Genomic DNA, 229,887 nt, shown 5'->3' on the forward strand with positions numbered 1-229,887 from the left:
TCGCGCTCTGGTGCATCTTTTTGAATCATTTCCCCAACAACATCGGAAGCTGGCTGACGCTGCGGAACTACGGCTTCAGTGATAGCGCGGAAGTATTCATGTTCGTCTCGGGTGTGACCTGCGCACTGGCTTACGGCAGCGCACATTCGCGCGATGGCTGGCCCGGCGTCATCACCCGTACGCTGTGGCGAAGCTGGGACATTTATGCTGCATTTCTATTGCTCACTATAGCTTGCGCCATCATGGTCTACCTAACCGGCGGTGGCCGGATCGCCGACGAGAGCAACACGCGCCTTTTGCTGGAACATCCGGGTGCGGCGCTCGCGCATGCGGCGATCCTGCAATACCGTCCGGTCAATACCGACGTCTTGCCGATTTTCGTGGTTTATCATCTTTTGTTTGCACCACTATTGTGGTTGCTGTTGCGAGTGCCGAACGTGACACTCGGCGCGTCGCTCTTGCTTTATGCGCTGGTACACGTCTTCGGCTGGACCGTCCCGGCCTGGCCCAACAACGTGTGGTTCTTCAACCCGCTGGCTTGGCAGCTACTGGTTGTGCTCGGCGCCTGGTGTGTCATTGCGGGCAAGGGAGTCTGGCCCTGGATGACCTGTCGCATCGCGCTTGTACTTGCAGTTCTCTATCTGACTTTTAGCCTGATCGTCGCATTGAGTTGGTGGCTCACGACCCTGGAAGATCTGGTCCCACAAGCGCTCGCCAGTGTGGTTTACCAAGTCGACAAATCGGATCTCGCTCCCTTGCGGTTGCTGCATTTTTTAGCGCTTGCGATTGTGGCGGTATGGCTCGTACCCCGCGATTGGCAAGGACTGCCGATGCCGCTGATGCGCGCAGCGATCCGCTGTGGGGAGAATTCGCTGGCAATCTATTGTCTCGGTGTTCTGCTGGCGCTCGCCAGCCAAATAGCGCTGGCCGACATCTCGAATGGTCTTGCGATGCAGATCGCGCTCAGCCTCGCCGGCATCCTGCTGATGATCGCCGCCGCAACGCTGCTGAACTCAATCAGGATCAAACCCAGGCAGCCACGATTGATTTGAAGACTTGAGGAAACTTGTTGGCCAGAGAGGCGAGCAGGCAAAATTCGGAGAAGGCTGCCGACGGCCAGCCTCCACGTCTTCTCTTCCGGGAGGCGATCAAGCTACGAACTTCACGCGGTGACACGATTTGCAGCGTGATGCGAACGTTGAGATGCTTCCTCCCAAAATCGCAACATGACCGCTTCGGGTCAAAACGCGAAGAACTGAACGTGAGTTGATCTGTCTGCCATCCCTCAATCAGCGGACCTTGTGGAGGGGCTCGACTTTGTCGCCCAAAACGGCCGCCCGATCGCCTCTCAGCGCACGGGAGGAATTATGTCGACACATGAGCTTAAGGATGCTCAGAGTCGGCAGCACATCATTGGTGGTCAAGCCGCACCACGTCATTCGCCAATTTCGGCGAGCTGCGGCGCAGGAGGAAGCACACCCCGCAAAGTGTCTCCTTCCTCCACATCAGGCGGCAGGTGAAGGTTTCGGAATGTTCGTCGAACGATAGCGCAAATTCGCTGGCGAATATGTAGTACGGCGTGGAGATGCAGGTTCCCAGGGCGCTGATGTCGCGCACCACGCACGGATGGATCCCACTCATCCACCAAACGACAGCCGCGCCGCCCGGTTGATCGGTATCCGCTCCATTGCTCGACGTTCGACCATGGCGAGATTCTCCAATGAAGAGGTAACTTCCAATCGAGCCATCGCAGCGATCGCGATTGCACCTCTACAGAGTCAGTTTTCCGATCCCGCCGAGCCCGGAAAACGGCAATATCTGCACGTTGATCTGCACCGCCTAGGCTAACAAGCAGTATTTTGTCTCATTAAAATTAAACCGGATCGCGCGGTTAATCCGCCGACGTTGGTACCCACCTCACAAGCAAATGAAACCGCTCAGGACACGTCTTTTCCACGAAAATGAGGTATTTCACAGCACTTTCAGCGAACCTGAGCTACTATTAATTGAAATGAGTGATTTTACGTCCTCCGGCCTGACAATGGCGGTTTTTAAATAGTCATAGTAAGGCGCGCTGATGAGTAGGCCTGGTCAGGGGCACAACCGCATGACAGTTCTGCACGAACGCGTTTGGTTTCTAAGATCTCAACTGACAGAGCTTCAGAACCCTCGCAGCCGGGTTGAGCAAGCCGAAGAACGAAGTCGGCAAACGTTCAAAAGTCACAGGTGTCTCGGCGATGCGTCGCCGATTGCGGCGACAGCGGCGTTTTGTTTTCTAGCCACACACCGTGGCGACGAACGTGCCGTAGGCTCGCAGCCACGAAGCATCAGAGATCTCTGGCCGAAAAAAGCGCCCGCGTTGACTTGTTCGGCTTGGGTCAAAGGCAGCCCTCGGCAGCTTGCATGATCGGGTCGGCTCATCTCCCGGAAGCGGCCCTCGCAGCGCTCTAACTGAGGTCGGTCACGGGCCATGTGTGGAAGTCGTTCGTACACTGGCTACTCGCAAGCCGAGCGAGACGGATCGCTCGGCTACAATTTAGTTATGGCAGCCCAGGAAAGTCGTTCCTGATCAGATCAATCTCACGCTGCTTTCACCAGCACGTCAGTCAACCAATCCGGCTCGGCGATCATAACGGAGTGGCCAGACGTCGCGTTTTCGAGGACGGTCCAAGAATTATCGGACTTGCACTCCCCTGCCGCTTTGTCCAAGGCCGCTAACTGGAATTTGGGTAAGCGGATGTAGGTTTTCTTCGCGACCCTTTCGCGTGCGCCGGAGAGCTTCACAGGCTGCAGCCATGTGCCAATCGGTTGAGGAGTTACCTTCGATAGAACCCAAGCAACGTCTTTGGGGTCGCTAAAGGCCGTCGGGGGGAGCGCTTTGGGAGCCGGACGGCTGATTGCACCCTCCTCTATCGGGAAGGAGACCAAGTCTCGGAATGACTCCCCGTCGGCAGGCTTTATTGCATCAACCCAGACGATAGATGACACACGGTTTCCAACGCGCTCAAGCGCGCCCGATGCGGGACATCCGGCATACGAATGGGCAACGAGGCAAATGTCTGTGAGGTCTTCCCATTCGACGAGATTTGCGATGTCCGTGATGTGCGTGTCGAGATTTATGTCTCTGCTGAGGAGATGCGAGCGTTCTGCCAATCCCGTAAGCGTAAGCGCATAGACTTTGTGGCCCTGTTTTTCGAGCCTCTCGGTGACGCGATGCCAACACCAAGCTCCGTAAAAGGCTCCGCCAATAAGAACAAAAGCCTTTTGCGCGGATTGAGCACGTGCGCTGCTGATGCTTGATGAAGTTACCGAGACCGCGCTTACTCCGGCCGCGAGACTGCCGATCAATCTGCGGCGGGTGACGTCTGACAAGGTCATGAAATCTCTCCGTGCAAAAAAATTGGGTACCATACGAGTGCAACAGTGTAATCGCCAAAACCGAACAAATGGAAGATGACTTCAGCGGCCTCCGAAGGAATATTTTTTTGACCGGTCACTGACTTCCGCCATGGGTCACAAGCGGCGGTCGGCGACAGCTCCAGCCGTGTCCGGTCCACCTCAAACGGCCGACCTTGCGCCGCCTCGGGTGTAGTCTTCAGCTCGGGGCCGACGTTGTAGGCAATCAGGTTGAGGAGGAAGTCGGGGGTGACGCGAGTTGGGCCTCGATGTTGGGTCTTTGCTCGCCTCGTGTTAGACATCGCCTGACCGACCAGGGAGAACAGCCATGACCGCCGAGTTCGATGAAGACCGCTTCAATATGGCTATCCGTAAATTTCTGAAGCATGTTGGAGTTACATCGCAGCGCGAAATCGAAAACCTAGTGCGCAGCGGGGCGGTGAAAGGTGGCCAGCTCAAACTGCGAATGACCCTGTCGGCTGAGGGAACGGCGCTGAAACATGTAGTCGAGGAAACAATCGCACTCTGACGATGTCCCGGCTGCCCCGGCATTGCCGCCCTGTTGGTGGAGCATTCAATCCTGTTGATTTCCAGCAACGACTGCTTTGGGTCATTTTCGACAGTTTTGGCACAGAGTGCGGGATGGTTGATGCCCGTTCCTGTCCAAAAGGCGCGTACCAGTGTCTGCCCATGAGCGTTGCGTTTGGCCGAATGGCCGTGATTCAAACTTCCGAACTGGAGCTCGAATCATGCGCTACGAACTCGCTGACTATGAATGGACCGCTATCAAGCCGATGCTGCCGAACAAGCCGCGTGGCGTCCCCCGGTCGAACGACAGACGGGTCCTCTTCTGGATCCTTCGATCAGGAGCACCCTGGCGCGTGATCTGCCGGCGGCGTTTGGGCCATACACCACTTGCTACAACCGCTTCGTCAGGCGGCGGCGGGCTGGCGTCTGGGGCCGCATCATAAAAGCGCTTGCCACTGCCCATGATGCCGCTACCCAGATGATCGACACCTCCATTGTCAGCGTACATTAGCATGGGGCCTGCATCGCAAGGAACCAGCCAATCGATGGGAAGGTCCCGCGGCGGTTTGACGAGCAAAATCCATGCGGTGGTCGACAGCAATGGTCTGCCGGTACGGTTGGCGCTGAGCCCCGGTAAGGCCAATCCGTTCGACTTGCCGGAAAACTGCTGTCTCGTCTGAAATCCGGGTCAATGTTGCTTGCGGACCGTGGCTATGACGCGGACTGGATCAGGGAGCTTGCCATGAAGAAGGGCGCGCGTGGGCCAACATCCCGCCGAAGAGCAATCGCAGCGATCCGATCTGCTTCAGCCCATATCTCTATCGCGCTCGCAACCGGGTTGAGCGGTTCTTCAACCGGATCAAACAATGTCGTCGGGTGGCGAGGCGGTACATAGGCTGGCCGCCAACTACCTTGCCTTCGTTCAGCTCGCGTCAATCAGGCTATGGCTGCGTCCTTATGAGTCCGCGTCTTAGCACTACTTTGGCAGAATGTGTTTTCGCCGCTGTTTTTCAAGGATTTGCTTTCGGCAATATGGGCACTGCTGGGGCGGCGGCCGAAGGATGAGATCGACGATGGCGTGACGTACGGCGGGCATAGTCGGTTGAGGCGGAGGCCCGTTGATTCTTTTTTTTTCGCCCCGCGTTTGCGAGGCGACGATGTTGCAGGAAGGCGTAGGCAATCATTGTCATAAGGGCGTGGCGATGAAGACCTTGCCATGATCGCCCTTCGAAGTGATCAAGTCCAAGTTCCTCCTTCAACTGTTGATGCGCCTGCTCACAAATCCACCGTGCCTTGATGGTGGCGGCCAGCGTGCGCAGATCCGTCGTCGCCGGAAGATTGGCGAGATAGTATTTCTTCTCCCCGGAGGCACGTTGCTCGCCAATGAGCCAGGCTTCGTCGCCTGGGAGATGCTGCTGACCTTTATCCCATATCCGCTGCGGAGGGCCGTCGGCGGTGCGGACACGGAGAGCAGCAAATCGGGCTTTGAGCCGACCTTTCGTCCCGCTGCGCCAACTCACGGTTTTCCATTTGGCGCTGGCCAGCATTTGTTCTGCCGCAATCGATAAGATATCGGGCACGTGGTGCTTTCGTGGTTTGCCACGGGCTTTGGTGATCGGCCAAATGAGCTTCACATCGACCGGATACACTTTCTGGTGCCGAGGGATACCGACCGCCCAGGCCAGCCCGCGCTCTGTTAGCCCTTGTCGAAACGGCGCGCTGAGGCCGTATCCTGCATCCGCCAGCACACATCCAAAGCGTATGTTGGCTGCCATCGCGCGGTCAATCTCGGCCAAAGCGATCTCCGGCTTGGACCGCGGCGTTCGGTGTTCGACTGGCACGCGAGCGCGCTTCAAGCGAGGCATGTCGCTTGTCCAGCTGTCAGGCAGAAAGAGACGTAACGCGACCATCACGGGCACTTCCCCGCGCGCAAGCGTTAAAGACACCAGCGTTTGGCAATTTGCAGTTTTACCGAGAGCCGACGCGTATTGAGCCGCAACACCGACCGATCGCTCACCCTTTTTCGGCAGTGAGGTGTCATCAATAACCAGCACCGCATCCCTGCCGCCGACAAGTCGGTCCGCCTGGTTGAGCAGCTCTGTCTCTAGCGGCGTCGCGTTCCAGACGCCGTCCGCAATGAAATGGTGCAACTGGTCGTAGTTGCTCGTGGCAAGGCGTTCCGCCATCGGCTGAACGCTCTTGCGATCGCCAGGACCGATCAATCCCGCAACATATAGAGGACACATCCGCTGTCGGGTCTTATGACCCAGCCGGTCCAAGAACGGCATCAGCCAGCGTTCGAGTTCGTCTTCCCATCCCGGCATGGTCAGCCCTCCAAGAGCCGACCACCCATGAATCATTGAACAATTGATTCGGGAATCCTATAAATCGCGGCAAAATCAACAATCTGCCAAAGTAGTGTTAGTTCTTGCCAAGGCGGTCCGATGCAACATCGCGATGTGCGGTTTCGTTCTACCCCTTGTCATCGATGCCGCGCGAAGGGTTGGTGTCCGGCTGGGCACTGGTACCTTGCCGAGACCGAGCTGCTGGGCGGCTGCGATGCCGATCGTCACCTTGCACGATCTGAGCGAGGTGCCAGCTCCGGATACTGCGACTTGCGCTCAAATGCTTGAGCAAGGACGCCGCCTGGGACGTGGCCGGCCCCGCGGGTCGAGCTGATGAACCGCGCGACGTCTGGATCCATGCGCAATGGGATGAGGCGAAGGTGCCTTAGCGGCCGTTGGTGGAAGCTATGCTTAAAATCGTTCAGGGCGCGGGACGGATAAGACAAGCCGACCGCCCAGCCTCTTTCCGCATCAGCCGCGCTTCTTGTGAGCGGATGGCTTAAATTCCACGACCTCGTGCTGCTCGCTGGAATCCGAGTGCCCTTGTTGTTTTACGATGATCTCAAGCTCAAGAGCTTCGAAGGCGAGTTCATCCGCCAAGCGTTGAAAGAGCGCGCGCTTTTCGGCATCGGCCGCCGACTGACTCATAAGAGCAAAGTCTCTGGCGTCCGCGCGGAGCCTCTCCAATCGTCGCCTGAGGTCCTTCATCGTCTTGGCTCAGGTTCTAAACTCATCCTCGACGCAAACAGTAACCTTGCTGTCCGGGATGACGGATGATTCAACCACGGAAACAATATATTTGTTCTCCTAACTGTTAGTTAGCGGCGTATTCACCGCGCGGTGCATAGGCACGGTCGCCCGTGGGACCAACTTTGGATGGACGGGCTGGTGGTCACGGCGCGAGGCCTCGGCATTCCGACCTCGCCGCAGGTCCACCCAGCCAGGGTGCCATCAAAGGTACATCAAGGTCTGAAACCGAACAGACCCGAGTTTTGCACCGGACTAGGCTTCGACTAATTCTTTGTGTCCCTAGATGCGCTGGGATCCGACGGTGTCGGCGTCCCAGTGAGGTGGATGTCGAGGCCGTTTTCGCCCGGCTGCGCAAAGGTGGCTCCTCGCGACCGGCTCCGGTTTATGGCGCGATATTAAATGATCCAATTATCCGGCGTCTGGCAGGCGAGTTGCGGCGCCAGCCATCGGGACCCTGCCACGCCCCACCGGATCTCGGTCGCAAGTCTGCTCGCCGCTTCGCTCGCAGCTACAAACCCTGCTTTATCTAGCCAGGACACGTTTGGGCGAAACGGTCGTTCGTCGCTCGACCTGCGCTTTGGCGTCCAGCACTTTATCGCCAGCTCGCGCGGCGCGCGGCCGACTCACCTGGTCCGAAAGACTGGGGCCCTTTCCAAACGTTCCGACCGGAAGACCATTTGTCGCGTGACCACCACTGATGTTTCCTTTGGCCTGTGCTGCCGGGGCTGATGCGTTTCGGGCGGGTAATGAGCCGATGATCATCTGGTCCTCGTTGCTTGTACCCGTCCCAACGGCCCCGATCGGCAGGCCATTTTGCGCGTGGCCAACCCCGGCATTTCTTGCGGCCTGTGCGGCCGTCCGCGACTTTGTCGGCGTGGCGGGTTCAACGTTCGGATTGTTCAATTGATTGTTGGTGCTCGGATTTGCGCCGGTGGCGGTGTCTTTCGTCCCCATTCCGGCAGGCGCTGAGGGACCAGCGCCGGCGCTACCCGCATTCGTCCCCATTCCGGCAGGCGCCGACGGACCAGCGCTGGCGCTGCTCGCGCTTGTCCCCGTGCCCGCACCCGCCGACCCAGCATTTGCGGCGCCTCCTGGCGCGAGGACCAGCAGAGCTGAGCTGGCGACGATGGCGGCGAGCACCAAAGGGGTGGCATGGGGCATTGGACGATCTCCTTGCCAGACCGTTAACCATGATCCCCCGGCGCGGTTCCTCTGCGCCATGGCGGGTTCTGCCGCATGGTGCTGGACCGCACGCGCGCCCTCGATTGGTCGCACGCAAAACGCAAAACCGCGCCGGCTACTATTGCCGATTCAAGGTGCCATTGCAGATTAGTCAGCAGCTCTGACGGAGGTGGCCGCTTTAATGTAACACTCGGGTTGCTTCTGCTAGCCGGACCTTCTCTCTCAGCTCCTCAAGATCCTCGAGCGCGTCGAGTAGTTGCATCAGATTGCGGGTAACATGTGCCAGATTGGGCTTTGGGCGTCTGAAGATTCGAATTTTTGGTCCCATTGCTAGACGTCTCCTCGCAACGAAAATCACTGGTCCGACTGATTGGCAAGGAGCGTGCCATCTGAGCGTCCGCGGAGAGCTCCGGTGATGGGAACGCCAGTCGCGCTCCCGCCCCAATCTAACAGGGAAGGAGAGCGCCAAAAGGCTTCGCCATCCCCCACATTGGGACGATTATCTCCCACCCGGTTGCGAGTGAACTATGGGCTGCAAGCCGCGCGATGGCGGCAGCTGCGGAGCAAGCAACAGCCCTCGGCGCTCCGCACCGAGGTCTCGCAGCGATCGGACGCGTTGAAAACAGCTAATCCCTAGTCCTGCACGGCCTGGTCGGTCTGCAGCGGCGCGTGTGGCCGCCCCCTGTCTTGCGGCCGCGGAACGGTTGGCACAGGTTTGCGGATCGTGGCGGCAATTGGCCTGGGCAACGGCACCGGCGTCTTGGGGCGTAGGATCTGCTCGGAAGCGTTAGTGGTGATGCCGGCCAATCGTTCTTGGACCATTCTGAGCTGCTCGGCGGCATCCGCTCTGTCTCGCACCATTTGTGCCTGGACCGCCGTAAGCTGGTTGGAGAGCTGGCCAAGGTCGCGGACGATTTGATCTTGGCTGGCCTTGAGCTGCTCGATCGCTTGCTGCGGGTTGGTAAGGTCGCCCGACAATCCCTGGAGCGTCGGCGCCAGCTCCGGCGAACTGGGGCTGGCGGCTGCCTGGATCGCATCGTGCGGTGTAGTCAACGGCCCCGGTTGCTGAAGTGCCACATAGGTCGCACTCGTCTGAGTGGTAGGCAGAGCCGAGGAGATCTCGGCTCTTTCTTGCGGCAACGACGAAGGTGAAACGGCATGCGCGGACCACCGATACATCATTGCTCTGACCGCATCGCCGTCGGATGACTGCGCTGCAAGAGCAGCTAAACAGATGCCGCTTGCCAACAGCAGACCGATCAGGCCGCGCAGTGCCGGCCTTCCGCGCAATGAGCTCGCCCCGCGGTCAGGTGGTCGAAACCATTTCGCGGAATTCTTCGGCTGAGAAGGATGGCCCGTGCCATCCTGATCTAACTTGGAAAGCTGTTCGTTGACACGCGCCAGCTGTTCATCTGCATGTGCGATCTGATCATAGGCGTGGACGAGCCGTTCATCCGCGCGCGCAACAAGCTCGACGTCTTCTGGTGAGAGCGCGGGACTATGAATTTGTGAGCCGGGATATATCGGTTTAATCGGCGAAAGCATCGGCGTTCCCCATTGCACCCAATGTCACCCGGACCGAAGCCGAGCATTAAATCGGGCAGGTCCACACTCCCCAACGCCGGTTTGACCAAAGCAAGGCCACAAGATGAAAACCGGAGGGCGGATTTTCGGCGACAGCTCCGCGCACAGGACTCTAATCCGTCGAGGATCTTCGGGAAAGACGGACGGCGGCGCGTCGCCGGGCAATCCGACGGAGCTGGCCCTCGCGGTTCGCGGGCCCATTCAAAGCGGGCGTAGTCCCACCGACTGCACGCTTCTCCCCCAAGCCCGCCACCAAGGCATCTCGACCACTCTCGACGACCTGACTTTGGTGGTTACAACCCTGGCGCTGCACGCCACGAACTCCGCCGCGCGCATCGAGCAGATGCCTGCCAGCGGATTCATCTTCGTTGCGGCGAATTCTTTTCCTTGTCGCGATCGTAAACCGCTTTGAGGCCGCGGCTTCGGCCTGTCTGACCCGCTCTCGTAACTCGATGAGCTGACGGTACTCGGCTTCCAGCGGGCGCGATAGGAGAACTGCGCGGCTGGTGCACGATAGTTCGAATCCATACGACGAATATCGAATCATGGAAATCGATCCCGTTTTCAGGCAACCCCCGCTAACTGGTGGTTCGGGAAAAAAAATGTCCGATCGACGCGACGATATTCCCTCTCGGCAAGTTGGCAACGAATGTCACTCGTTAAGCTTGATGCTACCGAGGAGGCTGGATTGCGCTCGCGCTCGTGAACCGCCTACACGGAAGCTGCGGGATCGAGATGATCCTGATGCGCTGGAGCATCAGTTATCACCGCGCGGTAGCTTCGCGACGGCCCGACGGAGCTTGACTTCGATGCACCGACCGCAGATCAACTCGCCGTCCCCGGCCGGTGGCGCGAGAACTATCAGCTCTTCTGGCGCGAACTCTTCTTCGCAGTGATCGCAGCGGGGGATTTCGAGCATCCGCGCATTTGCTCACGCAGTTGTGGCGGAATTCGATAACCTCTTTACCCGACCGCTCGCAAGAGCTTGATCCATACCCACGGCCGAGCTGCACCAAGTTCGTTCCCAATCTGGAACGTTGCTGAAGAAATCCCGGACGTTGCAGATTTACAACCCGCGCAGCCATTCGCGATACTAAGCTCGTCCAGACCAGACATGCTTACTTCAACATAATCGCGGGGGCGAAATGTATGATGTCTATCGCAATGACAGGCGCTTCTTGCTCGTTCTAAGTTCAGGCTCTCCCGTGCCCGTGCTTTACTCTGCACATAAGTGGCGGAGGAGCAGGAAACGAGTTCTCAAGGTCAGCGACGAAATCAAGTCGGCCGTTCAGGCACAAGGCTATTACGTCCGCAGCCTGCGGATCACCAAGGAGCGAATGATCGACGGCGAGTAGGGGTGGCGAGCGGGTGTTCTCGTTTGTGTTTGATCACCAGCAACCAAGCCGCCATTATCGCGCTGTTCCGCGTCGTCAACCGCTATGTCGGCAACTTCGCACCGATGCCGGGGTGTTTCCGAACCATTCGGTCGGGCTTTTCGGAGGGTGCAGGGTGCGAGATAGTCGAATGCGGGTGGGCATGCCGCCTAGCACGGGCGGGCCGCCCTTACGTCTCAAATGGAACTCCATGAGCGGGCCGAGATTTTGGCTTTTTCCATTGAACCTTTAATCGAACTGTCGGACGAACCTTCAATCGGAAACCGGAGGTTTCCCATGAAGCGTCTGATATCATCTGCAATCGCGGCCGTTGCCTTCCTCATTGTTGCAACCACTATGCTGTGGTCTTACACACCTTCGACTGAGCGCCAGGTCACCCGTACAGCCATAGGTCATTGCAAGAATTTCCACAGCCTGGCCGGGACAAAAGCGTCCGAACTATTGCCTTACTAAGCGCCAGTAAAATGCGTCGAGACGATGTTGACCTGTAGCAGGCGGGTGGATGCCGCGACATGGGAGTAGGCGAAGGCGCTGCAATGGCCCGTTGCCGGATGATGTGCTCAAGATCGTTATGCGCGGGACTGAGAAAGAAGCTAATCGGGCGGCTTGAACCGCGAACTGCTTTGGCAGCTTAGCTCGCCGCCGCGCCATCCAACCGCGCCAGCCCAGCCTCGATCACGGCGATATCCTCCTCGATCTGCTGGACGGTTGTCCGGAAATCAAAACCTGTACGTGCCTTTAGGTCCACCGCCAGTTTCCGGCGCTGCATGCGGAGATCATCCAGAGCCCTCCGATTGTTCAAGCGAACGTAACCGTCCACAATCAGCTCGATTGCGCTTGGCATCCCCACCCCCTGTCGTGATCGACCGGCGCCGAACCGCTTACCCAGCGACACGCTTCAAAACGGCATCTCTTCGCAAATTGTGTGCAGCAGCCGTATCAGACCCAAGCCGACTAACGCCAGGAGAGCAAGGGGGCTGCACAGTTCAATGGAAAGACCGGCTCCCAATATCGCAATTGCGCGTTGTTCATCCCTTTCGAGATCGGTCCATGAGATGCCGTCCATGACGGGTCTCCGTCGCAAAGAACTATTTAAAATCCAAACGCGCGACCGATCTGCCGCAGCATAGCCATGGCCGCATCGGTGTACCGACCGTGAGTCAGGTATTGATCCACTTGCGCTGTACTGATCAGCGCAACAACGAAGACCGTGAAGCCCTTAAGCATTGGGGCGTCTCCTGAAAGAGACCGCCAACCGGGCGTGTCGAAGTAGTAGACTGTTCTCAGAATGCGCTGCCGCATAATGCGACTATATGTAAATGGTGACAGTGACCGGTAACCAATCCCTTAACCGGCCTTAGGTGCGCGCGCCATGGGACGAGGCGAAGGCGCTGCAAGAGCAGTTGCTCATGTGCTCAAGGTCGTGATGCGAGAGGTAAGAAAGGAAGATAAAGCCGCTGCACGGAGGCGCGCGGTTCCTCGATACCGCAAACAAAACCGCCGCCCAGAAGAAGCGGCGAGTGTTAGTCCCCACATAAGGGAAGTCACTTCTTCATGGCGTCTGCTGCATCCCGCGCGGCATCCTTAACGTCACCGGCGGCGTTGTGCACGGCGCCCTTGGCCTTGTCGGCCCTACCCTGTCTTTGGAGGTCCTTGTCGCCACTCAGCTTGCCAGCACCTTCTTTAATCGTGCCCTTGGCCTTATCGGCGACGCCTTCACGTGCTCGCGATCCATAACACGCTCCTTCAATCTTTAATCTTTCGATGACGCACAACGCGCGAGCAAGTTCAGCGTTCGAGTAGCCCTGTTCACCTTGGAATTTCGCATCAGGCACCCCTGTGCGCTCCAAATCTAAATTCGACCTGGTGCTGACCTGTGTTTGCACCAGAACTCGTGGAACCCCGAAATCTCGGGTGAGTTACAGAACCGGAGAAGCGGTAATCTATTCGCCTCCCGCAGAGGGCTCGACAATTGGTTGACGGTTGCCTCTACAGGCATCACATCCATGCGGCATTTGGATGACTAACCGGCCGGCTGTGCGAACACACGTCCGCTAGTGCGGCTTACTCGACCCTGCTGCTTATGGAAGCGTTGCAATGGACTGTAGACCGCGAGGCGAGTGCGGCCTAGCCGCTGGCCGATCTCGCTTGCAGTCATGCCACTGTCGAATAGCGCAAGAAGTTGCGCTTCTTCCTCGGGGGACCACGAACGGATTTCCGGTCTATTGTTTGACATCGCCCATCCATGCCAGCGAAAAAACCGCGAATTCCATTGTAGGCAGAGCTAACTGACTCTTCTCCGCCTAAAGATCCTCGAACGAGCCCCCGATAAGATTTCCACTCAACCAGACTAGGCGGCAACTTCGGATGATGCGATCTTTCTCGAGCATTAGTTTGAATGTGGAGTCCACGTGCCGCTTCGACGGAAGCTCAACTGCTGCCCCTTCTTCCGACATGTTGACCACGCGGCAGCGTAAGCTGGCGCCGTCGCCTGAAATGTAGGCGACCTCGTCCACATCGATGCGCTCCAGCTTTCGACGTTCTATCATTTCATTGTAGCCGCAACGAGATCATCTTCGCCCGATGTGCACCTTGTCTCTAGCAGCTTAAATTGTCGCGCGATCTGTGTTGCTAGGTCTGATCGTTCCTTAGCAAGAGCTTTTCTTTGCTCAAGCATGTCGTGTCCGTCACGCTCGCGCACCTGGATCGAGATGGTTTGACTTTCGATATAAAGCTGCTTGGTTGCGATTGCTCGGCCAATAGCTGTGAGTTCATCATTGCAATCCGAAGTCATTGGCAATCTCACGGCTGGCCTGTCGGCGACTAAAGCTGCACTCTATCTGGCCTTACCTGCGAAAACGTTACACTTGATCCGGTGGAGTCCCAGCAGCCCGGCGCCTCCTTTGCCAGCGGATTAGTCTGAAGGCGGACACGCGACACTTTCTCCCGTTTGTGCGGCGCCAAAGGGATTTGCTGCCTTACGTTGTCCGTACTCTTACGGACGTTGCGCATCCGCAAGCTTTGACGTCTACTTCTGATTGTTTTTATGACGATCTTTGTTTCCCGACGAGAGGGCCCATGAGCGTTAAAGCCATGATGGCGATGATCCTCCAGAACCAACTGGCCTTGCGAGGCGTGCATTCGCTGAAGGCGTCTGACTACGACCAGATCGTAGAACTTCTGATTGAGCAGCTCAGAGAGCTGGAGCTGAGCTTGGCTGTGCGAGAGATTACCGACAAGCCCCGGGAATAGCAGCAGCACCCGATTTTTTAAGGGAGGACGAAGACGAATGCGGAGATTATTGTTCAGACACCGGTGCCGAAAGCCGACAACCGCTACTGGCTGATCCGATAGAACAGTGGCGGATACCCGGCCAACCGGGTCCAGAGCCACGCGTTGGTGGGGCCTTCAGTCAGATTTCGTCCGTGCAGCAATCTCTTTGACCTTTATCAACGTTCGTTCGAATTCGGATTTGAGATATTGCTCGTGCGCCAGGTCTGTTGGCTTCAGCAGAAATGCGACTTTCACGAAAAAACGGTTCAACAGCGAAGTAATTAAAAGATTGTCCGAATGTTTCGACCGGAGCGCCGTAAGTCGGCGACGCATCTCGATGAGATCAAGCGTTTCGTGGTCCGGCTGCTCTCTCAAGTGAAGCTCGCGCGACTGTCCAGCGTCGAAGTCGCTGCACCGAATATAATGGTGCGGCGACTTCGCTGGGGTGGAGCGGACAAGGACAATGTCCGTGTGCGCAAACCTAGTCCTCTAGCGCGCGGCCGCAATCACGGTCTGGAATTAAGCTTGATGTTCGTGTTGCAAGTTAATTCTGGAACTGAGCAGGGCGAACGATAGGAGGTGTTGAATTTCGGATGCACTGCCCGGGCTGTTCAATGTTGAGCGCAACGTGGACACTCCCCATCTGCTGCTTTGCCGAGCTGTCTTGCGAGTTCTTGTCTGAGGTCTTGCGTCTCCCAATGTGCACCATCGCTCCTGACGATCTTCTTGGCGCGCTCGAAGGCGTGGCTTTCGGCTGCATCGTCGCCGACGCGGACATCCTAAAGACGTTGGCCGTCTTCCGGGTCGGCCCCAGGCGATCATCGGCGGCTCGTGCGTGACGCGCTTCGTCTCTCGTCAGAGAGGCAAGCCGGTCCAATTGATTAGCTAATCCGGTGAGGGTCCTTGCGACGCTCTTCAACAAAATTGCTCGTTCGGTGTGGAAATAGCGGATGATTTAGCAAGGGCCCGTATTCAATCGCGAGTTCTTGACGTCGGGCAGTAACATACAACCAACGACCGGTCTGTCCGGTAGCGGACATACCCACCTGGCCTGAGGCCGGCTCGCGGCCTTGTAAATAGTAAAGGGAACTTAATTTGTTTAATTGATTTAAATTTCGCTCGGCTTAATATCCGCAGGCCACCAACCGGAGACAAGCATGCCAAGCGCCACAGAAGACGAGGATCGCCGCGAGTTCTTAAAGACCTGCGGTAGGTTTGCCGTCGTGACGCCTCCAGCGATGACGCTACTGCTATCAACATCGCTGACGTCTAACGCCATTGCGCGGTCTGGCGGGGGCAGCTCGCATGAGCACCACCACCACCACGATCATGACGACTAAGGCAGTGGCATTTCGATAGGCGGTGCCTTGGGCAACGCCGTAGACGATCATGCCGGCCTTACGCCGCCGTCGGCATGGAGTGGGCGGCCCTGGGGCGCTCCTTTAGCCCCCCTGCGCTCCAGGGCGCTTTCCACAGGCGCACGAGCCCGATCCGGGCGAACATCACCGGCGCGCCTCGCTCCGCGACCAGCAGCAGCACTTTCATTCTGGCCGATCGCCGACCGGCAGCCCACCTCGCTTGTTGGGCGCGAATCGGCGAACTGTATAGGCAGGCGTAGGCGTGCAACAGGCTGGGGGGCCGCTGGTGAGAAGGTGGACGCCGGAAGATCATCAGCGGCTGATCGCTATGGCCGCCGCAGGAAATCGACCCGACGACATCGCTCGCGCGCTGGGGCATGGACAGAACCGGCTGTGCGAGGTCGCGCGCATCTCCACAACATCCCCTTGCGATGGTGACGCAAAAGCGGAAGTGAACCGGAGTTGAGGCGGCCTCATTCTCGCGTAGGGGGGGACCTGATTGAGGAGCTGCGAGATCGCCGTGACAAGTTGGGCCGGGGCAAATGGCTTCTGCAACAGGATGCTGTTCGGGACGCCCTGGGACGCCCAATCGTCGGCCGCAGCGCCGGGCATGTAGATCACGGGAAACGTCGGCTCTCGTTCTCGAACCTGTCTGGCCAAGTCCCAGCCGCTGAGCGAGCCCATAAGGTTCACGTCCGCAACAAGCGCCCGATACTCTTTCATTCCGCTCTTAAAGAGAGTCAGAGCTATCGGTTTAATCGGCGAATGCATCGGCCCATCGCACCCGATGTCACCCGGGCCGAGGCCGAGCATTAAATCGGGCAAGTCCACACTCCCCAACGCCGGTTTGACCAAAGCAAGGCCACACGATGAAAACCGGAGGGCGGACTTTCGGCGACAGCGCACAGGGCTCCAATCCGTCGAGGCTCTTCGGGAAAGACGGACGGCGGCGCATCGCCCGGAAATCCGACGGAGCTGGCCCTCGCGGTTCGCGGGCCATTCAAAGCGGTCGTAGTGCCAGCGACTGCACGCTTCTCCCCCAAGCCCGCCACCAGGGCATCTCGACCACTCTCGACGACCTGACTTTGGTGGTTACAACCCTGGCGCTGCACGCCACGAACTCCGCCGCGCGCATCGAGCAGATGCCTGCCAGCGGATGCATCTTCGTTGCGGCGAATTCCCTTCCTTGTCGCGATCGTAAACCGCTTTGAGGCCGCGGCTTCGGCCTGTCTGACCCGCTCTCGTAACTCGATGAGCTGACGGTACTCGGCTTCCAGCGGGTCGCGATAGGAGAACTGGTGCACGATAGTTCGAACTTCCATACGACGAATATCGAATCATGGAAATCGAACCCGTTTTCAGGCACCCCCCCTAACTGGGGGTTCGGGAACAAAAATGCCCGATCGACGCGACGATATTCCGTCTCGGCAAGTTGGCAACGAATGTCACTCGGTAAGCTTGATGCTACCGAGACACGTTAAACTTGGAACTGCTGACCAGAAATGGATCTGCACGTGAGGCCGGCTAGCCACACGAACACGCGAGATCGAAGCTCCGAATACGGACGACGCCAAACCACGAACATAATACCGCAAATATTCGTAGTTGCGGCCACTTCTGTTTGAGCTGTGGAGAATAGTGAAAACCAGAAGAAATAAGAGCGCAGCTCGCATTTAATCCGACGCAGTGAGTCGGAGTCCCTGAAGTGCCGGACATTTGGTTTCCACTTCTCGCGACCGCCATCGTCGGCACACTCCTTTTCCTGGCGTTCCGACGATAGCCCGCCGTGTGGCAATAAATCCTCAGCGGCCGCTGAAATCGCGGTTCCCTACGTGATGCCTTTGACTGTGCATAAACAGGAAGGTTCACTTCCAAGACAGGAGGTGGACGTGAGTACCTGGTTGCTCATTTTTCTAGTTATTTTGAGCGTGGGCATTTTGATCGCACACGCTATCGACGCGATGCGCTCCTGAATCGCCGGACGTCACTTGCCATTTAATTTGATTTTCGTTGAAGAAGACCAAAATCGCGCATTTGTCTAATCGTAAGCGCTGCTCCGGCTCGAAATAGAGCGGCTGAGGGCTGAGGCTTCCCGCATCGCTCGTCAACGCGCGCAGTCGCGGCGGCCCAAGCACAACCCGAAATGCCGGGGCCGTAGACGGCGCTGGCGGTATTTTGTGCGATCGCGAGGTCCAAGGCTCGGCCTTGCCTGCGGGCGGCAGTCGCCTGGAATCCGTCGATTTTGCGAATTCGAAAACCGTGAGGCCCGAGCGGCAGGTCAGCAGCAATATCTTGCTTGCCGCTCGCAGCAATCGACGCGTGGCGATCCACCGAGGGAAAGCATACAGCGAATGTGCGAAAGCGAACAGACCTGATGGGTCAATTTGACTAGTCTCGCGGTGGTCCCAATTGCGGGCCACGTCTTTTGTGGCAGTACCATAGAGGGGCGTGCAATGGACGCTCGTGCGCGACTGGATGGTTGGCAATTCGCTCTGCACCAACATTATGAGGCACTCGCGTCTCAAGTATCCGAGCTTGAGACCCTTAGAGACCGAGTAGCTAAGGCCGAGCGCAGAATCGTCGGTGCGACACGCGAAACTAGAGCTGGGAAGGCGGTTTATGAGGGCAGCGCGGTCGGCCCGGCCAGCAACGCGATTATCTGATCAGCGTAACAGTCCGGGCTTTCAAGACTGACTTAGCTGCTACCCGCCCCAGCCGGGGGCCGGACTGTGGACATTCGTGATTACCAACCGCAATTTGAGCAGATGTCCCTCGATGAGTTGTGGGCTCTCTACACCGACGTCGATCAGATTCTCGCCGCGAGGATCGTTGCCAAAAAACAAGAACTCGACAGGCGACTCCAACAACTCCACCAAACTAATGGACCGGGCGGTTCATCAGAGCTCAATGTCCGCGCATCATCGTCGGGTCGCGACCGGCTCTGACAAGGGCGTCGCGCTTGCCGCACACTCCAAGGCGAACGAGGCTCCACACAGGTGATCGGGCCATCAATCAATGTCCGCCGGCGGTCGCTTCAGCTTGTGGCTGCACCTGTCGTCCTTGGCAACAGACCCAGAGACCGCAGCCCAGAACCAGCTGATGTCCATAACCCGGAGCAATGAAAATGCAACACCATAGCATCGCCGACGTCAGCTGCGTCATTCTTCAATGCCTGGATGCATATCAAGCCGCTGACGTTGAACCACTCGTGTTGAAGTGTTTCCCGGATATCGACCGGCACACGCTTTGGCAAGCATACAACTTAGCCTTGGTGGCATACACGTCAGGCACAGGCCTTCACCACCAACAAAAGGAAGCAGCAGCCGCTGCGATAAGTGAATTTGGAAAATGCACGGGTTGATCGATCGTCTTAATAAATTCCGTTCGGAGACCAAGCTCGACACGTCGATCGACGCTAACACCGGCGCGATTGTTGGCACACCCGAGGCGACCGGCGGCCGCTCAAAGCGTTGGGGTCTGAGCGCGTCAACTTGCGGAGCTAAGTTGAATCGCTTCAACAAAATTGGGTTCGTTCTGCACATTCCGAGTCTCCCTTCATCTCGCGGGCGGAGCCGCGCGCGAACATTCCAGTCCCAGTGCGCCATCTCCGCTCGGGCTCGCCTTGGGCTCAAAGCGGTGCTTGAGCAGCTCACGGGTGTGGTCGGCTGCTTGTGCAAGCCGGCTAGGCGGTCCCCACAGCTTTCCGCCTCCTTGGCGCGCCGCAGCAGCCTTGAACCGAGCGCGGCTATGTGCCTGCGCCAGAGAGGCAAAGTCGGACCAACTTATCCCGCCTTGCCTGCGAGCGACGAAGATACCGCTCGACCATCTTGAGGTCGTGGAACGTACGGAGGCCCGCGCCCGGTCGCAATGGTCGCCACGGCACTAGGGCCAGATCGCAGTCAGGCACAGTTCCGTACAATTCCGTCAGAAGCGCGCCAGCCACCGCGCGCGCCGCGGTGACATCGAGTTCGGCCTGCGCGATCGATCGCGCTTGCATCAGGTCGATCTGGCCGGGCATTGAGGCGATGATCGCGCGGGCGAGTTGATCGACGCGCTCGAGCCGATCAGAGCCGAACTGCGCTTGCGCGGCCAAACCATGGCGACGGGCATTTCGGCTCGCCCGCGACTTTCCAGCCGCGGATGCTGGGCCGGTGCTTCGTTTCGCGTTGGCGCGATTGGCGGCGCGTTGCCGGTCAGTGGTCATTGCTGGGCGGCTCCCGCAAACGCAACACGTCGGATGCAACAGCGTCCCGGTCCGGCTGCGCCGGCCGTTGCCCTTGCGTCTGCATGCGGCGGTAGAACGCAAGCCCCGCGAGTGCCCTGTCGCGCCGCGCGACCTTTGACGATTGTAACTGCTCGAGCACGAGCAATGTCGACAATGAATCGAGTACCGCCTCTGCCTCCAGGCAGAATTCGTTTAAGCCGGCCTCCTTGAGGACGGCTGCCACTTCGGCCCTTGCTTTCAGATCGCCACGTGACCAGCGCTCCACGAGAGCCACACGGTCGGCGTCGTTCACAGGGTGATGTTCTGCAAGGAAATTGTAGAGCGCCTGACGCTGGCGCGCCGCGATGACGTGAGAGGTGGCGCGCCGCAAGATTGTAGTCTGCCGATCGCTGTGCGCCAAATCCTCGGCGTACATTTCCTCGATCCGGTCGCGCGGCTTGAGGGCGGCCTTGACCTGACGATCATTCCCCTCGGCTTCATCGCCCCAGGCGCCCGGAAGCGCTCCTCCGTTGATCGAATCTGCACCGCGCGCGGGTCTAGACATCTTTGCCCTCCAACAGGGCAGCCAACAATTGATTGCATAGTCGCGAAGGCTCCTTTTCATGGAAGCTCTTGCGCTCCTGCAAGGAGAGGCCCCGCTTGGCGGCCTTCAGTCGTGTCAATCGATCAAGCGCCCGATCGAGCATCGCATCGCATTGACGTTCGTATTCCAGCTCGCGCGCCAGCACGTCCTCGGTGAGAAACTCAGCGGCCATCATCATCCGGACCTCCTCGCAAGGCGGCGCCAGTGCCGGCAGAAACTTCTTCTCGACTTCCCGGCGTAGAGCCTTGATCCATGCTTTGGTCGTCCTGAACTTATATCTCGGGCAATGTTCGCTGAGGTGACCCGTCACATGGCTGCGCAGGGACGCGAGCGCTATCTCCACCTCATGCGCTTCATGCGCGCGGTTCAGCATCTCCAGGAATACCTGCAGCCCCTGAGATTCGTCATACGCCGCATGCCTGGGGTCGAGCCGCGCGGAGTTCATGCGGGTTTTGAGCAGTCGCTGGTAGCTGTGCTTGCGCCAGACCCACTTGGTTATCGTTAGCACGCAGTCTTCTTCGTCCGCCCCGCAGGGCATGTGCTCGTTGGTCAACCGCATCAGCAGAAGCGCAAACTCAAGCGGATCTTCGCCGTCCAGAAACAAGAAATCCATTTACCTTTCTCCCCACTGATCAACATCGCTGAACTGACACAACTGGCGTCTCACCAGGCGCGGAGACGGGCTGCGACAGATGCGCAACGCCGCGCCGGTCCACGGCTGGATCAAACGGTTCGCCAACGATGGCCGCGAATGATGTCCGACGGCGGATCGATCAACGTCGTCGACCCACCTCGCCTGGATTCCATCATCGGTGTGAGGGTGCACAATCAAGGCCGCCGCGCGGCGGCCGTCGAAGGGCCGTTGCGAAACCCGCCGTGCGCGGCCGTGCCGAACAATATGGGAGCAATTGAGCTTTGATCGCGCGGTCATTTCCTTGCCTCTCGTAGAGAGAGAACTCGTCCGACCGAACGTCGGACGAGTTGTTTCCCGGAAACTCCCGTGGGAAAAAATGAGCCAATCCAAATCAAGCGGTCTTGGCTTCACCGAAAAGGTGACACGCCAGAAGTTAAAGCAGACCTAACGAGCGCCGACAGGGTCCGCGGCTGCGTTCTACTTTTCAACACCTATATGCGGCAGGGAGCATCCACACGGCAGCCCCTGCAAGTCCGAGACGGCGCGAACGCAAAGTTTGAACGGCGATACGATTGAAATGCTTGATTTCGCGCACCAAAATTGGGTTCGTTTTCGCATTTGAATTCCGGATGCGATTTCTGATGCTCCGAGCCTGCCGCTGCTCAAGCTGCGAGCTTCATGCGCGAACTACGACACCATGACGCTTCGCCTCGATCCTTAGTTTTCGAGTTCGCTGATTTCGTAGCCACACGCCCGGTCCGCCGCCGTTTTCGATGAACTCGACCCGGGCGAACTTGAGCGCTTGCCGAAGGGGCTGCTCGTTCACTGAAGTGACCGAAATTTCCCCATCAAGGGACTGCTCGCCGGATGGTCTTGCGGGGCTGTCAGACTAAGGCCGCCGCAATTTCCGTATCGATGAAGTCATCGCCTTTGAAGAGCAGGGGCTCACGTGGTCGTTGCCAACGCGTAAGCAAAGCAGTCGCCGAAATTCAGCTTGGCGGGATGTCCGCTGCCCTTGCCAAAATCACGGTAGCCTCACGCGCAATTCGTGCCTGAGGTTCAGTAACCGGCTCGATGGCAATCCGTGCTTCCTTAAGCAGATCATGGAAGCGTCGGCTGGCGATCGGATCGCGGCTTCCATCGATCACGAGTGCCGCTTCCAACGAAGTTGGCGGCCGACATGCAGCGCGGCGAATGGCTCTCGATCGCAAGTGCGGAGGCTTCCGCTTCGGGTTCGTCACGCAGGATGGCGACCAGCGCGGAGGTATCGATGATCATCGGGGCAGTCCACGATTATCGTAAAGGAGTTCGCTGTGATTGGCCGAGCGATAAGGTTCTTTCAAGCGCTTGGCACGGTCTGACCGATCTGCAGACGTCGGTCCGATAGCCGGGCGTCCTGCTCGCGGTGGACGCGCTCAAGGCGCTTGGGGAACGGCGGTCGTGACCGCGGCAGCCATGGGTTCACCGGTGCGCTGCGCGAGCTCTGCAGCCAGACGGGTTTTGATGTTCAAGCCCATTGGTACCTTCTACCATGTAAGTCATGCCATTCTACCCGACCGCGCGCAGCGACCGCACACCTAAATTCCAGGGCGTGGTCTGCGGGCTATTGGCGCGGTCTTTCCTCGGCTGCTTTCCGGAGGCGAACGCCGGGACCTCCTCCATTCGAGTCGATGAACTCGACGCCGGCCGACTCTAGGGCTCGGCGGATTGCCTGATCATTCGCCGCTGTCAACGAAGTATCTCCGTCGCTTACTTCCGCGCGGCGAATAGTATTGGCGCCAAGCGCCGAAGCCTCCGCAAGCTCAGCCGCGCTCCACCTCACCAATGCTCTACCGGCCCTGATCTGAGCGCTAGAAAGCTTGCTTTTCATGTTGACTTTAGCCTAAATGGGTTATATTTGCCCATATGGAGCGATTCGTGTAGGGAGCGATCTTGAATGAAATCCACCAGCTGGACAAAGCGTTTCGAAGACCGCCGCTCGTTCATCGGCGGGTCCGATGCTCGGATCATTATGGGCAACGACGCAGGCGCACTGCTCCGGCTCTGGCAGGAAAAGCGCGGCGAGGTCGAACCTATCGACCTGTCGGGCGATCTCATCGTCCAGCTCGGCACCGCGACCGAGCCCCTCAATCGCGCCTGGTACGAGCGCCAAACCGGCCGCGCCATCGAGCACGTTCAGCGGCGGGTATTCCACCACGTGCACAAGTGGATGGCCGCGACCCTGGATGGGCGGGTGCACCAAACCGGCGCGGTGTTCGAGGCCAAGTTCATGCTGCCCTGGAATTTCTCTGAGGAAGCGGCGGCCGACAAGCACATGGCGCAGCTCCAGCACAACATGTGGGTGGTCGCCGCCCGCGCCGCGGTGCTCTCGATCATCACCGGCGGCGGCAAGTGGCTGGAAATCGAGCTCCATGCCGATCCCCTGTACCAGCATCTGCTGCTCACCGCGGAGAAGAAGTTCTGGCGCTGCGTGCAAAATGGCGAGGCGCCGCAGCTGTTCGGCATCGAGCCGCCCCGGCCGCGGCTAGCGGCGGTGCGGGTGGTCGACATGACCGGCTCGAACGTCTGGGCGGAACTGGCCGCGCTCTATCGCCAAACCCGCGCCGCGGCGCTGGACCACGAACGGGCGAAAACCGAGCTCAAGGCACTGGTGCCGGAAGACGCCAAGGAGGCGAGCGGCCATGGCTTGCGGGCCAAGCGCTCCAAGTCCGGCGCGATCAGCTTCGAAGTGGTCGACGCCGCGTAAGCAGCCGGCCAGATCAACCGCGGGCCGCGGCTTGGCGCGGCGCCAGCTCCCCGCCTTCAGAGAGTCTGTCGATGCAGCCGCGCTTTGACTTTATCCATCTCGACCCCTCCTCGGATCCTCCGGAGCCGTATCAGGAAGCGTTCGAACTGCTCGGGGAGTTGTGGGCCAAACTCCACGGCTTTGAAGCGTCCTGCGCCCAAGACCACGTGCTGCTCGGCCTGGTCCGTCACCTAGAGCAGCAGCTGGTCGTCGCCGGAGTCGTCTTGGCGGTCCAGCTGGACGTCCTGAACAACCGATGATTTCAGCGGAGACGGCGATGCAGCGATGCAGCGAGACCATCAGCCAGATCGCCGGCGCGCTCGCCAAGGCGCAGGCCGAGCTGGACAACCCGGAGAAATCATTGACTGCCACGATCGCATCACCCTTCCCGCGCGAAGAGAGCCGCACCTTCCGCTACGCCTCGCTCGCCAGCGGTCTTGAGATCGTGCGCAAGTGCCTCACCAAGTACGGGATCGCGACCGTGCAAGCGACCGCGATTGATTCCGACACCGGCCTCATCAGGCTCACCACCACCCTACTCCACAGCTCGGGCGAATGGATCGCCTCCGACTGGCCGGTGTGCCCGGTCACTGAGACCGCCACCCCGCACCGGATGGGCGCCGCCCTGACCTATGCCCGGCGCTACGCGCTGTTCACGCTGGTCGGCATTGCCGGCGAGGACGATCTGGATGCGCCGGATCTGCTGGCTGGCCCGCCGCTCGCGTCGCTGACCGGACCCGTGGCAAAGCCGAGGCCGGTCAAAGGCGTTGTGAACCAGCCGCTGCGCGATGCGCAAGCATCGGCCGAGCTCCGGAACCGCCTGCTTGGCGAGCTGGGGTCACTCCCGAGCGGGGATGACCTCCTGAACTGGGCCAAGACCAGCCTGCCGCTCAAGAACACCCTCTTGGAGCGAGACGCTCGCGCAATTGAAGCCGCCTATCAGACGCGGCTCGAGGCGGCCGTCCCTTGCGAGATCAGCATCGCGCCGGACGAGCTTGCGCTCGGAGACCCGGTGCGGGCGGAACGATCTGTTGAGGTTGGCGCCGAGCGAGTTGGCGCGGCCGACGGCCAATCCAACCCCGAGCCAAGCATCGGGCTGGCCTTCCCCAAGGAAGCCTCTCGCAAGCGCAACAAGGCGCACCTCGCATTCGTGCGCGACCAGCCCTGTCTCATCTGCAAGCAGACGCCCTGCGATGCCCACCATCTCAAGTTCGCGCAACCACGAGCGCTCGGCCGCAAGGTCAGCGACGAGTTCACGGTGCCCTTGTGCCGCGCGCATCATCAACAGCTGCACCGCCATGGAAACGAAAGGGCATGGTGGTCGGAGGTACAGATCTCACCGCTGCCCCTTGCAAAGGAGCTTTGGGCAGCGAGCCCAGTCCATGAGCGTGCGACAGCGTCCGCCATACCACCTCCGCCGGCCTCAGGTCCGGGGACCACTGCACGATGACTCGGCCGCAATGTGGGGTCAGCGAAGCGAATGGCGCGAAGGATGGGGACTTAACCGCCGAGCGATCTTTTTGTGTCCTGCCATGGGTCGCGCGGCTGAACCTTACAGCCCAAAACCCCGGCCAATCTCCCGCATCAGTCTGAACGCGGCGTCAGTATGGCGGCCATAGAAGAGCGCGCGATCAAGCTGAGAAAAGATGCCCATTCCGAATAGCGCGATAGCAATGCCTCTAAGCATGGTTGTCGACCGGGTTGAACGATGCTGTTAAAATTCAAAACGGCCCCAGCCGCAGGATGGGGCCAACAGCGGGGCCGGCATTCCCATTTCAATGTGCCGCAATGGGCGGTAATCGGCACGGTCCCAGCTGGCCACATGAAAGCTAACGAATAGTTTCGCAACTCCCAAGCCGATCATGGTGCCTCCATTGGCTCCCTCGTTTCGCGGGTGCCAAGCCGACCAAGCAAGCAAAATCACCGTTCGGGAGCACGCCATGTGTTTGAGCGTTGTCGTCGCCGGCCAACGGCTCGACGACGGCACGCGGACCGCAAATGCCATTGCGGCCGCTAGGGTAGCTAACTCTCGCGATCATGGCGCGCCGATACCGCACGGAAGCGACGCTGTATGTCGCGCATTCGCTGTTCAGGACCTTAGGCCGAAACGAGCAGGATCGAGTTCGGGGCTATCCTGCCGCCATGAAAAACGAACGCGAGAAGGGCTGAGCGAAGCAGCGCCGTTTTATCAAGCCTCAGACCGAAAGGCTTGAGCTCACCGTACACGCGAGTGCTCAGCATTGAGGTCCAAACCGCTCGCTTCAGGTTTCGCGGAACGCGCGGGAGAGGCTGTCGAGGACAGGCTTCATGATGTACTCGAAAAACGTACGTTCTCCGGTCTTGATGTAAATGTCCGCGGGCATCCCGGGCGTCGGGATGAATTCAGGCATTTGCCTGAGAATATCGTCCTGGTCCAGGCGCACCCGAACAACATAGAATTCCCCACGCGTGTCGCCGTCGCGACGGGTTTCGGCCTTCCCCTGCACTTGCTCCGCCAAGGCGTCCGCTGACACGTAGATGACGCTCGCCCCGACCATGGGCGTGATGCGCTGGTTGAGCGCCGACAGCCGCACCAGCGCCTCCTGGCCTACGCTCACATGCGAAATGTCCTTGGGGTTCACATGTGCCTCGATGATGCGCTCGTCGCCAATCGGCAGGAGCTCAAGGATCACGGCACCAGGAGAGACCACGCCGCCCGGTGTATGGAAGTTGTTCTTCACCACAATACCTCGAACGGGCGACCGGACATCGACCCGATCGACCACATCCTGAGCGGCGCGAATCTGCTCCTCTCCGTCGTCCAGCTCGGCCTCGGTCTCGCGCAACTCCTTGATCGCCTCCCGAAGTGCCGTCGTGTGGAGCTGCGCTATTCGTTCGTTCGCCTGGGCGATCCGCTCCTTCGAATCGGCGATGCGGCCGAGATATTCGCCTAGCTCACCCCCGAGACCCGCCTCTGAGCGTCGCAACGCAAGCACATCCGACTTGCGGACCAACTGCTGGCCAAGAAGGGAATTCTTGTCCTTCAGCTCTTCGACGAACAAGGAAATTCGCTCTTTGGTGGACTGAACTTGCGCCTGATATCCGCGGATGCTTTCCTCCAGCCCAGCGATTTGCTTTAGGAGTACGCTTTCGTCGGTCACCAGACTTGCCCGGCGGGCCTGAAGCTCGGCACGTTGCCGCTCAAGAATCGCTTTGATTTCTGGATCACGTGCGTTCTCGCTGAATGCGGCCGGGGTTTCGATTGCGTCAGAAGAGCTCATTTCAGCTTCCAGACGCGCCTTCATGGCGAGCAGTCGATACTTCTTCAAAACCAGCCGTTTCAGCTTGGCGTTGGCAGCGGTATCGTCCATGCGAACCAGGACCTGGTTGGCCTCGACGGCATCCCCGTCCTTGACCGCAATCTCGCGGATGATGCCGCCCTCGAAGTGCTGGACAAGCTTGTTCTGCCCGGTAGCCACGAACGTACCCGAGGCGACGACCGCACTGTTGAGGGGAGCGACTGCGGCCCAAACGCCGAAACAGCCGAGCCAAACAACCAAGATGGCGAGGCCGGTGAAGATGGGCCATTTGGCGCTCAGCGGAACACCGCGGTACCACTCGCCGATGTCGTCCTTTACCGCTCTCATGCTGTCCTCCCGCGCTCGTCACCCGCCCGAGGATTCGATGCGTTGCGGCTGCTCCGGCTCATCACCGCCGGCCCTGGCGGGCGACCGAACCAGGCGATGCAACACCTCGCTCGGAGAGCCGAATGCTTCCGCGCGTCCGGCCCGCAGTATCAGCACTTTGTCAACACTGTTCAGTAGCGCCGGGCGCAGGGTTACGACCACGGCGGTGACCCCCCGCCTCTTGGCGCGCTGCAGGGTCTCGGTCAGAGCCTGCTCGCCCGCCGCGTCGAGATTCGAGTTGGGCTCGTCGAGCACGACAAGGGACGGATTACCGAAGAAAGCCCGGGCGAGCGCGATGCGCTGCTTCTGTCCTCCCGAGAGCGGCCCGCCACTGCGGTCGAGCACGGTCTCGTATCCTTGCTTCAACTGGCAGACCATGTCGTGAATTCCCGACAATATCGCCGCCTCATAGATGCTCTCGTCGGGCAAGTCGTCGCGCATGCGGCAGATGTTCTGCTTGATGGTCCCGGGAAATAGCTCGACCTCCTGGGGCAGATAACCGCTATATTCCCCGAACTGGCGGCGATCCCAATTGCGCAGCTCCGTTCCGTCCAGCCTGACCTTGCCGGCTGTCGGCACCAGACAACCCACCAGAATGCGCGCGAGCGTCGACTTGCCCGATCCGGACGGTCCGACAATGGCCAAAGACTCTCCGGGCGCGAGCTCGAGCGACACGCCATTGAGCACCGGCTCCTTCGAGCCCGGCGGCAGATACAAGACCCGATCAACGCTCAGGCGCCCTTGCGGTCTGGGCAAGCGCAGCTTAGGCGCCTCGCGCTGAAATGACTCGACGGCCTGCTTGACGCGGGCATAGGCCGATCGCGCCTGAACGCAGCTGCGCCATCCCTCAATCAAGCCCTCGAGCGGCTGCAGGGCGCGGCCGGCAATGATCGAAGCCGCGATCATCATACCCCCGGTGATCTCGGCGTGCAGGGCCAGATAGGCACCGGTACCAAGGATCGTGATCTGGGCCACGAGGCGGACGAATTTCGACGCACCGCTGATCCAGAAATTCCGGTCAAGGGCTTGGCTCTGCACCGTCAGCGCCGGCGCCTGCCGGCGCCCCCAGTGGAGAATGCTTTCGCTGAGCATTCCCATCGCATTGATCACCTGCGAATTTCGCGCCAGCGACTCCGCCGCCGCATCGGCCTCGGCGGCATGCAGGCCAGCCTCGCTCAGACGCTCCGAGGTCGCTTTCTGGTTGATCAGCGCAATAAGTGCCAGGACCAAACCCGATACGACTGCGATCCAGCCCAGATCTCGGTGAACGAGGAATATGACTGCGAAGTAGAGGGGCGAGAGGGGCGCGTCCATCAGTAAAAGCATGATAGGGCTCGAGATGAAGCCCCGCACCTGGTGAAGGCTGCGGATCGCCTGGATGGTTCCTCCCTCGCCGGCCCTGGCGTTGTTGATGCTGCTCGCCAGCACTGCGCCGCCCAGCACCGCTTCCATCTTGGTCGCAAGACGCCCCAGCACCTGCCGACGCAGAATGTCCACGATCGAGAGGACACCGATGAACGTCAGCGCGAGAGCCGAGAGCATCAGCAGTGTCTCGAGACTACGGCTCGTCAGCACGCGATCGGATATTTGAAAGAGGTAGATCGGCAACGTGAGCATCAGCAGATTCACAACGACCGAAAATGCTGCGACCGCTACGAGGTTGGTGCGCGCGACCGAACGCCAGGCGGCCAGCGCGTTGACAGGTCCGACATAGTCGCGGGCCTCGCCGCCGGGTGCGACGCGATGTTGAGCTCCGGAATGATGGTTGCGCGGCGGATCGTCCAGTGTCTCGACAGCTGCCATGTTTGCCTCCCACTAGAGGATGGCATCATGAGTTCCAACATGATCGATCGGAGTATTATCCACGATGTCGGGAGGCGGCGGCGCGGGTTTTTGGACGTCGGCAGCCAGCGGCGCCGAAACGTCTTGCGCCGATGCGGTGTCCGCCTGCGACACGGCAGTCTGGGAGGGCGCGATCTCGCTGCTGAGCGTGACGCCATAGTCTGTATACTGGGTTCCGTTGAACAGCGAATCTGCCGGCGGCGGTGGCGCATCGTTCAACGCGATCACATCGCCCGCGACGGCGGTCGTCGCCGCGGCATTTGAGGTGTCCGTCACGACGTTCTCCGGGGCAGTGGTGGCGGATGCCGAACTCTCGATCGGTGCGTCAGCGGTGGTGGCGAGCGCAAGAAGCGTGTCGGCCGATCCAGGAGTTTGAGCGCTGCTGGTGTCCGGCACGGCCGGCGCCACCGGTTCGGTCGCGGGGGTGCTGAGCGAGTCTCCGGTGCTGGTGAGCACCGGCTCGGTCGTGTCAGCGACGGGTGCCGCACTCGCCAAAGCATCGCCAGCCACGCTGCCCGTGTCCGCCGGTTGCGACACGTCGCTCGGCGCATCGGTCGGAGCCGCAGCTGTGGTGAGCGCCGGCTCGCTGATGTCCGCGACGGGCGCCGCACTGGCCAAGGCATCGCCAGCCACGCTGCCCGTGTCGGCCGGTTGCGACGCGTCGCTCGGCGCATCGGTCGGAGCCGCAGCTGTGGTGAGCACCGGCTCGGTCGTGTCCGCGACCGGCGCCGCACTCGCGAAGGCATCGCCAGCCACGCTGCCCGTGTCGGCCGGTTGCGACGCGTCGCTTGGCGCATCGGTCAGCGCGGTTGTGGTGAGCACCGGCTCGCTCGTGTCCGCGACCGGCGCCGCACTGGCCAAGGCATCGCCAACCGCACCGCCCGTGTCGGCCGCTTGCGACACGTCGCTCGGCGCATCGGTCAGAGCCGCAGCTGTGGTGAGCACCGGCTCGCTCGTGTCCGCGACCGGTGCCGCACTCGCCAAAGCATCGCCAGCCACGCTGCCCGTGTCGGCCGATTGCGACGCGTCGCTGGTCGCATCGGTCGCAGCCGCAGCCGTTGTGGTGAGCGCGGGCTCGCTCGTGTCTAGGACCGGCGCGGCACCCGCAAGACCATCGCCAGCCACGGTCCCAGTGTCGGCCGGATGCGACACGTCGCTGCTCGGATTGGTCAGAGCGGCAGCCGTTGTGGCGAGCACCGGCTCGCTCGTGTCAGGGACCGGCACCGTACTCGCCAGAGCATCGGCAGCCACACTACCCGTGTCGGCAGGTTGCGACAGGTCGCTCGGCGCATCTGCCAGAGCGGCAGCCGTTGTGGCGAGCGCAGGCTCGCTGGTGTTAGCAGCGGGCGCCGCACTCGCCAAAGCATCGCCAGCCACGCTGTCCGTGTCGACGGGATGCGACACCTCGCCGGCCGGATTGGTCAGAGCGGCAACTGTTGTGGTTAGCACAGGTGCGCTCGTGTCAAGGACCGGCGCGCCACTCGCAAGTGCATTGCCAGCCACATCGGTGGGCTGTGATACATGACCAGGGGCACCGTTACCGGTGATCAGTTCCGCCTCCGCGATCTCAAGGGGTGATGCTGAACTATCAAGCGTGTCAGTTCCCGTGCTTTCCGATGCAACCGTTTGCGACAACGCGGTCGACTGAGTGTCTGGACCCGTCGTCTGGTCAACCACCTCGTTGCTCACCGTGCTCACGGTGTCGATCGCCGTCGCAAGCGCCGGCGGCACCGTAGCCTCGACCGGCGCAATTGTTCCAACCACGTCATCGGGCAGCGTGCTCGCAGTGTCGGCCAGAGTCGATAGCGTCGGCTGCGCCGCCGACTCGACCGGCGCAATCGCGCCGACCACGTCGTCGGGCAGCGTGCCCGCGGTGTCGGCGAAGGTCGTGAGCGTCGGCTGCGCCGCCTCGACCGGCGCAATTGCGCCAACCACGTCGTTGGATAGCGTGCTGACGATGTCGGTCGCCATCGCCAGCGCCGGCGGCACCGCCGCCTCGATCGGCGCAATCGCGCCAACCACGTCGTTGGGCAGCGTGCTGACGGCGTCGGTCGCCGTCGCGAGCACCGGCGGCACCGTCGCCTCGACCGGCGCAATTGCGTCAACCACGTCGTGGAATAGCGTGCTGACGCTGTCGGTCGCCGTCGCGAGCACCCGCGGCACCGTCGCCTCGACCGGCGCGATCGCGCCAACCACGTCGTTGGGCAGCGCGCTGACGGTGTCGGTCGCAGTCGCCAGTGCCGGCGGCACCGCCGCCTCGATCGGCGCAATTGCGCCAACCACGTCGTTGGGTCTCGTGCTCACGGTATCGGTCACCGTGGCGAGTGCCGGCGCTACCGCCGCCTCGACCGTCTCAATCGCGCCAACCATGTCGTTGGGTAGCGTGCTGACGCTGTCAGTTGCCGTCGCCAGTGCCGGCGGCGCCGCCAACTCGACCGGCGCAATTGCGCCAACCACGTCGCTGGATAGCCTGCTGACGCTGTCGGTCGCCGTCGCCAGGGTCGGCGGCACCGCCGTCTCGACGGGCGCAATCGTTCCAACTACGTCGTTAGGCAGCGCGCCGACGCTGTCGCTCGCTGCCGCCAGTGCCGGCGGCACCGCCGCCTCGACCGGCGCGATTGCGCCAACCACGTCGTTGGATAGCGTGCTCACGGTGTCGGTCGCCGCGGCGAGTGCCGGCGGTACCGCCGCCTCGATCGGCGCGACCGCCTCAACCACGTCGTTGGGCAGCGCGCTGACGGTGTCGGTCGCCGTCGCCAGTGCCGGCGGCACCGCCGCCTCGACCGGCGCAATCGTTCCAACTACGTCGTTGGGCAGCGCGGTGACGCTGTCGCTCGCCGTCGCAAGTGCCGGCGGCACCGCCGCCTCGACCGGCGCCATTGCGCCAACCACGTCGTTGGGCAGCGCGCTGACGGTGTCGGTCGCCGTCGCGAGTGCCGGCACCACAGCCGCCTCGAGCGGCGCGATCGCGCCGGCCTCGTCATCGGATCGCGTGCTGACGGAGTCGCTCGTGGTCGCGAGCGCCGGCGGCACCATCGCCGCGACCGACGCAATCGTGCCGGCCACGTCGTTGGGCACCGTGATGACGATGTCGCTCGCCGTCGCGAGCGTCGGCGGCACCGCCGCCTCGACCGGCGCAATCCCTACCACCACGTCATTACTAAGGCCGCCGAGCATTCCAAGCGCGGGAAAGGAGTTGACGATCGACGGGCTAAACGAGTCGCAAAGCACATTAGACCCAACGGATTCGAGCGTTGACTCACCGGGCAATTGAGTGCTTCCGAGGTCGGAATCCGCTGAAAGCGAGTTGACGCGACTGACGCAACTAACGTCGGCTGAGGCGTGAGCATGGTGCTTGCAAAAATCGACCTCGTCGCCACTCCCACCCCCACCCCCAGAGTTCGCAGTAGCGACTGCTTCGCCACGAGCGGTGCTCGGTCTGGGCGCGTCTTCATGCGGCTCCGCCAGGAGCCCGGTCGGATCGAGCTGAGCCACATGCGTGTCCCACGAGGCGGCCGGCCCTTTTGGCCTCTCATCCTCCGCGCCCGGTTTCGCGGGATCGCTCGCAGGCAGCTCGTCATTTGTCCCTTGCGGCCCCGCACCTGCTTGAGCGGCTGTCGCGTCTTCTTGCTTGGCCAGCGCAGATTTGAACGGGGCGGCAAGAAACTCCTCGCAGGCAACTAGCTGGGCAATAAAGAACGACCGGGTCAAGAAACTGAAAGAGCCGGATCGCTTGTCGGCGCGCTGCACTCCGGCTTCGAAAATCTTCCGCTCTTGTTCGAACAATTCGCGCTTTTCTACCTGGTGCATGACCGCCGCCTTTCTTGATCAAAAATCACCCTCGCCCGGCAGCATTCACCGCCAGGCGAGTCTCTTCGGCATGTCAGGCGTCCGTGTCGTGCGACGTATCCGTCGCCGTGTCGAAATGCCCTACGTCGAAGTAATCCATTGGGCCCATCAAACCGATGGCGTATTCGAGCGCATCGTCGCAAGACATCGAAGCTAGCGCGCCGTGTATGTCACCCGAATGATCTGGACCGTGCGAGCTGAAATCACCCGCGAACTCACTATGGGAGAAGTCGAACTTGGCCAGCGCGTCACCCGGACTGCGATCGGTGTCGCCCCTGCTGCCATCGTCAGCCGGCTCGAGATCGCAATGGTCCTTGGGCTGGTATTCGCCGTCGTTGGCGTCCTTCCAGCCCCCATCGTGCTCTGGGTAGTCGCCCTTGGGGTAGGCGCCGCTAAGCTTGGCATAATTGTCCTTGCCGTCGCCGTTCTTCGAGCAGTCGTCGTCAGCGCTGTGATCGTCGTTCCATTTTGACAGCCTGCCGTCGTCATAATCGTCGGGCTTGGTTGACGTGCATTGCTCGGGTGGGGCGCCCTTTATCAGCCCGAGAATGCTCGTAACACTGCTCAGGATAGACATGGCTTCGCTCCTCGCTTCAGCTTTGCGACAGTCGCGGGCACGTGCGTCACGCGCGCGTGCCCTGCCCGGATCACCGCGCCATCACCCCTACTGTCGCCGAAGCACGCCGATGGATGCAGCGGCGAAAAAACAATTCACGCGTCATTCGAGCTGCCGGCGCATGGCCACAAGCTCTCTCCGGATCCACGCCTTGACGGTTCCGACAGGAACCCGGAGGTATTCGGAAATCTCCTCGTGCGTGCGCCCGTCGACGATCGCCAGAAGCAGGCTCGCGCGGCGCTGTGGCTCGAGTTGATCGAGCATGGTTCGCAGCGTCATGCTGTCTGGGATACAAGAGGCAGGGTTCGGAGCGGCCTGCTCGCGCGCGCAAATGGCATTCAATGCATCGTCCTCGAGCGCGAGTTCGCGCCTGGCGTTCTGCCGCATCTTGAGCGCCGTGTTGCGGACGATCGCGTAAATCCAGCCCCGGGCGGATCCTCGTGCAGGATCGAAGTTTTTCGCATATCGGAGAATCTGCGCGAATGCGTCGTGGATGACGTCCTCGGAACGCGATCTGTCGTGCACGATACGGTGCGCCATCGCGCGCAACTGTTCCTTCTCCCGCGCGTAGATCTGGCCGACGGCAGACTGCGATCCGGAGGCGCACTCAAGCAGAGCTGTTTCGTAATTAAGAGCCGTCTCGCCAGTGAGATAGCTGTCATGGCGCGCTACGCCGCAGCGAGACCTTGCCTTTGTTAAATCGAGGCACTGATGGGGCATGGTCGAAGTCACCCCTCATAAGGCAGAGCAGATGCGCGACATTTTCACGCACAGGGCCTGCGGCATTTAATATCGCGCATTTAATTCATTTAAATGATCGGTTTTAACAAAATACGAAATCGCTGTCGGCGAACTCAAGTCAGCAAGCATCGACTTCGTTCCCGGAAGTTTTCAAAAATTTTTTTCCCAATCGCCAAAGGGTGACGTGGTCGTCAGAGTGCAGGCGGACCATAGCACGTCGTTCTCGGCTGCTAGGTGAGCCGCTGAGAGGAGCAACGTAAGTCCTCGAGCCAACTTCCAAAATGGAGAGCGTCAACATCGTCGCTAGTCGCGTTTATAACTTCAGAGCACGCATCGGATCCGACCACCATGTAATGCCATCGAGGGACATTCGAAGCACCTTCAACACGCTATGTGACAGGACGTGACAGGGCGCGGCGACTTGCGCAGCTTCCGCGATGAGTGCAGCGATCGAAACAAGCTAAGGCGCTTCTTGGGCCGAGCTCGCCACATGGCGCGTCATCGCGCTTTCCTTCGAAGGCGCGATGTCGCATCTCAGCCGCGCAGAACATCCAGCAGACCAGACCGTCCAACTCACTGTGACGAAGCCGCCACCGAGTCCCACTTTAAAGCGCCTTGCACACGACGCTGCAGAACGCGATACAACAAGCGTCAAACACGTGCCGCTCACAAAATTTACGCGACCGTGCATCCAGATTGGCGTCTCGCACCTAGTGATGACGTGGCAACAGTTACATCAATGTTCCGCCACTTACATCGAAAGGAGACCAACATGCTGGAGATGACCAAACTTGCTCACCCTATCGAACTGTCTGATGAGGAGCTCGACCTCGTGGCCGCCGGCACCGGCGGCTGTGGCTGCCAGGATGGCGGATCACTGATCCGAACTGGCGACATCAATGTGCTCAGCGGAAACCAAGTTCAGGTTGGCCTGCTGTCCAAGCAGTCCCAAGTCTTTATTGGGTAAAGGCGGGATGCATCGGCGAACCGCTTCTCCAACAGGGGAAGCGGTTCTCCGGTAGCCATCCGCAGTCTTGTTTTGGCGGAAAGATACTCCGCGCAGCGCTTCAGTAAGGTGCGTCCATGGCGAACCGACCAACTCTGTTTCGTAAGGAAGCCGTCGACTTTTTGCATCAGCGCCACACCTGGGGTGAGGTCGTATTGCTGCAGCCGCTGTCGAGCACACTTCTTAGCTGGAGCCTTGCGGCGCTCGTTGTATTCATTTTGTGTTTTCTCTCCATCGCGCAATACGCCCGCAAGGAGACCGTCTCCGGGTATCTGACGCCGACCTCCGGCACAGCTAAGATTTTCATATCACAACAGGGCTTCATCAAGGCGATACACGTGAAGGAGGGGCAAGAGGTTGCGGGGGGCGACCCGCTCCTGACCATAGTTACTTCCCAAATCACGGCCAATGGCGATGACGTCAATGCGACCGTACTTGCGGTGCTGACGCAGCAACGCAATGTGGTCGAGCGACAGATCGATGCCGAAGATCGCCGAACCGCCTCAGAACGGGATCGCCTCGGTTCCACGATCAAGGGGATTGAAGGAGAGATTATCCAACTCGAGGACCAGCGGAACATCCAAAACGAGCGACTGAAACTTTCCGAGAGCTTCGTATCAACGGGCGCTAAGCTAACCGCGAGCGGCGCATTACCAACGATTGAGCTCAAGCGCCGCGAGCAGGCCGCACTTGAGCAAAAGCAGAGTGTGGTGTCGCTCGATCAGCAGATCACCGCGCGACACACCCAGTTGACAGACGCTCGGCATACACTCGAGCAACTCCCAACCATCGCCGCAGAGAGGATCCGAGGACTGCGTAATGAACTGTCCTCGATCGAACAGCGCGTGGCCGAAGTGAATGGGCGGCAGGCTTACGTTATCAAGGCGCCAACGAGTGGGCGCGTATCGACGCTGCAGGCGACAATAGGCCAAATCGCAGATCCCCGGCATATGCAGCTCGAAATCATTCCCGTTGATGCGCCCTTGCAGGCCGAGCTGTTCTTTCCGACACGCGCGTTTGGTTTTGTGCGTCCCGGCCAGCAGGTTCGGATACTTTACGATGCATTTCCTTATCAGAAATTCGGCACCTACCGCGGCAGCGTGACCAACGTCTCTCACACCATTCTGACCGGCAACGAAACGACCGGGCCGATCGCCCTCAAGGAACCGGCTTACCGTGTGACTGCGGCTCTCGAGCGGCCCGACATCGACGCCTATGGCCGTAAGATGCCGCTTCAGCCGGACATGCTGCTCAGGGCCGACGTGATCCTCGAGCAGCGGTCCCTGATGAGCTGGCTGCTTGATCCGGTGTTAAGCGCAAGGATGTAGCCCATGCAGGGACTATTGAATTTCAGCGGACGCAGATCCCTCCCGGTCATCCGGCAGACGGAGGCGACGGAATGCGGGCTCGCATGCCTCGCCATGGTGGCGTCTTATCATGGTCATCGAACTGACTTGAACAGCCTGCGGCGGCGGCATCCAGTGTCCCTAAAGGGCGTCACTCTCCGCGACCTCATGCAGATAGCAGCTCACCTTGGGCTGTCATGTCGGCCGCTGCGAATCGAGATCGGCCATCTCTGCCAATTGCGTCTGCCGGCTATTCTGCACTGGGACATGGCTCATTTCGTTGTACTGAAAGCGTACAGGAGGAAAGGGATCGTGGTGCACGATCCGGCAGCCGGCGAGAAATGGTTTCCCCTCACTGAAGCATCAAGACATCTTACCGGGGTCGCGCTCGAACTCTCGCCTACTGAAACGTTCTGCCGCACAGATGAGAGAATGCGATTGCCGTTCTCGGTTTTCTGGAGCGGAATGAACGGAAGCAATTATGCTCTGGCCCAAATACTAGTTCTGTCAGTGGTCATCGAATTGCTTCTCCTCGCCGCCCCTTTCTATATGCAGCTCACGGTTGACGAGGTCATCGCCAGGGGAGATGTCGATCTCCTGGTCGTACTCGGGCTAGGATTCGCGCTCCTTCTCCTGATACGGATCGCCTCGACCGCAACCCGCTCCTTCATTATTCTCGTTCTGCAAAACACGTTGAGCTTTCAAATCGGCGCGCGGCTGTTTCATCATTTGGTGCGCTTGCCGCTCTCATTCTTCGAAAAGCGGCACATCGGCGACATCCTGTCACGCTTCAATTCGATCGAGCCCATCCGCAACGTGCTCGCGGAGGGATTGATCACGGGGTTGATCGACGGTCTCATGTCGGTGTTGATGCTGGTGTTGATGTTCACCTACAGCATCCAGCTCGGACTTGTCGTCCTGCTGGCGTTCGCGTTGTATGCCGCCCTGCGGCTCGCTCTCTTCGGGATGTTCCGACAACGGAGCGAAGTGGCCATTCACAGCAAGGCAGACGAGAACTCCACCTTCATCGAAACCGTGCGAGCGGTGCAAAGCCTAAAGTTGCTCAACCGAGAGAACGAACGGGAGGGCCAGTGGCTGAATCGCTATGCTGCGTATATTAACGCCAACGTGCGGCTAGGCCGGGCCAGGATCAGCTTCAAAGCGATGAACGACACGATATTCGGCTTGGAGAACGTAATCACGATCTACCTCGCCGCTCGTCTCGCACTGGACAACCTCATCACGGTTGGAATGATATTCGCGTTCGTCAGCTACAAGCTGCAGTTCGCTGAGCGGACAGCGCTGTTGATCGAGAAGCTGGTAGATGTCCGCATTCTCGGACTGCACCTGGAGCGTCTCGCCGACATTGCGCTCACCCCGCTCGAGCGCGGGCACCACCTGGACCTGTCGTATATCCGGCAGATTCGCGGCGCGATCGAACTGCGGAACGTGTGCTTCCGGTATGCAGAAGGAGAGTCTCTGATTCTTAACAACGTCAATCTGTGCGTTGCTCCCGGACAATTCGTGACGATCATGGGACCATCGGGCTGCGGCAAGTCGACTCTTGTCAAGATTATGCTTGGGCTGCTCGAGCCAACGAGCGGAGAGGTTCTGATCGACGGTCTTCCGCTAGGCCAGATTGGACCGCGCGCTTATCGCGAGCAGATTGGCGCGGTGATGCAGGAGGATCAATTGCTGTCGGGATCGATTGCCGACAATATCTGCTTTTTTGATACAACCTTCGATCTGCAAGCGATGATCGATTGCGCGCGGATTGCCGGCATCCACGACGACATCATGGCAATGCCGATGAGCTACAACAGCCTCATCGGTGACATGGGAAGCTCGTTGTCTAGCGGGCAGAAACAGCGAGTATTGCTTGCGCGCGCGCTCTATCGCCGACCAAAGATCCTGTTTCTCGACGAGGGCACGGCACATCTCGACACCGAGAAGGAAAAGGAAATCAATGCGAATCTCCGGCACCTTAGTATGACTCGCGTGAGCGTAGCGCACCGACCGGAAATTACCCATGGAACAGATATGATCATCCATCTTGCCGCGGCGGCCAGACCGTTTCGGGCCGGAATGACGAGCCTCAGACGAGAAGCGGGGCCTGCGCAAGATGTCGGCGTCACCGGGTTTGCCGCCGAAGGTGCGAAATCGGCCGAGACCGGCCACGATGACTGCCCCGGTGCCCCCACGGGCGATTGCTCGAAGCGCGATAGTGACTGGAAAGACGCCAAGGACGACGACTGCCATTCACAGAAGGACTGCTGCCAGCCGCGGAAAGACTGCAACCCCAAGCCGTCCGACGACTGTGGCAAAGCCGACAACCCCGGTGAAGCGCTGGCCAGGATCGACTTCTCACGATGCTGATTCGGCTCGCGCAGTCCGGATCCTTCGCGTGACATGCAAGGCGCACTCGCTTCGATGACCCGCTCGGATACGCCATCGGCTGGCCAAACGCCTGCTGAAGTCGCGCGAGGACGTCCTGGCCGGATAGGACTCAACAAGTCGATTCATTGTTGCCTGGATTCCGATGTAAGGCCGGGCTCAACTTTCCCCCAGCCTTGAGCCTGGGTCGCTCCGAACCTCATGGAATTAGTCTCGATGCTCACGCTCCGGTTGGCTGCTGCCGCCATCAAGGCATTCGAAGAACGCCTCGAACAAACCAGTCGCGGTCTCGCCTGTTCACGCGGGCGGGGCGCCATCAATATGCGAAACACCGACGTTTTCGCAGATTGAGACGAACGCCCTCTTCGCGTCAGCGTCCTCAAAGCAAAATCGTGTGCCTTGGACTCCGCGCTCGATCCACCAGTCGATTTTGTTTGCCCGCGAAAATGCGGGATGCCTCTCCGCGCAACTGATCCAATTGCCTTCCATAGGCCCGAACGATCACACAATTTGTCATTCTCTTATCCCCCAAAAAAGCGCTGTTCTAACTATCCCTGAACGCAAGAGTGCTTCCGGCTGCTCATCGCGCACGCGCGGTGAGCTATCCCTTCAAAACGCCAGAAAGTCATACAGTCAGTCGCTCCGCAGCGATCGCACGTCAATCGCTCCTGGCCGAGCATGTAGCGCCCGTGGATCCCGGTAGCGGCATTTTTGCACGATGGACAAATCAACAAAAAATTGCGCATACGCCAGCGCATCACCAGAGCGCCCAACACCTTCGACGCCCCTTCGTGAATCAGGTATCTCGCTGAGGAGGAGCTTAGCGAAACTTTGCACGCCTGAATGTTCGATCGCGAACACAGGAACCGCCCTGCGCTTGCCCAGGGCGTGGTGGTATCCTTTCGGAAAGCTGCTAGGCTACCCTCAACTGCGAGAGAGCGAATGAGCGATGACGCGAAAGATGCAGGCCTTGCGGCGTTAATCAGTGGTATTTTTGCTCGGTCCGCGTCGCCCGTCGCCGCGCCTCCGGCGCCGGAGATGCCGTCAACACTCCAACGGGAGCCCGCGGTCGCGGCAGCGCCGCCAGCCAAGCCGCTCGTTCCCTTGTCCCCGGGCGGCCCCGATGAAAAACGAGCGCGACTGCCCGCGGTGGCGATCGCCGACCTCGTCCTTGGTGAGCTTCGCAAAATGGATGGCTTTCCGAAATCCGGAGTCTCGATCACCGTCTACGGAAGTCGACCTTGGAACGCCATGATCAGGTTCGCACCGTTCTCGACTACGTCGCAAGACGCTGCACGCCTGCGCCACGCTGTGCCCGACATCGTCTTCAGGCTTCGGGGGTACGTCGAGCTCGAAAACTAGGTTCTGCCGATCACGTTCGCCAAACTCGCCTCCTATCCCGCCGGGCTCGGCGTGACTTCCGACAATTGGACTTGCTGCGCCCATCCCCCTGCCGGTGTGAAATCTAGGAAGTCGGAAAAGGGCGCTCATAGCCCTCAGCGGAAGTATGGATGTGCCCTCGTTTCGTCCGCGGCCTAATAGCACGCCCTGTTCCCGCGAGTTCCGATTTCGCGGACTGGCCAGCAGTAGTATGATGGAGGTCACTAAGCCAATTCTGAGGGAGGGAATCATGCCGAACCTGGCCTCCTCGACGAACTCCGACGTGAGAGCCGAAGTTACCGGAGCTTATGCCGCGTGGGATACGGCGTTCAACAAAGCTGACGCCAAAGGGGTCGCCACAGCGTACGTTTCAAACGCGAAAGTGTTACCACCAACGCATCAGGTTATATCGGGTCCGGAAGAAATCGAAAAATTCTTTGCTGGGCTGTTTTCAGGCGGATTCACTGATCACAAACTAACAATCATAGATGCGGGTGGAGACGAGAAGGTCGTCTACAGTACCGCAAAATGGACGGCCAACGGCAAGGGACCGGATGGGAGCCGCCAAAGTGCCGGCGGCATTGCCACCCATGTGTTCGAGCGTCAAGCGGATGGCTCACTGAAGCTGAGGTTACATACCTTCAACTGAACTCGCCGTCGTATCGCTTGGCGCCGCGCGAGGAGACGTCGCGTGGATATAGCCGAATGGCTTCGCAGTCTTGGGCTGGAGCGCTACACTCGCGCTTTCCAGGAAGCCGAAGTCACGCCTGATGTCCTGCAAGACCTGACTGAAGCCGATCTGCGAGAACTCGGCTTGCCGCTCGGGCCGCGCAAGACCGTATTGAAAGCGATTCAGGCGCGCATGTCATCGATCGCTTCCGTCGCCACTGATGCTGGTGAGCCAACTGAACGTACAAGGCCGTCACTGCCCTCAGAGGCGGACCGTCGGCAGCTTACGGTCATGTTCGTCGACTTGGTCGGTTCCACCGCGCTCGCCTCAGGGCGCGACCCCGAGGAGCTGAGTGACCTCATGCAGGCCTACCACAACGCCGTGGCGGGCGAGATCGCCCGGTTCGAAGGCCACATAGCCAAGCTCCTGGGCGACGGCGTTCTCGCGTATTTCGGTTGGCCGCGGGCGCATGAAGATGAGGCGGAGCGTGCCGTCCGCGCCGGGCTTCGAGTGACCAAGGCGGTCGCCTCCCTTACCGAGCCGGGCGGTGTAGCGCTTGCCGCGCGCGTCGGCATTGCAACCGGTCTCGTCGTGGTCGGCGAACTGATAGGCGAGGGAGAGGCTCGCGAGCGCGCCGTGATCGGCGAAACCCCGAACCTGGCTGCCCGACTGCAGAGTCTGGCCGAGCCCGGTGATGTGGTGATCGCCGAGTCAACGCGCCGCCTGCTGGCCGAAGCCTTCATTTACCAGGACCTCGGCACAGTGCCGCTCAAAGGTTTCCCGGAGCCGGTGCAGGCCTGGCTTGTCAGTGGTGAGGGCGCAGCCGAGAGTCGATTCGACGCCCAGCACGGCATGGCAACGACCGCGCTGGTCGGACGAGACCAAGAACTTGCATTGCTCCTGGAGCGCTGGGAGCAGGCGAAAGAGCGAGAGGGACAGATTGTCCTGCTCGGCGGCGAAGCAGGCATTGGCAAGTCCCGGCTCGTGCGGGCGCTGCGCGACCACCTCGCAGGTGCGCCGCACACGCCACTGAGCCATTTCTGTTCTCCGTTCCATACCAGCACCGCCTTGTATCCTGTCATTGGGCTCCTTGAGCGGGCAGCAGGAATACGACGGGAGGACGCTCCCGAAGAACAGCTCGATAAACTCGAGGCCATGCTCGCTCTTGCCACAAACGACGTGCATGAGAGCGCGCCGGTTCTTGCGGACCTCCTGGCAATCCCGACGGGGGAGAGATACTCGCCACTTGCACTTAGCCCACACCAGAAGAAGGAGCGAACGTTCCAGGCTCTCCTGGAGCAGATACAAGGCCTGGCGGCAAGGCAGCCGCTGCTCGCCGTCTACGAGGATGTTCACTGGGCAGACCCTACCATGCTCGAACTCCTCGACCGGGCCGTTGACGAAGTGCAGCAACTCCCGATTCTGATCATCATCACCTTCCGGCCTGAGTTCGTTCCGCGCTGGGCAGGTCATGGGCACGTGACGGCGCTCTCTTTAAGCCGACTAGGCCGCAGGCAAGGGGCGACTGTCGTTGACCGGATCACTGGCGGCAAAATACTTCCACAAGAGGTGCTTGAGCAGATTCTGGCTAAAACTGATGGCGTGCCGCTGTTTGTCGAGGAACTCACCAAGGCCGTCCTCGAATCCGGGCTGCTCAAAGACCGGGGCAGCTACTATGAGTTGATTGGTCCTTTGCCGCCCCTAGCGATCCCGACGACGCTCCAGGACTCGTTGATGGCGCGCCTCGATCGATTGGCGCCGGTAAAGGAAGTCGCCCAGATCGCGGCATGCATTGGGCGCGAATTCGGACACGAGCTTCTAAGATCGGTAACGGCGCTCGACGAACACGCGCTGCAGCGTGCTCTCAATGATCTAATGACAGCGGAACTCATATTCCGCCGTGGAGCACCTCCGGATACGGGCTACAGCTTCAAACATGCGCTGGTCCAAGACATCGCGCATGAGAGCCTCTTAAAGAGCAAGCGGCAGCAGATCCATGCTCGCATCGCTGCAGCTCTCGAGGAACATTATCCTGCCCGTGCAGAAGCTGAGCCGGAGACGATCGCTTTGCACCTCACGCAGGGGGGACTGGCGGGAAAGGCGGTCGGCTATTGGCTGCGGGCGGGCCGGATTGCCGCGGGGCGTTCCGCCAATCTCGAGGCGATCGCTCATCTCACAAGAGGGCTGGATGCACTCAAGTCGAATCCAGAAGGGCCGGAGCGCGATCGCCAGGAACTCGCCCTGCAAACGGCGATCGGAGGTCCGCTGATTGCCATTCACGGATACACGGCGCCGCAGCTTGGCACGGCCTTCAGCAGGGCCCATGCGCTCTGCTATGAACTCGATGACACGGATGCCTTGTTCGCCACCCTTAGCGGCAAGTTTGTTTTCCACTTCGTGCGAGGCGACTTTGGTGCCATGCAGAGCCTTGTCGCAGAGGCCCAGCGCGCTGCCGAGCGCACCGGGGACACGGCGCTCAAACTAGCTACGCATCGTTTGGCGGCGCTCACCGCCATGCACGCCGGCGACTTTCTTACGGCGCGCTTAGAGCTCGAAGCGATCGTGAGGCGCTATCAGCCGGATACGCATCGGCCGCCACCTGTCCACTATGTACATGATCCGAAGGCCTCGGCGTTACCCTACCTGGCGATCGTGCTTTGGATACTTGGCTATTCCGAACAGGCGCAGAGGGCCAGCCGCGCGGCGTTTGAATACGCTGCGGAGTTAAATCAAACGAACCTTACGGCGCACGTGCAGGTCTATGGCGGAGCGGGGCCTGCGGAGCTGATGGGTGACGTGGCGGGTGTGCATGCGCACGCTGAAGCCATCATCGATCTCGCCGATCAGCACAGTTTGAATTATTGGCGCTTGAGCGGTCTCATCCTGCGGGGTTGGGCAATGGCCCAAGAAGGTGACGTGGAGGGCGGCTTGGCGCTCATGCGCCTCAGTCTGAACGAGAGGGCCAGGCTCGGAGCCAGTTGGTACCAGGTCCGGTACTTGTGGATGCTCGCGGCGATGCACCACCAGTTAGGTGACGACGAAAACGGGCTGGCCACCCTGGCCGAAGCGAAGGCCATTGCTGCGCGCAACGAAGAACATATGTGGGAGGCGGAGCTTGCATACATGGAGGGCGAACTGCATCGCACTCGTGGTGCTCCAGCTGAGGAGGTCGAGAACTACTTGCAAGCTGCGCTCAAGATTGCTCAAAGCCAAAGCGCGAAATCCTTTGAATTACGTGCGGCCATGAGTCTGGCTCGGCTTTGGCGCGACCAGGGCAGGAAGGCCGACGCGAGAGGCCTCCTTGGTCCCGTCTACGGCTGGTTTACGGAAGGGTTGGAAACATCAGACCTTCGTTCTGCCAAAGCACTCTTGGAGGAAATCGCTTAAGTTTAACGTCACGTGTTCAGCGGTGCACCATTCGCATGGTCCGGGGCTTCCGGTGGACCGAAGCTTCTGCTGAGGCTCGCGCAAACTGGAAAACTAAATTGGTTGTCGGTGGGCACCCGGGTGTCGCGCGCCATGGAAAACTGCCCCCTCAGCGTCACGAGGAATTGCCCCCTCCTCGGATGGCTGAGGAGAGAGTGAATGAAGCGGGAACGAATCGCTGAAAGCTCGGCGTGGAATGATCCACGGGGGCAGGTGATGAAGACGCCGGATGACGTGGCGGAGATGATGCGCCTGAGGGCGTGCGGGTGGGGTGTGAAGCGGATTGCGCGGCAGCTGGGCTGCAGCCATCACACAGTAAAGGACTACGTGGCGGCGGGCAGGGTGAAGCCATTCAAGTCGCCTAAGCGGCCGAAGCGTCTCGACGGCCTTGAGGGTTGGCTGCGCGAGAGGCTCATTCGGCATCGCGGCAATGCCGACGTGGTGCGCCAGGACCTGTTGGCGGACAAAGGCGTGGCCGTCAGCCGGCGGACGCTGCAGCGCGCGGTGCAGCCCTATCGGCAGGCGCTGAAGGCGGAGGCGCTGGCGACGACTCGGTTTGAGACGCCGCCGGGCCGGCAGCTGCAGATCGACTTCGGGGAGCGCCTGGTCGAGATCGGAGGGACGAAAGTCAAGGCATTCGTGTTCGTGGCAACGCTTGGACACTCGCGACGGCTCCATGTGCGTGCGTTCCGGGCCGAGAGGCAGGAGCATTGGTTCGCCGGGCTCGAGAGCACATTCACGACCTTCAGCGGTGTGCCGGAGGAAGTGCTGATGGACAATCCACGCGTGCTTGTCGTGCGCCACGACGCGGTGAGCCGGTCGGTTCAGTTCAACGACAAGCTGGTAGCGTTCGCAAAACATTGGGGCTTCCGTCCTCGCGCCTGCGCGCCATATCGGGCGCGCACGAAGGGCAAGACGGAGAACGGCGTCGGCTACCTGAAGAAGAACGCGATCGCCGGTCATTCCTTCCCAAGTTGGGAAGCATTCGAGGCGCATCTCGACAGATGGGAGCGTGAGGTTGCGAACGTTCGTATCCACGGCACGACCGGCGAGGCGCCGATCATCCGCTTCGCGCGTGACGAGATACATCGGTTGAAGCCGCTCGGCCGGCAGCCGTCGTTTGGATCCTTTTTTGAACTGACCCGCGTCGTCGGCAATGATTGCGCCGTCGAGATCGACACGAACAGCTACTCGGTGCCGTGGCGCCTGATTGGCGAGCGCGTGGCGGTAACGATCGCGGCCGGCGAAGTGCGGATCCGCCATGGATTGCACCAGGTAGCAGTGCACAAGCAACCGGAGGGGCGCCGGCTGCGGATCGTCGACTCCGCCCATCTCGATGGTGTTGCTGGTCGCAGGGCGCGGTCCGCCGGGCGGAGATCGCGGCGGTGCTGGCGCCGTCCTCACCGCCGTCGTTGTTACGTCCTCTTGCCGAATACGAAGCCGTGGTCGGAGGACGCTTCTGATGACGCGGGCAAAAAAGGTAATGGAAGCGACGACCGATCCGCTAGATGCCATGCTGGCGCGATTGCAGCTCTCCGGGATCCGCGATCAGCTTGATAGTTTGCTCGACGAGGCGGCGCGCGCGAAGCCTGTCGGCGCGTGAGACGCTGATCTTGCTGTGCGAGCGCGAGATCGCACGCAAGGACCATCGCCGCATCGAGATGGCGCTGAAGCTCGCACACTTCCCGGCCGTGAAGGAGCTTGCTGGCTTCGACTTCGAGGCGCAGCCCTCAATTGATCCAAAGCAGATCCGCGATCTTGCCGCGTCACGTTGGATCGCCAACGGCGAGAATGTGCTGCTGCTCGGGCCGCCCGGCGTCGGCAAGACGCACTTGTCGATCGCGCTGGGGCGAGAGGCTATCCTGGCCGGGTACACGGTGCAGTTCACCACGGCGACGACGCTGGTCGCAGGTCTTGCCAAGGCCCACGGCGAGCGACGCCTGGACGAGAAACTGCTCGCGCTGTCGAAGCCAAAGCTGCTCATCGTCGACGAGCTCGGCTACTTGCCACTTGAACCTGACGCGGCGCATCTGTTCTTCCAACTGGTCAGCCGGCGCTACGAAACCGGCGCCATGCTGATCACGTCCAACCGCAGCGTTGCCGAATGGGGCACAGTGTTCGCCGATCCCGTGGTCGCCACCGCGATCCTCGACCGGCTCCTGCACCACAGCCATGTGCTGACGATCCGCGGCGACAGCTACCGGCTCCGCGCCAAGCGCAGGAGCGGCCTCATCAAAACGCCGACCGCCGGTGACGACCCTCCGGTCGGCTCCGCCTCCCTCCGGCCCGTCACCGGCGGAAACAACCTTCACCGAGATCATAATCCCGATGGTGGGGGCAGTTCTACATGACGCAAAGGGGGCAGTTCCGGATGGCGTTTGACACCCGGGCCCGCACTCGCGATCGTACTGGCAAGACCCAAGAGGGCGCGGCAGCGCGAGAAGCGCCAAAAAGAGCAGGTATTTCGTTGAGGGCTGCTCTGCTGGGCAAGGGCTTTAACGAGGCAGAGTACCAGCGCGTCTTCAGATCGATGGAACAAGATCACTTGGATGCGCTGATGGTACGCGATGAAGCATCAGACAGCTCTGTTGCTCGTTCGTCTTGGTCGGCACGAACGGCATGTTGGGCCTTGTGACCGCCTCGCAAATAGCCTCCGCGTCGGTGCTGTCGTTCTTCTGCCGCTTGACGTAGGGCTTCACATAGGCCGGAGGCATCAGACGCACCGTATGTCCCAACGCCTGCAGCTCGCGGGACCAATGGTGCGATGAAGCGCAAGCCTCGATCCCAACTAGACACGGCGGCAACTTCTCAAAGAAGGACAGCACGAAGCGGCGCTTGAGCTGACCGCGTATGATCACTTGGCCGGCTGCATCGACCCCATGCACTTGAAAGACCGACTTCGCGATATCCAGACCAATCGTTGAATCTGACTGCATAGTTTGCTCCTCCGAATCGTGGGAGCCTTAAACGGCGCCCAGTCTTTTGGCACTCTCGTGCCCGTGGAGGAGCCGTCCACATGGGGTAATCGCGGGAGCGAGTCGCCCCTCAAGCCGGGTCAACCGACAATGGAAGCTGGTGGCTGTTCCCCGATAGGATGGAAATACGGGCTCACGACCGGACGCCGGGCCCAAGCATCGAATGGAGAACAGCCATGGAAGAATATATCGGTCTCGACGTGTCGATGAAAGAGACGTCAGTCTCGATCCGCCGAGCAGGTGAACGGATCTGGCGCGGCAAGTGCGCATCTGATCCCAGAATCATAGCCGAGCTCATCCGCAAGCGGGCGCCATCCGTGAAACGCGTCGTATTCGAGACCGGACCGCTGTCGGTGTGGTTCTATCATTCTCTGCGCGCCGAAGGCTTGCCGGCGATCTGCATCGATGCGCGCCATGCTAAAGCGGCGCTCGATATGGCGGCGAATAAGACGGACGCAAACGACGCCGATGGCCTGGCGCAACTCGCGGAAGTCGGCTTCTTTCGTGAGGTGCGTGTGAAGGGATTCGACAGCATGCTGACCCGCACGCTTGTCGCAGCGCGGACGCGGCTGGTCCGAATCACTACCGAGCTTTCCAACCAGATCCGCGGCGTCATGAAAACCTTCGGTCTGGTCGTTTCTGCCGGAAAGGGAAGCACCTTCGAGAAGAACGTCCGGAGCCTTCTTGCCGATCAGGACGGACTTGCATCGATCGTGCTTCCGATGCTGGAAGCCTGGCGTGGCATTCGCATCCGCGCCGCCGAACTCGGACGCCAGTTGGTCCAGGACGCGCGCCAGAGTGAGGCTTGCCGCATCCTTATGTCCATTCCCGGCATCGGTGCGATCACCGCAACCGCCTTCACAACAGCCATTGAGAGGCCGGACAACTTCAGGAAATCCCGATCTGTTGGCGCCTGGATCGGCCTGACAACGCGCCGCTACCAATCCGGAGAAGTCGATTATGACGGCCATATATCCCGACGGGGCGACCACCATTTGCGAGGGCTTCTGTACGAAGCGGCTGCGGTCATTCTGACGCGCAGCTCAACCGACAGCACTCTGCGCACGTGGGGTCTGAAGCTCCGGGAGAGGATTGGCTTCAAAAGAGCTGCCGTGGCCGTGGCGCGCAAACTGGCGGTTATAATGCATACGATGCTTAAGACTGGCGAACTCTTCAATCCGAATGCCGGAGCCACCGCATAAGCCCGATCGCGTTCAGAACCCGAACGCCCAAGGTGTCCCTGCCGAGACGTGAGCCGAGCCATTCCGCTGATGCTGTTGCACTGCTGACTCAGCAAAGTGCGTCGTCCACATTGAAGGCTCGTCCTGCGAAGCTCCCTCATGCGGCGGCTAATGCCGACCGCGAAGACAACCATGCACCCGGCAGTGTCCCCTGAACGAAATTATATGCTTGACGCCTCAGCAGCGATTAGACAACCCGCGTCGTCGGCAATGATTGCGCCGTCGAGATCGACACGAACAGCTACTCGGTGCCGTGGCGCCTGATTGGCGAGCGCGTGGCGGTAACGATCGCGGCCGGCGAAGTGCGGATCCGCCATGGATTGCACCAGGTAGCAGTGCACAAGCAACCGGAGGGGCGCCGGCTGCGGATCGTCGACTCCGCCCATCTCGATGGTGTTGCTGGTCGCAGGGCGCGGTCCGCCGGGCGGAGATCGCGGCGGTGCTGGCGCCGTCCTCACCGCCGTCGTTGTTACGTCCTCTTGCCGAATACGAAGCCGTGGTCGGAGGACGCTTCTGATGACGCGGGCAAAAAAGGTAATGGAAGCGACGACCGATCCGCTAGATGCCATGCTGGCGCGATTGCAGCTCTCCGGGATCCGCGATCAGCTTGATAGTTTGCTCGACGAGGCGGCGCGCGCGAAGCCTGTCGGCGCGTGAGACGCTGATCTTGCTGTGCGAGCGCGAGATCGCACGCAAGGACCATCGCCGCATCGAGATGGCGCTGAAGCTCGCACACTTCCCGGCCGTGAAGGAGCTTGCTGGCTTCGACTTCGAGGCGCAGCCCTCAATTGATCCAAAGCAGATCCGCGATCTTGCCGCGTCACGTTGGATCGCCAACGGCGAGAATGTGCTGCTGCTCGGGCCGCCCGGCGTCGGCAAGACGCACTTGTCGATCGCGCTGGGGCGAGAGGCTATCCTGGCCGGGTACACGGTGCAGTTCACCACGGCGACGACGCTGGTCGCAGGTCTTGCCAAGGCCCACGGCGAGCGACGCCTGGACGAGAAACTGCTCGCGCTGTCGAAGCCAAAGCTGCTCATCGTCGACGAGCTCGGCTACTTGCCACTTGAACCTGACGCGGCGCATCTGTTCTTCCAACTGGTCAGCCGGCGCTACGAAACCGGCGCCATGCTGATCACGTCCAACCGCAGCGTTGCCGAATGGGGCACAGTGTTCGCCGATCCCGTGGTCGCCACCGCGATCCTCGACCGGCTCCTGCACCACAGCCATGTGCTGACGATCCGCGGCGACAGCTACCGGCTCCGCGCCAAGCGCAGGAGCGGCCTCATCAAAACGCCGACCGCCGGTGACGACCCTCCGGTCGGCTCCGCCTCCCTCCGGCCCGTCACCGGCGGAAACAACCTTCACCGAGATCATAATCCCGATGGTGGGGGCAGTTCTACATGACGCAAAGGGGGCAGTTCCGGATGGCGTTTGACACCCGGGCCCGCACTCGCGATCGTACTGGCAAGACCCAAGAGGGCGCGGCAGCGCGAGAAGCGCCAAAAAGAGCAGGTATTTCGTTGAGGGCTGCTCTGCTGGGCAAGGGCTTTAACGAGGCAGAGTACCAGCGCGTCTTCAGATCGATGGAACAAGATCACTTGGATGCGCTGATGGTACGCGATGAAGCATCAGACAGCTCTGTTGCTCGTTCGTCTTGGTCGGCACGAACGGCATGTTGGGCCTTGTGACCGCCTCGCAAATAGCCTCCGCGTCGGTGCTGTCGTTCTTCTGCCGCTTGACGTAGGGCTTCACATAGGCCGGAGGCATCAGACGCACCGTATGTCCCAACGCCTGCAGCTCGCGGGACCAATGGTGCGATGAAGCGCAAGCCTCGATCCCAACTAGACACGGCGGCAACTTCTCAAAGAAGGACAGCACGAAGCGGCGCTTGAGCTGACCGCGTATGATCACTTGGCCGGCTGCATCGACCCCATGCACTTGAAAGACCGACTTCGCGATATCCAGACCAATCGTTGAATCTGACTGCATAGTTTGCTCCTCCGAATCGTGGGAGCCTTAAACGGCGCCCAGTCTTTTGGCACTCTCGTGCCCGTGGAGGAGCCGTCCACATGGGGTAATCGCGGGAGCGAGTCGCCCCTCAAGCCGGGTCAACCGACAATGGAAGCTGGTGGCTGTTCCCCGATAGGATGGAAATACGGGCTCACGACCGGACGCCGGGCCCAAGCATCGAATGGAGAACAGCCATGGAAGAATATATCGGTCTCGACGTGTCGATGAAAGAGACGTCAGTCTCGATCCGCCGAGCAGGTGAACGGATCTGGCGCGGCAAGTGCGCATCTGATCCCAGAATCATAGCCGAGCTCATCCGCAAGCGGGCGCCATCCGTGAAACGCGTCGTATTCGAGACCGGACCGCTGTCGGTGTGGTTCTATCATTCTCTGCGCGCCGAAGGCTTGCCGGCGATCTGCATCGATGCGCGCCATGCTAAAGCGGCGCTCGATATGGCGGCGAATAAGACGGACGCAAACGACGCCGATGGCCTGGCGCAACTCGCGGAAGTCGGCTTCTTTCGTGAGGTGCGTGTGAAGGGATTCGACAGCATGCTGACCCGCACGCTTGTCGCAGCGCGGACGCGGCTGGTCCGAATCACTACCGAGCTTTCCAACCAGATCCGCGGCGTCATGAAAACCTTCGGTCTGGTCGTTTCTGCCGGAAAGGGAAGCACCTTCGAGAAGAACGTCCGGAGCCTTCTTGCCGATCAGGACGGACTTGCATCGATCGTGCTTCCGATGCTGGAAGCCTGGCGTGGCATTCGCATCCGCGCCGCCGAACTCGGACGCCAGTTGGTCCAGGACGCGCGCCAGAGTGAGGCTTGCCGCATCCTTATGTCCATTCCCGGCATCGGTGCGATCACCGCAACCGCCTTCACAACAGCCATTGAGAGGCCGGACAACTTCAGGAAATCCCGATCTGTTGGCGCCTGGATCGGCCTGACAACGCGCCGCTACCAATCCGGAGAAGTCGATTATGACGGCCATATATCCCGACGGGGCGACCACCATTTGCGAGGGCTTCTGTACGAAGCGGCTGCGGTCATTCTGACGCGCAGCTCAACCGACAGCACTCTGCGCACGTGGGGTCTGAAGCTCCGGGAGAGGATTGGCTTCAAAAGAGCTGCCGTGGCCGTGGCGCGCAAACTGGCGGTTATAATGCATACGATGCTTAAGACTGGCGAACTCTTCAATCCGAATGCCGGAGCCACCGCATAAGCCCGATCGCGTTCAGAACCCGAACGCCCAAGGTGTCCCTGCCGAGACGTGAGCCGAGCCATTCCGCTGATGCTGTTGCACTGCTGACTCAGCAAAGTGCGTCGTCCACATTGAAGGCTCGTCCTGCGAAGCTCCCTCATGCGGCGGCTAATGCCGACCGCGAAGACAACCATGCACCCGGCAGTGTCCCCTGAACGAAATTATATGCTTGACGCCTCAGCAGCGATTAGACAACAGCATCAGAAGCGGGAATGCCAAAGAGCTCCCTGCTCAAGCCGCACCTCGCAAGAACCGATGACGTTCACTCCTTCAGGGCAGCAAAAAGCCCGCAACAATACGCGGGCTTTGGTCGCAGGACAGAAAATCGTTAGCTTTCGTCGTTCTGCCAAAAGCTCAGCGATGGTTTGACCACGACCACGAGGCCGGCAAGGGCGAGAAAGGCGACGGCGACGAACGTGATTGCGATCTCTTCCATGAAGTCTCCTGAGACGCCCTTGCGGAGGATGCAGGTGCGTTGCGGCGGGATCGTGGCTCAAAGGTGAACTTAGCGTGCCGTTTACCAACCATTGCGTGACCGCCACTCCCGTCAACCTAGGCCCGATCTCGCAGTTCTATTCGTCGACCCACCAGGTAAGCGACGGATAAATGACCAGCAAGCTGACGAGGGCCAGCGATCCGGCCAGTAGCGTCCCTATGATCAAAGCGCCTATCATGGATTATATTATAAGCACATTAAATTTTAACGCAATTAAATTATTTAATTGGTTGTTTCCCCTTCGATGGACTGGAGTCCGCTGCGGCCAAAGGTGTCGGTCGGGCGCTCGGTTGCGAACTGCCGGGCTGCCCTATGAACAGACATATAGCTGCACCGCATTAACAGACGCCATGGACTACCAGCAGACGTCGCTTGCGGGCTGAACCAACGAGATCGCGCACCGAGGCGCAGCCTCTGCCTTTACAGATTGAAGTACAACATAGAGACTAGAACCGTCGAAAATACACCTAGCCCTATTATGGCAACTTTAAAAACCAGGTCGGCTGCCAAGTGCACCTCCCTCAGTTTGCAAATCAGTTAGAAGCATACGCCTTACTTCCGCGCCTGCAATCCGGGAAAGGAAAGCCATTCATCAATATGGGCGGCGATATCGCACGTGGGCCTTCGTCAAAAGGTCTTCACGTTCCGCGCCCGAGGAGTCGTTGGCCTAGCGTCCTATCTGTTTGAACCGGTGGCGTTTCATAAACGTCCTCCCGATGTGATATCTGCTACTTAAACGCTCTCAGAGTCGCGCAGTGCGTTACGGCTATCGCGTGGTGCGGCATAGACTTCTGAATACTTGCCGTCAAAAAGCAATCGAGATGACGCTGCGGCGTATTGATGTCGCCGGCATTGCGCTGGACTTTCAGGATGTAGCTGAAATCTACACGATCGATAACGCACGGGACTGGCAGCTAGATCCTTCTGCTGCGCTCGATATCGAGGCCCGCCTGCGATCGTACGGCTTCGATCAGCATGAGATCAGCATGGAAGTCTATGTTCAAGCGCGCGATATCCTCGTGCTGTTTGAATCGCCCCTGAACGGAGCACAGCTTCGACGCCTAATGATGCTGAAAGAGATTAACAACTTTCGGCGCTCAAAAATGGCTGATCTTGCCAATCCTGCGGAGCGCAAAGGTTGGCCAAGCGGCGTCAAGCTCTAGCGAAAAGGTCTTCCTGACGAGACCTTGCCTCGACGTTAGCTTCATCCGGCAACGATCTTATGGTCCAGATTGCCCAGCGCACTGCTCCACAATTGAGCATGAGTTGCCTCACAATTGTCATAGCACCTCCACTGCAACCCAATATAGTTCGTCCAAGCAATCAGGAATGATCAGGCGAATTTCAATGATCAGACATGCTCTCCGCATGCTGGCCACGTATTGTGTTTGCAGCCAGCCAGCTTATTCAAGCTACGAATCTCAAGCAGTGGCTCCGCCGCTGTCATTCTCACAATTCTGCGTCCAGTATCCGGAGGACTGCCAACGCCACGACGATCGCAGAATCAGAGACTTCCGCTCCTCAATTCAGCGTTGGCGAGAACTCGCTGAGATCAATTCGACGGTGAATTTCGGCATAGCGCCAAAGGATCTGCTCGCAAGCCGACGTGACGCGGAATGGCAGATATTTCCTTCCGAGGGCAATTGCGGCGACTATGCCGTTACCAAGCGCCATCTATTGCTTCGATCGGGTTGGCCCAGCTCGGTTCTTCTTCTCGCAGAGGTCATCATTCGGGCAACCGGAGAGCACCACCTTGTACTTCTTGTGCGCGAGGGAAGAGCGGTCCTTGTACTCGACAATCTAAGTCCGGTAATCACGCCGCTCGTGGATGCCCTGGACCGATACATCCTCGTGCGGTCGGAACCGGGAACTGATCCCCAGCATTGGACGCGCGAAGTTGGCGCTTTCTAGCAGGAATTCGAAGCACATGCCTCGCGAGTATCCTTCACGTTGGCAAGCAGGCGCAGAGTAACCATAACGCAGATTCCGGAGCATCCCGATGGGACCGAGTAGGCCGTTAATCTAGGCTTGATTTTTGCTCGGTTTCACTCTCCCTAATGAAGTCAATTTCGTGTAAGCACAAATCTTCATTTTGGGATTGATATGACAAAGAAACGAGCACTGATTACGGGCGTCACCGGCCAGGACGGCGCCTATTTGGCTGAACTTCTTTTGCAGAAGGGGTACGAGGTCCACGGCATCAAGCGTCGAACCTCCCTTTTCAATACCGACCGCATTGACCATCTGTATCTCGATCCACACGAGCCCAATCCGCCCTTCCGGCTTCACTATGGCGATCTCACGGATTCCTCGAGCTTGATCCGCATCGTCGGCCAAGTGCAGCCAGACGAGATCTACAATCTCGCGGCGCAGAGCCATGTTGCGGTTTCCTTCGAGGAACCCGAGTACACGGCGAATTCCGACGGCCTTGGCACGTTGCGCATCCTTGAAGCGATGCGCATTACAGGCTTGGAGAGGAAGGCGCGCTTCTACCAGGCCTCAACGTCTGAACTCTACGGTTTGGTTCAGGAGATCCCCCAAAAGGAGACCACGCCTTTTTATCCGCGCTCCCCGTATGCGGTTGCCAAGCTCTACGCCTATTGGATCACGGTCAATTACCGTGAAGCCTACGGCATGTACGCCTGCAACGGCATTCTGTTTAACCACGAATCTCCTGTCCGCGGCGAGACCTTCGTGACCCGAAAGATCACGCGCGCCTTGGCACGGATTCATTTGGGTCTGCAGGAACGGCTTTATCTCGGCAATCTCGATGCGTTGCGCGATTGGGGACACGCGCGCGACTATGTTGAGATGCAGTGGCTGATGCTGCAGCAGGAAAAGCCGGAAGATTTCGTCATCGCAACGGGCGTTCAACATTCGGTGCGAGACTTCGTCAACGTCGCGGCGAGCGAAGTCGGCATGAAGATCCGATGGGAAGGCTCCGGCGTCGACGAGAAGGGCTATAATGTTGCAAACGGAAAATGCGTGGTCTCGGTTGATCCGCGTTATTTCCGGCCGACTGAGGTCGCCACTTTGCTTGGAGATCCGTCCAAGGCGAAGGAAAAGCTTGGCTGGCAGCCGCAAACCTCTTTCGAGAGTCTTGTGGGCGAGATGATGAAAGAAGACCTTGAATCTGCAAAGCGAGATGAACTCATCAAGCAGCACGGCTTTAGGTATTTCCCACGTCATGAATAGGCAATAATAGAAAGAAGCGGCGGTCACCCTTGTGACCGCCGCTTGCGAGCCTGCCGAACCGTTTGCCTAGAATTCTACTCGAACCGCCCCAGCGCGGAAGATGAGCGCCAATCTTGGAGAGCGCTCACAAGATCGAACCTCCTTACAAAACCAGTTTCTTGAAGTTTTCGCGGCACTATGTTTGTCGACCGAAACAACTTCATCACGCGAGCTCGATTAACAGAAGTTTTGATGCCGATCTTCGAAAGCACTTCGAAGAGAAGTCCCGCAAGAAGGATCAGCTGCAACGGTATCGTGCCTACGGGCTTAGGTAAGTGCGCCGCATCCCGAAATGCGGCGCAAATTCCTTCAGTCGTAACTGGCTCATCAAACGCAAAATTGTAAGTAATAAGCTTCTCATCGCTCCTTAGCGCGAATTCAAACGACGCAACGAGGTCTTTGACGTAGCCACAGGCCTTCTTCGTATCCCGCCTGCCGGGATAGAAAAATGTTCCTCTTTCCAGAGTTCTAGCTAATCGCGTAAAATTACCCCGCTCCTGAAAGCCAAAAACGACAGCAGGCCGAACAATAACAAGCTTCCGATCAACGCCCTCGCGCTGCCAGACTTCGTGTACCCGCTCAGCCAAGAGCTTCGATTTGCCGTATGCGCTCTCGGGATTTGGTTGGCACAACTCCGAGACTTCCTCTTCACTTGGCCCGTATATCGATATCGAGCTAGTGAAAAGCAAAGCACTGACACCAGCCCGACGGGCATAATCAGTTACGTTCAAGGCACCAGAAACATTTGTCCAATAGTACTCCCAATCGTCGTGACCTGGAGTTACGTGGACGGCCGCGAGATTATAGATATCCGTCACGTCAGGAACGAACTCAGGAGGAATCGGATATCGGACGTCACAATGGACATACTCGACCCCAACCGTCTCGAATCTTGGATGAGGCGCGATATCGGCGCTTACCACCCTCGAATAGTCACCAGACTCAATGAGGGCTCGAACTAGATGCGACCCAATAAATCCGTGTCCCCCGAAAACAACAGCAATTCGTTTGTCAATTTTCATAACAACCTTCTAAGGTCATGCCTTTTCAATCACCGATAAGTATTGACCCATAATAGCCTGCTTGTTCATGCAATCGGCCACGAAAGACTGACCGTTTTGCCCCTTTGCTTCCAATTCCTCCCTGCTGTCGATGAGAGTAACAACGCTCTCAAACAATGCGGTTTCATCGCCAGGGGAAACGCATATCCCTGCCTTGGAACGTTCGGTCAAAACATCCAGGGGACTACTTGGCTCTGCGATACAAACATAAGGACGCCCAGCCGCCATGATCGAAAATAGCTTCGACGGCAACGCATAATTCGCAACATCAAGCGCTTGCGGGACCATATGGAGGCTGGCCGCCTGCAAGCTTTCCGTGAACTTCTCGCTGCTTGCCAGCGGCAAAAAGATCGCATCAGCAATGCCGGCGTCCTGAAACAGCCGAGCAATGCGCTGCTTTTCCGAGCCGTCTCCCTGCATGACCACTCTCACGTCACCACGCTCAACCGACAGCCGCTTGATCAAAGGCAAAAGCTGATCGAGGTTCTGCTTTTTTCCAAAATTTCCAGAGTACATCAAAACTGGCGGCGAATGCGGCATCGGCGCCTCCCGTGAAGGAGTCGCCCAAATTGAAATCACAGAAATCGGCTTCTTACAGCCAAGCTTCTGAAGTTCACTTTTCATGCCGTCGGTCAAGACAACGATCTGGTCGGACCGATTGAGCGCGAATCGCTCGACCACCTGCATTAGCGAAATCAATACCGGACTGGTGGCGATCTTGAGAGAACGAGCCAAACCGCTCTCAATATCGTGCACAACCGTAACGATCTTTGCTCCTGAAAGCAGCTTGATTACTAACGCTCCGAACACCGTTAGAATGCTGGGCACGTAAGCGACCACTATGTCAGTGGCTCCAAATTGGCGGCGAACAGCCCGGTTGAGCACACCAAGCAGAAAGCGAAAGTCGTTCTTTACTCGCTCTTTGAAGCCTCCCGCACCTCGCTCGCTTACAGGAATGCGAGATATTTTTATCTCGTGCAGACTCTCCTCGTCCCGCCCACCATCAAGCCAGTCGCCGAACTTTTCAACTGTTGGGTAGTGTGGGCGGAAAGCGACCACACGAACTTTAAATCCGTGTTCCTGGAGCCAAATCGCAAGCTCCGTGCAATATGGCGCAGATCCGATCTCTTCAGGCCAAAAATACGGGGAAAGATAGAGGATATTCTTGATCACTTGCATATCTCTTCTGAACGGGCAGAGCTCTAAGCTTGGACGCCAACACGCATGTTCCGTCCACCCATCTCGAGAAAATCTGCATAAGCAACAGCCAGCCCAACCGACAAGGGGGTCTTTGGCGCCCACCCAAGTTCGCGAACGCGGGAACTGTCGAGGAGCTTGCGCGGCGTGCCGTCGGGCTTGGACGCATCGAAAATCAATTTACCTTCGTAGCCGACAACATCAGCTACAGCCGCTGCGAAGTCTGCGATCGACAACTCGTCTCCGCTACCGACGTTTATCGGCAGGTCACTCGAATAATTCTTCAGAAGAAAAACGCACGCGTCCGCAAAGTCTTCGACGTTGAGAAATTCACGAAGCGGCGTACCGGTGCCCCATACGGCGACACTGGGTGCTTTTGCGAGCTTGGCTTCGTGGAAGCGCCGGATCAGTGCCGCCGGAACGTGACTATGATCCGGATGATAATTGTCGCCACGGCCATAGAGATTGGTCGGCATCACCGAAATGAAGTCATCGCCATATTGCCGACGAAAGGCTTGGCACATCTTGAGGCCGGCGATCTTCGCGATAGCGTACCACTCGTTGGTCGGCTCAAGCGGCCCAGTCAGTAATTCGCTTTCGGCGATCGGCTGCTTGGCGTGTTTGGGATAGATGCAGGACGAGCCAAGGAACAGTAGGCGCTGCACGCCAACCATGTGACTTGCGCGGATCACGCTCAATTCCAGCGCCAGGTTGTCGCAGAGAAAATCGACCGGGAGATTGTTGTTGGCTGCGATACCGCCAACCTTTGCGGCGGCGTGAACCACCACCTCTGGACGATTGGCCTCGAGCCATTTCAGCGTTGGCTCTTCCCTTGTGAGGTCCAGCTCACGCCGGTCGGCCGTCAGGACAGTGCAGTTCTCTGACGCAAGCCTGCGGACGACGGCTGATCCGACCATGCCGCGGTGACCCGCGACGAAGACACGTTTGCCCGTGAGATCGTAGGTTGAAACCCCTGCCATCGTATCCTCTACCAGCGGCTTGGCCGGATCATCCGGCGGCCGCCGCACTACGCAATCACGCTGCCGATGCAGCCCGGGCAGTCTGGTAACACAATCTTCACCATGCGACAGCCTGTCCCGGTCTGACAAAGATATTCATGGTGAACCTGCGCTGCGCGCACAAAAGGTCAGCACACAATGAAACAAAAACGAGCAAGGCAGCCGCATCAGCTGTGCGGCTGCCTTTAGACATCATCGAAAAACGGCAGACGCCGCCTGTTAGCTCAACCTCAGTACGCCCGGCGCAGGACAGGACCGAGAGGCGCGCAGACCCGATCCATATACCAGCCATAGGGCGTCTCGACCCGCACCAGCGGGCAACGGCGCCACGGCGCATACCGATACGGATAAGGCTGCGCCCAGAAGGTAATAGGGGTCACCTGGCCCTCACCCGTAAGCAAGGCCGCAGGTGCCGGCATCTGCATCGCGGCGCTCGCTCCGCTCGCCGCGGAAAAGCTAACAGTTGCGGCCAAAAGACCCGCTCGCATCAACGTCTTAAACATCCCAAAAAGCTCCTTGCCCTGCGGATTTGATCCCCGAGTCGCTTGTCAGCCCCCAGCCGACCAACGTCACGATGCATAAGCCACTCCGCGATTGGCCCAAATAGTGAACCGAACTTTACCAAGGCCACCGGTGGAAATGCAACTCATGCCGGGCGGCCGACGGACTTTCAGAACGACATGGCGCACGGGTGTGGCTTATTGGTTCTATTTCTCCCCACTCCAGGCGCCTGGGGTGGCGAGGTCCGGTGAACGGCGGTACACATCCCGAAGGAACTGGTAGTTGACCGTCTGAGCGAGCGGCACGTCTTTCTCGCCTAGGTTGGCGAAGAGGAGGATGTCCCGAAGCGTCCGCCAGCGGCTTTCGTCGTAGTCGCCGATACGCCCGCCTGTCGGCAGTACCAGCGGGCGCAACTGCTGCAACTCGAATCTCAGCCGCTCGGAGTTCAGCCTGGCCGGGCCGGCGCCAGCGAGAACGGGCACGCTCCGTGCATAGTCCCCGTAGGCAAACTGCCATCCTCGAATGAGGCCCTGAAGGACATCGGCGATCACGGACTGCTGGTCATGGATGAGATCATTGCTCGCGAAATAGACCTGGCCTGGGACATGGATGCCGTAGTCCTGCGGCTTGATCACGTTCAGCTTGACGAAAGTCGGACTGGAGGGATCGGGCTGCTCGTCGGTCGGGGCAATGATCGCATCCGCCTCTCCCGCCCGGAGAGCATCGAAGCTGTCGCGGTCCAGGACCTTGGTAATCTGGCTGCGGGGAAGCCCGAGCTGCGCCATCATGGCATCAAAGACGACCTCTCCCTCGCTCGCCTTGCGATACCCGACCCGTTTCCCGACCAGGTCAACCGGCCGCCGCAATCCCGAGCTTTCGAGCGTGAAGATCGCAACCGAGGTATCGAGAAAGCTGGCCGCGAAGGCCGTGACGGGGACGCCGCGCCAGCTCGAAAGCAGAAACTTCTGGCCACTCGTCACCCCGATGGCATGTTGGTGTGCAATCGTCTGGACGAAGTCAGGGTCGGGTTGGGCAGCCAGCTCAATGCGGGAGGAGAAATATCCCTGCTTCGATGCAGCGAGTTCGCCGGCAAACCGCGCGCGATATGGCCCGTCGAGGAGGAGCTTGACCGCGACGGGCTCGGAAGTCATCGGAGCTCGGAGGGGGGCCGCGTCGGGGCGAATAAGGAGCAGCACGGTTCCGACCAAGGCCACAACAGCAAGGCCAATGGCGAGGTAGCGCTTTCCTCTCGGCCGGGTCCGCCGCCGGGACTGGGTTCGAGGCAACGAGATCTTCCTAACGGGTTGTGAAATTTAACATATCAGTCGAGGCGAGATGGACTACAATGCAGCTTGTGGGGTAAGGTTAATTTTTCCTTCGCCTTGTTCTAGCAGCGATTTTGACCGATAGCACGACGTGTTCGGATAATGAATTTTGAGTCAGTGGGTTTGGCAGGATGACGATTCTTTCCACTCGACCAGTACCGGTGGCTGATTCTGCGACGGAAATTCGTGTGGTCGAGCCGGCCGTTGCGGCTTCTACAGGTTTTGCACCGAGCTGGCTGCGCCCTGTGATTGTGGAAGGTTTAGTAGCGGTGGTCGATGCGGCGCTGGTCGTGATCAGCGGGATTGGCTGCGCGGTCGGTTATCTCCTGGCGAGCGCAGGGGTCGTCGGCAAGGCCGACGTCTATGCGGGGGCGAGCGTTCTTGTCGCCATCAACTTCATCCTTCTGACGACCGTGCAGCACGGCTACCGTCTCAAGGCCCTCACCAACCTGCCGCGCACGTTCCGGATGACGCTGGCGACGTGGACAGGCTTGTTCGGCGCGCTGCTGGCGATCGCCTTCACGATGAAGATCAGTGAGGAGCTCTCCCGCGGCGCCGCCATCTCGTTCTATCTTGTCGGCCTCACCCTCCTCCTCGCCTGGAGGACGGCCGCAGCGCGCTGGACGGCGCGGGCCCTGCGCACCGGCGCCTTCGCCAACGGACGGGCGATCATGATCGCCGAGTTCGGCCTTGCGGCCTCCTCCAACGCGATCGACGAGCTCGGCCAGCACGGCTACCGCCTGATGCGTGTGATGGAGATCCCGGCCAAGGACCTCGCCTCGCCGCTGCTGCTGTCCTCGCAGGCGCCGCGCTTCGAGGAGATGGTCGCGTATGCGCGCGAGAACCGGATCGAGCACGTCTTCCTGCTGATGAACTGGAGCCGGCAGCACGCGATCGACAGCATTCTGGACGCGCTGAAGATCTTGCCGCTCCCGGTGCATCTGGTGCCTGACGCCAACACGGCGCGCTTCCTGCGCTATCCGCTTGAAGGCACCGGCAACACCTTCACCGCCGAGCTGCGCCGCGCGCCCTTGTCCTGGAAGGAGCGCGCGCTGAAGCGCGCGCTGGACCTCGTCGGCGCCAGTCTTGCGCTTTTCGTGTTCGCGCCGGTGATGCTGGTGACCGCGATCCTGATCAAGCTGAGCTCGAAAGGCCCGGTGTTCTTCCGCCAGACCCGCCACGGCTTCGGCGGTCGCGCGTTCAAGATCTTCAAGTTCCGCACCATGCGCGTGCTGGAGGACGGCCCGACGATTCGGCAGGCAGAGAAGAACGACCCGCGCGTCACGCCGATCGGCAAATGGCTGCGCAAGACCTCGATCGACGAGCTGCCGCAGCTCTTCAACGTGCTCAAGGGCGAGATGTCGCTGGTCGGCCCGCGCCCGCACGCGGCCGCCCACAACACCGAATATGAGCAGATCATCGGCAACTACGCCTTCCGCCACCACGTCAAGCCTGGCATCACCGGCTGGGCGCAGGTTAATGGTTATCGCGGAGAAACCAGGACGCTCGAGCTGATGCAGAAGCGCGTGGAGTATGATCTTTGGTACATCAACAACTGGAGCATTGCTCTGGATCTAAAGGTAATCTTTCTAACCGCGCTGACGGGAATGCGCGCCCCGAACGCCTATTGATTCCTTTCGACGGCCACCATCGAACTCGGTGCAAACTGGAGTGCTGAGCAACCGTCGAGACTAAATTCCCATAAGCATGCACAAATTACTCTGAGGCGCCAAAAAGCTATGTCGCGTGAAAAAAAAATCAGACTTCTCGCGGTAGCGACCCATCTCTTACCCGCGAGAGGCTGGGGCGGAGTTGCTGTTACAGCCCGCACTTTCTTCGAACTCCTCGCCTCTCGCGGTCAGGCCGAGTTGAACGTCGTGACCAGCGATGCGTGCCGGGAAAAAGGGCATATAAGCCACGACGACCTACACTTTGCCGATTATGTCGAGCTCTATTCTGCGAGCAATTTAGATAAGAGCGCGTTCAGCTGGGCCGCAGTACCGGCCATACTGCGACAAATTCGTCGAGCTGATTTCGTCTACTCCGCCGGTATCATGACATGGCCAACCACTTTAGCCGCTATCGGCGCGTACCTTTGTCGTCGGCCGTTCGCTTTCCACGCTCATGGTGGTCTACTTGAAGATCGCTTGCGCGAACTCAAATCAAAGCACCTCAAGTGGCTTTTGTTCAAAGGCGCAATTTTGCCTTTTCTGAAGCGAGCATGTTTCCTCAATTGCTCGTCGGAGTTCGAGGCTACGAACGCCAGGAGAATCTTCCAGAAAACGATTCTCATTACTCCAAATTATCAGGACATTTCGTCTATTCCCCTCATTGGGGCGCAAGAAACACGCACCAAGGAACTTCGATTGACCTTTGTGGGCCGCCTGCACAAAGACAAAGGCATCCATCGCTTCAGCTCCATCTGGAAATCATTCGCTCGCAATGGCGATCTTCTGCAAGTCATTGGGGGGCATGATGATGAATACGGTCGTACATTGATTGGGGAATTTGGCAACGATCCGCGTTTTTCCTTTCTCGGCGAGCGAAGCCGATCCGAAGTATTCCAACTGATTGGCAGCTCAGACGCCCTTGTGCTGCCCTCGGGACTAGAGGGGACGCTACGCGAGAACTTCGGCAACGTCGTGCCGGAAGCTCTGGCTGTTGGACGTCCAGTCTTAATCAGCTCTCGTCTTGCTTGGCGCGACCTCGAAGAACGGGGGGTCGGATTTTACCTTCCCGAGAACGATCATGAAATAGTGGACACGCTAGCGACCCTTCGTGAATCTGCGAAACCTTTGGCCGATCCCACAAGCTGCCGAGAATATGCAATGAGCTTCGACCGAAAAGCCTCAGGCAGCGAAATCGATCGTTTCCTCAGCCTCGTTGAGCAAAATACACGAGGCAAGACGCCCCGCACGTGAGGCGATTCGTGGTCCACGGATCATCGAACAGCAATTGAGCAATCGCAGACGAAAGTCCTCCACTTCTACCCGGCGGCACTTTTTCCAGCGCCAGCTACGCCTTGGTCGCCGTGGGCGTCCACATTCTGAAGCTTCTCCTAAGGTCGACAGATGACCAGACAGCGCCTTGTTCGAGCAATCGCATCGGCCGTAATCGCCCTCACCACAAAAGGGCAATCACTCCTCTTTCTTCTTGCGCTTCTCGCTTACGGCGGCCAATCGGATATTGTTCGTTTTGGCCAGTATACGTCCATGCAAATGCTGATCGGATACGTACTATTCTTCAGCACCGCATTCGCGCACGGACGGCTCATCTTTACTGGCAAAGAGACTCGCGAATACCGATACATTCCAGTTACAGCCTCCGTACTGTCTCTTCAGTGTATCATACTCCTTCTGATCAGCTTGATCGTCCACGTGCTTTGCAATCCGATGAGCATCGCCGCAAATCTGCTTAGCGTTTCCATCGCCTGCTCGATAATTCTCTATCTCGCATCGGAGCATTTCGTAACAACCGCGAGGTCCGTAGACAATTCCTACTACCTCGGCATGACCGGCGTGATCCGCCTTTTGTCGGCTGGCGGTCTATTTGGAGTTGGATATTTCACCAGGTCCATCACCTTTGACCAATTTTTGTTTTCCATCTCGACAGCGTCGCTATTGGTTAGCGTAATAGGGTACATCGTGTTTAGAGACAAATATCAACTCTTCTCTGGAGCTCGACATTTCTGGATTGACTCGAGATTCGCATTTGGAGCGATGGCATTCTCCCTGCAATTCTCGCTCCTGCCTCTTTGCGTCTGGATACAAAATCTCTCTGGTCGACTAATCGTTAGTCCACAGGCGTCATCAGCCCCCGGCTACACAGTGTATTCGTTCGCCGCAGCCAACGCTTCAATTGTGACATTGATCGTATTCGATTCAATGCGATCGAGCATATACAATATCTCGAGCGATCACATTCCAGATCAGTGGCTGAGAGTATTCCGGATGACCACTCTAGTTAGCGCTTTGAACTTCGCGCTTTACGGCTTGGTGATAGTAGGAGCGGTCCACCTCTACACGCAAACGCACGATCTACACTTTGACGCACGCTGGTACACACTGCTCTCGCTGTCGATTGCCCTAACTTTTCTCTCCGGTGTGAGCGAGTGGCTTTGCGTCTCGGTTGGCACGTTGAAGATTCTCAATCTGGCGATGACCTTCTCGACAATTCTTTTCGGACTCCATTTACTCATGCAGCGGACGCTTGCATCAAACGACATCGAAACGGCCCTAATAACTTCGTCTATTTCTTCGAGTCTGTTATTTTCCTGCATCTGCATTGCAGGAAATCTTTCTATTGTGCGACGATTGGTAGCTGCCTCGCTTGGACCGACGCCAGGAGCAGGTGGGCTGCGATGACTCCGGATATTCGACACAGCCGATGTAAAGCCGATCTGCGAGCGAGCCCACAATGAACGACCATCCGACAGCAATCGTAATCCTTACAAGAAACGAAGAGATCAATATCGGAAAATGCATCCAACATCATCAGCAGCACTGTGACGTTTACGTAATAGACTCTGAAAGCACAGATCGCACGAAGGAGATTGCCGAATCTCTGGGAGCGAAAGTTATAGAAAGAACATGGAGCGGGTTCGCCGACCAACGAAATTTCGCACTCGACACGCTCGGCCCTACGTATGAGTGGCTGATATTCATCGATGCAGATGAAATGTTTGACGCGGCAGTTTTTGATTTCGTGAAAAGCCGGGCCTACCCCTCCGAGAGCGATGTAATTTACGTTTCTCAAACGATTTACCTGAATGGCAAGCCGCTACGATATGCACCCGGTTATCCGATATACCATCCTCGCATCGCGAGAACCTCGCGCGCGCGATTCTCTCAGAATCAATCCGGGCATGGCGAAATGATCGACGCGACAAAGGATCTGAAGACTTACCACCTCGACATTCCGTACAAGCATTTCATTACTAGCCACGGAGTTGACCAATGGCTTGTTAAGCACATCTCGCTCGCAAGACTTGAAGCAAGCCAAGTTAAACAGGTGAATGAAGCGACTACCGCTCGAATGCGCTTGAGCTTGCTTATACCCGATAATATTCTTAGGCCACTCATCCGGTTCGCCTATCACTACATGATAAAGGGAGGATTCCGGGACGGCCGCGAGGGATTGGTCTTTTCCGTCATGTATATGTGGTTCGAACTCTCGAAATGGATAATTCGGACCGAACGACGATACTCTCAGCACTAACGCGCCCAACGACGTCGACTAGTTCGCAATAGTAGCAAGGCTTTGTTTCAAGCGCTCACGCCTGGGACCGACAAGTCAATCGAAAAGGAAGAACTCAGTTGCTGACGCTGCTGGTAAATCTATCGACCGTAGCGATACTTGGACCGGTCGTTATTAGAAGTTTTGGTGCGATCAGTTATCAGGTCTTTGTTTTTGCATTGCTTACCATCGGGTTGCCGATAAGAAGCTTGGTTCTACATATTGACATGAATCAATTTTTGCTCGGGGGAGCACTTATATCGAGCGACGACCTAGAGTTTGCAGATGCGATTGGTGCCGCCAGTATTTTTGGCTACACTCTTGTAATCCTCGCATTGAAGCAGCGTCGGCGCCCACACCCCGATGGGACGACAACCAATTTATTCAAACACAACCAACTACTCCTGTTTTCTCTCGCACTGTTAATTCTTGTCGCCCAAATCACCTTGTCGCTGAATTATTCCTCGGGCGATCTAAGTTCATTGGAGGTACTGTCTCAACGGAGCATCGTTTCGGGAAGTGCAATCGTCCTCGCGATAAATTTGTCGCCCATCGTGTTGACGCTCGTAATCGCCAACATATTGGTCTCCTCCAGGTCTGGAAGTCATGTTGCCGTCGTAGGCGCATGGCTCCTCCTCTTCATAGCGCTTGGTTGGCTTGCGCTGCTATCGGGCCGGGCTACTGCTGCCATTGCGCTTTGGTCGCTTATCCTCGCAATGAAGTATATTGGCAAGGCGAAGGTAAATGCACTGCACGTTAGCTCGGCAGGAGTTCTAGTGGCGCTTGTCACGATCGCTGGGCTTGCGCTGAGAAAGGCGAGTCAACAAAATATAGACGTTACCGCCTCCGTTGCCTTGTCTTTGGGCGACGTGCTCAATTCCTTGTCTGAGGCGTTGCCGTCAGTAGATCACTTTCTCGTTGGCATTCTCTATTATACGAGGTCCGGGTTCGATTTCGGAGCGCATATTTTGGATGCGCTGGTAATTCTCGTTCCACGCGACATCTGGCCGGATAAGCCAATTCTAATGCCGCAGAAGATTGCTACCGCGCTGACACGGTATGACAAATCCGGGCTACCTGCGGGCTTTCTGGGTGAAGGATATATTGCAGCGGGAATTGTTGGAACAGCCCTATCGACCGCAATACTGGGATTCTTTGCTCATTTTTTCCAGCGGGTTCTCGAAAGAGTTCAGGGTCGCAATATGATTGTTGCGACTTGGGCGATTGTTATTATGTCGTCTATACTCGCTGAGTATGTGCGAGTGGGACCACAGGGAGCCTTGTCAACTTTGATTATTGATCTTGGTCTGTTTCCGATCGTCTATCTTGCAGCGAAGCTCACACCAAAGAGACCGCTGCGGAAGAACGTTGGATATTTTCCGCAGGCCAATTCGTCGGGCGAAACACACGGCTTGTCGTGAGGCGGCCTGCGGATTGACTTGACCAGCTGTGGAGGGCGCATTGGAAATGCAGGCCAGGATTTTAGGTACCGAGTTGTCGGCGGCGATGAGATCACGACACGCGCCATACGGCCGTTGTCTTATTTGTCGTAGCCAACCACGTAGTTATCTGAGAACTTCACGTCTTCGGCACCGATCATGATGAAGGCCGCAACCTCTGCCCCGTGGTCGGAATTATTAACCAATAAATTATCAGAAATAGCAACGTTCGCGGGCGCCAGATATCCCCTTCCGCGGAACCGCTCGCCCACCGACACCACGATCCCATTTCTGTTGCGAGAATAAATAGCGTTACTTCGAATCTGCACATCGTCGGCGAACGGCCCGGCTAGGTAGCTCGAATCTCCACCAGAATTTCGATTTCCAACAACGATGGCACAGTTGTAGTACTTGTCCCGGCTATAATCAGAGCGCACAACATCGACAATTGTGTTGTTCTCGATCACTATTCGTTGGTTGGTCTCCTGCCTGTTATTTGTATCTGTGATGATCGCAATTCCGTGTTTTGAGGCGCCGATGATGACATTATTGTAGACTTGGATGCCTTCTGATCCGTAGATGCCAATGCCACCGCCCTGCGGACCTTGCCGCTCGCAAAAATTGTGGTGAATAACAATTTCGGACGGTGTGCGCTTTCCTTCCTGGTCCACCTGCGATCCGACGGCGATGCAATCGTCGCCGTTAAACTGAAAATGGTTATGACTAATCTCCCCGCGAGTCAGGCTGGTTCCTGACGCTTGACTGCCCTGATTTGACGCCTGAATGCCATCGGCGACGCTGTGCAGAATGCGATTACGAGTCAGCCTAAAGTCAGAGACATTCCGTAGGAAGACACCATACGAGGCATTTTCGACAACGTTTCCCTCGAAAGTGAACGATCTGACATTCTGCGCGTAAATGAGAGGCCGGGATGTAAGCTTGTATCTCTTTCTGGCGCAGAGAAAGTGCAGTCCCATGACCGAGACGTTCGATATAACGGAAGCCGACGATATGCTGAGGAGCGCAATATCTTCTCCCAGTGAGGCATCCGCCTCCCGATAGACGAGAATAGGAGGAGCGTTCTCGTCCCCCAACAGATGAGTGCCTCCCTTTGTGATCTGCAAGATATCGTTTGATCGGGCGCGAACAACATACGTTCTTCCTGAAGAGAACCTAATTGCGCCTCCTTGAGATAATGCACTTTGAATTGCCTCAGTATCGTCGGTCTCACCATCTCCCTTAGCTCCGAACTCCTCGACATAGCGCACCACTAGCGCGGGAGCGGGAGGGGAAAGGCTTGCGGCTTGCGATGGACGGAGCGCAAATAGCGACATCAATCCCAATAACGTGCGGCGATGGATCTTTAGTTCATGATCAGGGCTTGCGTTGCCCATCCAACGACAAACAAAAGATCGTCTCTCCAAGTAGCCCAACCAACTCCAGTTCATTTTTGATCGACTGAGTAGCGAAATGCCGTCACCTTGGTCATCGTTCCCAAAATTGTGTCCACCCGCTTGTAGGCTTGGACATTGAGAGCATTGCACTGCTGAGTATTGTGATAGCAGACCTTGAGTTTAATTGGCCTCGAGCAGTTGTTCTTCACGCTCACCACGTGGTCAACAATGTCCTTGTTCGCGACGTGAACACGCGCGACCGCCTCGATGTCCAAGCATGGCTTACCTAGCGGGTCCCGCACGATTGATAAGGACGCTTGTTCTGCCGGCCCCTGAAGAGTGAAGCTCGACCTTTTTTGCTCGCTCTGGGCATAACAAGAAGAGGAATAAATCAAGGCGACGATAAGTCCTCCTACTTGAACAACTCTCCAAAACATCATCGCCAAAACCTCTCATCTATACTCACCCCAGGAATGCTTATACTTACAGCCTCATTGGCCAAGCGCTTCGCAAACAAAGTGCGGGGGAGTATATGTATCTGCGAAATACCCTGGAGCAGTCGATTTCGTTGCTGCCATCCGACGCCAACAAAATTGAACACCGCAGCATCAATAAATTCGCTACTAACCAATGCACAAAACTCGGAAACAACTTTAGCCTGCAAGGATTCGTCCAACATTGGAAAGGCAGCCAGCGCCAACCTGTTGCGTCGGATAGCAATCCATCCTTCCATCGGTCCCAGGAAGTATGACGTATCGAGGTAGCTAATCGCTTCCGAATCAAAACCTTCGCTGAGAAGTTGAGTAGAATACAGCGCTAGCCAAAGATAAGCGTCTCCAGGATTAGACGCCAGCGAAGACAATATACTCGCCTTCGCATGAACTTTCTCGGTACCTGCCTCCTGAAGGTCTATACTTCTGATCGACTCCTCGGCAATTCGGATTTTCATGAGCGCTTCTGCGCGCGTTATCTTAGAATACTCGGGAAACCACTTGGCTCGCCCCGTAAATACTGCAAGCGACTCTCGCAGCGCACCCGGCTTAAAGCGATCATCAGCGAGAAGGCGCGCAGTAACTTCGTTCTTAGTTGCCGCCATCCCAAACGGGGGCACCGCGAAGCCAACCCAACTCAAGGAAACAGCACCTAATACGATCAAAAAAGCTCGCGCAAACGTCTTAATATCGCGCATTGTTTCCCTCAATGCTCCGATGTGGGACGCTCTCTGGCGAACCTACTCCACATACCCGTACCGCGCGTAGTATTTTTGATAGTAGTAGCGGCCATGATAAGACTCATATCGAGCAAGGAGCTTTGTATCTGCCTTATTCAGTACCACGCCCAAAAGCTTGTCGTGTATCTCCGGCGCTCCGCGTAGATTATGACGCACGACGTCAATCTTGGTCTTGCCCCATTCCACGACAAAGACATAGGAATCCACGTAGTTTGAGGTAACGCGGACGTCGACCACAGGCGCCATAGGTGGCATGTCAAGTACGACGTAGTCATACTTCGTCCGCAATAGTGCCATCAAATCGCGCATCGGCTTGGACGCTAGGATTTCGTTGGTATGCAGCAACTTCGAAGTGGTGCCGGCGGGCAGGATTGCAAGTTTAGTCTGTGGGTCAACCGTCAGAACATCATCGAGTTTAGCGTGCTGCGCAACGACGTCGACTAGGCCAGCCCTTGCATCCGGCAGCAAAGCGCGGGAGAGCGAGGGATTACGCAAATCGGCGTCGATCAGAATCACGCGCGCGCCGCCATGGGCAATGAGCTGCGCAAGGTTGGTCGAGAGCGTGCTTTTGCCTTCGTTGGGCAGAGTTGAGGTCACCGCCAGCACGCGATTCTCGCGCACGATCGAGTTTAGATCAACCGCAACTTTCAGCGAACGCACCGCCTCTGAAAAGCGCGACAACGGGTTGTCGACGACGTAGCGCAGAAAGTCCGGCTCGGGATTTCTCTTCTTTCGGTCAAGCTTGCTGGGCCACGTCGGAGCCGACAGTTGCGGCCCAAGCGTCGGGAGGATCGCGATGCAGTTCGTGCCGAGCTGCTCCTCGACTTGGCTGGTGGTACGGAAAACCTTGTCGGCGAACTCGCGCGCAATAGCAGCTCCGAGACCCAGCATCAGCCCGCCGAGCAAGCTTACTGCCAAGATAATCAGCGTCCTTGGATAGCTCTTGACTAACGGGGTGGTCGCGGCGCTGATGATCCGAGCCTCGGTGATCGGAAACGACTGCTGCTGCACGCTCTCCATGTAGCGCTGCAGGAAGTTGTCATACATCGCCTGATAGCTCTGCGCGTTGCTTTCGAGCTCGCGGAGCTGCACCTGCGCCTGGTTCGTGAGCTGCGATTCCGAGACGACGTTAGCGAGGCTCGACTTGATCGCTTCCTCCCGCGTGACGGCGATGTCGTAGTCGCTCTTGTAGGATTCCTGGATGCGCCTGAGCTCGTCGATGATGTTCTTCTTGATCTCAGCCATCTGGCGGCGGAGATTGACCGCGGCGAGGTGATCAGAGCCATATTTCATCGCCCAGATAGATTCCTTCGAGGCCATGTCGACATACTGGCCGCGCAGCTTGACGATGGTCTCGTTCTTTAGCGCGTCGGCGACGCTGGCATCTGGAATCTCCTGCTTGAGGATGTCGTTGATGCGATCCATCCGCGCCTTGGCTTCGGCGGTTGAGGCATGCGCCATCACCAGCTGGCTGTTAACCTCGGCAAGCTGCTGCTCGTTCATCAGCCGCCCACCCGTGTCCACGATGTTGTTGGCGGTCTTGAAATCCACTACCGCCTTCTGCGCGGCCGAGGCCTGCGTGCGCAGCTCCTTGATGCGGTCCTGCAGCCAGACGCTGGCGCGGCGAGTGGCCTGGTATTTTGCTTCGAGCTGATCAACGATGTAGGCGTCAGCGACTGCGTTCGCAATCCGAGCGGCTTTCTCCGGATCGCGCGACGTGAAGCCGATTTGCATCACATAGGTGAGACCAAGACGCCTAATCGTTCTGCTGCTCTCAAAACGTTGAAGCGCCTTACGCGTCAGCTCGAATTCGGAGGACTCAATCCCCGAGGTGAATAGGCCAGCAATCGAGCCGACGATCGCTCCGAACAGGCCGCCGCTGCTGCCAGTGAACTCCGGGTCTTCCGTGAGATGTAGGTCGCGGATGACGGCGAGGCTGATGTTCTCGGATTTCAGAATCTCGACCTGAGTTTCAATGGTAGCCGAATCGATCGCGATGTCGCCGAGCACGGATTGCTGCTGGAACAGCTGCACCTTGCGCGTGTCGATCACCATCGAGGCGGTGGAGGTGAACAGCGGCGCGGCGGTGAAGAGATAGAGCAGCGCCAGGATCACGCAGGCCGAGACGATCGCGACCATGGTCGGGAACTGGCGCCTGATAATGTCTAGATAGGAGGTCAGCGTCTGCGACGGAGAGCCGTCGGCCTCGGCGAAATCACGGTTGATCTCCGAAGGCGGCTTGTTCACCTGCAACATCTAGCAATTCCTGAAAATGGATCGATCTGTGTTCTTGGGATCAATGTTCGCCAGAACCTGGCTGCGTCCGGAGCAAGCCGGATGCCAAAGCCCGCGCTGCGCGCAACATTAGCACAACTCTGCCTGCAATTGAACGCGCTCGATGCAGTGCACAGCGGACGTCACGCGACTTTTTGTAGCAAGCTTAACGGCGCAAAAGCAAAGCGGCGCCCGCTGGCGCCGCTGCCGTGATCGTTTCATCGGGCGGCCGAGAGGGCCGGGTCCGGTCAGCGCGGGCTGACGTTGCCGCCAGCGTTGGTCGTGCCGCTGACGCCATTGCTCGCGTTCGGGTTGACCGTCGTCGCATAATGCAGGCCGCCGAAGCTCGGCGCGCCGTTGTTGGAACCACCGGTGTTGCCGGGGTTGCCGGTCGGTCCGCCCGCGCCGGAGCCGCCGCCGCCGCCTGCGCCACCGCCGGCCGCCGCGATCGCGACGTCGCCGGTTGCGGCCTGGTAGGCTGCGATCACGTCGGGGTTGTTGGTGCCGGCGATCGCCGCCTGGATCTCAGTGGCGAAAGCCTGGTCGGCGACCGCGGCCATGCGGGCGAGCTGGGCCAGGCCGGCGGTGATCGCGCGGATCTGGTCCTTGGTCGTCGCGGGGTCCTTGAGGAGCGCGATCAGCGCCGGAACCGTGGTGGGATCAGACGCGCCGAGGTCGCGCACGCGCGAGATCAGCTGCGCACCGGCCGGATATTGCGTCAACAGCGTGCCTGGTGTGGCCTTGAACTCGGAAATGACCGTGGCCGGCAGCTGGCGCTGCGGCGGATAGACGGCAGCGCTTGCGGCGCTCGAAATCGTCGCGGCCAGGGCCGCGCCCGCAGCCATGCGAAGCGCAATCTTGATAACGCTCATAATAAAACCTCCAAAAAACGTCTGCCCACTTTACGTCTCGGGCCCGGGCAAGTGGCTGTGTAGTGTCGGAACCTAGCGGAAGAGCAAATCGCTGTCCACTTATTCTAAAGACTTCGTAAACGGCGCAACTGCTTCAAAACTAGACAGTTTTGTGAAGCGCGCGGGCGCGGCGCAGGCCCCGCGCGGGCCGCGTCTGGCGCCCCTTCTCGTCCGGTGCGGCGATCGCCTCGCCTTGCGCCCGCGCCGGCTCGCGGATGCGGAACGATTGCGCCAGGCCGGCGCCAAAAAGCGCAAAGAACGGAATGGAATAGCCGGGGATCTGGAGCGTGAAGTCCAGGCAGGAATGCAGCAGCGACAGGCTCGCGGTCGCCGCCGCCGCCAGCGGGATGATGGCATCGCGCCGCCGGGCGAACACGCCGCGGCCCAGGATGACGAACATGACCGCCCATGCGGCCGCCACCAAAAGCGCCATGGGGATGCCGACGTCGGAGGCGAGCTCCAGCGGCGTGGAATGCGCGATATCCCAGATTCCGCGAATCGAGATGTTGGGGCTGCGGTAGGGCGGGAAGGCCCATTGGAAGGTGCCCATGCCGGTCCCGAACCAGGGATTGTCGGCGATGATCTGAAGCGTGGATTTCCAGGCCTCGATGCGGCCCTCGTCGACCAGGCCCTGGCTGTCGAACCGGCTGGAGACGCGGCCGCCGAGCAGCTGCATCAGGCCGAGCGCCACCACCACGCCGGAGCCGAGCGAGATCCAGATTCCGGTCCGCGGCGGCAGGTCCTTGCGCAGGAACACCGTGAAGGAGGCGATCATCGCGAGCAGCGACAGGCTGACGCCGGCGCGCGAGCCGGTCATGAACATCGCCATCAGGCAAATCAGAAGCGCTCCGAGATGCGGCAGGATCTGGCGCGGCGGGATCTCGGCCACGTCGCGCGACACGCGCTTCCATTCGACGTGCCGCTCAGGCAAGCGCCGGCGGACATCCTCCAGGATCAAGAGCATCCAGATCACCGCGCAAGACCCGAAATAGGCGGCGGCCGTGTTGCGGTTGATGAAGGTGCCGGTGACGCTGCCCATATAGGCCGTCTTGTCCCGCCACAGGATCATGGTGGGCTCGATCAGGAACGAAGCGACGCCATAAAGCGCGTAAAGGCTGCCGGAGACGGCGATGACCCAAAGCAGACGTCGGGCGCGCTCACGCTCGGCACCGACGGTGATGCCGAGGAGGATCGCCAGAATGTTGGCGAGCGGCGCGCCCAACGCGAAGAACGCCTCGTTCTTGACGATGGATGCCGACGGCGCAATCGGCACCCCTAGGAGATCGGACGCCTGCTTCCAGATCGGGTTGAACGGCGCGATCCAGGGATGATCGGAGAGCTGCTCATGCAGCACGAAGGCGTATCCGGCCACGATCACCCCGATGCCCGCGATCATCCAGAAATGGGGGCGGCGCAAGTCGCGCGTCGGCGCCGCGATCAAGGCGAGGCCCAGGCACAGGCACCAGAACGCGATCGAGAGGTCGTTGGTCGAGCCGAACGGGAACGGCGCCCCGGCGACGACGAAGAACAGGATGAAGGTCGCAGGCCAGCTCCACGACCAACGTATACGGGGAAGCGGAAAGCGCATCGTCGGTTAGCCGGCCTTGGCTCTAGCTCTAGAGGAAGCAATCGATCGGATAGATCTTCAGATCCACATTCAAGCGGCTGATCCGGGTCTGCGCCCGGAAGCCGTAGAATAGCCCAAGGTTATCACTCCCCGCGTCCAGTTTTATTCCGGGGGTCAACTCATCCGGCGGGACCAGAAGCCCGATGTGGCGGTTGATGCCGGCTATCTCGATTCGCCCGTCGCCCTCGCCGAAATGTCCCGCGAGCTGGGTCACCGTCACCTTCGGCAGCCCGCGACGCTGATGGCAGACCTCCTCTTCCCATAGCTTGGTCTGCCGAACGAGAGGTTTGCCCGCGCCGTCGGGAACAACAATGTCTGAGAAGTTGGGGTGCAGCATTCCGAAGAAGCGGCTCTCCTTGGCGTTTGCTGAAAGCCGGACGGTGAAGGAGAGCTCGCCCTTGGCCTCGCGCAAGTGCCGAAAAATTGGTGCATCAGGCTCAGCCGAGACCACCACGTCGATCCGGTGGCGGACACCGAGCTGTTGGGTTTCGCCGGCAGCCTTGCCCATCAGAGACGGCCCCGCGATGACGAGAGCCAATAAGCACCGAGCTGCTTGCCGTCCAAAGCACATGAAGACCTTGCAACCTGCGGGGTGACCGATCGGCGGTGAATCTTGCTCGGTGAAGCCTTGATCCACCCCGAACAGAACCGCTGTGATTGCTAAACGAAAATGGCACCGGGACAAAGCCCCGGTGCCATCGCTCTTGGTAGATCAAGTCGGCTGATTACGGCGCCAGCTTGATGTTGTTGCGGAAGATCAGGGCGTTGTTTCCGAGGTTCACCGCATCACTGCCGGTCGCCATGATCACACGCAGGTACTGCAGGAACTTGGCAGTTTCGACGTTGCGCGAGTTCGAAACGTAGATGATGTCGCCGTTCTTCATCATGACCTTGGTGCCGAGGAAGAAGCCACCCGGATCGCGGAAGTTCACGTTGAAGATGACCGGGATGGTCTCGGTCGTGTATTTGCTGACGTCGATGCCGAGCTGGGCAGCGACCTCACGCGGCTCGCGGCGATAGAGATACACGGCAGCCGGATCGGCCTGACCGTCGAGAAGACCACCGGCCTTGCCCACGGCTTCGCCGAGGTTGATGCGCCATGCGTCGAAGTTGAACTCGCCGCTCTGGCCGCTGGCGCCGAACGCCAGGAACTTCTGCTGTTCGCGATAGACATAGATGCTGTCGTCGGGACGCACATAGATGTTGTTCTCAGGCGACATGACCAGATTCTCGAACGGAACGGTTGCGCGCCGTCCGCCGCGTTCCAGCATCACCCAGGTCTCGAAGCCCTGGCCTCGGATGCCGCCGGCGCGGGTGATCGCGTCGAGCACCTTGTCCTTCGCGCCCGCAGCGCTCGCCGGATAACGCGCGGGCGCATTGACTTCGCCAAGCACGCTGATGAGCTGGGTCCGCTGCGACGACATCGCCACCACGACCTGCGGCTCGATGGCGCGGTTGGATATCTTTTCAATGATCGCGCGCTGGATCTGAACCGCCGTGAGACCCGCGGCCTTGACCTGACCGGCGTACGGCACGGTGATGAACCCGTCATTGTCCACCGACTGATCCGGAATGGTGACGAAGTTACCGGGCCTGACGCCGGCTTCCGCCGGAATGAACAGACCACCCGCAGCCGCTTCGAAGATGGTCACGCTGACGACGTCGCCGATCCCGAACACAATGCTCGCCGGCGGTCGTTTGTCCGTGAACGCGCCCGCGAGACCCTTGGGTTCATGGGTATGTAGAATGTTCACGGTGGCTGGGTTGAGCGGCACCAACTCGTAAGCCGGCGCACTTTCAGTCTGTATGTGGTTGTTAACGTCGTCCGTTAGCGGGCCGGAGCCTGGATTCGTGGAGCAGGCGCCAAGCGCCAGCGCCACGGCCAAAAACGCGGGCTTCAATAAATAGGTCTTAGCAAAGGAATGCATCAACGCGGCCCCAATCGTCCCAATTACCTCAAAGTGGTACGGGCTAGCGGACGGCGCGACAAGGGTTCCAGGCCGAAACCGATGGTTAACGGCGCAATGAGTCCGCCGGTGTTGCGCCCGCGCCACTACTTTGGAACCCCTGCTAACCCTTTGTGACTGTTTGTTGTAATTCGTGTGCCCGATCGATAGGCAACCGCTCAACCGACGGGCGAGGCGTTCTCACCCCCGCGTATCTCTGGTAATGCTCCGGCCGTCTCATGAGGAGTTCCGGCGTTGCTCTTGTCGCTTCTTTCCCTTGCCCTGACAGGATGGTTGCTCGCCGGACCGGGATACGAACCCCCGGGGCGCCCCTTCGTTGAGATCGCAGCCTCCTCCTCGATTTGGAAATTCACCCGCGCCCAAGGCCCCAAAGAGGGCGAGAGCTTCGCTTCCATCTCCAAGACAGCCGAGACGATGCAGTCTGACCCGGAGTTCGCCGGCCTGATCGTCCGCTGCGCGCCTAAGGGCAAGATCGACGTGCTGGTGGCCTTGGTTCGCCCCTTCCCGCCGCGGAGCCACCCGCGAGTGACGATCTCCTCAACTGGCGGCGGTACCCAGACGTTCGAGGCCAGCATGGCCGTCGCGGGCGCGGCCGTCCTCCTGCCGGACGAAGTTTCCGCCTTTGCCGCCGGCAAGTGGCAGACGACGCCCTCGCTTTCCGTGACGGTCAAGGAAAGCGACAGCGAGATCAAAGGCGTGGTGGCCCTGAACGGGCTCCGCGAAGCCTATAATTCTCTGGCGGCAAGTTGCGGCCAATAGACAAAATTTAGCCATACGACTTAAGGGTCTTTTTAGGGTGGGGAACCTAAGGTCCGGAGCACGGAGTGTTTCGGATGACCGAGCTTTTGATCTTCAGCTTTCTGGTAGGCGCAGTTCTGGGCCAACGCTTTCGCGTCCTGGTGCTCCTGCCGCTGACCTTCGTCATGCTCCTCGCCGCGATCCCGGTCGGCTGGATGGCCAATCTGAGCTTTCTCAATGGTCTGAAGGGCGTAGCGCTCGCGGCCATCGCGCTCCAGGCCGGTTATCTCTTTGGCTCGGCCGCCCGCTTTGCTCTCGCCGCCGGTCGTGCCGCCCGCGTGTTTGCCCGTCCGCTCAAGACCGCCCGCTGACCTCCTCTGTGGCGCATCAATCCGTCTGATCCCGCAGGCGACGCTTCGTTGATCTGGGGTTGGGCTGGGAGCTGCGTGGGCTGCAGAGCTCTGTTTGAAAACTTGCCTCCGGCTTGTATGGTGGCCTGACCCTTTCAGGATTCCTTCCAGGCGCACGTTTGTCCTTCGCTTATTTTGCCCTCATCGTTTGCCTTGTTTCTGCATCCGCTCTCGACATTGTCGGCGCCAAATTCGGCGTACAGCTCGGGATGACGGCGACGGCCCTGGGGCTATTTGCAGCGGTCTTCAGCGCACGAAAGGCCGACTACGAGCACTATTTGCGTGCCACGGTCTGGGGCCGCTGGGTCCTGATCGCCATTCCCCTTTGCATCGCAACCCAGCTGGCGCCGCTGTGGCTGAATTGGGCGCATCCGATCTGGGCGAGCAGCCACGATGCTCTGGGTGGCCTGTCGCTTGGGCCAGTGACGGCGGATCTCGGCCTTACCCTGAATGCGCTGTTTCAAGCCGTCGCAGCGATCTCGTTGCTCAGCGTGACCATCGTCGTGGTCCGTGACCGCAGCCGTGCCGAACTGGTGCTGTTCGTGCTGAGCGGGGTAACAGCAGTGTCGGCTCTGATCCTGGGCTTGCGTCCACTGTCGCCCGCCCTTGCAACCGCCGTCCCTTCCGACCTCGGGACAACGATGGCCGGTCTTGGCGTCATGCTTAATCTAGCCGTCATGCAGCTTGCCGCCGAGCGGGCCGAAACGCGCCACTCGGTGGTTCGATCGGTCGCTGTCGGCCTTTGCGGCCTCGTGGGCGCGTTGGCCAGCGCGGTTGCGGTTTTTGGCTTGTCAGGGACGAACAGCGCGATCGCCGCGGCCTTTGGCCTCGTGTTGATCTTGCTGATCCTTGTCATTCGAAGGATCGACCTGTCGCCGTTGGCCGCTGGCGCGCTGTCCTTAGCTGCGCTGGTCGGAGCGATGATTGTCCTGAGCTTCCTGTTCGAAAAGAATGCAGGGCCGATTCTTTTGCGGCTCGTCCCGGATGCGGGGGCCGAAACCAGAGCCGCGCTGGAGCGAATGTTGGCCGACACCAGGTGGTTCGGTGCGGGCGCAGGCACCTTTTCTGCCGTTGGCAGGATCTACCAAAGCGATGCCGGCGCGGCTTTGATGGCGCCCTCGACGGCTTTTGCCATCTTCGCGGATACCGGATGGGTCGGTTTTTCCGCCGCGCTGCTGGCGGGCATGATGGCTTTGGGGCGCTTGTTTTTGGGGGCTTTGCAGCGCGGCCGCGACTCGTTCTTCCCTGCGGCGGCCGCGGCCTGCCTTGTCTTCGCGCTGGTTGAGGGCTTCGCTGGTTCAGGACTGCTGCATCCTGCAGCAATCCTTTGCCTGTCAACGATCATGGGACTCGGCTTGTCCCAAAGCGTCACCCAGTCCTCACGCGGCACGGGTCATTAGTCGTTCGTCGTTAGACGTCGCGATCAGCCAGTGACGCCCAGTAGGTCGGGTTCTTGGGCATTTGGATGCGGACCCACCGGTAGGACTTCTTCGACCACGGCAGGATGTGCCCGGTGAGGTTATCCAGCACGAGATCGCCGGCGAACGTGCGCACCACGACCACGAGGTGATGCTCACCCCAGCTCGTCACGACCTCGCTGAGCAACACCGATCGCGCCGGGAAGCCCTTGGCAATCAGATCGTGGCGTTTTGTCACGGCATAGTCGTTGCAGTCGCCGCTGGTGGGATGCAGCAGCCACTTCTCGCCGCGCAGCCCCTCCAAATTGGGCTCGGGTCGGATCGCGCTGTTAACCCGCCGATTGACCTCCCGAAGCTGCGCCATGCGCTCGGCCGTGAGCTTGAGACGTCCGCCCCTGAACACGATTTGCTGCGGTCGCGGCTTACACTCGCCCTCGTACTTCAGGCAAAAGAGCGTGAAAGCCATCGGCGCCAGGGTCGGCTGGTCGAACTTGATGTACTGGATGGCGCCGCGCAACGCCGACGGCGCACCGACAAAGGCGGCCTCGGCCTTGTGTTGAGCCGCCCCAGCCAACAGAGCGGCGGCAATCGCCAGGAACTTTAAAGTCTTGCGCATGTCGCGCTCCCCATTTCTTGTTGGGGAAACGCTACGGGACACGTCTTGAAATCCGGCTCAAAAGCCGAGCGATCCTTTAATCAAAACCGCTGCGACTCCGTCAGAAACAATTAAGAATACCGATGCGTAACTTGTTCTGCTATGAGCGACCATGCCCTCCATTCATGACGCCAGACCCGATTCGACCAGCTGATGGGCCTTTCCAAGCGTTTTCGTAAGAACGTCAAGCCGCGGCTCCCCGACGGCGTGAGGATCTATGCCATCGGCGATGTGCATGGACGCGCCGACCTGCTTCAGTCGCTCTTAACTGTCATCGACGCCGACCTTGCCCGCTCCGCTCCCGAACGAGCGATTCAGGTCTTTCTTGGCGACTACGTCGACAGGGGCCCGGACTCGCGCGCTGTGATTGATCTCCTGATCGAGCGCTCGAAGTCGCATGAGACAGTGTGCCTCAAGGGCAATCACGAGGTGTTCCTGCTCGAGGTCCTCAAGGACCCGGCGCGCCTGGAGGAATGGCGTCGCTACGGAGGCCTGCTGACCCTTGTTTCATACGGCATCAACCCGACGATGAATCCGACGCCGGAGCAGCAGATTGAATTGATCGAAGGGTTGAGGCAGGCGCTTCCGCGGGAGCATCTTTCGTTTCTTCAGCAGCTCCGCCCGTCCTTCGCGTGTGGCGACTTCTTCTTTGCGCACGCCGGCGTCAAGCCGGGCGTAGCTCTGGAACGTCAGAAGGAGGAGGATCTGCTCTGGATCCGCGAGGAATTCCTCGAGTCCGAAAGACGCTTCGGCAAATATATCGTCCACGGCCATACCCCGGTCAGCGTCCCGGATATCCGCTCAAACCGGATCAATATCGACACCGGCGCCTACGCGACCGGCAACTTGACCTTGCTCACGATCCAGGGCGATAGTCTGCTCGCAATTTAGGACTTTTGCAGAGTTGCTGGCCAACTCCTGCGCCCTTCCACACGGGCATCGAAATTCATCATGAGCCGCATGACCTTGCTTCGCATCATTGGCGCCTGCATCGCAGTGATGTTGCTGCTTGACGCAGCATTGGGGTTTTACGGCGATCTCACGCGGTCGAACTTTCGGGCGAGCGATTTGTTCTTGGGCGAGTTTCCGCCCGAGAAGGTCAACGTAGCCGCTTCGGGCGTTCTGGCGCCCCTTTCATTCGACGGCGACTTGCTGGCGAATTATGCGGCGGCCAAAGCCGCGGATTTTCTTCACCGTCCTGCAGCCGATGTGAACAGCAGGGCCGCCGAGAACAAGGCGGCCCAGGACGTCGTTGTTGCGGCTCTGAAAGTATCGCCCATCCGGCCCGCGCTTTGGCTCACGCTCGGCACGCTGAAGACGCAGGCGGGTGAGCTGGCGACGCCTGCAGTGAAAATGTCTTACCTGGCCGGCGCGGTGCCGATCGCCGTTGCCTTCGCACGGCTCCAAACCGTCACATCGAATGCGGCAGCAGCCGACGAAGAGATCAAGCTGCTGGCGCAATCGGACGTCCGCGCGGCGCTTGCCAACCGCTCTCGCTACGAGCAGCTCCTGATCGCAGCCTACCTGCAGGCCACGCCGCAAGGCAAGTCGCTGCTTCTGGAGGCCACGCAGGGGATCGATCCCAAGTTCAATCAGATTTTGCGGCGGTACTGACGTTCGAGCGCGAGTTAGCCTGCTGGCTTGCAGTCAATTTTTCAGCGCGTCGCTTTTGGTGCGATCGGCACGAAATCCTGCTCACGGCGCGGTTGATCCGGTCGCCCCTGGTAGACGAACATGCCCTTCTTGGTCGAGACGATGTCGCCGCGCTGCAGGCTGTCGTCGTTGAGGAGGCGTTCGGTCGCGACAAGGTCCGGATCCTCCGGGACCGGTTTATAGAGCTCTGGATGGTCCCGCCGCTCGCGCGAGAGCTGCTTGGCTCGTCGCCGCGCATCTTCGATACGCTGACGCCACTCGTCACGGCTGACTTCCGGCTCGCTTGGTGGCAGATAGTCGCTGACCGAGGGCTCCGGTTCGGTCTGGGCAAAACGCGAGGGCGGACTGGCGAGACCGAAGCCGATTGCACCGGCAACGGTCAGGACCACTCCGGCCAGCTGCCCAAGCCGCCTGGCATGAGCTAGAAAGGTGTGAGGTCGCGCGGTTGGCACGCTGTAACTCCAGGGCAGAGCGAGAAGAACGAGCAAGGGCCGGAAACTTCTCGTCCATTCCCTTCAATCTATACGTTTGCCGATTGCACGAAAGCCAAATCGCGGGCAAGCTTCGTGCTTTAGCTCGCGAGGATATTGACCAGTGGTCCGCAACGTTACTTTCCTGGTTCTGGTGATCTTTTTAGGCACTCACTTTGCGACAGCAGGCCAGATCGAATACCCGCAAGTGATCCATACGCAATACGAAGCCGTCGATCAGAAGACCGGGGGTCACTTCGTGCTGTGGTCGGAGCGGGAAAAGATCTTCTATGGCCTCGACCAGAAGCTTTTCCCGGGAGCTCGGTTTGTCGACATCACCCAGGTAACCCCAAGCGTGGGTTCGATCACACTGACCTATGTCGAGGTGCGGACCGTCAGCAGCACGACGTCGGACTATCTGTATCTGGCAGGAAATGTCCGCTTTCGCGTCAGTGGGATGGCGCTCAAATCCAGCAACGTCCCCGCCGGCGGCGGAATGACACCCAACGCACAGTAGCCAGACTAACGCCTGCTCGACCCACTAGTCCGCGTTCTGTTGCCGTAATAGGGGCGCGCGCGCCCTCCACTGACCAGAGGCGGCTGAATCTGGCTCGGAATATTCCGCGTAGCCGTGCTCGGCGCGGGCTGCGAGGGATTGACGATAATTACATTTCGATCGGGGGTCGATGGATCATTGACCCCCTGGGCCCGAGCGCTGAGGGCCCACGTGCTTGCCGTCACAAGAAGCGTAAACGCGGTCAGGACTAATCGTTTCATAAGATGTCTCCCAAGCGAGAACATCGGGAGGCGATCACCGTTCCTTCACGGTTGCTTGGGTCGTCATTGCCGAGGCACGGCGATCAACTTGCCGTCTCTCCAGACCCCCTGAGCCGCCATCCCGCTCGGCAGCTTGCCCGGCGCCAGGTTTCGGGTGGCTGTGGGTCGTGAGGCGCTCTGGGCCGTTTGGGTTTTCTTCGTAGGGGTGGTCACGATACTGGTGCTCGTCAAATTGGCTTTGTCCTTGGTCCCTTGTGCAAAAGAAGGTTGCACCAGGAGAGCCACAAACGTGAGTGCTATGAAACCGTCGCGCATGATCAAAATACCGGAAAGAGGAGCTCGTCGAACTGTCACAGCTTTCTGCCCAAAAGCAAGCCCCCGAAGCTGTTCGACATGGGCTCTTGCAAGGCTGGCGATCAGAGCGGCTTTCGCCGAGATAGGATTTTGACGCGGAAAAGCCTAGCGAAACAGCCTGTTCCGGGTTACTTGATCGGCCTTGATGACCGACCCCAGCGACACCGCCGCCGGCGCGCCAAATATGCACGCGATCAAGGCCGGGTTTGTGCGTCTCCTGTCCGGGCGGATTCGCGACATATCCAGCGACCCCCGGCAGATCCGCGAAATCGTATACGAGCTGGCTCGCATCAAGCTTCTGGAACAATTAACGCATGGCGACGCACGGGAGTCCCGCGAGCTCCAGCAAGTGCTTGAGCGCGCCATCCGGGAGGTTGAGCTTTCATTTGACCGTAGCGAGCGCGACGCGCTGTCCAAAGCGCCGGAGTTGGCGCTAGACGTCGCTTCGCATCAGTCGCCACCCAGTCCCCCGGCTCCTCAGCCCGTTCCGCATCTGGCGCCCGTTCCGCCCTCGCCGCCCGTCCCGAAGCCTGCGGAAACAGGGCGCGGTTCTGTCGCACCGCCAAGCCCGCCCGACCAATCTCGGCGAAGCGGCATCCTCAACTCCCTCATCCGATTAGCCGCCATCCTGGTCGTCATTGCCGGTGCCAGCGCGGCGGTTACTTATTGGCCGCGGTTGAGGACACAATCCCTCGCATTGTGGCAGTCCGCGACGCTGTCCAAGCGCACCTCCACAAGCCCCGAGCCTCACCCCACCGGGGCTGTGACTCCATCGAGCGGTGAGAGCGTCGAACGGACACCGGATCAACCGAAGGAGCCGGTGACGCCTGCGCAACCCTCGATGCCGTTGCCAACGACCTTCGGCGTCTACGCCCTGAGCCAGGGCCAGCTCCAGGAGCTCAAGCCGGTCCCCGGGAAGATTCCGGATCGTCGTGTCGCGATCTCAGCAGCAATCACCACACCGAGCGCGACGACCCTGACAAGCGGAGATGTCAGCTTCATTGTTTTCAGGCCCGACGGTGGTGTCGATGCAACCGGGACCGAGGTTCGAGTAGTCGCAAAAGTCTCCCGAGCGATGGGCGTCGATGCAACCGGGAAAGCGGCCATGGTCTCTGCCGGCGACACCTGGGTCATCCGCAGCATGTCCTTCCCTTACAAAGTAGGTCCGGTCGAGGATCAGCCGAGAATGCTATCGCTGCAGCCGGAGCAGGACGGCTTTACGCTTTCGCCGGGTCGCTACGTCGTGGTCGTCAAAGGTATGGGCTATGACTTCACGGTGGCCGGGACGCCGACTGATCCCAACCAATGCGTCGAACGCATCAATGCAACGAACGGCGCATTCTACTCCCCCTGCCCGCCGCGACGCTAAAGTGGCGCGACGCGTTCCGTTTATTTCTTGGCCTTGGCGTCTTTAGGCGCATCCGCGGGCGCATCATCGACCTTGCCGTTGTTCGTGACGCATTTGCTGAAATAATCGCGCCGCTCCTTGGCTGTCCCTGCGCTGCCGGCAGCGGGATTGCCGATTTGCTTTGGAGGAAAGGCCTTGGCCAAAGCTGCGTCGCATGCACGCGCTACTTCTACAGTGACGGCCGACGCCGTTACTGGCGCGCCAATAGCCAAAACAAATGCCAATCCCATAGACCTTTGCAAATTTCTGGAGATCACCTGGCTCGCTCCTTCAATCCGTCCGAGAACGCTGGACGGGACCATATCAAAACCGGCAGAAGAGCCAAACGGCAAAGCGGCGCCCGAATTGTCCCGTGGCAAAGCTGTTCAGCGAGAGATTATGCTTTTCGGACCGAGATTTCCATCGTGCCCAAACCTGCTGCGTTTAGCAGACGGAAGGGTGCCGAGCCAAACCCTCGATCCTAGCTATTGAGCTGCGGCGGCTTCAGGTTCGGAAAGCGCGTGAGCATCGCGGTCCTGATAAACCTCAGATGAGCGATGGTGTTTGCCAATTCCTTGAGCCGCCGCTGGCCGTTGGAGATGTCGGCGGCAAAGAGATCTTGATGATGACTGTCGATCGGCTCCCGTTCGAGATATTCATCGGTGCCGTTTCCGAAAGTGACGGATGCACGCGCGAGTGCGTCATCAACACGTCGTCCGAGGCCGACCTGCTCCCTCTCCGCATCGCGCAATGCCGTATCGATCGCGACCATGACGGCATCGATTCGAACGCGGTCCGTCTCCGCATCGCGCTCGATGGTACGGGCCTTGAAGCCTTTGTCCTCACGGCGGGAGCTGAGAAAATTGTGTGCGCGCGCTCTCAGGAACAGCTGAAACATTTGGGCCATCCCACGTTCGAGATTTGGACCGCTAACATCGGTCAGACATAGTTAACAAAGCTTGAATCTTGTGGCTGCTCCGCCTGGCTTTGTACGATCCACGCCCGCCAGGCTCCTTCGTGTTTCGAATAAAGCTCAAGCCATCGAGCTTCGTGCGCCGCGGCGGCCCCATCGCCCGGACCGATTTGAACCGTCTCTCCCGATGTGATGTCCAGCGCTTCGAACTCCGCCGTTTCCGGAAGCGACAGCCCTATCAGCACCCGCTTCCCTTGCGCATCAACGAAATACCTGCGGGGCGCGTTGTGCCTTTCAGTCATTCGAATGAGCCTCGTCCATGATCCAAGGACCTGGAAGATCTTTCAGGTGTCGATCATAGGCGCGAACGAAAACCATCAAAATAACGATGCAAATTATCGCGCCTAGCAATGCAATCAGATACGTCATTTACGCCTACCCTAACGCGGGGCCACGGAAAAATCGGGGCGGCTAAGCTTCCGCCGTGAATCGAGATGTTCTAGGTGGCATTGGCTAGGCTCTCAAGAATTGCGACAAGTTAACCTAACCGCACATGGTTATTTCGATAATGCTACAGAGATCGCTCGGCAAACAGGCCAGGCGCGAAATACCATCATTAGGAGGGCGACCGACTTCGTCCCGCCCCTGTTGCGGGAGTATAGGGCGCATAGAGACGATATCTTGCCGATCGCTTGCGTGAGCGCCACGCCCTCGCACCATAGCCGCAAGCAAAACCGCCCGCGAAGATCGAACCCAAAATCACAATTGCCAACATTTGAACGTCCCATTTTTTCGGCGCGTTCCTCCCATTGCATTTCATCTTGTCGTTGTGACGACTTCAAGATCGGCACCGCTGAAAGTTTTGCCAGGCGATGACGAAATTTGTGCAAGGAGCTGATTGAAGTTTGGTCGTTGCCGGACAGCCGCGGGCCGGGGAATGACAAAACGTCTCACTGATTGAAGTTGGATCCGGCCGGATGTTAATCGGGGTTCACGCAGTCCATGCAGCCTTCAGAACCGGCGCCCGACAATTCGGCTTCCAGCCATTCAAAGCGCGGTAACGGCCGCCGCTGATCAGCATTGACACCTCCGTGATAGTACGGAGCGACAAAGCCGGATTAGACGCGTTAAGGTTGAGCGGTTAGCTTAATCCGCGTTGTTTGTTGCGAATTCTCACTAATCACTTATCCCATCGTCTCACCGGGCTCCCCCAAGCTCGGCCCCACCCAAGCAAAGCCGTCGAGCGACATAGGTCCGCTTGGCGGCTTTGTCCTTGTCGCGACGAGAGGATGATTTCGGTTATGGCGCGCAAGCCCTGGTCGTTCAAGGAAGACCGCCGGCTGATGGAGTTGGCTAAGTCTTCGGCTTCATTGGAGGAGGCGGCGAAACAGCTCGGACGATCGCCCGATGCGATCAAGCGCATGGCCCTGCGCCTTGGTCTTTCGTTGAAAACGAAGGCGAGAAAAAAGGCCTAAGCGAGCGTGCGGCGGCGTTCCGCCAACGACGTCATGATGGCCGCGGGCGCGCGATCGCCGGTTCTGACGAAGAACGAATGCGTCGTGTTGCCGATCGGAGTAGAGCAAGGACCTCAAGGCAAGGTGAGGTCGCCGTCCGCCCCGAAGGCTCGACTCCGGCTACATGAAATAGATGCGCTCTAGCCCGGTTCGCCAGGGAACCGAACCAGCGCGCTCGCGTTGACTCCAACTTCATCGCGAGGTCTGGCCGTGGCCCATCTTGCCATTTCCGTCATTCTGGTCTGGTTGGCTATCAATATCGCCTTCGTGGTCTTGCGCTTGCGAGCCACCCGGCCACAGCATGGTGGCAGCCCTCGGCAGGCTTCCATCGCGCCCTACAATCCCGCACCCGCTTCGCTCCGCCATCGAATGGGCCGCCAGAACTTGGGAGCGGAAGGTTAAGTAGCATTTTCGATAGGGTCCCCCGGTCCGGGGGCAGACGGGTCCCTCGCCTGCCCACCCCCAAAGGCCGGTTCCACATACCTCGCCCGCGCATTAAACCCTATCTTAGCGCGTCCTGATTAGGATCGGCCGACGCTTCCCTCTGTTCCGCCGGGCCGAATGAGATTGCAGCGACCGACTTTCGTATTTGCGGCGTTCGTGCTCGCGAGCGCGGCCGCGTTCGGCGTGGCTGGCCACTTTGCGGCAACTTCGTTCATTCGGTACCAGCAGGCCCACCAGCTCGACGAATTGACCGAGGTGGTTCTGCGTCGCGCCGAATTTGCGGTCGACTTTGCCGGCGCGAGCCTGGGCGAACTCGCGCGGCGCGATCTTGCCGATTGTGGGCCCGCGACGCTGCAGGCGATCCGGCTCCACGTCTACCAACGTTCCGCAATCAAGGATGTGCGCCTCGTCAACCCGGATGGCTCGGTGATCTGTTCGGCCTATTCCGAAACGCTGGAATTCGACAAGGGATGGATCGACCGCCGCGATATGCTTCCCTCGCACGACAAGAACCTTTCGCTCTTCCGTGTCGAGCAATTCGGCGGCGATGCTCTGGGCGTGCTCAAAGACATCAACGGCAATGCCGCATTGGTCGCCATTCTTGGCGTCAACGCCAGCCTGTTCGACATCATGCCCGCCGAGTTGCGCGCCCACAGCGAAGTGATCCTCGCGTTGAGCAACGGCGAGAAACTTGGCGAATTCCTGCTCGATCCCGACAAAGCCTTGCAGGCCCCGATCGATCTCGACAAAAATTCAGCTCGATTCCCACTCCATGCGACCATTCGCCTCGAACGCGGCATCCTCTCGACGTGGAACAACGAGGCTTACTGGCCGACGCTGGCCGTAGCATTTGCAATCGGCGCCCTTTTCGGCGGGCTTTTCGCGCGGAGCCGCCGCATGGAAGGGCCCGTCGCCGATCTCGACCGCGGGCTGGCCGCGAACGAATTCAAGCCGTACTACCAGCCCATCTTCGAGCTCAAGACCGGTCGGATCAAAGGCTGCGAGGTGTTGGCTCGGTGGCTCCTCAAAGACGGATCGGTCGTGCCTCCGATGAACTTCATCCCGCTCGCGGAATCCAGCGGCCGCATCCAGGTCATGACCTGGCAGATCCTGCGATCAGCGCTGTCGGATCTGCAGCCGCTGTTGAAAGCGAACAAGGATTTTAAGCTCTCCCTCAACGTCGTACCAAAGCATCTCTTGAGTGCGGGCTTCATTGAAACGCTCCGCCGCACGGTCATGGCGGCGCAAGTCTCCGCGCGCCAGATCGTCATCGAGGTGACCGAGCGCGACGAGCTCGACGACCTCGCACGCGCCGCAGCCGTGGTCAGCGAATTGCGGGACTGCGGGTTTCGCGTCGCCATCGATGACGTCGGCGTCGGTCATAGCGGGCTATCCCGGCTCAAGGGCCTGGGCGCCAATACAATCAAGATCGACAAATTTTTCGTCGACACGATCACCGTGGACGCATCGACTGCCACGATCGTGGAGATGCTGGTCGCACTTGCGAAGGACCTCCAAATGACGGTGGTCGCGGAAGGCATCGAGACGGAGGAGCAGGTCCGGGCGCTTATTTCATCCGGCGTAGAGGAGGGGCAGGGCTATCTGGTCTCCGCCCCACTGCCCTTCCCTCGATTCAACGAGTTGGTCGAGTCACGCTGCTTGGCGCAGAGCGCTAAATTGCCGACCGACGCGGCGTTGGTGGCCTGAAAGGATTGAGCCGTTAACCCGGGACGGCAAACGCGCCGCGCCGCGCCCCTTGCTCAATCAGCCTTAACGATACTCTCATCTTTCAACGCGGCCTGGCTCCGGTCCGGCTATGGTCGTTCAATGCGCCGCAACCACCTTATCGCAGCCGCAGGCGTCTGCTTCGCGCTCATCGTCTATGCCACGCTTGCGAGACTGGCGGGGAGACCCGTGCTTATTGGCCATCACGACGCTTATTGGGTCGTCGTGATCGAGCGCTTCAGCGCCTACGGGTTGCTGGGATTTCTCTTGTCCTTCCTGTTGCCCGGTCGGCTCACCCTCGCATGCTCGCTTGTCGTGGCGGTCGCAATGGGGCTGGAAATTCTGCAAGCGATGACGCCCGATCGTGATCCGGGTTTCCTGGACGTGCTGCAAAAAGCAGCAGGCGGGACCGTCGGGGTCCTCCTCGCTCAAACAATCCTGGCCTTCTTACCGAGGCCGCCCTCCTGAGCAGATGCATGGCCTGCACGTCTGCATCGGGGAAGTGACCGTCCTTATTTTATCATTTGTCCGCGTAGTTCACCGCCCGGGTTCGCGGCCGTATGAATGTTGGCATACCATTTCCCAGCCAGCAGGTCCGCAGCCTGAGCTTCGGTGAGCGTTGCGCTCCCCTGAATCGGGCTTTGGACCGTCTTGAACGGCAGCACGATGCCGGCGTTCTTGCCGGCCTCCACGGGGCCATGGAAATGTGCCCCCATGGCTGGCCCGGTCAAGCCGGCGAAGCTGACTGTGTAGGTCAGGGTTTTCGCCTCCGTATCGTAGGTCGCCTCGGCCTTGCCTGTTCCAGGCGAGTTGTTCGGAGGCACTTCATTGCTGCCTTTTAAATCGGCCTGCAACTTCACGAGCTCTGCATTTGCCGTTGCGGCTGTCATGATGATCAGCGCACCCAGCATCGCCGCTGCCAACAGTGTCGCGTAGCCTCGATCGCTGTCGTTCCTCATGGCATCCTCCTTCAGGCTCTACGGCCCGCTGCGGTTAGACCCCGGCCAGCAATGAAGATTCCGGATGGAGATTTATGCCTGATTCGGAACAACTATCGCGAGAATCTCGGCTCCTTGTACCCGGAGCCTGATGGATTGCGTGCGGGAGCTAAGCCGAGCGGCGCCGGCCCAGGAACTGGTTCGGCGTCAGGAGTTCTGCCATCTGCCGATGGGTGGCCTGGAGCGTCTCGATGGCGCCGTCCAGATCAAAATCGGCGTCCCGGACAGAGGCGAAATATTTGGCCGTCAGCGCCAGATCGAGCTTGACGCGGGTTGCGCCGTCGCGGCTTTTGCGGCGGTCAAGTGACAAATGCATGGCCCGCATTCGTGCCTCGGCAGACGTGCAGCCGCTAAGCTCGGCGAGTTCGTCATAGGTCATCCAGATCTGTGCCATGTTTCAGTCACTCCTTTACTCGGCATCAGCTTAATTTTGGTTCTTAAAGCTTCGGTTGCCGCGATGCGCGCGCCCACCGTTTCGCAGCGATAGGGTCAATGCGAGCTAAACGAAGAAGGACGATCGTGCCGAGCCGCCGGTGGGTTGCATACAGCGAAGATCAATCTATGCTCACCAGATCGATCAACTATTGAACTGAGGCAATCGCATTGGGACAGGTCACTTCGGAAGCCCTCTCCTTGATTGATGTCGTCTCCCGTGGCGCCACGCGGCATGTCCTCGCCTTCCGCAAACGTCCCGCATGGCTGACGCTTGCGGTGCTCGTGCCGGGTGCCGATTTGGTGCTGGCCGCGGACGCATGGATGATCGTTGATTTCACCTCGAGGTAAGCAGACATGACCGACCGACCGACTGTCCTCGTTACGGGAGGCGCGGGCTATATCGGCTCGCATGCCTGTCGCGCCCTGACCGCCGCCGGCTATCAGCCCGTCGTTTATGACAATCTGTCGACAGGTCATCGCGGCTTCGTCGCCGGCCCGCTGGTAACAGGCGATCTGCTCGACGGCGCCACGCTGGCGCGCGCCTTCGCCGAGCACAAAATCACGGCGGTCATGCATTTCGCGGCGGCGAGTCTCGTCGGCGAGTCCATGACCGACCCGCAAAAGTACTACATCAACAATGTGCAGGGCACGCTGTCGCTATTGCAGGCGATGCGCAATGCGGGCTGCCATCGTATCGTGTTCTCCTCGACCGGCGCCGTCTACGGCAATGCCGATTCCAAGGAACTGCCGGAAGACTTCCCCTGCGCGCCGATCAACCCCTATGGCGCATCGAAGTGGATGATCGAGCGCATGCTCGCCGATTACCGCGCCGCTTACGGCTTCGGCGCGTTCTGCCTGCGCTATTTCAATGCCAGCGGCGCCGATCCTGCCGGCGGCATCGGCGAATTGCGTGACAATGAAACCCATCTCATTCCGCGCGCCATGATGGCATTACAGGGCCATGTCGATTTTGCCGTGTTCGGTCAGGACTACGACACGCCCGATGGCACCGCGATCCGCGACTACATCCACGTCACCGACCTCGCCGCAGCGCATGTCGCGGCGCTGAAGCTGCTGGAACAAGGGCATGCCGGCGGCAGCTTCAATCTAGGCACCGGCTCCGGCTTTTCGGTACGGGAGATCCTGACCGCCATCAGGCAGGAGACCGGGCGCGAGGTGCCCCACACCGTCAAACCGCGCCGCGCCGGCGATCCCACCTATCTGGTCGCCGATCCCTCCGCAGCGCGAAAAGCGCTGAATTTCGTGCCGCGATATTCGGATCTGCCGACTGTAATCCGCACCGCCTGGGCCTGGCACCAGAGGGCTCATCCGCTTAAGCAGCCCTGACAACATCCTCGAAGTCGATCAGGCGGGATAAGACGTGGCCTTATGGTCTATTCCGTTCTGAGCCGAGCGATCCCGGCGCAAACGGATGGCGCGATCGCGAACGGCCGTCGAGCCCCTTGGGCAGCTTGTCGGCGTTGAGCTTCACGACCGCACCTCGGGCGTCAACGGCCGGCACCTCGTCCTGGCTGTAGATGAGCGTCGCCTCGAAGGTCACATCGGGGGCCTGCTCGGCCGTTCCGGAACAGGTCGCCATCGCACCGCTGCACACGCCCGCGAGCTTGACCTCGACCTCGTCGAGCCCGAACACGGTCGGCGGCCCCTCGGCATGACGCCGCGTGGTCAGAACCGCCGTGAAGCGCTGCTCGTCAATTCGGTAAGAGCCTCCATAAGTGAAGAAGCTGTCGCTGCCGGAGATTCGTCCCTCCGCCAGATGCACGACGCCCGTGCCCTGACCGCGCGGGGTCCTGAACCAGGCCGCATATTTGCCGTCTCTCAGCATGAAAACATCCACCGTAAAACTCCAACGTATTTGCAACCAACTCTGGGGCGCGACAATGACCCGCGCGGGGAGCATTCCGCCACGGTTAACGCCCTGCAAAATCAACCCGTCAATTTGACGCCGAGGCGCAGCGACGCGGGCGCACGCTTCCCGTGCGGCGGGCAAGAAAGCTGGAGCTGGACCTCGTTGCATACCGCGCTAAAAACGATCGGCGTGCCGACCTCGTTTGGCAGCACGCATATAACCGCTATCAACTCCAGCCAGTTCGTGACAGCTAGCCTGTCACGCTGGGAGGAAGTGGTCGAGATCGCCGCCGGTCAGCAGGCGACGCCGTATCAGAAAACCGAGGCTACGCTCGCGCCCATCATAGATATGGAGAGTGCAGCGGAGAGCCACCCGGTTGAGGCCGTCCCAGCCGAATGAAATTATCCATCCAGCTTGCCGGCGCACTGTCTTCTCGAGTCGCCGGCTTGAACCTCTTCCTGATAGAGTGCACCAATATCAAAGAGTGATTCCGGTCACACTTGCCTGGGCGTTTCGCTGCTAAGCATCGGGCCTGGATGGGGACCGGCAAATATTGGTCGAACTGGATGAGAATTGCCATGAAAAGCCTGATCGGCGCTGTTGTCGGCACATGCTGTCTTGCTGCTCCGGCTTTGGCGGAGAGCCCGACCGCCATCGTCGAGGACGTGCAAGGCAAGGTCGACGGTGTCGCGTTCATGGATTATGTGGTGCCGGGCAAGATCATCAAGCTGGGGCCCAAGGCAACCATTACGCTCAGCTATCTCAAATCGTGCCAGCGCGAGACCATCAGCGAAGGCGTCGTCATGGTCGGCACCGAGCAGAGCACCGTGCAACTCGGCGAGGTCAAGCGGGAAAAGGTCCCCTGCGATACCAACGCGGCAAAACTGTCGGAGCGCGAGGCGAACCAGAGTGCCGCGACGACCTTCCGCACCATGCGGTCGGACGCCAAGGGCAGCGCTCCGGCCAAGCTGCCGACGCTCTACGGTGTCGCGCCGTTGGTGCAGGCCAAGAGCGGCAGCACCCTGGTGATCGAGCGCACCGATGGCAAGGAGCCCACGATCAGCGTGCCGCTCACGAGCGAGACCATGGTCGGAGGCAAGTTCTATGACTTCGCCAAGGCCGGGAAGTCGCTGACGCCGGGCGGCAGCTATCTCGCCATCCTCGGCACCAAGCGTTACGCCTTCCAGGTCGATCCCAGCGCCACGTCGTCGCCGACGCCGATCGTGGGACGCCTGCTGCGGCTCGAATAGGCAGCTAGCGACGGGGCGATGCGGCGGATCGGCAGACGGGACATCGTTGCAGCGATCCTGATTGCGCTTCTTGCAGGCGCCGTCGTCACGTCTCCGCCGTTCCAGACGCTGCAGGGCCTGTCGCTCGACGTCCTCACGGCACTGCGCGGCAAGCTCGTCGGCGACCACCGCGATCCCGCGACATCACCGGTCGTCGTCGTGGCCATCGACGGCGAGACCTACGACACTCCGCCGTTCCAGGGGTCGCCGACGCTGACCTGGACGCGCGAGATCGGCCGGGTGCTCGGCAGCATTGCCGACGGCGGCGCCAAGGTGATCGGTTTCGATGTCATCTTTCCGAGCTCGATCGAGCGGTCGGAGATTCCCTTTGGCGATGCGCCGCTTGGCGCGCGACTGAAGGGATTCGACCGAGACTATCTCATCGCCTTGCGGAAACTCTCTAGTGACGGCAAGCTGGTGCTGGGCGAGGTCCTCAGCAGCGATCATCCGGACCGCGCACAGCAATTGGCTGTGGGGAATAACGTCCGCGGCCTCAACGTCTATACCGACACCGACCATGTAATCCGGCGAATGCCGCTGAGTTTTCCTGTCGGCGACATGCCAGCTTCCGCAATGGCCGTCGAACTCGCCACCCGCGCGCTCGGCGCAAAACCGCAGACCGCGCCTTCTGGCGTGACTGCTTTGTCCGGCTATACGATCCCGAGCGCGGTGCCGAACACGCTAACGCTCAATTTCCGAGGGCTCGGCCGCGACGTGCCGACATATTCGTTCGCAGACCTGCACGCCTGCGTCGAGAAGAACGACCGCGACTTCTTCCGCCGCGCCTTCGGTGGCAAGATTGTGGTGCTCGGCACGATCCTCAATGTCGATGACCGCAAGATCACCTCGATGCGTCTTTCCGGCGGCTATGACGGAACGCCGGCCGCAAGATGCGCCCTGCCTGCACCGGCAACCACCGAACAAAAAGCCCGCAGCGACATCGCCGGTGTCTTCGTGCATGCCAACGCGGTGCGAAATCTGATCGAACGCGATGCGGTGACCGAGCTCGGCTTTCCACTGCGGAGCATTCTCACCATCGTGTTCGCAGCGATCGTGGCCTGCGCGGCCTGCGTGCTCGCACCGGGTGGCGCACTGATCGCATGGTTCGGCCTCACCGCTGTATACGCCGCTGTGGCTGTCGGTGCATTCGTCCATGCCTTGGCGCTGCCGCTGACGGAGCCGGCACTCGCAAGCCTTGCCGCGCTCGCGATGATGATCGGCTACCGTTTCGTGCTGGCCGATCGCGACGAGCGTTTCCTGCGCAGGAGCTTTGCGTTCTATCTCGCCCCCGAAGTGATCGACACCATGGTTGCCTCCGGCAAGATGCCGGCGCTCGGCGGCGAAATGCGCAACGTCACCATGTTCTTCTCCGACCTGAGTGGCTTCTCCTCCATCGCCGAGACGATGACGCCGGGCGAACTGGTGACGCTGATGAACGAATATCTGTCGGCCATGACCGACATCATCGAGAGCCATGGCGGCTATGTCGACAAATATATCGGCGATTCCATTGTCGCCATGTTCGGCGCGCCCGCCGACGATCCCGCGCATGCGCGCCACGCCGTCCATGCCGCGCTGAAATGTCACGCAAAGCTGGCGGAGCTCAACGCCGGCAGCGCCGCTTTCGCCCGCCGCGGCCTGTCGCACCGCATCGGGCTCAACAGCGGCGAGGCTGTCGTCGGCAATATCGGCTCCCGCCGCCGCTTCAACTACACCGTGATGAGCGACACCGTGAACGTCGCCTCGCGGCTCGAAGGCGCCAACAAATATTATGGCACCGCAATCATGGCTTCAGAAACGACTGTCGCGCAGACAGGCAATACTTTCACCTGGCGCGAGCTCGACGCCATCAAAGTGATAGGACGCGGCGAGGCGATCAAGGTGTTCGAGCCCCTCGCGGAGAAGGGCACGGAGAGTGCCGGGCAGACGAAGGTTGCCGCCGCGTATGCGGAAGGGCTGGCGTGCTGGCGGGCAAGGGAGTTTGCGAAGGCGGCTGATGCGTTCGGGCGAATGGCGGAAATGGATCCGGCGTCAGCGCTTTTTGGCAAGCGCGCGACTGCGCTCGCTACAAATCCACCGGGGTCGGATTGGACGCCGGTGAACATCCTAGAAGGAAAGTAGCGCAGCGTCCCACCGCTTTTCGGGTCCACTCCCCGCTAGAACGGCAACCCCACGTAATTCTCCGCCAGCAGACGCTGCGCCGTCTCGGACGACAGCAGATACTCCAGCTCCGTCTGCTGAAGCCTCTCTTCATACTCGGAACGGTCGGGGAAGCGATGCAGCAGCATCGTCATCCACCACGAAAAGCGTTGCGCCTTCCAGATCCGCGCCAGCGCCTTGGCGGAATAGCCCTGGAGCCCGGAATCATCGCCGTTCTGATAATGCGCGAGCATGGCGTGGTAGAGATAATAGATGTCGGAGCCGGCGCTGTTCAGCCCGCGCGCGCCGGTCGGCGGCACGATGTGGGCGGCATCGCCGGCGAGAAACAGGCGACCGTAGCTCATCGGCTCGGCGACGAAGCTGCGCAACGGCGCGATGCTCTTCTCGATGGACGACCCCGTGATCAGGCGGTCGCCGACCTCGTGCGGCAAACGGCGCTTCAGCTCGGTCCAGAACGCATCGTCGCTCCAGTCCTCCACCTTGTCGGTGAGCGGCACCTGGACGTAGTAGCGGCTCAGCACTTGCGACCGCAAGGAACACAGCGCGAAGCCGCGCTCGTGCTTCACATAGATCAGCTCCGGCGACACCGGTTTCGTGCGCGACAGCACGCCGAGCCAACCGAACGGATAGATCTTCTCGTATTCCCGCAGCACGTCCTTCGGGATCGACTTCCTGCTGACGCCGTGAAAGCCGTCAGCGCCGACGATATAGTCGCAATCGACTCGGACGGTTTCGGCATTCGAACGATAGGTCACGTACGGCTGGTCCGAGGTCAGGTCATGCGGCGTCACGTCCTCGGCATTGTGCACGACGTTGCCGCCAAAGCGATCGCGCGCCTCGTAGAGGTCGCGCGTCAGCTCGGTCTGGCCGTAGACCAGCACCGAATTGCCGCCGGAATGCTTGTGGAGGTCGATCTGGGAGAGCACCCCGTCATGGGCGATCTCGAATCCCTTGTGGATCTCGCCCTCGCGGTCCATCCGCTCGCCGCACTGTGCCTCGCGCATCAGCCTGGCGAAGCCGTGCTCGAGCACGCCGGCGCGGATCCGGGCAAGCACGTGGTCGCGGCTGTACTTTTCCAGCACGACCGTGTCGATGCCCTTGAGGTGCAGGAGCTGGGACAACAGCAGCCCGGACGGCCCGCCGCCGATGATACAGACCTGGACTTTCATTTTTGCGTCCTCCTCGGCACTTTCTTGCAGATTCAGCGCCGCTGACGGATGGAGGCTTTCGTCTTTGTCTTGTACTATTCGAACATGAGAAACCCAGCCCCCGCCCCGGCAATCCGGGTCTACAATTTGTTCGGCGAATCCGGTGATCTGCCCGATGTCGTGCATTGCGAGACGATAGCGTCGCGCTCGGTGCTGCACGATTGGACGCTCGCCGTGCACCGCCATGCCCGGCTGCACCAGGTGCTGCTGATCGAGCGCGGCGGCGGCGAAGCGACGCTCGACGGGCGCGTGGTGCAGCTGAAGCCGATGCAAATCGTCAACGTGCCCGTCGGCCACGTCCACGGCTTCCGTTTCGTGCCTGATACCCAGGGCTGGGTGCTGACCATCGCCGCGGAAATATTGGACGAAGCGCTGCTCGCCTCCGAAGGGCTGCGAGGTGCCTTGTCGCGCTCGGCCGTGATACGCGGCACGCCGCAGATTCGGACCACCATGAAGCAGATCTTTGCCGAACACGCCGCGCGCGATTTCGGCCGAGCGCATGTGCTGCGTGCACTTTCGGCGGCCATGATCGGGCTGGTGGCCCGCGCGCTCACCGGCGAGAGCGGTGGCAACGGCACGGCTGAAAGCGGACTATTCCGCCGCTTCGAGGCGCTGCTGGAACAGCATCATCTGGAACGCTGGAGCGTTGCGGACTATGCGGGTGCGCTGTCGATCACGCCGACCCATCTCAACCGTGTGACCCGGGCAGCAACCGGCGACACCGCCTCGCACCTGATCCTCAACCGGCTGATCCGCGAGGCGCGGCGCAACCTCGTCTACACCAATTTACCGGTCTCGACGATCGCCTATGCGCTTGGCTTCGAGGACCCCGCCTATTTCAGCCGGGTCTACGCCGCCGCCACGGGCGTGTCACCGCGGGCCTTTCGTGCCCAGCTTCATGGCGATGAAGGCTGACACACCGGCCGATCGATCAGCCGCGCCTGTGGTCGAAGGCCACGCTGGGAACCGCAATGGCCTTTGTGCCAGCGCTGCCACTTAACCTTCGTATATGGGGCCCTATCCTTTGGATAGGCGCCCTTTACCTCAGTACAATTGAGTAGGGAATGCGCGCGCCTTAGCCTGGCTGCATTCGGCGCCCTGGCGCCGGTGGCATTGTATCCTCCCTAACCTGGGCGCAAGACGGCCGCCCCTGTCCGGTCGTCTGCGCTGCTTTTTCGGCAAGCCATCGGTGCCTTCAATGTTTTTCCGGCCGACACACCGCCCCCGGCGGTTGGACCGGCCACCTTTCGCGTACAACTGGAGATTTGTGCATAATGTCTTCGATTGAGAAGATCGCACTCTTTATCGATGGCTCCAATCTCCATGCCACCTCCAAGGCGCTCGGCTTCGACATCGACTACAGGCGACTGCTCGGCGAATTCCAAAGCCGAGGTGCGCTGTTGCGGGCCTTCTACTACACGACCGTCGTCGAGGATCAGGAGTATTCGTCAATCCGTCCGTTGATCGATTGGCTCGACTATAACGGATACACCGTCGTCACGAAACTCACGAAGGAATTCGTCGACGCCATCACCGGCCGCCGCAAGGTGAAGGGCAGCATGGATGTCGACCTCGCCGTAAATGCGATGGAGCTCGCCGAGCACGTCGATCAGATCGTTTTGTTCTCGGGCGATGGGAATTTTCGTTCGCTGGTGGAAGCCCTGCAACGCCTCGGTGTCCGCGTGACGGTCGTCTCCACACTCTCCACTCAGCCGGCCATGGTCGCTGACGAGCTGCGCCGACAGGCGGACATATTCATCGATTTGGCAGAACTGAAACCAAAAGTGGGGCGCGATCCGGCCAATAGGCCGGGATCGCGCGAGATGCGTCAGTCACCGCAATTCCACGCGCGCGTAGCGATCGATCGCAGTGACCAGGTGGAGTGAACCTTCGGGCGGCGGCTCTCAGACGTCGAAGAACATCGTCTCCTCCGGCCCCTGCAAATTGATCGTGAAAGCATACACGATCTTGGCGCCACGCTCGCTGCGCTTTGCGATCAACGTCGAACGTCGCACCGGCTGCTCGATCAGGCTGAGCACGGGGTCGGCGGCGTTCGCAGTCTCTTCATCGGAGAAATACAGCCGGGTGTTGAGCCCGATATTGATGCCACGCGCGACGATCCAGATGTTGACGTAAGGCGCGCATTTGCGGCCCGCCTTGTCGGTGATGGCCCCGGGCTTGATGGTCTCGAACGTCACCAGCCCGCTCTCGAAGTCGGAGCCGGCGCGGCCCCAGCCACGAAATTCCTCGTCGAGCGCGCCGGTCGACCGATCGGCCGGATGGTTGTAGCGGCCGGCCGCGTTCGCCTGCCAGATCTCCAACAGCACGTCACGCAGCGGCGTGCCGCTGCCGTCGAACACCTTGCCCTCCAGCGTGATGCGTTCGCCTTGCGTGTTCGGCGTCACCAGCACGTTGGAAAAGTTCTTCTCGAAGATGTCGAAGCCGGCCATCGCCGGGATCAGGCCGATATGGACGTAGGGCCCGGCGGTCTGCGAGGCGGTTTCCTTGAGGTAGTTGAGCGGCTGCGGCATGGACCTAGTTCCCTGCGGTGCGATTTTCAAAGTAAGTGGAGCGCTGGCCGCGCAAGACGATGTCGAAGCGGTAGGCGAGCGAGTCGAACGGGGTCGATGCGTTGAGGTCGAGCGGCGCGATGAGGCGCTCCAGCGCATCCTTGTCCGGGATCGTCGTCAGGATTGGGCAGACCGGGATCAGGGGATCGCCCTCAAAGTACATCTGGGTGATCAGACGCTGTGCAAAGCCCGAGCCGAACACCGAGAAGTGGATGTGAGCGGGACGCCAGCTGTTGACGTAGTTGCGCCAGGGATAGGGTCCCGGCTTCACGGTGCGGAAATAATAGTAGCCGCTGTCGTCGGTCAGCGCGCGGCCGCAACCGCCGAAATTCGGATCGATCGGCGCCAGATACGTGTCCCTCTTGTGCCGGTAGCGGCCGCCGGCATTGGCTTGCCAGAACTCGACCAGCGTGTTCGGCACGCCGCGGCCCGTCTCATCCAGCACGCGGCCGTGGACGATGATGCGTTCGCCGACGGGATCGCCGTCCTTGGCGTAGTTGCGGATCAAATCATTGTCGAGCGGGCCGAGATCGTTGTGCCCGAACACCGGCCCCGTGATCTCCGAGACCGAGTTCTCAAGCGACAGCAACGCCTGGCGCGGCGAGCGCAGCACCGAGGATTTGTAGCCCGGCGCGTGCGCCGGCGGATGCATGGAACGGTCGCGCTGGAAGAAGCCGCCGTCACCGAGCGGCGGCGTGAACGGCTCGGGACGGTTGGGGCGGGATTCCCGCAAGGCTGGCGCCTGGGCATGCATCGGCGTTGTCTCTCCCTCTGGCGCGCTCCCGTTGGGGCGCACGGCTTATCGGGAGATGATGGCGCCGGCTATTCTCAAGATAAATAGATCGATTATAATGCATTCCATGAATAAAATCGATCATTTGGCGCTCGATGGCCACGCGCTTGAGCTGTTCCTGGCCGTGTTGGAAGAAGGTTCGGTGACGGCGGCCGCAACGCGGCTCGGCCTGACGCAATCCGCGGTCAGCCACGCCCTGAACAAGCTGCGGCGGATCGTCGGCGATCCGCTGTTTGCCAAATCCGGCCGCGGCATTGTCGCTACGGCGCACGCCCAGGCGCTCGCGGCAAAGGCGCGAGCGCTGATCGACGAGATGCGCAGCTTTGCCGGCGGTGTCACGTTCGAGCCGGCGAGCGCGCAGCTTTCGCTGACAATCGCCGCCAATGACTTGCAGCGCGACCTGCTGCTGCCGCGGTTCTTCGATCATGTCGCAGCGCAAGTGACGAGCCTGAACCTGCGCGTGATCCCCTCGCAGTCGCCCTCGCCGGCGATGCTGCGCGAAAACCGCTGCGATCTGCTGATCACGCCGCTGCCGCCATCCGGCGTGGACATCGTGCAGAAGCGCCTGCTGCAAGACCATTACGTTTGTTACTACGACCCCAAAGCGCGCGCGGCGCCGGCTACGCGCGGCGACTATCTCGCGGCGCGTCACGTCACGGTGGTCTACACTGACAATGAGCGGCTCGACTTCGATCGCCGGCTTGCAGCCAACGGCTTCCACCGCGACATCGCGATCTCCGTGCCGAGCTTCTCCGGCGTGCCGTCCTTCCTGCGTGGCTCGCAGATGCTGGCGAGCATGCCGAGCCTGCTGGCGACCGGCGTGATGCATGGCTTCGCCCAGGTGCGGATTCCGCTGGCCTCGCGCACGCGAACCCTGGCTGAGTTGCCGATGTTCATGGTCTGGCACCAGCGCTATCAGAAGGACCCCGCGCATCGCTGGATCAGAAGCCAACTCGAGACCGTGGCGGCGACGGCCTCGCACCCCGCCCCCGCGAAAACCTGATCCCCGTCAAACCCACTGGTTGCGCCGCGGCCGCCACGCTAGAATTCCCCCATGACAGTGACCGACATTGCGAGCCGGACCTACAATCACAGCTGGCGGCTGGATCCCATCATCCGCAGCCTGCTTGATACCGACTTCTACAAGCTATTGATGTTGCAAATGATTCGGGAAGCTTACCCGAATCAGCAGGTGACATTCTCGGTCATCAACCGATCGCGCCATGTCCGGCTCGCCGAAATCATCGACGAGGGCGAGCTGCGCGCCCAGCTCGACCACGCCCGCACCATCCGCTTCACCAAGAAAGAGCTGATCTGGCTTGCCGGTAACACTTTCTACGGCAAGACCCACATGTTCTCGGCGGACTTCATCCGCTGGCTCGCCGAATTCCGGCTGCCCGAATACGAGCTGCGCAAGGTCGAAGGCCAGTACGAGCTGCACTTCCACGGGCCGTGGAGCCATACCACGATGTGGGAAATTCCTGCGCTCGCCATCCTCAACGAATTGCGCTCGCGGGCGGCGATGAAGGGCCGCGGCCGCTTCGAGCTCGACGTGCTCTATGCCCGCGCGAAGGCCAAGCTGTGGACCAAGGTGGAACGCCTGCGCAAGCTGGATGGCCTCCGGCTCTCCGATTTCGGCACCCGTCGCCGCCATGGCTTCCTCTGGCAGCGCTGGTGCGTGGAGGCCGTGAAGGAAGGCCTGGGCCCGTCCTTCATCGGCACCTCCAACGTGCTACTCGCGATGGACAATGATCTCGAAGCCATCGGCACCAACGCCCATGAACTGCCGATGGTCGCGGCTGCGCTGGCCAAGGACGACGAGGAATTGCGCTGGGCGCCCTATCGCATCCTCGACCAGTGGCGCCAGACCTATGGCGGCAACCTCCTGATTGCGCTGCCCGACGCTTTTGGCACCAAGGCTTTCCTGCGCGATGCGCCGGAATGGGTTGCCGACTGGACCGGCTTCCGCCCCGACAGCGCGCCGCCGATTCAAGCCGGCGAGGAGATCATGAAATGGTGGGAGCAGAAGGGCCGCAATCCCAGGGACAAGCTGCTGGTGTTCTCCGACGCGATGGACGTGGGCTCGATCGAGGAGACCTACCACCACTTCGTCGGCCGGGTGCGGCTCTCCTTCGGCTGGGGCACCAATCTCACCAATGATTTCGTCGGCTGCACGCCGGACGGCTCGTTCAACCTCGATCCGATCTCGCTGGTCTGCAAGGTGTCGTCGGTGGACGGACGTCCGGCCGTCAAGCTTTCCGACAATCCCGAGAAGGCGACCGGCCTGCCTTCGGAGATCGAGCGCTATTTGCGCGTCTTCGGCGACGCCGGCCGCGTGCGCAAGCCGGTGCTGGTCTAGCGCCAGAGCAATCTATCTCCATCAAGTAAACCATCTGGGGCAAATGCGCGACATCAGCTCGCCGATGCCGCGTCAGTTCCGGGTCGACGGCATTTGCGACGATCTGCAAGCATCCACTTCACAACGCCTTCACCCTGCGACGCAGTCTCCTGGCATTTTCAAGTCGAGTTAAGCACCTTTCGCGCGTAATCCGCGTTATGAGCGGATCGCTCCGCTGGGGTCGTTGAGCGACTTGGGGAACGCATAGTGTTTCGCAGAACAGCGCCGTCAACGAAGGGACGAAGCTTCCTTCACGTCATCAAGCTCGTTTCGCCTTTCGTCACCGTCGTTCTGCTGCAGGCGGCGATCGCCGGATTCAGCCTGGAGGTGATGTCCTCGGTCCGCGCCTATGTCGCGGGCGAAGCGTTGTGGTCGCGCTCGCAGAAGAACGCCGTCTATTTCCTCAATCTCTATCTGCATTCGGGCGACGCCAGCCAGTTTGCGCAATATCAGACCTCGCTGGCCGTTCCCATCGGCGACGAGTTCGCGCGCTGGGCGCTCGAGCGCGATCCGGTCGACGTCGAGGCCGCCCGCATCGGCTTCCTGCAAGGCGGCAACCATCCCGATGACGTGCCGGGACTGATCTGGCTGTTTCGCTACTTCAAACAGGTCAGCTTTCTCAAGGAAGCGATCAGCGAGTGGGCTGCCACCGACCCCATGCTGCTGGAGCTGAGCGTTTTCGGCGAGGTCATCCGGTCAGAGTTGAAGAGCGGACCGGTTCAGGACGGCAACCGCCTGCAATTATTGTCGTCGCGGCTTTCGGAGCTCAACACTCAGTTCACGGTGCACGCCAAGCGGTTCTCCACCGTTCTCGGCGAAGGCTCGCGCGCCATCAAGATGACGCTGACTGGCGTCAATATCGTCACAGCCATGACGCTGATCCTGCTCCTGATCTGGCACACGCGGCGATTGGTGCTGCAACGACAGGCGTTTGAGGATGCCCTGCATGCCGAGAAGGAGCGCCTAGTCTGGCAGGCGTCGCACGACTGGCTGACCGGCTTGTCCAACCGGCGCGCGTTCGAGGCCCGCCTGCAAAGCGAGTTGGACGACACCGCGGCGGGTTCGCTGGGCCTGGTCCTGCTCGATCTCGACCAATTCAAGGACGTCAACGACAGCTGCGGTCATCTCGCCGGCGACCGCCTGCTCTGCCAGATCTCGCGTCTCCTGCAACAGGAACGACGGCCGCATGACCTGGTGGCCCGGCTTGGCGGTGACGAATTCGGCCTAATCCTTCCACAAAGCACGCCGTACGACGCCGTGGATATCGCCGAACGGCTGCGCCGGTCGCTCGAGCTATCCGTCTTCGCGTGGGACGATCGTTGCTTTGCAGTGACCGCCAGCATCGGCGTTGCCTGCATCACCGACGGCAACACCATGCTCGAGGACGCGATGCGGCGCGCGGATGCCGCCTGCTATCGCGCCAAGGAGAACGGACGCAACCGTGTTCAGGTCGACAACGGGACGACGGACGTCGTCGTCGTCACCTCGCGGCACCGCAAGGCCGCCAGCGCGTAGCAGCGCTCCACACTTTATCGTACTGGCACAATCCCGAGCCCTGCGAGATGCGCATCCAGAAACTGATCGACTTGCTGGCGCAGCATCTGCGGCGGCACGGCTACCATGCGTTCTTCGAGGCCGAGCGAGATGATCCCGTGCACGGCGGAAAACAGGGTGCGTGACAGCAGCGCGATCTGCACGTCCTCTGCATTCGGAAGCAGCCGCACCAGGGGTGGATGCATCAGCGCGAAGGCGTCCATCACCATCTGAAGGATGTCATCGGGGTAAGGGCGGTCGTCCTCCATCCGATGTTCGAACAGCGAGCGCAGCAGATTGGCGTGCTCCGCAAAAAATTCGAGGTAGGTCGCGGCCAGCCCGTAGAACTGGCGAACGGGATCCTCGGCGGGAACCTGGCCCAGCCGCACCGTCAGCTCCTTAACGGTCTCCCGATTCACGGTCAGGATCACCCCGTCGAAGTCGCCGAACTCGTTGTAGACGCTCCCAACCGAGCAGCCTGCGGCGTCCGCAACATCCCGTACTTTCAACGATTTCAGCCCCTTAGCCGCGATAATGCTGCGAGCGATCTCCACGATCTGCTGCCGCCGGCGAGATTTTTTTCGGTCTCGCAACGATTCGTCTTGAACATTGTTCATTTTCAAGGTACTCATTTGAACAATGTTCAAATTAACCTGGAGATCTGCAAAATGCAAACCCTCGCTGTTGATATCGCCTCCACCTTCGTCGATGACGCCACAGCTCTCGTGACCGGATCTGGCCGCGCCCTCCTGCGGTTCGCGACGGGGCCGATCGATCGCATTGCAAATGCCTGCGACATCGCCGGCGTCCTGACCGAGCGGCGGGCGACCTTCCGGATGTGGCGGGCCAACCGCGACCGCGCCCGTCATGAGGGCCGCCGCATTAGCCTGCTCGGCCGCCTCTCGCCCTTTCGCCGCCTTGCCCACCTTACCTGAGGCGCGCACGCCTCCTTGCCGGGGCGTGATAGAGCCGCGACCAGCCATTTGCGAACCAAACGTCGCCACGCGGAGACCAACAGGATCGGAAGGTAAAGGCGCAGAGCAGGCCGGGGCGATCGTTCGTCAACCCGCAAATGCCCGTCGCATCTCCTCGGGTCCCGAAGCCCATCCGACAATGAAACAACCTCAGACAGCGTTTCCAAAACAGGACTAGTCATGATCAGGGATTTGATGTCGTCACGCCGCTTCGCGCCGCTGTTCTGGGCGCAATTCTTCTCGGCGCTGAACGACAACGTGCTCAAGAACGCACTCGTCATCATCCTGCTTTACAGTGCCGCGACCGGCCACGGTGATGCGCTGGTGACGGTCGCGGGCGCGGTGTTCATCTTCCCCTATTTCATCCTGTCCGGGCTCGGCGGCCAGCTCGCCGACAAATACGTCAAATCCGTCGTCGCAAGGCGGCTCAAATTCGCCGAGATCTTTGCCGCGGGCTTTGCCGCGGCCGGCTTCTTCCTGCACTCGGTGCCGCTGCTGTTCGCAGCGCTCGCACTGTTCGGCGTCATCGCCGCGTTGTTCGGACCCGTGAAATACGCGATGCTGCCGGACCAGCTCGAGCTCGGCGAGCTCGCGACCGGCAACGCGCTGGTCGAAGGCGCGACCTTCATGGCCATCCTGCTCGGCACCGTTGCCGGTGGCCAGTTCGTGGCCGGCTCCGCGCATATGGGCTGGGTCGCATCGGCCGTGGTCGTGCTGGCCCTGCTGTCCTGGACCTTCGCCTCCCGCATTCCCGCGACGACGCCGTCTGCACCCGATCTGCCGGTCAACGCCAATCCCTGGACCTCGACGCTCGGCCTGTTGAAGACGCTGCACGCCGACCACCGGCTGTGGGACGGCACCGTGATCGTCTCCTGGTTCTGGCTGGTGGGCGCCATCGTGCTCTCGCTGCTGCCGGCGCTGGTCAAGGAGGTCATCGGCGGCACCGAGGGCGTGGTGACGTTGTGTCTCGCGATCTTCGCAATCGGCATCGCCATCGGCTCGCTGTTCGCCGCGAATCTGAGCCACGTTCGCCCAAACCTCGCGCTGGTGCCGATCGGCGCCGTCATGATGGGGTTTGCCGGCATCGACCTCGCTTGGGCGATCGGCGTGACCGCCAAGGGCCAGGACATCACTGCTGCCGACTTCGCAACTTCGTTCGCGGGCCTGCGCATGCTGCTCGACTTCGTCGCCTTCGCATTCGGCGGCGGGCTGTTCGTCGTTCCGTCCTTCGCCGCCGTCCAGGCCTGGTCCGCCCCCTCCGAGCGCGCCCGCATTATCGCCGCCGGCAACGTGCTGCAGGCCGCCTTCATGGTGGCCGGCTCGCTGTTCGTCGCGCTGTTGCAGGCCGGCGGATTGCACATCGGCTGGATCTTCTTTGGCCTCGGCGTCATCAGCTTCGGCGCAGTCTGGTTCGTGCTGACCAAGTGGGGCAAGGAAGGCGTGCGCGACTTTGGCGGGCTGCTGTTCCGCGCGCTGTTCCGCACCGAGGTCCGCGGGCTGGAGAACCTGCCGCCTGCTGGCACGCGCATGCTGATCGCGCCCAATCATGTCAGCCTGATCGACGGCCCGCTCCTGCACGCCGTGCTCCCGATCGACGCGAGCTTCGCGGTTGATACCGGCATCGCCAAGGCCTGGTGGGCCAAGCCGTTCCTGCGGGTGGTCAAGCACTACACCATGGACCCCACCAAGCCGCTGGCGGCGCGCGACCTCATCAAGCTCGTCGCCGCCGGAGAGCCGGTGGTGATTTTCCCGGAAGGACGCATCACTGTTTCCGGCTCGCTGATGAAGGTCTATGACGGCACCGCGATGATCGCGGACAAGGCCGACGCAGTCGTCGTCCCGGTCCGCATCGAAGGCGCCCAGCGCTCGCATCTCAGCTATCTCAACGGCAGCCAGATCAAGCGCTCGTGGTTTCCGCGGGTGACCGTCACCATCCTGCCGCCAGTCAAGCTTCCGGTCGATCCGTCGCTCAAGGGCAAGGCGCGCCGCAACGCCGCGGGCGCAGCACTTCAGGACGTGATGATCGACGCCATGGTGAAGAACGCCATGCTCGATCACACCCTGTTCGAGGCGCTCGGACACGCCTATCGCGACCGCGACACCGGCAAGGTCATCGTCGAGGACGCGCTCGGTACCAAGCTGACCTATCGCAAGCTGATCCTGGGCGCGCAGGTCTTGAGCCGGAAGCTGGAGAACGGCACCGCTATCGGTGAGAATGTCGGTGTGCTGCTGCCGAATTCCGCTGGCGTCGCCGTCGTCTTCATGGCGCTGCAAAACATCGGCCGGGTGCCGGCAATGCTCAACTTCTCGGCGGGCCCGGTCAACGTGCTTGCCGCCATGAAAGCCGCGCAGGTCAAAACCGTGCTGACGTCGAAAGCTTTCATCGAGAAGGGCAAGCTCGACAAGCTGATGGCGGCGATCTCCGCGGAAGTTCGCGTGGTCTACCTCGAGGACGTCCGTGCTTCGATCGGCACGGCCGACAAGATCAAGGGCCTGCTCGCCGGCACCGCGCCCCGCGTCGCCCGCCAGGCGAGCGATCCGGCGGTCGTGCTGTTCACGTCGGGCTCGGAAGGCACGCCCAAGGGCGTTGTGCTGTCCCACCGCAATATCCTTGCGAACGCCGCACAGGCGCTGGCGCGGGTCGATGCCAACGCCAATGATAAGGTGTTCAACGTGCTGCCGGTGTTCCACTCCTTCGGGCTGACCGGTGGAATGATGATGCCGCTGCTCGCGGGCATTCCGATCTACATGTACCCCTCGCCGCTGCACTACCGGATCGTGCCCGAGCTGATCTACCAGACCGGAGCCACGATCCTGTTCGGCACCGACACATTCCTCACGGGCTATGCACGCTCGGCCCATGCCTACGACTTCCGCACCTTGCGCCTGGTGATCGCCGGCGCGGAGGCGGTCAAGGATCGCACCCGGCAGGTCTTCATGGAGCGTTACGGCATCCGCATCCTCGAAGGCTATGGCGTCACCGAGACGGCACCGGTGCTGGCGATGAACACGCCGATGGCCAATCGTCCAGGCACGGTCGGCCGCCTGTCGCCGCTGATGGAAAGCCGCCTCGACCCGGTCCCCGGCATCGAGGAAGGCGGACGCCTGTCGGTGCGCGGACCCAACGTAATGCTCGGATACTTGCGGGCCGAAAATCCCGGCGTGCTCGAGCCGCTCGCCGACGGCTGGCACGACACCGGCGACATCGTGGCGATCGACCCGGCCGGCTTCATCACCATCAAGGGTCGCGCCAAGCGCTTTGCCAAGATCGCCGGCGAAATGGTCTCGCTGTCGGCGGTCGAGAACATCGCGACAACGCTGTGGCCGCAGGCCGGTTCAGTCGCCGTGTCGATCCCGGACCAGCGAAAGGGCGAGCGCATCGTGTTGCTGACGACGGAGAAGAACGCCGAGCGCAGCGCCATGCAAGGCCACGCCAAGGCGATCGGCGCGTCCGAGCTGACCGTTCCCGCTGCGATCATGGTGGTCGACAAGGTGCCACTGCTCGGGACCGGCAAGACCGACTACGTCACGGCAACGACGATGGCCCGCGAGCAGGCGTCTGGACCAGAGCGCGAGGTGGCATAAGAGAGATGCACGAGGCGCCTCAATCAGGCGAGGCGCGGTGCCCCGATCGGCCGCTTCCGCGCCGCCTGAATCTCAAGAACCGGCTTCTCCGCGTCGCTCCTGCGCATAACGCACCAGCGCCGCGAAGCGATAGATGCCGTGCACGAACTTGCCGTAGGGCATGGTGATGAACAGCGCGAACACTGCACCTAAATGGAGTGCCAGCAGCGGTCCCATGGCGGCAGTCTCCCGCAGAATCAGAAGCAGCATGCCGGTGAACCCGGTCAGGAACAGCATGGCGATGAAGCCGACATCCATGCCGTAGCGCTGCTCGTCGAGCAGCGCCGGATCACGCCGCATCTTGGCGACGAACAGGCCGATCGGCCCGATGATCAGGCCGATGCCGCCGAGCGTGCCGAGAACCACCGGCAGATCCCACCACGGATACGGCGCCTCGCGGCCGAGCAGATAGTGATACAGCGTTGCGGCCGAGGTCGCGGCGAAGCAGAGCAGGAAGCCGTAGAAGGTCAGGTGATGGAAAAGCTTGCGCCGGTCGGTCGGCTTGTCATCCTCATTGTAGCAGCCGACGCCGCCACCATGGAGGTAGCGCAGCTCACCAGCGTCGCGCATCGCCTGAAAGATCGAGCCGCCGTCCGCACGGCCGCCGATCGGCGGGCCGATATCCCGCCAGAAGGCACGCACGCTCATCACCAGCGCGAAAATCGCATAAAGGAAGGCGGCGCTGAACAACGCTGCCATCGCGTTGTGCGGCATCAACTTGTAGAACGCGCCGGGGCCAGTGTGCACGCCAAACAGCACGCTGCGGTCGTTTAGGGCAGCGAAGCCGAGTATGAAGGCGGCCATGCTGAGCGCGGCGACGATGCTGATGACGAGACCATTGCGGGCGAAGGCACCGGACAGCGCCTGCGGCCAGGCATAGGTCGCATAGGATTCCGCGCGCGCGATCGCCAGCGTCTGCGGGACGTTGACGTTGAATTCGTGCGGCGGCGAGAACTGGCAGTCGACGTAGCAGGCGCCGCAGCCATGGCAGAGATTGGCGAGATAATTGAGGTCGCCGTCGGAGAAGGCGCGGCGCATCTCCATGGCGGGAAAAACCGCGCAAAGGCCTTCGCAGTAACGGCAGGAATTGCAGACCGTCATCAGGCGGTCGCCTTCATCCAAAATTCTGCTTCCGTGCATGGCTTTACTTCGTCAGGCCTTTGCCCTCGAGCCATTTCTGGATCAGGGCCGCGACCTCGAGATTGTTCTTGTCCATCATCACCATATGCGAATTGCCCTTGATGCCTGTCTGCGGGAGATCGATGATGTCGACGCTGCCGCCGGCCGCCTTGATGGCGTCCGCAAAGGCGATGCCGTTGGCGCGGATCTTGGGCCAGCGCGAATCGCGCTCGATATAGTCGCCGTAGATGATGAGGGTCGGGACGTTCTTCAGCACATCCGCTTTGGCGGGATCGCCGATGCCGGCCGGCTCGATCGCAATCAGCGCCTTGACCTTGTCAGGGCGGGCTTGCGCGACCTTGAAGCCGAAGGTGCCGGCCTGGCTGTGGAACAGAAGCACCGAGGGGCCGACGCGATCGATCTCAGCGATATAGGCGGCGATGGTCGCATCGTCGGTCGTGGTCCAGCGCGGTACGTTCTGCTTGACGAAATTCTCGTAACCCTCGACGGGGAACTGGTTGCCCGGCAACAATTTTCGCTTGGCGGGATCGGGATCGTACGAGTTCGGCCCATCGCCGATGCGGAAACGCTCGAACGGGTTGGCCGTGGTCAGGAAGACCGGCTCGCCTTTGAAGATATCGGGATATTGCGCCCAGCCCGCGCGTCCGCGCTCTACTGCGTCGGAGTTATAGACCCCCCACCCCATGCGTAGAAAATAATTCAGCCAGCCTTCGCGTCCGTCAGGCGTGGTCTCGTAGGTGACGCCGGTCAGTCCGCCGCCATGCCACATCAGCAAAGGATAGGCACCCTTCTCGTTTGCCGGCAGGAAATACTGAACATACATCTGCTCGACCTGATACGTGCCGTTGGGATCAACCTTGGCCGGCACTCCGCCGGGCGCGAACACGACCTCCCTCACCGGCTTGCCCGAGATTTCGACAAGACGGCCACCGACATGGAACGAGCCCATGTCTCGCAGCGTGATCGGCTCGGCCGCGTGGGCGTAGCCGACGGTCAGCAGCGCCGCGATCGAAGCAATGGCAATGCGTGACATGGTTCCTCCCTCGTGTCTGTTCTTCCGCCTAATTCTTCGCGTGGCGTGCCGCTTCCCGTCCTGCGATCCGCCCGAACACGCTGCCGATGGTCATGCCCATGCCGGCGGCATAGCCCTTGCCGAGCACGTTGCCGGCCATGATCTCGCCGGCCGCGAACATGTTGGCCGACGGCTTGCCGTCAGCCATCAGCATGCGCGCTTCCCTGGTCACGCGCGTGCCGAGATAGGTGAAGGTGATGCCGGGCCGCACCGGATAGGCAAGGTAGGGCGGTGTCTCGATCCGCCGTGCCCAATGCGTCTTCGGCGGCGTGATGCCTTCCGTGCGGCAATCGTCCAGAATGGTGTGGTCGAAGGTGCCGGGCTGCACCGCGGCGTTGAATTCGGTGATCGTCTTTTCCAGCGCGGCCGGATCGAGCTCGAGCTTGCCGGCAAGCTCAGCCACCGTCTGCCCTGCGATCGGCGGGAATAGCGTCGGCATGAAGCTCGTGACCACGGTGGAGTCGAAGATGATGTAGGCGATCTGTTCGGGCTGCGCGGCCACCAGCCGGCCCCAGATCGCGTAACGCTTCGGCCAGATGTCCTCACCTTCATCATAGAAGCGCTGCGCGTGCTTGTTGACGACGATGCCAAACACGACAGAATCGTGCCGCGTGATGATGCCGCCGTCGAATTTCGGCGCGCGCGCGTCGATCGCGACCGCATGGCACTGGGTGGGGTCGCCGACCTCCTGCACGCCCTTGGCGAGCAGCATCTTCAGGATCGAGCCGCGGTTATAGGGGGTACCGCGGATCAGGAAATTGTCGGCGGCCTCACCCCAATATTGCTTCAGCCATTCGATGTTGGCCTCGAATCCGCCGGCGGCGGCGACCAGCGACGTCGCGCGGATCTCGGTGTCGCCCTTGATCGGCCGCCTGAGGTGGGCGGCGAGAAACATGCCGTCTTCGATCATGAGGTCGATAACCTCGGCGTCGTATTCGATTTCGACGCCGAGCTTCTCGGCGGTGAGATAAAGTGCGTTCAACATCGCGCGGCCGCCGCCGAGGAAGAATGAGTTGGTGCGGCCGAGGCCCAGCGTGCCGCCGAGCGAGGGCTGCCAGCGCACGCCCTGCTCCACGATCCAGTTCAAGATGTCCTTGGACTCGCGGATCATGTGCCGGGCGAGCACCTCGTCGGTCTGGCCGCCGGTGACGCGCAGGAGATCCTCCCAAAACTCTTCCTCAGTGTAGGGGCCGGTGAGGATTTCGGTCGCCTCGTCATGTGCGCAACGCATGTTGCGGGTGTGGCGCGTGTTGCCGCCGCGATAGAACTTTGGCGCGCCTTCGAGCACCAGCACCGATGCCCCACCGCGTCGCGCGCTGATCGCCGCACACAGCGCCGCGTTGCCGCCGCCGATCACCAGCACATCGTATTTGCTGCTCATGCCGTCTGTCCGATGCGACGAAGTTGGAGACATTCTGCCCGCCGGCGGCCCCGGCCAATCCGGCTGGTCATTGCGCACCTTTGTATACAAAGATATACGAATGTCCGGCAAGCGTTATCCTGCATGGGAAGGATGCGCGTGGCGAGCACGAGGATGCATGGCAAGACGCCCGACAAAAGCAGGCGGCTCGATCGCGCGCGGCAGCGGCGTGGCGCTCGGCGAAGCAGTGTTCCGCTCGCTCTGCGAGGCGCTGCAGGCCGGCAGCTACCGCGCCGGCGACCGCCTGCGCGAGGAAGAGGTCGCCCAGCGGCTGAAGGTCAGCCGCACCCCGGTGCGGGAAGCGCTCGGGCGGCTTGCCGCACGTGGGTTCGTCGAACCTGCCGGCGGCCGCGGCCTGATCGTACGCAACCTCGACATCTCGGAGGTGCTCGAGCTCTACGCCATGCGCGAGATCATGGAGGGCGCCGCCGCCCGACTTGCCGCCGAGCACGCGTCTGCGACCGAGGTCGACGCGCTCAGGGACATCGAGCAGACCTTCGTGGAAGCGTCGGGGACTGATCCCGCCGAGATGGCGCGGCTCAACCGCGCCTTCCACGAGGCGATCTGCCGCGCCGCGCGCAACCGCTATCTCGACAACGCTTCGCGGGAATTGCAGGACTGGATCGCCCTGCTCGGTCCAACCACGTTCACCGTATCCGGTCGCCCGTCGACCAGCCACGGCGAGCACCAGGCCATCATCGACGCCATCGCGGCTCGCGACGGCGGCAAAGCGGAGCAGCTCGCGCGCACACACATCCGCGAAGCGCTGCGCTGTCGGCTGAAGCTGTTGCAAAAACAATAGCAGAGCGCCGCGCTCAGGCGACCAGTTCCGCGACGATCGCCTTCAACACGTCCCGCACATCGCCCGGACTGAGCCGCACCTGCAGTCCGCGCTGACCGCCATTCACGTACACGTAATCATGTGCGAGCGCGCTCTGCTCGATCACGGTGCGCACAAGCTTCCGCTGCCCGAATGGGCTGATGCCGCCAACCTTGTAGCCGGTGAGGCGCTCGGCCTCAGGCGGCTTCATCATCTGCGCCGACTTGCCGCTAACAACAGCGGCGAGCTTCTTCATCGAGACTTCCTGATCGGACGGGACGATCACGCAGACCGGCTTGCCGTCGACCAGCGCCATCAGCGTCTTCAAGACGCGCGCGGGATCCTCGCCGAGTGCGGATGCAGCCTGAAGGCCGATGCTCTCGGCGTCGGGATCGTAGTCGTAGGTGTGGACAGTGAAGGCAAGACCGGCGGCCGTGAGCGCGCGTGTGGCTGGGGTGGCTTTGGACACGGACGATGTCTAGCACCGCCGCTGCGAGGAGCGAAGGGACGGCGACACGGGTGGACACATGCACCACAGCCTCAGCGTCGTCCCGGCGAAGGCCGGGACCCATAACCACAGGGAGGAGTTTGGAGAAGACTCGTCGTTCGGTACGCCCACCATCCGCTAACGAGACACCTCGCGGTATGGGTCCCGGCCTTCGCCGGGACGACACCGCAGGCATTGTGTCGCCAAATAACCGGCGAGCGCGCTGCCCTACTCCGCCGCGTCGCGCATCTCGGCACGTTCGGCCCTGGCCGCGCAGAACTTGAACTCCGGGATCTTGCCGAACGGATCGAGCGCCGGATTGGTCAGGAGATTGGCCGCCGCCTCCGCGTAGCAGAACGGCATGAACACCATGTTCTCGGGAACGTCGCGGTCGGAGCGGACCTTGACCTCGACCGCGCCGCGGCGGGTCTCGAGCCGGATGAAATCGCCGGGCGCGAGCTTCTTCCTGTGCATGTCCTTTGGCGACATGAACGCGACCGCCTCGGGCTCGATCTGGTCGAGCACCTGCGCGCGGCGGGTCATCGAGCCGGTGTGCCAATGCTCGAGCACGCGGCCGGTCGAGAGCACCATCGGATATTCGGTGTCGGGGATCTCGTCCGGCGGGATGACGTGAGCCGGAACGATCTTGCCGCGGCCGCTGGCGGTCGGGAAGCCCGTGGTGAAGATGATCTCGTTGCCGGGCACGTCGGGACCGTCGACGGGATAGGTCACCGCGCCTTCGCGCACCAGCCGCTCCCAGGTGATGTTCTTCAGCGACGGCATCAACTCCGCCATCTCGGTGAAGACCTCGCCGGGACCGGCATAATTCCACGGCAGCCCCATGCGCTTGCCGATCTCCTGGATGATCCAGAGATCCTGCCGCGCATCGCCCGGCGGCTTGATCACCTGGCGTGCGAGCTGCACGCGGCGATCGGTGTTGGTGAAGGAGCCTTCCTTTTCGGCAAACGCCGAGGCCGGCAGGATGACGTCGGCGTGGAACGCGGTCTCCGTGACGAAGAGATCCTGCACCACGAGATGGTCGAGCATGGCAAGCGCCTGGCGCGCATGCTGGAGATCGGGGTCGGACATCGCTGGGTTTTCGCCCTCGATATACATGCCCTTGATCTCGCCGGCATGGATCGCGTTCATGATCTCGACCACGGTCAGACCGCGCACGGGATCGAGATCCTGGCCCCACAGCTTCTCGAAGAAGCCGCGCATGTCGTCGCGGCCGACCGGCTGATAATCCGGCAGGAACATCGGGATCAGACCGGCATCGGAAGCGCCCTGCACGTTGTTCTGGCCGCGCAGCGGATGCAGGCCGGTGCCGGGACGCCCGACCTGGCCGGTGATCAGCGCCAGCGCAATCAGGCAACGCGCATTGTCGGTGCCGTGGACATGCTGGCTGATGCCCATGCCCCAGAAGATGATCGACGATTTTGCCCGCGCATAGGTTCGCGCGACCTCGCGCAGGGTCTGCGCCGGGACACCGCAGATCGGCTCCATCTTCTCCGGTGTGAACTCCTTGATCTTCTCCTTGAGCTCCTCGAACCCCTCGGTGTAGCCGGCGATGTACTGATCGTCGGTCAGCCCTTCGGTGATGATCGTGTGGATCATCGCGTTCAGCATGGCGACGTCGGAGCCCGGCTTGAACTGCAGATGCTTGGTCGCATGGCGCGACAGCGTCTGCCGGCGCGGGTCCATGACGAACAGCTTTGCGCCGTACTGCTTGACCGCGTTCTTGATGAAGGTCGCGGCGACTGGATGATTCACGGTCGGATTGGCGCCGATCACGATGATGACCTCGGCGTCCATCGCAGCCGAGAACGGCGCCGATACGGCGCCCGAGCTCAGACCTTCGAACAGCGCCGCGACCGACGAGGCGTGGCACAGACGGGTGCAATGGTCGACGTTGTTCGAGCCGAAGCCGGTGCGCACCAGCTTCTGGAACAGATAGGCCTCCTCGTTGGAGCCCTTCGCCGAACCGAAGCCGGCCAGCGCCTTCACGCCCTTCTCGTCGCGGATCTTGACCAGGCCTTTGGCCGCCATGTCGAGCGCTTCTTCCCAGCTCGCTTCGCGGAAATGCGTGAACGGATTGGCCGGATCAACCTGGTCGTTGGAATCCTTCTTCGCGTTGGGCAGCCGCACCAGCGGCTTGGTCAGGCGATGCGGATGATGGATGTAGTCGAAGCCGAAGCGGCCCTTGACGCAAAGGCGGTTGTGATTGGCGGGGCCGTCACGGCCCTCGGCATAGATCACCTTCTCGTCCTTGACCTCATAAGTCACCTGGCAGCCGACGCCGCAGAACGGGCAGAGCGAGTCCACCTTCTTGTCGGCATAGACGACACGGGTCTGCTTCTCGTCCAGCATTACGGCCGGCATCAGGGCCCCGGTCGGACAGGCCTGCACACATTCGCCGCAGGCGACGCAAGTGGACTCGCCCATGGGATCGTCGAAATCGAACACGATTTTCGAGCCGTGGCTGCGATAGGCCATGCCGATGACGTCGTTGACCTGGACCTCGCGGCAGGCGCGCACGCACAGTCCGCACTGGATGCAGGCGTCAAGATTGACGCGCATGGCCGGATGGCTGGCGTCGGTCGCCCAACGCTCGGCGGCGGGGAAGCGACTCTCGGTAACCCCAGTGGTTTCGGCCCAGTGCCAGAATTTGGAGTCCGGATCGTGCGAGGTCTCGCGCGCCGGCTGGTCGGCGACCAGCAGCTCCATGACCATTTTTTGCGCGGAAACCGCGCGCGCGCTCTCGGTCTTCACCTTCATGCCGACCGATGGCGTGCGCTTGCAGGACGCCGCGAGCACGCGCTCGCCCTCGATCTCGACCATGCAGGCGCGGCAATTGCCGTCGGGGCGATAATCCGGCGCGGGCGAGTAGCACAGATGCGGAATCTCGCGACCCTGGCGTTTTGCGACTTGCCAGATCGTCTCGCCTGCATTGGCCTCGACCTGCTTGCCGTCGAGTTCGAACGTAATCTTGGTCATTCGGCCGCTTCCTTGAACTCGTCAGGGAAATATTTAATCACGGTGGCAAGCGGATTCGATGCCGCCTGTCCGAGCCCGCAGATCGAGGCATCGCGCATCGCCTGGCTCAATTCGTCCAGGAGAGCGCGGTTCCAGACCGGTTGCTGCATCAGCAGCGCGGCCTTCTGGGTTCCGACGCGACACGGCGTGCACTGGCCGCAGCTCTCGTCCTCGAAGAACTTCATCAGGTTCAATGCGGCCGCGCGCACGCTGTCCTTTTGCGACAGGATCACGATCGCGGCAGAGCCGATGAAGCAGCCGTATTTTTCAAGCGTGCCGAAATCGAGCGGGATGTCGTCCATCGCCGCCGGCAGGATGCCGCCGGACGCACCACCCGGGAGGTACGCGTAGAACTGATGGCCATCGGCCATGCCGCCGCAATATTCGTCGATCAACTCGCGCACGGTGATGCCAGCAGGCGCGAGCTTCATGCCGGGATTCTTGACGCGGCCCGAAACCGAGAAGCTGCGCAGGCCGTGCCGCTCATGCCGGCCGTGGCCCTTCCACCAGTCGGCGCCCTTCTCGATGATGTCGCGCACCCACCACAAGGTCTCGATATTGTTGATCAACGTCGGCAGGCCGAACAGACCGACTTGGAATGGATAAGGCGGCTTGTGCCTGGGTAAGCCGCGCTTGCCCTCGATGCTTTCCAGCAGCGAGGATTCCTCGCCGCAGATATAGGCGCCAGCGCCGCGGCGCATGTGCAGCGTCGGACCGCCCGGCGGCAGCTTCGCGATCTCACGTTCGAGGATTTCGCGCGAGGCCGGATATTCGTCGCGCAGGTAGATGTAGATATCCGAGGCCTGCACCACATGCGCACCGATCAGCATGCCCTCGAGGAAACGGTGCGGATCGCTCTCGAGATAGACGCGATCCTTGAACGTGCCGGGCTCGCCCTCGTCGCCGTTGATCGCCATCAGGCGCGGGCCGGGTTCACCAAGCACCGCGCGCCATTTACGTCCCGTCGGGAAGCCGGCGCCGCCGAGACCGCGCAACGAGGCGTCGTCGAGCGCCTTCAGCAGGTCGTCCGTCGGTAGTTCGCCCGAGCACAGGCGATTGAGCAGCTTGTAGCCGCCGCCGGCGACATAGGCTTCATAGCCGATATAGTTGGGCAGATGCGCGTGGGTATCGCCAGCCTTCGCCGCCGCCATGACATTGGCCACCGTCGCATGGTCAACAAAGTTGTGTCCGACTTCCGCGGCAGGCGCCGTATCGCAGCGGCCGACGCAGGGCGCACGCACCACGCGGATACCGGGACCTGACGCGTCTTGCAAATCCGCGAGCAGCTTCTCTCCGCCGAGCATCGCGCAGGTCAGCGAATCGCAGACGCGGATCGTCAGCGGCGCGATATCGGGCTCGCCTTCCTTTACCACGTCGAAATGCGCATAGAAGGTCGCGGTCTCGAACACTTCGGCGAACGCGAGCTTCATCTCGTCGGCGAGCGCGGCGAGATGCGCGGCCGAGATCTGGCGGTACTGATCCTGGATCAGGTGCAGATATTCGATCAACAGGTCGCGACGCCGCGGTCGGTCGCCGAGCAACTGCGCGATCTCATGAGAGGCGGTGGGATCGACCTGCCGTCCCTTGGGTGTGGATTTGGCGCGCTTCCGTCCCTGGCCGGGATGTTCGAACTCGCGAACCTTGTGAACGTCGTCGTTGCTGCTCATGGAGACGTCGCGTTCTCTTCAAATGCGTGATGAGTTTGGACCGGACCGCCAAGGCGATCAGTCTTCATTTCCCGACTCGATCAAACGGAACCACCGGTTCCTGCGTCCCGCCGATCAAGCCAAATTCGACGCAACTCTAATCTCTGGTATGCCAGATGCAAGAGAATTTAGAGCGTCTCTAGAATGATTTAGGAGGCAGGCGGTCGCCCGCCGTGCCCTTTTGCGCAAGCGTCGGATGGAACCCGATCTCAAGTCTTGCTCATGCACTCTTCAATGTAGAACCAGCGATCGTCGCCGGCGAGGCCCTTGGACTTCACGTCGGCGCGGCAGGCTTTCAGCTTCGGCTTGTTGGTTGCCCATTTCGCCTTCATGTCTTTCAGCTTCTGCATGGTGAGCTTCATCTTGCCAGGTTTGGCTTGCGTCGCTGCAGCAGGCGCCGCCGGCGGCGTCGCCGTCTGCGCGGATGCGGCATGAAGGCCAGCGACGAGCAACACGGCCGCGAGGCAAATTCGAAGGCAAATTCGGGTGCGAATCATTTCAATCCCCCTAAGTCCCATTTCTGATGATGTCCGAAAGGCCAACGAAGCGGGACGCCTGATGAGCATCCCGCTTCTGTCTCGACGACGGTCAGAAGATCTTGACCGCGCTCTCCAATGTCTTCCAAACACCCCAAAGCAGGGGGACGCCGACGAACGCCCAGAACAGCGCCGCCTTGGCGTCAAGCCCGCCAAATCCGATGCCGTAGGAGCCGTGCGGCCCCGCGGCGGCGGCGCTGGCGCTTGCAGCCTGCAACTTGGCGACATCGGCGTCCTTCATGTGCCACTTCGAATCGACCGGCTTGATCAGATAGTTGCAGATCAAGCCCGCAATCAGCATCGCACAGAGGATGTACATAGTCGTGTTGTAGAGCTGATCGCGCGGCACGCCTGCCGCGAGCTGGAACTCGCGGATGTAGTTGACGACGACGGGACCGATGATGCCTGCGGTGGACCACGCCGTCAGCAGCCGGCCATGGATGGCGCCGACGAACTGGGTTCCGAACATGTCGGCGAGGTAGGCCGGCACGGTGGCGAAGCCGCCGCCATACATCGACAGGATGATGCCGAAGCCAAGCACGAACAGGAGCTTCGAACCCATCGCGGCAAAGGTCGGCGCCAGCGCGTAGAGCACGATGCCGAGGATGAAGAACGTATAGTAGGTGTTCTTGCGCCCGATCTTGTCCGACAGCGATGCCCAGAAGAAGCGGCCGCCGATGTTGAACAGCGACAGCAATCCGGCGAAGCCCGCGGCGATCGCGGCGATCTGCGCCTTCTGTCCCGCATCGAGCGCGTTGAAGCCCACCTCCGGCAGGCCGATCAGCTTGCCGGCGAAGATCTCCTGTAGCATCGGCGATGCCATGCCGATCACACCGATGCCGGCCGACACGTTCAGGCACAGCACCCACCAGATCAGCCAGAATTGCGGCGTCTTGTGCGCGTCGTTGAGATGGACGTTGGCCTTCGAGATCATCGCGTTGGCCTTCGACGGCGCGGTCCAGCCCTCGGGCTGCCAGCCGGGCGGCGGCAAGCGATAGCGGAACGCGCCGATCATCATGAACACGAAGTAGATGACGCCCATCGTGACGAAGGTCTCCCAGACGCCGACCGAGGTCGGGGTCTTGAAGTAGTTCATCAAGAGGTTAGCCAGCGGCGCGCCGATCATGGCGCCGCCGCCGAAACCCATGATGGCCATGCCGGTCGCCATGCCGCGACGGTCCGGGAACCACTTCACGAGCGTCGAGACCGGCGAGATATAGCCAAGACCGAGACCGATGCCGCCGATCACGCCCGAACCCAGCCACAACAGCCAGAGCTGATGGGTGTATACCCCGATCGCACCGAGGAAGAGGCCGCCGCACCAGCACAAGGCCGAGACGAAGCCGGCCTTGCGCGGGCCTACGCGCTCCAGCCAGCCGCCCCAGACCGCAGCCGCGATACCGAGCAGCACGAAAAAGAGCGTGTACATCCACCCCATGCTGGCGACCTTCCAGTCGCAGCTGGTCGTGAACAGCTCCTGAAACAGTGACATGTCCGCGCACGCCTTCGGCGCGGTAACTCCGATCGCGCGCGACAGCGGCAACCAGAACACCGAGAAGCCGTAGGCCATGCCGATACAGAGATGGATGCACAGCGCAGCCGGCGGCACCAGCCAGCGATTGAACCCGGCGGTCGCGATGGTCCGCTCGCGATCCAGAAAACCTGCGCCGGCACCCGAAAGTGTTCCAGCGCTCTCGATGGTAGACATGCATTCCTCCCCTAAAGCCGCCCTTCTGAACGGCCTGCCACGACGGTCCTGTTCCTCAGCCTGCAGCGCAGCCTTTGTCCCTGCTGCTCCACAATGATCGACGCGCGCCAGGATCGTCACGCGCATCCGAGACGTTAAACCCCTAACCGTGGGGACTATGCCCGACGCCACGGCCGGGCTTCTTTCGACGGCCCATTTGCTCCGCATATCGCAGGCACGACTCGACCTCCGCGTCTCGGCGGAGGACGTCAATTGGGGCAGAAGTGATGATCGATGTCGATAGACAAAAGGTAGGTATCAACCGAGTGACCGCGAGCTAAGTGGGCGGCGCACCATTGATATTTTCTATCGATCGATCGGCCTTCTCAATCAAGAACACGATGCGCGCGTCGTTGCGCTCGGTGATCTCCACCGTGTCGCCGGTCTCCCGGATCAGGTTCGGAATGTCAATCACCGACAGCGGATCGGTGCAGTACACTTCGAGCTGATCCCCCGGATGCAACGGCTTCAGCGCTTTGCGCGTCTTCAGGGCGGGCAGCGGGCATTTCAGTCCGGTGAGATCGAGCGTCGTTCTGGTCATCGGCGCAACATGGCGGGAGCGACCGATGGCGTCAACGCCGAGCCAGCACCAGCATCACGTTCAGACTCAGAGCAAATCGGCATAGGACAGGAAACCCACGCTCTGCCCCGGCTCGACACGCGTGACCTCCTCATCGAGCTCGATGAGGCCGTCGGTGTCGATCAGAGAGGACAACAGCCCAGCCCCCTCGCGTGGAAACTTGATTGCCTCGAATGCGCCGTCCTGCGTGCGCCGCAAGGAGGCGCGAACATATTCGCGTCGGCCCGCCTTCTTCTTGTAGGTGAATGCCGCGCGCACCGGGATCGGCAACAGCGGCGCCGGCAGGCTCCCCGCAAGCGCGAGCACCGTCGGCCGCACCACATGCACGAAGGTGACGAAACTCGCGACGGGATTGCCCGGCAATCCGATCAGCGGCGTGCCCTCGATGATGCCCATCGCCACGGGCCGTCCCGGCTTGATCGCCATCCGCCACAACACCAGCGAGCCGATGCTTTCGACCGCGGCCTTGACGTGGTCCTCCTCTCCGGTCGAGACGCCGCCGGTGGTGAGGATCAGATCGTGCGTGCCTGCGACTTGCTTGAGGCCATTCGCAAGCGAGGTACGTTCGTCGCGCAAAATGCCGAGATCGCTGACCTCGCAGCCGAGCCGGCGCAGCATCGCCATCAGCATGAAGCGGTTGGAGTCGAACAGCTGCGAGGCCGCGCGCGGCTCGCCGGGCGAAGTCAATTCGTCACCGGTCGAGAACACCGCGACACGGATGCGCCTGACGACGTCGAGCCCGACCAGGCCGAACGCCGCCGCGAGCGCGACATGTTGCGGCAGCAAGCGCTGGCCTGCGCGCAGCGCGATGTGGCCCTGGGGGATGTCCTCTCCCGCAGGGCGGACATTCGCGCCCGGCTTCAGCCCCGGCGGCAGCACAATTCGGCCGGCGTCATCGACGCGGACGTCTTCCTGCATGAAGACGGTTTCGGCATCCGGCGGCATCGGCGCGCCGGTGAAGATGCGCGCGGTGTGGCCGGCCTTGATCGGCGCTAGTGCCAGACCGCCGGCCTGGATGCGGCCGTCGAGCGGGAGTGCCCGCTCGGCGCTGTCCGGAAGATCGGCGTTGCGCACGACGTAGCCGTCAACAGCGGAATTGGTGAAGGGGGGCAACGGCAGCGGCGCCGCGATATCGCGGGCCAGCACCCGCCCATCAGCATCGATGAGCCTCACGGTTTCGAGATCGACAATCGCGTTGACGCGCGTCGTGATCAGGCCAACCGCCTCGTCGACCGACATCATCGGTCCGCCGAAGGCAAAACAATCGTCCGACAATTGCGCCATGGTGCCTCGTCAGCGCATCGCAGCGCTTTTCGCGACCGCTTCCTCGACCGGCATCGCCGCGCGCAGCAGCAATTCCGCGGCAGCGGCGATATCGTCGAGATGGACGGTCGGCAGTCGCGTTTCAATGGCGACATCGGCCGCGATCCCGTAAATTCCGGGATCATCGGGAAACAGCAACGGCTTGTCGTTGGCCGCGCGATGCACCTCGATCTTGCGATGCGGCTCGCGCTTGAAACCCTCGACCACGACGAGGTCGACGGCTGACAATTTGCTCAACAGTTCCGGCAGTCGCGGCTCCGCCGCCCCGCGCAATTCGTGCATCAGCGCCCAGCGATTTGACGAAGCAACCAGCACCTCGGCCGCGCCGGCCTCACGATGGCGCCAGGAGTCCTTGCCGGGAACGTCGACGTCGAACTGGTGATGCGCATGCTTGATGACCGAGACGCGCAAGCCAAGCGCATTGAAATGCGGGATCAGCCGCGTCAACAGCGTGGTCTTGCCCGCACCGCTCCAGCCCGCAAGGCCGATGACTTTCATTCCAGCTCCGTCTCCGCGAGCGACCAGGTCCCTGATGGAACCACTCTCTCCTCCGTCATTGCGAGCGCAGCGAAGCATCTAGGAATGGATCCACAGCGGCAGCCCGGATTGCTTCGCTTCGCTCGCAATGACGAAAAGGCGGCATTTCGTTCTTTCGCTAGCATGCTTATATCGGCTTGACCCGAATGTCATGCTAACGTCGCGGCCATGATGAAGATCGACAAAGCCCCAGTGCCCCTGATCGTCCCTGATACCGACGACCCGCGCCTCACCGAGAGCGTGACCGGGACCGACCAGTCCGGCGCCAGAATCGAGATCAAGGTGCCGGTGGAGCGCCCGCTGACGCTCTACCTGAATTCGCAGGAGATCGTCACCATGATGACGATCGGCGACTATCCGGAATATCTGGCGCTGGGCTATTTGCTCAACCAGAACATGCTGAAGTATAATGACGCGGTCACCGAGGTCGAATACGACGACGACCTCCAGGTGGTGGTGGTGCGCACCGAGCATCACACCAATTTCGAAGCCAAGCTGAAGAAGCGCACGCAGACATCGGGCTGCGCGCAGGGCACCGCCTTCGGCGATCTGCTGGAGGCGGTCGAGAGCGTGGCGTTGCCGAAGGCGGAGCTGCGGACCTCCTGGCTGTACCAGATGACGCAGACCATCAACACCATGCCCTCGCTCTATCTGGAGGCCGGTGCGATCCACGGCTGCGTGCTGTGCAGGGAGGGGGAGCCGCTCTGCTACACCGAGGATGTCGGCCGTCACAACGCCGTCGACAAGATCGCGGGCTGGATGTACCGCCACGGCGTCGATGCATCCGACAAGATCCTCTATACCACGGGACGGCTCACCTCTGAGATGGTGATCAAGACGGTCCGCATGGGAATTCCGATCCTGGTGTCGCGCTCCGGCTTCACCGCCTGGGGCGTCGATCTCGCCCGGCAGGTGGGCTTGACGCTGGTCGGCCGCGCGCGCGGCAAACGCTTCATCGCGTTGTCGGGGGAAGAGCGCATCGTCTACGACCAGAACCTCGCTTATGTCGAGGAGGAATCGGCCAAGCACAAGCGCAAGGGTGAAGGTGGTGACGATTAGCTGTCCGACCACGCAAGGCGTGCTGCTCGCCGGCGGCCTCGCGCGGCGCATGGGCGGCGGCGACAAGCCGATGCGCACTATTGGCGGCCGCACCATTCTGGAACGCGTGATCGCGCGCCTATCACCCCAATGCAGCGGGCTGATCCTCAATGCCAACGGCGATCCCGCCCGCTTCGCCGCGTTCGGTTTGCAGGTCGTCGCCGACGACGTGCCCGGCTTTCCCGGTCCACTCGCCGGCATCCTTGCCGCGCTCGACTGGACCGCGGCGAACCGGCCTGAGGTGGAATGGGTGCTCAGTGCCGCCGGCGACTGTCCATTCCTGCCGCGCCATCTGGTCGCGCGCTTGCATGACGAACGCATCGCGGCGAATGCCGAGCTCGCCGTTGCGGCGTCGGGCGGCCAGTCGCATCCGGTGATAGGCTTGTGGCGCGTTGGCTTGCGAGACGAACTGCGTCACGCGCTGGTGGTCGAGGATCTCCGCAAGATCGACCGCTGGACCGCGCGTTATCCGCTCGCGACCGTGACGTGGCCGAGCGAACCGCTCGATCCGTTCTTCAATGCCAATACGGTCGAGGATATCGCGGAAGCCGAGCGGCTCGCCGCACTGGATGCGGCGTCCTAACCAAGCTCTACGCCGGCCGGAATCCGGCCCGCTCCAGCGCGGCACGCGCTTCGTCCGAGCCGAGCGCATCGAGAAAGGCCCGCACCGCCGGACGCTGCTTCCGCGCCGTCACCAACGCGAAGTCATAATGCTCCTCCGCGAGCGGAATGAAACCGAGGCCGACCGCCTTGGCGACCGGCGCAATGGTCATGCCCCAGTCGGCGCGATGCTGCGCGACCGCCGCGGCCACCGCGTTGTGCGAGCGTGGCTGGTTCCAGTAGCCTTCCGGGCGCGCACCACCGAGCAACCGGTCGATCAGGATGCGCGTGCCGGCGCCCTGGTTGCGGTTGACCATGATGCAGGAGGGATCAGCGAGCGCCGCGACGACGGCGTCCTTCGCGCTGTGGCCTTCGAAACGCTTGTCGCCCTTGCGGAACACGATGCCCTGCATCCGTCGCCAGCCCGGCACGAGTTCGAGACCTTCGACGAGGTAAGGCGCATTGTAGGTCTCGCTCTTGTCGTCGAACAGATGGATCGGCGCCAGATCGCATTCGCCGCGCCGCGCCGCCGCAAGTCCACCGAGACTGCCGACCGCGATCGAGCGCACGGTCAGCCCGGCATGCGCGAGTTGCGCCGTGACGAGATCGAGGCCGGCGCAATGACTGCCGACGATGACGAGATCGGGCACCCGCACATGCGGCGTGAACAGCGTCACCTCGGCTTCGGTCCCGGCCGGCATCTGGTCGGCGAGTGCGTCGATGCGCAGAAAACCGTCGGCCTGCGCGAACGACGTGATCGCACCGGACCCCTTGCCGGAGGGATAAGCGATCAAGCCGTCCTTGCCTTCGACCAGCGAGACCATGACGAATTCGGTGCGGCCGAGCTCGGAAGCAATGCGCACCGGCACGGTCGCGCTCACCTTGGCATCGGAGCGCGGCGGCAGTCCGGCCATTTTGCGCAGCATCGGTACGATCATGTCGTGAAAGGTGAACATCGCCGAGGTCGGAAAACCCGGCAGGATCACCACCGGCTTGCCGTCGCACACCGCAAGACACAGCGGCTTGCCGGGCTTGAGCGCAATGCCATGCGCAATGATGCCGGGCTGGCCGAGCCGGCCGATGATGCGATGAGACAGATCGCCCGCGCCTTTCGACGTGCCGCCGGAGAGCACTAGCATGTCGGCGTCCGCCAGCGCACGCCGCATGGCGGCTTCGAGCTGAGCTTCGTCGTCGGGAATGGCGCCGAGGAAAACCGCCTCTCCGCCGTTCTCGTCGATCGCAGCAGTGACGATCGCGCCGTTGGTATCGTAAATCGCAGCAGGCGCGAGCACCTCGCCGGGCTGAACCAGTTCGTCGCCGGTGGAGATCACGGCCACACGAGGTTTGCGCACGACGCTCACCTCGGCAAGACCGCAAGCCGCCAGCATGCCCACCTCGCGCGAGCCCACGATCGTGCCGGCGCGCAGCAGCGCCTCGCCGCGCGCGATATCGGATCCTGCGTAGGATATGAATTGCCCGGGCGAGGCGGCGCGACGGACGTCGATGGTGGCCGATCCCGCCGGCTGGGTATGCTCGACCATGACCACGGCATCGGCACCGCGCGGCAGCGGACCGCCGGTGGCAATCGGCGTTGCCGTTCCCGCCGCCACTTGCAGCGCGGGTACGGTGCCGCAGTGAATAGTCTCGCCATTCAGCCCGAGGCGAACTTGCGCACCTTCGCCGGCTGTCGCAAGGTCCGCTGAGCGCACCGCGAAGCCGTCGACGTTGGAACGGTCGAACGGTGGCACGTCGATTGGCGCAGTGATGTCTTCAGCAAGCGACGCGCCGAGCGCTGCTGCGAGCTTGCGTCTTTCGCTTGGGATCGCGCGAGGGAACAGCGCAGCCTCGAAGCGTGCCAGGGCCTCCTCGCGGGAAACGATTTTCAGGAACTGTTCCTGTTCGAGTGCGCTGCGGACTTGCGATTGCGGGATCATGGTCATGCTAAACCCATATCATTCCCGCATCAGATAGGCATCGACCGGCGCGCCCGCTGCAAATCCCTCGTGGCCGGCGGGAACAAGCAGCCATGCATCGGCACGGGCCATTGCCTGGAGCGGCCATTCTCCTACCGCAAGCGGCACCCACGCATGATGTTCCTCGGCCAGCAGGACCATTTCGGCGATGCCGACGCTGGATGCAATCTTTCGCGCGAGCGGCAAGACTATCTGTCGGCGCGGCTGCCGCGCCGACAGAAGGTCGACGAGCGGCAGCACGAGCGCGAGCCAGACCGCGAGCGCATGGTCCGGCGATCCGGGCAAGCCGACGACAGGAATGGTTCCCAGCCGCCCGATCGCGGCGGTGCGTCCGGGCTGGAGCGCAAGACCATGGGCAATCACGTCACCACCCTGGGCCAGCGCCGTGACCGCGGCATCCTTGCGACCGACGCCGCTGCCGCCGATCGTCAGCAGGAGATCGCAGGTAGGCGTCCCCAACGTCTCCGCGATCGATCCCGCGTCTCGCGCGCCGGCCTCGCTCGTCTGCACATCCAGTCCAGCGGCGCGAGCAATGTCCGCGATCAAATGCATGGTCAGCGTTGCACCTGATACATTGACAATGCGCAGCCGCGGACGGCGCACGCTCAGCCGGTCCAGCCCGGCGGCGCGCGCGAGCAAAAGAGCGGCAGGACCGACCGGATACCCCTCTGCGGCGGCAGGCGTTCGTCCGTCGATGTCGCTTCCTGCGCGCCTGACGCCCTGCCCCGGCACGCCCTCCGCCAACACCTGGGCGAGCGGACCAGACACCTCGACTGAATCGGCATCGAGCACACAGTCGCATCCCGCTGGCATCGCGTCGCCGGCATCGACCCAGGCGGGCGCTGTCGGCAGCGGCAGCGGTGAATAGGAGGACGCGCCGACCAGATCATTGGCGCATAACGCCCAGCCGTCCGCGGCAGCGACGTCACAGGATGGTCGAGGCGCGAGCAGCGGATTGCCCGCGGCGATGCAGCCGGCCGCTTCGCTCAGCGGCAACTCCACCGGCGTGAGCGGATCAAGCCCCTTCAGCAACGCGGCGAGCGCGGTGTCGAGTGGCGTCAGCGATGGCGGCAGGCGCTGGGTCATGCGCCATGATGGACCATGCATCGCCCGGTTTGGCAACCGCTGGCGACACGAACGTCAGCCGCCCGATTTGTCCGCATTGGGGAAGAACAGTTGTTGTCCGTCGACCTTGTATCCGGCGATCGCCGCCTGCCCGTCCGGCGAGATCAGCCAGTCGACGAAGTCTTGCCCCAATTCCTTCTTGACGTTCGGAAACTTCGCGGGGTTCACCAGCATCACGCCGTACTGATTGAGCAGCCGCTTGTCGCCTTCGACGACGATGTCGAGATCGCCGCGATCCCGAAAAGCGATCCAGCTGCCCCGGTCGGACAGCACATAGGCGTTCGCCGTGCGCGCTGCATCAAGGGCTGAGGCCATGTCCTGCTTGGCTTCGCGATACCATGCGCCCTTGGTACGGGCGATGTCGATGCCGGCGACGATCCAGAGCGCGAGCTCCGCGGCATGCGTGCCCGAGCGGTCGCCGCGCGTCACGAACGGCGCGCCCTTGGCCTCGATCGCCTTCAGCGCGGTCGCGATGTCCTTGCCCTTCACGCCGGCGGGATCGCTCTTCGGCCCGATCAGCACATAGTCGTTGTACATCACGTCAAAGCGCTTCACCGCAAAATCGTCGGCAACGAATTTCTCCTCCTGCGGCCGTGCATGCATCAGCACGACGTCGACTTCGCCCCTTCGTGCCCCCTCGAGCACCTCGTCGGCGCGCCGCGCGATCACCGTCACCTCGATGCCGGTCTTCTCACGGAACATCGGCAGCAGATAGTCGAGCAGGCCGGACTCCTGCGTCGCTGTGGTCGTGGCGAGCACGATCGCGCGGTCCTCCGCGGATGACGCTGCAACGCCGGCGACGAGGCCGCAGAGAAGCGCGAGTGCAACGGAGAGGCGGCGGACGGCCATGATCGGGTTCCCACTGGCTATGACGCGATCATGATGCTGATGGATTGCGCCGCACTCGTGACGCGTTTGCACATTGTGCCCGCAGCGTCGGGAAATTCCGGCAATGCGCCGCGCGCGAAGACCGCAAGATCCGCACCACGCGAGCGATTCAGGATCGTTCACCAAGGCAGAGATCGCGCGTGGGGATGTGTTGCAAAGCAGCGAGATGATCGGGCATGGTCGTGGCGGACAAAACTTGAAATGCAGAATTCCACCTGCGTCGAACGTCAAAAAGAAGCAAGAATTTGCATAGGAATGCAGGATGGAATTCCTGACGACCAGCGAAGCCGCCGACTATCTTCGGCTCGGCGAACGCAAGCTTTACGAACTCGTCACCACCGGTGCGATCCCCTGCACCAAGGTGACCGGAAAATGGCTCTTCCCGCGGCACGAACTCGACCTCTGGGTGCTGTCCGGACTGGCGCGCCCGGCCGGCATGCTGATCGCGGAGCCGCCGCCGGTCGTCGGCGGCAGCCAGGACGAGCTTCTAGATTGGAGTCTGCGCGAATCCGTCTCGGGCCTGGGCTCGATGAGCGAGGGCAGCGCACGCGGGCTCGAGCGCTTACAGCGCGACGAGGTGATGGCCGTGGCAATGCACTTCCACAGCGTCGACGCCGACGGCAATCTTGCGGCCGAGGCCAATGCGACGGTCCTGCGAGACGCTCCGGACCTGCATGATGCATTGCTGGTCGCGTTCGCGCGCCGCGAGCAGGGTCTCGTGCTGCCGCCGGGCAATCCCAAGCGGCTGCGCGGCCTTTCCGACGTGCTCGCGCTCGGGGCCAGGATGGCGATGCGACAGCAGGGCACGGGCGCGCAGATGCTGCTCGATGTGCTGCTGAAGCGCGCCGGCGCCTCGACGCGCGATTTGCGCCGGATCGAGATGCCGGCCCTGACCGGGCCGGATCTCGCCGAGATCGTTCGCGCGGGACAGGCCGATTGCGGCATCGCGACGCGTGCGTCCGCGCGCTCGGCCGGCCTCGATTTCGTGCCGCTGGTCTGGGAGAACTTCGACCTCGCGATGCGGCAGCGCAGCTATTTCCGCCCCGCCATGCAGGGCCTGATCCGGCTTCCTCGGCGAAAAGCGGTTGGTCCAGCGCGCCGAGGAGCTGACCGGCTACGATCCCTCCCCGGCCGGACAAATCCGCTTCGCCGCCTGACGTTGACGCCCGCCCCCAAATAGTTGCAAAAGAAACCAATTCAGCCGGGCCATACCCGGGGGTACACCGGCCAACGCGCCGGATCAGGGGAGGACAAATATGAAGCCAACGAGATTTGGACTGCCGGTCGCTGCCGGCTTTGCAGCGACGTTCCTGGCGGCGACGCTGCTGCCGGGCGCCGCAATGGCGCAGGTGTCCGACGACGTCGTCAAGATCGGCGTGCTCACCGACATGAACGGTCCGGCCTCGGCGCCGACCGGCCAGGGTTCGGTGACGGCGGCGCAGATGGCGATCGACGATTTCGGCGGCACCGTGCTCGGCAAGCCGATCAGCATCGTCGTCGGCGACCACCAGCTCAAGGCCGATATCGGCGGCGCCATCGCGCGGCGCTGGTACGACGTCGACCAGGTCGATCTGATCGTCGACGTGCCGGTCTCCGCGGTCGGGCTCGCGGTGCAGAACATGGCCAACGAGAAGAAGCGGCTGTTCATCACCCACTCGACCGGCACCGCGGATTTCCACGGCAAGTTCTGCTCGCCTTATGCGATCCAGTGGGTGTTCGACACCCGCGCGCTCGCGGTCGGCACCGCGGACGCGGTGGTCAAGCGCGGCGGCGACAGCTGGTTCTTCATCACCGACGATTATGCCTTCGGCCATTCGCTGGAGCGCGACGCCTCGGCGGTCGTGACCGCCAATGGCGGCAAGGTGCTGGGCTCGGTGAAGCCGCCGCTGGCGACGCCCGACCTCTCCTCCTTCGTGCTGCAGGCGCAGGCCTCCAAGGCCAAGATCATCGGCATCGCGGCGGGTCCGCCGAACAACATGAACGAGATCAAGACCGGCTCCGAATTCGGCGTGTTCAAGGGCGGCCAGCAGATGGCGGCGCTGCTGGCGCTGATCACCGACATCCACGGCCTCGGCCTGCAGGCAGCCCAAGGGCTGTTGCTGACGACGTCGTTCTATTGGGACTTGGACGACAAGACCCGCGAATGGTCGAAGCGCTACTTCGCCAAGATGAACAAGATGCCGTCGATGTGGCAGGCCGGCGTCTATTCGAGCGTGATGCACTATCTCAACGCCATCAAGGACACCGGCACCGACGATCCGCTCAAGGTGGCCGCCAAGATGCGGGAAAAGCCGATCGAGGATTTCTTCGCCCGCAATGGCCGCTTACGCGAAGACAATCTGATGGTGCACGATCTGTGGCTGGTGCAGGTGAAGACGCCGGAGGAAAGCAAATATCCGTGGGACTATTACAAGATCCTCACCACGATCTCGGGCGACAAGGCGTTCGGTCCGCCGGACCCGGCGTGCGCGATGGTGAAGAAGTGAGGGTGTAGCGACGCCGCGCTGACGGTGCACCCTCTCCCCTTGCGGGAGAGGGTGGATTCGCGAAGCGAAGCCGGGTGAGGGGTCGTCTCCGCGAGTCCAACTCGCTGTTGAGTTCGCGGAGAGATACCCCTCATCCGGCGCTTCGCGCCACCTTCTCCCACAGGGGGAGAAGGAAGGAAGCGCGCTACTTCACCACCCCGATCTCGCGAAAGTACTTGATCACGCCGGGATGGATCAGCTCGGGCTTCGGCGCGGCGGCGACGGTGTTCGCGGCCGTAGTCTCGCAGGCTTGCGCGAGCTGCTTGCAGAAGGTCGGCTCGACACCGTGAAGCGTCTTCGCCAGGCGATAGGCGACATCGTCAGGCAAATCTTCGCGTGTCAGCACAAAGCTCCAGGAGCCGAGCGAGGCGATCGGCTCGGACTGGTTCGGGTAGCTGCCGGCCGGGACGGTGAGCGGCTTCAGGAAGGCATGCTTGGCGCGGATGCGCGCGATCTCCTCGGCACTGGGCGCGATGAAGCGCGCGCCTGATACGCTCGAGGCCACCGCCGCGAAACCGGGCCAGCCGATGCCGGCGCCCCAGAGTGCTGCGACGCGGCCATCCTCGACCATCGCGGGGCCGTCGCCGGCGCGGTCGAGATAGATCGCCTTGAAGTCCTCGTCCTGCTTCAGGCCGAGGCCATCGAGCACGTAGCGCGCCAGGATCGGCAGGCCGGAGCCCTTGGCGCCGAACGCGACGGGCTGACCGACGAGATCGCGAATGGTCTTGTACTGACTGTCCGCGCGCACCACGAACATGCCGGGGTTGGAATAGATCGCCGTGAGAATCTTCAACGAGACCTTCGCACGGCCGATGCCGGCGAAGGCTTCATAGGCCGGCTCGCCCGCGACCAGAGCGAGATCGAGCTCGCCCTTCTCCAGCAGCGGGATGTTCTCGTTGCTGCCCTTGGTGTTGCGCGGGGCAATGATGGTTTGCGGATCGGCTGCGTTCATCGCTTGCGCAAAGGCGTTGCCATAGAGCGGAAAGCCGCCGCCGGGCGTCGCAGTGCCCAAGCTGATCGTCAGGCTGGGTGTGTTGGTCGGAATGGCGTTGGCTCCGGTTTGAGCGGCGGCGGGGCTTGAAAGCAGCGCCGCGCCGAGCAGGAAAACAAAAGCGAATCTCATGGTCGGTCCCGGCGGGGGCGCGTCAACATCGACTTGCGGCGATGTAGGCAGCGCCCCGATTTTGTGAAAGCATGCAGCCCAACGACAATAGAACAATGGGAGACGTCATGTTGCGAATTTTGCGTAACAGTGTTTGCGGGCTGGTTTTCCTTTCAACGCTGTTGGGCGCCGCACCTCCCGCCTCCGCCGCTTATCCCGACCGTCCCGTGCACTGGATCATCGGCTTCTCCGCCGGCGGCCCGGTCGACATCGTGGCGCGGATCATGGCGCAGTGGCTGACCGACCGCTTCGGCCAGCAATTCATCGTCGAGAACCGCACCGGCTCGGGCGGCAACATCGCGGCCGCTGCCGCGATCGCCTCACCGCCGGACGGCTACACGCTGCTGTTCGTCGCGCCCAACAACGCGATCTCGACCTCGCTCTACAAGAAGCTGCCGTTCGACTTCCTGCGCGACACCGTGCCGGTCGCGAGCATCATGCAGCTCACCAACATGCTGGTCGTCTCCAACGCGTTCCCGGCGAAGACGGTTCAGGAGTTCATCGACTACTGCAAGGCCAACCCCGGCAAGATCTCCTTTGCCTCGTCCGGCAACGGCACCTCGGTGCATATGTCGGCGGAGCTGTTCAAGGTGATGAGCAAGTGCGACATGGTGCACGTGCCCTATCGGGGATCTGCGATCGCCTTCCCCGACATCATCTCCAACAAGGTGCAGCTGATCTTCGACAACCTCCCCTCCGCGATGGAGCAGGCCAAGGGCGGCAATGTCCGCGCGCTCGGCGTGACCTCGCCGCAGCGCTGGCCGAGCGTGCCCGATGTGCCCGCGATCGCCGAGACGTTGCCCGGCTTCGAATCGGTCGGCTTCTACGGCATCTCCGCGCCGAAGGGCACGCCGGCCGACGTGATCGAGATCCTCAACAAGGCCGTCAACGAGGCGCTGAAGGACCCGAAGCTGGTCGCGCGCCTCACCGAGACCGGCGGCATCCCCAAGCCGATGACGCCGGCCGAGTTCGGCAAGCTCGTCACCGACGAGACCGAGAAGTGGCGCAAGGTGGTGGAGTTCGCCGGCGTGTCGGTGGACTAGGCCTGCGGAACTGCCGCGCGCCTGCAGCGCGCCAACGCGACATCGGAGGGGATCGGAAGACCCCTCTCCAACAAAATGTGCGAAAACAACCCCATGCACAGTAGAAAGATCTTGGCATTACAAGGGGTTACAGAATCGAAAACCGAGCCCCCTGGCGCGATTGCCAGAGGGCGGGGACGAAGGCTCGGCGAGATGGGCTTGCGCCGTCGGGTAAAACAGGACTATAAGGGCATCATCGCCAATTTCGGTTATTCAAAAATCCCAAGGCTTGCCGCGCCAACGTTTGCAACCGCCGGCGCCAGCATTGCACCCCCGCCTCCGTCCCTGTAAACGAACCGCGCACCGTTGCCGGCCGCAGCTTTCGCGGCCGTCTCGCGGCGGGGCCTGTAGCTCAATGGTTAGAGCCGGCCGCTCATAACGGTCTGGTTGCAGGTTCGAGTCCTGCCGGGCCCACCAGCAAATGTTGGACGCCATGGAAGTTTGGACTTGCGCCACCCAGGCTGGACTCCGCGCCATGTATGTCTGGACGGGTGGAGCAAGTACCCTGCCTCCACTAGTGCGTTTATGGTTAGAACTAGCCGCCCATAACAGCGGCGTTGCGGTTCGATTTCACGCATCCGTCGACGAAACATTATTCATGTGAGCCGGATGTGGCTTCCGACCACGCGTGGTGAGAATCTAGTCTGCCCTGTCGCTTCGGAGCGAACCGAACATGTCGCGGACGCTGTCCTCGGAATGGCCGGACTCTCTCTGGCGATCACGATACTCGTCCATCATCTGGTCAGCTCGCTGCTCTTCGTAATCCGTGTACTCAGCGTATACTTCTTCCAGCCTCTCCAATTCCGGACTAACGTCCACGCCAAGGGTCGACGCGAATAGCTCATAGGCACCTCGAAGGCCGTTGAAGTCGTCCTCTTTGCGGCATTCGTCGATATCAGAGGCGATCTCGTGTCTTGAGTTCTCGAACGCTGCCCGTAGCACAGCTAGGTTCGCCGCGCTTCTAGGTTCTTCGAGGTCGAGCACGCTGACAATTTCACTGAGCTCAACTGACCTGCAGGAAACCTGCGCCTGCTTTAAGAGCTGTTCAATTAGCTCGTGCTTCAACGTTGGAGATTGTAGTGGTGCCCACGAGACGCGCTCAAGTGCGCGGAGAGCTTCGACACCATCGATGATCGACATTTCACGGTCGCGCCAACTTGAGGACATATCACCCCCAAGCGACTTGGCGAGATCTAGCATATCCTTAGTCTTCATCGCATCTGCGAGAGGGACGATTGCGGCGAAGCGCGTTTCTTCCGTCCACTCTATCAGGAAGGTCCCATTCTGCAATTCGACCAGCCGATGCGATCTCGATGTAGCGTTTCGTATAGCAGCGGCAATGGATTCGCCGCCTTGGACGAGGGCTGCTCTAACCCCTTTGACGCCACGTTTGCTTATATTCCAGACTCGTTCGATTTGGCTGAAATCTACGGCGCCAACGACTAGGTCGACTGCGTTTTCCGGCGCCCTGCGAATGACTGCGTTGACCAAGTCGATGACCGAGGGATCAAGAACTTCGAAGGCGTTACCACCCGTCGGCCGGAGGAACGCGTTAGCGAGTTCGGCCATCGCGGTAGCCCAGTCTTCCGGCTTTCGTTGGAAGCCCCACCGCTTTGCACGTGCGTCGTGGAGCTTTTTGAAGGTCGGCTGGAGGACTACGCCCTCCGCCTTGCCGCCGAGGCTGTAAAGTGTCAGCAACAGGGAGCGACCAGCGTCGCTAAGTTGATGGTCGTAGGCATGCAACCAGACCTCAGAGGGGTCCTTGAGCAAATTGCGAACAAAATCTCGGTACTCGCCCGGCGAAATAGCCTGAATTCGGCTGAAGCTCGACAGCCATTCGATCAAACGCGGATTAAACTTTGGGTGCCGGACGACTTCGAGATAAAAGTCGGATCGCAATAGAGCATCCTTGTAAGCGCCAGGCAGCTCGCTGAAATAGAGGTGATTGTACAGGATTTGAGCCTTCTGGGCGAAGCTGTAGTCTCCAATTTGCAGGACGACTTTGTGGCCGTTGAGGCCGACTTGACGGAGTCGTTCCGACGCGGCGACGGCTTGCCCAAAGATGTGCTCGCGAGTGGTTAGCACCAGGCGGGCCTTCGGTGAGGCCCTAACCATTTCGATGAAGTCGGAAATGGCGCGGTCTTCGTTGCGAAGCAAACCGGATGTGCGATCGCCGAGGAAGGTTGCGCCCATAAAATCGTCAAAATAAAAAATCTGTGACTTACCACGCTGAAAGAGTTTCTGTCCTTCGGCAAGATCGCGGCGGATCACCACCGGCTCCCAACCGCGTTCAAGGTGCTTGTAAAGCAGCATGTTAGCCAGAGTCGTCTTTCCAACGCCGGGCGCCCCAGAGATGATAACCACTCTGCTCCGGTCGAGGATATCGAGGGCGTTCGGATAAGGTCCTTCGCGCGTCGACGCGAGGAGCAACAGGAGTTGGAGATCAAATCAGAGCAGGCGTTCGAGTTCCTGATCTAGGTGACAGTGCAGTCATGAGTACCACCGTTTTCGCGGATTCGATGGCTCACGAATTTAGTGCACCGTCACCCTAATACGCCTCACCAAATTTCCGGTGGACCGCCTGATTTTGTTGGTGCCAGACATGATTAATATCACGACACTCCCGTTGCGACACGCGATGTCCGCGAGCGCATCCAGCGGCGGACGTGTGGCGCCGCTTCGGCCTCTCTCATGTCGGGACTGATGATGCGCAAGCTTCTGGCGATTTTGGTGATCTCGTGCTGGGCCAGTTTGGCTTACGCACAAAAGGCCGACCTCATTGTCACGAACGCAAAGCTCGTGACGCTGGATCCCGCATCGACGATCGCGCAGGCTCTCGCAGTCCGCGACGGCAAGATCGTCGCAATTGGCGGCAACGATGCCATGGAAGGCCTGATCGGGCCCGCGACGCGCCGTGTCGACGCAGGTGGACGCACAATCATTCCGGGATTGATCGATTCCCATATTCACGCGGTGCGCGCCGGCCTGACCTACGCAACCGAGGTCAACTGGATCGGCGCAAAGACGATTCCCGAGGCCATGGAACGCTTGCGCCAGGCGGCAACAGCGCGCCCGGCATCCTGGATCATCGTGGCCGGCGGCTGGAGCGAATTGCAGTTTACTGAGAAGCGGCGGCCAACGCTCGCCGAGGTGATGGCGGCCGTTCCCGACAATCCGGCTTACATCCAGCTGTTCTATTCGGCGGTGCTGATGACGCCAAAAGCGCAGCAAGCCCTCGGGATGTCCGCGGATCAGTTGCCGGCCGGTATCACGACTGAGCGCGCCGCATCGGGCGACGCCACGGGGTGGCTCAACGGCTCCATCGTCAGTATCTCCGCGCTGTTCGATCGGCTGCCGAGGCCGAATTTCGAAGAGAATGTCGCCGGGACCCGGCAGTTCTTCACGGAGCTCAATCGTCTCGGCGTGACCGGGATCGTGGATCCCGGCGGCTTCAGCATCTATCCCAGCCACTACGCGGCCTTGCAAAAGCTCTGGCGTGACAAATCATTGTCGGTTCGCGTTGCCTTCAGCCTGTTCGCCCAGAATGTCGGCGCGGAATTCGACGAGTACAAGACTCTCACGCCGTTCCTGCCGATGGGATTCGGCGACGACATGCTGCGGTTCAACGGACTAGGCGAGCGGATCACCGGCGCCATGTACAACAACAATGCGCCTGACGCGGCCGCCAAGGACAAGTTCCGCGAGATCATTCGCTGGGCGGCCAAACAAGGGCTGACAGTCACCATCGACTGGCAGGAAGACAAATCCGTCCATCACCTCCTGGACCTCTATGACGAGGTCAACAAGGAGACGCCGCTCGCGCCGTTGCGCTGGTCCATCGCCCATCTCGACAACACCTCGCCCCAAACGCTGGCGCGCATGAAAGCCCTTGGTATCGGCTGGACCATGCAGGACGCGATGTATCTCGGAGGTGACCGTATCGTGGCGCAGGTCGGCGAAGCCGCCCGCAGCATGCCACCCCTCGTCACGGCGTTGCGCATGGGAGTCCATGTCGGGGCCGGCACGGATGCGCATCGGGTCGCATCCTACAATCCGTTCGTGGCGCTGCAATGGATGCTCGACGGCAAGACCGTCGGCGGACTCTCGACGCGCGGCCCGGACGAAACACCCAGCCGCGAAGATGCCTTGCGCCTCTACACCGTGGGAAGCGCGTGGTTCTGCTTCGACGAGACGCGGCGCGGCACGCTGGAGACCGGCAAGCTCGCCGACTTCGCGATTCTCGATCGGGATTTCCTGTCCGTCCCCGTCGAGCAGATTGGCGCCACGTCGTCTCTGCTGACGGTTGTGGGCGGCAAGGTCGTCTACGCAGCGGATGCTTTCGCGAGCGCGAAATAGGAGCTGGAGGGCCGCCGTCCGCTCATGACGGTCTGGTTGCAGGTTCGAGTCCTGCGGGCCCACCAGCTTTCCATTGAGAAGGATGGCCGTCGCACTTGGAGGCTGTCGACTTACCGGCGCGATTGCATCTTTGCGCGGTTTCCGCAGGTGGCCATTTCGCACCAGCGACGGGATCTGTTTTTGGTGCGATCGATGAACAGCCAGTGGCAGTCGTGCTGTGGACATCGTTTCAATCGGTCGAGTTCGTCGCCGCGCAGCAGGTCGACCGCAGCCCAGGCAAGCGGACCAAGGATTCGGTCCCCGTGCGTGAATTCGATGGTGGCCGGCGAACCGGTCAGCAATGCGGCCGTGAAGGTACGGGCCGCAACATCGTGGATCACCGCCATGCTCAGCGCCGGCGGTTCATCGCCGTCCGCGATCGCAGCGCCTACCTGGTCGATCGCGTTGCGCAGGCGCCGGCCATCGTAGACCAGCAACGCCCGCTGCCTTGCATTAGGCGAAAAATCGACGCCCACCAGTCCAGCATCCCTTGCCCAGGCCAGCATTCCCTCGGCGTCGCGCAAGTGATCGGCCTCTTGGTCCGTGCCGCGCCAGCTGATCGTGTTGGCGAAATCGAGCGCCAGATTCCCCGCTACGCGGTGAAGCGGCGGCGGTCGATCGGCGATGCTGCGCAAACGCTTCACGTCGGACGTTCTTCCCAAGGCCGGAGCAGCGCCATCGCGGCGGCCACCAGCATGAGGGCAGCGCCGCCGATCTCGAGCCAGCCGATCGCCTCGCCGAACAACCACGCACCGGTGCCAAGCGCGATGATCGGAGAGACAAAGGCATACAGACCTGCGCGCATCGTACCCCATTCACGCAGCAGCACGAGATAGATCGTATAAGCCACGATCGTTCCGAGCAGCAACAGGAACAACAGGCTGCCGATTGCCGCCGGAGTGAGGAAAGCGTCGAGCGTGTCTCTCGATACGGGTTCCAGCACCAGCGAAAGGCCGAGCAGGGCGGCGCCGCCGATCGCCGCCTGCACCATCGTCAGCGCCAGGGGCTTCACCGGACCGACCAACGGACGCGCGACCACGCTGCCGACGCAATAGCTCACGGTCGCGGCGACGATCGCCGCGAGCCGAAGGCCGCTCGCATCGGACCCGGCCCCGAGCCGCGCCCAGAACAGCCCGATGACACCGACACAACCGATCGCGAGCACGACGGCATGATGCCAGGTCGGCCTCTCCTCGCCGGTCAACGCGGCGAGGGCAAACAGCAGGACCGGAATCAGGGTAAGGTTGACCAGCCCCGACAGCCCTGATGGCACGTGCTGCATCCCCCAGAACAGCAAGCCGTAGGTGCCGGTGTTGACCAGCAGAGCTGAAACGATCGTTGGCCGTGCGCGGCCTTCGGCGAATGCGGCGCCGGCGCCACGCACCCCGATGGCTAGCAGTGCGGCCGCCAGCAGGTATCGCGCGGCGGCGAGCAGCAGCGGGGGCAGATCGCCGAGCCCGACCTTGATGGCGGCCCAGGTCAGCCCCCAGATCAACGACATTGCGGCGAAGAGGACAAAGTTGCGCACCATCGTGCTCAGCGCATGCCGTACCGATCGACCAGAACGCGGTGGATTTCCACCCTTTGAGGGAGTTCGATCAGGAGTTCGGGATCGCGGTCGAGGTGATGCACCTTGGTCGGCTCGGCCTTGGTGAAGGCAGTCATTGCCTGCATGTCGGACCAGTAAGAGATGGTCGTGAACCATGTCTCCTCGTCAAGGTCCTCGCGCAGCAGCTGGACGCCGAGCGCCGTCTTCTCGAGCGGCGGAATGCCTTCAGCGCGCAGATATTGCTCGTAGCTGTCGGCGATGTCCCGCCGGGTACGACCACGCCAGATTCGTGCGATGGAAGGATTGGTTGGCATGCTTGCTTCCTCCTTTAGGCGGCGAAGGGACACCAGCGCGGCGAAGGCCGCGCCGTGGGACGATCAGGCATGGACACGCGCAAGGAAGGCGCGGACCAGGGGCAGCGCCTCATCGAAATGCGTCTCGAGCAGCCAGTGTCCGGCGCCGTCGAGCAGGTGCAGATCGACATCAGGCAAGTCGCGGCGATAGGCGCGGGCGGACTCGGCCGGCATGTATCCGTCTTCGGGGCCCCACACCACGAGCGTTGGAGGACGGTGCTCGCGCAGATACGCCTGATAGCGCGCGAACCAGCCGAGATTCTCCTCCAGCTTCTCCATCAGCCCGACGCAGACCTGTCGGCGCACTGGCGTGTCCATGAGTGGCCAATGAAGCTTCCAGAGGTCGGGCGGCACCCGGGCAGCGTCGTCGTCCGCCACTTCGCCAACGAACTCCGCACGGAAGCCATCCTCGCTCACGGCCTCCTCGAGCGGCCGGTGCCTCGCCGGCGTCTTGTCGGCCCACCAGGCCTTGATGGTCGCGTATTTCGGGCCCAGCACATCCTCATAGATATCGCCGTTCTGGATGATGAGCGCGGCGATCCGCTCGGGGTGAGCGATCGCGTGCCTTAGCCCAATCTGCGAGCCGTAATCGTGGAGCCACAAGGCGTATCGTCGCAGGCCGAGCGCATCGGCGAAGCGGGCCAGCACGTCTGCATAGGCATCGAAGTCATAGGCGAATTCCGACGGGTCGGGCGTGTCGCTGTAGCCAAAGCCCGGCCAGTCGAACGCGATCGTCCGCCATTGGTCGGCGAGCGCCGGCATCAACCGGCGGAACTGGAAGGAGGAACAGGGATAGCCGTGCGGCAGCAGCAGGACCGGCGCGCCGGCGCGTCCCGCTTCGCGATAGAAGATCGACATCCCGTTCAACGCCAAGCGCCGGTGCGTGAGCCCGCTCGCCATTCAAGGCCTCCATCATCTGACACCACCTAAATGCGTTTAGGCGGTGAACGTTCCGAGGCCGGGGAGCCGTGTGGCGACGAACAATCGGCGCGATCACGCGCCATCGTTGTGCGGGTGGTGCCGAAGCCGACATGAGCGTAGGGCTTATCTGGCACCGTTCGGCTGTTCCGCTGGGCTGCCCCACCAGAAACGCTGCGTGTTCTCGCCGAGAACCCGCCCATACAATGCTCAATCAACCGCTCTTTCGCGGCAGGAGCCGTCCATGACCAATGAAAAAGGCCCGAACATCAAGAAGAAGCAGAAATGCAAGAACTGCGAAGGCAAAGGCCTGCTCAAGAAGGGCGACAAGGTGGTGAAGTGCCAGCGCTGCAAAGGCACGGGCGTGCGGTGATGATGAGGTGATGGCCTCCAATGCGGACGGCGTACTTTCCCAGGTTGCGCAGGCTCGCGACTGACGTGCACCGCATCTGACATCACGATTGGCACTTCCTGCGGCAAGACGCGTTGCGGTCTTTTCGAGGGAGGTGCAGATGACCAAGACCGACACGGAGGGCGTAAAGACCGGGACACCGCCGACGGGTTCGGCGGCGCTCAACCCCGGGGATGAAGCCGCACCGGGGACGATGGGCACCGGCGAAGATGTGTGTCCGGATTGCCATGGCAAGGGGCGGATCGACGGCGCGCCCTGCGCGACGTGCGGCGGCAGCGGGACCGTGATCCGGGCCGTCGGCGGGGCCTGAGCAAAGCGCGGGCCGCGCGGCGCTTGAGCCCGGCTGTGGCTTTCGATCGCGGCTTCATTGTTCCAGCAACGAACGGCCCTCGCCCGTGTTTTCCGGATGCGAGACACAATGAGGCGCGCCATGACCAAGGATGCCGGACTGAAGCCCGACGATTTTCCCATCGAAGCCGACAAGGACAAGCTCAGGACCCACAAGGGCGAGCCGGTGGCCTCGGCCGAGTCGGAGAAGATCGCGGATCAGATCGCCGAACGGCTGAACGAGCATGCTCACCAGGAAGAGCAGGATCGTTGGTCGGCCTAGGCAATTCGCCTTGCCGACACCCATCCGGAAAGAGCAACGGATAGTTTGTAGGACCGAGCTCGCAGGAACGACGTCGTTGGAACGACCTGGGGCCGTTGCGTATTGGGCCGCGCCGGGTCCTTGCGATTCCGGCAATGGCGGCCTCGGCTCGAAGCCCCGCCCCCGGGCCACAGGCCGGGGCCGCCTGACGGGGGATCGGCCCGGCATCTCAGGCCGTCTTGGAGGACTGCGCGAGAGACCATGGAGGCGCCCACACCAGGGATGCAAAACCCGCTTCGACAGGCGCGGCTCTACGGCTACCTGATCGAACGCGAGGGCGCGCTGTTTCATCCCGGCGGCAGCCACCCGCTGTGCAGCGCAGGCATGACGCGACGCATGATCGAGGCGGGCTGGCTGGTGAAAGCCGGCGATCGCTACGAGTTGACGCCGCAGGCGCAGGAACGGATCGCCCCGCGTGCGATGAGCTCGGGATGACTCATCGTCGCTGTCGCGGGATTTCCGCTCCCGCCCAGGAACAGGTGCGTGCCGAGATCTTTGCCTCGGCACGGCATGTGACGACGTCAAGCACAGGAGCGGACATGAAAAAGCTGGTTCTCGCAGGGCTCGTTGCGGCTCTCGCATTCCCCTCTTCCGCATTCGCGCAAGGCGGCGCGGGTGCGTCCAGGACCGGGTCGAGCATCGACTCCTCAGGCACCGGCGGCACGACGGGAGCGGGAGCCTCCGGCCTCAACACGTCATCGGACAACAATGGCGGCGGCGCGAACGCACCGGCCAAGTCCTCCACGACCCGGCCAGGCGACAACGACACCAGGCAAACCCAGGGCGGTCAGCAGGCCATGCCGGGCTCAGGCTCGACGGGAGCGAACCGCAAATAGACGCGGCGCGACGCGCATCCAGTGGATGACCCTCACGCAAAAGGCCCGGATGATGGTCCGGGCCTTGTCTCGTCACCACCAGGGATCCCAATAGGGCGGTGGAGCGTAGGCGTAAGGCACATAATAGGCCCGCCGCACGACGCGCGGTCCATAATAGCCGTAGGGCGGGCCATAGAAGCGCGGGCCATAATAGGCATCGGCCGCCAGCCCCGCCGCAAGCGCACCGGCAACAAGACCGAAGCCGATGCCGGGACCGCCCCAATGGCCGTGCCAGCCGCCGCGCCAGCCATGGGCTTCCGCCGGCGAGGCCGCCGCCACGAACAGGGCCGAGATCATCGTCAGGACTAAAGCAAGTTTCTTCATGTGCGACTCCCAGAACTTGGAAACCGACCGCAAAACGCCAGACCGGAATTGAAGTTTCCGAGCGTTCCGGAAAATTTTGCAGCGAGCCGACGGACGCAAATGCGGCCGCCGGCCGGACGCGGGCGGGAGCGGCGGCTCCCGCCCACGGCCATGCTTACACATGGTGCTTACTTGCCTTTGATCGCGATGCGCCTCACCTTCTGTTGTGCCGCCGGTGACTTCGGCAGGGTGACGGTGAGAACGCCGTTGTTGAAGGAAGCCGCGACATTGTCCTGGTCGACGTCATCGACCGGAATGCGCCGCTCGAAACGGCCATAGTAACGCTCGCTGAAGAGACGCTCCTTGTCTTCCGTTTCGCTCTTCTTCTCGCCGCTGATCGTCAGCACGCCGTTTGCAAGCTCGACGTTGACGTCCTTCTGTTCGAGACCGGGAAGCTCGGCGACGACCTTGACTTCCTTGTCGCTCTCGTCGAGTTCGACGTTCGGCCAGCCCATTGCGGTCGAGGAGCCGAACGGACTGAGATCAAAGCTGCGGAAGGCGTCGTCGAACAGCCGGTTCATCTCACGATGAAGCGCAAGCAGCGGGTTGCCGGCTTCGCCGCGTTGAACGGCCATGTTGCGTGAGCCGTTGTTCCACGGAATGAGATCGCGTAGTGCCATTGTCGTTTCTCCTTATCTCCTGTCTTGATTGTCGATTGGGCGCAGCTCGGCGCGCGGCGAGGGCCACGCACGCGCTGCAAAGCCCGGACGATCAACTCGTCAGGCCGCCTGCTTGTGCTCGATTTCGGGTCGGCATTGCCGGCAGCATCGATCGCGATGCGACGCGGCGGAACGGCGGTCGAAACCGATGGTCGAACGCCAGAGGGGAGACATATCGTCGGTTCTCATAACCACATCCTCCTGTGAGCAACATGGATTAAGAGCATCACCGGGGCGAGCCCCGATGGCCTTGCCGGACCCTGCTTTGGCGTCCGGCACCGCACTCGCATGCGGCTGCCAAAAGAATTAGGAGGCGCCGATTTGGTTTCAAGAGCCGGCTGCCAGGCGTCCGGCGATAGCAGCCCGAACCTTTTCGAACGCGCGCATTTCGATCTGCCGCACCCGCTCGCGTGAAACGCCATACCGTGCCGCGAGCTGCTCAAGTCTCAGCGGCGGCTCGGAGAGCCAGCGCGCCTCGAGAATGTCGCGCTCGCGCGGCTTGAGGACGTCCATGGCGCCGGCGAGGGCTTCACGCCTCCGTCTGGTTTCTTCCCGCTCGGCGTATTCGGCTTCAGGACTGGACGCGGGGTCGACGAGCCAGTCCTGGACTTCCCTGCCGTCGGCGTCGCGCACCAAGGCATTGAGCGACAGGTCGCCGCCGAGGCGCCGGTTCATCTCGATGACGTCGTTCTCCTGCACGCCGAGCCGCCGCGCGATCCGGCTGGCGTGCTCGGGACGGAGATCACCATCCTCCAGGGCGGAAATTTCCGCCTTGGTCCGGCGAAGCTTGAAGAACAGCTTCTTCTGCGCCCCGCTGTTGGCAATCTTGACCAGCGACCAGGACCGCAGGATGTATTCCTGGATCGACGCCTTGATCCACCACATCGCGTAGGTCGCGAGCCGAAAGCCCCGCTCCGGCTCAAAACGCTTGACGGCGTGCATCAGGCCGACGTTTCCTTCGGAAATGATGTCCGCAACCGGCAGGCCGTAGCCGCGATATCCCATCGCAATCCTGGCAACGAGCCGCAGATGGCTTGTGACGAGATGATAGGCTGCCTCGCGGTCGCCGTGCTCGCGCCATCGCTTGGCGTAGGCGATTTCCTGATCGGGCCGCAGCATCGGAAACTTGCGAATTTCCGCCAGGTAATGTGTCAATCCGCCCTCAGACGACAGCATCGGAACAGTTGCAGTGCTTCCCATTGCCCACCTCTTCGAGTTGGTCTGCTTACGCTCCAAAATCGACATGACAAAAAATGGTTTCGGCCGACGATGTAACGACCGGTGGGGCCGGCGCGTGAGTTTGCGGCGGCTCTGGCCGGGTCACGAGATAGAGCTCGCCCGCCACCAACAGGAGGGCAGCGACGGCCAGGGCCAACATGCCGAGCACCAGATCGCTGTAGTCATCCATGCGCGTTCGAAAGTATGTCGATGTCGAAGATCGGCAGCCATCGCTTTTGGCTGTCCGCGACGTCGAACGTCGTCACCGGAATTTTGTTCCGGACTTTCGGCGCCCCGCCGGGACGCGGCCTCACCCCGCCAGCGAATTCCTCGTCGCGCGAAGAATATCGTCCGACAGCTTGGGATCGTCCACGGCGCGGGCAAGCACGAGGGCTCCCACCATGGAGGCGGCGGCGGCGAGCGCCTTGTCCTCGCGCTGGCGTGGCTTCAGCGTGGAGGCCATCCGGCTGCTCAGCAAACCGATCACGCCGCGCACGCCGGCGGTGAAGCGCTGCCTCAGGCCGCCGCTTTGACGTGACACCTCACAGGCGAGCGCAGCGAAGGGGCAGCCGGCGGCGGGATCGTCGCGATGCCCCGGCGAGAGATAGTGCGAAACATAGTCCTCGAGCTCGAAGGCCTCGGGGAATTCCTGACCCTTGGCGTCGATCGCATGGGCCACGGCTTCCTCGACCAGCCGCTCCTTGGAGCCGAACTGGCTGTAGAGGCTGCCGTGCGTCATCCCGGCCGCCTCGGCGAGTGCGTCGACACCGACGCCGGCGATGCCGCGCTCCCGCAGCAGGCGCGAGGCAGTCTCGAGAATATGCTCGCGATTTTTGGCGGCCTGTTCCTTTGAGACGCGCATGCGACCGATCCTTAGAGGCGGGGCTTGACTTTTATAATTACGATCGTCATGTATATCAATAGTTACGATCGTAATCAAACGATTTCAGGCCCGGAAGTGGCGTCGGAGAGGCATTAGAACAGGATTACACCGAAGATCGCGCTGGTGACCGGCGCCTCCTCAGGCATCGGCCAGGCGACGGCGGAGCGACTCGCGAACGCCGGCTACAAGGTGTTCGGCACCAGCAGGCGGGGCGCGCAGGCGGGCAAGCAGGCGTTCGAGATGCTGGCTCTCGACGTCACCAGCGATGCATCGGTGGAAGCCGCCGTCGGCGAAGTGATCCGGCGCGAGGGCCGCATCGACCTGCTCGTCAACAACGCCGGCTTCGGCGTTGCCCCTGCCGGCGCGGAAGAGAGCTCGATGGAGCAGGCGCGCGCGATTTTCGAGACGAACTTCTTCGGCCTGATCCGGATGACGCGCGCCGTCGTGCCGCACATGCGGCGCCTTGGAAGCGGCCGCATCATCAACATCGGCTCAGTGCTCGGCTTTCTGCCGATGCCTTACGGCGCGCTCTATGCCGCGACCAAGCACGCCGTGGCAGGCTATTCGGAATCGCTCGACCATGAACTGCGCACGCGGGGCATCCGGGTCTCCGTAGTCGAGCCCGCCTACACCAAGACGCCGTTCGACGCGAACTTCATGGAGCCCGACGCCACGCTCGACGAATATCGCGAGGCGCGCGCCGGCGTGACCAAGCGGGTGAACGAGGTGATGGCGACGGCCGAACAGCCCGGCGTCGTGGGCGATGCCGTGCTGAAGGCCGCGAGCGCGGTGCGCCCGCAACTCAAATACGCGGCCGGCAGCCTTGCGAAGCGCCTGCGATTTCTGCGCCGGTTCGCGCCCGCAGCCCTGGTGGATGCCGGAATCCGAAAGGATTTGCGGCTGGATGCGACGGCGGCGCTGCAGCCCGCCCGCACCGCGCGGGCTTTCTGAGGGCCGCAATCTTGCCAGTGCGAAGAACCTTCGAACCGAGAGAAAAAATGAGAGCCCTCGTGTTCAAGCGCTACGGCAAGCCGGACCAGATCGCGTTGGCCGATATCCCGCGGCCGACGCCGAAGCCGAACGAAATCCTGGTCCAGGTTCATGCCGCGGGGTTGAACCCGATCGACAACATGATTCCGAAGGGAACGTTCAAGCCGATCCTGAAGTTTGAACTGCCGGCCACGCTGGGCAGCGACCTGGCGGGCGTCGTCGTCGAGGTCGGAAGCCGCGTGACCCGCTTCAAGCCGGGCGACGCCGTCTTCGCCAGCATCTTTGATCTCGGCACAGGCGCTCTCGCCGAATTCGCGACCGTGCCGGAGGATGCCGCCGCGCTCAAGCCGCCGAACCTGGACTTCGTGCACGCGGCCTCGATCCCGATGGTCGGCCTGACATCGTGGCAAGCTCTTAGGGAGCGCATACGTCTCAAACCCGGCCAGAAAGTCTTCATCCCCGCCGGCGCCGGCGGGATCGGCACGTTCGCGATCCAGCTCGCGAAATATTTCGGCGCCAAAGTGGGGACGACGACCAGCACTGGAAATATCGATCTGGTGCGCAGCCTCGGGGCTGACGAGGTGATCGACTACAAGACCCAGCAATTCGAGGAAGTGCTGCGGGACTACGACGCGGTGCTGGGCACGCTCAGGGGCGATGCGGTCGAGACATCGCTTCGGATCCTGAAGCGGGGGAGCAGGATTGCCTCGCTGGTCGGGCCGCCGGACGCCGCGTTCGCGCGCGACCGCGGGATGAACGTCGTCATGGTGTTCCTGTTCGGATGGCTGAGCCGCAAGATCATTCGCCGCGCCGGCAAGATCGGCGCGGAGTATTCGTTCGTGTTCGTGCACCCGGACGGCAGGCAACTCGCCGAGATCGGCGAGCTTCTCAAGGCGGAGCGTATCCGGCCGGTGATCGACAAGGTCTTTCCGTTCGAACAGGCGAAAGACGCGCTGGCCTATCTCGAAAAGGGACGAGCCAGGGGGAAAATCGTCGTCCAGATGAGATGAGGGCGTGGATCCGCCCCGCGCGCAATCGCCTCAGTCCCCACCCCGCCACCGCTCCGGCACGCTCTTGAGCCCACACCCTCGTTCATCGTCGTTTCGAAAACGCAGATGCGTTTTCCGATACGCACGATCGCCCATGTCGGGCCTGATGCAATCTTCTGCATGATACCACATCATCGCTGCAGCGCTCTCATCAGCACGGGAAGACAGAATCCATGATGTCACAATCTGACGAGTCCGCGCCGATGGCGGACATTCCGTACGGTGAGCGGACGAAGATCACCATCGAGCGCAAAGGCCACATCGTGCTGATCGGCATCAACCGGCCTGGCATCGACAATCGGCTGGACCCGGAGGCGACAGAGAGCCTGGCGAGAGCCTACTACCAGTACGATCGAGATCCCTCGCTGCGTGCAGCGGTTCTGTTCGGCTACGGCGAACGCTTCTCCAGAGGTGTCGATGTCGACGCCTACAAGGCATTTGCTCAATCGGGAAAGACGATGATGGAGGGACCCGGCTTCATCGACCCTCTCGGGCGGACCAAACCGGCGCTCACCAAGCCGCTGATTGTCGCGGTGCATGGCGATACCTGGAATATGGCGCACGAAATCTTCCTCGTTGCGGACATCCGCATAGCATCGGAAGACACGGATTTCGGCCAGGACGAGAACACGCACGGCCGCTTTCCCGGCGGCGGCTCAACCGTTCGCTTCCCACGAGAAGCCGGTTGGGGAAATGCCATGCGGTTCATTCTGACGGGCGATCATTGGGATGCGAACGAAGCGCTCCGGATGGGAACGGTTCAGGAGGTGGCAACAAACCGCGACGCCGCTCGCGCGAAGGCCGTCGAGATCGCCGAGAAGATCGCCGCATGCGCTCCCCTCGGCATCAAGACCTCGATTGCGTCCTCGCACCTTGCGCTCGAAGACCCCGAGGCCGCGCTTGCCAAACTTGGCGACCAATATCGTGCGCTGCTCACGACCAGGGACTTCCAGGAAGGGCGGGATGCCGAGGCACAGAAGCGTCCACCCGTTTACGAAGGACGGTGAGAGCTTCACCCACTCTCACCCCTCCACTCTATAGAGTCTCCATTTTTCCGGCACGCCCTTGAGCCGGTGAATGCCGTGATCTTTCAGGTTGATCGCCGACTGCGACGCCATCAGCTCCTTCACCGCGCTCGACACCAGCACCTCGCCGGCGCGCGCCTTTGCGGCGACGCGGGTGCCGATGTGGAAGGCGAGGCCGACCGCCTCAGTGCCGCTCACGGTGTATTCGCCGGCATGCAGGCCGACCCTGAGCTCGAGGCCGAGCGTACGCACGGCCTTCTGGATCGCGGTCGCGCAATTGATTCCGGCGGCCGGCGTCTTGAACGTCGCCAGCACGCCGTCGCCCGTCGCCGTGACTTCCTTGCCGCGCGAGCTCTTCAGCTCCTTGCGGACCGCCGCGTAATAATGGCCCATGATCTTGGTCCAGCGGACATCGCCGAGCTTTGCGGCTTTTGCGGTGGAGCCGACGATATCGACGATCAGGATCGTGGCAAGCGCCCGCTTGAGCTCGGTGTTGCCTGCGGCCGGTCGGCGCCGGAGCACGATCGCGCCGGTCAGCGGTTCATAGCGATGATTGCGGCGCCGCGCGATCGCGGCCTTGGCGTAATCCTGGGCACGCTGCGCGCTGCCGCAGCGAATTGTCTTCTGCTGCGGCAGACGCGTCCAGTAGACCTTTCGTCCGTCACCCGCGCCCTGGACTTCCACGGCGCCCCATTTCAGGAGGATCGCCGTGCCAACGCGCCGGACACACCACGCCTTCGACGTGTAACCCGATACGTTCGACTGATGGATTCCGATGCGGAGGAATTTTGGCATGAACGTGCGGCCGATCGATGACACGCTTGGACGAAACGCTTGGGCGGCGTCGCACCGAGCGTAGTCACACAATCCTGCGTTGGCAACAGGACTCGATGATCGCCCGCTGCTTAGCCGGGGGCCTCCGTCATCTTCAAAACGCAAAAAGCTCGATCGGATCGCTGAAGCCGCGCACCTCATATTTTCCGACCTGCTCCAGCTCGAACTCTCGCTCGACCAGCTCGGCAAAGTCGCGTGACAGCAACACTTTCTTTCCCAATTGCTTGGTCAAGGCCTCGAGGCGTGAGGCCATGTTGACGGCGGGACCGATCACGGTGAAGTCAAGCCGGGTGGACGATCCGATATTGCCGTACATGACGTCGCCGACATGGACGCCGATGCCGTAGTTCAGCGGCGCTCGGCCGGTGCCGTCGTTGCGCGCGTTCAACGCGATCATGGCCTGCCTGGCTTCGGTCACGGCATGCAGCAGGTTTGCGCAGGCCTTGGGCTCGCTCAGCGGAAAGATGGCGAGCAGGCCGTCACCGATGAATTTCAGGATCTCGCCGCCATGCCGCGCGATCGGCTCCGACATCGCGTCGAAATAATCGTTGAGCAGATCGATGACGTCGTCGCGCGGCCAATTGTCGGAAATCTTGGTGAAGTCGCGCAGATCGCAGATCATGATCGCGGCGCGCACCGTCGTACCGGTACCGCGCCGCGTGGCGCCGGCCAGGATGAGCTCGCCGGCATGGGAGCCGACATAGGTCTCGAGCAGCGTTCGCGCCAATCGATTCTTAACGCGGATCTCGCTGACCAGCGCCAGCACAGGCAACAAGTTCTTGAGGGCAGCGACATGGGTGTCGTCGAAGCCGCCGGGCCGGTTGGTCGCGAAGGTGACGAGATGGCGCTTGCCGAGCGTATGATAGAGCGGCCAAGCCACATAGTCGGTGAGGCCCTGCGCGCGCATCTCGCGGTAGAGCGCGTGCTTGCGGCCGAGCGCTGGGTCCTGCTCGAGATTTTCGCGCAACTCGGTCGCGCCGTCGAACATTTCGTTGGCGGGACTGCCGATATATTCAGACCGCTCGCGGACGTCATGGTCGACCCGTGCAATCTCTGCCTCGCGCATGCCGTCGGCCCACATGAAGCGGGCGCCCAGCCATTGCGGGTGCTGGATCAGCACGTGAAGGGTTGAGCGCGCCAGCGGAATGCCGGCCTGCTGAAGCCGGATGCACATCTCGGCAAAGATATTGTCGATAAAGCGCTGGTCGCGCGTGCCGTTGATCAACCAGTCGACGACGCCGTCGGACAGCGTGGCGGATTTGTTCTCTGGCGCGGTCATATCTGCCCGTTCATATCGTGGCCACCCATATCGCGCTTGGGGCGGCGGCCTGCATCAAGGCAGATATCGTGCTCCGGCGCGACGGCGTCAACCTAGCCAGTTGCATGGATTGTACGCATCGCTCTGATCGGCGGGAACGCCGTTCAGCCGACGACCTGGATAGAGCCCAGCACGGCCAGCCCCGAGACGAGCGCAAGCGTCGATGCCCCCGTCAGCTCGACTTTCAAGGTGTTTTCGTGCGAAATCGAAAAATCCGTGCCTTCGAGACGGATAGTGCAGTCGCCGCGCGCCGCATAAATTAGATGCGTGCCGGCGGAAAATCGCCGCTCACCGGGCTCCTTAAGCGCTTCGAGCTCAAGCGCGACCGCACCGCGCCGGCCCATCAAATTCACCACCTCGACTCGCCCTTCCTCGAGCCGGGTCACGATCTCGAGCTCGCCGGTGAAGCGCACCGTCGTAAACGGCTCGCGCTCGTCGAATTCCTCGGTGGGCGACTTCAGCACCAGCCCGCGTCCGCCGACCACCATCTGCAGGCGGTCGATGCCGGGCATATGGGAGAATGGCCCCGGCGCCACAATCGGCGTGGTCGCGAAGCGCCAGAGCAGGCTGTCCCAATCCTTCACGGATTCAGCGCGATGGGCATCCGCAATATCGGTGAAGATGCCGCCGCCGTTCTTCCAGGGCGAGCGGGCGTAGTCTTCGGATTTCAGCAGTGTGGTTTTCATGCCTTTGAGGCTTATCAGATGAGCAGGCCCTGCGAAACTGTCGCGTCGAGCCGCAGCCTGTTACGGATCGACGTCACATCCCGCTCAGGCCGCTATCGACCGCGAGCGTTTGCGCGGTGACGTAGACGCTCTCGTCCGAGAGGAAGAACAGCACGGCATAGGCGATTTCCCAGGCGGTGGCCTGGCGGCCGAACGGGACGTGACCCTTGCCGCGCGAGGGGCGGCCGGCGCCGGCCTCGCGACCGTTCGGCGTGTCGACGAGACCGGGATAGACGAGGTTGGCGCGGATGCCGCGGCGCGATCCGAGATGGGCGATGTTGCGCATGAGGCCGCCGAGCGCGGCTTTCGAGGAATCATACACCGCCATCTGCGAGCCGGCCTTCAGAGCGGCGATGGAGGAGATGAAGACGATCGATCCGCCGTTGCCGAATTTCGGCAGGCCCGCGCGGCAGCACAGCATCGGACCGCGAACGTTGACGTCGTAGATCGCATTCCACTCCTCGGGGCTGACGGCGTCGAGGCCGACCTTGCCGAAGGTGCCGATGTTGAGGACCATGCCGTCGAGCCCGCCCATGGCGCGATGTGCTTCCTCGATCATGCGCTGGACGTCGGATTCAGAGGTGACATCGGCCGTGATGGCAAAGCCCTCGCCGCCTTCGTCGGTGATGTGCTTGACGGTCTGCTGCGCGGAGGTGTGGTTGAGATCGGCGACCGCGACCTTCGCGCCCTCGCGCGCGCAAAGAATGCTCATGGCGCGGCCGTTGCCGATCGGATCGGTGGCGGCGTCGAACACACGCTGGCCACCGCCGACGATCAGGATGCGACGCCCCTCAAGGCGTCCCCTGCCCGGCGCTTCGCCCAGCGATTCCGCACTCGGCGCGCGAACATAGCGCTCCAGCCTGGTCTCGGAATTCTCACGCATGCGCGCCGCCTATCTCTTGCCGCTGTCGTAGACCTTCATGCCGGCTGCCGGGTCGAGATCGGTCTCGGTCGCCTCGGTGACACGCGCCATCATCATGTAGAAGCCGAGCGCGACAATGGATTCGACGATCTCCTGGTCGCTGAAATGCGCGCGCATGGCGGCGAAGATCTGCTCGGGAACGCGAACGTGCTCGACCACTTCGCGGCCGAATTTCAGCAGCGCGCGCTCGGCCTCGCTCAAACCGGCAGCATCGTAATCGGCGCGCTCGACCGCATCGATCTGTGCTTGCGTGCAGCCGACACCAAGCGCGATCGGCACGTGCTGGCGCCATTCATAGGCACCGCCTTCGAGCTGGGCGGCCTAAAGGATCAGGAGCTCGCGATGGACCGCACTGAGCTTCTGCTTGTGCAGGATCGAATTGCCGAGCCGCATCGCCGGGATCATGTTGGCCTCGGCATGGGCCATCATGCGGAAAATATTCAGCTTGACCGGCATGCGGTCGAACGAGGCGCGGATGTCGCCGCTCGTCGTCTCCGGATCAATCAGGGGCAGCCTTGCCACGAGTCTCTCCCTTGGCTTTTCGTTTCTTATTGTCCTGTGTCCCGCCATCCGCCGCGATCAGCGACAGGAAGAAGGTGAGATAGCTGTCGATCGCCTCGATCACCTTCGGCCGCGGCGACGGTGCCGCGCCCATCACGTAATGCTCGAGACGGATGTAGATCAGCCCGGCCGCGAACAGCCGCGCGGTCTCGCGTGGGTCCGGCGTCGAGACGAGACCGGCGAGCGCAAAGCCGCGGAAATAATCCGTCATCATGCTCTGCTCGCGCGCATAGAAATGATCGGCGAATTTGGCGCGGATGCCGGGCACGCGGTTGCGCTCGGCGGTGATCACTTTCTGGAACTGGTGCTCGCGCGGATCGGACCATTGCTCGACGAGATCCAGTGCAAACTGGCGGCAGAACGCGGCGGGCTGGCGCGCGAGCTGCTTGTAGCGCGGCTCTTCCAGCCGGCTCGCCGAGCTGGCCGGGCCGTGCTCGCTGACGATCGCCTCGAGGATCGCGGCCTTGCCGGCGAAGTGATTGTAGAGGCTGCTCTCGCGAATGCCGACGCGACGCGCGAGCTCGCGCATCGAGGCGCCGCCATAGCCGCTCTGCGCGAACAGATCGAGCGCCTCGGCGAGAATGCGCGCGCGGGTCGTGGGCGCAGCCGCTTCCGCCGCGCTGGTGGTGTGGATAGCCATGCGGGCTTGACTAACGAACGATCGTTCGCTAGTCAACCGCCGGCACGATCGCTCGTTCGGTCTTGCGCTTCAACTCCGCTCTCAAAAGAAGCGGAGAGCAATCTGGGGAGATCAGGTCATGGCGCGCTTCGTCCATTTTCGTCTGCTGCGCGCCGCAACTTTGTCATTGGTCATAACGTTTTCGGCAATGCTGCCTGCGCGGGCCGAGGATCCGGCCGCCTATCCCACGCACAAGATCAGGATGCTGCTGCCTTATGCGGCCGGTGGCGGCGGCGACGTGATCGGACGACTGCTCGGCGACAGGATGGGCAAGACGCTCGGACAGAGCGTCTATATCGAGAACCACACCGGGGCTGCCGGCACGCTCGGCACCCAGATGGTCGCGGCGTCGGCGAATGACGGCTACACCATCACCGTAGGCGGCATGACCACGCATGTGCTGGCGCCGGCGATCTATCCGAAACTGCCTTACGATTCGATCAAGGATTTCACCACGATCGGGCGCATCGGCACGTCCTCGATCATGCTGGTGGCGACCAAGGATTTTGCCGCCAACGACATCAAGGGCCTGATCGCGCTGGCCAGGAAGGGCGAGCCGATCCAGTACGGAAGCTGGGGCGTCGGCTCGACCGGACAGTTCTGCGCGGAAATCCTGATGCAGCAGACCGGAATCAAGATGGACCACGTGCCGTTCAACGGCATCGCCAAACTGGCCGGCGATCTGCTCGGCGGCCACATCTCGCTGGCGAGACTCGACATGGCGACCGCGACGCCGCTGGTGAAGGACGGCTCGATCAAGGCGCTGGCCGCCTGCGGCGAACGCTCGCCGAGCCTGCCGGATGTCGCAAGCTACAAGGAACAAGGCGTGCCGTTCGACCGCAGCCTGTCCTGGGCGATGTATGCGCCTGCGGGGCTTGCCGAACCGATCGCAAGAAAGCTGTCCGCGGCGCTGAAGGACGCGCTCGCCGATGCCGACGTGAAGGAGAAGCTGCTGGGGCTTGGCATCACGCCGCAATTCGTGCCGGGCGACGAGCAGCGTGACATCAACGCCAGCGACATCGCGGCCTGGAAGCAGGTTGCCAAGGACGCGGGCATTGAACTGAAGTGATCAAGCTGACAAGAGGAGCGCGGGCATGAGCCGCATCTTCGGCGCGGTACGCCAGAACGGTTATGTGGTGCGGGACATCCACTCCGCGATGAAGCACTGGATCGAGGTGATGGGCGTCGGTCCCTGGTACTACATGGACCGCGTCAAGACCGACTGGTTTTGCCATCGCGGCGAAAACTCCGCCCTCGAGATGAGCATCGCGCTGGCCAATTCCGGCGACCTCCAGATCGAGCTGATCCAGCAGCGCAACGACGCGCCCTCGCTATATAGGGAATTCCTCGAGTCCGGCCACGAAGGCCTCCAGCACATGTCCTACTGGAGCCACGACTACCAGGCGCTCTACGACAGGGCGCTCGGGCTCGGCTACAGGATCGGCCACGAGGGCCAGATCGGCGGCGACAGAGGACGCTTTGCCTATTTCGACACCCAGGCCCATCCAGGCACCGTGATCGAGATCTCCGACATCAGCGGCACCAAGGGGCCGTTCTTCGAGAAGGTCCGGCAGGCGGCGGCCAACTGGGACGGCACGCGGCCGATCCGCGAGGTCGGCGCAAGCCGATGACGCCGGCGGCCAGCAAGGCGATGCAGGCATCGGCCGGATTCACCGCGCTACTGGCGCGGTAGACGGCAATCCATGGTAACGTGAGCCTCGTCTCCGAACTTCAGCGAGGCAAGCATGTCCAACACCGACAAGGTTTTCGCCGGCTCGATCCCGAAGCTTTACGACGAATATCTGGTGCCGATGATCTTCGCCGTTTACGCCGACGACATCGCAAGACGTGTCGCGGCCCGGTCTCCCTCCGTGCTGCTCGAGATCGCGGCAGGCACCGGCGCCGTGACGCGCGCGGTGGCGGCGGCGCTGCCGCGCGGCGTTCGTTATGTCGCGACCGACCTCAACGAGCCGATGCTGGCTGTCGCGGCGCAGCGTCAGGCAGACGACGATCGCATCTCGTGGCGCCAGGCCGACGCATCGGCCCTGCCCTTCGACGATGCAGCCTTCGACGTGGTCTGCTGCCAGTTCGGCGCCATGTTCTTTCCGGACCGCGTGAAGGCCTACGGGGAAGTGAAGCGCGTCCTCAACGGCAATGGCACGTTCGTGTTCAACGTCTGGGATCGCATCGAGGACAATGTGCTGACGCATGAAGCGACCGTCGCGCTCGAAAAGCTGTTTCCCGACGACCCGCCTCGTTTCATGGCCCGGACGCCGCACGGCTATCACGACAAGGCCGTCATCAGAACCGACCTCGAACGCGCAGGCTTCCGTGACATATCGATCGAAACGCGAGCTGAAATAAGCCGGGCCCCGTCGCCCGAGCACGTCGCGATCGCGCTCTGCCAGGGCACGCCGCTGCGCAGCGAGATCGAGGCACGCGATGCCAGCAAGCTTCAGGCTGCGACCGACATCGTTGCCGAGGCGATCCGAACGCGCCATGGGTCCGGACCGATCGAAGGCAAGATCCAGGCTATCGTCATCGAGGCGCGGCGATAGTGGCGAGCTTCGATCCGCCCGCTCCTACCAGAAGCCCCGCTGCATCGGCTGTGCCGGCTGATAATATTGATACTGGCCGCGCCGGCGCGGATTGACGGGCTGCGGATTCGGATCGCGCTGGAAGAAGAAGCCGAAACCGTTGCCGCCATTGTCCCAGCCGTCATCGCTCGCCATGGCCATCGGAGGCGCGGTCGGCTTGCGCGTGATGAAACCGCCCTGGGGCTGGTTGCTCAGCACTGCGACGAACTCGGTGCGGTAGTTGGTCTCGCTGCTCAGCGGCTCGTCCGAGATGATGATCGAGGAGCGCGGCAACGCGGTCGGCGCGATGCGATCGAGCACCTCCTGTGGGATGGTGATGCGGTCGAGTGCGTTCCTGGCGTTGTCGCTGTCTTCGATCGTGACCACGCTCCAGCGCAGGCCTGTGTCGGTCTTCGCCATCGCGGTGAAGATATGCGTGCCGAGCGGCTGATCCGGATTGCGGATCGCGACGGGAACCTCGATGCTGGTGTCGAACACCTCGCCGCCGCCGTCCGGTGCCGGCTTGTGCGTGTTCCGCCGCACGTAGAGCTTCTGCGTCGCGCGGCTGATGTAGACCGAGACCGGCTCGAGTGCGAGCTTTGCGTCGGTCGCGGCCTTCACGGCATCGGCCTTCCTGGCCGCTGCCGCCTTGGCGGCCTCTTTCGTGGCAGCCACCGCGTCGCGCTTCGGTTGTGCGGCGCTCTTGGCGGCATCGAGCTGCGTCGCCGCGTCGGCGGCCTTGGTGGCGGCCTTCTGCTTCAGCTCCTCGGCCTTGGCGCGGGCCTGATCGGTCTTGGCGGCCGCGAGCTGCCTGTCGGCGAAGGCGAGCTCGGCGTCGGCGCGGGTCTTCTGCTGTTCCAGCTTGCGCAACGAGGCCGGCAGCGATGCCGCCTCTTTCGCGGCCGCCGTCGCGGCCTTCTTGGCCTCGTCGGCCGCCCTTGTGGCCTCCTCGGCCTCGCCGGAGAGCCTGCCAATTTGGCCCGGCGCCGCCGCAATGGCGTCCCGCTTCGGCATGAACAGTGCGGGATGAACGATGTCGATCGGAGCCGCGTCGTTCGGCGAGATGATCACCCGCATCCCGATGTTGGTCTTGTCGAACAGGCCCTCCGCAAAGCCGAACGGCATCCGCACGCAGCCATGCGAAGCGGCGTAGCCGGGCAGCGGCCCGCCATGCAGCGCGATGCCGTTCCAGGTGATGCGCTGCATGTTCGGCATCCAGGCGTCGTCATACATGGTCGAGTGGTGGTCCTTGTCCTTCTCGATGATGGCGAAGACGCCGGCCGGCGTCTCGCGTCCCGTCGTGCCGGTGGACACCGGCGCGCGAAAAATCCAGCCCTCGGCGTCGTAGAAGGTGACCTGCTGGCTCTTGATCGACACGATCGCCATGATCGGTTCGCCAGCCTCGCGCGGTGCCACCGCCTCGGCCGGCTGACGCGCCTGCTTGGCCGCATTGGCCGGAGCCACGGCCGCAAAGGCGAGCATTGCAGCCAGGGTCACAATTCCGGGGGGCCCCCAACGCCGCATCGCCACGGTGGATTGCGCCGTTGTCATCAGGTTTCTCATGCCATCCTCGGTCGAAATGCCAGTCCGCCGGTCATTGATCAGATTGCGATCTTTGAATTAAGAAATCGCCGCCGCCTTACGTTCCGTCTGTGGCGACATTCGGCACGTTCCGGCGATAAATCTCATATACGACGGTTAACGCAGGCGGAAGGGCGCCGCGCGGCCGAAGCTGGCGGTCTATCGCTGCGACAGAATGACCGGGGATCGGTGACACGGCTGCCAGCGCCCGGCGTCGGACGGCGAAGCCACGTTGAACGGCCGCTAGACGCCCATCGCGTTCCGATCGCGCGAATTCACGCCGGTCGGCGGCCGCGCGGGGCGGCGTAAAGCTAAGCCACTGGAGTCAAGGCTGCCTTTTCAAACAAGGCTGCCTTGCCAAACAAGGCTGCCTCTCCAAAGGAGACGAGCCGCTGCCGTTCCTCGTCCCACAAGGTCAGCCGCACGGTCCGCAAACTCTGGAGCAGCGTGATCCGCCCGACACCAGCGAACTGCGGATGGTCGCGCAATACGTCCTGCAAGCGATAGCAGGGAATTCGACTGGACAAATGATGGATGTGGTGGACGCCGATATTTGCCGTGAACCATCGCAAGACACCCGGCAATTGGTAGTGAGAGCTGCCGTGCAGCGCGGCGTCGTGAAAGTTCCAGGTCTCGTCGTGGGCCCAATGCGTGTGCTCGAACTGGTGCTGGACGTAGAACAGCCACACACCGATAGACGCCGCCAGGACAACGATCGGCAGATGCACAAGCAGCAACGGCCCATAGCCGACCAGCCAGATCATCGTGACGGCGAGAACCGCGAGGGCGATGTTCGTGCCCATCGTGCTCAGCCAGGGTTTCCAGCCGCGACGCATCATCCCGACCGGCAATCGGTGCTTCAAGATGAACAAATACGAGGGACCGGCGCCAAACATCACGAGGGGATGTCGATACAAGCGATACAGCGTCCGGCGCCATCGCGACCGCCCGAGAAATTCGCGCGTGGTCAACGTATCGATGTCGCCCAAGCCCCTGTGGTCGAGATTGCCGGAATTCGCGTGATGGCCCGCATGGTTATGCCGCCAGTAGCCGTATGGCGTCAGTGTCATCACGCCGATGGCACGGCCGACCCAATCGTTGGCAACGCGGCCGCGGAAGAACGAGCCGTGTCCGCAATCGTGTTGGATCATGAAGAGGCGGACCAGCAAACCCGCCGCGGGCACCTCGAGCAGGAGGGCAAACCAATAGCCCTGGTCAAGAGCGACCCAGATCAGAGCCCAGATGACGACGAACGGGATCGCCGTGATCGCCAGTTCGAGGACACCCCGCGTATTGTCAGGCTCGCGATAGCGGGCAAGCAACTGCGCCGATGCGCGGATTTCCGGCGTTCCTTGGGTCATATCTGCTCTGCTCCCGACATGCCGCCCAAGAAGCACAGTTATGGCCACGGACGCAACAAAATCGCCCTCCGCCCTAGACCCGGGCGGCTGTGCGCTTCCGGTCGGAACCGAGCCATCGCCAGGCCAGGCGGCGCTTTCAGAGCTTCAGACGCTGAGGCCGAGCCTCGTCAGGCATCGCGGCTTAAACGCCCAGCGCCTTGCGGTTGAAGGTTCGCAGGAAACGCAGCGACAGCGTCCGGACGTTTGCGATGTTCAGCAACCACGCGGCAGCGGCATAAGCGAGCCCGCCGGCGAGGCTCACGAGCATGAGCGGGACGAGGCCGATGCCATTGACCTGGGATCGTGCCACGAGGATCGCAGCCGCCATCGCCGCGGCGGAGACCGCAACGCCGGCGAGGCGGTGGAGGTCGAACGGGACCGGATGGGCGCGATGCATCAGCACGACGGCAACGAGGAAACCGATCGCTTCGGTTGCAAGGGTCGCCAGCGCCGCGCCGTAGAGACCATGGCCGGCCACCAGCACGAACATCAACGCCACGCTGACGACCAGCGTCAGGAACGACTGCGCCGCCAGCATGAACGGTCGCTCGGCAAGCTGGAAGCTGATCTGCACATAGAACTGATTGGCGATGCCGAACAAGCGCGCGAGCACCAGGGTCGGCAGCAATACCGACACGCCGGCGCGGAAGTCGACGCCGACGAGCGTGCCGGCGACCTGGTCGGCTACGAGCGCGAGCCAGACCGCGACGGGCGCAACTACGACGAGCAGAAGTTCGAGGCTCTCGGTCAGCCGCTCCCGCGTCGTCTCGATGTTCTTGTCCGACAATGACCGGAACACCAACGGCACGGTCGCCGCGGCGACGCTGGAGGCGATCATGACCATGAACTGTCGCGGCAGATCGGCGGCGACGCCAAAGATTCCGGCGGCGTCCTTGCCGAGCAAATAAGCCACGATGAGGCGGTCGCAGGCCGAGTAGACCGCAACCGACAATCCGGCCAGCGTCAGCGGCAGGCCGTAGCGCGCGAGCTGCACGAACTGGCTGCGCTGAAAGCGCGCGATCCTGGTGCGGTCACCGAGAAGGTTCAGGATGATCCCGGCGAGCGAACCCAGGCCGAATGCGGCGAGCAGTCCCAGTCCACCCCAGCCGAGCCAGATGCCGAGCAGGCCGAAACCGACGCTCGACACGCTGCGCACGATCGAGATCGCCGCGAACCTGTAAGGGCGCAGTTTTGCGCGCTCGAACTCCTGGCCGACATCGACGGCATTCGCCATGATCGCGACGAACATGCTGGCAAGCAGCAGCCCAACGCTGAGATCATTGCGGAACAGGAAAACCAGCGGCGTGGTGGCGCAGAGGACGGCAACGGTGAGCGCGAAGGCGACAATCGCTGTGCCGCGAAAATCGACCTCGGCCGACATCGCCTGATAGCGCGACACCGACAGCTTGATCCAGGCGAAGAAGATTGCGCCTAGAATGCCAGCCAGGCTGATGCCGACGACATAAACGCCGTACTCCGCCGGCGTCAGCAGCCGCGTGTAGGCCGTGACGGCAAAGAAGCCCACCGCCGCAGGCAGGATGTAGGCGACGAGATAAATCGAGAAATGGCGGTTCAGCATGCGAGCACGGGACCGGCAACGTTGTTGCGAGTGTGACGGCCGTTCATCAATTGGACCATGGCGGGGCCAACGAATTGCGCCGCAACATCTCTCAAGAGTGTCACATAAGTCTGGAGATCGGGCGGCGAATCCGGTTTTGAAGCCGCTTTCGCGGGTTAGCGTTAAATTTGCCCTTCCCTGACGGCGCCACGGCCACCGAAAGGAACCGTGATTCGCACTGGCAAAGTTAACCCAACGAGGGAAATCCCCGGCGTTGCAAGGCGTCGCTTGGTACGGTGGCGCGTTGGCTCCGATAAGGAATGCCGTGACCAGGCTCGACAGACGCGAATTTCTCCTCGGCAGCGCCGCAGCACTCGCGGCAGCCGCATCGGCGTCCGCAGCGCCGGCGTCGAAACTCGCCCAGCGCTATCAGGGATTTGGTGCCGCGGCCACGCTCTGGGATCTGCAAGCGGATCCCAGGCTCGGCGAAGCCATCAGCACCTACTGCACACAAGTCGTGCCGGTGCTCGAGCTGAAATGGCCGATGCTGCGTCCGGACGCGCACACCTTTGCCTTCGAACGCGCCGACGCGATCCTGGATTTCGCCCGGCAGAACGACCTGACGATGCGCGGCCACGCGCTCGCCTGGTATCACGACATTCCGGACTGGACCAAGCAGATCAAGGATACCAAGGGCGTCGAGCGCGCTTATGTCGACCACATCGGCACCGTCGTCTCCTATTACAAGGACAAGCTGACGTCGTGGGACGTAGTCAACGAGCCGATCCCGGACAATCCGCACAGCCCGAAAGACCGACGCGAGTCGTTCTGGACGCAGCATCTGGGCAACCGCTGGATTCCGCTGGCGTTCCGCACGGCGGCCGCGGCCGATCCCTTCGTCAAGCTCGCGATCAACGAATACGACATCGAGTCGGCCAAGGACACGTTCGTCGCGAAGCGCGCTGCCTACCGCCATCTCATCATGGAGCTGCTCGACCAGGGCGTGCCGTTGCACGCCGTGGGACTGCAAGCGCATCTGCATGCCGAGCTCGAGATCGACACCCATGGGCTTGCCGAATTCGTCACCGAGCTGCGCGCCTGGGGCCTCGAGGTGCTCGTCACCGAGCTCGATGTCGACGACCAGAAGCTGACGGGGACGCCGGCGGAGCGCGATGCCATCGTCGCCAAGCGCGTCGATGATCTCTTGACCGCGATCTCGACCAGCGGACCGGTGCGCTCGATCCTGACCTGGGGCCTCTCGGACCGCTACAGCTGGATCAACGGCACCTTTGCCCGCGCCGACAAGCAGCCGAACCGTCCTTTGCCGCTCGACGGCGAGTTCAAGCCGAAGCCGTTCATGAACGTGATCAGCAAGTTCACGAGAGACGTGTAAGGTCTAGCGAGCTTTCGGCACTTCGAACTGAGCCTCGTCGCCCATGTGCTCGGGCGAAAGACTCGGACCGCGACGGTCGCGCGAGCTGAGGCGGAACACGTCGCGGATGTCGTCGATCGAGGTCGACGAATAGGACTGGATGCACAGCGCGACCTGGTCGGGCGAAGCGGCGCGCATCATCGCTTCGATGGCGGGACGGTCGAGGCGGGTGTCGTCCCAATGCGAGACCGCGATGCTGTCCTCGGTGACCCGATGAGTGGCCAGATGCGCGGGCGCGTTCGCGACGAAATGGCCGTACATGAGATATTCCGAGAACTTCTTCTTCCGGCACAGTGCCAGAACCCAGTTCAATCCCGTTGCCGACTTGATCGAATCGGTCATCGCGCGCGCGGTGTCCTTGTCCCAGACCAGCGCGTTGCCGACATAGTCGTCCGCGGGGAAGGACCGGTCCTTGATGCCAAGGAGCTGATCGACGGTGCGGAGCCACAGGACATGCAAGGGGTGGGCGGCGTCGATCCCGTTGCGCGTGACGAACAGCGGGGTCTTCTCGGCGCCGGCATACTCACCGACGTCGAATTCGCGGAAGAACAGATTGTCCGAATCCAGGATGCAAACGCGCTGCTCTGGCGCGTTGAGGACGCCGGCGATCTTGAGGATCTGCTGAATGTGCCAGCCATGAACAGGTGACGACAGCAGCGACAGCCAGACGCGCCGTTTGCTGATGAACTGCAGAGCCGGCGGCAACGCCCACAGCCATTTCGGCAAATAGCGCGAGGCCGGAACGATGACGCGTTTGTCGGAAGCGAACCGCGCGAACAGCGGCAGATCCTCATCGTTAACGAGAACATAATGCCGTGTGTAGCCCGTCAACCAGATGTCGATGCTCTCGCTGAGCAGCGAAAAGCGCTCGATATCCTTGGCGTAGCTGGCGGTCAGCAGGGCAACGGAATGCATGGCGCGCGCTCGTATGGCGATCAGGCCGCAGTCATAGCGGCGCCGAGACGCGTTGGATACTTACATTCGCAATCAAGGTAAAATGAAACGAAGCATTAGCCATCCGACGGCAACCCCTGCGCGATGCCGCGAAAGCGCAGCGGCGCCAGCGCGGAGGCGCGCTGCCACCAGTCGGCGACGCGGTCGTCGAGCGCGGTCAGACCGCGGCCTTGGCCGGGAAATATCCGGATCTGCTGCACCGCCTCGGCTTCGAACCCCCTGCCCTTGCGGGTGATCTTGAGGGCGGCGCCTTCGCGGTCCCGCTGGGTCAGCGGCACCAGAAGCCGGCCGCGCGGACGAAGCGACCGAAGCCAGAGCGGATGCGGCTGCGAGAAGCCGGCATGAACGATGATCACGTCGGCGGGTTCGCCGATGTCCTCGCATCCGTCGCCATGGACGACCGCGACGTTGCGATAGGCGCCAAGATAGGTTGCGGCGCGCGCCGCAAGCCGCTCGTCGCATTCGATTGCCTGCACCCTGCCCTTGGGCCCCACGATCTTCGACAGCACGGCTGAGAAATAGCCGAGCCCGCAGCCGATCTGGACCACACGGTCTTTTTCCCCGACGTCGAGCAAATCGATGAAATGCGCCCACAGGCTCGGAAGTCCGGTATCAAGCTTGCGGCGCGCATCGATCGCGACCAGCACATTGTCCTGGAGATGAACGGGATCAGCATCCGGCGTCAGCCGATAGTTGCGCGCCGCCTCGGTCTTGATGCGCCACGGCCCCTTCGCCAGAAACTTTTCGCGCGGAACAGTGCCGAGGGCTTCGAGCAGGCGCGTTGAAGAGATCCGCTCGCGTTTTGAGATCAGCTCCACGTAACGCGCACGCGCGGCGGCAAGATCGCTCATCTCACGGAATCGGCCTGTTTACGAACAAGCGCGTCCACGCCGAGCTCGTCGATCAGTTGCATCGCCTGTTTCAGGTCCGGCGTGGAAAAGCCCTCGCTGAACTTGGCCACAATCGGTACGAGCAGGAGACGAGCGTGCTCGCGCTTGCCGGCTTGGTGCGACAGGCGCGCGAGGCTGACGGCGGTGCGAAGCTCCCAGGACAGAGCGCCCTGCTTACGCGCGATCTCCAGCGACAGGTTGAACAGGTCCTCGGCCTCCTGCACCGAGGCCGGATTCTCATCCGACAGGGTGATCTCGCCTTGCAGGCGGTAGACTTCGGCGAGGTAGGAGTGGTCGCCGGTCCGTCTTGCGGTCGCGAGCGCACCGTCCAGCGCGCGCAAGGCGGCATCGCGCATTCCGACCTTGGCGTAGGCCTCCGCGAGCAGGCAGCGGAACCAGCAGCCGGCGAGCCAGGAATCCATCGCTTCGTATTCGTCGAGGCCGAACCGCATCTGGCTGAGGCCTTCGTCGGCCTCGCCGAGCTGCGCCAGCGCCCAGCCGCGCAGGATCGCCGCCTGCTGCTTCCAGTGCAGGAAATTGTGCTCCGTGGCGATGATCATGGCGCGGTTGGCATGGTCGCGCGTGCCCTCAACATCGCGCAAATGCTGGCAGAGATAGGCGCCGAACACGAGCGCGAAGGCGAGCGTGAATGGGTGGCGGATCTTCTCGGCGTTCGCGATCGCCTGTTCGCTGTGCTGGCGCGCCGCGTCGGGCCGGCCGAGGAACCACAGGAGGTAGCCGAGATAGGACAGCGAGACGACACCGGGATCGGTGCCGTGCCGCTCCATCAGATCGGAGTGCAGGTCGGGGCTGTAGAGGTTGATGCAGCGGTGCAGATGATGCTGGGACGCGGCAAAGCGCCCGCGATAGAGCATAGTCATCGCGATCGAGCGATGCGCCTCGATCAGATAGCCGGTCTGCTGCGCCGGTTGCGTCCCCTCGTTCAGCCGCTCGCGCTTGGCGAACTTCAACAGCTCGACGCTGAGATCGTGCGCGCGGGTCAGATCGGCGCGGATGAAATGACAGACCCAGAGCCCGCGCGTGGCGGCGAAGGCCTTTTCGTCGTCGTCGAGCTGCTGGCCGAGTTCGAGGGCGCGGACGTAGTTCTCCTCGACCTCCTGCACGGCATAGCCCTTGGCGGCGATCAGCGCGTTGCCGAGCGCGATGCGCAATTCGAGCTCCATCTCATCGGCGCCCTGCATGCGCGCATTGGCCTGCACGACGCCGAGGCCGCGGCCCAGATGCCCGATCGCCTCTAGATTGGCGCCACTCTTGGCCGCCTGCTTACCGGCCTTAAGCCAGAAGCTGGCGGCGCTCTCGCTCTGGCCGGATTCGGTCATATGATGGGCGAGCAGTTCCGGTTCGCGCTCGGTCTTCTCGGGATACATCTCGGCCAGCACCTGGGCGATCCGGGAATGCAGCTTGCGCCGCTCGCTGTGCAGCAAGCTCGCATGCGCGGCGTTCTGAATCATCACGTGCTTGAAGGAGTAGAGCGCGTCGGGCGGATGGCCGCGGCGCATGATCAGTCCGGCCTCCTCCAAATGATTGAGCGCGGCCTCGATCTGTTCGGCGGGTGTGTTGGCGACCGCGTGCAGAGTCTCGTAGGAGAATTCGCGGCCGATGGTGGCACCGATTTGCGCGATCCGCTTGAACGGCCCCATCCGGTCCAGCCGCGCCATCAGCGAGTCCGTCAGCGTCGCCGGGATCGCAAGCTGCCGCCACGGACCCGACAGCACGTAGCGCCCGTGCCGTTCGGTCAGGAGGTTGGATTCGAGAACCGTCTTGGTCAGCTCCTCCAGGAACAGCGGCACGCCGTCGGTCTTGACGATGATCTCCTCGATGACCTCCTTGGGAAGCTCGCGTCCCGCCACGCGCTCGACCAGCGTCGCGCGCAACTGCCGGCTCAACCGGTTCAGCACCAGGGTCGTGATATGCGAATGGGCGTTCCAGCTCGGCTGGAATTCGGTGCGCGCGGTGATGATGACCAGGATTGCCCGGTTCTGTGCCCGGTCGACCAGGAGATCGATCACCTCACGGGACGTCGGGTCGATCCAGTGCAGATCTTCGAATGCGATCACCAGCGGCTGCTCGCGCGCAAGGCCGAGGAAATGATTGACCAGCGCCGCGACGGTCGCATCCTTTTGCTGCTGCGGCGACAGCTCGAGCGGCGGATAGCGGTCGCCGGTCGGAATGGACAACAGCACGGCAAACAGCGGCGCAACCTGCTCGATGTCGCCATGAGCGGCGGCGATCGCGGTCTCCAGGCTCGCCAGCGACTGAACGGACGCATCCTCGCGATCGAGACCGAGAGAGAATTTGAGCTGCTCGGCGAACGGATAGAACGCCGTGGAGGTGTAATAGGGCGAGCACTGGAACGAGACCTGTCCATGGCGATCGCCCGCGATCCGGTCGAAGATCTCCTGGATGATGCGCGACTTGCCGATGCCGGGCTCGCCGAACTTGACCACGACCTGGCCCTCGCCCTCCTTGGCCTGCTGCCAGCGCCCCATCAGCAGCGCAATCTCCTCCTCCCGGTTGACGAGCGGGGTCAGCCGCGTGCCCATGGCGGCGGCGAAGCGGGTCTCCACCCGCGAGGCGCGCATCACGTGCCAGGCCTGGGCTTTCTCCGAGATTCCCTTGAGCACGTGGACGCCGAGATCGCGGTAGTCGAACTTCCCCTTCAGCAGCGACTGGGTCGACGTGGAAATCACCACACCGTTGGGCGGCGCCAGGCCCTGCAGGCGCGCGGCGAGATTGACGGTTTCTCCGACCGCGGAGTCGCGCTCTTCGGTGCCCTGTCCGACGAGGTCGCCAACCACGACGAGACCGGTTGCGATGCCGATGCGGACGGCGGGTGAGTGGCTGAGCGCGCCACGCGGCTCGATCGCGCGAGCGGTCGACAGCACCCGGACGATTTCCAGCCCCGCACGCACGGCGCGCTCGGCGTCGTCCTCATGTGCGGTCGGATAGCCGAAATAGACCAAAATACCGTCTCCGACGAAGCGGGCAGCAAAACCTTCGTAATGCTTCACGACGCGGACACAGGTTTCGCGGAAGCTCGCGATCATGTCGCGCACGTCTTCCGGATCGAACTGCACCGAGAGCGAGGTGGAATCCACCATGTCGCAGAACATGGTGGTGAGCTGACGCCGCTCGGCGCCGACCTCCGTCCGGATTTGCGGGCGCGCCGTCGCGTCGGGCTTCTCCGCGGTTTCGGCCCGGAACAACGCGGTCATGGCGCGCTGGAGCCGCTTCCGATCGCCGAGCGGCAATCCGAGCTCGACCAGATCGGATTCGGTCAGGTCCGCCATGACGTCGAGATCGAGACGGTGCTGCGCGAAGAGATCGGTATAGTGGCTAAGACCGATACCCTCGAGCCAGCGCTTCAGCCCGCCTTCCGCTCCCGTGCCCGGCTCATTCTCCAGCATGGTGATTCCGCCCGACCAATCACTCCGTCGAAGGGCTTAGGGCCCCGCAACCACAGATTTTGGGGCCAAAACTTCACCTCAGACTGGACGCCTTTCCTAACTTCTTGGAAGAATAGCCCAATCGGATCAAAAGGGAACGGAATTGTCGGACGCCACACGCCCAGCCCCGCGGGAAGCGAGCACGACGGCCGAAGCGAAGATATTCGAGGATATCGGCGGTCTTCTCGATTTCCATGCCCGCAAGATGCCGGTGGCCCCCGCCCTCCTCGCCCCCGGCCAGCCGGTCCTCAACTACGGCGGGATTGGCGCGCGGACGCAGGATCTCGTCCGCACGCTGCGCGGGCTCGGCATCGCTCCTACCGACCGCATCGCGGTTGCGTTGCCGCGCGGTGCCGACAGCGCACTGGCCCTGATCGCGGTAGCCTCGAGCTGCGCTTGCGTTCCCGTCAATCCCGATCTGACGGCGGACGAGCTGCAACGCTATTTCAGCGAATTGAAGCTGACGGCGCTCGTCACCCGGGCCGACACGAACTCGGCGGCCCGCGATGTCGCCAAGGCGCTCGATATTGCGGTGATCGATTTCGTGCCGGGGCCGCAAGACGATCTCGGCGGCTGCGCGTTGGTCGGGCCGGCGGTCGGACCGGCGAGCAGCAGCGGCGCCTCGCGCGGCGACGACGACGCGTTCATCCTGCTGACCTCGGGCACGGCGGCGCGACCGAAGATGGTGCCGCTGACGCATCGCAATGTGTGCCTCTCCGCCTACAATGCCGGCCGCGTGCTCTCGCTCGCGTCCCACGATCGTCTGCTCAACGTCCTGCCGCTGTTTCACGCCCATGGTTTGATTTCCGGCCTGCTGACGGCGCTGGCCGCGGGCTCCAGCGTAGTCTGTACCGAGGGTTTCGACGCAGCCTCCTTCTTCGGCTGGATGCGGCAGCTGCGACCGACCTGGTACACGGCAGTGCCGACCATCCATCGCGCGCTGCTGACGGCGGCGGAAGCCAACCCGGATCTTGCCCGATCGTCGTCGCTGCGCGTGATCCGCTCCGCCTCGGCCTCGCTTACGCCTGCGATCCTCGACGGGTTGGAGGCGACGTTCGGCGTTCCCGTGCTCGAAACCTACGGCATGACGGAGGCGGCCTCGCAGATCGCGGCCAACCCGTTCGAGCTGCGCAAGGTCGGATCGGTCGGCCGCGCCGCGGGCCCCGAGATCACAATCATGGACGAGACGGGCCGCGCGCTCGCCAGCGGCCAGCACGGCGAGATCATGCTGCGCGGACCCAACATGAGCCGCGGCTACTATAATGACGAGGCGGCGACGCAGGCTGCCTTCCGCGACGGTTGGTTCCGGACCGGCGATCTCGGCTATCTCGATGCCGACGGCTATCTCTTCATCGTCGGCCGCATCAAGGACGTCATCAACCGCGGCGGGCAGAAGATCTCGCCTCTGGAGGTGGAAGAGGTTCTGCTCAGCCATCCGGCGGTGCTGGAGGCCGGCGTGTTTGCCGTCCCGCACCCGAAGCTCGGCGAGAACGTCGCCGCAATCGTGGTGCTGCGGCCGAATTCCGAGGCGACTTCGGACCAGTTGCGCCAGTTCGCCCGGAAACGGCTCGCGGCCTACAAGGTGCCGAGCCTGATCCGCAGCGTCGCGACGCTGCCGAAAGGCGCCAGCGGCAAGGTCAAGCGCAATGCGCTCGCCGAATTGATTGCAACGGACGGCGGCGAGGAGGAGGCCCGTCTGCCGCGCAACGCGCTGGAGACCGAGCTCGCCGGGATCTGGGCCAATCTGCTGGAGCTGCCGCAGGTCGGGGGCGATCAGGACGTCTTTGCGCTCGGTGCCGACTCGCTCGCGGTGACGCAGATGCGTTCGCGCCTGCGCGAACGCTTCAATGTCGATTTCTCGTTCGAGGACGTTTTTGATTGCGCCACGGCCGCCGCGCTTGCGGCCCGGATCGAGACCGCCGCAATCCATCGCGAAACGATGCTACCGGCCTGGCGCCAGGCCGGGGAAGCAGACGCGCCGCTGTCGTTCCAGCAGCAGCGGATGTACGTGCTCTCGCGGCTCGACCCCACGCGCTACAATTATAACGTCGTCGAAGTCGCGCTCCTCAAGGGTGGGCTCGACGTCGCCGCACTTTCTGCGAGCCTCACCGCCGTATCGGCGCGCCATGAGGCGTTGCGGTCGGTCATCGTCGAACGCGAGGGCGAGCCGGTGCAGCTTGTGCTGCAATCGCCACCGCGGTTCGAGCGGATCAAGCTCAAGCCCTGCCCCGCGAACAAGCGGGTCGCTGTTGTCAGGCGCGAAGCACTCCGGCTCGCGCAACATCCGTTCGACCTTGCGAACGAGGCACCGCTGAAGGTCACGCTGCTCTCGTTCGACAAGAGCAGCCATGTGCTGGTGGTCAACGTCCACCACCTCGTCACCGACGGCTGGTCGCAGCGGCTGTTCTGGGAAGAACTCGCCGCCCATTATTCGGCAGCGCGCAAGAACGACGTGGCAGCACTGCCTTCGCCCGCCTTCCAGTATCGCGACTTTGCGCTCTGGCAGCAGAGCTGGGCGCAGACGCCGGCGGCCAAGGAGCAGCTCGATTACTGGCGGGTGCAACTGGACGGCGTCATCACGCTGCCGCTGCGAACCGACCGCCCAAGGCCGGAGGTCTGGAGCGGCCACGGTGCCCGTCACTATCTCGAATTCTCCAAAACCCTGTCGGCCGACCTGCGCGCGCTGAGCCAGAACAAGGGCGTCACGCCCTTCATGACCCTGCTCGCCGTGTTGCAGTGCCTGCTGTTCCGTCACACCGGACAAGAAGATGTCGCGACCGGATCGCTGATCGCCAACCGCAATCAGATCGAGAGCGAGCGCCTGATCGGAGTGTTCGCCAACACCCTGATCCTGCGCAATGATTTTGGCGGCGATCCGAGCTTCGGCGACATGTTGCGCCGGGTACGGCAGGTCACGCTCGATGCCTATCGCAATCAGGATCTCCCGATCGAGGAAGTCCTGCGCTCGCTTCAGATCGCACGAAGGACGGACGGCAATCCGCTGTTCCGGATCATGTTCATCCTCCAGAATGCCTCGATCGAGGCGGCACGATTCTCCGGTCTGTCGACGCGGCGGATCGAGATCGATCCAAAAGTGGCGCGATTCGACATCACGCTCGAACTGGTCGAGGCCGACGGCCGTTTCACCGGCTTCTTCGAATACGCCACCGATCTGTTCGACGCGGCGACGATCGAGGGCATGGCCGCTCAGTTCAAAACCCTGCTCAAATCCGTCATCGCCGATCCGGAGCAGCGCATCTCCCGCCTGGCACTCCTGACTGAGGCCGAACGCCGGCAGCTGCTGGCGCAGGGCCGGGGCGTGCCGGCCAATTTCGTCGCGCGCGGCAATTTGAGCGAAGGTTTCGATCGCCAGGTCAAGAAGACGCCGAACGCGATCGCGGTGTCGGACGGCCGCACATCCCTGAGCTACCGCGAGCTGGCGCGCCGCAGCCAAGCGGCTGCGCGCTGGCTCACTCTCGAAGGCGTCGGCGCCGAGGCCGTGGTCGCCTTGCTTGCAGATCGCGGGCCCGACCTGCTCGCCGCGATGATCGCCGTACAACGCGTGGGCGCCGCCTTCCTCAATCTCGATCCCGACCAGCCGCGGGAACGGCTCGCAACCATCCTCGGATCGAGCGGGGCCCGCATGCTGCTGATCGAACGGGCGCAGTCATCCATGGCGGAGGCGCTGCTCGAACCGCTGGTCGAGCGCATCCAAATGGCCGAGCTCGAGGACGCGATCGCGCCAGCGTCGGCCAAGCCGGCCCCCGCAAAGCGGCGCGCGGCGTCGAGCCTTGCCTATCTCATCTACACCTCCGGGTCCTCCGGCGCGCCCAAGGGCGTCATGATCGAGCAGCGCGGGCTGTCAAACCATCTGGCGTCGCTCATCTCCGAGCTGAACCTCTCGTCCCGGGACGTGATCGCGCAGACCGCGCCACAGAGTTTTGTCATCTCGGTGTGGCAGTTCCTCGCGGGGCCCATGGTCGGCGCGCGCGTCCACATCTGCGGGACCGCGATCGTGCAGGACCCGATTTTGCTCGCGCGCGAGATCGAGCGCGAGGGCATCACGGTGCTCGAGATCGTCCCATCGCTGCTGCGCGTGATCCTCGATCGCATGGACGAGGCACAAATCCGACGCGCCTTTGCGAGGCTGCGCCTTCTGATCTCGACGGGCGAACCGCTGCCCGTCGATCTGTGCAAGGCCTGGTTCGCCCGCTGTCCGAAAGTGCCGCTGATCAACGCCTATGGTGCCTCGGAATGTTCCGACGACGTCTCGCTGCATCGCCTGACCAGGGCGCCCACGACCACGACGGGCAACGTCCCGGTCGGCGCGCCGCTGCCGAATACCCAGCTCTACGTGCTCGACGCAAGCCTGCAGCCGCAGCCGGTCGGCGTAACCGGCGAGCTCTGCATCGGCGGCGCCGGCGTCGGCCGCGGCTATGTCAACGATCCCGCGCAGAACCGGCAGCGCTTCCTGCCCGATCCGTTCTCGCGCAAAGCTAGCAGCCGGCTGTACCGGACCGGCGACCTCGCCCGTCGCCGTGCCGACGGCACGATCGAATGCCTCGGTCGCGCCGACCATCAGGTCAAGGTCCGCGGCTACCGTATCGAGCTCAAGGAGATCGAGAACGCGCTTACCGACCATCCCAGTGTGTGCGCCGGCATCGTCGAGCCGCGTCGCGAAGCAAGCGGCGATATCAGGCTGATTGCCCATATCGTCGCGAGATCCGGCAGCCGGAGCAGCGCCAGCGAGCTGCGCGATTTCCTGAAGAGCCGGCTGCCGGGCCATGCCATCCCGTCCGCGTTCCTGTTCCTGGGTCAGGTGCCGCTCAATGCCCATGGCAAAATCGATCGGGCCGCGCTGCTGGCGTCGGCGCAGCAGGAAACGTTCGGACCGGATGCGGCCGTGCCGGCGCGGCGCTTTACCGAAAAGGTGCTGTCCGACATCTGGATCGACCTGCTGAAGGTCGAAAGCCTCGGCGTCACCGACAATTTCTTCGACCTCGGCGGCCATTCGCTGCTGGCGGGCCAGGTCATGGCGCGCGTCGCTCGGGCGCTCGGCGCGTCGCTGCCGATCAAGACCATCTTCGAGGCACCGACGATCGACGAGCTTGCCCGGCGGGTCGACGAGGCCGTGGCGGCAAAGCCGCGCAAGCCGGCCCCAACTGTAGCGAGGTTGGCTAGTGCGAGCCTGGCCGAAGGCAGCCCTCTCTCGATCGCGCAGGACCAGATGCTGCGGATCGAGCAGAATCTTCGCGGACTGCCGCTGTTCAACCTGCCTTTCGCTTTCCGCCTCCAGGGGCCGCTGAATCCGGCCGCCCTGGCGCAGGCGATCGACGACATCGTGCGCCGGCACGAATCGCTGCGGACTCATTTCGGCTGGAGCGGCGGGGAGCCCGTCAGCCGCATCGCCGCGCCCGGCGCCCTCGGCCGTGTCCTGACTGTCGGGACGATCGGCGACGGTCAGCCCCACAACAACAAGCGGCGCAAGGCGCTGGAGCTCCGCAAGATCAATCTCCTGATCGAACAGGAGACCTATGTCCCGATCGACACCACGCGCGCGCCGCTGCTGCGCGCCCGGCTGTTGCGGCTCCACGATGGCGATCACGTGTTGCTGCTGACGCTGCACCACGCCGTCGTCGATGGCTGGTCGATCGGCGTGCTGTTCGAGGAATTGTCCTACCGCTATGCGGCGCTGGCCGGATATTCGTCGGTGCCGCTGCCGAAACCGCCGCCGGCCTTTTCGGACGTGGCGCGCTGGCAGCGCTGGTGGTGCGGCACCGATGCCGCCCGCCGTCAGGCGGCCGACTGGACCGAGAATTTGCGCGGGGCGGCTCCCCTCTTCGAGGGCGAATCAAGGCCGGGCCCGTCCAGGGGGCACCATCCGGTCAGTCTCAAGCGTGAGCTGATCGGCCGGCTCGCGGCTTTCGCCGGCCAGCACAATTGCACGCTGTTCATGTGCCTGCTGACCGGCTTGAAGGCCGTGCTGCTGGCGCGGACCGGCCGCGACGACATCTCGATCGCCACCGCCATGGCCAATCGCGCCCAGCCGGACACCGACCGGATCGTCGGTCCGTTCGAGAACACGGTGATCGTTCGCACCAAAATCACGCCGGAGCTGTCGTTCGCGCAGGCCGTAGTCCGGGTCCGCCAGAGCGTGCTTGACGCGCATGCGCGCCAGGAGCTGCCTTTCAACATCCTGGCCGATCATTTGGAGCAGGAGGGGGTCAATCCAGCCTCGCTGCTCCAGGTCTATTTCACCCTGCAAAATCCGCTGCGCCAGCCGCTCGATCTGCCTGATCTCACGACAGGATCGATCGGCAACATCGCCCGCGAAGGCCAGCCGGTGCTGCCGATCGACCAGACATGGCTGTCGCTGATGCTCAAGGAGCGGCCGACGGGAATCACCGGTTCGTGCAATTACAAGAGCGAGCTGCTCGACGGCGCTACGGTCGGCCAGTGGATGGAGGATCTCCTCGCGCTGCTCGCGGCCGCCCTCGCCCAACCCAACACACCGCTCGGCCGATTGCTCAATCGCAGGGCGGCATGACCGGCCGTACATCACGGATGAATACGGGGTCACTCGTCAAAGCTGTGAATGACCAAGTTGCATCTTGATTATTTGGCGCCATCGCGCAAGATTATTCTCGCGTTTTGATTTGGACGAGTATTTTCAACCGGGGAGTTCGTTATGGGTTTCATCAAATTTACCAAGGGCACCTCGTTGAGCGACAAGGACCGCAAGGCCCTGCAGAAGTTGCTCGGCGCCGAGAAGAAGAAGCTGCAGTCCGCGCTGAAGGACGTCGACGCCAGCATTTCGATGTTGGGCAGCTCCAAGAAGTCCAAGAAGAAGAAGAAGACGTAAGACTCGTCGGCCGGGACGCCGCACGAATCTTCAGGCTTCAGTTTTCGGGCTTCATTTTTCACATTTGGCCGCTCGCGTGTCGAGTTGGGGTCTCGCACAAGCTTGCGCCCGTAAACCGGCCAGCAATCGACAAGGATTCGCCCGAGTGGACCGCTAGAAGCGGTCCGCTTAGTTGATTCTTGCTCAGTTGATTCTTCCGTCATGGCAGGGGATTTGGCCCCGGCCTGGCGCCATGGGCCCAATTGATGGCAGACGACAGAATTGAACTGTTTGTCGGATTGATCGAGAATTTTGACACGCCAGGTGCGATCGATACGTGCCGGCGCCTGCTCTCGGTCGACGAACGGGTACGAGCCGACCACTTCGTGTTCGAGCGGCACCAGCGACAGTATATTTTCGCGCACGCGATGTTGCGCCTTGCGCTCTCGCACGTCGCACCTGAGGTCGCACCGACCGACTGGTCATTTGCGGCCGGGCGTTACGGGCGGCCGTTTGTCGCATCACCCAGGACATCGAGCACGCTGCATTTCAGCCTGTCGCACGCCGACGGCTGCGTCGCCTGCGTCGTGTCGGGGCATGAGACCGTCGGCGTCGATGTCGAGACCGTGTCGCGTCGGGTGGCGCCGCTGTCGACCGCGCTTCGGTTCTTCGCGCCGGAAGAGGTCGAAACGCTGCGCAGGCTGCCGGAGCCCGCCGCGACCGAGCGCTTCTTCGACTACTGGACGCTGAAAGAAGCCTATCTGAAGGCCAGGGGTTTCGGCCTCAATTTGCCGCTCGACGCCTTCGCGATGCAGGTATCGCGCGAGGCCATCGAGATCAGCTTCAAGCCCGATATCCCCGACGATCCGCAAGGCTGGCGATTCCAGCTGATCTCGCCGTCGCCCTCGCATCGTCTCGCGATCGCGGACGGCTCCCGCGCCACCGGCGGCCTTCCCATCACCCGCAATGGATGGCCGCTACAGGAGGCGGCTGAATGACGCCGCGGCGGCTGCGCGTCTTTCCCGCGATTTCGCGCAACCGCGACCCCAAGAAATATGTCGACGAGCTGATGCGGGTGGCGCAGTTCGCCGATCGCAACGGCTTCGAAGGCATCCTGCTATTCGAAGGCAACGACGTGTTCGTCGAGCCCTGGGCGATGGCCCAGCACATCATCGGCGAGACGACCCGATCCTCGCCGCTGATCGCGGTCAATCCGGTCTACATGCACCCGTTCACGGCGGCAAAATTCGTCTCGTCCTTTGCGCAGCTCCACGGCCGCAAGGTCTATCTCAACATGATCACGGGGACGGCGGTCAGCGATCTGCAGGGGCTCGGCGACGAGCAGTCGCACGCCGATCGCTATGTCCGGCTCGGCGAATTCGTTGCGCTGATGCGCCAGCTGCTGGCAAGCCCGCGTCCGACGACTTTCGAGGGCCGGTTCTACCGCGCCAGCAACCTGCAACTTCGGCCGCGCCTGCCGCCGGAGCTGATGCCGGAATTTCTGGTCGCAGGCCAGTCCGAGCCGGCACAGCGCGTCGCAAAGGAGACCGGCTGCATCAAGATGCAGATGTTGCCGCCGGATCTCGACCGCGGCCTCGATGCGCCGGGCATGAATTTTGGAATTTTCGCCCGCGAGGGACGCGACGAGGCGCGGCAAGCGGCAAAGGCGCGTTTCCGCGATAATGCCGACGATCGCGAGCTGCTCGCGCTCACCGTGGAGAACAGCGATTCCGTGTGGAAACGGCGCCTCTACGAGAGCCAGAGCGGCGAGCTCGCGGACAATGGCTATTGGCTGCTGCCGTTCCTGACCTTCCAGGCCGACTGCCCCTACCTCGTCGGCAGCTACGCGGAGATCGGCGCGAAGCTGAAGGAGTTTGCCGCGAAGGGGCTGACCACGATCATGCTCGACATGGTCGCGGACGAGACCGAGATGCAGCACGTCTGCAAGGCGCTCGCGGCAAGCGGGATGTTTTGAGTTGTGGATGAAGTCGACCTAACCATCCACATCGTCATTGCGAGCGTAGCGAAGCAATCCAGAGTCCCTCCGCGGAAAGATTCTGGATTGCTTCGCTACCCTCGCAATGACGGAGAATGATGGGCTACTCAGCGAGAATCAGCGCGCCTCTTCGAAGCCGGCCAGCACCGAGGTCAGGTTCGCGCCGAGGATGTCCGAGAGGTAGCCGCCCTCCTGCACGAACACGGTCGGCAGGCCCATCTTCGCGATGGCCTGTCCGATGCGGCGGAAGCCCGGCGTGGTGACGGCGAGACCCTTGAGCGGATCGTGCTCGGAGGCGTCGAGGCCGAGCGCGATGACGAGGGCGCCGGGCGCAAAGGACTCGATCGCCTTGCGCGCGACGTCCATCGCCTGGATGTAGCCGTCATCGCCGGTGCCGATCGCCAGGGGAATGTTGAGATTTGTGCCAAGGCCGGGACCTTCGCCGCGCTCATGCGCATAGCCCCACACGTAAGGATAATACGCGACGGGATCGGCATGGATCGAGACCGTGTAGACATCCGGCCGCGCGTAGAAGATTCCTTGCGTGCCGTTGCCGTGATGGACGTCGACGTCGAGGATCACGACACGCTCGTGCCTCTGCCGCAGATGCGCCGCCGCGATCCCGCTGTTGTTGAGGAAGCAGAAGCCGCCGGCCATGTCGCGATAGGCGTGATGGCCGGGCGGCCGGCAGAGCGCATAGGTCGCATCCTCGCCGTCCATCACCATCTGTGCCGCGGTGACCGCGACGTCGGTCGCAGCGCAGGCCGCAGCCCAGGTGCCCGGGCCGATCGGCGCCGCGGTGTCGGCGGTGTGCCAGCCGAGCTTGCCGGTGATATGGGTGGGATAAGTCGCGGCATGGCGCACCGGATGGATATTGCCGATCATCTCCGGGCCGGAATCGCCGAGCGCGGTCCAGGCCTCCCAGGCCTCGCTCAGGAACGACAGATATTCCGGACTGTGGATGCGCGCACGCGGTCCCTGCCCGAATGTGGTCGGCTCGACCAGTTGATGCTTGCCGTCCTTGAGCCCTTTGAGCAGGCGGTCGGCACGTTCGGGCTGCTCGGTGGTGCGCTTGACCACACCTCGAACCAGGAAGAATTGCGGATCGTGGCTGCGATGCAGCTCGGTATGGACGGCTTTCACTCGAACACTCCGTGGTCGCTTTGAGGGTGCCACAGATGTCTAAATCCCCGCGGCGGCGAGATGCAAGCAAGAAGAATGCCGCCCCTGTCGCACCGCCCTGCGCCGGAAGCAGATCCCTCGTGAAGCTCAGCAGCGCCCGCGCTGAAGGCAGTGCTCGCGGCCCTGCTGGTCGGTGCGGAAGGACTCGACGAAGCCGCCCTGACGCTGAGTGACGAAGATCGTCTTGCCGTCGTGGCCTCCGAAGGCGAGGTTGGTCGGCTCCTTGGCTCTCAGCGTGATCTCCCGCTCCACCGCGCCATTGGCCTTCATCAACGTGATCGTGCCCTTGAGGATGCGCGCAACATACAGGCGGCCAGCGATGTCGGTGCGCAGGCCGTCGACAGTGTCGGGCTGAAATGCCTTGACGAGTCTTGGACTGGTGAGCTCGTTGCCGGCGACCGTATAGGACCAGATCTGACCGCTGCTGGATTCCCCGACATAGAGCGTCTTGTCATCAGGGCTGAGATCTATGCCGTTGGTCGTGCCCATCGCGCGCGGCGCCGACATCAGCTGTCCCTGCACCGTTCCGTCGGCTCCCTTCGCGATGCGCCAGATGTGGCCTTCGCGACCTTTCCAGTTCGGATCGCTCGCGTAGATCGTGCCGTCGCGGGCGATGGTGATGTCGTTGGGCTGGTTCATCTCGTCGGAGTGAAACCAGATGGCGGGCTCGGTCGATCCCTTCGGGATCGCGAAGATGTTGTGCTTCTTGTAGTCGGCGATGAACATGGTGCCGTCGCGCGCGAAGCGGATGGCATTGCCGACGCTGCCCTCGGGCAGCGCCGTGAACGGCTCGGACGCCGTGCCGCCGACGGGCAGCTTGCCGATGGTGCCGGGCTTGCCGAAATTGACGACGAAGAGATTGCCGTCGAGATCGGCGGCCGGCCCTTCGATGCCGAACGTGTATTCGCCTGATGGCGTCACCTGCACGCTTTCGAACAGTTTCGTTTCCGCTCGGGCCGGTGCCGTCGCAAGGACGAGAACAACGCTACTGCACAGGCACCAGAAATTCCTGCCGGATGTAATAGCCATCGCCGTCGCTGCACTCGCCATTCAGATAGGCATCGGCCGGTCGGAAGAAGCGGCTGAAACCGGGTTTGTCTACAGCGTTCCTTTGTGTCACGACGACGACCTTGGCAGCCGGTATTTCGCCGCATTCCTTGTTCGTTTTGCCAAAGAACTTGCGCTGCGGCGGGCCGGACTTGATCCGCATCCGGATGCCTGGAACCATTCTTGACACCAGCAGATCCGCCGTGTCGAGCAGGCGCGTGTAACCGGGTTCGGCCTTCGGCAGGCCGTCGCCACCCGGCGGCATCAGTTTCTCCGCGCCCAACCCACGAAGCCGCGTGCGCAACTTTCCGGAATCGGGATCACCAGGATAGATCCAGCCATCCTGCGACAGCATGAAGCGAAGCACCGTCGCGTCCTTCTGAGCGTCCGATAGGCCCGGCTTCAGGCCGAAATCCGAGTGACAGCCGACGCAGTGCTTTTCGACGAGGCCCTTGCGCAAATTGGTGAGCCGGACGCTGTTCTGCGCGTCCCTGGCCACGAAGACCGCCAGTTGCTCGATCAGCGCCTGGCTACGCACGTCGCAGGGCAGCGGCGACGGCGCATCGCCCGCGGCGCGGTCGATCCGGATCACGGTCTGGTTTTTGTCCTCGACCAGCCAGATTGCGCCGTCCTCCGCGACCGTCATGCCGACCGGCGCACCTTGCGGCCGCGCGCCGTTGACGCGGTGCCAGCCTGCGATCAGCTCCTCGAACGGCGCGGCGGCGACGGCGCCGGCCTCGGTCTGAAAGCTGTGGGTCGGATCGGCCGCGCAACTGACATGATAGCGTACCGGCGCCGGGGCGGGCTTCGGGAAGCCGTGATCGTCGACGTCATAGACGATGACGCGGCTGCCGGTCGGGCGATAGCCATGCAGGCCGACCAGCAGCTTGCCCTCGAGCTCCGGAAATTTCGCGCCGCGATAATAGAGCATCGCGAGCGGCGCGCCGTGCGGCGGCAGCAGCGAGAACGGCGCCTTGTAGAGAGCGTTGGCGGTGCACAGCGATTTGTAGACCCCCGACCGCAATACGATCCTGAATTCTAGACTCGGCGTCGACAAATCGTAGCAATAGGGCCAGCCGTAATGCCTGCCCTGCTCGATCGCGTTGATCTCCTCGTTCGGCTTGAAAATGTCAGGCAGGTCGCGGCCGTTCTCGCCTTGCAGAAAGGCATAGCCCGCATCAGGGAAGTTCGGATGCAGCGCCAGCGCCATCGAGTTGCACAGGCCGCGCGCATAGACACCGTGCGGCGGGTCGGGTTCGCCAGGCTTCAACGCCGGGAAGATACCGCCCGGGGGCGGCGTGAACAGCCAGATCGACGCCATTGCGGAAACGCCCTCGGCCGCCGCGCAAGGTCTCGTGATCGGCGCCGGCGTGATGCAGTCGTCGCTGTGCGAGCCGACATTGACGAACAGCCGGCCGTTCTTATCAAAGACAAACTGCTTGAATGGATGCGCGCTCTCGTCGAGCTTTTTGCCGTCGGGCAATGTGATCCGGCGGCCGGGCATGTGACGGACGACGGTCTTGCCGTGTCGCGCGGATTGTCGGCGAGCGGATCGAACCGGAAGATCGTCTCCGCGCTCGAGGCATAGAGCTTCTTGTCCGGGCCGATCGCGAGGCCGAACGGATATTCGATTGCAGTCAGCAACTCCTTGAACAGCTGTCCCTGGGGTGCCCGCGGGTCGAGCAACGGCAGCCGGCCAACGGTATGGCCCCAGCCCGCCATGTCGGCGACCACGAACAGGTCACGACCGGGCACCTGGATGATCGAGCGCGGGAATTTCAGCCGATCCTCCTCGCTGGCGACGAGGCCAGCGCAAAATCCCGCCTTCATGTCGATCTGGATTCTGGGAAAGGCGAGATCGGCGCTGCCGCAGGTCTCCGTGCCGATCGCATAGCCGCTCTTGCGGACCGGTTCTGATGAGCCTACCGAGGCGAGGGTCAGGAGGACCACCAAGGCGCCCGTGCATGCGCGCAGGCTTCGGCTTTCACGCCAAAATGTGAGGTGGTTCACGGCGCCTCCCGGACGTTCCGTCCAGGGTTGTTCCATGCCGCGGGAACGCCGTCCAGTTGATCAACACCCCCTTGTGATCAAACCAGCAGGGGGCTTGGCGCCGACCAATCTCCGTAGATTCCCTTACCGGGCTCGACCCGAATGTTTCGCGAAGGCTTGGAATGGTATCGGTTTGCCGTCCCAATCGCTCCCAATAGGAGACGCATATGGTCCAGGTCTATTTTCACTGCTCCAACTTGGACGGCACGCTGATCGATCGCAGCGGCACAGCCGTGACCAACCTGACCGAGGCGCGCGACCGTGCCGCCCAGATCATGAACGCGATGATCCTGACGCCCGGCGCTGAGGATTGGCGCGACTGGGTAATCCATGTCAGCGGCTCCGACGGCGAGGAGATCTTCGACCTCCCCTTCACTGCCATGCTCGGCAAGCCGCACTGAGGTGATGCCATGTTGCTCGCGTCACTGACCCTGCTCCGCCAGCCCCTGAACTTCATCGCCAGCAAATGGCTGACGCTGATCCGGATCGCGGGCAATCCCTACCGCCCCGAGCTCCACTACATGCGCGGGCCTGGCCCGAAATGGCACGCCAAGTATCAGGCCAGCCGGCTGGATCGCGCGCGCTGAGCCCTGCGGCTTCCGCTTCCCACTGATCGGTCTCATAACTCGTCATGCCCGGGCCTGTCCCGGGCTTTCTCGTCTTGGCATCTACGTCTTGCCGACTGCGCCACCCCCGCTGTTACACACCAGCCATGCCGCGTCGCCCTTTCGATGTTCTCGATGGGGGCGATGTGCCATTCTTCGCGGAGCTCAGCGCAACGAAGCCAAACCGAAGACAGCACACAGACATCATCATGCCGCACCAGTTCAGCCACACCCAAACCGTCCGCAAGCCCGCCGTCACATCCAAAGGCGGCATCGTCGCCGCGCAATCGCGGCGGGCGGCCGAAGTGGGGGCGCAAGTGCTGGCGGCGGGCGGCGACTGTGTGGACGCGATCGTCGCCACCACCTTCGCACTTAACGTGCTGGAGCCCTGGAACAGCGGCATGGGCGGCGGCGGCGCGATGGTGCTCTACCGTGCCGCGGAAAATCTCCACGAGGTGATCGACTACGGCATGTGCGCGCCGCAAAGCCTGCGCGCCGCCGACTATCCGCTCAGCGGCGAAGGCGCGGCTTCCGACCTGTTTCCCTGGCAGCGGGTGAAGGACGACCGCAACATCCACGGCCCCGGCTCGATCGCCGTGCCCGGCGTCGTCGCCGGCATGGAGGAGGCGCATCGCCGTCACGCCAGGCTGCCGTGGAAGGATCTGGTCGCGCCGGCCGTCGCCCTCGCCGGCGAAGGCCTGCTGGTCGATTGGTGGACCACGCTGACGATCGCGGCATCGGCGTCCGATCTTCGGCGCTATCCCGCGAGCGCGACAACGTTCCTGAAGGACGGCCTCCCGCCGAGCGCGCCGTGGGGCATCAAGTCCGAGACGCGACTGCCGCTGGACACGCTGAAGGCGACACTGGCGCACCTGGCCGACGCCGGTCCGCGCGATTTCTACCAGGGCGATCTCGCCAGGAGCATCGCATCCGACATCAAGGCCGACGGCGGCGCGCTGTCAGTGGAGGATCTCGCCGCGTTCCGAGCTCATCGGCGCGATCCGCTGGCGATCCCCTATCGTGGCGGCAACGTGTTTGCGACGCCGGAGCTCACAGCCGGACCGACAATGGCGCATGCGCTGCGCCTGTTGCAGCAGAACCTGAAGCCGGGAAGCGCGCCCGACGCGGCCGCCTATGCCGAATATGCCGCCGCGCTGCAATCGGCCTATCGCGAGCGACTCAAGGATATGGGCGATGCCGACGGCAAGCGCTCGCTCGGCGCGGAATATCTGGCGCCCGCCTGCACCACGCACTTCTCCGTGGTCGACCGCCACGGCAACATCGCGGCGGTGACGCAGACGCTGCTGTCGTCCTTCGGCTCGAAATACGTCACGCCGCACACCGGCATCGCCATGAACAACGGCATCATGTGGTTCGACCCGAAGCCAGGCACCACCAACTCGCTCGCCTCTGGCAAGCGCTGTCTCACCAACTACACGCCCGTCATCGCCGAGGCCGAGGACGGCAGACGGCTCGCGGTCGGTGCCTCCGGCGGTCGCCGCATCCTCCCGTCGGTGATGCAGATCGTGTCGTTTGCGATGGATTTTGGCATGGATCTCGATGCCGCAATCCATCAACCGCGCATCGACGCCAGCGAAGGCGCGATCGTGATCGGCGATACCAGGCTGCCGGCGGACACACGCGAGATGCTCGCGGCCCGATTCGACTACGAGGAAGCGCGGGTGCAGTACTTGCCGCAGAAGTTCGCCTGCCCGAGCGTCGTGATGCGCGACGGCGACACCAATTCCGGCGCGGTCGAGATTTTTCAGCCCTGGGCCGACGCAGTGGCGGAAGGCTGAGCTTAGATCCCCAACCGGTCCCGCACGCGGCCAGCGATCACTGCCGTCGTCACGCCAACCGGCCAGAAGGCGTGCATCGGGATCGGCTTGATGCCGGTGACGGGCATGTCGATCTCGGCCTTGGCGCCGCCGATCAGACGTCGTGCGAGCTGCGCGCCCATCGCGGTCGAGAGCGCGACGCCGCGGCCGTTGCAGCCGAGCGAGATCAGGATGTTGTCCGCGGGCTCGTGCACATGCGGGTAATGATCCGCGGTGATGGCAAGCCGGCTGTTCCAGCCATGGGTCCAGGCCACGCCCTTGAGCTGCGGCCATAGCCGTTCGGCGTATCGCATGAGATAGGCGACGTCGCGCGGCGAACTGATCCAGCGCATCGGGCCGCGGCCCCCCATCAAGAGGCGGTTCTGCTGATCGATGCGGTAATAGACGGTGATGTGGCCGCTCTCGTAAAGGACGGGACGCGTCGGCATGATCGAACGGGCCACGTCGTCAGAGAGCGGGGCCGTGGCCGCGATCGAGGAAAACACCGGCACGATGGTGCGGCGAAGCGCCGGCCAGAGATCGTCGGTAAAACCGTTGGTCGCGAGCAGCACCTTGTCGGCATGCACCACCGCGCGCGGCGTCTCGATGCGCCAGCGGCTGCCCTCGCGACGGAGTGATAGTGCGGGTGTTTCGCCATACACCTTCGCGCCCGCGGAGATCGCGGCGCGCGCGAGGCCGCGGGCATAGCTGAGCGGATGCAGATCGCCGCCGCGCGCATCCAGCATGGCGCCGATGTAGCGATCCGTGCCCGTCATCTCGCGCAATTGCTCGCGATTGAGGTACGACACCGGCATGCCACGGGCGATGCACTGCTGTGCGGTTGTCTCGATCGCGGCGGCGCTGGCCTCGTTATAGGCCGCGCGCAGCGTGCCGTTCTGCCGTGCTTCGCACGGGATCTGGTAGCGGCGGATCAAATCGTGGGTGAAGTTCGTCGTGCCGTAGGAGAACGCGACCATGCGGCGGCCGAGCTCAGCGCCGAAATCCGCCTCGATCTGATCGGGATCGTGCTTCAGTCCGGGATTGGTGTGACCGCCATTATTGCCGGATGCGCCCCAGCCCGGCTCCTGCGCCTCCAGCACCAGTGCCTCGACACCCTGCTCCGCCAGGTGCAACGCCGTGGACAGGCCGGTGTAGCCGCCGCCGACGATCGCGACCGAGACCGTCCTGTCGATTTCGAGCGGCGGCGTAGTCGGCGGCACGACGGCGGTGTCGGCGTAGAGGGACGGCGGCAGAGGCAGGCGCGTGGTCATGGCGAAGACCGGTCAGAGCGGATGCAGCACGCGGCGCAAAAAGTCCTGCGTGCGCGGATGCTGGGGTTGATTGAGCAGCGACTTGGCCGGCCCCTGCTCGACGATGACGCCGCCGTCGATGAACAGCACGCGGTCGGCGACGTCGCGGGCAAAGCCCATCTCATGGGTGACGACGACCATGGTCATGCCGTCGTCGGCGAGCTTGCGCATCACGCCGAGAACGTCGCCGACCAATTCAGGATCGAGCGCCGAGGTCGGTTCGTCGAACAGGATGGCCTTGGGCTGCATCGCCAGCGCCCGTGCGATCGCGACGCGCTGCTGCTGGCCGCCGGAGAGCTGGGGCGGATGCTCGTTGGCTTTCTCGGCAAGGCCCACCTGGGCGAGCAGCGCGCGGCCACGCTCGAATGCGGCAGCGCGTGGCTCCTGCTTCACATAGAGCGGACCTTCAACCACGTTCTCCAGCACCGTCCGGTGCGGAAACAGATTGAAGCGCTGGAACACCATCGAGACCTGGGTGCGGACTTTCACGATCGACGGCGCGTCGCTGTCGACCTTCAATCCCTCGACGCTGATCTCGCCGCGGTCGTAGCTTTCGAGACCGTTGATACAGCGCAAGATGGTGGACTTGCCGGAGCCGGAGGGGCCGACGATGCAGACCACCTCGCCCTTCTGGACGGACGCCGTGATGCCCTTGAGCACCTCGTTCGCACCGAAGCTCTTGTGGACGTCGGTCAAGTCGATCATTTCTTGCCGGCCCGCTTCTCGAAGTGACGGACCAGCAGGATCAGCGGAATGCTCATGGTGAGATACATCAGCGCGACAAGCGTGAACACGTTGGTGTTCTTGAAGGTCGAGGACGCGATCAGCTTGCCCTGAAGGGCGAGCTCGGCGACCGTGATGGTCGAGGCCTGCGAAGAGTCCTTCAGCATCATGATCATGACGTTGCCATAGGGCGGCAGCACGATCCGCACCGCCTGCGGCAGCACGACCCGGCGCATGGTCAGCCACCAGCCCATGCCGATCGATTGCGCCGCCTCGATCTGCCCTTTGTCGATGGCCTCGATGCCGGCGCGGAAATTCTCCGCCTGATAGGCCGAGTAGGCGATGCCGAGCCCGAGGATCGCGGCCTGCAACGCGGACAGGGTAACGCCGAGATCGGGCATCACGAAATAGAGGTAGAACAACAGCACGATGATCGGAATGCCGCGGATCACGTTGATCAGGCTGGCGCTGAGCAGCGACAGGACGCGGATGCCGGAGACCCGCATCATCGCCCAGACGAGGCCAAGAACCGTCGAAAGCAGCAGCGAGCCGATGGTGACGACGATCGTCAGCGCGACGCCGCTCATCAGGATCGGGAAGAATTCGGCCGCGTCGTGCCAGAAGCCTTTCATCGATCAGCTTTCATCGATGGCCTCTGCCGATCAACCCTGTGCCTTCAGACCCCATTTATCGAGGATCTTGTCGATGGTGCCGTTGGCCTTCAGCTTGGCGAGCGAAGCGTTGATCTTGCCGAGCAGCGCGGCCTCGCCCTTGCGCACGCCGATGCCCACCGAGCCGACGGTGACGGGCTTGTAGCCATCGACCAGGCGCACCTCGGGGAAGCCGCCCTGCTTCAGATTGTAGGCGAGGATCGGATAGTCGGCGTAACCGGCCTTGAGGCGGCCGGTGTTCACGTCGCGCAGGATGTCGGGGATGGTGTCGTAGGCCTTGACGTCGGCGAACAGGCCGGACTTCTTCAGCGCGTCGACGAAGGCGGTGCCGACCTGAGCGCCGACCGTCTCGCCCTTCAGATCGTCCTGGGTGGCGTAGGCCTTGGTGTCGCTCTTGGGGACCACGAGGCCTTCGCCATAGGTGTAGATCGGGTCGGAGAAGTCGACGACCTCCTTGCGCGGCGCTGTGATGAACATCGCGGCCGCGATGATGTCGATCTTGCTTGATGTCAGCGACGGGATCAGGGCCGAGAACTGCATCGGCTCGATCTGCACGTTGAAGCCGGCATCCTTGCCCACTTCAGTGACGAGATCGACCATGATGCCCTGGATGCTATTGGTCTTGGTGTCGAGGAAGGTGAAGGGAATGCCTGTCGGCGTCGAGCCGACCTTCAGCACTTGCTGCGCCGAAGCCGGCGCTGCTGCGGCAATCGCGAGTGCCGCGAGCGCGGCCAGACCAAAACGCTTCATCGCATCCCCCTTGGGCCCGACCGATGGCGGCGCTCGCAAACCTCGTTCATCGCAGACGTTGCGGGCAAAGCCGTTTCGGCCTATTTTCACCAATATGAAAATTTGGTCACACTTCTGCGGCCGATGCAAGTGGTTTTCATGCACATGAAGGAAGCGGTTTGACGTGAGCGGTGGCAAGAGAATGCACAGGCCGGCCGCCGCAAAGCCGGTGAAGAAGGTGAAGGTGAAAGCCTCCGCCCGGGCTATCGCCAAAGCGGCCGAGCCGGCGATGGATGTTGCGGTCGGCCGCCGCATTCGCGATCTCAGGCGCATCAGGCAATTCTCGCTCGAGACGGTCGCCTCGCGCACGGAGCTGTCGATCGGTTTCCTCAGCCAGATCGAGCGCGGACTGTCGTCGCCGTCGCTGCGCGTGCTGGCCACGCTCGCCGACGTGCTCGGCGTCGGCATCGCCGCGCTGTTCGGCGCGAGCCCGAACGCCGACGGTGCACCAGATCAGGTGGTCACGCGCGGACTGCAGCGGCCCGAGCTGAAGCTCTGGCGCACCGGCGTGTCCAAGCAGTTGCTGAGCCCCGCCAGCCCCGACAACCGGCTCAACCTGTTCCTGGTGCATCTGGAGCCGGGCGGCTCCACCGGTGACGAGCTCTACACCCATGACGGCGAGGAAGCCGGCCTCGTTCTCGAAGGCGAGATGATGCTGACGGTGGACAGCGAGACGTGGTCGCTGAAGACGGGCGACAGTTTTCGGTTTGCAAGCCGTCGGCCGCACCGGTTTTTAAATCCAGCCAATGACGCGAAGGCGGTGGTGCTGTGGGTGAATTGCGTGACGGGGACGGCGTAGCGCAGCCGTCATTGCCAGCGAAGCGAAGCAATCCACATTCTCACCGCGGAGACACTCTGGATTCCTCGTCGCGAGAGCTCCTCGCAATGACGGGAGGATAGAGTCTTAGCCAAACCGGTACTTGTACCGGTCCACTGTCAGCGCACTCACATCAATGTCCGGCTTCTTGCCTGACAGCATGTCGGCGAGCACGCGGCCGGAGCCGCAGGACATGGTCCAGCCTAGCGTGCCATGGCCGGTGTTGAGGTGAAGGTTGGCGTATTGCGTCGGGCCGATCACGGGCGGGCCGTCCGGCGTCATCGGGCGCAGGCCGCTCCAGAACGTCGCCTTGGAGAGATCGCCGCCTCGCGGAAACAGATCGGTCAGCGAGTGATCGAGCGTGGCGCGCCGCGCACCATAGAGCTGGCTCGAGAAGCCGGAGATTTCGGCGGTGCCGCCGACGCGGATGCGATTGCCGAGGCGCGTGATGGCGACTTTATAGCTCTCGTCCATCACCGTCGATTCCGGCGCGCCGGAAGCGTCCTTGATCGGTACCGTGATCGAATAACCCTTCACGGGATAGACTGGCAGCGAAATATCGAGCGGCGCGACCAGCCGCGACGACCAGCTTCCGAGCGCGAGCACGTAAGCTTCTGCCTGCAACATCCCAGCGCTGGTCGCGACGCCGCTAACGCGCGCCCCGTCGGTGACGATGCGGTCGATGCCGGTATTGAACATGAAGCGCACGCCGAGCGCTTCGGCATGCTTGGCCAGTGCCTGCGTGAACATGTGGCAGTCGCCGGTCTCGTCCTGCGGCAAGCGTAGTCCGCCCGCGACCTTCTCTTTCACGCCCGCCAGAGCCGGCTCGGCCGCGATGCAGCCCTCGCGGCTCAACACCTCGAACGGCACGCCGTATTGCTTGAGCACGGCGATGTCCTCACCGGTGCCGTCGAGCTGGGCTTGGTAGCGAAACAGCTGCAGCGTGCCCTGCGAGCGCTCGTCATACTGGATGCCGATGTCGCGGCGCAGGTCGCGCAGGCAATCGCGGCTGTATTCCGCGATCGGAATCATCCGGCTCTTGTTGATCGCGTAGCGTTCGCTGGTGCAGTTGCGCAGCATCTTGAGCAGCCAGACCCACATCACGGGATCGAGCTTCGGCCGGATCACCAGCGGGCCGTGCTTCATCAGCAGCCATTTGACCGCCTTCACCGGCACGCCGGGACCGGCCCAGGGCGAGGAATAGCCGGGCGACACTTCGCCGGCATTGGCAAAGGAGGTCTCGAGCGCCGGTTCGGGCTGACGGTCGACGACCGTCACCTCATGGCCGGCACGCGCGAGGTAGTAGGCAGAGGTGACACCGATGACACCGCTGCCGAGGATCAGAACTTTCACGCTTGGTCAAACTCCTGCGGCATCACGCTCGCCGCTGCAAGAGGGAACTCCGCAACGGCGAGAGCAATTATCAGGCCACCCGCTTGATGGCATCGCCGAGGATCGACACGATATCGTCGATGTGGCTCTTCTCGACGATGAGCGGAGGCGACAGCGCAAAGCTATCGCCACTCATGCGGAAGTACAGCCCGCGATTGAAGCAGTCGACCATGACGTCGTAGCCACGCACGCCGACCGTACCGTCACGCGGCGACAGCTCGACCGCGCCCATCAGGCCGCAATTGCGGATATCGACGACGTTGGGCAGGCCCTTCAGCGAATGCAGCGCGTCGCGCCAGTATTCAGAGATCGAAGCACCGCGCGTCAGCAGGCCTTCATCCTTGTAGATGTCGAGCGTCGCGATGCCCGCGGCGCAGGCGACCGGGTGCGCCGAATAGGTGTAGCCGTGGAACAGCTCCATCGCGTTCTCCGGGCCGACCATCAGGCCGTCGTGAACCTTGCGGCTCGCAAACACGGCGCCGCAGGGAACGGTGCCGTTAGTGATGCCCTTGGCCGTCGTCATCATGTCAGGCGTGACGCCGAAGAAGTTGGCGGCGAACGGCGTGCCGAGGCGGCCGAAGCCGGTGATGACCTCGTCGAAGATCAGGAGAATACCGTGCTTATCGCAGATGTCGCGCAGGCGCTGGAGATAGCCCTTCGGCGGCGGCAACACCGCGGTCGATCCGGGCACTGGCTCGACGATGACGGCGGCGATGGTCTCGGCGCCATGCAGGGCCACCAACCGCTCGAGATCATCGGCGAGCTCGGCGCCATGCTCGGGCTGATCCTTGGCGAAGGCGTTGCGGGTGAGATCGTGGGTGTGACGGATGTGGTCGACGCCCGGCAGCAGGGTCGCGAAGGCGCGGCGGTTGGCGACCATGCCGCCGACCGAGGTGCCGCCGAAGCCGACGCCGTGATAGCCGCGCTCGCGGCCGATCAGACGGGTGCGGCTCGCCTGGCCGTTGGCGCGGTGATAGGCGAGCGCGATCTTCAGCGCGGTGTCGACCGACTCGGAGCCGGAATTGGTGAAGAAGATGCGATCGAGGCCCTTCGGCGCGATCTCGGCCAGACGCTCGGCGAAGTCGAATGCCAGCGGATGGCCCATCTGGAACGACGGTGCGAAATCCAGCGTCATCAGCTGGCGCTCGACGGCGGCGGCGATCTGCTTGCGGCCGTGGCCGGCATTGACGCACCAGAGGCCGGCGGAGGCGTCGATCACCTTGCGGCCGTCGACGGTGGTGTAGTGCATGCCCTCGGCCGAGGAGAACAGGCGCGGCGCCTTCTTGAATTGCCGGTTGGCCGTGAACGGCATCCAGAACGAGTCGGTCTTGATGGTGTTCGGAATCTGATGAAGGGTCACGGGCCACGCTCCTTTGCTGACCTGCTACCAGAGGCACGGCTTGAAAAGCGCAACAAGTCCTTTTCTGAGAGGCTGCAAGCCATTGATTTGACTGGGGCTGCCGGTCCATATTTGCGCGATCCGCAACACCTGCAACACGGGACAGGGACATGAGCGTCGATATCGGTGGACGGCTGCGATTCATCCGGGCGCGCCAGAAGCTGTCGCAGCGCGAACTCGCCAAGCGCGCCGGCGTCACCAATTCGACGATCTCGCTGATCGAATCCAACCAGATGAACCCGTCGGTCGGCGCCCTCAAGCGCATCCTCGACGGCATTCCGATGGGGCTCGCCGAATTCTTCGCGCTGGAGCCGGAGAGCCGGCGCAAGATATTTTACCGCGGCGAAGAGCTGACCGAGGTCGGCAAGAAGCCGATCTCCTATCGGCAGATCGGCGACAATCTGTTCGGTCGCAGCCTGCAGATCCTGAAGGAGCGCTACGAGCCCGGCAGCGACACCGGGCGCGTTCACCTCGTCCATGACGGGGAGGAAGGCGGCATCGTGATCTCGGGAAAGCTCGAAGTCACCGTCGAGGACGAGCGCCGCATCCTCAATCCGGGCGATGCCTATTACTTCGAGAGCCGGCGTCCGCATCGCTTCCGCTGCGTCGGCGGCAAGCCGTGCGAGGTGATCTCGGCCTGCACACCGCCGACATTTTAAAGTTATCCGCGATCCTACGGAGCCACCGGTATCTTACGGAGCTTGAGCCATCTCAATTTCCGCAGCCTGATCCTCTATATATTTCGAGCCATAGCCAAGCAGCCTCCGCTTTCCGGAGCCGCTTCGTAACAGGGCTCGCTATGAAGATCACGCTCGCAAATGCAGAGGCCGCACTCGATGAAGTGCAGCGCGACAACGACAAGCTCCATTCGGAGGAGCTGCGCAAGGCCATCGCGAACTACATCGAGTCGCAGCGAGAAGCGCTCAAGGCTCTTCGCAAGAAGCTGCACTAGCAGGCGGAGAGCGAGACAGCCTCGCCGGCCCGCGGCCTCAGGCTACGTCAGCAACTCCTCGATCCGGATCGGAAAACGGCGGACACGCACCCCAGTCGCATGCCACACCGCGTTGGCGACCGCGCCCGCACTGCCGGTGATGCCGATCTCGCCGACACCCTTGATACCGAGCGCGTTCACGTGCGGGTCGTGCTCATCGACCGTGATCACGTCGAGCGGCGGCACGTCGGCATTCACCGGGATATGGTACTCGCCGAGATTGGCGTTCATGATCCGGCCCGTGCGGCGGTCGGTGATGGCTTCCTCGTGCAACGCAAAGGACAGGCCCCAGATCATGCCACCGAACAGCTGGCTCTGCACCATACGCGGGTTGACGATGCGTCCCGCGGCGAAAGCGCCGACCATGCGGGTGACGCGGACCTGGCCGAGCTCGGGATCGACCTTCACCTCCGCGAACACCGCGCCGTGGGCGTGCATCGCATACTCCTCCATCGCCGCCGGATTCGGCGCGCCCGTGCCGCGCGCCTCGAGCTCGGCGACGCCGGCGCGCGCGAGAATCTCGGAATAGCTTTCGCCGCGGCTCTCGTCGTCGCGCCGGATCAACCTGCCATCGCGCGCGATCACGCCGGCATTGCCGGCGCCAAACAGCGGCGAGCGCTCATCGTTGGTGGCGAGATCGGCGAGTTTTGCAATCACGGCCGCGCCTGCGCTGTGGATCGCGGCACCCGCGGTTGCCGTGTGTGCCGAGCCGCCGGCGATGCCGGCATCGGGCAGGTCGGATGAACCCGCCTTGAACTCGACGCGGTCGATATCAAGCCCCAGTTCGTCGGCCGCAATCTGCGCCAGCGCCGTCCAGGCGCCCTGCCCCATGTCATGCGCGCCGATTTCCATGGCGCCGGAGCCGTCGCGGCGAAGCACTGCGCGTGCCTCGGCCTGGAACATCAGCGCCGGGAACGTCGCGGTGCCCATGCCCCAGCCGACCAGAAGGCCATCGTCGTCGCGCATCTGCCGCGGCTGGAGCGATCGCTTCGCCCAGCCGAAGCGCGCCGCTCCCTGCTCGTAGCAGGCGCGCAATGCCTTGGACGAGAACGGCTTGCCGGTGATGGGCTCGACCTCGGCATAGTTCTTCAGACGAAAGGCGAGCGGATCGATGCCGCAAGCCCACGCCATCTCGTCGATCGCGCTCTCTAGCGCGATCGAGCCGGTGGCCTCGCCCGGCGCGCGCATGAACAACGGCGTGCCGGTGTTGACGCGCACGGCATCATGCGAGGTGCGGATCGCGGGCGCCGCATAGAGCGTGTGCGAGGCATCAGCCGCGGGTTCGTAGAAATCGTCGAACGTGCTCGACACGGTCCTCGCATGGTGATCGAGCGCGGTCAGGCGCCCCTCGCCATCTGTGCCGATGCGCAGCCGCTGCCGCGTCGGCGCGCGATGGCCGACCGGGCCGTACATCTGCTCACGGCGCAGCACCAGCTTGACCGGTTTGCCGACGAGCTTTGCCGCCATGATGCCGAGCACCGGAGGGCCGGCCATGAGCCCCTTCGAGCCGAAGCCGCCGCCGAGGAACGGGCTGCGGATGTGGATCTTGTCGTGCGCGATGCCGAATAATTCGGCAACGCGCGCCAGCGACAGCATGAGACCCTGGGTCGGCATGTCGATCTGCAGACTGTCGCCGTCCCAGGCAGCCACGATCGCATGCGGCTCCATCGCATTGTGATATTGCGGCGGCGTCTCGTAGATCGCGTCGATCCGCTTGTCGGCGGAGGCAAGCCCCGCCTCGACATCGCCGCGGTGATTTTCCGTGGGGTTGCCGACACCGACGACCGGCGGCACGAAGCTTTCACCCGCATCGAGGCCGATGAGCGCGGGCAGCGTCTCGTAGCGCGGCGCCAGCAGCGCCGCGCCTTCGGTCGCAGCCTCCAGCGTCTCGGCGATCACGACGGCGATCGGCTGGTTGGCGTAGCGGACCTCATTGCTCTGCAACACCTCCATCCGGAACACGAAGGGATTGGTCTTGATCTCGGGATCGATCGCGAGCCCAGGCTTGTGGTCTGGCGTCATGACATCGACGACGCCGGGGTGGCGCTTGGCGGCGCTGACGTCGAGCGAAGTCACGCGGCCGTGCGCGATGCTGGAAACGGCCATCACTGCAAACAGCATACCGGGCGGATGATTGTCAGCGGCGTAGGTCGCCTGGCCTTTGACCTTAAGCACGCCGTCGCGGCGGGTCAGCGGCTGGCCGATGTTCGAGCCGTGGCGCAGATGAGCGGGCGCGCTGGTGAGATTAACCTCAGGCATGAATGGCTCCGGACGTCGAGGCAAAGGGAGAGGCCGGCAGCGCGGGGATGCGCGCAGGCGTACCGGCAGCGGCGAGGCTCAGCGCGCGCACGACGATGCGGCGCGCGAGCTCGATCTTGAAGGCGTTGTCGCCGGACGGTTTTGCGTCGGCGAGCGCGCGCGAGGCGGCTTCCTGGAAAGCGTGCACCGTGGGCGCGACGTTCCTGAGCATGTCCTCCGCAGCGCGGGCGCGCCAGGGCTTTGCGGCGACGCCGCCGAGCGCAAGCCGCGCCTCCGCGATCTTGCCGTTCTCGATCCGCAGCGCAGCCGCAGCCGAGACGACGGCGAACGCGTAGGACGTTCTATCGCGGACCTTGAGATAGCGCGCATGAGCGGCAAAGCCGCGCGCCGCGGGCGGCAGACGCACCGCGACGATGAGATCCCCCGGTTCGAGCGCCGATTCACGCTCAGGCGTATCGCCGGGCAGGCGATGCAGTTCGTCGAGCGCGATCTCGCGCCGCCCGTTCCTGCCTTCGATCTCGACGATGGCGTCGAGCGCGACCAGCGGCACGCAGAAATCGGACGGATGCGTGGCGATGCAGTTTTCGCTCCAGCCGAGCACGGCGTGGGTGCGGTTCTCGCCGTCGCGGGCGTCGCAGCCGCTGCCGGCCTCGCGCTTGTTGCAGCGGCTTGCGGTGTCGTAGAAATACGCGCAGCGCGTCCGCTGCAGCAGATTGCCGCCGACGGTCGCGGCATTGCGCAGTTGCGCCGATGCGCCGGAGAGCAGCGCTTCGGCGACGGCCGGATAGGCCTTGGCAAAGTCTGCGTCATGCGCAAGATCGGCGTTGCTCACCAGTGCGCCGATGCGGATACCACCGTCGGCGAGGCGCTCGACCCGATCGAGTCCGTCGAGATGGGTAACGTCGACCAGACGATCCGGACGGCTGACGCCGCCCTTCATCAGATCGAGCAGATTGGTGCCGGCGGCGAGATAGACGGCGCCCGGCTGCGTCGCGGCCGCGACGGCTTCGGCGACCGTGGCGGGCCTGACATAATCAAATTGCTTCATGCGGAGCGCCTCTGATTGGATTCGTCCATGCCGGCCTGCGCGTCGAGCACGGCATCGACGATGCCGGCATAGGCGCCGCAGCGACACAGATTGCCGCTCATGCATTCGCGAATGCGCTCGGGATCGTTGCCGGCCTGTGCCTCGCTCATCATGCCGATCGCGCTCATGATCTGGCCGGGCGTGCAGAAGCCGCACTGAAATCCGTCGTGGGAGATGAAAGCGGCCTGCACGGGGTGAAGCTGGTCGCCGCGCGCCAGGCCCTCGATGGTGAGAATGTCGGCGCCATCATGACTGATGGCCAGCGCGAGACAGGAGTTGATGCGCTTGCCGTCGACGAGAATGGTGCAGGCGCCGCATTGGCCGCGGTCGCATCCCTTCTTGGTTCCGGTCAGGTGGAGGCGCTCACGCAGGAGATCGAGCAGCGTGACGCGCGGATCGTCGAGGACGAAGTCGCGCCGCGCACCGTTCACGGTGAGGCTGATGGAGTGGTTCATACAAGGCTCCGATCAGGAATAGACATGAGTGATCGCGCAGCGCGCCACCGCCGTGGCCGCCGTCGATATGCGCCCCCCGAACATCATCCGGGGCAACGACTTCAGCGAAGATACGGAGGCAGCCTCCGCTTAACAAGGGCCGGCGGGAAATATTTGGAATTCGTCAAAAGCCCGTGCGCATCAGCGCGATGCAGCCCCGTAAGGGTTCAATCTAACCAATTCGTGATCTACATTGCGTGGATGGACGACCACACCACCGACCAGACCCGCAAGCCCCGTGCCGATGCCGTGCGCAATCGCGAGCGCGTGCTCGAGGCGGCCAAGGCCGTGTTCAACGCGGGTGGTCCGGAGGCGAGCCTGGAGGCGGTGGCAAAACGCGCCGGCGTTGGCATCGGCACGCTCTATCGGCATTTCCCGACCCGCGAGGATTTGTTCGAGGCGGTGTACCGGCGCGAGGTCGAGCAGCTCAGCGAGCTCGCCGAGCAGTTGAAGAACGCCAGTGACCCGGTCGACGCGCTCAGGCGCTGGCTGCGCTCAGGAGTCGAATTCGTTGCCACCAAGAAGGGCATGGTGGCAGCCTTGGCACTCGCGGTGCAGAGCGGGTCGGAGTTGCATGCCTTTTCCTTTGAGCGCCTGACCAAGGCGATCGGCTCGCTGCTCGATCGCGCAGCCGCGGCCGGCGCGATGCGCGCGGACGTCAGTCCCGAGGACTTGCTGCGCGCGTTCTTTGGCATGTGCTACATGCACGACCAGCCCGGCTGGCAATCCTCGGTGCTGCGGATGCTCGACGTGTTCGTTGACGGTTTGCGGGTGCAGCCTGCCATGAAAGCCAAGGTCCGCGCGTCCGCCAAGCCTGCGAAGCCGGCTGCAAAGCGGAAGCGATAGCCCTCGAGATGTGCTAGGATCGGCGCCGCCGGGATTTCAACGCGGAGCTTGTCATGCGCATCGCCGCCTTGCTGGTCTTTCTCAGTGTCGCCTTCGGTCCCATCTCAGCGCGCGCCGACGATGTCGCGACGGCACAGAGTATCATCCGCGCCCAGGAGCAGGCATTCGGCCGTGACGACGCGCGCGGGGCCTATTCCTACGCCGCTCCTGCGATCCAGGAGATCTTCCCCGCGCCCGACATCTTCATGTCCATGGTGCAAAACGGCTATCCGCCGGTGTACCGGCACAAGAGCTTTGAATTTGGCGGCAGCAAGAGCGAGGGCAGCCGGATTGCCCAGCACGTCCATATCATCGATGCCAATGGCGAGGCCTGGGAAGCGCTCTACACGCTGGAGCAGCAACCGGACGGCAGCTACAAGATCACGGGTTGTTCGCTGCTGAAGGTGGGACAGGCAGTCTAGGTCGCAAAACCCGGACCGGTCCTGACTGCATTGATCCGCGAGCGGATCAGCAGCGTCAAGACGATGCCGATATTGAGCGCGTTCCACGCCACGCCGTTGGCGAACGCCGCCGCGTAGGAACCTGTCGCGTCGAAGATGACGCCCGAGACCCAGCCGCCGAAGGACATGCCGAACACGGACGCGAAGATCACGATGCCGACGCGGGTTGCGGCCTCGCTCGCCGGCATCGCCTCGCGTACGATGATGGCATAGCTCGGAACGATCCCGCCCTGGAACAGGCCGAACATCGCTGAGATCAAATAGAGCGAGGTCAGGCCGTCGAAGAACAGATAGAACACGAGTGCGAAGCCTTGCGCCACCGCACCGATCAGCAGTGTGGGGATGCCGCCGATCTTGTCGGCGAGGTAGCCCGAGCCGATCCGGCTGACGATGCCGCAGGCCATCATCAGCGACAGCATCTCGGCGCCGCGCGCCACGCCATATCCGAGATCGCCGCAATAGGCGACGATATGCACCTGCGGCATTGCCATGGCGACGCAGCAGGAAATGCTGGCGATCGAGAGCAGCACCGTCAGCGTGTTGGTCGAGAGCTTGAGGTCGACCCGCGGCGGCGCTGCATTGGCATGATCGTGAACCTTGTCGTCGCCCATCTGCGCGCGCAGGACCAGCACCAGGATGGTCATCAGGCTGACGCAGACGAGGCCGATGCCGATATGAGTGAAGCGCCAGCCGATCGTCTGCATGCCCGTGCTCACGAGCGGCGGCCACATCGTGCCGGCGACATAATTGCCGCTGGCGACGATCGTCACGGCCAGGCCGCGATAGCGCTCGAACCAGTGCGAGGCCTCGGCCATCAGCGGCGCAAAGGTCGCCGACGTGCCGAGCCCGATCAGGAAATACGCCGCCACGAACTGCCAGAGCTGGGTCGACAGACCCGCCAGCACATTGGCGACCCCGAGGAAGGCAATGCTGATCGCCATAGCCGCCACGATGCCGAAGCGGTCGGTGATCCTGCCGGCGATGACGCCGCCAAGCCCGAAACCGAACATCATCAGGGTGAAAGCCAGCGACACCGCGCCGCGCGTGGCGGAGAATTCGGCTTGCACCGCGGGAATCATGACGACGATCGCCCACATGCCGACGCCGCCGATCGAGCCGATCAGAAGCGCAATGACGAGGCGCATCCAGGCCTGACGCGAATCAGGGGTGAATGCTTCGGGTGTTTGTCCTGACTGATTTGGTGCGTGCACGGGCGGGACCATGGCCCGCGGATCACCACAGGGTCAACCATTGTGGCGCGATATTGGGCATGCACGGTGCACTGCGGTAAGATGGAGCTTGGCGAACGCGCGTTTTGTCATTATTTTGCAAATCAGCGCATGCAACACGGCGGCGCGGAGAGCATGTCGGCGGAATGTTGCTGCGATTGACACGATCGATGCGGATCAAGGTGGGGCGCTTCATTGCCTTCGCCTATCTGTTCTGCGTGATCGCGCCGGCCGCAAGCCTCGCCTGGGGTAGCGCTCCAGCACCGTGCCTCGACGACGCGCTTCTCGCCGACCGCGTGCCGGTGCATCACCAGATGCAGGCCGGCCACACGCATGACGGCGCCTCGCATGACCACGCCAGGCCGCATGCGCATCATCAGGGCGCCGCGCAGGACGCGCCCCCCACCCCTCATCATCACGGCGGCAAGGGTACGGCGGGACCGTGCTGCGCGATGATGTGCGTGAGCGCGCTGCCGGCCGACCTGCCCAGCGTCGCAAAGTCGCTTCAGCCGGTTTCCGCCTGCTCGCCCGAGATCGTGGCCAGCCTGCACAGCGCGGCGCCGCCCCTGCACTACCGCCCTCCGATCGCCTGATCTGACGCGCGACGACGTCAGGCCGAGCGCGCATCCGCGCGCGCGCACCTGTGGTCTCCAGACAGATCAGGGATGACTCATGCTTACGCTTTCCGGGGCGAAGTCCGCCGCTGCATCCGCGGCGCGGGGACGACACTTTCGATTCAATTGGCCGCTGCTGGCCGCGACGGCCTTGGCGTTGTCCGGCTGCATGCCGGCAACGATACAAGTCGCTGGCGCTGATCCTGCCGATCCCGCGGCCAAGATCGCGCGCGCCGGCTATCATTCGACGATTGCGCCCTACACCAGCCTGCGGCCCGCGACGCCGGCACCATGGCGCGAGCGCAACGAGAGCGTCGCGCCGCAGCTCAAGCAAGACCGGTAGGAGCGCGCCATGACACATCGTCTCGCGCTAAGCCTGCTCGGTCTCACCTCGTTTGGACTTGCAGGCTGCGCCGCCTTCTCGCCCGACAGCGGCATGAAGGCCGTCTCGGAACTGACGAGCCAGACCATCAACAAGGATGTCGCCTTTGTGCGAACAACCGAAGGAGCCGGCGCGGTCGACGCGCGCGGTCGCCAGCTGCTGTCGCGAACACTCAGCATCGAGACCGCCGTGCAGATCGCACTGCTCAACAACAAGGGGCTTCAGGCCGCTTATAACGAGCTGGCGCTGGCCGAGACCGATCTCGTCGAGCAGAGCCTGCCGCCCAATCCCGTGTTCTCGGTCTCCCGGATCTCGGGCAACGGCGCCAGCGAAATCGAGCGTCAAATTGTCGGCGACATCCTCGCGCTCGCCACCCTGCCGTTCCGCTCGGAAATCGCCCGCGACCGTTTCCGCCAGGCGCAATTGCGCGCAAGCCTGGCGACGTTGCGGCTTGCCGCCGATGTCCGCCGCGCTTATTGGCGCGCCGTTGGCGGCAACGAGATGGTGGCGTTGCTGACGGATGCGAAGGCGACGGCGGAATCAACCGCGCAGCTCGCGGTCAAGCTCGGCGAAACTGGCTCGATCAACAAGCTCGATCAGGCCCGAGAACAGGTGTTTTACGCCGAAACCACCGCCGACCTCGCCACCGCGCGACAGACGGCGACGAGCGCGCGCGAAAAGCTGGCGCGCCTGATGGGGCTGTGGGACGGCGGCCTCGACTTCCGGCTGCCCAATCAACTGCCGCCGCTGCCACGCCGGCCGCAGGCTTTGCCGTCGATCGAAGCCGACGCGGTCGCCCATCGCATCGACCTGCAGATCGCGCGGCTCGAGCTGAGCGCGCTCGCAAAGTCGCTGAACCTCACGGAGGCGACGCGCTTCGTGACCCTGCTCGATCTCGCCGGCATCTCCCGCCGCACCCGGGATCCGGAAGGCGCGCCGTTCCGCGAGCGCGGCTTCGACGTGCAGTTCCAGATCCCGATCTTCGACGGCGGCGAGGTGCGGGTGCGGCAGGCGGCGGAGACCTACAATTTCGCCTTCAACCGGCTGACCGAGCGCGCCGTGAATGTACGCTCCGAGGCACGCGATGCTTATCGGGTCTATCGCTCCGGCTACGACATCGCCAGCCATTATCAGCGCGAGATCATCCCCTTGCGAAAAATCATCACCGAGGAGATGCAGCTCCGCTTCTCCAGCATGCAGGTCGATATCTTCGCGCTGCTCACCGAGGCGCGGCAGCGGCTCGCGTCGCTGCGCGGTGCAATCGATGCCAGGCAAAGATTTTTCCTTGCCCAATCCGACTTGCAGACCGCCGTCAATGGCGGCGGCGCGCCTGCTGACGGCGACAATTCAACCACTCTCGCCGCGGCAGCGCCTGCCGATGGCGGTCACTGACATGGAGGCCAACATGTTTTCCCGCCGAGGATTTTTGGGTAGCGCCGCGCTCGCCGCCGCATCCGTCGTCAGCGGCCGCGCCCAGGCCGCCTCGATTCCGGAAGCCCCGCACATGGACAAGGTCGTGATGCAGCCGCCGCTGCACCCCGTCAGCGGGCCGGACTATCGACCCGTCGTCACGCTGAACGGCTGGTCGCTGCCGTTCCGGATGAACGGCGACTGGAAGGAATTCCATCTCGTTGCCGAGCCCGTGGTGCGCGAATTCGCCGAGGGCATGAAGGTGAATTTGTGGGGCTATAACGGCCAGTCACCGGGCCCGACGATCGAGGCCGTCGAGGGCGACAAGGTCCGCATCTTCGTGACCAACAGGCTGCCCGAATACACCACCGTGCACTGGCACGGCATGATCATTCCCAGCGGCATGGACGGTGTCGGCGGACTTACCCAGCCGCACATCCAGCCGGGAAAAACCTTCGTCTACGAGTTCGAGATGAGGAAGAGCGGGACCTTCATGTACCATCCGCATTCGGACGAGATGGTGCAGATGGCGATGGGCATGATGGGCATGGTCGTCGTGCATCCGCGCGACCCGAGCTTTCGGGCCGTGGACCGCGACTTCGTCTTCGTCATGAGCACCTATCGCGTCGATCCCGGCACTTATCTGCCGAAGGTCAACGAGATGACCGACTTCAACATGTGGACCTGGAATGCGCGGGTGTTTCCCGGCATCGATCCGCTGCCGGTCAGGCTCGGCGACAAGGTGCGCGTGCGCATCGGCAATCTCAGCATGACCAACCATCCGATCCATTTGCACGGCCACAGCTTTGCGGTGACCTGCACCGACGGCGGCTGGATTCCGGAGAGCGCGCAATATCCGGAGACGACGACGGACGTACCGGTCGGCGCTGTCAGGGTGTTCGACGTGCTCGCCGACAACCCCGGCGACTGGGCGTTCCACTGCCACAAGTCGCATCACACCATGAATGCGATGGGACACGACATGCGCAATATGATCGGGGTGTCGCGCAAGGATCTCGTCAAGGCGGTCGGCAAGCTCGCGCCTGACGGCATGGCGATGGGCTCGACCGGCATGGCGATGGGCAACATGGAGATGCCCGCGCCCGACAACACGCTGCCGATGATGACCGGCACCGGTCAGTTCGGCCCGATCGAGATGGGCGGCATGTTCACGGTGATGAAGATCCGCGAAGGCCTCGCGCGGGACGATTATCGCGATCCCGGCCCCTACCAATTCCCGCAGGGCACCGTCGCCTACGAGGTCACGCCGCCGGCCCCGGAGCCCGTGCGGCAACAACCAGGCGGACCGCCGATGAAGAACATGAAGATGTGAGCGTTTCGATGAACCACCACCAACTGGAGCTACCAATGAAGACGACGATCAAGCTCGGTCTCGCGCTGGCCGCGCTTTCCACCGCGCCGGCCTTGGCCCACGACCAGCACGGGCACGGCACCTTTTCGGCCGGCGAGCCCGGCGATCCCAAAAAGCCCGCGCGCACCATCGAGATCCTGCTGAACGAGATGGACTATGCCCCCGCCAGGATCGAGGTCAAACGCGGCGAGCAGATTCGCTTCGTGCTGCGCAATGTCGGTAAGGAGGACCATGAATTCCTGCTCGCCACCACAAAGGAGAATCTCGCGCATGCGGTGGAGATGAAGAAGCACCCGCACATGGAGCATGACGATCCCAACGGGGTCAGGCTCGCGCCGAGCAAGACAGCCGAGATCCTCTGGAAGTTCAGCAAGGCCGGCACGTTCGAATTTTCCTGCCTGATTCCCGACCACCGCGACTACGGCATGGTCGGCCACGTCACCGTGAAGTAACGCAAGGGAGGCTCCCATGAACCGCATCATCCGTATCGCCGCCGCGCTGGCGCTGGCCGTCGGCCTTGCCACAGGTGCCCTGGCAGCCCAGGGCGCCGCGATCAGCGGCGAGGTCAAGAAGATCGACGAGGGCGCCGGCAAGATCACGCTCAAGCACGGGCCCGCGAAGAACCTCGGCATGGATGAACCCATGACCATGATCTACCGCGTCAAGGACCCGGCCGTGCTCAAGCAGGTGAAGGTCGGCGACAAGGTGACTTTCGAAGCCGAAGAGGCGACTTCGGGCTATACGGTGACCCGGATGGAGAAGGCGAAGTAGGGCCACTTCCTCCGTCCGCCGATATCGGCCCCAGACGCTTCCACAAATCATGGCCGGGCTCGTCCCGGCCATCCACGCCTTCGGCGGGACAAGCCGGGCATGACGACTGCTTGCCTGCCAGATGGCCGAAATACCCCGGTCAGCCCCCATGCCGCACCCTTTATTAACCCTTTGCTAACCATACACCCGGCAAGAATTGCCCAGTGGAGTCGAGTGTCGTCAGCCGCGTAGAACGGGAGCTCCCGTGGACGCCAGTGCGGTGCCTCACTTTCGGAACGGCGGCCCCTCGGCCGCCGCGCAGACATTTGGGGCGCGCGGACGGCAGTCGCGCGGAGGGGCAGCTACCATGGTCGACGTCACCGCAGGACAGGGCGTAGGCAGCACGAACGCCGGTTTCCCGACCCTTGCCGAAGTCGGCAACATCCTCAAGCGCGGCGATATCGCGCTCGCGCTCGGCGTTCTCACCATCCTGGTGGTGCTGATCCTTCCGCTGCCTGCGATAGTGCTGGACCTGTTCCTGGCGATTTCGATCACACTCTCGATCCTGATCCTGATGACGTCGCTGTTCATCCAGGCGCCGCTGGAATTCTCCGCTTTTCCGACCGTTCTGCTGATCTCGACCATGCTGCGGCTGTCGCTCAACATGGCCTCGACCCGCCTGATCCTGTCGCACGGGCACGAGGGCACGGATGCCGCCGGTCACGTCATCGAAGCCTTCGGCAGCTTCGTGATGGGCGGCAATTTCGTCATCGGCATCATCGTCTTCGCCATCCTGATCATCGTCAACTTCGTCGTCATCACCAAGGGTTCGGGCCGTATCGCCGAAGTCGCGGCACGCTTCCACCTCGACGCCATGCCCGGCAAGCAGATGGCGATCGACGCCGACCTCTCCGCCGGCCTGATCGACGAGACGGTCGCCAAGCAGCGGCGCAAGGATTTGGAGGACGAGAGCGGCTTCTTCGGCGCCATGGACGGTGCCTCCAAATTCGTCCGCGGCGATGCCATCGCCGGCCTCCTGATCGTCTTCATCAACGTCGTCGGCGGCATGATCATCGGCGTGGCGCAGCAGGGTCTGTCCTTTGCCGATGCCGGCCGCAGCTACACGCTGCTGACCGTCGGTGACGGCCTCGTCACCCAGGTGCCGGCGCTGATCGTTTCGACCGCGGCCGGCCTGCTCGTCTCCAAGGCCGGCGTGTCCGGCGCCGCCGACAAGGCGTTGATGAAGCAGTTCTCCGGATATCCGCAGGCGCTCGCGATGTCCGCGGCGGTCATGCTGGTGCTGGCGGCCCTGCCGGGCATCCCGACCCTTCCCTTCCTGGCGCTCGGCTCCGGCGCCGGTGCGCTCGCCTGGCACGCCCGCAACCGCAACCGGGCGACTGCCAGGGCTGAGGAAGTCGCGAAGACCGCACCTGCGCCGGGAACGCCGGGCGCAGCCGGCTCCGCTGCGGCGGAGGAGCCGATCTCCGCGGCGTTGAAGATCGACGATCTCAAGATCGAGCTCGGCTATGCCCTGCTGCCGCTGGTCAACGGCCCCGACGGCACCGATCGCCTCACCGAGCAGATCAAGGCGCTGCGCCGCTCGCTCGCGATCGAGATGGGTTTTGTGATGCCCGCCGTGCGCATCCTCGACAACGTCCAGCTCGAAGCCAACACCTACATCATCAAGATCAAGGAGGTCGACGCCGGCACCGGCAAGATCTGGCCGAACCAGTTCATGGTCATGGACCCCGGCGGCAGCCAGGTGCAGGTGCCCGGCATCCACACCACCGAGCCGACCTTCGGCCTGCCCGCGACCTGGGTCGATGCCAGCCTCAAGGAGGAGGCCTCGCTCAAGGGCTATACCGTCGTCGACGCCGCGACCGTGCTCTCGACCCACCTCACCGAGCTGCTCAAGGCCAACATGTCGGACCTGCTCTCCTATGGCGAGGTGCAGAAGCTGCTCAAGGAGCTGCCGAAGGAGCAGGGCGAGCTGGTCAAGGACATCGTGCCCGGACAGGTCACCGTCTCCGGCATCCAGCGCGTGCTGCAGCTGCTGCTCGCCGAGCGCATCTCGATCCGCGACCTCTCGACCATCCTCGAAGGCATCGCCGACTCGCTCGCCTTCTCGCGCAATCCGGCCACCATGGTCGAGCACGTCCGCGCCCGCCTGGCGCGGCAGATCTGTGCGCAGAACACCTCTTACAGCGGCTACCTGCCGCTGATCGCGCTGTCGGCCCGTTGGGAACAAGCCTTCGCCGAATCCATTATCGGCCAGGGCGAGGAGCGCAGCCTCGCGATGCAGCCCTCGAAGCTGTCGGAGTTCATGACCGGCGTGCGCGACGCCTTCGAGCGCGCGGCGCGTGAAGGCGAGGCCCCGGTGCTGGTCACCTCTGCGGCAATTCGTCCCTTCGTGCGTTCCCTGGTCGAGCGGTTCCGGGCCCAGACGACCGTGCTGTCGCAGGCTGAAATCCACCCCAGGGCGAGGTTGAAAACGGTCGGAAGCATCTGATTTGCCTTAAGAAGCCGTGTGTTTTTTGGCCACAGGCAAATGGTTTTTCAGGTTTTGGCGCCTTGCCGATCGACGGCGGGCAAGGCGCTTGGCAGACACATTACAGCTTTGAAATAATTGCTAAATTGCACGATCAAGGGTCGTTTTCTGATCGCGGCTTCTCACGTCCTGTCACGCCCTTGTGATCGCCTCTTGGGAACGAATCCCCCCAATACTAGGTTGTTGGGCACCGGAAGCATGAACCTGCCCAAGCACGCAGGCGACTACTTCGGGTAGATGGCGGCAGGAGCCTTCCATGAACCACTCGATTTACAGCGCAGATCGCTCGACCCACCTCAAGATCGTGGTTGTCGCGCTCATTGCCGGCATCACGGTGGCGGGTCTCGGGATCACCGCGCGTACGAGTTCAGATGACGGCCTGACCCAGACCGCTCGCGTCATGAAGGCGGGCAAGCCGATCGCTATCACCAGCTCGAACGTTTCCCTCGTTCGCTAAGGAGATTTGAGTTTCAGGAATTCACGCGGCTCTTTATCAGCCCCCCAAAGTCGCCACGTGGATATGTAGACGACCCCAACCCCAAGTCGACTACAGAAAGCGCCCGCCCCCCACGGGCGCTTTCTCATGTCTGGGGTATGTCGTCACCGTGAGCGCACGCGCGTGCAGCTGCGTCATTGCGAGGAGCTCTTGCGACGAAGCAATCCAGAATCCCTCCGCAGAGACATTCTGGATTGCTTCGTTACGCTCGCAATGACGATGGAAAACGTACCGCCGTCATCCCGCAACAGGCACGGATACTACCGCGCCCCATACGTCGGCGGCGGCGCCTGCACGGTTGGGACTGCCGCAGCGAATAGCTCGTCCTTGCTGCCCGACAACGGCGGATAGATGCGCTTGCGGTTGATCGTCTGCTTGGTTGCCTTCGCGGCCGCGCCGGTGGCGCGGACTTCGCGGTCCCACCCTTCCGTATAGAGTGCGCCCCAGCCGCCGAGATCGAGCACGGTCACGTACCAGTCTATCCGCAGCGGCAGCATCGGCAGGCCCGCGAGATCGGCGACCACATTGTGGCCGGCGAAGCGGCCCATCGGACGCGCGAACTGGCAGGACATCACGGTCGGATGCAAGCCGTCGACCACGCTCGAGGCGACGTCGCCGGCCGCGAACACGCCGCCGGCATCCGCAACCCGCATCATGGGATCGACCAGAAGACGCCCGAGGCGATCGCGTGCGTCCGGAAAGCTTGCGGCCAAGGGGCTCGCGCGCATCCCGGCACACCAGATCACCGTCCGCGTCGGAATGAATTCGCCCGAGCTCAGACGCAGTCCGGCGGCCTCGACGGAGACGACGCGCACGCCGAGCCGCGTCTCGACGTCAAGCGAGGCCAACGCCGTCGCGATGACGGGACGCGCATGCGCGCCGATCGTGGCGCCCACCACCGGATTGGGATCGACCAGGATGATGCGGCGGCTGCCGGTAATGCCGGCGCGCGCCAGCCTGTCGGGCATCTCGGCCGCGACCTCGATGCCGGTGAAGCCGGCGCCGACCACGACGATCGTCGAGCGCCCCGGCGCGGGCACGCTGCGTCCGAGCGAGGTGAGATGATCCTCGAGGTGGCGCGCCGCTGAATAAGTGTCGACATCGAAAGCATGCTCGGCAATCCCGGGAATGTCGGGACGCATCACTTCGCTGCCGAGCGCCAGCACCAGCCGGTCATAAGCCAGCGTCTCGTCGCCGCCTCCCGTGACCAGCGAAATCTCGCGCCGTGCCGGATCGATGGCTTCGACCTCGCCGATCCCGTGACTGACGCCGATCGGATCGAGCAGCTGCGGCAGCGGAAGCGCGACCTCGCTGAGATCGGCCTCGTAATTGCGGACGCGGATGTTGTGGTAGGGATTGCGATCGATGACACGGATCTCGATGTCACGGCCGGCCGCGCCGATCTCCTCGCGCTTGCGTGCGGCACCGATGGCCGCCCACAGACCTGCAAACCCGGCGCCGAGCACGACGATACGCGCCATGTCCGTTGACTGCATTTCCCAAGAGAGCGACGACGAAGCGACGAACGATCAAGCTGTCTGACCGCGCAGACAAATATAGCTCATCCTGCCGGATGGACCAACTGCGGTGGTACCGGCGCGCCGCACAAATTCTCGGTCGGCTCAGGCCTCGCGCAGTTCCGACGGCGTCGCGGCAAAGCGCTTGCGGAAGGCGCGGTTGAAATAGGACAGATCGGAGAAGCCAGACGAATGCGCGATGTCGCTGATCTTGCGGGTCCTGGCGCGGGGATCGCTGAGCAGCTTGCGCGCCTGCAGCAGGCGCTGCTCCAACACGAATTCGGTGAAGGTCGTTCCGGCCTGCTCGAACAGGCGCTGTGCCTGACGCGGGCTCAGGCCGGAGCGCGTAGCAATCTCGGACAGGCAGAGATCGTTGCGGCCAAGCGCAGCCATCACGTCGGCGCGCATGAGATCGAGACGGGCCGCCGCATGACCTCGCCCGCGCGCGAGACTTGCATGTTCGGCGTCGGTGCCGAGCAGCAGGCCGACGAGATCGACCATGTGCTGCGCGGTGAGGCGCTGGCCGACGGCATCGAGATGCGGCGCATGATGGGCGGCAAGGGAGTGGTAGCGCAAGATCGTCTCGGCGAGCGCGCCGTCCGAGAGCACTTGCGACAGCTTGTCCTCGGCGCGCGGATGGATCTCGAGCAGCGCGCGGCGCGGCATGCGGATGGTGGTGAAGCGATCTTCCTCGGTGTGGCCGACGGTGCCGGTGATGCCCATGTCGACGAGCACCATTTGCGCGGGCGCAAGCTCCACGGCATGGCCGTTCTGCCCGACGCGGACGAGGCCCGCATGCGCGGCGATCAGGACGAGATCGTCGCTGCCGTCGGCAAGATGGCTCTGGGTGCGTGAATATTGCGCGGAGGCGCCTTCGGGAATGGCGAGCGCGATATTGTCGACCACGCTGACCTGGAGCCGGCAATCGATGCTATCGCCTCGGCTCGGCCCGATATCGAGGCCGCAGGCCCCGAAAGTCCGCTCGCGCCAATGCTCGAAGGCCGGGCCGTGTGGCAGCCCCGCATATTGGTGAATGAAGATGCCCGATGTTTTCGCTGCATCCATCTGATTTCTCGCCCCTCTCCGGCACCATGATTGGGGGGCGCCGACTGCAAATTCCGGGCATTTGACGCCGCGAAGCGCGGAGAGGTTCAAATCGAGGGCGGATTCGGCGGAATTTGTCGGAAGACGACGGCGGGACGGACCGTGGCGACAGAACCGATCAGGCATTGCCACCACGATGTTGAAGCGTCCAATGCCCCCGGTGTCGTCCTGGACAAGCGAACAGAGCGAGCGCCGATCCAGGACCCATTACCCCGAGATTGAGTGGTTGCTCACCCGTTGCAACAAGCTCTTGGGGCAATGGGTCCTGGCTTTCGCCAGGACGACAATGGAAACCTACTTCTTCGCGGGCGCCTGCGGCTGTGACGGCGGCACGGTTTCGATCAGCTTGCCGGAAAACACCGGCGCCGAGGTCGGCTGGCCGTTGGGCGAACCGCCCGCCTGCTCGAGCGTGACGGCGTAGGTCGCGCCGTTGACGACGTCGGCATCGTACGAGCCGAGCACCGGTCGTGCGGTGAAATCGCCGGCGCCGATCACGCCGAGCGAACGCGGACGCGGCAGCTTGTCGGAGATCAGCCAGAGCTCGAAACTCTTGCCGGGCTCCGGTGTCGCGCCCACTTTACGCACCGTAAAGTTCTTGGTCGCGCCGTCGATGGTGAGGATGAAGGCGGGACCTCCGCCCTGGCCCTGCAACAGGGCGACATATTGCGACGACGCCGGGAGCGGCGCCGGTGTCTTCACCTCGACGGTCTGGATGCGCGGTGCCGGTCGCAAGCCGCCCGGCAGCGCGTCGGGCAGGAAGATCTGAAGCGACAGCGTCACGAGCAGCGCGGCCGCGAGCGCGCCGACGGCGGATGCGATGGTGCGCCAGCGCTTCACGCGGCCCTCGAGCCGGATCACGTTGCTGTTGTCGGCAACCGGCGGCGGTGGCGCACGCGCGACCTCCGGGTCCGGCGCGTGGACCTGCGGCATGAATATCGGCACGACGTCGGGAATCGCATCGGTCTCAAGTCGCGCCGCGGCAGGCTGCTCCGCTTCAGGAGGCTGCGGCGCCGGCTGCATATTCTCCGACGGCACCTGCGGAGGCACGGTCTCGGGCGAGGAATATTCCGGCACAGGTGGCGGCGGCGCTGCGTCCGGCAGTGCTGGCGGATCCTGCGCAAAGCCCGTCCGCGCGAGCTCGGACCTGATGTTCTCCCACACGATCGGACGCGGCTCGATCGAGCCGACCATCTGGTTGAGGACGCCGAGCCGGAATGCCCACGCCTGCACGACATCGGCGAACGCCTTGTCCACCGCCATCATTGTCTCGACCTGCGCGCGCTCGCCGGCGTCGAGCGTGCCGAGCGCATATTCCGCGGCGAGCGCGATATGGTCCTCCGTATAGGCCATCACTTGCGGTCCAGACCCACCCTCACCGTATGAGCTCCCGTAGCCCGAATCTCATAGCCCGAGACATTCGCGAATATCCATCATGCTGCGCCGAAGCCACGTCTTCACCGTGTTGACGGGCGCCGCGAATTTCTCCGCCAATTGCTCGCGGCTCCAGCCGTTGTAATAGGCGAGAAGCACGAGCCTCTGACGGTCCGGCTCGAGCCGGCCGATACATTCCAGCAGCCGCTTCAATTCCTCGGTCATCTCCCTCCGCGCCAGCGGATCGGGGCTGTCGCTTGCGACTTCCATCGCCTGGGGCTCTTCCTCGATGGAGACTTCCGTCTTCTTGCGCACGATGTCGATGGCGCGGTTGCGCGCGATCGACGCCATCCATGTGATCGGCGACGCGAGAGCGGGATTGAACTGGCCGGCGCTGTTCCAGATCTTGACGTAGGTCTCCTGAATGACCTCCTCTGCGAGATCCTGTCGGCGCAAGATACGGAGCACGACGCCATAGAGTTTCGCGCGCGTGGCGACGTAGAGGCGCTCGAACGCGGCCTGATCGCCCTGCGCCATCGCCCCAATCAGCCCGACCAGCTCTGCTGGCGTCAGCATTCAGCCCCCCAATGCGCGGCCCGTCGCATTCCGCGCAGGCGCTGGCATTCCGCCACCATAGCGCGCGACAAAGCCGACCACCAAGGGGGCGCGGCGCCACACTGTGGACAGGGCATGCGAAAACCCGGACCTTGGGGTCCGGGTTCTGCAAATTCTCGCAGGTCTGGCGGCTAGCGTCTCAGGCGACGGCGCCCATGCGGGCACGCATCAGGCCGATGCTGTCGAGATCGGCCTGCTCGCGGGCGTTTTCCTCGGCGCGTTCGCGGGCCTGATCGCGCTCGTCAAGGAGCTCGACCTTCTTCAGCTCCTCGAAGGCTTCGGCCAGCGCAGCCTTGGCTTCGTCGAGCTGGCCCTTCAGCTCGTCGGCCGAGCGGGTCAGGTTCTCGCGACGCTGGATGGCAGCCTTGGCGTAGGTCGGATAGGCGAAGTGCGAGGGATCGTTGATCCCGGCGCGCTCCTGCTCGGTCGAGATCTCGCGTTCAAGATCGGTCGACATCCGCTGGAAGTCGGCGATCATGGTCTCGATCTGGGTGACCCGGCGGCGCTTCTCGTCGACCTGAAATTTCTTCAGGCGGATGAGTGTATCACGTGACTTCATCGACTCGTACTCCCCAGAAGTCCCTTGGCTGCACGTGGGACAACACCGGTCTCCCCACAGGCCCGACGGGGGCCAAGACCGGCTCTACTACTCTGTGGGATGGGATGATGACGGGACAAAGTTAGCGTTCCGTTTCCAAATCACCAAGGATTTGCGCCAACTGGCGGTAGCCGTCCGCCAGCGATGCATTTTCATCCTTGCGCTGGCGCAGGAAGGCCTCCAGCGGCTCGTGCAGGCGGATCGCCTCGTCGACCTCGGGGCTGGAGCCGGCGCGGTAGGCGCCCAGACGGATCAATTCTTCCATGTCGGCATAGGTCGCCATCACCGCCCGCGCCTTCTGGATGGTCGGCCAGAACTGCGGGTCGGCCGATTTCGGCATGGTGCGGGAGATGGATTTGAGGATGTTGATGGCGGGGTAGCGGCCGCGCTCGGCGATCGAGCGCTGCATCACGATGTGTCCGTCGAGGATGCCGCGGACGGCATCCGCAATCGGCTCGTTATGGTCATCGCCATCGACCAGCACCGTGAAGATCGCGGTGATGGCGCCCTCCCCGAGGCCCGGACCGGCGCGCTCCAGAAGCTTCGGCAGCTCGGTGAACACGGTCGGCGTGTAGCCCTTGGCGGTCGGCGGCTCGCCAGCGGACAGGCCGATCTCGCGCTGGGCCATGGCAAAGCGCGTCACCGAATCCATCAGGCAGAGGACGTCCTGCTCCTCGTCGCGAAAATACTCGGCGACCGCAAGCGTCAGATAGGCGGCCTGGCGGCGCATCAGCGCCGGCTCGTCGGAGGTCGCGACCACGACCACGGAACGGGCCAGGCCCTCCTCGCCAAGGTCGTCCTGCAAGAATTCCTGCACCTCACGGCCGCGTTCGCCGATCAGCCCGATGACGCTGACGGCGGCATCGACGTTGCGCGCAAGCATCGACAGCAGCACCGACTTGCCGACGCCGGAGCCTGCGAAGATGCCCATGCGCTGGCCGCGGCAACAGGTCAGAAAGGTGTTCATCGCGCGCACGCCGAGATCGAGCGGCGCGCCGACGCGCTTGCGCGAGTGCGCCGGCGGCGGCGAATTGCGGTACGGCATCGGCGCCGGGCCCTGCGGCAGCGGCCCCTTGCCGTCGATCGGCTCCCCCAGCGCATTGACGACGCGGCCGAGCCAGGCCGCGCAAGGCCGCACCTGATTTGCGGCATTGGCGATGACGGCCTTGCAGCCGCGCCGTACGCCGTCCAGACCGGCGAACGGCATCACGACGGCGTTGTTGCCGGAGAAGCCGATCACCTCGCAGGGGATGGAACGGTTGCCGCCGGTCTCGATCACGAGCCGCGCGCCGACCGACATCGCATGGATCGGACCGGCGACCTCGACCATCAGGCCGCGCACGCCGACCACACGGCCATAAATATTGATGCCGTCAATGTCGCCGATCTGTTCGGCAAGAGCCTTCACAAGAGGGCCTTCATGAGGTGATCGCCTTCATAATCCGGGGTTTCGTGGCGAGAACCTTAAGTTTCGCCATATTTCTGAACGGCGCTTAACTTCGTGTTTACCCGCATCGTTAATCATTGCGTCACTGTCTTTGTGACTGAGCGTGGCTCCCCTTCAGAAGAAGGCTGAGTCGCGGGAGTCGGTTAGGCCCGTCTCTTAAAGTGGAACTTGAACGCAACCGGATAACGAAAGCTGCTTCGCACACAAGACCTTAGGGCGATTCGACGAAAATTGCATCTACAGGGCTTGCGTTCCAGAATCAGAATTTGTTAACCATCTGTTGTCAGGATCCGAATCAGTTGTTCAAAGGCGTTTTGTTGTGTGCCGCGAATGCGGCCGACCTGACGCCCAGGAGCGGCGACTATGGGGAACTGGCATGCGCGTTTTGCTGATTGAAGATGACAGCGCCGTCGCGCAGTCGATCGAGCTGATGTTGAAGTCTGAGAGCTTCAACGTCTACACGACCGATTTGGGGGAAGAAGGCGTCGATCTCGGTAAATTATACGATTACGACATTATCCTTCTCGACCTCAACCTGCCCGACATGTCCGGCTACGACGTGCTCAAGCAGCTTCGGGTCTCCAAGATCAAGACACCCATTCTGATCCTCTCCGGCCTCGCCGGCATCGAGGACAAGGTCAAGGGTCTCGGCGTCGGCGCCGACGACTACATGACCAAGCCCTTCCACAAGGACGAGCTGGTTGCCCGCATCCACGCGATCGTGCGCCGCTCCAAGGGCCATGCCCAGTCGGTGATCCAGACCGGCGACCTCGTCGTCAACCTCGACACCAAGACCGTGGAAGTCGGCGGCCAGCGCGTGCATCTGACCGGCAAGGAATACCAGATGCTGGAGCTGCTCTCGCTCCGCAAGGGCACGACCCTCACCAAGGAAATGTTCCTCAACCACCTCTATGGCGGCATGGACGAGCCCGAGCTGAAGATCATCGACGTCTTCATCTGCAAGCTCCGCAAGAAGCTCGCGAATGCCTCCGAAGGCCGCAACTTCATCGAGACCGTGTGGGGCCGCGGCTACGTGCTGCGCGAGCCGCATGAGGTCGAAGAGCGCATCCCCGCCTGATCCTGGGTTTTACCCGCGAGCCCTTCGGGGCTTGCTCCTCCCAGCCTGGACCCCGCCGCAAATGGCGGGGTTTTGTTTTTTGGGGACGCGAACGGGGCCTCATCGTCCTTGCGCCGTTGAACCGCTATCCTTCCCCCGCCGACGAATGGTCGCTGCACGATGGGGGAACGATGATCCTGCAATCACTGACCGGCCTGCCCGCCTTCCTGGTCTATTTCTGCACCGGGCTGATCGCGATCGTGGCGTACCTGTTCGTCTACACCCGCATCACGACGCATAACGAATTCCAGCTGATCCGCGACAACGATCCGGCTGCGGCGATCGCACTCGGCCTCAGCCTGCTCGGCTTCGTGGCGCCGCTGGTCAGCGCGATCGCGCATTCGGCCAATGTGCTGGACTGCCTGATCTGGGCGATGATCGCGCTGATCGTCCAGATCGTCGTGTTCTTCCTGGTGAGAGTGCCGGTGCCGAACCTGTCGGCGCGGATTGCCGCCGGCGAACTTGCAGCTGCCATCTGGCTCGGGCTGTCCTCGCTCGCCGCAGGCCTGCTCAATGCCGCCTGCATGATCTACTGACATGGCCGGCAAGCCCTCCAAAAAGGAGTTCGGCAAGCGCCGGCCGGCGGCCGGACCGCCGCCTGCACAACAGCCGGTGAAGCGCTCCCGCCATGTCGCGCTGCTGGTGATGGGCACGATCGCGGTCGGCACCACCGCCTACACGCTGATGCCGCGGCAGAATTGCGAGCCCTCTCCTGCCGGCACGGACCCGGCGGTGCAAGCGAGCACCTCGTGCAGCAGCAGCCGCAGCTCCTCCAGCGGCGGCGGCAGTTCGTCGCGATCGAGTTTCTTCAGCAGCGACTCCTCGAGCCATTCCTCGTCCGGAACGTCGTCCGATTCAGGCTCCGGCGGCGTGAGCCGCGGCGGCTTCGGCTCGTTTGGCCATGGCTTCTCCGGCGGCGGCTGACCCATGCAACGCATCGTCTGCCCCGAGCGCGACGACTGGCGGCAGACCGCCGAACAATGCGGCTTCGCCTTCCACACCATCGACGGTGAGCGCTATTGGGACGAGCGCGCCTATTACGCCTTCACGCTCGACGAGATCGAGCGTGGCATCGAGGCGCCGACCGGCGAGATCGACGCGATGTGCCTGGAGCTCGCCGGCCGCGTGATCGGCGACGAGCGCCATCTGCAGCGCTTGAAGATACCGGAGGCGTTCTGGAGCCTGATCGCCGAGAGCTGGGCACGAGACGACCGCAGCCTCTATGGCCGGCTCGATCTGAAATTCGACGGCAAGGGACCGGCAAAGCTGCTCGAATACAACGCGGATACGCCGACCTCGATTTTCGAAGCCGCGGTCTTTCAATGGACCTGGCTCGAACAGGCGATCGAACGGCGCATCATCCCGTCGCGGGCCGACCAGTTCAACTCCATCCACGAACGATTGATCGAAGCCTGGAAGCAGATTGCCGCTAGCCGCCACGTCCATCTCACCGGCACCACGGGCAATGAGGAGGACGCCGGCACGCTCGCTTATCTCGAAGATACCGCGCGCCAGGCGGGACTGACGACCACGCTACTCGACATCGAGGCGATCGGCTGGCGCAATGATACCGGCGGCTTCGTCGATCTCGGCGACCGCGACATCACGCTCGCCTTCAAGCTCTATCCCTGGGAATGGATGTTCCACGACAGCTTCGGCGCAAAGCTCAGGGACGCACAGACACGCTGGATCGAACCGCCGTGGAAGGCGGTGCTCTCCAACAAGGGCATCCTGCCGCTGCTATGGGAGATGTTTCCGAACCATCCCAATCTGCTACCGGCGTTCTTCGAGGACGATCCGCAGGCAGCCGAGCTCGGCAGCTCCTATGTGCGCAAGCCGCTGCTGTCGCGCGAAGGGGCCAATGTCACGCTGGTGTCTGGTGGAATGCCGCTCGACGAGCAGGCAGGCCCCTACGGCGCCGAAGGATTCGTGCGGCAGGCGCTCGCGCCGCTGCCGAATTTTTCCGGCTTCTATCCCGTGATCGGAAGCTGGCTGGTGGATCACGAACCCTGCGGCCTGTCGATCCGCGAGGACGAAAGCCCGATCACCGGCAACGGCTCGCGGTTTCTGCCGCATGCGATCTTGTGAGGTGCGCTCTTCATTCCTTCTCCCGTTGTGGGAGAAGGTGGCGCGAAGCGCCGGATGAGGGGTTCTATCCGCGAGTTCAAGTGTCGGTGGGCTCGCGGATAGAACCCCTCACCCGTCTCGCCGCTACGCGGCGAGCCACCCTCTTCCGCAAGGGGAGAGGGGAAGAACGCATCTCAACGCGCCGCTGCTACCTTCAATGACGGCGGCATCAGTCCACCCATCGGGCGGCCGGAACGCGTCGGATTGAGCTGATAGAGGCCACGACGATCGGCGATCGGGCGGAACGCGTCGGTAATTCCGACGACGGATTCGGCGGCGCCCAACAGCAGCGTGCCGTCGGCTTCCAAAACCTTCGCCATGCGCTCGAAGATCACGGCCTTGGTGTCCTGGTCGAAATAGATCAGCACATTGCGGCAGAAGATCACGTCGAACGTGCCGAGATGGGAGAAGTCCTGCAACAGATTGAGCTGGCGGAACTGCACCATCGCGCGAATGTCGGCATTGAGCTGCCAGACTTCGCCCGCTTGCGTGAAGTATTTCATCAGGTGCTGGATCGGCAGGCCGCGCTGCACCTCGAACTGGCTGTAGACGCCGGCCTTGGATTTCTCCAGCACCTCCTGCGACAGATCGGTGGCGACGATCTCGATGCGCCAGCCGGCGAAGGCTGCGCCCATCTCCTTCACGCACATTGCAATCGAATACGGCTCCTGTCCCGTCGACGACGCCGCCGACCAGATGCGCAGCGACTTGCGCGCCGCGCGCGCCCGAAGCAGTCCCGGCAGGATCGTTTCGCGCAAGTGATCGAACGGGATCTTGTCGCGGTAGAAGAAAGTCTCGTTGGTGGTCATCGCCTCGACCACGTCGCTTGCAAGCCGTCCGTCGCCATTCCTGATCTTCAGCACGAGATCGGGAATCCCGGCGAGGCTCGCCTTGCGGGCCAGCGGCAGCAGCCGGCTCTCGACCAGATACTGCTTGTCCGGGGAGAGATCGAGGCCGGAGCGCTCTTTCAGGAATTTGCGCAGATAGTCGTAGTCAACCGGCGTCACGAGCGGTCTCCCGCGAACAGGCGATTGACCCGGGCGCCGATCTGGTTGAGCGGCAGGATCGCCGCACAGATGCCGGCATTGGCCGCTGCGCCCGGCATGCCCCAGACCACGCTGGAAGCTTCGTCCTGCGCGATCACGCTGCCGCCGGCGGCGACGATGTCCTTGCCGCCGCGCATGCCGTCCGAGCCCATGCCCGTCAGGATCACGGAGAGGATGGCGCCATGCCAGATGTCGATGGCGGACGTGAACAGCGGATCGACCGCGGGCTTGCAGAAATTGACGGCGGGACCGTCGTCGAGCGCGATCGCCACGTCGGCGCCGCTACGCACGACGCGCATGTGCTTGCCGCCCGGCGCAAGATAGATGCGGCCCGGCTTCACCGGCTCGCCATCCACCGCCTCGGCCGCCGGCTTGCGGCTCGTGCGTGCCAGATGCTCCGCGAGAATGGTGGTGAAGGTCGGCGGCATGTGCTGGGTGATCAGCACCGGGACGCGGTCGATCACGGGGCCAAGCTCGGCGACGAGCGCCATCAGGGCCTGAGGACCGCCGGTCGATGAGCCGATCAGCAGCACCCTCGGGGCTTGGGTCGAGAACGGACGCGTGGATAGCGGCGAGGACGACGACGCATGCAAAGCCGGAGCCGCCGCGGACGCGGCAGGCCGCGCGACAACCGGCCCACGTGTCGCCGGAGCCGGGCTTGCGGGCGCGAGCGGCGGGCTCGCAACCGCGGCCTTGCGGCGCAGCCGTGCGCCGAGGTGGCGGATTTTCTGGATCAGGTCGTGATGGAAGATGTCCGCAGCCGAAGCCTCGCGCGTCGATTCCGGCTTCGGAATGTAGTCGGCGGCGCCGAGCGACAACGCCTTGAAGCTGATCTCCGCGTTGCGGCGGGTCAGCGTCGAGGCCATGATGATGACGAGATCGCGCTTCTTCGCCAGAAGTTGCGGCAGCGCCGAGATGCCGTCGAGCTCGGGCATTTCGATATCGAGCACGGCAACATCGGGATTGATGCGTTCGATCTGGTTGACCGCCTCGAGCCCGGTGCGCAGCGAGGCCGCGACCTCCATGTCGTGCTCGGCGCCGATCCAGCGCGAGATCAGACCGCGGATGACGACGGAGTCATCGACGACCATCACCCGCAACGGTCCGGCTTCCCGCGACGAGCCCGGGGTCGAATTACCTGCGAACGCAACACTCATTACTCACCAACTCAGACTGAAACGGTCAGTTGAAAACAAACGCCGAAGGAGCCGTTCAGCCTCCAGGGCGGTCGCTCAGATAAGGCCGACTTCCTGGAATTTCGCCGTCACGATGTCCTTGTCGAAGGGCTTCATGATGTACTCGTTGGCGCCAGCGTGCAGCGCGCGCGCGATATGCGCGACGTCGTTCTCGGTGGTGCAGAACACCACCTTGGGCTGGTCGCCGCCGGGCATGCGCCGGAGATGGCCGAGGAACTCATAGCCGTCCATCACCGGCATGTTCCAGTCCAGCAGCACCGCATCGGGCAAGCCGCGCTTGCAGGCCTCCAGCGCCTTCTCACCGTCCTCGGCTTCGAGGATCTGGAAGTCGAGGCCCTCCAGGATCCGGCGCGCAACCTTGCGGATGACGCTGGAATCATCAACGACGAGACAAGTTCGCATGTGAACCTCTGCTTCCCCCCCTTTTGCGGGGGCACTTCCAATTGCAGGTACGTCGGCGGATGTGCCGGCGTATCAGGCCGCCATCATATCGGGCGCGAGCTCGAGGACGCGATCGACGTCGAGGACGACCATGAGCTGGCCGTCGAGACGGTGGACACCGCCGGCGAGCTTGGCCACGCGGGGGTCGAGATTGACGGGGTTTTCTTCCATGCCGTCCTCGGCGAGCCGCAGCACTTCGCCGATCTGGTCGATCAGGAGGCCGTAGGATTCACCGCGCAGGTCGACGCCGACCGCCATCGGGATCTTGCCGTCCTCGGGCTTGGGCAGGCCGAGCCGGGCGCGCATGTCGACCACGGTGACGATGCGGCCGCGCAGGTTCAGCACGCCCGCGATCTCGCGCGAGGACAGCGGCACGCGGGTGACGCGCTCGGGCATGAACACGTCCTGGACGCGGGAGATCGGCAGGCCGAACAGCTGGCCGCCGATCATCGCGGTGACGTATTCGACCATGGCGCCTTCGCCGGACTGGGTCTTCTTGGTCATGTGCGTATCTCCTGATCCCGCTGGTTACGCTGCTGCGCGGCTCAGCTCGGAGGCACCGGCGGCGCCCGCGGTCTGTTCCTTCAGCGCCGCGATCAGACCGGGACGGTCGAACTTGGCGACATAGTCGTGGAAGCCGGCCTGACGGCCGCGCTCGATCGCCGCCGGCGACACCAGCGCGGAGAGGCCGATGATCGGCATCGCGCCCAGATTGCTGTCGGAGCGGATGGTCTCGGCAAACTCGAACCCGTTCATGTCGGGCATCTCGATGTCGGTCAGGACCACGTCGAAGCTCTGCGCGCGCAACGCCGCGAGGCCCTCCTGCGCGGTCGGCGCGGTGCGGACGCGGTAGCCGGCGGCCTTGAGCACCGGGGCCAGCATGTTGCGGAAGAACGCCGAGTCGTCGACCAGCAGCACCGATTGCGAGTGCAGCGACGGTTTCATCTCCTTGCGGGTGAACCAGTCGGCGAACGCCATCGGCAGGAAGTGGCCGACGTCGATCACTTCGGTGGCCTGGCCCTTGATCACGGCCGAGCCGAGAATGCCGGAGGAGGATCCGCCGACCTCGATGTTGAGCCGTTCCTCGACGATGTCGATGATCTCGTCGACGACGAGGCCCATGGAGCGGCCGTCGTCGGAGAACACCAGGATCGGCTGGGCGCCCTGGCTCGCGATGGTGACGCTCTCCATGGCAACGAGCGGCATCAGCTGCTCGCGGTACTGCACCATGTAGCGGCCGTTCGAGAACTCGATCTTGTCGGCCGGCAGCTCTTCCAGGCGCGTGACGAGCCCGAGCGGGACCGCCTTGGGCTGGGACGAGCCGGCGCGGAACACCAGCAGCGAGGTGGTCTGCTCGCCCGATCCGATGCTGTGCGTCCCGTTCTCGCTGTTCATGTCATGGGCCGAGGAGCCGGCGGCGCCGAGCGCCTTGGCAATGCCGTTGGGGTCGATGATCATGATGACCGCGCCGTCGCCCAGGATGGTATTGCCCGAGAACATGTCGATGTGGCGCAGCTTCGTCGACATCGGCTTGACCACGATTTCTTCGGTGTGGAACACGCCGTCGACGACGATGCCGAAGGTCTGGCTGCCGACCTGCGTCACCACGATGAAGCCGTTCTCGGGATCGGAGACGGCGCCGTCGTCGATCTTGAGCAGCTTCTTGAGATGGATCAGCGGCAGCAGCTTGTTGCGCAGCCTGAGAACCGCGGTGTCCTTGATGCGCTCGATGCGGTGCTCCGAGTTGGCGCGGGCCCGCACCAGCTCGACCACGGAGAGCTGCGGGATCGCAAAGCGGTCGCCGGCGGCTTCCACGATCAGCGCGGAGACGATGGCGAGCGTCAGCGGGATCTTGATGGTAACGGAGGAGCCTTCACCGGCGACCGACTTGATGTCGATGGTGCCGCCGATCTGGTCGATATTGGTGCGCACCACGTCCATGCCGACGCCGCGTCCCGACACCGAGGTGATGGCGGCCGCGGTCGAGAAGCCCGGCGCGAAGATGAACTTGTGGATCTGGGCTTCGCTCATCTTCTCGAGCTCGGCCTCGGTGACCAGACCTGAGGAGATCGCCTTGGCCTTGATCCTGTCGGTGTTCAGGCCACGGCCGTTGTCGGCGATGCAGATGATGATGTGGCCGCCCTCGTGATAGGCGGACAGGCGAATGGTGCCCTGCTCGCCCTTGCCGCCGGCGAGACGCTCGGCCGGGGTCTCCAGGCCATGGTCGGCGGAGTTGCGCACCATGTGGGTGAGCGGGTCCTTGATCAGGTCGAGCACCTGGCGGTCGAGCTCGGTGTCGGCGCCGTGCATCTCCAGCTCGATCTGCTTGCCGAGTTCGCTCGAGAGGTCGCGAACGATGCGGGGCAGCTTCTGCCAGGCATTGCCGATCGGCTGCATGCGCGTCTTCATGACGCCTTCCTGCAGCTCGGCGGTGACGTTGGACAGCCGCTGCAACGGCACCTTGAACTCGGTGTCCTCGTTGCGGCGGGATATCTCCAACAGCTGGTTGCGGGTCAGCACCAGCTCCGAGACCATGGTCATCAGATGCTCCAGCGTATCCACGTTGACGCGGATCGACTGGTTGGCGATGCTGGCTCCCTCAGCGGCGCCCTCGTCGGCGATCGCCTTCTTCGGCACGGCCTTGTCCTTGGGCGCCTTGGCTTCCTTCGCTGCTTCCTTGGCAACAGGCACCGGGGCTTCAGCGGCAGGCGGAGGCTCCGCCTTGACTTCGGCCCTGGCAACCGGGACCGGCACTTCGATCGCGGTCTCGCGGAAGGCACGCTCGAGCTCGTCGAGCGAGACTTCGCCCGGACGCAGCGGACGCTCCAGGCTCTGGTCGGCCAGCACGCCGGAGGTCGGCGCGGCTTCGACGGCGACAGGCGCGTCCGGCACCAGCGGCGGCGCTTCGGCAACGGCAGCAGCAGCAGCGCCGGCCGGCATCGGCTGCGCCGAGCCTGACGCGATCGGCTGCGCCGACGCTGACATAGCGGCCATGCCCTGCTCGACCATCGCTTCCAGCTTGTCGATGAGATCGCGGTCGGTGCCCTCGGGCTCGGCTTCGGTCGCCTCCAGCCCGGCCAGAATTTCCTTGATGCGGTCGATCGAGGACAGGATCACCGTCACCGCCTGCCCCGTCACCGGCATGCCGTCACGGAATTTGCCCATCAGCGTCTCGCCGGCATGCGCCAGCGCTTCCAGTCGCGGCAATCCGAGGAAGCCGCACGTGCCCTTGATGGTGTGGACCAGCCGGAAAATGTTATCCAGGATCTTGGCGTTGTTCGGCTCCTGTTCGAACTTCACCAGCTGATTGTCCACGGTGTCCAGGCTCTCGCTGGTTTCCGTCAAAAACTCCCGCAACAGATCATCCATGAAAACAGGCCTTCATACAGGGAGGGCGCGCACACAAGACGTGATGCGCCAATTCGGAATGGGGCCAGCTTCACCGCAAAGCGTTTAATAATGGTTGAGTATGTGGAAAAGAACGGAACCAACAAAGAGATAAGGCGCTCCGGACAAGCCGAAGCGCCTCGTAAAGATTCGATTAACGTTTGAGAGCGGCGGCGTGTCTACGACGCGATAATGGTGATGGCCTCGCCTTCGTGCGCGAGCCTCACGGTCAGCCCGCAAGCCTCTGCCAACAGCCGCGTATAATAAGGCTGGATCGCATGTGCATCCGCAGCCGGGCCGCGCTCGCCGCTCAGGAGCTCGGAGATGTTCTGCGGCAGGCGCGCATTATGTCCGGTCGCGGTGATGCGGAAGCTCATGGTCTCGCCCTCGCCGATCGGATCGATCGTCAGCGTGCCGCCGCGCGGGATGGTGTGCTGCGAAACGACCAGCATGTTGAGCAGCAGCTTGACGCGATTCTTCGGCAGCAAGATCCGCGGCAGATTCCAGGTGATCGAGCACTTGCCGTCCTCGATGTGGCCGCGCGCCATGGTCTGGGCATCGCCGAGATCGATCTGCGCGCCGGACGAGCCGGCCGCACCAAAAGCGAGGCGGCAGAACTGGAGGCGAGCGGAGGCGGTTTTCGCGCTCTTGCGTATCAAGTCGAGTGCGAACTCGCGGTCGTCGGGCTTGGGATCGTCGTCGAGCACTTCGAGCCCATTGACGATGGCGCCGACAGGGCTGATGAGATCGTGGCAGACCCGCGAGCACAGCAGCGCAGCGAGTTCGAGCGCATCTGGAGCGGTGGCGGTAGCGGGTGACGAAGCGTCAGACATAAAGGGTTCCTGGAATTGCACGGCGCGGACGCGGCGAATCAAGCATGCTTGACGAATGCCGCAGGTTCTAACATTCGCTGGCACGTGGCAGCTAGCTTGCGATCGGTTCGAAGCGGCCCTAATGCCGCGGCGAATCACTCGCTTAGGGATGGAATTGCCGATGAATGAGGCATGCAGGTGAAGCGGATCATCGACGGCGCGGCCGCCTCCCACCTGATGGAGCCGCTCACCGCCCTGGTGGTGAAGGCGGGCGAAGCCATCCTCGCGGTCAACCGCGCAGCGATGCGGGTCGACGGCAAGCAGGACGGCTCGCCGGTGACCGAGGCCGACCTTGCGGCCGACCGCATCATCGCGGACGGGCTGGCACAGCTTGCGGGCGACATCCCGACGCTCTCGGAAGAGCGGACCCAGCTCGCCTCGCCGCCGTTCCGCGCCAGCTTCTTCCTGATCGACCCGCTCGACGGCACCAAGGAGTTCGTCGCCGGGCGCGACGAGTTCACCGTCAACCTTGCCCTGGTGACATCGGGCGTGCCGCTGCTGGGCATCGTCAGCGCGCCGGCACTCGGGCTGCTCTGGCGCGGCATCGTCGGCCGTGGCGCCGAGCGCGTCGGGTTCGACGGCGCAACCATCGGCGCTGCCGAGCCGATCCATACCCGCAAGCTGCCGCCCCTGGGCGAACCCTGGATCGCCGCGGTGAGCCGCTCGCATGGAGATCCCCGAACCGAGGCGTTCATCGATCATCGCCCCAGCGCCGTCAGAAAGGCGGTCGGCTCGGCCGTGAAATTCGGACGGATCGCGGAAGGCAGTGCCGACATCTACCCCCGCTTGGGGCCCACTTGTGAATGGGACGTCGGGGCCGGCTACGCGGTCGTGACCGCGGCCGGCGGCAGCGTGACCGACGGCAAGGGCGGCGCGCTCCGCTTCGGCGAGCGGCACGATGGCGGCTTCATCATCCCGGAGTTCATTGCTTGGGGTGACCCGCAGGCGGCAAGACTCTGAGGTCGTAAAGGGGCCTACTGGCTGAGCTTGTCCTGGAGGGCGGGCCAGCGCTTGCCCACCTCATAGAGGAAGCGCTCGGGATTGGCGGCGAAGGCGTCGCGATTGGCTTCCCGGCTGAACAGATAGAGCCGCTGCGCCGCGATCGCGAAGAAGCGGGGGTTACCGGCGATGATGACGCCGCGGGCGATATCGACCGGATCGTAGCCGCCGAACTGCGGCCCGTAGACCTCGGGATGGGCGAGGAAAGACGCCCGGTTGCCCTCGTTCCGAAAGCGCCAGACGGCGCCCCACAGGTTCGCCTCGAACTCGGCCGTCCCCTGCACGGCCGTGCCAGCGACGAAATAGGCCACGGGGTCGAAGCCCTCGATCACCACGCCACTGAAACGGTTGACGACGATCCGCTCGGTGGTGGCCGCCTGCGCCGGCAACCCCGCGCAGAGGATCCAAATGCCCGACAGCATGCAGACCAGAAGGCCGATCAAGGCAATTCCGGGGCGCAAAGGGCTGGCTTCCTGCCGTTGTGCCGTCATAGTTGCTGCGGATAACATCCGAGTCGAGGGGACATCCGGCGCAACCTAGAGCCGCGCCTGTTGGCGCCAGGTTAAGGAAGCGACCGGATTCGATACCAGGGGTTCTTTTATGACTTTCGCATCACGCCTTGCCGCAGTCGCGCTTGCCGCGATGGTCGGGTGGATCAGTCCGGCTTCCGCCCAGCAGCCGCCGCCGCCCGACTTGCCGCCGCCGCAGCGGACCCAGACGCCCAGCACCTATGGGCCGGACGAACTCGTGAACGCCGGGCATCGCTTCTTCGGCAACGTCTCGCGCGGTCTCGCCTCGATCATCGAGAAGGCGGTCAGCCAATGGGGCCTGCCCAACGGCTATATCCTCGGTGAGGAAGGGTCCGGCGCTTTCGTCGCCGGCCTGCGCTACGGCGAAGGCACGCTCTACACCAAGAACGCCGGTGACCTCAGGGTCTACTGGCAGGGTCCCTCGCTCGGCTTCGACTGGGGTGGCGACGGCGCGCGCACCATGACGCTGGTCTATAATCTGCCCGCCACCAACGCGATCTACCAGCGCTTCGCCGGCCTCGACGGCTCGGCCTACATCATCGGCGGCTTCGGCATGACGGCGCTCACCGCCAACAACATCGTGCTGGTGCCGATCCGCTCGGGCCTCGGCCTGCGGCTGGGAGCCAATATCGGCTATTTGAAATTCACCCCGCGCGCGACCTGGAACCCGTTCTAGCGTTCCGCTTTCCCCTCCGGCGACGGATCAAGGTTAACGACATGTCGGGGCTGGCTTTTTGCCGGCCCCGCATGCAATGTCCTTGGTAAATTTTTCCTTAGCTTTGGGAGTTCTGGCCCATGGTCGAACCGATCATGTACCTGGCGATCGGTTTCCTGCTCTCGATGCTGTGCGGGCTCGCGATCGTGCCGCTGGTGCATAACCGCGCCGTGCGCCTGACCACGCGCCGGCTCGAGGCCGCCACGCCGTTGTCGATGGCCGAGATCCAGGCCGACAAGGACCAGCTCCGCGCCGAGTTCGCCATGTCGGCGCGACGGCTGGAGATGAGCGTCGACCAGCTCAAGAACAAGACCACGAGCCAGCTCGCCGAGCTCGGCAAGAAGAGCGACGCCATCAACCGCATGAAGATCGAGCTCGGCGAGAAGAACGCCACGATCTTCGCGCTCGAAGCGCGCGAGAAGGCGGTGAAGGAGCAGCTCCGCGCCACGGAAGAGGAATTCAACACCAAGACCGCAGCCCTGCGCGCCGCCGAGCTCGCGCTGACCGACAAGCAGGGCGAGCTCGCAAAGATCAATTCCGAACTGTCCGACCGCTCGATGATGGCGGAGAGCCGTCAGGTCGAGCTGGTCGCGGTCCGTGCGCAGATCGAGGAGCTGAAGCACCGCGTCGGCGACGCCGAAAAGGAATTTGCCGCGACACAGGCGCGGCTGGCGCAGGAGCGCACCGAGTCCGAGACCGCTTCGCGCGAGCTCGGCGACGCCCGCGGCCGCGTCGAGAATCTGAGCCAGCGCGTCACCGACCTCGATCGCCAACTCATCGTGCAGGTGAAAGAGGCCGAGATGTTGTCGGGCCGCGTCGGCGATCTCGAGGGACGCCTTGCCACGCAGGGCAAGCTGCTCGCCGAACGCGACTATGAGAACAACCAGCTCCGCCAGGCCAACGAGGCCAATGAGCGCATCATCAAGGAGCTGCGCGTTGAGATCGCGGCGTTGAGCGGCGGCAAGTCCTCGGCCGCAATGGAATCGATCCGCGCGGAAAAGACCGCGCTCGAGGAGCAGCTGCACACCGCCCGCGACGAGCGCGCCAAGCTCCAGCGCGACATCAACGCGATCCAGCAACAGGCCGAGAGCTCCTGGGCGACCGAGCGGATGGAGAACGCGCTGCTGCGCGAACGCATCAACGACATCGCAGCCGAGGTGGCCAAGCTCGCGATGCAGCTCGAAGGGCCGAACTCGCCGATCGAGGCCCTGCTCGCGGCGGAGGCCGGCCAGCCGCCGAGGCCGGCGCCACGCCCGGCCAACGACGCCCCTGCCAACGGCACCGCCGCAGGCACCCTGCCCGAAGGCGGCGGAACACTGGCCGAACGCATCCGCGCGCTCCAGGCCCACGCCTCCCGCGCCCGCCAGCAGGGCGCGTAAGCGGCCCCAAGATGGTCTGACCGCCGAATTGCGGGTCCGGGGGAAGGTTTTCCGGCCCGGCAGCGCCTCGAAACTTGACACCTTCGGCCTGCACTTCTAAATCGCGGGCTCCAAAGCATCGGCGGCCGAAACTCGGGTCGCCTGCATGATGGTTTCGGGTGCATAGCTCAGCGGGAGAGCGTTCCCTTCACACGGGAGAGGTCCAAGGTTCGATCCCTTGTGCGCCCACCATTAACCTAGCTAAATCAGCCACTTAGCGGCGAGGTTCTCCAAGTATGTGCCCCAAAAAAGCGGGGGCACAATAGGGGCACGAAGCGGGCAATGATGGTGCGAGGTCTACAGAACGGCTCGGCTGGTCATCGTACGACCGTTCGATGTTCTCCCCACCCAACCAGTGTAGGCGACCTCGTTTGTCTCGACGCGCTCTTGTCCTGCGACGTTCCTGCACTGTTTCGCTCTGCCTTTAATCCTTCTCAGGCGGTAAGCGATCACTCTGCCGAGCAGCAGGACTTCGGCTGCGTCCCTAAAGAAAAACCCGCCAGCGACGTAGGGCTGACGGGTTCTCATTTGCCCGCGCGTATCCGCGGTACTCGTCACCCATCCGCGATGGCACATCGTGCAGCCATAACGATCGACGTTTAGGTTATCACCGTCTCTTGCTGGCTGATGTGTTGCTCGCCTTGATGAAGGCGACGCTCGGCCAAGGTCAAGAATGAGGGGCGGCAGCGGTCTCGCTTACCTTCGCTCTGGCTCAAAGCGACCGAGCCGCCGTGGGCCACACCAGACTTCGATCGGTTGGTTAAGAGCGGCGCCTGTGCCACCCCATTTGGGGGACCGGCAAAAAGAAAACCGACGCTGGCAATCGGAAATCGAAACCCGATTCAAACACCGCTAGGTGGCCAATGTCGCACGTCCGTTCGGCGCGTTTCAGCGCCCTACTCCAGATTTGCGCTCCCGAATATTTCACCGAAGCCGTAGATCGTGCGGCCGATAGGCGCGCTCAGTCGCGTTCTGACTACGTGCGTGCTGCTGTTCTCGATCGCCTTCGCGCTGATGGAATCGAAGTCGAGCGAGGGGCAGCCTGACATGCTTGCCAATTTCGCCCGCGCGGTCGCGCTTGGCTCACTCATCGTCATTGGCGCTGTCGCGCTGTTCGGCGGGGACAAGTCCGAAGGCGCCTTTGACGTTTCGTTTGGCCTCGCATTCGATCGGGGCCGCTGATGTTCGGTGACTCGTTCAAGTTCGTCATCGGATCGCTCTGCGTCGCCTCGCTGGTCTTAGCCGCCCCCGCATTCGGTCAAAAGACTAAGGCGCAACTCAACACAGAAGTCGGCACGACCTTCCCGGATCAGTCCACCCGCCAGATCACCCCTTCGGGCGTCCGGACGTTTCAGAATGACCTGATCAACTCGATCATGCCGACCGCGCCGGTCATCAGCGGCAATCTTGCGTGCTTCAGTGGCACTACAGGGTTGCTTCAGGATTGCGGATCGGCGCCCTCGTCAGCTCAATTGCAGCCGTACACAGCTGCGAATACATCCCCAGCATCGCAGACAATCCAGGCGCAGCTCCGCAAGATACCCGTGTCGTGTGAGGATTTCGGGACGTGCGGCACGACCGACGATACGATGAATGTGCAGGCGGCGATCAACTACGCCGCAGCTCAGGGAAGGTGTTTCCAATTCAATAGAATTTATACATTAACGACAATTATTATCGATACTGTTTCAGCGCCTTGCATGAATGGCAGAGGTGGACTAATTGCGAAAGCAGGCTCTGTTGCCAATGCACTGCTTGAAATCAAGGACTCGGTCGGTATCGTTATCGACGGCAATATTTCGCTAAACTGTAGCGGAGAAGCCGGCGTAGCGAATGGGTTCAAGTTTTGGGGCACAGGTGCCAATGCCGCTCAGTACAATCCAGGACTATTCTTTGCGGCAATCGCTGGCTGTAAGAACATGGCACAGTTCGGCGATGTCTCGAAGCCAGATGCGACGACGTTTAGCGAGAACTCGTTCAAGGTCGGGTATAGCTATTTGAATGCTGGCGGTCTTACCGTCACTGGCTATCAGGCTGTCGTCAACCTTCACGACAGCGTTCTCTACATCAACAACACGCTTTTCCCGGCGGTGACACCCTACGCCATCCGTCTGGTCGGCGGGGGCGTGCAAAATACGGGCGGCGAGATTGTCATCGCAGGCACCAGCGGGGCAGCTGTGCGGATAGAGGCGATTGCTAGCCCGACCTATGGCAACGCCTACGGCAACGCCCAAATGACGAACGTTCTCGTTGAGAGCAGTACACTTGCGAGCATAGCGAACCCTGATGCCGTTTCGTCTCCACTGTTTGGCGCGTTAATGTGCAGCATGTGCTACGGGTCTATCGGTACAGACGTCGGCAGCTTCATCAGCGCCGCCTCCGATTTTGTCGGCACGATCCAGATGAAGGGGAACCGTTTCTTCGCGGGGGCCGCTCGCTCAAACCCGAATATCGCCGCAGCGTCCGCGACAATCTCTTTCGATTGGGAAAGTTTCGGAACTAACATGCTGCAAGGTTATGCCGGCGTCGTCGGCGGCATCCAGCGCATGACGTCGAAAGACTTGGCGCCCGGGGTTGTGTTGACTGGTACGTCCAGCACCATGACTGGCGGCAGCAGCATCGAGACTTTCAGTGCGAGCGGCACCCACACCCACACGCTGCTCAATCCATCGTTCTATCCTGGCCGCACTCTGTACCTCAACAATGGGGCTGAGTTGCTGCCGGTTTGATGGACACCAAGATTGGGTGTTTTATCGAGCCAGAGGTGGGTCATGCAGAGACGGAAGTTCAGTCGAGAGTTCAAGATCGAGGCGGTCAAGCTCGTCAGGGAGCGCGGGGTATCTGTGGCGCAAGCTGGCCGAGACCTGGGCGTTCATGAGAACGTGCTGCGCAAATGGGTGAAGGAGTTCGGCTTCGACGCTGCGCAGTCCTTCCCCGGCCACGGGCAAATGAAGCCTGAGCAATTGGAGATCGAGCGGCTGCGGCGCGAGGTCAACAAGC

General features: G+C 62.4%; 206 protein-coding genes, 2 tRNA genes and 11 pseudogenes (2 of these 219 only partly in view). 106 read left to right on the forward strand and 113 right to left on the reverse strand.

Annotation, left to right across the window (positions count from 1 at the left end):
- Positions 1-1,052: the 3' portion of an OpgC domain-containing protein gene (locus IVB07_RS29535; protein ID WP_247363645.1), read on the forward strand. Its footprint begins 496 nt before the window's first position; only the last 1,052 of its 1,548 coding nucleotides appear in the window; its start codon lies beyond the left edge, outside the window; its stop codon occupies positions 1,050-1,052.
- Positions 1,053-1,410: 358 nt separating this feature from the next.
- On the opposite strand, the gene IVB07_RS29540 is transcribed toward IVB07_RS29535, so the two are convergent.
- Both IVB07_RS29540 and IVB07_RS29545 read right to left on the reverse strand, forming a co-directional pair.
- Positions 1,411-1,620, reverse strand: a complete 210-nt coding sequence (locus IVB07_RS29540; RefSeq protein ID WP_245288561.1) for a hypothetical protein — start codon at positions 1,618-1,620, stop codon at positions 1,411-1,413.
- 960 nt (positions 1,621-2,580) lie between these two features.
- Positions 2,581-3,378: an alpha/beta fold hydrolase gene (locus IVB07_RS29545; RefSeq protein WP_247375306.1), complete on the reverse strand. Its 798-nt coding sequence runs from the start codon at positions 3,376-3,378 to the stop codon at positions 2,581-2,583.
- A gap of 346 nt (positions 3,379-3,724) precedes the next feature.
- Between IVB07_RS29545 and IVB07_RS29550 the strand changes: the two genes are divergently transcribed.
- Both IVB07_RS29550 and IVB07_RS40775 read left to right on the forward strand, forming a co-directional pair.
- Positions 3,725-3,925: a DUF6494 family protein gene (locus IVB07_RS29550; RefSeq protein WP_085349977.1), complete on the forward strand. Its 201-nt coding sequence runs from the start codon at positions 3,725-3,727 to the stop codon at positions 3,923-3,925.
- A 220-nt stretch (positions 3,926-4,145) separates the two neighbouring features.
- Positions 4,146-4,367 (forward strand): transposase, encoded by a 222-nt coding sequence (locus tag IVB07_RS40775; RefSeq protein WP_346658303.1) that lies wholly within the window; start codon positions 4,146-4,148, stop codon positions 4,365-4,367.
- Between the two features lie 567 nt (positions 4,368-4,934).
- Here the strand turns inward: IVB07_RS40775 and IVB07_RS29560 are convergent.
- The 4 genes from IVB07_RS29560 to IVB07_RS29575 all read right to left on the reverse strand — a co-directional run bounded on the left by IVB07_RS29560 (position 4,935) and on the right by IVB07_RS29575 (position 9,746).
- A complete protein-coding gene (locus IVB07_RS29560) occupies positions 4,935-6,284 on the reverse strand; it encodes an IS701 family transposase (protein WP_247284244.1) in 1,350 nt (449 codons plus the stop codon).
- 456 nt (positions 6,285-6,740) lie between these two features.
- Entirely contained in the window at positions 6,741-6,977 is a 237-nt protein-coding gene (locus tag IVB07_RS29565; protein ID WP_247363650.1) for a hypothetical protein, read from the reverse strand.
- A gap of 564 nt (positions 6,978-7,541) precedes the next feature.
- Positions 7,542-7,973, reverse strand: coding sequence for a hypothetical protein (locus tag IVB07_RS29570; RefSeq protein ID WP_247363652.1), 432 nt, complete (start codon positions 7,971-7,973; stop codon positions 7,542-7,544).
- Positions 7,974-8,834: 861 nt separating this feature from the next.
- Entirely contained in the window at positions 8,835-9,746 is a 912-nt protein-coding gene (locus IVB07_RS29575; protein ID WP_247363659.1) for a hypothetical protein, read from the reverse strand.
- A gap of 1,184 nt (positions 9,747-10,930) precedes the next feature.
- On the opposite strand from IVB07_RS29575, the gene IVB07_RS29580 reads away from it, so the two are divergent.
- Positions 10,931-11,140, forward strand: coding sequence for a hypothetical protein (locus tag IVB07_RS29580; protein ID WP_247363660.1), 210 nt, complete (start codon positions 10,931-10,933; stop codon positions 11,138-11,140).
- A 23-nt stretch (positions 11,141-11,163) separates the two neighbouring features.
- Positions 11,164-11,259, forward strand: a pseudogene (locus IVB07_RS29585) (SOS response-associated peptidase); the annotation flags it as partial.
- Positions 11,260-11,810: 551 nt separating this feature from the next.
- On the opposite strand, the gene IVB07_RS29590 reads toward IVB07_RS29585, so the two are convergent.
- From IVB07_RS29590 to IVB07_RS29610, 6 genes are all read right to left on the reverse strand, one after another.
- Positions 11,811-12,023: a hypothetical protein gene (locus IVB07_RS29590; RefSeq protein ID WP_247363661.1), complete on the reverse strand. Its 213-nt coding sequence runs from the start codon at positions 12,021-12,023 to the stop codon at positions 11,811-11,813.
- A gap of 54 nt (positions 12,024-12,077) precedes the next feature.
- Entirely contained in the window at positions 12,078-12,245 is a 168-nt protein-coding gene (locus IVB07_RS29595) for a hypothetical protein (protein WP_247363662.1), read from the reverse strand.
- A gap of 26 nt (positions 12,246-12,271) precedes the next feature.
- On the reverse strand, positions 12,272-12,406 hold the full coding sequence (locus tag IVB07_RS40475; protein ID WP_007595432.1) for a hypothetical protein: 135 nt from the start codon (positions 12,404-12,406) through the stop codon (positions 12,272-12,274).
- A gap of 317 nt (positions 12,407-12,723) precedes the next feature.
- A complete protein-coding gene (locus IVB07_RS29600; protein ID WP_247363663.1) occupies positions 12,724-13,014 on the reverse strand; it encodes a CsbD family protein in 291 nt (96 codons plus the stop codon).
- A gap of 468 nt (positions 13,015-13,482) precedes the next feature.
- Positions 13,483-13,728: a PilZ domain-containing protein gene (locus tag IVB07_RS29605; RefSeq protein WP_247363664.1), complete on the reverse strand. Its 246-nt coding sequence runs from the start codon at positions 13,726-13,728 to the stop codon at positions 13,483-13,485.
- A complete protein-coding gene (locus tag IVB07_RS29610) occupies positions 13,725-13,973 on the reverse strand; it encodes a hypothetical protein (RefSeq protein WP_247363665.1) in 249 nt (82 codons plus the stop codon). Before IVB07_RS29610 ends, IVB07_RS29605 begins: the two co-directional genes overlap by 4 nt.
- Before the next feature lie 284 nt (positions 13,974-14,257).
- Here IVB07_RS29610 and IVB07_RS29615 point away from each other — a divergent pair, with 284 nt between their 5' ends.
- A complete protein-coding gene (locus tag IVB07_RS29615) occupies positions 14,258-14,431 on the forward strand; it encodes a hypothetical protein (RefSeq protein WP_162847251.1) in 174 nt (57 codons plus the stop codon).
- Positions 14,432-14,587: 156 nt separating this feature from the next.
- Here IVB07_RS29615 and IVB07_RS29620 read toward each other — a convergent pair whose 3' ends face one another.
- Positions 14,588-14,827: a hypothetical protein gene (locus tag IVB07_RS29620; RefSeq protein WP_247363666.1), complete on the reverse strand. Its 240-nt coding sequence runs from the start codon at positions 14,825-14,827 to the stop codon at positions 14,588-14,590.
- A gap of 782 nt (positions 14,828-15,609) precedes the next feature.
- On the opposite strand from IVB07_RS29620, the gene IVB07_RS40780 reads away from it, so the two are divergent.
- Positions 15,610-15,792: a hypothetical protein gene (locus IVB07_RS40780; protein ID WP_346658304.1), complete on the forward strand. Its 183-nt coding sequence runs from the start codon at positions 15,610-15,612 to the stop codon at positions 15,790-15,792.
- A 516-nt stretch (positions 15,793-16,308) separates the two neighbouring features.
- Here the strand turns inward: IVB07_RS40780 and IVB07_RS29625 are convergent.
- Together IVB07_RS29625 and IVB07_RS29630 are read right to left on the reverse strand one after the other, a co-directional pair.
- Positions 16,309-16,557, reverse strand: a pseudogene (locus IVB07_RS29625) (response regulator); the annotation flags it as partial.
- A 1,166-nt stretch (positions 16,558-17,723) separates the two neighbouring features.
- Positions 17,724-18,314 (reverse strand): hypothetical protein, encoded by a 591-nt coding sequence (locus IVB07_RS29630; RefSeq protein WP_247766791.1) that lies wholly within the window; start codon positions 18,312-18,314, stop codon positions 17,724-17,726.
- A gap of 225 nt (positions 18,315-18,539) precedes the next feature.
- On the opposite strand from IVB07_RS29630, the gene IVB07_RS29635 reads away from it, so the two are divergent.
- On the forward strand, positions 18,540-18,755 hold the full coding sequence (locus IVB07_RS29635; RefSeq protein WP_007595450.1) for a hypothetical protein: 216 nt from the start codon (positions 18,540-18,542) through the stop codon (positions 18,753-18,755).
- 800 nt (positions 18,756-19,555) lie between these two features.
- Here IVB07_RS29635 and IVB07_RS29640 read toward each other — a convergent pair.
- The 3 genes from IVB07_RS29640 to IVB07_RS29650 all read right to left on the reverse strand — a co-directional run bounded on the left by IVB07_RS29640 (position 19,556) and on the right by IVB07_RS29650 (position 21,231).
- Positions 19,556-19,903 (reverse strand): hypothetical protein, encoded by a 348-nt coding sequence (locus tag IVB07_RS29640; protein WP_247766792.1) that lies wholly within the window; start codon positions 19,901-19,903, stop codon positions 19,556-19,558.
- Positions 19,904-20,003: 100 nt separating this feature from the next.
- Positions 20,004-20,579 (reverse strand): hypothetical protein, encoded by a 576-nt coding sequence (locus tag IVB07_RS29645; RefSeq protein WP_247363675.1) that lies wholly within the window; start codon positions 20,577-20,579, stop codon positions 20,004-20,006.
- Positions 20,572-21,231, reverse strand: coding sequence for a hypothetical protein (locus IVB07_RS29650; RefSeq protein WP_247363677.1), 660 nt, complete (start codon positions 21,229-21,231; stop codon positions 20,572-20,574). Before IVB07_RS29650 ends, IVB07_RS29645 begins: the two co-directional genes overlap by 8 nt.
- A gap of 138 nt (positions 21,232-21,369) precedes the next feature.
- Between IVB07_RS29650 and IVB07_RS29655 the strand changes: the two genes are divergently transcribed.
- Positions 21,370-21,537 carry a hypothetical protein gene (locus IVB07_RS29655; protein ID WP_247363679.1) on the forward strand — a complete coding sequence of 56 codons (168 nt, stop codon included), beginning with the start codon at positions 21,370-21,372 and terminating at the stop codon, positions 21,535-21,537.
- 816 nt (positions 21,538-22,353) lie between these two features.
- Here the strand turns inward: IVB07_RS29655 and IVB07_RS29660 are convergent.
- On the reverse strand, positions 22,354-22,530 hold the full coding sequence (locus IVB07_RS29660) for a type II toxin-antitoxin system VapC family toxin (RefSeq protein ID WP_247766793.1): 177 nt from the start codon (positions 22,528-22,530) through the stop codon (positions 22,354-22,356).
- 658 nt (positions 22,531-23,188) lie between these two features.
- Between IVB07_RS29660 and IVB07_RS29670 the strand changes: the two genes are divergently transcribed.
- The 3 genes from IVB07_RS29670 to IVB07_RS29680 all read left to right on the forward strand — a co-directional run bounded on the left by IVB07_RS29670 (position 23,189) and on the right by IVB07_RS29680 (position 25,487).
- Complete coding sequence (locus tag IVB07_RS29670; protein WP_018458885.1) at positions 23,189-23,998, forward strand: YqaJ viral recombinase family protein; 810 nt, start codon at positions 23,189-23,191, stop codon at positions 23,996-23,998.
- A gap of 71 nt (positions 23,999-24,069) precedes the next feature.
- Positions 24,070-24,297, forward strand: a complete 228-nt coding sequence (locus tag IVB07_RS29675; protein WP_018458884.1) for a hypothetical protein — start codon at positions 24,070-24,072, stop codon at positions 24,295-24,297.
- A 17-nt stretch (positions 24,298-24,314) separates the two neighbouring features.
- Entirely contained in the window at positions 24,315-25,487 is a 1,173-nt protein-coding gene (locus IVB07_RS29680; protein ID WP_247368007.1) for an ERF family protein, read from the forward strand.
- 811 nt (positions 25,488-26,298) lie between these two features.
- Here the strand turns inward: IVB07_RS29680 and IVB07_RS29685 are convergent.
- From IVB07_RS29685 to IVB07_RS29705, 5 genes are all read right to left on the reverse strand, one after another.
- A complete protein-coding gene (locus tag IVB07_RS29685) occupies positions 26,299-27,663 on the reverse strand; it encodes an HlyD family type I secretion periplasmic adaptor subunit (RefSeq protein ID WP_247295615.1) in 1,365 nt (454 codons plus the stop codon).
- A gap of 18 nt (positions 27,664-27,681) precedes the next feature.
- Entirely contained in the window at positions 27,682-29,505 is a 1,824-nt protein-coding gene (locus tag IVB07_RS29690) for a type I secretion system permease/ATPase (RefSeq protein WP_018458879.1), read from the reverse strand.
- 12 nt (positions 29,506-29,517) lie between these two features.
- A complete protein-coding gene (locus tag IVB07_RS29695) occupies positions 29,518-32,697 on the reverse strand; it encodes a hypothetical protein (RefSeq protein ID WP_247766794.1) in 3,180 nt (1,059 codons plus the stop codon).
- Between the two features lie 730 nt (positions 32,698-33,427).
- On the reverse strand, positions 33,428-33,970 hold the full coding sequence (locus IVB07_RS29700; protein ID WP_247295619.1) for a hypothetical protein: 543 nt from the start codon (positions 33,968-33,970) through the stop codon (positions 33,428-33,430).
- 141 nt (positions 33,971-34,111) lie between these two features.
- Positions 34,112-34,729 carry a sigma-70 family RNA polymerase sigma factor gene (locus IVB07_RS29705; protein ID WP_247295621.1) on the reverse strand — a complete coding sequence of 206 codons (618 nt, stop codon included), beginning with the start codon at positions 34,727-34,729 and terminating at the stop codon, positions 34,112-34,114.
- Positions 34,730-35,522: 793 nt separating this feature from the next.
- On the opposite strand from IVB07_RS29705, the gene IVB07_RS29710 reads away from it, so the two are divergent.
- From IVB07_RS29710 to istB (IVB07_RS29745), 8 genes and pseudogenes are all read left to right on the forward strand, one after another.
- Complete coding sequence (locus IVB07_RS29710) at positions 35,523-35,717, forward strand: hypothetical protein (protein WP_157643074.1); 195 nt, start codon at positions 35,523-35,525, stop codon at positions 35,715-35,717.
- Between the two features lie 116 nt (positions 35,718-35,833).
- Positions 35,834-37,084, forward strand: a complete 1,251-nt coding sequence (locus IVB07_RS29715) for an HlyD family efflux transporter periplasmic adaptor subunit (protein ID WP_247295623.1) — start codon at positions 35,834-35,836, stop codon at positions 37,082-37,084.
- A gap of 3 nt (positions 37,085-37,087) precedes the next feature.
- The gene (locus IVB07_RS29720; RefSeq protein ID WP_247295626.1) at positions 37,088-39,478 is read left to right on the forward strand and encodes a peptidase domain-containing ABC transporter; all 2,391 of its coding nucleotides are present in this window, start codon (positions 37,088-37,090) and stop codon (positions 39,476-39,478) included.
- 960 nt (positions 39,479-40,438) lie between these two features.
- Positions 40,439-40,858 (forward strand): hypothetical protein, encoded by a 420-nt coding sequence (locus IVB07_RS29725; protein WP_247295628.1) that lies wholly within the window; start codon positions 40,439-40,441, stop codon positions 40,856-40,858.
- Between the two features lie 268 nt (positions 40,859-41,126).
- On the forward strand, positions 41,127-41,525 hold the full coding sequence (locus IVB07_RS29730; protein WP_246648595.1) for a nuclear transport factor 2 family protein: 399 nt from the start codon (positions 41,127-41,129) through the stop codon (positions 41,523-41,525).
- A 42-nt stretch (positions 41,526-41,567) separates the two neighbouring features.
- Entirely contained in the window at positions 41,568-44,933 is a 3,366-nt protein-coding gene (locus IVB07_RS29735; protein ID WP_247766795.1) for an adenylate/guanylate cyclase domain-containing protein, read from the forward strand.
- 198 nt (positions 44,934-45,131) lie between these two features.
- Complete coding sequence (istA, locus tag IVB07_RS29740) at positions 45,132-46,529, forward strand: IS21 family transposase (RefSeq protein ID WP_247766796.1); 1,398 nt, start codon at positions 45,132-45,134, stop codon at positions 46,527-46,529.
- Positions 46,456-47,323 (forward strand): annotated as a pseudogene (gene istB / locus IVB07_RS29745) (IS21-like element helper ATPase IstB). The gene istA and the pseudogene istB (IVB07_RS29745) overlap by 74 nt, the downstream one beginning before the upstream one ends.
- A 213-nt stretch (positions 47,324-47,536) precedes the next feature.
- Here the strand turns inward: istB (IVB07_RS29745) and IVB07_RS29750 are convergent.
- Positions 47,537-47,908, reverse strand: a pseudogene (locus IVB07_RS29750) (transposase); the annotation flags it as partial.
- A 215-nt stretch (positions 47,909-48,123) separates the two neighbouring features.
- Here IVB07_RS29750 and IVB07_RS29755 point away from each other — a divergent pair.
- The 3 genes and pseudogenes from IVB07_RS29755 to istB (IVB07_RS29765) all read left to right on the forward strand — a co-directional run bounded on the left by IVB07_RS29755 (position 48,124) and on the right by istB (IVB07_RS29765) (position 50,593).
- A complete protein-coding gene (locus IVB07_RS29755; RefSeq protein WP_247454925.1) occupies positions 48,124-49,149 on the forward strand; it encodes an IS110 family transposase in 1,026 nt (341 codons plus the stop codon).
- A gap of 251 nt (positions 49,150-49,400) precedes the next feature.
- Positions 49,401-49,705: pseudogene (locus IVB07_RS29760) on the forward strand (IS21 family transposase); the annotation flags it as partial.
- Between the two features lie 20 nt (positions 49,706-49,725).
- A pseudogene (istB, locus tag IVB07_RS29765) lies at positions 49,726-50,593 on the forward strand (IS21-like element helper ATPase IstB).
- 213 nt (positions 50,594-50,806) lie between these two features.
- On the opposite strand, the pseudogene IVB07_RS29770 reads toward istB (IVB07_RS29765), so the two are convergent.
- Positions 50,807-51,178 (reverse strand): annotated as a pseudogene (locus tag IVB07_RS29770) (transposase); the annotation flags it as partial.
- A 215-nt stretch (positions 51,179-51,393) separates the two neighbouring features.
- Here IVB07_RS29770 and IVB07_RS29775 point away from each other — a divergent pair.
- The 4 genes from IVB07_RS29775 (at position 51,394) to gmd (ending at position 56,149) form a co-directional block, all read left to right on the forward strand.
- Entirely contained in the window at positions 51,394-52,419 is a 1,026-nt protein-coding gene (locus IVB07_RS29775; RefSeq protein ID WP_247454925.1) for an IS110 family transposase, read from the forward strand.
- Between the two features lie 1,290 nt (positions 52,420-53,709).
- On the forward strand, positions 53,710-54,117 hold the full coding sequence (locus IVB07_RS29780) for a hypothetical protein (RefSeq protein WP_247294371.1): 408 nt from the start codon (positions 53,710-53,712) through the stop codon (positions 54,115-54,117).
- Between the two features lie 205 nt (positions 54,118-54,322).
- Positions 54,323-54,865, forward strand: coding sequence for a transglutaminase-like cysteine peptidase (locus IVB07_RS29785; RefSeq protein ID WP_247767812.1), 543 nt, complete (start codon positions 54,323-54,325; stop codon positions 54,863-54,865).
- A gap of 192 nt (positions 54,866-55,057) precedes the next feature.
- Positions 55,058-56,149 carry a GDP-mannose 4,6-dehydratase gene (gene gmd, locus IVB07_RS29790; protein ID WP_247766797.1) on the forward strand — a complete coding sequence of 364 codons (1,092 nt, stop codon included), beginning with the start codon at positions 55,058-55,060 and terminating at the stop codon, positions 56,147-56,149.
- Positions 56,150-56,223: 74 nt separating this feature from the next.
- On the opposite strand, the gene IVB07_RS29795 is transcribed toward gmd, so the two are convergent.
- The 4 genes from IVB07_RS29795 to IVB07_RS29810 form a co-directional block, all read right to left on the reverse strand.
- Positions 56,224-57,210, reverse strand: a complete 987-nt coding sequence (locus IVB07_RS29795; RefSeq protein WP_247294384.1) for an NAD-dependent epimerase/dehydratase family protein — start codon at positions 57,208-57,210, stop codon at positions 56,224-56,226.
- Between the two features lie 15 nt (positions 57,211-57,225).
- Positions 57,226-58,422, reverse strand: coding sequence for a glycosyltransferase family 4 protein (locus IVB07_RS29800; protein ID WP_247766798.1), 1,197 nt, complete (start codon positions 58,420-58,422; stop codon positions 57,226-57,228).
- A 29-nt stretch (positions 58,423-58,451) separates the two neighbouring features.
- Positions 58,452-59,426 carry a GDP-L-fucose synthase gene (locus IVB07_RS29805; protein ID WP_247294388.1) on the reverse strand — a complete coding sequence of 325 codons (975 nt, stop codon included), beginning with the start codon at positions 59,424-59,426 and terminating at the stop codon, positions 58,452-58,454.
- Positions 59,427-60,172: 746 nt separating this feature from the next.
- Positions 60,173-61,117, reverse strand: coding sequence for an ABC transporter substrate-binding protein (locus IVB07_RS29810; protein ID WP_247766799.1), 945 nt, complete (start codon positions 61,115-61,117; stop codon positions 60,173-60,175).
- A gap of 362 nt (positions 61,118-61,479) precedes the next feature.
- On the opposite strand from IVB07_RS29810, the gene IVB07_RS29815 reads away from it, so the two are divergent.
- The 5 genes from IVB07_RS29815 (at position 61,480) to IVB07_RS29835 (ending at position 67,947) form a co-directional block, all read left to right on the forward strand.
- Positions 61,480-62,922: an undecaprenyl-phosphate glucose phosphotransferase gene (locus IVB07_RS29815; RefSeq protein ID WP_247766800.1), complete on the forward strand. Its 1,443-nt coding sequence runs from the start codon at positions 61,480-61,482 to the stop codon at positions 62,920-62,922.
- Between the two features lie 108 nt (positions 62,923-63,030).
- Entirely contained in the window at positions 63,031-64,212 is a 1,182-nt protein-coding gene (locus tag IVB07_RS29820) for a glycosyltransferase family 4 protein (protein ID WP_247766801.1), read from the forward strand.
- Between the two features lie 150 nt (positions 64,213-64,362).
- A complete protein-coding gene (locus IVB07_RS29825) occupies positions 64,363-65,655 on the forward strand; it encodes a hypothetical protein (RefSeq protein ID WP_247766802.1) in 1,293 nt (430 codons plus the stop codon).
- A 52-nt stretch (positions 65,656-65,707) separates the two neighbouring features.
- Entirely contained in the window at positions 65,708-66,508 is an 801-nt protein-coding gene (locus IVB07_RS29830) for a glycosyltransferase family 2 protein (protein WP_247766803.1), read from the forward strand.
- Positions 66,509-66,606: 98 nt separating this feature from the next.
- Positions 66,607-67,947, forward strand: coding sequence for an oligosaccharide repeat unit polymerase (locus IVB07_RS29835; protein ID WP_247766804.1), 1,341 nt, complete (start codon positions 66,607-66,609; stop codon positions 67,945-67,947).
- A gap of 119 nt (positions 67,948-68,066) precedes the next feature.
- Here the strand turns inward: IVB07_RS29835 and IVB07_RS29840 are convergent, their stop codons facing one another.
- Genes IVB07_RS29840 through IVB07_RS29855 form a run of 4 tightly spaced genes read right to left on the reverse strand, consistent with a single transcriptional unit; the run spans position 68,067 to position 72,846 of the window.
- Positions 68,067-69,359, reverse strand: a complete 1,293-nt coding sequence (locus IVB07_RS29840; protein WP_247766805.1) for a right-handed parallel beta-helix repeat-containing protein — start codon at positions 69,357-69,359, stop codon at positions 68,067-68,069.
- Between the two features lie 50 nt (positions 69,360-69,409).
- Positions 69,410-69,805, reverse strand: coding sequence for a hypothetical protein (locus IVB07_RS29845; protein WP_247766806.1), 396 nt, complete (start codon positions 69,803-69,805; stop codon positions 69,410-69,412).
- A complete protein-coding gene (locus tag IVB07_RS29850) occupies positions 69,796-70,548 on the reverse strand; it encodes a hypothetical protein (RefSeq protein ID WP_247766807.1) in 753 nt (250 codons plus the stop codon). Before IVB07_RS29850 ends, IVB07_RS29845 begins: the two co-directional genes overlap by 10 nt.
- A gap of 42 nt (positions 70,549-70,590) precedes the next feature.
- Positions 70,591-72,846 carry a polysaccharide biosynthesis tyrosine autokinase gene (locus IVB07_RS29855; RefSeq protein ID WP_247766808.1) on the reverse strand — a complete coding sequence of 752 codons (2,256 nt, stop codon included), beginning with the start codon at positions 72,844-72,846 and terminating at the stop codon, positions 70,591-70,593.
- 81 nt (positions 72,847-72,927) lie between these two features.
- Here IVB07_RS29855 and IVB07_RS29860 point away from each other — a divergent pair, with 81 nt between their 5' ends.
- Complete coding sequence (locus IVB07_RS29860; protein ID WP_247766809.1) at positions 72,928-73,077, forward strand: hypothetical protein; 150 nt, start codon at positions 72,928-72,930, stop codon at positions 73,075-73,077.
- Positions 73,078-73,112: 35 nt separating this feature from the next.
- Here IVB07_RS29860 and IVB07_RS29865 read toward each other — a convergent pair whose 3' ends face one another.
- From IVB07_RS29865 to IVB07_RS29880, 4 genes are all read right to left on the reverse strand, one after another.
- The gene (locus IVB07_RS29865; protein WP_247766810.1) at positions 73,113-73,736 is read right to left on the reverse strand and encodes a hypothetical protein; all 624 of its coding nucleotides are present in this window, start codon (positions 73,734-73,736) and stop codon (positions 73,113-73,115) included.
- Between the two features lie 139 nt (positions 73,737-73,875).
- Positions 73,876-75,363, reverse strand: coding sequence for an O-antigen ligase family protein (locus IVB07_RS29870; protein WP_247766811.1), 1,488 nt, complete (start codon positions 75,361-75,363; stop codon positions 73,876-73,878).
- A 28-nt stretch (positions 75,364-75,391) separates the two neighbouring features.
- The gene (locus IVB07_RS29875; protein WP_247375389.1) at positions 75,392-75,910 is read right to left on the reverse strand and encodes a hypothetical protein; all 519 of its coding nucleotides are present in this window, start codon (positions 75,908-75,910) and stop codon (positions 75,392-75,394) included.
- A 217-nt stretch (positions 75,911-76,127) separates the two neighbouring features.
- Positions 76,128-77,330 carry a polysaccharide biosynthesis/export family protein gene (locus tag IVB07_RS29880; RefSeq protein ID WP_247397777.1) on the reverse strand — a complete coding sequence of 401 codons (1,203 nt, stop codon included), beginning with the start codon at positions 77,328-77,330 and terminating at the stop codon, positions 76,128-76,130.
- Positions 77,331-77,603: 273 nt separating this feature from the next.
- Between IVB07_RS29880 and IVB07_RS29885 the strand changes: the two genes are divergently transcribed.
- The 3 genes from IVB07_RS29885 (at position 77,604) to IVB07_RS29895 (ending at position 79,917) form a co-directional block, all read left to right on the forward strand.
- Positions 77,604-78,128, forward strand: a complete 525-nt coding sequence (locus IVB07_RS29885) for a hypothetical protein (RefSeq protein WP_247397775.1) — start codon at positions 77,604-77,606, stop codon at positions 78,126-78,128.
- A 74-nt stretch (positions 78,129-78,202) separates the two neighbouring features.
- The gene (locus IVB07_RS29890) at positions 78,203-78,478 is read left to right on the forward strand and encodes a hypothetical protein (RefSeq protein WP_247766812.1); all 276 of its coding nucleotides are present in this window, start codon (positions 78,203-78,205) and stop codon (positions 78,476-78,478) included.
- Between the two features lie 158 nt (positions 78,479-78,636).
- On the forward strand, positions 78,637-79,917 hold the full coding sequence (locus tag IVB07_RS29895; RefSeq protein ID WP_247766813.1) for a hypothetical protein: 1,281 nt from the start codon (positions 78,637-78,639) through the stop codon (positions 79,915-79,917).
- A gap of 10 nt (positions 79,918-79,927) precedes the next feature.
- Here the strand turns inward: IVB07_RS29895 and IVB07_RS29900 are convergent, their stop codons facing one another.
- Positions 79,928-80,551 (reverse strand): transglutaminase-like cysteine peptidase, encoded by a 624-nt coding sequence (locus IVB07_RS29900; protein ID WP_247766814.1) that lies wholly within the window; start codon positions 80,549-80,551, stop codon positions 79,928-79,930.
- A 192-nt stretch (positions 80,552-80,743) separates the two neighbouring features.
- Here IVB07_RS29900 and IVB07_RS29905 point away from each other — a divergent pair, with 192 nt between their 5' ends.
- The gene (locus IVB07_RS29905; RefSeq protein ID WP_247766815.1) at positions 80,744-81,481 is read left to right on the forward strand and encodes a metallophosphoesterase family protein; all 738 of its coding nucleotides are present in this window, start codon (positions 80,744-80,746) and stop codon (positions 81,479-81,481) included.
- A 183-nt stretch (positions 81,482-81,664) separates the two neighbouring features.
- On the forward strand, positions 81,665-82,204 hold the full coding sequence (locus IVB07_RS29910) for a hypothetical protein (RefSeq protein ID WP_247410630.1): 540 nt from the start codon (positions 81,665-81,667) through the stop codon (positions 82,202-82,204).
- Positions 82,205-82,245: 41 nt separating this feature from the next.
- Here IVB07_RS29910 and IVB07_RS29915 read toward each other — a convergent pair whose 3' ends face one another.
- The gene (locus tag IVB07_RS29915) at positions 82,246-82,695 is read right to left on the reverse strand and encodes a hypothetical protein (RefSeq protein WP_247442240.1); all 450 of its coding nucleotides are present in this window, start codon (positions 82,693-82,695) and stop codon (positions 82,246-82,248) included.
- 142 nt (positions 82,696-82,837) lie between these two features.
- Between IVB07_RS29915 and IVB07_RS29920 the strand changes: the two genes are divergently transcribed.
- Both IVB07_RS29920 and IVB07_RS29925 read left to right on the forward strand, forming a co-directional pair.
- Complete coding sequence (locus IVB07_RS29920; protein WP_247766816.1) at positions 82,838-83,230, forward strand: hypothetical protein; 393 nt, start codon at positions 82,838-82,840, stop codon at positions 83,228-83,230.
- Positions 83,231-83,989: 759 nt separating this feature from the next.
- Positions 83,990-85,213, forward strand: coding sequence for a hypothetical protein (locus IVB07_RS29925; protein ID WP_018456118.1), 1,224 nt, complete (start codon positions 83,990-83,992; stop codon positions 85,211-85,213).
- 20 nt (positions 85,214-85,233) lie between these two features.
- Here IVB07_RS29925 and IVB07_RS29930 read toward each other — a convergent pair whose 3' ends face one another.
- The 3 genes from IVB07_RS29930 to IVB07_RS29940 all read right to left on the reverse strand — a co-directional run bounded on the left by IVB07_RS29930 (position 85,234) and on the right by IVB07_RS29940 (position 86,446).
- The gene (locus IVB07_RS29930; protein ID WP_083926416.1) at positions 85,234-85,509 is read right to left on the reverse strand and encodes a hypothetical protein; all 276 of its coding nucleotides are present in this window, start codon (positions 85,507-85,509) and stop codon (positions 85,234-85,236) included.
- Positions 85,510-85,712: 203 nt separating this feature from the next.
- Positions 85,713-86,129: a hypothetical protein gene (locus IVB07_RS29935; protein ID WP_018456120.1), complete on the reverse strand. Its 417-nt coding sequence runs from the start codon at positions 86,127-86,129 to the stop codon at positions 85,713-85,715.
- Between the two features lie 41 nt (positions 86,130-86,170).
- The gene (locus tag IVB07_RS29940; RefSeq protein ID WP_018456121.1) at positions 86,171-86,446 is read right to left on the reverse strand and encodes a hypothetical protein; all 276 of its coding nucleotides are present in this window, start codon (positions 86,444-86,446) and stop codon (positions 86,171-86,173) included.
- Positions 86,447-87,445: 999 nt separating this feature from the next.
- Here IVB07_RS29940 and IVB07_RS29945 point away from each other — a divergent pair.
- From IVB07_RS29945 to IVB07_RS29955, 3 genes are all read left to right on the forward strand, one after another.
- Complete coding sequence (locus tag IVB07_RS29945; RefSeq protein ID WP_162847250.1) at positions 87,446-87,619, forward strand: hypothetical protein; 174 nt, start codon at positions 87,446-87,448, stop codon at positions 87,617-87,619.
- 600 nt (positions 87,620-88,219) lie between these two features.
- Complete coding sequence (locus IVB07_RS29950; RefSeq protein ID WP_085384364.1) at positions 88,220-89,809, forward strand: EAL domain-containing protein; 1,590 nt, start codon at positions 88,220-88,222, stop codon at positions 89,807-89,809.
- A 120-nt stretch (positions 89,810-89,929) separates the two neighbouring features.
- Positions 89,930-90,295 carry a VanZ family protein gene (locus IVB07_RS29955; protein ID WP_204513754.1) on the forward strand — a complete coding sequence of 122 codons (366 nt, stop codon included), beginning with the start codon at positions 89,930-89,932 and terminating at the stop codon, positions 90,293-90,295.
- Between the two features lie 44 nt (positions 90,296-90,339).
- Here IVB07_RS29955 and IVB07_RS29960 read toward each other — a convergent pair whose 3' ends face one another.
- Together IVB07_RS29960 and IVB07_RS29965 are read right to left on the reverse strand one after the other, a co-directional pair.
- Positions 90,340-90,738, reverse strand: a complete 399-nt coding sequence (locus IVB07_RS29960) for a CHRD domain-containing protein (protein ID WP_039799634.1) — start codon at positions 90,736-90,738, stop codon at positions 90,340-90,342.
- A 196-nt stretch (positions 90,739-90,934) separates the two neighbouring features.
- Entirely contained in the window at positions 90,935-91,219 is a 285-nt protein-coding gene (locus tag IVB07_RS29965) for a hypothetical protein (RefSeq protein WP_247397747.1), read from the reverse strand.
- A gap of 239 nt (positions 91,220-91,458) precedes the next feature.
- Between IVB07_RS29965 and IVB07_RS29970 the strand changes: the two genes are divergently transcribed.
- The gene (locus tag IVB07_RS29970) at positions 91,459-91,608 is read left to right on the forward strand and encodes a hypothetical protein (protein ID WP_240543981.1); all 150 of its coding nucleotides are present in this window, start codon (positions 91,459-91,461) and stop codon (positions 91,606-91,608) included.
- Positions 91,609-91,614: 6 nt separating this feature from the next.
- Complete coding sequence (galE, locus tag IVB07_RS29975) at positions 91,615-92,607, forward strand: UDP-glucose 4-epimerase GalE (protein WP_018456129.1); 993 nt, start codon at positions 91,615-91,617, stop codon at positions 92,605-92,607.
- 40 nt (positions 92,608-92,647) lie between these two features.
- On the opposite strand, the gene IVB07_RS29980 is transcribed toward galE, so the two are convergent.
- The gene (locus tag IVB07_RS29980) at positions 92,648-93,106 is read right to left on the reverse strand and encodes a hypothetical protein (RefSeq protein ID WP_018456130.1); all 459 of its coding nucleotides are present in this window, start codon (positions 93,104-93,106) and stop codon (positions 92,648-92,650) included.
- Positions 93,107-93,292: 186 nt separating this feature from the next.
- Between IVB07_RS29980 and IVB07_RS29985 the strand changes: the two genes are divergently transcribed.
- The 3 genes from IVB07_RS29985 (at position 93,293) to IVB07_RS29995 (ending at position 96,540) form a co-directional block, all read left to right on the forward strand.
- A complete protein-coding gene (locus IVB07_RS29985; RefSeq protein WP_245288431.1) occupies positions 93,293-93,529 on the forward strand; it encodes a hypothetical protein in 237 nt (78 codons plus the stop codon).
- Between the two features lie 179 nt (positions 93,530-93,708).
- Positions 93,709-94,380: a hypothetical protein gene (locus tag IVB07_RS29990; protein WP_026233092.1), complete on the forward strand. Its 672-nt coding sequence runs from the start codon at positions 93,709-93,711 to the stop codon at positions 94,378-94,380.
- Between the two features lie 18 nt (positions 94,381-94,398).
- Positions 94,399-96,540, forward strand: a complete 2,142-nt coding sequence (locus tag IVB07_RS29995) for an adenylate/guanylate cyclase domain-containing protein (protein ID WP_247363723.1) — start codon at positions 94,399-94,401, stop codon at positions 96,538-96,540.
- 35 nt (positions 96,541-96,575) lie between these two features.
- Here IVB07_RS29995 and pobA read toward each other — a convergent pair whose 3' ends face one another.
- Positions 96,576-97,748 (reverse strand): 4-hydroxybenzoate 3-monooxygenase, encoded by a 1,173-nt coding sequence (pobA, locus tag IVB07_RS30000; RefSeq protein WP_018456134.1) that lies wholly within the window; start codon positions 97,746-97,748, stop codon positions 96,576-96,578.
- A gap of 48 nt (positions 97,749-97,796) precedes the next feature.
- Here pobA and IVB07_RS30005 point away from each other — a divergent pair, with 48 nt between their 5' ends.
- Together IVB07_RS30005 and IVB07_RS30010 are read left to right on the forward strand one after the other, a co-directional pair.
- On the forward strand, positions 97,797-98,702 hold the full coding sequence (locus IVB07_RS30005) for a helix-turn-helix domain-containing protein (RefSeq protein ID WP_018456135.1): 906 nt from the start codon (positions 97,797-97,799) through the stop codon (positions 98,700-98,702).
- 359 nt (positions 98,703-99,061) lie between these two features.
- Positions 99,062-99,673: an NYN domain-containing protein gene (locus IVB07_RS30010; protein WP_018456136.1), complete on the forward strand. Its 612-nt coding sequence runs from the start codon at positions 99,062-99,064 to the stop codon at positions 99,671-99,673.
- An 18-nt stretch (positions 99,674-99,691) separates the two neighbouring features.
- Here IVB07_RS30010 and pcaG read toward each other — a convergent pair whose 3' ends face one another.
- The gene (gene pcaG, locus IVB07_RS30015; protein WP_026233093.1) at positions 99,692-100,318 is read right to left on the reverse strand and encodes a protocatechuate 3,4-dioxygenase subunit alpha; all 627 of its coding nucleotides are present in this window, start codon (positions 100,316-100,318) and stop codon (positions 99,692-99,694) included.
- Between the two features lie 4 nt (positions 100,319-100,322).
- Positions 100,323-101,111 carry a protocatechuate 3,4-dioxygenase subunit beta gene (gene pcaH, locus IVB07_RS30020; RefSeq protein WP_039799636.1) on the reverse strand — a complete coding sequence of 263 codons (789 nt, stop codon included), beginning with the start codon at positions 101,109-101,111 and terminating at the stop codon, positions 100,323-100,325.
- 97 nt (positions 101,112-101,208) lie between these two features.
- Between pcaH and IVB07_RS30025 the strand changes: the two genes are divergently transcribed.
- The 3 genes from IVB07_RS30025 (at position 101,209) to IVB07_RS30035 (ending at position 105,063) form a co-directional block, all read left to right on the forward strand.
- On the forward strand, positions 101,209-102,153 hold the full coding sequence (locus IVB07_RS30025) for a LysR family transcriptional regulator (RefSeq protein WP_247766817.1): 945 nt from the start codon (positions 101,209-101,211) through the stop codon (positions 102,151-102,153).
- A 51-nt stretch (positions 102,154-102,204) separates the two neighbouring features.
- On the forward strand, positions 102,205-103,509 hold the full coding sequence (gene pncB, locus IVB07_RS30030; RefSeq protein ID WP_018456140.1) for a nicotinate phosphoribosyltransferase: 1,305 nt from the start codon (positions 102,205-102,207) through the stop codon (positions 103,507-103,509).
- Positions 103,510-103,755: 246 nt separating this feature from the next.
- On the forward strand, positions 103,756-105,063 hold the full coding sequence (locus tag IVB07_RS30035) for a GGDEF domain-containing protein (protein ID WP_018456141.1): 1,308 nt from the start codon (positions 103,756-103,758) through the stop codon (positions 105,061-105,063).
- 14 nt (positions 105,064-105,077) lie between these two features.
- On the opposite strand, the gene IVB07_RS30040 is transcribed toward IVB07_RS30035, so the two are convergent.
- A complete protein-coding gene (locus tag IVB07_RS30040; protein WP_247767813.1) occupies positions 105,078-105,698 on the reverse strand; it encodes a TetR/AcrR family transcriptional regulator in 621 nt (206 codons plus the stop codon).
- 51 nt (positions 105,699-105,749) lie between these two features.
- Here IVB07_RS30040 and IVB07_RS40785 point away from each other — a divergent pair, with 51 nt between their 5' ends.
- Positions 105,750-106,016 (forward strand): hypothetical protein, encoded by a 267-nt coding sequence (locus IVB07_RS40785; protein WP_018456143.1) that lies wholly within the window; start codon positions 105,750-105,752, stop codon positions 106,014-106,016.
- Between the two features lie 219 nt (positions 106,017-106,235).
- Positions 106,236-109,640, forward strand: a complete 3,405-nt coding sequence (locus tag IVB07_RS30045; RefSeq protein WP_018456144.1) for an acyl-[ACP]--phospholipid O-acyltransferase — start codon at positions 106,236-106,238, stop codon at positions 109,638-109,640.
- Positions 109,641-109,712: 72 nt separating this feature from the next.
- On the opposite strand, the gene tcuB is transcribed toward IVB07_RS30045, so the two are convergent.
- From tcuB to tcuA, 3 genes are read right to left on the reverse strand one after another with little or no spacing between them, the layout of a single operon-like run.
- The gene (tcuB, locus tag IVB07_RS30050; protein ID WP_026233095.1) at positions 109,713-110,819 is read right to left on the reverse strand and encodes a tricarballylate utilization 4Fe-4S protein TcuB; all 1,107 of its coding nucleotides are present in this window, start codon (positions 110,817-110,819) and stop codon (positions 109,713-109,715) included.
- Between the two features lie 4 nt (positions 110,820-110,823).
- Entirely contained in the window at positions 110,824-111,852 is a 1,029-nt protein-coding gene (locus IVB07_RS30055; protein WP_018456146.1) for an esterase, read from the reverse strand.
- Positions 111,853-111,880: 28 nt separating this feature from the next.
- Entirely contained in the window at positions 111,881-113,272 is a 1,392-nt protein-coding gene (gene tcuA / locus IVB07_RS30060) for an FAD-dependent tricarballylate dehydrogenase TcuA (RefSeq protein ID WP_018456147.1), read from the reverse strand.
- A 157-nt stretch (positions 113,273-113,429) separates the two neighbouring features.
- Here tcuA and IVB07_RS30065 point away from each other — a divergent pair, with 157 nt between their 5' ends.
- On the forward strand, positions 113,430-114,113 hold the full coding sequence (locus IVB07_RS30065; RefSeq protein WP_018456148.1) for a GntR family transcriptional regulator: 684 nt from the start codon (positions 113,430-113,432) through the stop codon (positions 114,111-114,113).
- A 13-nt stretch (positions 114,114-114,126) separates the two neighbouring features.
- Here the strand turns inward: IVB07_RS30065 and ybaK are convergent, their stop codons facing one another.
- The 8 genes from ybaK to mobB form a co-directional block, all read right to left on the reverse strand.
- Complete coding sequence (gene ybaK, locus IVB07_RS30070; RefSeq protein ID WP_018456149.1) at positions 114,127-114,600, reverse strand: Cys-tRNA(Pro) deacylase; 474 nt, start codon at positions 114,598-114,600, stop codon at positions 114,127-114,129.
- Between the two features lie 246 nt (positions 114,601-114,846).
- On the reverse strand, positions 114,847-117,615 hold the full coding sequence (gene fdhF, locus IVB07_RS30075) for a formate dehydrogenase subunit alpha (RefSeq protein ID WP_247766818.1): 2,769 nt from the start codon (positions 117,613-117,615) through the stop codon (positions 114,847-114,849).
- Positions 117,612-119,321, reverse strand: coding sequence for an NADH-ubiquinone oxidoreductase-F iron-sulfur binding region domain-containing protein (locus tag IVB07_RS30080; RefSeq protein WP_018456151.1), 1,710 nt, complete (start codon positions 119,319-119,321; stop codon positions 117,612-117,614). The genes fdhF and IVB07_RS30080 overlap by 4 nt, the downstream gene beginning before the upstream one ends.
- A gap of 248 nt (positions 119,322-119,569) precedes the next feature.
- Positions 119,570-119,857 carry a hypothetical protein gene (locus IVB07_RS30085; protein WP_026233096.1) on the reverse strand — a complete coding sequence of 96 codons (288 nt, stop codon included), beginning with the start codon at positions 119,855-119,857 and terminating at the stop codon, positions 119,570-119,572.
- Between the two features lie 91 nt (positions 119,858-119,948).
- Positions 119,949-121,604: an OFA family MFS transporter gene (locus IVB07_RS30090; RefSeq protein WP_018456153.1), complete on the reverse strand. Its 1,656-nt coding sequence runs from the start codon at positions 121,602-121,604 to the stop codon at positions 119,949-119,951.
- Positions 121,605-121,920: 316 nt separating this feature from the next.
- Positions 121,921-122,184 (reverse strand): sulfurtransferase TusA family protein, encoded by a 264-nt coding sequence (locus tag IVB07_RS30095; RefSeq protein ID WP_018456154.1) that lies wholly within the window; start codon positions 122,182-122,184, stop codon positions 121,921-121,923.
- A gap of 66 nt (positions 122,185-122,250) precedes the next feature.
- Positions 122,251-123,507 carry a gephyrin-like molybdotransferase Glp gene (gene glp / locus IVB07_RS30100; RefSeq protein ID WP_018456155.1) on the reverse strand — a complete coding sequence of 419 codons (1,257 nt, stop codon included), beginning with the start codon at positions 123,505-123,507 and terminating at the stop codon, positions 122,251-122,253.
- A gap of 9 nt (positions 123,508-123,516) precedes the next feature.
- Positions 123,517-124,044: a molybdopterin-guanine dinucleotide biosynthesis protein B gene (mobB, locus tag IVB07_RS30105; protein WP_085350470.1), complete on the reverse strand. Its 528-nt coding sequence runs from the start codon at positions 124,042-124,044 to the stop codon at positions 123,517-123,519.
- A 207-nt stretch (positions 124,045-124,251) separates the two neighbouring features.
- On the opposite strand from mobB, the gene fdhD reads away from it, so the two are divergent.
- Together fdhD and mobA are read left to right on the forward strand one after the other, a co-directional pair.
- Positions 124,252-125,142: a formate dehydrogenase accessory sulfurtransferase FdhD gene (gene fdhD / locus IVB07_RS30110; RefSeq protein WP_018456157.1), complete on the forward strand. Its 891-nt coding sequence runs from the start codon at positions 124,252-124,254 to the stop codon at positions 125,140-125,142.
- Positions 125,129-125,764: a molybdenum cofactor guanylyltransferase MobA gene (gene mobA, locus IVB07_RS30115; protein ID WP_039799641.1), complete on the forward strand. Its 636-nt coding sequence runs from the start codon at positions 125,129-125,131 to the stop codon at positions 125,762-125,764. The genes fdhD and mobA overlap by 14 nt, the downstream gene beginning before the upstream one ends.
- A 7-nt stretch (positions 125,765-125,771) precedes the next feature.
- Here the strand turns inward: mobA and IVB07_RS30120 are convergent, their stop codons facing one another.
- The 3 genes from IVB07_RS30120 to IVB07_RS30130 are packed head-to-tail and all read right to left on the reverse strand — an operon-like array spanning position 125,772 to position 129,728.
- On the reverse strand, positions 125,772-127,721 hold the full coding sequence (locus tag IVB07_RS30120) for a molybdopterin biosynthesis protein (RefSeq protein WP_247766819.1): 1,950 nt from the start codon (positions 127,719-127,721) through the stop codon (positions 125,772-125,774).
- Positions 127,722-127,733: 12 nt separating this feature from the next.
- Positions 127,734-128,840, reverse strand: coding sequence for a molybdopterin-binding protein (locus IVB07_RS30125; RefSeq protein WP_018456160.1), 1,107 nt, complete (start codon positions 128,838-128,840; stop codon positions 127,734-127,736).
- 54 nt (positions 128,841-128,894) lie between these two features.
- Complete coding sequence (locus tag IVB07_RS30130) at positions 128,895-129,728, reverse strand: substrate-binding domain-containing protein (RefSeq protein WP_247363726.1); 834 nt, start codon at positions 129,726-129,728, stop codon at positions 128,895-128,897.
- 301 nt (positions 129,729-130,029) lie between these two features.
- On the opposite strand from IVB07_RS30130, the pseudogene IVB07_RS30135 reads away from it, so the two are divergent.
- Both IVB07_RS30135 and IVB07_RS30140 read left to right on the forward strand, forming a co-directional pair.
- A pseudogene (locus IVB07_RS30135) lies at positions 130,030-130,924 on the forward strand (helix-turn-helix transcriptional regulator).
- A 99-nt stretch (positions 130,925-131,023) separates the two neighbouring features.
- Positions 131,024-132,253: an ABC transporter substrate-binding protein gene (locus IVB07_RS30140; RefSeq protein WP_018456163.1), complete on the forward strand. Its 1,230-nt coding sequence runs from the start codon at positions 131,024-131,026 to the stop codon at positions 132,251-132,253.
- Between the two features lie 184 nt (positions 132,254-132,437).
- Here IVB07_RS30140 and IVB07_RS30145 read toward each other — a convergent pair whose 3' ends face one another.
- Entirely contained in the window at positions 132,438-133,415 is a 978-nt protein-coding gene (locus IVB07_RS30145; RefSeq protein ID WP_247363727.1) for a TAXI family TRAP transporter solute-binding subunit, read from the reverse strand.
- 107 nt (positions 133,416-133,522) lie between these two features.
- Here IVB07_RS30145 and IVB07_RS30150 point away from each other — a divergent pair, with 107 nt between their 5' ends.
- Both IVB07_RS30150 and IVB07_RS30155 read left to right on the forward strand, forming a co-directional pair.
- Positions 133,523-134,497 carry a tripartite tricarboxylate transporter substrate binding protein gene (locus IVB07_RS30150; protein ID WP_247363728.1) on the forward strand — a complete coding sequence of 325 codons (975 nt, stop codon included), beginning with the start codon at positions 133,523-133,525 and terminating at the stop codon, positions 134,495-134,497.
- A 380-nt stretch (positions 134,498-134,877) separates the two neighbouring features.
- Positions 134,878-134,953 (forward strand) — tRNA-Ile (locus IVB07_RS30155).
- A gap of 222 nt (positions 134,954-135,175) precedes the next feature.
- Here IVB07_RS30155 and IVB07_RS30160 read toward each other — a convergent pair.
- On the reverse strand, positions 135,176-136,966 hold the full coding sequence (locus tag IVB07_RS30160) for a hypothetical protein (protein ID WP_346658305.1): 1,791 nt from the start codon (positions 136,964-136,966) through the stop codon (positions 135,176-135,178).
- A gap of 261 nt (positions 136,967-137,227) precedes the next feature.
- Here IVB07_RS30160 and IVB07_RS30165 point away from each other — a divergent pair, with 261 nt between their 5' ends.
- Entirely contained in the window at positions 137,228-138,892 is a 1,665-nt protein-coding gene (locus IVB07_RS30165; RefSeq protein ID WP_247563179.1) for an amidohydrolase, read from the forward strand.
- Positions 138,893-139,002: 110 nt separating this feature from the next.
- Here IVB07_RS30165 and IVB07_RS30170 read toward each other — a convergent pair whose 3' ends face one another.
- The 4 genes from IVB07_RS30170 to IVB07_RS30185 form a co-directional block, all read right to left on the reverse strand.
- A complete protein-coding gene (locus IVB07_RS30170) occupies positions 139,003-139,575 on the reverse strand; it encodes an ABATE domain-containing protein (RefSeq protein ID WP_247363731.1) in 573 nt (190 codons plus the stop codon).
- Positions 139,572-140,462 (reverse strand): EamA family transporter, encoded by an 891-nt coding sequence (locus tag IVB07_RS30175; protein ID WP_247363732.1) that lies wholly within the window; start codon positions 140,460-140,462, stop codon positions 139,572-139,574. Before IVB07_RS30175 ends, IVB07_RS30170 begins: the two co-directional genes overlap by 4 nt.
- Positions 140,463-140,467: 5 nt before the next feature.
- Positions 140,468-140,794, reverse strand: a complete 327-nt coding sequence (locus tag IVB07_RS30180; protein WP_085359688.1) for a hypothetical protein — start codon at positions 140,792-140,794, stop codon at positions 140,468-140,470.
- Between the two features lie 63 nt (positions 140,795-140,857).
- Entirely contained in the window at positions 140,858-141,733 is an 876-nt protein-coding gene (locus tag IVB07_RS30185) for an alpha/beta hydrolase (RefSeq protein ID WP_247363733.1), read from the reverse strand.
- A gap of 262 nt (positions 141,734-141,995) precedes the next feature.
- Here IVB07_RS30185 and IVB07_RS40480 point away from each other — a divergent pair, with 262 nt between their 5' ends.
- The 5 genes from IVB07_RS40480 to IVB07_RS30205 all read left to right on the forward strand — a co-directional run bounded on the left by IVB07_RS40480 (position 141,996) and on the right by IVB07_RS30205 (position 143,648).
- The gene (locus IVB07_RS40480) at positions 141,996-142,124 is read left to right on the forward strand and encodes a hypothetical protein (RefSeq protein ID WP_018455653.1); all 129 of its coding nucleotides are present in this window, start codon (positions 141,996-141,998) and stop codon (positions 142,122-142,124) included.
- A gap of 139 nt (positions 142,125-142,263) precedes the next feature.
- On the forward strand, positions 142,264-142,473 hold the full coding sequence (locus tag IVB07_RS30190) for a hypothetical protein (protein WP_018455654.1): 210 nt from the start codon (positions 142,264-142,266) through the stop codon (positions 142,471-142,473).
- A 120-nt stretch (positions 142,474-142,593) separates the two neighbouring features.
- Complete coding sequence (locus IVB07_RS30195; protein ID WP_018455655.1) at positions 142,594-142,773, forward strand: hypothetical protein; 180 nt, start codon at positions 142,594-142,596, stop codon at positions 142,771-142,773.
- Between the two features lie 261 nt (positions 142,774-143,034).
- Entirely contained in the window at positions 143,035-143,247 is a 213-nt protein-coding gene (locus IVB07_RS30200; protein ID WP_018455656.1) for a hypothetical protein, read from the forward strand.
- A gap of 104 nt (positions 143,248-143,351) precedes the next feature.
- Positions 143,352-143,648: a hypothetical protein gene (locus IVB07_RS30205; RefSeq protein WP_026232997.1), complete on the forward strand. Its 297-nt coding sequence runs from the start codon at positions 143,352-143,354 to the stop codon at positions 143,646-143,648.
- Positions 143,649-143,720: 72 nt separating this feature from the next.
- Here the strand turns inward: IVB07_RS30205 and IVB07_RS30210 are convergent, their stop codons facing one another.
- The 5 genes from IVB07_RS30210 to IVB07_RS30230 all read right to left on the reverse strand — a co-directional run bounded on the left by IVB07_RS30210 (position 143,721) and on the right by IVB07_RS30230 (position 146,789).
- Positions 143,721-144,011 carry a hypothetical protein gene (locus IVB07_RS30210; protein WP_018455658.1) on the reverse strand — a complete coding sequence of 97 codons (291 nt, stop codon included), beginning with the start codon at positions 144,009-144,011 and terminating at the stop codon, positions 143,721-143,723.
- 167 nt (positions 144,012-144,178) lie between these two features.
- On the reverse strand, positions 144,179-144,670 hold the full coding sequence (locus tag IVB07_RS30215) for an Hsp20/alpha crystallin family protein (RefSeq protein WP_018455659.1): 492 nt from the start codon (positions 144,668-144,670) through the stop codon (positions 144,179-144,181).
- 366 nt (positions 144,671-145,036) lie between these two features.
- A complete protein-coding gene (rpoH, locus tag IVB07_RS30220; RefSeq protein WP_026232998.1) occupies positions 145,037-145,909 on the reverse strand; it encodes an RNA polymerase sigma factor RpoH in 873 nt (290 codons plus the stop codon).
- Between the two features lie 25 nt (positions 145,910-145,934).
- Entirely contained in the window at positions 145,935-146,117 is a 183-nt protein-coding gene (locus tag IVB07_RS30225) for a hypothetical protein (protein ID WP_018455661.1), read from the reverse strand.
- Between the two features lie 120 nt (positions 146,118-146,237).
- Complete coding sequence (locus IVB07_RS30230) at positions 146,238-146,789, reverse strand: TetR/AcrR family transcriptional regulator (RefSeq protein WP_247363734.1); 552 nt, start codon at positions 146,787-146,789, stop codon at positions 146,238-146,240.
- A gap of 123 nt (positions 146,790-146,912) precedes the next feature.
- Here IVB07_RS30230 and IVB07_RS30235 point away from each other — a divergent pair, with 123 nt between their 5' ends.
- The 3 genes from IVB07_RS30235 (at position 146,913) to IVB07_RS30245 (ending at position 149,856) form a co-directional block, all read left to right on the forward strand.
- On the forward strand, positions 146,913-147,761 hold the full coding sequence (locus tag IVB07_RS30235) for an oxidoreductase (RefSeq protein WP_256470642.1): 849 nt from the start codon (positions 146,913-146,915) through the stop codon (positions 147,759-147,761).
- Positions 147,762-147,808: 47 nt separating this feature from the next.
- The gene (locus IVB07_RS30240; RefSeq protein WP_018455665.1) at positions 147,809-148,810 is read left to right on the forward strand and encodes an NADP-dependent oxidoreductase; all 1,002 of its coding nucleotides are present in this window, start codon (positions 147,809-147,811) and stop codon (positions 148,808-148,810) included.
- 242 nt (positions 148,811-149,052) lie between these two features.
- On the forward strand, positions 149,053-149,856 hold the full coding sequence (locus IVB07_RS30245) for an enoyl-CoA hydratase-related protein (RefSeq protein WP_018455666.1): 804 nt from the start codon (positions 149,053-149,055) through the stop codon (positions 149,854-149,856).
- 15 nt (positions 149,857-149,871) lie between these two features.
- Here IVB07_RS30245 and IVB07_RS30250 read toward each other — a convergent pair whose 3' ends face one another.
- The 6 genes and pseudogenes from IVB07_RS30250 to IVB07_RS30275 all read right to left on the reverse strand — a co-directional run bounded on the left by IVB07_RS30250 (position 149,872) and on the right by IVB07_RS30275 (position 154,874).
- Positions 149,872-150,669, reverse strand: coding sequence for an adenylate/guanylate cyclase domain-containing protein (locus IVB07_RS30250; protein WP_247363736.1), 798 nt, complete (start codon positions 150,667-150,669; stop codon positions 149,872-149,874).
- 133 nt (positions 150,670-150,802) lie between these two features.
- Positions 150,803-151,987, reverse strand: a complete 1,185-nt coding sequence (locus IVB07_RS30255) for an adenylate/guanylate cyclase domain-containing protein (RefSeq protein WP_018455668.1) — start codon at positions 151,985-151,987, stop codon at positions 150,803-150,805.
- 143 nt (positions 151,988-152,130) lie between these two features.
- The gene (locus tag IVB07_RS30260; RefSeq protein WP_247363737.1) at positions 152,131-152,712 is read right to left on the reverse strand and encodes a HutD family protein; all 582 of its coding nucleotides are present in this window, start codon (positions 152,710-152,712) and stop codon (positions 152,131-152,133) included.
- A gap of 73 nt (positions 152,713-152,785) precedes the next feature.
- Complete coding sequence (locus tag IVB07_RS30265) at positions 152,786-153,634, reverse strand: SDR family oxidoreductase (protein ID WP_018455669.1); 849 nt, start codon at positions 153,632-153,634, stop codon at positions 152,786-152,788.
- Positions 153,635-153,643: 9 nt separating this feature from the next.
- A pseudogene (locus tag IVB07_RS30270) lies at positions 153,644-154,195 on the reverse strand (carboxymuconolactone decarboxylase family protein).
- Positions 154,173-154,874: a TetR/AcrR family transcriptional regulator gene (locus IVB07_RS30275; RefSeq protein ID WP_247766820.1), complete on the reverse strand. Its 702-nt coding sequence runs from the start codon at positions 154,872-154,874 to the stop codon at positions 154,173-154,175. Before IVB07_RS30275 ends, IVB07_RS30270 begins: the two are co-directional and overlap by 23 nt.
- 118 nt (positions 154,875-154,992) lie before the next feature.
- On the opposite strand from IVB07_RS30275, the gene IVB07_RS30280 reads away from it, so the two are divergent.
- The 3 genes from IVB07_RS30280 to IVB07_RS30290 all read left to right on the forward strand — a co-directional run bounded on the left by IVB07_RS30280 (position 154,993) and on the right by IVB07_RS30290 (position 157,471).
- Positions 154,993-155,982 (forward strand): tripartite tricarboxylate transporter substrate binding protein, encoded by a 990-nt coding sequence (locus IVB07_RS30280; RefSeq protein ID WP_247363738.1) that lies wholly within the window; start codon positions 154,993-154,995, stop codon positions 155,980-155,982.
- Between the two features lie 25 nt (positions 155,983-156,007).
- A complete protein-coding gene (locus tag IVB07_RS30285) occupies positions 156,008-156,544 on the forward strand; it encodes a VOC family protein (RefSeq protein WP_018455674.1) in 537 nt (178 codons plus the stop codon).
- A gap of 114 nt (positions 156,545-156,658) precedes the next feature.
- Entirely contained in the window at positions 156,659-157,471 is an 813-nt protein-coding gene (locus IVB07_RS30290; protein WP_018455675.1) for a class I SAM-dependent methyltransferase, read from the forward strand.
- Positions 157,472-157,495: 24 nt separating this feature from the next.
- Here the strand turns inward: IVB07_RS30290 and IVB07_RS30295 are convergent, their stop codons facing one another.
- From IVB07_RS30295 to IVB07_RS30305, 3 genes are all read right to left on the reverse strand, one after another.
- On the reverse strand, positions 157,496-159,052 hold the full coding sequence (locus tag IVB07_RS30295) for a L,D-transpeptidase (RefSeq protein WP_026233000.1): 1,557 nt from the start codon (positions 159,050-159,052) through the stop codon (positions 157,496-157,498).
- A gap of 329 nt (positions 159,053-159,381) precedes the next feature.
- Positions 159,382-160,431 (reverse strand): fatty acid desaturase, encoded by a 1,050-nt coding sequence (locus IVB07_RS30300; protein WP_018455677.1) that lies wholly within the window; start codon positions 160,429-160,431, stop codon positions 159,382-159,384.
- Positions 160,432-160,612: 181 nt separating this feature from the next.
- On the reverse strand, positions 160,613-162,049 hold the full coding sequence (locus IVB07_RS30305) for an oligosaccharide flippase family protein (protein ID WP_247294652.1): 1,437 nt from the start codon (positions 162,047-162,049) through the stop codon (positions 160,613-160,615).
- A gap of 304 nt (positions 162,050-162,353) precedes the next feature.
- On the opposite strand from IVB07_RS30305, the gene IVB07_RS30310 reads away from it, so the two are divergent.
- Positions 162,354-163,421, forward strand: a complete 1,068-nt coding sequence (locus tag IVB07_RS30310; RefSeq protein ID WP_018455679.1) for an endo-1,4-beta-xylanase — start codon at positions 162,354-162,356, stop codon at positions 163,419-163,421.
- A gap of 3 nt (positions 163,422-163,424) precedes the next feature.
- Here IVB07_RS30310 and IVB07_RS30315 read toward each other — a convergent pair whose 3' ends face one another.
- From IVB07_RS30315 to IVB07_RS30325, 3 genes are all read right to left on the reverse strand, one after another.
- The gene (locus tag IVB07_RS30315) at positions 163,425-164,375 is read right to left on the reverse strand and encodes a DUF6492 family protein (protein WP_247294657.1); all 951 of its coding nucleotides are present in this window, start codon (positions 164,373-164,375) and stop codon (positions 163,425-163,427) included.
- A 95-nt stretch (positions 164,376-164,470) separates the two neighbouring features.
- Positions 164,471-165,265 (reverse strand): rRNA adenine N-6-methyltransferase family protein, encoded by a 795-nt coding sequence (locus IVB07_RS30320; protein WP_018455681.1) that lies wholly within the window; start codon positions 165,263-165,265, stop codon positions 164,471-164,473.
- Positions 165,262-168,732, reverse strand: coding sequence for an AAA family ATPase (locus IVB07_RS30325; RefSeq protein ID WP_085350333.1), 3,471 nt, complete (start codon positions 168,730-168,732; stop codon positions 165,262-165,264). Before IVB07_RS30325 ends, IVB07_RS30320 begins: the two co-directional genes overlap by 4 nt.
- 142 nt (positions 168,733-168,874) lie before the next feature.
- Here IVB07_RS30325 and IVB07_RS30330 point away from each other — a divergent pair, with 142 nt between their 5' ends.
- The 4 genes from IVB07_RS30330 to IVB07_RS30345 all read left to right on the forward strand — a co-directional run bounded on the left by IVB07_RS30330 (position 168,875) and on the right by IVB07_RS30345 (position 177,587).
- Positions 168,875-175,318, forward strand: coding sequence for a non-ribosomal peptide synthetase (locus IVB07_RS30330; protein ID WP_247338525.1), 6,444 nt, complete (start codon positions 168,875-168,877; stop codon positions 175,316-175,318).
- A 141-nt stretch (positions 175,319-175,459) separates the two neighbouring features.
- Entirely contained in the window at positions 175,460-175,633 is a 174-nt protein-coding gene (locus tag IVB07_RS30335; RefSeq protein WP_247294660.1) for a hypothetical protein, read from the forward strand.
- Positions 175,634-175,878: 245 nt separating this feature from the next.
- Entirely contained in the window at positions 175,879-176,610 is a 732-nt protein-coding gene (locus IVB07_RS30340; protein ID WP_018455684.1) for a 4'-phosphopantetheinyl transferase superfamily protein, read from the forward strand.
- On the forward strand, positions 176,607-177,587 hold the full coding sequence (locus IVB07_RS30345; protein WP_018455685.1) for an LLM class flavin-dependent oxidoreductase: 981 nt from the start codon (positions 176,607-176,609) through the stop codon (positions 177,585-177,587). The genes IVB07_RS30340 and IVB07_RS30345 overlap by 4 nt, the downstream gene beginning before the upstream one ends.
- 138 nt (positions 177,588-177,725) lie before the next feature.
- On the opposite strand, the gene IVB07_RS30350 is transcribed toward IVB07_RS30345, so the two are convergent.
- From IVB07_RS30350 to IVB07_RS30360, 3 genes and pseudogenes are all read right to left on the reverse strand, one after another.
- Complete coding sequence (locus IVB07_RS30350; RefSeq protein ID WP_018455686.1) at positions 177,726-178,751, reverse strand: histone deacetylase family protein; 1,026 nt, start codon at positions 178,749-178,751, stop codon at positions 177,726-177,728.
- Positions 178,752-178,877: 126 nt separating this feature from the next.
- Positions 178,878-179,819, reverse strand: a complete 942-nt coding sequence (locus IVB07_RS30355; protein ID WP_026233001.1) for an SMP-30/gluconolactonase/LRE family protein — start codon at positions 179,817-179,819, stop codon at positions 178,878-178,880.
- A pseudogene (locus tag IVB07_RS30360) lies at positions 179,776-181,847 on the reverse strand (PQQ-dependent sugar dehydrogenase). The gene IVB07_RS30355 and the pseudogene IVB07_RS30360 overlap by 44 nt, the downstream one beginning before the upstream one ends.
- Positions 181,848-182,053: 206 nt before the next feature.
- Between IVB07_RS30360 and IVB07_RS30365 the strand changes: the two are divergent.
- From IVB07_RS30365 to IVB07_RS30375, 3 genes are all read left to right on the forward strand, one after another.
- Positions 182,054-182,287, forward strand: a complete 234-nt coding sequence (locus tag IVB07_RS30365) for a hypothetical protein (protein ID WP_007606355.1) — start codon at positions 182,054-182,056, stop codon at positions 182,285-182,287.
- 9 nt (positions 182,288-182,296) lie between these two features.
- Complete coding sequence (locus IVB07_RS30370; protein ID WP_198034822.1) at positions 182,297-182,473, forward strand: hypothetical protein; 177 nt, start codon at positions 182,297-182,299, stop codon at positions 182,471-182,473.
- A gap of 227 nt (positions 182,474-182,700) precedes the next feature.
- Positions 182,701-184,290, forward strand: a complete 1,590-nt coding sequence (locus IVB07_RS30375) for a gamma-glutamyltransferase (protein WP_247294664.1) — start codon at positions 182,701-182,703, stop codon at positions 184,288-184,290.
- 2 nt (positions 184,291-184,292) lie between these two features.
- Here IVB07_RS30375 and IVB07_RS30380 read toward each other — a convergent pair whose 3' ends face one another.
- The 4 genes from IVB07_RS30380 to IVB07_RS30395 are packed head-to-tail and all read right to left on the reverse strand — an operon-like array spanning position 184,293 to position 187,762.
- Positions 184,293-185,579, reverse strand: a complete 1,287-nt coding sequence (locus IVB07_RS30380) for an FAD-binding oxidoreductase (RefSeq protein ID WP_247294666.1) — start codon at positions 185,577-185,579, stop codon at positions 184,293-184,295.
- Positions 185,580-185,591: 12 nt separating this feature from the next.
- Positions 185,592-186,323: an amino acid ABC transporter ATP-binding protein gene (locus IVB07_RS30385; protein WP_247363741.1), complete on the reverse strand. Its 732-nt coding sequence runs from the start codon at positions 186,321-186,323 to the stop codon at positions 185,592-185,594.
- Positions 186,320-186,973 carry an amino acid ABC transporter permease gene (locus IVB07_RS30390; RefSeq protein WP_018455693.1) on the reverse strand — a complete coding sequence of 218 codons (654 nt, stop codon included), beginning with the start codon at positions 186,971-186,973 and terminating at the stop codon, positions 186,320-186,322. Before IVB07_RS30390 ends, IVB07_RS30385 begins: the two co-directional genes overlap by 4 nt.
- A gap of 30 nt (positions 186,974-187,003) precedes the next feature.
- Complete coding sequence (locus IVB07_RS30395; RefSeq protein WP_018455694.1) at positions 187,004-187,762, reverse strand: ABC transporter substrate-binding protein; 759 nt, start codon at positions 187,760-187,762, stop codon at positions 187,004-187,006.
- Between the two features lie 181 nt (positions 187,763-187,943).
- Between IVB07_RS30395 and IVB07_RS30400 the strand changes: the two genes are divergently transcribed.
- Positions 187,944-188,600 (forward strand): XRE family transcriptional regulator, encoded by a 657-nt coding sequence (locus IVB07_RS30400; protein ID WP_247294672.1) that lies wholly within the window; start codon positions 187,944-187,946, stop codon positions 188,598-188,600.
- Between the two features lie 105 nt (positions 188,601-188,705).
- On the opposite strand, the gene IVB07_RS30405 is transcribed toward IVB07_RS30400, so the two are convergent.
- Both IVB07_RS30405 and IVB07_RS30410 read right to left on the reverse strand, forming a co-directional pair.
- Complete coding sequence (locus IVB07_RS30405; protein ID WP_247294675.1) at positions 188,706-189,971, reverse strand: D-amino acid dehydrogenase; 1,266 nt, start codon at positions 189,969-189,971, stop codon at positions 188,706-188,708.
- 70 nt (positions 189,972-190,041) lie between these two features.
- Positions 190,042-191,370, reverse strand: coding sequence for an aspartate aminotransferase family protein (locus tag IVB07_RS30410; RefSeq protein ID WP_085350327.1), 1,329 nt, complete (start codon positions 191,368-191,370; stop codon positions 190,042-190,044).
- Positions 191,371-191,519: 149 nt separating this feature from the next.
- Here IVB07_RS30410 and IVB07_RS30415 point away from each other — a divergent pair, with 149 nt between their 5' ends.
- Together IVB07_RS30415 and IVB07_RS30420 are read left to right on the forward strand one after the other, a co-directional pair.
- Entirely contained in the window at positions 191,520-192,068 is a 549-nt protein-coding gene (locus IVB07_RS30415) for a cupin domain-containing protein (RefSeq protein ID WP_007600574.1), read from the forward strand.
- 140 nt (positions 192,069-192,208) lie between these two features.
- Complete coding sequence (locus IVB07_RS30420; RefSeq protein ID WP_018455699.1) at positions 192,209-192,361, forward strand: hypothetical protein; 153 nt, start codon at positions 192,209-192,211, stop codon at positions 192,359-192,361.
- A 42-nt stretch (positions 192,362-192,403) separates the two neighbouring features.
- On the opposite strand, the gene IVB07_RS30425 is transcribed toward IVB07_RS30420, so the two are convergent.
- The 3 genes from IVB07_RS30425 to IVB07_RS30435 are packed head-to-tail and all read right to left on the reverse strand — an operon-like array spanning position 192,404 to position 196,201.
- A complete protein-coding gene (locus tag IVB07_RS30425) occupies positions 192,404-194,659 on the reverse strand; it encodes a xanthine dehydrogenase family protein molybdopterin-binding subunit (RefSeq protein WP_018455700.1) in 2,256 nt (751 codons plus the stop codon).
- Positions 194,652-195,707 carry a xanthine dehydrogenase family protein subunit M gene (locus IVB07_RS30430; RefSeq protein ID WP_247294681.1) on the reverse strand — a complete coding sequence of 352 codons (1,056 nt, stop codon included), beginning with the start codon at positions 195,705-195,707 and terminating at the stop codon, positions 194,652-194,654. The genes IVB07_RS30425 and IVB07_RS30430 overlap by 8 nt, the downstream gene beginning before the upstream one ends.
- Positions 195,704-196,201 (reverse strand): 2Fe-2S iron-sulfur cluster-binding protein, encoded by a 498-nt coding sequence (locus IVB07_RS30435; protein WP_018455702.1) that lies wholly within the window; start codon positions 196,199-196,201, stop codon positions 195,704-195,706. The genes IVB07_RS30430 and IVB07_RS30435 overlap by 4 nt, the downstream gene beginning before the upstream one ends.
- Positions 196,202-196,441: 240 nt before the next feature.
- Here IVB07_RS30435 and IVB07_RS30440 point away from each other — a divergent pair, with 240 nt between their 5' ends.
- Positions 196,442-197,086, forward strand: a complete 645-nt coding sequence (locus IVB07_RS30440; RefSeq protein ID WP_247294712.1) for a TetR/AcrR family transcriptional regulator — start codon at positions 196,442-196,444, stop codon at positions 197,084-197,086.
- Between the two features lie 53 nt (positions 197,087-197,139).
- Positions 197,140-197,547, forward strand: coding sequence for a DUF4864 domain-containing protein (locus IVB07_RS30445; RefSeq protein WP_247294684.1), 408 nt, complete (start codon positions 197,140-197,142; stop codon positions 197,545-197,547).
- On the opposite strand, the gene IVB07_RS30450 is transcribed toward IVB07_RS30445, so the two are convergent.
- Entirely contained in the window at positions 197,544-198,809 is a 1,266-nt protein-coding gene (locus IVB07_RS30450; RefSeq protein ID WP_026233006.1) for an MFS transporter, read from the reverse strand. The two genes, IVB07_RS30445 and IVB07_RS30450, sit on opposite strands and share 4 nt — an antisense overlap.
- A gap of 176 nt (positions 198,810-198,985) precedes the next feature.
- Between IVB07_RS30450 and IVB07_RS30455 the strand changes: the two genes are divergently transcribed.
- The 8 genes from IVB07_RS30455 (at position 198,986) to IVB07_RS30490 (ending at position 206,348) form a co-directional block, all read left to right on the forward strand.
- Positions 198,986-199,408: a hypothetical protein gene (locus tag IVB07_RS30455; RefSeq protein ID WP_018455707.1), complete on the forward strand. Its 423-nt coding sequence runs from the start codon at positions 198,986-198,988 to the stop codon at positions 199,406-199,408.
- A 79-nt stretch (positions 199,409-199,487) separates the two neighbouring features.
- A complete protein-coding gene (locus tag IVB07_RS30460; RefSeq protein WP_247766821.1) occupies positions 199,488-199,772 on the forward strand; it encodes a hypothetical protein in 285 nt (94 codons plus the stop codon).
- Positions 199,773-199,781: 9 nt separating this feature from the next.
- Positions 199,782-201,203 carry a TolC family protein gene (locus tag IVB07_RS30465; RefSeq protein ID WP_247294686.1) on the forward strand — a complete coding sequence of 474 codons (1,422 nt, stop codon included), beginning with the start codon at positions 199,782-199,784 and terminating at the stop codon, positions 201,201-201,203.
- A gap of 13 nt (positions 201,204-201,216) precedes the next feature.
- Complete coding sequence (locus IVB07_RS30470) at positions 201,217-202,554, forward strand: copper oxidase (RefSeq protein WP_247766822.1); 1,338 nt, start codon at positions 201,217-201,219, stop codon at positions 202,552-202,554.
- Between the two features lie 35 nt (positions 202,555-202,589).
- Entirely contained in the window at positions 202,590-203,045 is a 456-nt protein-coding gene (locus tag IVB07_RS30475; RefSeq protein ID WP_085383679.1) for a cupredoxin family protein, read from the forward strand.
- Between the two features lie 16 nt (positions 203,046-203,061).
- Positions 203,062-203,364, forward strand: a complete 303-nt coding sequence (locus tag IVB07_RS30480) for a copper-binding protein (RefSeq protein ID WP_085357864.1) — start codon at positions 203,062-203,064, stop codon at positions 203,362-203,364.
- Positions 203,365-203,710: 346 nt separating this feature from the next.
- Positions 203,711-205,852 carry a flagellar biosynthesis protein FlhA gene (flhA, locus tag IVB07_RS30485; RefSeq protein ID WP_085383680.1) on the forward strand — a complete coding sequence of 714 codons (2,142 nt, stop codon included), beginning with the start codon at positions 203,711-203,713 and terminating at the stop codon, positions 205,850-205,852.
- Between the two features lie 295 nt (positions 205,853-206,147).
- The gene (locus IVB07_RS30490) at positions 206,148-206,348 is read left to right on the forward strand and encodes a hypothetical protein (RefSeq protein ID WP_247363746.1); all 201 of its coding nucleotides are present in this window, start codon (positions 206,148-206,150) and stop codon (positions 206,346-206,348) included.
- Between the two features lie 299 nt (positions 206,349-206,647).
- On the opposite strand, the gene IVB07_RS30495 is transcribed toward IVB07_RS30490, so the two are convergent.
- The 6 genes from IVB07_RS30495 to fliI form a co-directional block, all read right to left on the reverse strand.
- On the reverse strand, positions 206,648-207,868 hold the full coding sequence (locus IVB07_RS30495; RefSeq protein WP_247294692.1) for an FAD-dependent oxidoreductase: 1,221 nt from the start codon (positions 207,866-207,868) through the stop codon (positions 206,648-206,650).
- 141 nt (positions 207,869-208,009) lie between these two features.
- Complete coding sequence (locus IVB07_RS30500) at positions 208,010-208,969, reverse strand: AraC family transcriptional regulator (protein WP_247294694.1); 960 nt, start codon at positions 208,967-208,969, stop codon at positions 208,010-208,012.
- Positions 208,970-209,302: 333 nt separating this feature from the next.
- On the reverse strand, positions 209,303-210,358 hold the full coding sequence (locus tag IVB07_RS30505; protein WP_247294696.1) for an anti-sigma factor: 1,056 nt from the start codon (positions 210,356-210,358) through the stop codon (positions 209,303-209,305).
- A gap of 51 nt (positions 210,359-210,409) precedes the next feature.
- Positions 210,410-210,955 (reverse strand): sigma-70 family RNA polymerase sigma factor, encoded by a 546-nt coding sequence (locus tag IVB07_RS30510; RefSeq protein WP_018455718.1) that lies wholly within the window; start codon positions 210,953-210,955, stop codon positions 210,410-210,412.
- A gap of 178 nt (positions 210,956-211,133) precedes the next feature.
- Positions 211,134-211,553, reverse strand: a complete 420-nt coding sequence (fliJ, locus tag IVB07_RS30515; RefSeq protein WP_007606301.1) for a flagellar export protein FliJ — start codon at positions 211,551-211,553, stop codon at positions 211,134-211,136.
- 121 nt (positions 211,554-211,674) lie between these two features.
- Entirely contained in the window at positions 211,675-213,000 is a 1,326-nt protein-coding gene (gene fliI / locus IVB07_RS30520) for a flagellar protein export ATPase FliI (protein WP_018455719.1), read from the reverse strand.
- A 415-nt stretch (positions 213,001-213,415) separates the two neighbouring features.
- On the opposite strand from fliI, the gene IVB07_RS30525 reads away from it, so the two are divergent.
- The 4 genes from IVB07_RS30525 (at position 213,416) to IVB07_RS30540 (ending at position 216,244) form a co-directional block, all read left to right on the forward strand.
- A complete protein-coding gene (locus IVB07_RS30525; protein WP_007600544.1) occupies positions 213,416-214,117 on the forward strand; it encodes a response regulator transcription factor in 702 nt (233 codons plus the stop codon).
- 170 nt (positions 214,118-214,287) lie between these two features.
- The gene (locus IVB07_RS30530; protein WP_247294700.1) at positions 214,288-214,692 is read left to right on the forward strand and encodes a DUF350 domain-containing protein; all 405 of its coding nucleotides are present in this window, start codon (positions 214,288-214,290) and stop codon (positions 214,690-214,692) included.
- A 1-nt stretch (position 214,693) separates the two neighbouring features.
- On the forward strand, positions 214,694-215,080 hold the full coding sequence (locus IVB07_RS30535; protein WP_247294702.1) for a hypothetical protein: 387 nt from the start codon (positions 214,694-214,696) through the stop codon (positions 215,078-215,080).
- 3 nt (positions 215,081-215,083) lie between these two features.
- Complete coding sequence (locus IVB07_RS30540; RefSeq protein WP_247294704.1) at positions 215,084-216,244, forward strand: glutathionylspermidine synthase family protein; 1,161 nt, start codon at positions 215,084-215,086, stop codon at positions 216,242-216,244.
- A gap of 173 nt (positions 216,245-216,417) precedes the next feature.
- Here IVB07_RS30540 and IVB07_RS30545 read toward each other — a convergent pair whose 3' ends face one another.
- The 6 genes from IVB07_RS30545 to IVB07_RS30570 all read right to left on the reverse strand — a co-directional run bounded on the left by IVB07_RS30545 (position 216,418) and on the right by IVB07_RS30570 (position 223,186).
- Positions 216,418-217,290, reverse strand: coding sequence for a protein-glutamate O-methyltransferase CheR (locus IVB07_RS30545; RefSeq protein ID WP_085357855.1), 873 nt, complete (start codon positions 217,288-217,290; stop codon positions 216,418-216,420).
- Positions 217,287-218,486: a chemotaxis response regulator protein-glutamate methylesterase gene (locus IVB07_RS30550; RefSeq protein WP_247294705.1), complete on the reverse strand. Its 1,200-nt coding sequence runs from the start codon at positions 218,484-218,486 to the stop codon at positions 217,287-217,289. Before IVB07_RS30550 ends, IVB07_RS30545 begins: the two co-directional genes overlap by 4 nt.
- Before the next feature lie 75 nt (positions 218,487-218,561).
- On the reverse strand, positions 218,562-218,927 hold the full coding sequence (locus IVB07_RS30555; protein ID WP_007600538.1) for a response regulator: 366 nt from the start codon (positions 218,925-218,927) through the stop codon (positions 218,562-218,564).
- A gap of 72 nt (positions 218,928-218,999) precedes the next feature.
- Positions 219,000-219,470, reverse strand: coding sequence for a chemotaxis protein CheW (locus tag IVB07_RS30560; RefSeq protein ID WP_247766823.1), 471 nt, complete (start codon positions 219,468-219,470; stop codon positions 219,000-219,002).
- A gap of 24 nt (positions 219,471-219,494) precedes the next feature.
- Positions 219,495-222,335, reverse strand: coding sequence for a hybrid sensor histidine kinase/response regulator (locus IVB07_RS30565; protein ID WP_247363751.1), 2,841 nt, complete (start codon positions 222,333-222,335; stop codon positions 219,495-219,497).
- A 197-nt stretch (positions 222,336-222,532) separates the two neighbouring features.
- Positions 222,533-223,186, reverse strand: a complete 654-nt coding sequence (locus tag IVB07_RS30570) for a histidine phosphotransferase family protein (RefSeq protein WP_018458347.1) — start codon at positions 223,184-223,186, stop codon at positions 222,533-222,535.
- Positions 223,187-223,357: 171 nt separating this feature from the next.
- Here IVB07_RS30570 and IVB07_RS30575 point away from each other — a divergent pair, with 171 nt between their 5' ends.
- A complete protein-coding gene (locus tag IVB07_RS30575) occupies positions 223,358-224,185 on the forward strand; it encodes a 3'(2'),5'-bisphosphate nucleotidase CysQ (RefSeq protein WP_247300655.1) in 828 nt (275 codons plus the stop codon).
- Between the two features lie 14 nt (positions 224,186-224,199).
- On the opposite strand, the gene IVB07_RS30580 is transcribed toward IVB07_RS30575, so the two are convergent.
- Positions 224,200-224,685, reverse strand: a complete 486-nt coding sequence (locus IVB07_RS30580) for a YHS domain-containing (seleno)protein (RefSeq protein WP_247766824.1) — start codon at positions 224,683-224,685, stop codon at positions 224,200-224,202.
- 139 nt (positions 224,686-224,824) lie between these two features.
- On the opposite strand from IVB07_RS30580, the gene IVB07_RS30585 reads away from it, so the two are divergent.
- The 6 genes and pseudogenes from IVB07_RS30585 to IVB07_RS30610 form a co-directional block, all read left to right on the forward strand.
- Complete coding sequence (locus IVB07_RS30585) at positions 224,825-225,430, forward strand: DUF1134 domain-containing protein (protein WP_018458350.1); 606 nt, start codon at positions 224,825-224,827, stop codon at positions 225,428-225,430.
- A gap of 119 nt (positions 225,431-225,549) precedes the next feature.
- Positions 225,550-226,848 carry a hypothetical protein gene (locus IVB07_RS30590; protein WP_247337937.1) on the forward strand — a complete coding sequence of 433 codons (1,299 nt, stop codon included), beginning with the start codon at positions 225,550-225,552 and terminating at the stop codon, positions 226,846-226,848.
- 156 nt (positions 226,849-227,004) lie between these two features.
- Positions 227,005-227,079, forward strand: a tRNA-Val gene (locus IVB07_RS30595).
- A gap of 792 nt (positions 227,080-227,871) precedes the next feature.
- A complete protein-coding gene (locus IVB07_RS30600; RefSeq protein WP_247371227.1) occupies positions 227,872-228,069 on the forward strand; it encodes a hypothetical protein in 198 nt (65 codons plus the stop codon).
- Positions 228,069-229,616, forward strand: a complete 1,548-nt coding sequence (locus IVB07_RS30605; protein WP_247455698.1) for a hypothetical protein — start codon at positions 228,069-228,071, stop codon at positions 229,614-229,616. The genes IVB07_RS30600 and IVB07_RS30605 overlap by 1 nt, the downstream gene beginning before the upstream one ends.
- A gap of 42 nt (positions 229,617-229,658) precedes the next feature.
- A pseudogene (locus tag IVB07_RS30610) lies at positions 229,659-229,887 on the forward strand (IS3 family transposase); its annotated part runs 638 nt beyond the window's last position; the annotation flags it as partial.

This window comes from Bradyrhizobium sp. 172 (assembly GCF_023101065.1).
GTDB classification, from domain to species: domain Bacteria; phylum Pseudomonadota; class Alphaproteobacteria; order Rhizobiales; family Xanthobacteraceae; genus Bradyrhizobium; species Bradyrhizobium canariense_D.

Coding starts and splice junctions, on each gene's coding strand:
- IVB07_RS30470 (WP_247766822.1), top strand. CDS start 201,217: ATGTTTTCCCGCCGAGGATTTTTGGGTAGCGCCGCGCTCGCCGCCGCA.
- galE (WP_018456129.1), top strand. CDS start 91,615: ATGACCGACCGACCGACTGTCCTCGTTACGGGAGGCGCGGGCTATATC.
- glp (WP_018456155.1), bottom strand. CDS start 123,507: ATGGCGCAATTGTCGGACGATTGTTTTGCCTTCGGCGGACCGATGATG.
- fdhF (WP_247766818.1), bottom strand. CDS start 117,615: ATGACCAAGATTACGTTCGAACTCGACGGCAAGCAGGTCGAGGCCAAT.
- IVB07_RS30465 (WP_247294686.1), top strand. CDS start 199,782: ATGACACATCGTCTCGCGCTAAGCCTGCTCGGTCTCACCTCGTTTGGA.
- IVB07_RS30555 (WP_007600538.1), bottom strand. CDS start 218,927: ATGCGAACTTGTCTCGTCGTTGATGATTCCAGCGTCATCCGCAAGGTT.
- IVB07_RS29850 (WP_247766807.1), bottom strand. CDS start 70,548: ATGCGCGATATTAAGACGTTTGCGCGAGCTTTTTTGATCGTATTAGGT.
- IVB07_RS29550 (WP_085349977.1), top strand. CDS start 3,725: ATGACCGCCGAGTTCGATGAAGACCGCTTCAATATGGCTATCCGTAAA.
- fdhD (WP_018456157.1), top strand. CDS start 124,252: ATGATGAAGATCGACAAAGCCCCAGTGCCCCTGATCGTCCCTGATACC.
- mobB (WP_085350470.1), bottom strand. CDS start 124,044: ATGAAAGTCATCGGCCTTGCGGGCTGGAGCGGTGCGGGCAAGACCACG.
- IVB07_RS30010 (WP_018456136.1), top strand. CDS start 99,062: ATGTCTTCGATTGAGAAGATCGCACTCTTTATCGATGGCTCCAATCTC.
- IVB07_RS29990 (WP_026233092.1), top strand. CDS start 93,709: ATGAAAAGCCTGATCGGCGCTGTTGTCGGCACATGCTGTCTTGCTGCT.
- IVB07_RS30395 (WP_018455694.1), bottom strand. CDS start 187,762: ATGAAGCGTTTTGGTCTGGCCGCGCTCGCGGCACTCGCGATTGCCGCA.
- IVB07_RS30460 (WP_247766821.1), top strand. CDS start 199,488: ATGCTTACGCTTTCCGGGGCGAAGTCCGCCGCTGCATCCGCGGCGCGG.
- IVB07_RS29630 (WP_247766791.1), bottom strand. CDS start 18,314: ATGTTGGTGCAGAGCGAATTGCCAACCATCCAGTCGCGCACGAGCGTC.
- istA (WP_247766796.1), top strand. CDS start 45,132: ATGAAGCGGGAACGAATCGCTGAAAGCTCGGCGTGGAATGATCCACGG.
- pcaH (WP_039799636.1), bottom strand. CDS start 101,111: ATGCATGCCCAGGCGCCAGCCTTGCGGGAATCCCGCCCCAACCGTCCC.
- IVB07_RS30565 (WP_247363751.1), bottom strand. CDS start 222,335: ATGGATGATCTGTTGCGGGAGTTTTTGACGGAAACCAGCGAGAGCCTG.
- IVB07_RS30085 (WP_026233096.1), bottom strand. CDS start 119,857: ATGATTCGCACCCGAATTTGCCTTCGAATTTGCCTCGCGGCCGTGTTG.
- pobA (WP_018456134.1), bottom strand. CDS start 97,748: ATGAAAGTCCAGGTCTGTATCATCGGCGGCGGGCCGTCCGGGCTGCTG.
- IVB07_RS30205 (WP_026232997.1), top strand. CDS start 143,352: ATGAAAAAGCTGGTTCTCGCAGGGCTCGTTGCGGCTCTCGCATTCCCC.
- IVB07_RS40480 (WP_018455653.1), top strand. CDS start 141,996: ATGACCAATGAAAAAGGCCCGAACATCAAGAAGAAGCAGAAATGCAAG.
- IVB07_RS29940 (WP_018456121.1), bottom strand. CDS start 86,446: ATGACTGAAAGGCACAACGCGCCCCGCAGGTATTTCGTTGATGCGCAA.
- tcuA (WP_018456147.1), bottom strand. CDS start 113,272: ATGAGCAGCAAATACGATGTGCTGGTGATCGGCGGCGGCAACGCGGCG.
- IVB07_RS30260 (WP_247363737.1), bottom strand. CDS start 152,712: ATGAAAACCACACTGCTGAAATCCGAAGACTACGCCCGCTCGCCCTGG.
- IVB07_RS29690 (WP_018458879.1), bottom strand. CDS start 29,505: ATGGCAGCTGTCGAGACACTGGACGATCCGCCGCGCAACCATCATTCC.
- pcaG (WP_026233093.1), bottom strand. CDS start 100,318: ATGCCGCAGCCGCTCAACTACCTCAAGGAAACCGCCTCGCAGACCGCC.
- IVB07_RS30285 (WP_018455674.1), top strand. CDS start 156,008: ATGAGCCGCATCTTCGGCGCGGTACGCCAGAACGGTTATGTGGTGCGG.
- IVB07_RS30480 (WP_085357864.1), top strand. CDS start 203,062: ATGAACCGCATCATCCGTATCGCCGCCGCGCTGGCGCTGGCCGTCGGC.
- IVB07_RS30005 (WP_018456135.1), top strand. CDS start 97,797: ATGGAGGCTTTCGTCTTTGTCTTGTACTATTCGAACATGAGAAACCCA.
- IVB07_RS29655 (WP_247363679.1), top strand. CDS start 21,370: ATGATGTCCGACGGCGGATCGATCAACGTCGTCGACCCACCTCGCCTG.
- IVB07_RS29680 (WP_247368007.1), top strand. CDS start 24,315: ATGCAGCGATGCAGCGAGACCATCAGCCAGATCGCCGGCGCGCTCGCC.
- IVB07_RS30195 (WP_018455655.1), top strand. CDS start 142,594: ATGACCAAGGATGCCGGACTGAAGCCCGACGATTTTCCCATCGAAGCC.
- IVB07_RS29645 (WP_247363675.1), bottom strand. CDS start 20,579: ATGTCTAGACCCGCGCGCGGTGCAGATTCGATCAACGGAGGAGCGCTT.
- IVB07_RS29785 (WP_247767812.1), top strand. CDS start 54,323: ATGCTGGCCACGTATTGTGTTTGCAGCCAGCCAGCTTATTCAAGCTAC.
- rpoH (WP_026232998.1), bottom strand. CDS start 145,909: ATGGGAAGCACTGCAACTGTTCCGATGCTGTCGTCTGAGGGCGGATTG.
- IVB07_RS29890 (WP_247766812.1), top strand. CDS start 78,203: ATGACCGAGCTTTTGATCTTCAGCTTTCTGGTAGGCGCAGTTCTGGGC.
- IVB07_RS30540 (WP_247294704.1), top strand. CDS start 215,084: ATGCAACGCATCGTCTGCCCCGAGCGCGACGACTGGCGGCAGACCGCC.
- IVB07_RS30125 (WP_018456160.1), bottom strand. CDS start 128,840: ATGACCCAGCGCCTGCCGCCATCGCTGACGCCACTCGACACCGCGCTC.
- IVB07_RS30215 (WP_018455659.1), bottom strand. CDS start 144,670: ATGGCACTACGCGATCTCATTCCGTGGAACAACGGCTCACGCAACATG.
- pncB (WP_018456140.1), top strand. CDS start 102,205: ATGACAGTGACCGACATTGCGAGCCGGACCTACAATCACAGCTGGCGG.
- IVB07_RS30190 (WP_018455654.1), top strand. CDS start 142,264: ATGACCAAGACCGACACGGAGGGCGTAAAGACCGGGACACCGCCGACG.
- IVB07_RS30500 (WP_247294694.1), bottom strand. CDS start 208,969: ATGGATGCAGCGAAAACATCGGGCATCTTCATTCACCAATATGCGGGG.
- IVB07_RS30315 (WP_247294657.1), bottom strand. CDS start 164,375: ATGCATTCCGTTGCCCTGCTGACCGCCAGCTACGCCAAGGATATCGAG.
- IVB07_RS29805 (WP_247294388.1), bottom strand. CDS start 59,426: ATGGCAGGGGTTTCAACCTACGATCTCACGGGCAAACGTGTCTTCGTC.
- IVB07_RS29615 (WP_162847251.1), top strand. CDS start 14,258: ATGAGCGTTAAAGCCATGATGGCGATGATCCTCCAGAACCAACTGGCC.
- IVB07_RS30045 (WP_018456144.1), top strand. CDS start 106,236: ATGATCAGGGATTTGATGTCGTCACGCCGCTTCGCGCCGCTGTTCTGG.
- IVB07_RS29935 (WP_018456120.1), bottom strand. CDS start 86,129: ATGTTTCAGCTGTTCCTGAGAGCGCGCGCACACAATTTTCTCAGCTCC.
- IVB07_RS29560 (WP_247284244.1), bottom strand. CDS start 6,284: ATGATTCATGGGTGGTCGGCTCTTGGAGGGCTGACCATGCCGGGATGG.
- IVB07_RS30305 (WP_247294652.1), bottom strand. CDS start 162,049: ATGCTGAACCGCCATTTCTCGATTTATCTCGTCGCCTACATCCTGCCT.
- IVB07_RS29810 (WP_247766799.1), bottom strand. CDS start 61,117: ATGACTTCCGAGCCCGTCGCGGTCAAGCTCCTCCTCGACGGGCCATAT.
- IVB07_RS30300 (WP_018455677.1), bottom strand. CDS start 160,431: ATGACCCAAGGAACGCCGGAAATCCGCGCATCGGCGCAGTTGCTTGCC.
- IVB07_RS29865 (WP_247766810.1), bottom strand. CDS start 73,736: ATGAGCGTTATCAAGATTGCGCTTCGCATGGCTGCGGGCGCGGCCCTG.
- tcuB (WP_026233095.1), bottom strand. CDS start 110,819: ATGCACGGAAGCAGAATTTTGGATGAAGGCGACCGCCTGATGACGGTC.
- IVB07_RS29565 (WP_247363650.1), bottom strand. CDS start 6,977: ATGAAGGACCTCAGGCGACGATTGGAGAGGCTCCGCGCGGACGCCAGA.
- IVB07_RS30490 (WP_247363746.1), top strand. CDS start 206,148: ATGAACCACTCGATTTACAGCGCAGATCGCTCGACCCACCTCAAGATC.
- IVB07_RS30095 (WP_018456154.1), bottom strand. CDS start 122,184: ATGACCAGAACGACGCTCGATCTCACCGGACTGAAATGCCCGCTGCCC.
- IVB07_RS29705 (WP_247295621.1), bottom strand. CDS start 34,729: ATGCCCCATCAGTGCCTCGATTTAACAAAGGCAAGGTCTCGCTGCGGC.
- IVB07_RS30230 (WP_247363734.1), bottom strand. CDS start 146,789: ATGCGCGTCTCAAAGGAACAGGCCGCCAAAAATCGCGAGCATATTCTC.
- IVB07_RS30175 (WP_247363732.1), bottom strand. CDS start 140,462: ATGGTGCGCAACTTTGTCCTCTTCGCCGCAATGTCGTTGATCTGGGGG.
- IVB07_RS30255 (WP_018455668.1), bottom strand. CDS start 151,987: ATGACCGCGCCAGAGAACAAATCCGCCACGCTGTCCGACGGCGTCGTC.
- IVB07_RS30120 (WP_247766819.1), bottom strand. CDS start 127,721: ATGACCATGATCCCGCAATCGCAAGTCCGCAGCGCACTCGAACAGGAA.
- IVB07_RS30375 (WP_247294664.1), top strand. CDS start 182,701: ATGCCGCACCAGTTCAGCCACACCCAAACCGTCCGCAAGCCCGCCGTC.
- IVB07_RS40775 (WP_346658303.1), top strand. CDS start 4,146: ATGCGCTACGAACTCGCTGACTATGAATGGACCGCTATCAAGCCGATG.
- IVB07_RS29755 (WP_247454925.1), top strand. CDS start 48,124: ATGGAAGAATATATCGGTCTCGACGTGTCGATGAAAGAGACGTCAGTC.
- IVB07_RS30090 (WP_018456153.1), bottom strand. CDS start 121,604: ATGTCTACCATCGAGAGCGCTGGAACACTTTCGGGTGCCGGCGCAGGT.
- IVB07_RS29720 (WP_247295626.1), top strand. CDS start 37,088: ATGCAGGGACTATTGAATTTCAGCGGACGCAGATCCCTCCCGGTCATC.
- IVB07_RS29660 (WP_247766793.1), bottom strand. CDS start 22,530: ATGATCATCGATACCTCCGCGCTGGTCGCCATCCTGCGTGACGAACCC.
- IVB07_RS29960 (WP_039799634.1), bottom strand. CDS start 90,738: ATGCTGGGTGCGCTGATCATCATGACAGCCGCAACGGCAAATGCAGAG.
- IVB07_RS30605 (WP_247455698.1), top strand. CDS start 228,069: ATGTTCGGTGACTCGTTCAAGTTCGTCATCGGATCGCTCTGCGTCGCC.
- IVB07_RS30145 (WP_247363727.1), bottom strand. CDS start 133,415: ATGAGATTCGCTTTTGTTTTCCTGCTCGGCGCGGCGCTGCTTTCAAGC.
- IVB07_RS29650 (WP_247363677.1), bottom strand. CDS start 21,231: ATGGATTTCTTGTTTCTGGACGGCGAAGATCCGCTTGAGTTTGCGCTT.
- IVB07_RS29880 (WP_247397777.1), bottom strand. CDS start 77,330: ATGCATTCCTTTGCTAAGACCTATTTATTGAAGCCCGCGTTTTTGGCC.
- IVB07_RS30325 (WP_085350333.1), bottom strand. CDS start 168,732: ATGCTGGAGAATGAGCCGGGCACGGGAGCGGAAGGCGGGCTGAAGCGC.
- IVB07_RS29965 (WP_247397747.1), bottom strand. CDS start 91,219: ATGGCACAGATCTGGATGACCTATGACGAACTCGCCGAGCTTAGCGGC.
- IVB07_RS29855 (WP_247766808.1), bottom strand. CDS start 72,846: ATGTTGCAGGTGAACAAGCCGCCTTCGGAGATCAACCGTGATTTCGCC.
- IVB07_RS30250 (WP_247363736.1), bottom strand. CDS start 150,669: ATGCCAAAATTCCTCCGCATCGGAATCCATCAGTCGAACGTATCGGGT.
- gmd (WP_247766797.1), top strand. CDS start 55,058: ATGACAAAGAAACGAGCACTGATTACGGGCGTCACCGGCCAGGACGGC.
- IVB07_RS30130 (WP_247363726.1), bottom strand. CDS start 129,728: ATGGCCGTCCGCCGCCTCTCCGTTGCACTCGCGCTTCTCTGCGGCCTC.
- IVB07_RS30425 (WP_018455700.1), bottom strand. CDS start 194,659: ATGCCTGAGGTTAATCTCACCAGCGCGCCCGCTCATCTGCGCCACGGC.
- IVB07_RS29595 (WP_247363662.1), bottom strand. CDS start 12,245: ATGGACGGCATCTCATGGACCGATCTCGAAAGGGATGAACAACGCGCA.
- IVB07_RS29670 (WP_018458885.1), top strand. CDS start 23,189: ATGAAATCCACCAGCTGGACAAAGCGTTTCGAAGACCGCCGCTCGTTC.
- IVB07_RS29995 (WP_247363723.1), top strand. CDS start 94,399: ATGCGGCGGATCGGCAGACGGGACATCGTTGCAGCGATCCTGATTGCG.
- IVB07_RS40785 (WP_018456143.1), top strand. CDS start 105,750: ATGCAAACCCTCGCTGTTGATATCGCCTCCACCTTCGTCGATGACGCC.
- IVB07_RS30525 (WP_007600544.1), top strand. CDS start 213,416: ATGCGCGTTTTGCTGATTGAAGATGACAGCGCCGTCGCGCAGTCGATC.
- IVB07_RS30040 (WP_247767813.1), bottom strand. CDS start 105,698: ATGAACAATGTTCAAGACGAATCGTTGCGAGACCGAAAAAAATCTCGC.
- IVB07_RS30365 (WP_007606355.1), top strand. CDS start 182,054: ATGGTCCAGGTCTATTTTCACTGCTCCAACTTGGACGGCACGCTGATC.
- IVB07_RS29840 (WP_247766805.1), bottom strand. CDS start 69,359: ATGGGCAACGCAAGCCCTGATCATGAACTAAAGATCCATCGCCGCACG.
- IVB07_RS40475 (WP_007595432.1), bottom strand. CDS start 12,406: ATGCTTAAGGGCTTCACGGTCTTCGTTGTTGCGCTGATCAGTACAGCG.
- IVB07_RS30065 (WP_018456148.1), top strand. CDS start 113,430: ATGGCAAGACGCCCGACAAAAGCAGGCGGCTCGATCGCGCGCGGCAGC.
- IVB07_RS30340 (WP_018455684.1), top strand. CDS start 175,879: ATGGCAGACGACAGAATTGAACTGTTTGTCGGATTGATCGAGAATTTT.
- IVB07_RS29545 (WP_247375306.1), bottom strand. CDS start 3,378: ATGACCTTGTCAGACGTCACCCGCCGCAGATTGATCGGCAGTCTCGCG.
- IVB07_RS30505 (WP_247294696.1), bottom strand. CDS start 210,358: ATGGCCTATACGGAGGACCATATCGCGCTCGCCGCGGAATATGCGCTC.
- IVB07_RS29980 (WP_018456130.1), bottom strand. CDS start 93,106: ATGCTGAGAGACGGCAAATATGCGGCCTGGTTCAGGACCCCGCGCGGT.
- IVB07_RS30590 (WP_247337937.1), top strand. CDS start 225,550: ATGGTCGAACCGATCATGTACCTGGCGATCGGTTTCCTGCTCTCGATG.
- IVB07_RS30475 (WP_085383679.1), top strand. CDS start 202,590: ATGAAGACGACGATCAAGCTCGGTCTCGCGCTGGCCGCGCTTTCCACC.
- IVB07_RS30550 (WP_247294705.1), bottom strand. CDS start 218,486: ATGAGTGTTGCGTTCGCAGGTAATTCGACCCCGGGCTCGTCGCGGGAA.
- IVB07_RS29775 (WP_247454925.1), top strand. CDS start 51,394: ATGGAAGAATATATCGGTCTCGACGTGTCGATGAAAGAGACGTCAGTC.
- IVB07_RS29715 (WP_247295623.1), top strand. CDS start 35,834: ATGGCGAACCGACCAACTCTGTTTCGTAAGGAAGCCGTCGACTTTTTG.
- IVB07_RS30560 (WP_247766823.1), bottom strand. CDS start 219,470: ATGACCAAGAAGACCCAGTCCGGCGAAGGCGCCATGGTCGAATACGTC.
- IVB07_RS29685 (WP_247295615.1), bottom strand. CDS start 27,663: ATGAGAGCGGTAAAGGACGACATCGGCGAGTGGTACCGCGGTGTTCCG.
- IVB07_RS30510 (WP_018455718.1), bottom strand. CDS start 210,955: ATGCTGACGCCAGCAGAGCTGGTCGGGCTGATTGGGGCGATGGCGCAG.
- IVB07_RS29945 (WP_162847250.1), top strand. CDS start 87,446: ATGGCGCGCAAGCCCTGGTCGTTCAAGGAAGACCGCCGGCTGATGGAG.
- IVB07_RS29700 (WP_247295619.1), bottom strand. CDS start 33,970: ATGTCTATCCTGAGCAGTGTTACGAGCATTCTCGGGCTGATAAAGGGC.
- IVB07_RS29590 (WP_247363661.1), bottom strand. CDS start 12,023: ATGCCAAGCGCAATCGAGCTGATTGTGGACGGTTACGTTCGCTTGAAC.
- IVB07_RS30295 (WP_026233000.1), bottom strand. CDS start 159,052: ATGAGAAACCTGATGACAACGGCGCAATCCACCGTGGCGATGCGGCGT.
- IVB07_RS30450 (WP_026233006.1), bottom strand. CDS start 198,809: ATGGTCCCGCCCGTGCACGCACCAAATCAGTCAGGACAAACACCCGAA.
- IVB07_RS30275 (WP_247766820.1), bottom strand. CDS start 154,874: ATGGCTATCCACACCACCAGCGCGGCGGAAGCGGCTGCGCCCACGACC.
- IVB07_RS30265 (WP_018455669.1), bottom strand. CDS start 153,634: ATGCGTGAGAATTCCGAGACCAGGCTGGAGCGCTATGTTCGCGCGCCG.
- IVB07_RS29610 (WP_247363665.1), bottom strand. CDS start 13,973: ATGACTTCGGATTGCAATGATGAACTCACAGCTATTGGCCGAGCAATC.
- IVB07_RS30535 (WP_247294702.1), top strand. CDS start 214,694: ATGGCCGGCAAGCCCTCCAAAAAGGAGTTCGGCAAGCGCCGGCCGGCG.
- IVB07_RS29830 (WP_247766803.1), top strand. CDS start 65,708: ATGAACGACCATCCGACAGCAATCGTAATCCTTACAAGAAACGAAGAG.
- IVB07_RS30370 (WP_198034822.1), top strand. CDS start 182,297: ATGTTGCTCGCGTCACTGACCCTGCTCCGCCAGCCCCTGAACTTCATC.
- IVB07_RS30320 (WP_018455681.1), bottom strand. CDS start 165,265: ATGAGCGATCTTGCCGCCGCGCGTGCGCGTTACGTGGAGCTGATCTCA.
- IVB07_RS29730 (WP_246648595.1), top strand. CDS start 41,127: ATGCCGAACCTGGCCTCCTCGACGAACTCCGACGTGAGAGCCGAAGTT.
- IVB07_RS30440 (WP_247294712.1), top strand. CDS start 196,442: ATGGACGACCACACCACCGACCAGACCCGCAAGCCCCGTGCCGATGCC.
- IVB07_RS30150 (WP_247363728.1), top strand. CDS start 133,523: ATGTTGCGAATTTTGCGTAACAGTGTTTGCGGGCTGGTTTTCCTTTCA.
- IVB07_RS30185 (WP_247363733.1), bottom strand. CDS start 141,733: ATGGCGAGCGGGCTCACGCACCGGCGCTTGGCGTTGAACGGGATGTCG.
- IVB07_RS30385 (WP_247363741.1), bottom strand. CDS start 186,323: ATGATCGACTTGACCGACGTCCACAAGAGCTTCGGTGCGAACGAGGTG.
- IVB07_RS29900 (WP_247766814.1), bottom strand. CDS start 80,551: ATGCGCAAGACTTTAAAGTTCCTGGCGATTGCCGCCGCTCTGTTGGCT.
- IVB07_RS30575 (WP_247300655.1), top strand. CDS start 223,358: ATGCAGGTGAAGCGGATCATCGACGGCGCGGCCGCCTCCCACCTGATG.
- IVB07_RS30380 (WP_247294666.1), bottom strand. CDS start 185,579: ATGACCACGCGCCTGCCTCTGCCGCCGTCCCTCTACGCCGACACCGCC.
- IVB07_RS30570 (WP_018458347.1), bottom strand. CDS start 223,186: ATGTCTGACGCTTCGTCACCCGCTACCGCCACCGCTCCAGATGCGCTC.
- IVB07_RS30180 (WP_085359688.1), bottom strand. CDS start 140,794: ATGCCAACCAATCCTTCCATCGCACGAATCTGGCGTGGTCGTACCCGG.
- IVB07_RS30025 (WP_247766817.1), top strand. CDS start 101,209: ATGCATTCCATGAATAAAATCGATCATTTGGCGCTCGATGGCCACGCG.
- IVB07_RS29725 (WP_247295628.1), top strand. CDS start 40,439: ATGAGCGATGACGCGAAAGATGCAGGCCTTGCGGCGTTAATCAGTGGT.
- IVB07_RS30200 (WP_018455656.1), top strand. CDS start 143,035: ATGCAAAACCCGCTTCGACAGGCGCGGCTCTACGGCTACCTGATCGAA.
- IVB07_RS30455 (WP_018455707.1), top strand. CDS start 198,986: ATGCGGATCAAGGTGGGGCGCTTCATTGCCTTCGCCTATCTGTTCTGC.
- IVB07_RS30585 (WP_018458350.1), top strand. CDS start 224,825: ATGACTTTCGCATCACGCCTTGCCGCAGTCGCGCTTGCCGCGATGGTC.
- IVB07_RS30445 (WP_247294684.1), top strand. CDS start 197,140: ATGCGCATCGCCGCCTTGCTGGTCTTTCTCAGTGTCGCCTTCGGTCCC.
- fliJ (WP_007606301.1), bottom strand. CDS start 211,553: ATGAAGTCACGTGATACACTCATCCGCCTGAAGAAATTTCAGGTCGAC.
- IVB07_RS30210 (WP_018455658.1), bottom strand. CDS start 144,011: ATGAAGAAACTTGCTTTAGTCCTGACGATGATCTCGGCCCTGTTCGTG.
- IVB07_RS30055 (WP_018456146.1), bottom strand. CDS start 111,852: ATGTCACGCATTGCCATTGCTTCGATCGCGGCGCTGCTGACCGTCGGC.
- IVB07_RS30290 (WP_018455675.1), top strand. CDS start 156,659: ATGTCCAACACCGACAAGGTTTTCGCCGGCTCGATCCCGAAGCTTTAC.
- IVB07_RS30165 (WP_247563179.1), top strand. CDS start 137,228: ATGTCGGGACTGATGATGCGCAAGCTTCTGGCGATTTTGGTGATCTCG.
- IVB07_RS30390 (WP_018455693.1), bottom strand. CDS start 186,973: ATGAAAGGCTTCTGGCACGACGCGGCCGAATTCTTCCCGATCCTGATG.
- IVB07_RS30400 (WP_247294672.1), top strand. CDS start 187,944: ATGCACAGGCCGGCCGCCGCAAAGCCGGTGAAGAAGGTGAAGGTGAAA.
- IVB07_RS29580 (WP_247363660.1), top strand. CDS start 10,931: ATGTATGATGTCTATCGCAATGACAGGCGCTTCTTGCTCGTTCTAAGT.
- IVB07_RS29575 (WP_247363659.1), bottom strand. CDS start 9,746: ATGCTTTCGCCGATTAAACCGATATATCCCGGCTCACAAATTCATAGT.
- IVB07_RS30280 (WP_247363738.1), top strand. CDS start 154,993: ATGGCGCGCTTCGTCCATTTTCGTCTGCTGCGCGCCGCAACTTTGTCA.
- IVB07_RS30335 (WP_247294660.1), top strand. CDS start 175,460: ATGGGTTTCATCAAATTTACCAAGGGCACCTCGTTGAGCGACAAGGAC.
- IVB07_RS29825 (WP_247766802.1), top strand. CDS start 64,363: ATGACCAGACAGCGCCTTGTTCGAGCAATCGCATCGGCCGTAATCGCC.
- IVB07_RS29875 (WP_247375389.1), bottom strand. CDS start 75,910: ATGGGCAAGGCTGCCGGCGAAACCCAACAGCTCGGTGTCCGCCACCGG.
- IVB07_RS30140 (WP_018456163.1), top strand. CDS start 131,024: ATGAAGCCAACGAGATTTGGACTGCCGGTCGCTGCCGGCTTTGCAGCG.
- IVB07_RS30225 (WP_018455661.1), bottom strand. CDS start 146,117: ATGGATGACTACAGCGATCTGGTGCTCGGCATGTTGGCCCTGGCCGTC.
- IVB07_RS29950 (WP_085384364.1), top strand. CDS start 88,220: ATGAGATTGCAGCGACCGACTTTCGTATTTGCGGCGTTCGTGCTCGCG.
- IVB07_RS29905 (WP_247766815.1), top strand. CDS start 80,744: ATGGGCCTTTCCAAGCGTTTTCGTAAGAACGTCAAGCCGCGGCTCCCC.
- IVB07_RS29860 (WP_247766809.1), top strand. CDS start 72,928: ATGCCAAAGCCCGCGCTGCGCGCAACATTAGCACAACTCTGCCTGCAA.
- IVB07_RS29570 (WP_247363652.1), bottom strand. CDS start 7,973: ATGGGGACGAAAGACACCGCCACCGGCGCAAATCCGAGCACCAACAAT.
- IVB07_RS30495 (WP_247294692.1), bottom strand. CDS start 207,868: ATGGCGCGTATCGTCGTGCTCGGCGCCGGGTTTGCAGGTCTGTGGGCG.
- IVB07_RS30430 (WP_247294681.1), bottom strand. CDS start 195,707: ATGAAGCAATTTGATTATGTCAGGCCCGCCACGGTCGCCGAAGCCGTC.
- IVB07_RS30420 (WP_018455699.1), top strand. CDS start 192,209: ATGAAGATCACGCTCGCAAATGCAGAGGCCGCACTCGATGAAGTGCAG.
- IVB07_RS30080 (WP_018456151.1), bottom strand. CDS start 119,321: ATGAGCAGCAACGACGACGTTCACAAGGTTCGCGAGTTCGAACATCCC.
- IVB07_RS29870 (WP_247766811.1), bottom strand. CDS start 75,363: ATGCGCTTTCCGCTTCCCCGTATACGTTGGTCGTGGAGCTGGCCTGCG.
- IVB07_RS30435 (WP_018455702.1), bottom strand. CDS start 196,201: ATGAACCACTCCATCAGCCTCACCGTGAACGGTGCGCGGCGCGACTTC.
- IVB07_RS29605 (WP_247363664.1), bottom strand. CDS start 13,728: ATGATAGAACGTCGAAAGCTGGAGCGCATCGATGTGGACGAGGTCGCC.
- IVB07_RS40780 (WP_346658304.1), top strand. CDS start 15,610: ATGCCAAGCGCCACAGAAGACGAGGATCGCCGCGAGTTCTTAAAGACC.
- IVB07_RS30240 (WP_018455665.1), top strand. CDS start 147,809: ATGAGAGCCCTCGTGTTCAAGCGCTACGGCAAGCCGGACCAGATCGCG.
- IVB07_RS30415 (WP_007600574.1), top strand. CDS start 191,520: ATGAGCGTCGATATCGGTGGACGGCTGCGATTCATCCGGGCGCGCCAG.
- IVB07_RS29955 (WP_204513754.1), top strand. CDS start 89,930: ATGCGCCGCAACCACCTTATCGCAGCCGCAGGCGTCTGCTTCGCGCTC.
- IVB07_RS30530 (WP_247294700.1), top strand. CDS start 214,288: ATGATCCTGCAATCACTGACCGGCCTGCCCGCCTTCCTGGTCTATTTC.
- IVB07_RS29820 (WP_247766801.1), top strand. CDS start 63,031: ATGTCGCGTGAAAAAAAAATCAGACTTCTCGCGGTAGCGACCCATCTC.
- IVB07_RS30345 (WP_018455685.1), top strand. CDS start 176,607: ATGACGCCGCGGCGGCTGCGCGTCTTTCCCGCGATTTCGCGCAACCGC.
- IVB07_RS29710 (WP_157643074.1), top strand. CDS start 35,523: ATGCTGGAGATGACCAAACTTGCTCACCCTATCGAACTGTCTGATGAG.
- IVB07_RS30245 (WP_018455666.1), top strand. CDS start 149,053: ATGGCGGACATTCCGTACGGTGAGCGGACGAAGATCACCATCGAGCGC.
- IVB07_RS29925 (WP_018456118.1), top strand. CDS start 83,990: ATGACCGACCCCAGCGACACCGCCGCCGGCGCGCCAAATATGCACGCG.
- IVB07_RS30355 (WP_026233001.1), bottom strand. CDS start 179,819: ATGGCTATTACATCCGGCAGGAATTTCTGGTGCCTGTGCAGTAGCGTT.
- flhA (WP_085383680.1), top strand. CDS start 203,711: ATGGTCGACGTCACCGCAGGACAGGGCGTAGGCAGCACGAACGCCGGT.
- IVB07_RS29675 (WP_018458884.1), top strand. CDS start 24,070: ATGCAGCCGCGCTTTGACTTTATCCATCTCGACCCCTCCTCGGATCCT.
- IVB07_RS29795 (WP_247294384.1), bottom strand. CDS start 57,210: ATGAAAATTGACAAACGAATTGCTGTTGTTTTCGGGGGACACGGATTT.